Here is a 230686-nt window from a genome sequence, read left to right on the forward strand (position 1 = left end):
GACCATTTTGCTATATTACTGATCAAAGTGGAACTACTTCCTAATCCCCAATTTCTAGGAAATTCTAATTTCGTTTTTACATATATTCCAAATGTATTGGAAAGAAAATTTTTTTGAATTTCTCTAGATTTTAGCAATAAATTTCTTAATCGAAAAGCCGTTTTTTTTTCTGTTTCATAACAGATATCTAAAGAAGGAAGTTGAAAGATTCCCTCAAACCAAAGTTGATCTTTTTCATCAAAACTCTTCCAGTGTAAAAATTTAGAAGATGAAGTAGAAAAACAGAGATAGGTAGGTTTATTTTTATAATAAAATATGGTAAATGATTGTCCTTTAATTGTGGGTAAAGCTAAACCAAAAGCTCCATGCAAAATTAAATACTCTCCTGTTAATAACAATTTTCCATGACTATAATAATAAAAAAAATGTAAATCTTGTAATTTCATATTTTTAATTATTCTTTTTTATAATTTTCTTTATTATTCCTTGTAAAACGTTTCCTGGTCCTACTTCAGTAAATGAAATAGCTCCTTTTTGGATCATATTTTCTACTGATTGTTTCCATTTAACAGGAGAAGTTAATTGTTCGATAATATTTTTTTTTATTTCATCAGAATTACTCACTGATTTAGCGGTTACATTTTGATATATTGGACATTTAGAATCTTTAAAAGTAATTCTTTCTATAAATATTTTTAATTTTTTTTTAGCTGGTTCCATAATAGGAGAATGAAATGCTCCATGAACGGGCAGTTTTAAAATTTTTTTAGCCCCAATTTCTTCTAAAGAACCACAAACTCTTTTCAAAGCTTTTTCTTCTCCGGAAATTACTAATTGTCCAGGACTATTATAATTAGCTGGAACAATAATTCCAGGATCTTTTTTACAAACATTCTCTATTATTTCATCTTCTAACCCAAACACAACTGCCATCCCACCATATATAGATTCACATATTTCTTGCATCAGAGTAGCTCTTTTCTCTACTAATTTTAACCCATCCTCAAAAGAAAATACCTCAATAGCAGCTAAAGCAGAAAATTCTCCAAGAGAATGTCCAGCTACCATATCCGGATAAAAATCATTTAATATTTTTGCTTGTATTACTGAATAGATATAAATAGCCAATTGTGTATATTTAGTTTTTTTTATAATTTTCATAGTAGAACCGTCGAACATGATGTTTGTCATTTTAAATCCCAAAACGTCATCGGACAATTGAAACAATTTTTTTGCTAAACTAGAAGTTTTGTATAAATCTTTTCCCATGCCCAAAAATTGGGATCCTTGACCTGGAAATATATAAGCCTTCATATTCCTAATAAATTTTTAATTTGAACAAAATTAATAACGTTTTATAATGAAAATAACGGATACTCATACTCATTTATACATGAAACAATTTGATGTAGATAGAGATTTAGTCATAAAAAAAGCGATATCTAATGGAATCAATAGGTTCTTTCTTCCTTCTATAGATAGCTCAACTATTCATAGAATATTAAAATTGGAAAAAAAATATCCGAAAAGATGTTTTCCCATGATCGGATTGCATCCAAGTAAAGTACATCCAGAAAGTTTAGAAAAAGAATTAAATAATATAAGAAAATGGTTAGATCTACATTCTTTCATTTCTTTAGGGGAAATTGGGATGGATTTTCACTTAGAAAAAAAATTTATTATGGAACAAAAATATGCTTTTCAAACTCAAATACAATGGGCAAAAATGAAAAATTTACCCATAGTTATTCATTGCAGAAAAGCTTTTGATCAAGTTTTTGAAATTCTAGAAGAATCTTCTCCTACTACAAAAGGTATTTTTCATTGTTTTTCCGGAACTTTAGAACAAGCAAAAAAAATTATTGATTTTGGATTAAAACTAGGCATTGGAGGGATTATCACTTTTAAAAAAAACGATCTCAGTCACTTTTTACATAAAATTAGTTTAAAAAATATCGTATTAGAAACAGATTCTCCATATTTATCTCCCGATCCATTTAGAGGAAAAAGAAACGAACCCATTTATCTAAAAATAATTTTAAAAAAACTTTCTCAAGTTTATTCTATTCCAGAAGAAAAAATAGCTGACATTATTAATATGAATGTACAAGAACTTTTTTTTAATTAAATCATTTTATCCGGTTTTACTAATTTATCAAATTCCTCTATGGTTAAATATCCTAACCTAATAGCCTCTTCTTTTAAAGTAGTATTATTCACATATGCACATCTTGCAATTTTTGCAGATTTTTCGTATCCTATGCTGGTGTTAAGTGCCGTCACTAGCATTAAAGATCTGTCTAGTAGTTCTTGAATCCTTGCATGATTTGGAGTGATTCCTTGAACACAAAGATTGGAAAAAGAAATGCTAGCATCTGACAAGAGCTGTGCAGACTGTAAAAAATTATAAGCCATTAAGGGTTTAGAAACATTTAACTCATAATTTCCTGATGCTCCTGCTATTGAAATAGCCATATCGTTTCCTATTATTTGTGTGCAAACCATCATAAGAGCTTCACATTGTGTCGGGTTTATTTTTCCAGGCATGATAGAAGATCCAGGTTCATTTTCAGGAATAAAAATCTCTCCTATTCCTGAACGAGGTCCAGAAGCTAAAAAACGGATATCGTTTGATATTTTCATTAAAGAAACCGCCATTTGTTTTAGAGAAGCATGAGATTCTACTATGGCATCATGAGAAGCGATAGATTCGAATTTGTTATCTGCCACTTTAAATGGAAGTCCAGTATATTGATAAATATAGTCAATAACTTTAAAATCATATCCTTTAGGTGAATTTAATCCAGTTCCTACAGCTGTTCCTCCAATAGCTAACTCAGAAAGATGATCTAAAGTTTTTTTGATAGAATTTAACCCGTGATTCATTTGAGAAACATAACCGGAAAATTCTTGTCCTAAAGTTATTGGAACAGCATCCATAAGATGAGTTCTTCCTATTTTAACCACATTCTTGAATGAATGACTTTTTTTTTCTAATGTGTTACGCAATTTTTCCAGAGAAGGAATGGTTTTTTCTACAAGTTTTTTATAAGAAGCAATATGCATGGCGGTAGAATAAGTATCATTAGAAGATTGAGACTTATTAACATCATCATTAGGATGTATAAAAGACTTACTTTTTCCAAGTTTTTCCCCCATTAAAACTTTAGATCTATTAGATATCACTTCATTTACATTCATATTAGAATGCGTTCCAGATCCTGTCTGCCATATAACTAAAGGAAATTGATCATCTAATTTTCCTTCTAGAATTTCTTCACAAACCAAAGAAATAAAGTCTTTTTTCTTTTTGGACAAAAAACCTAATTCAAAATTAGCATGTGCAGCCGCTTTTTTTAAAAGAGCAAAAGCGTAAATAATTTCCATAGGCATAGATCCTTCCAATCCGATTTTAAAGTTATTTCTTGATCTTTCTGTTTGTGCTCCCCAATACTTATCCACAGGAACTTGAACTTCTCCCAAAGTATCTCTTTCTGTTCTAAAAATCATTTTTCTATTTTTTTTTACGAAATTAATAAACTTTATATAAAAAAAATTCGAATTTTTATTAAATTTTATCAACTTTGATCATGTATGATAATTAAATTTATAGGATTTTTACTTTTCCTATTCATAGCCATATCTGGATTTTGGTGTGTACTTTTTTTATCTTTTTTTAGCATATACTGGCTTATCAGTGTAGGAATGAACATCATAATTGGAAAAAAGAATCGAAAATAGAATAGCTTTTTATGAAAAAAAAATATTTAAGAGTAAATATTTTTGGATCAGTCTATTTTTCTTTATATGGATGTTTTTTTTTGATACAAATTCTTTAGTATTACACTGGAAATTTAAAAAAAATATAAATAAAATGATCTCAGATAGAGATTCTTTAAAGAGAAAAATCTTTTTGGAAGGAAATCATTTAAAAAAATTAAAGACAGATCCTAAATATCTGGAAAAATTAGCTAGAGAAAGATTCTACATGAAAAAAGAAGATGAGGATTTATTTGTCATAAAAAAAAATTAACGTCCCATATACACTAACAAAATACTTAAATCTGAAGGAGAAACGCCGCTAATTCTTGACGCTTGTGCCAACGAATTTGGACGATGATAAGCTAATTTTTCTCTAGCCTCTAGAGAGAGAGATGGGATTTTTTCATAATCAAAATTTTCGGGAATTTTAAGGTTTTCAAGTTTTAACAATTTTTTTGCATTTTCTTTCTCTCTATCAAGATATCCTCTATATTTAATTCGAATAGATACTTGCTCCAAGATTTCTTGAGAAAAATTATTTTTTTCTATTTTATTTTTTAAGAATGGAATAGAAATAATATCATGGATATCAATTTCAGAACGGGATAAAATAATATCTATTTTTTTTTCATGAGATATGATTGGAGATTTTTTTTCAATCAAAATAGGATTGATAATTTTTGGTTTTAAATTCTCCTTTTGAAAAAAAGAAAGACATTTTTCTACCTTAGATTTTTTTTTATCTACTGCTTTCATTTTTCCATCTGAAATGAGCCCAATTTTATATCCCATATAGGTTAATCTTTCGTCTGCATTATCTTGACGTAATAACATTCTATACTCAGCTCTTGAAGTAAACATTCTGTAGGGTTCTTCTGTTCCTTTTGTTATCAAATCATCTATTAAAACCCCTATATAAGCTTGACTTCTTTTAAGAATAAAAGGTTCCTTTTGATGAATTTTTAAATGAGCATTAATTCCTGCAATTAAACCTTGCGCTGCAGCTTCTTCATATCCTGTTGTTCCATTAATTTGTCCAGCAAAAAAAAGATTACTAATTAATCTACTTTCTAAAGTAAGTTTTAATTGTATAGGAGGAAAATAATCATATTCAATGGCATATCCAGGTCTTAACATTTTTGCTTTTTCAAATCCTGAAATGTTTCTCAAAGCTTGAGATTGTATTTTTTCTGGTAAAGAAGTTGAAAATCCATTTATATAGACTTCTACAGTATTCCAACCTTCTGGTTCTACAAAAATATGGTGTTCTTCTTTATCTGTAAATCTATAAATCTTTTCTTCAATAGAAGGACAATATCGAGGACTGACGCCTTGAATAGATCCTGTAAAAATTGGAGAAAATTTTAAATTTTTACGAATTAAATCATGAACTTTTTTATTGGTACATGTAATATGGCATTTACGTTGTTTCCTTAATTTTATGGTATTTGAAAAAGAGAATTTTTTAGGATTTAAATCTCCTTCTTGAGATCCCATTTTATGGTAGTTTAAAGAACGTCCATCTACTCTTGGAGATGTTCCTGTTTTCATCCTTCCATATCGAAATCCTAAACTTTTTAATTGCTCTGTGATTCCTTTAACTTCTTGTTCCGCTATTCTTCCTCCACTAACGATCTTTTTTCCGATATGAATTTTTCCATTTAAAAATGTTCCATTTGTGAGGATCACCGATTTTCCTTTAATTTTTGTTCCAAAAGAAGTTATAACTCCTTTGACTTTTTCCTTTTTGACAATTAAAGAAGTAACTGTATCTTGATATAGATCTAATTTTTGATTTTTTTCTAGAAAATATCTCCAATTATTAGAAAATAATTTTCTATCACATTGAGCTCTTGGACTCCACATTGCAGGTCCTTTAGATTTATTTAACATTCTAAATTGTATCATACTATAATCTGTAATTATTCCGGAATTTCCTCCTAAAGCATCTATCTCTCTTATAATCTGTCCTTTTGCTATTCCTCCTATAGCTGGATTACAAGACATTTGACCGATGGTTTGTAAATTTGTAGTGATGAGCAAAGTTTTTGATCCCATCTTAGCAGAAGCAGATGCAGCTTCTGCTCCTGCATGACCACCTCCAACTACAATCACATCATAAATATCTGAAAATAAAAACATGATTTTTTTCAAAATTGAAATAAAATTAAATAAAACTCCTCTTTTTTCTTCATGAGTTTCTCATTTATTCGATCCTCATATCCCAAAAAATGCAATATTGCATGTATCATAACTCTTTTTAATTCAACTTGAAAAAGTTGATTCCATTGTTGAGAATTCTCTAAAACACGATCTATGCTAATAAAAACATCTCCAGATATATTAGGAGGAGTAGAAGAATAAGCAAAAGCGATGACATCTGTATAATAATCTTTTTGTAGATATTTTTTATTTAGATTTAAAAGATAATGATCATTACAAAAAATATAATTAATATTTCCAACCTCTTTTCCTTCATTTCTTAATATAAGGTAGATAGTTTGAATAAAAAGAGATCTATTTGTAATAGAAAAATTGGAAATTTCGTAAAAAAAATTAATCATAAAAAAATTTTTTTATTTTTACGACCACAAATCAAGAATTCATATTAAATGGAAAAAATAAAAAATGCCATTCCAAATATCTTTACTTTATTAAATCTCCTTTTTGGATGCATTTCTATAACTTTTTTGCAATCAAAATGTTTTGAATATTCTGCTATTTGCACCATATTTTCATTGACCTTTGATTTTCTAGATGGATTTCTTTCTAGATTCATGAAAAATGAAAGTAAATTAGGTAAAGAATTAGACTCTTTAGCAGATATGATATCTTTCGGTTTAGTCCCATCGATTATCGTTTTTATTCTCTTGAAAAATATAGAAGGAAGCCAAAAAGTTCCATTCATTGAATGGTCAGCTTTTCTAATTGCCATATTTTCTGCATGGCGTTTAGCGGAATTTAATATACACAACTCTTTTAGAAAAAATTTTGGATTAACTACTCCAGTAAATGCTTTGTTTTTTACTTTTTTATCTATTCTAAAAAGTAGAAATATAGATTTTCTTGTATCATCTCCTATAAAAATGCTTTTTACGATTTTCTTTTCTTGTTACTTTCTTATATCTAAAATAACAATGCTTTCCTTGGTTTTTAAAGGTCTTTCTTGGAAAAAAAATAAAATACGTTATTTATTTTTATTGATTAGTATATTTCTTTTATTAATTTTACACTTAATAGCGTTACCATGCATTATCATTTTTTACATTATCACTTCAATTTATTTTCATAGATTTAGAAAAAATTCACATTAACACATGAAACTACGACTTTATCGTCCTATTTGCTTCTTCGATATAGAAGCCACAGGAGTCAATATTGGAAAAGATAGAATCATAGAAATATCTATATTGAAAATATTTCCCAATGGAAATCAGGAAGATAAAACCTGGCTGATTTTCCCGGAAATTCCTATTCCACCAAAATCTACAGCTATTCATGGAATTAAAGATGAAGATGTCGCAGGACAATTACCATTTAAAGATGTAGCCATTCATATTTTTAGAATGATTGAAAATGCTGACTTAGCGGGATATAATTCTAATAGATTTGATATTCCTATTTTAGTGGAAGAAATGCTACGTGCTGGGATATCTTTCGATATCAAGAAACATAAAACAATAGATGTTCAAGTCATTTTTCATAAAATGGAACCTAGAACTCTTTCCGCTGCTTATAAATATTATTGTAAAAAAAACCTGATAAAAGCTCATAGTTCCAAAGCAGATACATTTGCTACATACGAAATATTGCTGGCACAATTAGAAAAATATCAAGATCTAAAACAAGATGTAAAAAGTTTAAACCAGTTTTCCCACCAAAAAAATTTAGCGGACCTTGCTGGTTTTGTAAAGATAGATGAAGAAGGAAACGAAATATTTAATTTTGGAAAATATAAAGGAGAAAAAGTTTATGAAATTTTCGAAAAAGATCCAAATTATTATGGTTGGATACAGAATTCTGATTTTCCATTATATACAAAAAAAATATTAACAGGTGTAAAATTGCGGAAATTTAATAAATAATTATTTAGCAAGATCTTCTAATTTTTTTGAAATAAAAAGAGTTAAATTTTTTCCCTGCAACAAATTTTTGGATAAAAGAGTTAAATTGAAGGCCTCTTGAATAAGAATTCTTTTATTCTCTTCTTTTGGTTCCTTTAATATTTTTTTTATTAAAAGATGATTTGTGTTAACAATTAATTGATAAAATTTCTCTTGATCATTTTCCACAATTTTTCTTCCTAGAGAATTCATCTCTTTCATTCTTCGTAAAAATTCTGGGATGATAATTAAAAAAGGAGAGTCCTTCTTTGATAAATTTTCCAATTTTACGGAAAATTTATATTCATTCATTAAATGAGTGTTGATAAGATTTTTTAAATCTTCTTTCTCTTTTTCCGAAAGTTCGGAAGAATACTTTTCCTCTTTGTGAATTAATTTATCAATAGGAGATGAATCTATACGAACAAAAGAAATATTTGGATAATCCATTTCCAGTTTTTGGATCAAATGGACTGTAAGTGGACTATTCAAAACTAAAACTTCATAAGATCTATCTTCCGCATCTTTAATATAACTATATTGTCTTTCTTTATCTGAAGTATAGAGAAAAACAATTTTTCCATCTTTGTTCTTTTGAGAGTTTTTTATTTTTTCTTTGAATTCTTCCAAAGTAAAAAACATCCCATTTATAGTAGAAAAAATAAAGAAATTTTTTGCTTTTTCAAAAAATTTTTTTGTGCTAATCATTCCATATTCTACGATGATTTTGATATATTTCCACTTCTTTTGGAAATTTTCCCTATCTTTTCTAAACATAGAATCTAATTTATCCGATACCTTTCTTGTAATATATTTTGATATATTTTTTACAGATGTATCTGATTGAAAATGAGAACGTGATACATTAAGAGGAATGTCTGGAGAATCAATAACACCTTTTAATAAACTGAGAAAATCTGGAACTACTCCCTCTAAGTTATCCGTAATATAAACTTGATTTTTGTATAGATGGATTCTATCTCTCTGAAAATCAAGTTTACTTTCTATTTTTGGAAAATATAAAATTCCTGTTAAACGAAAAGGATGATCGATATTTAAATGAATCCAAAATAAAGCATTTTCTAATTGATTTGGATATAATTCATGATAGAAGTCTAGATAGTCTTTATCCCTTAAAAGGGGAGGATGTTTTTTCCAAGCAGGAGTAGTATTATTAATGGATATCTCTTCCTCTTTTTCTGTTGAAGACAGATAGATAATTATAGGCATAAATTTACAATATTTTTGAAGCAATTTTAAAATACGATCGTATTCTAAAAATTCTCTGCTTTCTTCATTAAGAAAAAGAACTATTTCCGTTCCTCTATCTCTTTTTTCTATTTCCTTCATCCTAAATGTTGGAGTACCTTCGCAAGACCAAAAGATAGAAGGTGAATCTTTTTTATAAGATTGAGTGTAAATAACTACCTTACTAGCTATCATAAAAGAAGAATAAAAACCTAATCCAAAATGTCCAATAATAGAAGATGCAGAATTTTTTTCTTGATATTTTTGAATGAATTCTTCCGCACCAGAAAAAGCTATTTGATTAATATATTTTTCTACTTCTTTTTTCGTCATTCCAATTCCATTATCAATGATATGAATGGTTTTATTTTTTTTATCAATTTTTACTTTGATTTTTAAATCGTCAATCCTTTCTTCTATTTTTCCTAATTTTGCTATAGTTTTTAATTTAAGAATAGCATCCGTTGCGTTGGATACTAATTCTCTTAAAAAAACTTCTTGATCTGAATAAAGAAATCTTTTAATGATAGGAAAAATATTATCTGAAGTAACACTAATTTTATCCTTTTCCATAAAAATTCGAGATGTTTTATGCAAATAAAAGAAAAATCACAAAGATTATACCATTTTTAATAAAAAAGACATTATGTCAGTCCTATATTTGTATTTGTGGAAGAAAAAAAGAATCAATAAACTTTTTTCCATTAAATTCTTTTAAATCTTGTATTTTTTCTCCTACTCCAATATATTGAATAGGAACTTGAAACTGATCCATGATCCCTATAACCACTCCACCTTTAGCTGTTCCTTCTAGTTTAGTTAATATGATGGAAGAAACTTTTACAAAAGAAATAAATTTTTTGACTTGTTCAAAAGCATTTTGTCCCGTAGAAGCATCCAAAACAAGCATAATTTCATGAGGAGCTTTAGATATAACTTTTTTCATTACTCTACTTATTTTAGCAAGTTCTTCCATAAGACCAATGCGATTTTGCAATCTACCAGCTGTATCAATCAATACCACATCCACCTTTCTAGATTGAGCAGATTGTAAAGTATCGTATGCTACAGACGCTGGATCCGCATACATATGTTGTTTTATTAGTGGGACATTAACTGTATTTGACCATATTTCAAGTTGATTTATAGCTGCTTCACGAAATGTATCCGCGGCACCTATAATTAAATTAAATCCTTTTTTTTTTAGAAAAAAAGCCAATTTTCCAATTGTAGTAGTTTTTCCAACTCCATTTACTCCGACCATCATAATTACGTATGGTTTTCTTTCTTCTTTTATTTTTTGTTCTAAACACTCATTTTTAATATTCTTAAACAGGAATTCAATTTCCTCTTTAAGAAGTTTATATAATTTTTGAATCTCTCCCCCCCTATACTTTTCCTTTTGAATTTTTTTTTCAAGATTATTAATAATCTTTATGGTAGTTTCTGTTCCTATATCTGAAGATAACAAGATTTCTTCTATATGATCAATAAAATCTGTATCTAATTTTGATTTTCTAAAAAAAAGACTCTTTATTCTAGAAAAGAAGGATTCTCTAGTTTTTTTCAATTCACGATCAAATGTTTCTTTCGTTTCCTTGTTTTTTAGAAAAAACATGACATCTGTGAGTTAAAATTAGTCATTTTTTTTAAAAAAATTCTTAACCTCGTTATCAGTTAACATTTTATCTTCAAAAGCATAAGAACCAGATTTTTTTGATTTAATTATTCTAATAGCTAAAATCATTTTTTGGGAAATTTTTTTCTTTTTCTTTTCTGCAATTTTTTTAGACATATTTATTTAATTTCTTTATGAAGAGTATATTTTCTCAGTATAGAATTATATTTCTTTAATTCTATTCTTTTAGGAGTATTTTTTTTATTTTTAGTAGTCACATATCTAGAAATCCCACCAATTCCACTTTTTTTCTGTTCAGTACATTCCAAGATGATTTGAATCCGATTTCCTTTTTTTCCCATTAATATTTATATTTGAAACGTTTTAATGCTTTTTCGATTCCTATTTTATTAATAAGTTTAATAGCAGAAGTACAAATTTTTAAAGTGATCCATTTTTTTTCTTTTGTTAAAAAAAAACGTTTTTTACATAGATTTATGTTGAAACGACGTTTATTTTTGTTATTAGCATGAGATACTCTATTCCCGATCATAGCTCTCTTTCCTGTAAGTTCACAAACTTTTGACATAATTATTTTTTTTACTAACTTTAATCTCTTTATTTAGCTAATAATGCTAATATAGATAAAATATATCTATTTTTTCAAAAAAATCACCATCTAATTATTTTCCATGTCAGGACACAGCAAATGGGCTAATATACAACATAGAAAATCTAATCAAGATTTTAGAAAATCTAAAAAGTTTTCTAAAATCATTAAAGAAATTTCTATTGCAGTTAAAGAATCAGGTTCAGATAAAACTTCGTTTCGTTTAAGAAATGCTCTACTCAATGCAAAATCCGTTAATATTCCTAAAAATACTATAGAAAGAGCTATACAAAAAGCTTCACAAGCTAATACGAATCATTTTAAAAATTTAAATTTAGAAGGAAAAATTTACGGAATTAGCATGATTATAGAATGTATGACAGATAATAACATTAGAACTACTTCTGACATAAGAATTTTTTTTAACAAAAAAGGAGGAAGATTATGTCATAACGGAGAATTGGTTCATTTGTTTAATCGCATAGGAGTTTTTTCAATAAGAAAAAAAGATGTACCTAACTCTATGGAAGATTTTGAACTTATGGTTATAGATTTCGGAGCAAAGGATCTTATAAAAGATGAAAAAATGGTTTATATATACACAGATTTTGAATATTTTGGAACCATGAAAAATCATTTAGAAAGATTGAATATTTTCCATCAATCGATAGTAAAACGTATAGCAAAACACCCAAAATATATTTCAGAAAAGGAAGAGGAAAGAATATTAAATTTCATGAAAAAGCTTGAAAAACATGAGGATGTAAGAAATATTTATTCTAATATAGTAAAAACATGAAAGTAAGATGTCCTATCGCATTTTTTTTTGAAAAAATGAGGAAAGTCCGGACACCATAGAGCAGTACAATGGGTAATTCCCATCCACCAAAAGGTGAGGAATAGTGCAACAGAAAGAAAGTACAGGAAAGCTGTAGTGAAATCATGTAAACTCTGTACGGTGAAATGCCATGTATACCGGATAATTTGCTCGGTTTGTACCGGGGGGTCGGCAGATAGAGATAGTGGGGAACTACCATCCTAGATAAATGATAGGTATAAAAACAGAATCCGGCTTATAGTCTTGCTTTCATGTTATTTATGGAGAGATGGCCGAGAGGATTAAGGCGCACGTTTGGAAAGCGTGTTCACAAAAAAGTGTCAAGGGTTCGAATCCCTTTCTCTCCGCAGCAGTTTTTTCTATATCAAGAGTTCTCTATATCTCTTAATTGTTTTTCAATTAAGTTTTTTCTTACTCCCATTACCATATCTATGTCTTTGGAAGCAGCTTGTAATTTATCTTGTGCTTGATGAAGCAAAAATCCAAATTTTGTAAACTCCTTTTTTACAGTTTCTAGAATATTCCATACTTCAGAACTTCTTTTTTGAATAGCTAATGTTCGAAAACCTATTTGCAAACTATTTAACATAGCGGCTAATGTAGATGGTCCTGCAATTACTATTTTGTACTTTCTTTGCAATTCTTCTAATAAACTTGAATTTCTTACAATCTCTGCATATATGCCTTCAAAAGGCAAAAAAAGAATAGCAAAATCAGTAGTATGTGGAGGATCTATGTATTTTTCCTTAATGTCTTTGGACATTTTTTTAAGAACAGATTCCATATTTTTTTTAGCCATTTCTAACTTTTTCTTTTCTCCGAGACTATAGGCAATTTGTATTTTTTCATAAGTTTCCTTTGGAAATTTTACATCAATTGGTAACCAGATAATATTTCCATCTCCAAGTCCTGGAAGTTTAATAGCAAATTCTACTACACAATTCGTACTAGATTTAGTAATGACATTGCAAGCATATTGTTCTGGAGCCAAAATTTGTTGTAAAAGCATAGAAAGTTGCATTTCACTGAAACTTCCACAAACCTTCACATGATTTAAAGTTCTTTTTAATGCATTCACATCTTGTGCTAAAATTTTCATATCTCCCAATCCATTCTGTAAGAATAACAATTGATTTCCAATAAATTCAAAAGATTTTCCCAAATGTAAGTTCAAGGATTTTTGAAGTTTCTCATTCACACTTTCTCTAATCTCTTCTAGTTTTTTTTCTGTTATTCTAACTAATTTTTCTTGTTCTATATGAATAACATTTAATTTATGAGATTGGTTTTCAAAAGAAAGATTCATTTTTTCCTCAATAGAATTTTTAAAATCTCTTATTGATTGCATCAAACCCTCTTTGAGATCTTTCAAAGTGTTTGCTAACTCACTTCGCTGATCTTTTGATTCCTCCCTTAAAAGGATTTCCAGTTTTCTAAAAAAACAAAGGAAAAAAACTACAAAACACAATAATAAAATTCCTAATGGATAGTAGATTACCATAAAATAATCCAAAGAATTTTTTTTTTGAAGAAGCAAAGAAATAGCGGGAATAGGACTCGAACCTATGACCTTCGGGTTATGAGCCCGACGAGCTACCAACTGCTCCATCCCGCGAATTCCATAATATAAAGTTTTTTATTTATAAAACCAAATAATCGATAAAAATTTATACTTACCCATTCATAGATATTAGGAATTCTTCATTATTTTGAGTTCTAGCCATACGCGATCTTAAAAATTCCATAGCTTCTACAGGATTCATATCGGAAAGATGTTTTCGTAAAATCCACATCCTTTGTAAGGTATTGGGATCTAATAACAAATCATCTTTTCTAGTACTAGAAGAAACCAGATCAATAGCCGGATAAATTCGTTTGTTTGCAATTTTTCTATCTAATTGAAGTTCTTTATTTCCTGTTCCTTTAAATTCTTCAAAAATCACCTCATCCATTTTAGATCCTGTATCGATCATAGCAGTAGCAATAATAGATAAAGAACCTCCATTTTCTATATTTCTTGCTGCTCCAAAAAACCTTTTTGGTCTATGCAGAGCATTTGCGTCGACTCCTCCTGATAAAACTTTTCCAGATGCAGGAGCAACAGTGTTATAAGCTCTAGCTAAACGTGTTATAGAATCTAATAAAATGACTACATCATGAGAACATTCTACCATTCTCTTAGCTTTTTGCAATACTATATTAGCTACTTTCACATGTCTTTCTGCAGGTTCATCAAAAGTAGACGCGATCACTTCTCCTTTAACATTTCGTTGCATATCCGTTACTTCTTCTGGACGTTCATCAATAAGTAATATAATCAAATAGACTTCTGGATGATTAGCAGCAATAGCATTAGCTATTTCTTTTAATAAAGTAGTTTTTCCTGTTTTTGGAGGAGCAACGATCATCCCTCTTTGTCCTTTTCCTATAGGAGTAAAAAGATCGACTATTCTTGTAGAAAGAGTAGCATTTTTTTCAGCTAGTTTAAATTTTTCATTGGGAAATAGTGGAGTCAAATGTTCAAAAGAATCTCTTTCTCTGACAAAAAAAGGAGGCCTCCCATTTATTTCAAGAATTTTAATCAAAGGAAAATATTTTTCTCCATCTTTGGGTGGACGAACTTCTCCTCTTATGGTATCTCCCGTTTTCATTCCGAAAAGTCTAATTTGAGATTGAGAAACGTAAATATCATCAGGAGATGATAAGTAATTAAAATCAGAAGATCTTAAAAATCCATAATTTTCTGGCATAATTTCTAATACCCCCTCACTAATTATAATTCCCTCAAATTCATATTCAGAAGTACGATATTTATTAGTGATTCTCTGTGAAAATCCACTTTCTGATCCAGTAGAAGATTCTGATCTATCATTTTTTTTCCAATTTTGAAAATATTTTTTTTTGGATTTTCCAGTTTCTTCTGAAAGTTTAGAATAATTTTTTAAATGTTCTTGATTCGTTAATTTTTTTTTCCCATTGACACTTTCTAAGAATGTGGTCTTGGACTCCGTATTTTTTCTACTTTTGAATCCTTTTTTTAATAAAGAATTTTCTATCTTTGAATTTGTTGTAGATGTTGTATTTTTATTATTATTACTATTGAAAATGGAAATAATTTTTTCTAGGAGTTCGTTTTTTCGTAGTTGTGTACATTTTTTTAATCCTGAAGAACGAGCAATCTCCTGTAATTCAAAAAGTTTTTTACTTTTTAATTCAGTAATATCAAACATAAAGTAATTGGGTTCTATTTTATATATGCCATTCTTGGCTTATAAGACAGTATATAATACTATAAACACAATACAATTATACAAATTAATTTGAACTTCTAGAGAATAAATTAGAAAATATTTTTATACCTATGTTCTATCGGATACAAACTTTTTATTTATTTATATCCATATTAGTTTCTTCTATTTCTTTACATTTTTATCCATTTTATCCATATTCAAAAAAAAATATCAAGCCTTCTTTTTTTTTATTAGATAGATTCATTTTAATTGTTATAATAACATGTTTAATTCTATCTATTTTAAGTTTTCTTTTTTTTCAAAAAAAAAAACTACAAATATTTATCAATGGTCTAAACATCTTTCTAAATAGTACTACTTTTATATTGATTCTTATTTTTTCATGTTTTCAATCGAATAAATATTTCCTTCTTTCAAGAAAAACGAACCTTTTTCTTACATTTTTATCTATATGTTTCTTATATCTTTCTAGTAAAAAAATCAAAAAGGATATAAAATTAATCCATTCCATGAATAGAATACGATGAAAGATGAAATAAGTATTTAAATTCTTTTTACTAAAAAAACATTGAAAAAAAATGAAAAAAATTTCATTAATTAAGAAATTTGAAATACTTGAAAAAGAATTTCATGGAATTGGAAATTCCATTATACAACCTCATATTGTATCCAATCAAAAAAAATATAAAACATTATTAAAGAAGTATCGGAAGTTGGAAAAAGTAGTAAATATTTATGAAAAATACAAAAAAAAGTTAACAGCTCTTCAAGAAGCTAACTCTATTTTAAAAAACGATTCAGATCCAGAAATGAAAGAAATAGCTTATTTGGAAAAAAATAAAATTTTGGAAGATCTGTCTAATATTGAAAAAAAATCAGATGATCTACTATTTTCTACTTCTCCTACAGGAAGAGAAAATTTAGAAAACGATCATAGAAATGCTATCGTAGAATTACGTTCTGGAACAGGAGGTGATGAGGCCTGTCTTTTTGTAGAAGATATATTACGAATGTATATAATGTATTTCAAACAAGTAGGTTGGAAATATAAAATCATCCATGCTCAAAAAGGAGGAATCCAAGGTTACAAAGAAATAATTTTAGATGTAAGTGGAAAAGAAGGAGAAGGAGTTTATGGAAATTTAAAATTTGAATCTGGAGTCCACAGAGTTCAAAGGATCCCAAAAACAGAATCTCAAGGTAGAGTACACACATCTGCTATCACTGTAGCAGTTCTACCTGAGATAAAAGATATAGAAATGAAAATTCATTTATCGGATATAAAAAAAGACACATTTAGATCCAGTGGATCTGGAGGACAACATGTAAATAAAACAGAATCAGCTGTACGATTAACACATATTCCAACTAAAATAACAGTAGAATGTCAAGAAGAACGTTCGCAACACAAAAATTTTGAAAAAGCTATGAACGTTTTACGATCACGTATTTATCAAAATGAAAAAGAAAAAAGATTTAAAGAAAGATCTATTAAGAGAAAATCTTTAGTTTCTACAGGAGATAGATCCGTAAAAATACGCACCTACAATTATCCTAAAGGAAGAGTGACGGATCATAGAATTCATAAATCCATTTATAATCTTGTAGGATTCATGAACGGAAATATTCAAGAAATGATTAATTTCTTAAAATTATCTGAAAAAAATCAATAATTCGGATTTGATCCATTATCATCAAAATTGGAATCTAAATGAAGTATATCTAAAAAATTTGTATTATAGTCTCCTTTCAAAAAGTCATTATTTTGCATAAGCTGTTTATGAAAAGGGACAGTCGTACGAATTCCTTCTATTACAAATTCATCTAATGAACGACGCATTTTTTCAATAGTTTCTTTTCTACTTTTTGCGGTCGTGATAATTTTAGCAATCATAGAATCATAATAATGTGGGACTCTATATCCTGCATAAACATGGGTATCTACACGAACCCCTTTTCCTCCTGGTAAATGCATTTGAGTAATTTTACCAGGAACAGGACGAAAATCTTGAGAAGGTTCTTCTGCATTAACTCTACATTCCATAGAATACATTTTTGGATAATAATTTTTTCCAGAAAGTTTTTTTCCATTAGCTAAAAAAATCTGTTCTTGTATAAGATCTAAACCCGTTATTTCTTCTGTAATAGGATGTTCCACTTGAATTCTAGTATTCATTTCCATAAAATAAAAATTACGATTTTGATCTACTAAAAATTCTATAGTTCCTACTCCTTCATAACGAATAAATTCAGCAGCTTTTATGGCGACTTCTCCCATTTTCTTTCTCAAAGAAGGAGTTAAAAAAGGAGAAGGAGCCTCCTCCAACAGTTTTTGATTTCTTCGTTGAATGGAACAATCTCTTTCGGATAGATGACAAGCTTTTCCATATTGATCACTAATAATTTGTATTTCTATATGTCTTGGATTGAGAATTAATTTCTCTATATACATATCTTTCTTTCCAAAAAAGGCAAAAGATTCTTTTTTTGCTTCTTCCCAAGAACGCTTTAATCCTTCTTTATCTAAAACAGATCGTATTCCTTTTCCACCACCTCCAGAAACCGCTTTGATAATAAGAGGATACCCTATTTTTTCTGCCATTTTTTCTATTTCCTTATAAGAAGATTCCAAAAAAAAATCTGATCCAGGAAGACACGAGATTCCAGCTTTTTTCATAGTTTTTTTAGCTGAAATTTTATTTCCCATCTGAATGATATGATTTGGAAGCGGACCGATAAACTTAATTCCATGTTTTTTACACATAGATGAAAAATATGCATTTTCAGATAAAAAACCATATCCAGGATGAATAGCGTCTGCATTTGTGATTTCTGCCGCAGATATTAAATTTGGAACATTTAAATACGATTTATATGGAGAAGGAGGACCAATACAGACTGCTTCATCTGCAAAATAAACATGAAGACTATGTCTATCGGCTGTAGAATAAACAGCTACCGTTTTTATTCCCATTTCTTTAGCGGTACGTATCACTCGTAAGGCAATTTCCCCACGATTAGCAATTAATATTTTTTTAAACATAAATTTTGGATGTATACTTTTAATAATTAGGATCTAAAATAAATAACGGTTGATCATAATCAACTGGATTAGAGTCTTCTACAAGTATTTTTACGATTTTTCCATCTACTTCAGATTCTATATCATTAAATAACTTCATAGCTTCTATTACACAAATTTTTGTTCCTATTTTTATCTTATCTCCTACTTTAACAAAGGGCTCTTTATCTGGATGAGGTCTACGATAGAAAGTTCCAATCATAGGAGATTTAATAGTGATGTACTGACTTTTATCAGGTTTTTTTTCCATTTCTAATTTAGAAAACCTATCGGAAAAATCAGGAACAGGAGAATAAATTCTTCTGTTCTTGGATAAAATTGGATTCAAGAACTTTTTTCTTTTTCTTCTAAAAATGTTATTCTTAATATGAATTTGAGTTTCTCCTATTTTCACTCTTACTTCACGAATATTAGATTTAGAAATCAATTGAATCAGTGATTTAATATTTTTAAAATCCATAAATTTTACCGCAGATCTACCTATTATTATTACATGGATGGATTATCTTTTTTCAATACAATTTTCCCTCTATAATATAGTTTCCCTTCATGCCAATAAGCATGGTGATATAAATGTTTTTGGTGATTTAAAGGACATTTAACTAATAAAGGTTCCTGTATTTTTAGATGAGTTCTTCTTTTATTTCTCCTAGATTTAGATTGTCTTCTTTTAGGATGTGCCATGATAATGTACTCTTTTAATAAATCACTAATTTAGAAAGAAAATCAAATGCTCTATAATAAAAATAATTTTTTTATATTTAATGATCATAATATCCTAATAAATTTTTCTTGATTCTTTTTTATGCATCAATTAACTAAACGTAATGTGGATTATTCCAAATGGTATAATGAAATTATCATTAGATCTGGTTTAGCAGAATTTTCCGGAATTCGTGGTTTTATGATTATAAAGCCATATGGTTTTTCTATATGGGAAATTATAAAAAACACATTAGACAAAATGTTTAAAGAAACGGGACATAAAAATGTTTATTTTCCTATGCTTATTCCTAAATCTTCTTTCTCAAAAGAAAAAAAACATATTGCAAATTTTTCTAAAGAATGCGCTATAGTCACACATTGTAAGTTAAAAAAAAATACAGATCAAGAAGAATTAACTGTAGATCCAAAATCTAAACTACAAGAAGAATTAGTTATTCGACCTACTTCTGAAAGTATCATATGGAAAACTTTTCGACATTGGATTCATTCTTATAGAGATCTTCCTCTTCTTTTGAATCAATGGGGAAATGCTATTAGATGGGAAATGCGAACCCGTTTATTTTTAAGAACCTCTGAGTTTTTATGGCAAGAAGGTCATACTGCTCATTCTACTGAAAAAGAAGCCATAGAAGAAACTAAAAAAATATTAAACATTTATACGGATTTCTCTGAAAAAATTATGGCAATTCCTGTAGTACAAGGAATGAAACCATACATGGATAAATTTTCTGGTTCTGAAACCACATTTAGTCTAGAGGCCATGATGCAAGATGGAAAAGCTTTACAAATTGGAACTTCACATTTTCTTGGACAAAATTTTTCGAAAGCTTTCGATGTGAAATTCACTAATAAAAATGGAAAAAAAGAATATGTATGGTCTACATCTTGGGGCGTTTCGACTAGATTAATAGGTGGAATAGTTATGTTACACTCAGATGATCACGGACTGATATTACCTCCAAAAATAGCTCCTATACAAATAGTTATCATTCCTATATACAAAAACAAGCAAGAATTAAGTAAAATAAATGAAATAGCTGAAAGAATCCAAAAAATTATAAAAGAAAAAGGATTTAGTGTGAAATATGATAACAGAGAGATTTTTACTCCTGGATGGAAATTTCATGAATACGAAATGAAGGGAATCCCCATACGAATTAACATTGGATTGGATGAAATCATAAAAGAAAAAGCAGAAGTTTTTAGAAGAGATACTTACGAAAAAGTAGATGTTTCTTGGAATCAGATTATCACTTTTATTCCAAAACTTCTTGAGAAAATACAAAAGAATCTCTATCAAAGAGCTTTAAATAGAACCAAAAAATTGACCATGATTTCAGATCATTATGAGGATTTTAAAAAAAAAATAAACGGTGTAGGAGGTTTTATTCTTGCTCATTGGGATGGGACGAAAAGTACAGGAAAAAAAATTCAAGAAGAAACGGAAGCTACTATACGTTGTATTCCAATTTCTACTAAAAAAGAAGGAGGGAGGTGTATTTATTCTGGAAATCCTTCTTCTCAAAGAGTTGTTTTTGCAAAATCTTATTAATTTAAGGAGATTAAAAAACGTTTAATTTTCCTATAAATTTATTTATAGATGGAAATTTTTTTTTTTGCAGAAGATCAACTAACTCTTTTCTCAATCTATCAAAAACAGAAACCCCTTCTTTTATAAATTGTGTTCCTATTTGAACCGCTGAGGCCCCACACAATATGTGTTCAAAAATATCTTTTCCGGAACAAATTCCACCACAACCTATTATAGGAATCTCTTTGCGTAGATAAGTATAAAATTGACGAATATTTGCTAATGCAAATGGTTTTATAGTTTTTCCTCCTATCCCTCCAAAACCCATTTTTGGTTGAATCACCACAGTTTCTTTATTAATATCAATGAAAAGACCATTAGGCAAACTATTAATACAGGTAACAAAGAAAATAGGATATTTATTTAATATAAAAGCCATTTTTTTAATATGCCTATTTTCAAAATAAGGAGGTAACTTAACTCCTAAAGGTTTTTTATAAAATTTAAATATATTTTCGAGGAAATTAGAAATATTATTAAAATCATAACCTAATACTTGATCTTTTCCAAGAATATTTGGACAAGACAAATTTAATTCTACTGCACTGATACGGGAAAAAAGATTGGCTTTATGAAGAAGAAGATAATTTTCCTCTATAGAAAGTCCTGATATAGATAAAAAAAAAGGTTTTTTAGGATTTACTTTTTCTAAAAAATCTAAATAAAAATCTATTCCAAGATTGGGGAGTCCCATAGAATTAATGCTTCCAATATTCCATTCAAAATATCTAGGTTCTAAATTTCCTTTTCTTGGTTTCAAGGTACAACTTTTTGTTACAACAGCTCCGGAAGAACTAATAATCAATTTTTTAAGTTCTTTTTCTGTAGTACAGAGGACTCCTGAAGCATTCATAATACAAGAAGAAAGTTTGATCCCATTTATATCAGCAGATATATCTATTTTCTTTTTTTTCATGATCATAAAAATTGTGTAAGTAATATAATACAAAACCCACAAGGAGAAAATTTTTAACTTTAACCAAAAAAGGTTTTTTATGGAAGAAAAAGAACAGTTTTTTTTAAAGATTTATAATTTAGGCATTATCAAATTTGGTCATTTTACCTTGAAAAGTGGAATGACATCTCCTATATATATAGACTTTCGTCCAATAGCTTCTAGACCAGATTTATTAATAAAACTTTCTGATTTGCTTCTTAGTGAAGTTCCATATCATACGTTTGAACTTATTTGTGGAGTCCCCTATGCGGCTTTACCGATAGCTACTACTTTATCCTTAAGGTCAAGTATTCCTTTGATTATTAAGAGAAAAGAAAATAAAGGTTATGGAACCAAACGAATGATAGAAGGGATTTACAAAAAAGGACAAAATTGTCTTCTTATAGAAGATGTAATAACAAGTGGAGATAGTTTATTACAAACCGTGAGAGATCTTGAAAAAGAAGGATTGATTATTAAAAACATTCTATCTATTCTTGATCGTGAACAAGGAGGAATAGATAATATAAAAAAAAGAGGATTTAATATACGGACTTTATTTCGTATAGGAGAAGTTTTAAAGATGTTAGAAAAAAAAGATCTTTTAAAGGAAAAAGAAATACATATCATTCAATTTTTTTTCAAAAAAAGAAGTAAAAAAAATTTTCAGGAAAAACGTCTTTCCTATGAAGAAAAAAAAGAAAAAATTTCTCATCCCATTGGAAAAAAACTTCTTGATATAACGTTGAAAAAAAAAACAAATTTGATTGTTTCAGCAGACTTAATATACTCTGAAAAAATTTTAGAACTAGTGAATTTGACAGGAGATTCCATTTGTGGATTGAAACTTCATGCAGATATTATTAGTGATTTTTCATCTTCATTCATTGCATCTCTTAAAAAAATTTCTGTAGAAAAGAAATTTTTATTATTTGAAGATAGAAAATTATGTGATGTGGGACCTATAAATTATCTACAATTACATCATGGGATCCACAAAATTTCTTCTTGGGCAGATATTTTAACGGTACATCTACTTGCAGGAAGTATCAGTATACAAAACTTGAATATTCCTTCAAATATGGGATTAATTACTGTGTCTGAAATGTCTTCTTCTGGAAGATTATCTGATGATAATTACATAAGAAAAGCTTTAAACATCTCTTTGAAAAATCCAAAAGTAATTGGAACCGTAGCACAAAGAAGAGTAGACAATAGATTATTATTATTTACTCCTGGAATACATTTTTCTCAATCAAAAGAAAATTCGATGGGAAATACGTACATTCATCCTAATCTAGCTTTTCAAAAAAACAAAAGTGATTTTATCATAGTTGGAAAAGCTATTTATCAATCTAAAAATCCAAAAATTGTGGCAGAAAAATATAAAGAAGTAGGATGGAAAGCTTATGAAAATGGACTTTAGAAATTATACTTCATACAACAAAACTTAAAATTAAAACATGAATAGATTAAGTTTTTTTTCAAAAAAATTAATGGTACTGATTATATTTTTGTTTAATTTGTGTATAGATTAAGAGGAGGATAATAGAATAAAATCGTAGATATTTTTAATGATGTTTTATCATTTTTTATCCTCAAAAAGACTCTAATTCGAAACTTAAAAATTTTTTGAATAAATTTTGAATATGGAATGGATAAATTCATTAATCAGTTGTTTCATGATCCTTTTTAGCATTATAGATATACTAGGAAATGCTCCCATAATTATGGGTTTTAAATCCAAAGGAAATATTATAGAGACAAAAAAAGTGATAGTGACTTCTCTTATTATCTTTTTATCTTTTTTGTTTTTAGGACAACCTATGCTAAAAATTATTGGTGTAGATGTCCACTCTTTTTCCGTTGCAGGATCTATCGTTTTGTTTTTAATTGGATTAGAAATGATTTTAGGCATAGATCTTCATAAAGTAACAGAAAATGCCCAAACTTCTATCGTTCCAATTGCTTTTCCACTTATAGCTGGACCTGGATCCTTGACTACTCTAATTTCTCTAAGAACTACCTATGATGTAAATGTTATTCTCATTTCTCTAATACTCAATATGATAGTAGTTTATTTTGTTATAGATAGATGTGATTTTATAGCTGAAAAAATAGGAACTAATGGTTTAGATATACTAAAAAAGATATTCGGAATCGTTTTATTGGCTTTCGCAGTAAAAATTTTTGGAGCTAACGCAGGTCAATTATTTCAATAAAGATGAGGTTTCAGTATCTTTTATTAGATTAAATATTTTTTTAATAGAGGGGTTAATATCCTGAAATTTTGGTAAAAATTTTCCTATATAAATAAATACAATATGATAACTACAATTAATTCTCTCTATTTTTTCTTCTAAAATAAATTTATTTAATAAAAAAGAGGCCCGCAATAAACGTTTTATTCTATTTCTATGTACGGATTTTTTGAAATTTTTTTTTTACCAAAGTCCCAATTAGCTCTGTCCATCTCGTTTTCTTTTTCTTATTTGGATACAATAAGAAGAAACTATAAATAGGGAATACAGGTAATAATTTTCCGTATTTGATTGTATTATAAATAATATTTTTTTTTCTTTTTACTTGAAAGCCCATAATTATTTTTTCTCATTATTCATAAATTCCTCCAACTTAGAAACCATCCCTACAGGTCCACAAATGAATGGAGTCCTTTGATGTAATTTGAAAGGTTCTATATCTAGAATTCTTTTTTTTCCATCAGAAGCTTTTCCACCCGCTTGTTCTGTTAAAAAGGCCATCGGATTACATTCATAAAGTAACCTCAATTTTCCATTTGGAGAAAGTGCTGTTTTGGGGTAAATATATATACCTCCTTGTATCAGATTTCTATGAAAATCTCCCACTAAAGATCCAATATATCGTGCCGTATAAGGGCGATTATCTTTTTCTTCTTGACAGAATCTTATAAATTTTTTGATTCCATTAGGGAATCTAACATAATTCCCCTCGTTGATAGAATAAATTTTTTCTACTTCTGGAAAATGAAGTTTAGGATGAGATAAATAAAAAGTTCCTACAGAAGGATCCAAAGTAAATCCATGTACTCCATTTCCTGTAGTATAGACCAAAATAGTGGAGGATCCATAAATAATATATCCTGCAAGAATTTGTTTATTTCCTTTTTGCAAAAAATCTTCTATTCTTAAATCCATTTGAATAGGAGTCTTCTTGAGATATACTGAAAATATAGTCCCAATAGACACATTGACATCTATATTTGAAGAACCATCTAGTGGATCTATTAAAACAATATATTTCTTTTGAAAAGGATTTTCTTTTTCTCCCTTTATCACTATAAAATCTTTGCTTTCTTCCGAAGCTATTCCACAAACTACATTTCTGCTTTTAAATGATTCAATAAAAATTCTGTGTGCAAATTCATCTAGTTTCTGTTGATTTTCTCCTTGTATATTAGTTATTCCGGAACTTCCAATTTTTTTTGTTAAACCGGCTTTATTCACCTCCTTATTAATAGCTTTAGCTGCTAATTTAATAGAACTAAATAACCGTAATAAATCTTCTGTGGAATATAAAAAACGATCCCTATTTTCTATGATAAATTCTCCTAAGGTATACATGACGTATTTGGAAAATATATAAATATCAGATTTTTTTTCTTTTCTAAAAACATTGAATCTTCTGAAAAAGACGAAGATTTTTATTTTCTTTAAAAATCTTCTATTTTGTATACAAATTTATAATTAATATCATTTGAAAAAATAATGGAATATAAATTGTAAAAATTCAAATTTTAATCTTTAAAAAAAAAGTTATAAATTTTTGATTTTTAACCACAAAAAAAAAGAAGGAATAAATACATTCGTTTTTTGAGTAATTTTATTAGTTCATGAAAATTCTTCAAATTTCATTTATATTATTATGGCGTGCCTGGTTTTTTCTAATCAATATCTTTTTAGTGCCATTATGGGCAGGAGCTTCTATTCCATTTCTTTTTAAAGATAAATATTATCATATTGCATATTGGTTTCACCAAATGTGGGCGAGAAGCAATCTTTTTCTCATGGGTTTTTGGTATGTATTAGAAAAAGATAAAGAAATCTTAGATAAGAATAAACAATATGTGATAATCAGTAATCATAGTTCTATTATGGACATTATGTTGATTTACTCTTTAATGAGAAACCATCCCTTAGTTTTTGTAGGAAAAGCGGAACTAGCTAAACTTCCTTTTTTCGGTTTTGTTTATAGAAGAAGCAATATATTAATAAACAGGAAAAATTTATCTAGTTGCATGCAAGTATTTAAACAAATACAGGAAAAAGTAGATTCTGGAAAAAGTGTCTGTATTTTCCCAGAAGGAGGAGTTCCTAATCCTTCTATTTTTTTAGATCATTTTAAAAGTGGTGCCTTTTCTATCGCTATAATAAAAAAAATACCTATTGTTCCATTTACCATAGCTGATATAAAAACAAAGTTTCCAAGTTTTCCTATTATAAAGGGGGGACCTGGAAAAATACGAATAAAACAACATCATTCCATTTCAACAAAAAACTTATCCTTAAAAGACAAAAATTTCCTAAAAGAAAAATGTTTTAATTTAATTAAATATCAATTAGAAAAATTTGAACGTGAAAAAATAAAAAATGATAATTAACTCGTGAACAAAAAAATTCATATTTACACAGATGGTTCTTCCAAAGGAAATCCTGGACCTGGGGGATATGCTATTTTTATAGAAGTAGTAGGAACTACTTATAGAAAAGTCCTTTCCGAAGGTTTTCGTTATACCACTAATAATCGAATGGAACTATTAGCCGTCATAGTTGGATTAGAAAAAATTACAAAAAAGAAACAGAATATTGTTGTGTTTACCGATTCTAAATATGTGGTAAATACTATTCAAAAAAATTGGATATATCAATGGAAAAAAAATAATTTTTATAAAAAAAAAACGTAGATCTATGGATTCGATTTTTTAGATATATTTAATCAACATTTTATTGTTTTTCAATGGATAAAAGGACATGATTTTCATTATATTAATGATTATTGTGATCGACTATCGGTAGAAGCTTCCAAAAGAAAGAATTTAAAAATAGATTATGTCTATGAAAAGAAAAAAAATATTCATTAATTATAATTTCTTTGTCTAAGGACTTCATATATCATTATAGACATTGCATTACTTACATTTAGAGAATCCATATCTCCAAACATAGGAATGGTTACTATTTTGTGAGCAATATTTAACCAAATAGGTGATACGCCCTTGTTTTCTGAACCTAAAACGATAGCTAAACGTGAAGAAAATTTCGTTCTATATAATTGTATAGCCTTTTCATGAAATCCTGTTACTACAATTTCTATTTTTTTCTTTTGCAACCAGGAAATAATGGATTTTTTTTTCTCAATGAGAATTTTGTTTGTAAAAACACTTCCTAGACTACATCTAATTATATTAGGATTGTAAATATAGGTTTTTATATTACATAATATAATGAAATGAACCCCGACCGCATCAGCTATTCTTAGCATAGATCCTAAATTTCCAGGTTTTTCTATCCCATCCAATATAAGAATAAAAGGATTTTTATAGATTTTTATATTTTCTAGTCTTTCAAGATTTTTTCTTTTAAATAAGGCAATGATTCCACCGGAATTTTCTCTATAGGCTAATTTTTTGAAGGCTTTTATGCTAATAAAAAAAACAATGTGATTAAACGATTTGATAAGATTATATTTGTGAAATATTTTTTTGCATATGAAAATTTCTATGGGAAAAAAATTCCCTTTTATTGCCATTTCAAATTCTTTAATTCCTTCTACAAAAAATATTTTCCTGGAACTTTTTTTATAAATTTTTCTTAAATTCTTAATTTTATGACAATGTATCCCATATATGTTTTCCATGATTATGAAATTTCTTGATAGAACTTACATGAGTCTAGCTATAGAATGGTCAAAATTATCTTATTGTAAAAAAAAAAAGTAGGAGCTATTATAGTCAAAAATAACCGGATCATATCCGATGGATACAACGGGACTCCAAGTGGATTTGATAATATATGTGAAGATAAAAATGGAGAAACCAAATGGTATGTTTTACATGCAGAAGCGAATGCTATTTTAAAAATGTCTACTTCTTCGTATTCTTGTAAAGGCGCTTTTTTATACATTACACATTTTCCATGCAAAGAATGTAGCAAATTGATTTATCAATCTAAAATTAAAAGAGTAGTATATTTATATGATCATAAATATGCCATAAAAAATGATGGATTAAATTTTTTTAGAAAATCTAAAATCATAGTAGATCCTTTAAATGATCACGAAACCCAGATGGCGAAATAGGTAGACGCGTTGGATTCAAAATCCAATGATTTTACATCATGCGGGTTCGAATCCCGCTCTGGGTACTACTTTTATTCTCATCTTCGTTAGAATAAGAAATATCGTTGAGAAAGCGGTAAAAAATCCGATGGTTTGGATGTTATTTTTTTTCCTTCTATATAAACGCTATAGTTTTTTGGATCTACCTCCAAATTTGGAGTTTCTCTATTTAATATCATGTCTTTTTTGGATAAAGAACGACATCCTTTGACTATCTTAATTTTCTTTTTTATTTCATTTGTTTCTAAAAAACCATCGTTGATAGCATGTAATGAAACAAAAATACTGCTCAATTTTGGTTCAAAATAACCAAACATTTTACGATACATAAATGGTTGTGGGGTAGGAATAGTGGCATTAGGATCTCCCATACTCGCGTACGCAACCATGCCACTTTTTATAACTAATTCAGGTTTCACTCCAAAAAAAGAGGGTTTCCATAAGACCAAATCTGCCATTTTTCCAATAGAAATAGATCCAACATATTCTGAAATTCCATGAGTGATAGCAGGATTTATGGTATATTTAGAAATATATCTCTTGACTCTAAAATTATCATTTTGATGAGAATCATTCTTTAGAGATCCTCGTTCTTTTTTCATTTTATCTGCTGTTTGCCAAGTACGTTTTACGACTTCTCCAATTCTTCCCATAGCTTGAGAATCTGAACTAGTCATACTGATAGCTCCTATGTCATGTAATACTCCTTCTGCACTAATTGTTTCAGATCTAATACGTGATTTAGCAAAAGCGATGTCTTCCGGAAGATTGGAATCTAAATGATGACATATCATTAACATATCTAAATGTTCATCAAGAGTATTGTTGGTATAAGGCATAGTAGGACTTGTAGATGACGGTAAAATATTTGTATGAGATATCACTTTTAATAAATCAGGAGAATGTCCCCCTCCTGCTCCTTCTGTGTGATAGGTATGAATAGTTCTATTTTTAAATGTTTTTAAAGTATCTTCTATATAACCCGATTCATTTAAGGAATCTGTATGAATATTTACTTGTACATCCATTTTTTCCGAGACATTTAAACATTGATCTATCACATATGGAGTACTTCCCCAATCTTCATGAATTTTTAATCCACCGGCACCAGCCTTTATCTGTTCGATTAAAGCTTCAGGATGAGAACTATTTCCACTCGCAAGAAAAATAAAATTTATCGGAACGTGATCTGTACTTTTTAACATTCTTTGAATATTCCAAACTCCAGAAGTACAATTAGTAGCTATAGTTCCTGTAGCAGGACCTGATCCTCCACCAATAATGGTTGTCGTTCCATTTTCTAATGCGACTTCAAATAATTGAGGACAAATATAATGAACATGACTATCTACACTACCAGCCGTAACAATCAGGTTTTCTGAAGAAATAACTTCAGTTCCCGCACCAATATACATATTTGAAGTTACCCCATCCATAAAATATGGATTTCCTGCTTTTCCTATCCCAACAATGATTCCATTCTTGATTCCAAGATCTGCTTTTATAATTCCCCAATGATCAATGATAATAGCATTGGTTAAAACTAAATCCAGAACTCCTTCGTTTCTAGTAGCAAATGGATGTTGTCCCATTCCATCTCGAATAACTTTACCTCCTCCGAAAACACACTCATCACCATAAATAGTGTAATCTTTCTCAATTTCAATCCATAAAGAGGTATCTCCCAAACGGACTTTATCCCCTTTAGTCGGACCATACATACTTGCATAAGATTCTCTATCTAACTTTTTTATATTCATATTTTTGTATTCTCTTTTCCGGAAAAGCCATAAATTTTTTGACTCCCACCTATTTTTACCAAAATAACTTCTTTTGTTTCACCTGGCTCAAAACGAATAGATCTTCCAGAAGGAATATCTAGTCTATATCCTTTAGTTCCATTTCTATCAAAATGAAGAGCTGCATTGGTTTCATAAAAATGAAAATGAGACCCTATTTGTATGGGACGATTTCCAACATTCGATACTACTCTTTCTATACGAGGTCTACCAGGTAATAAAGAAATCTCTTCTTTGAGAAGATCATATTGTCCTGGAATCATCATATTGTTATTGGAGGAATTTTTCTTAATGCTTTTTTTAATAGGATGGTGAATGGTTACCAGTTTTGTTCCATCAGGAAAAGTTGCTTCTACTTGAACATTATTAAGCATTTCATATACTCCATCCATCACTTGATCATAATGTAGGAGGTTCCCGGCTTCAAACATAAGTTCTTTCACTGTTTTTCCATCACGTGCACCTTCCATTACATAATGGGTAATTAAAGCCACAGACTCAGGATAATTTAATTTCAATCCTCTTTCTAAACGCTTTTTTGCCAGTTCTCCAGCCATGTGAAGAATAATTTTTTCCTTTTCATAAGAAGTTAAATGCATATCAATTTATCGTTGCAATAACAGTTACAAATTTAAATATATTATTATCGAAAAAAAAATTAAACATTGTTCATCACATTGATGTTTTTTTTCGTGTAAACTTTTGATAAAAAAAACACAAAAGGATTCGTATCTTTATAGAAAAGGAACCTGAAAGCTTTATTTTCCAAATTAAAACTTTTCAAATTCACAGAAAATTATTCAAGAAAATTTTTTATGAAAAAACGATAGCATAAATAATCTTCTGTAGAAATATTTTAAACCTGAAAAAGACACTCCTCTGCAAATTATCATTATTTTTGTCTTCATCTTTAAAATAACAGGGGAAAATTGTTTTAATAAATAATTCATTAAAAAATGCAAGTTTTAAAATTTGGGGGAAGTTCCGTGGCTCATTCTGATTCCATAAAACGTATTTGTTCTTTATTAGAAAAGAAACCAAAAGGAAGATATGCTATTGTGGTATCTGCATTAGGAAATATTACCGATCAGTTAATTCAATGTGGAAAATTAGCTTCTGAAAGAAAAAATATTTATAAAAATATTTTAGAAGAAATAGAAATTCGTCATCTTAATATTATCAGAGAGTTATTTCCAATTACTTATCAAAGTCATTTAATTAGTTGGATAAAAAAGAATATCAATGATTTAGAAAGTTTATGTGACGGGATTTTTCAGGTAGAAGAACTCTCAAAACGTTCTTTAGATAAAATCATGAGTTTTGGAGAACTAAGTTCTTCTTTTCTCATTGCGGAAAAACTGAAACAATCTGGTTTAGATGCTGTTTGCAAAGATAGCAGAGAGTTGATTATCACCGATTCCCAATTTGGATGTGCACAAGTAGATTTTATCACAAGCAATCACCATATTATTCAATTTTTTAGGGAGAAAACATCCGAATATATTGTTTTACCAGGTTTTATAGGATCTACTTTAGAAAATGAAACCACAACTCTTGGGAGAGGAGGTTCTGATTATACGGCAGCTATTTTAGCAGCGGCCATATCTGCAAGTTTGCTTGAAATATGGACGGATGTGAGTGGAATGATGACGGCAAATCCAAAAATTGTGAATCAAGCCTTTCCTATTAAAGAGATTTCTTATGAAGAGGCTATGGAATTATCGCATTTTGGAGCAAAAGTTATTTATCCTCCTACGATACAACCAGCTATGAAAAAACATATTCCTATACAAATTAAAAATACTTTTTCTCCTGTAGACCCAGGAACTTTGATTTATATTAGTAAAAGTACTAATATTAGTCAACCAGTTACCGGGATTTCTGGAATTCAGAATTTGGCTTTGCTAACTCTTGAAGGAAGTGGGATGGTAGGTATTCCAGGTTATTCAAAACGCTTATTTGAAGCTTTGTCACGTGAAAAAATAAATGTTATTTTTATTACCCAAAGTTCTTCAGAACATTCTATAACTACCGGGATCCATGAAATGGATGTCATCAAAGCAAAGGCTGTAATAGATAGCGAATTTGCTCAAGAAATCCATCAAAGACGTATTGATCCATTAACGATAGAAAAAGACCTTTGTATCATTGCCGTAGTGGGAGACAATATGAAAAATCTTCATGGAACTAGTGGGAAAATGTTTGCTTCCTTAGGGAGAAATAGTATTAATGTTAGAGCTATTGCACAAGGATCTACTGAAAAAAATATATCTGCTGTTATTCGAAAAGCTGATTTTAAAAAAGCTTTGAATACCTTGCATGAAGCTTTTTTCGAAAGCCCTCCAAAACAAATTAATCTTTTCATTTGTGGAGTAGGTAAAGTTGGAAGTAAATTACTTGAACAAATTGATCAACAACAAAATTACTTGCTTGAAGAGTTAAAACTTCAAGTAAGAGTAATTGGATTAGCTAATAGCAAAAAAATGTATTTTGATGATAATGGAATAAATTTATTTCAATGGAAAAATCATCTGAATAAAAAAGGTCAGAAGATGAATATCTATTCTTTCATGGAAGAAGTCTGGAAATTTAATCTAAGAAATAGTTTATTTGTCGATAATACAGCTAGTGAAGAAATGGCTATGACTTATGAAAAATTTTTGCAAAATGGAATTGGAGTAATCACTTGTAACAAAATAGCTTGTTCTTCTGATTATGATCATTATAAAAGATTAAAAACTCTTTCTAGACATTTTAAAGCTCCCTTTTTATTCGAAACTAATGTAGGAGCCAGTCTCCCAGTGATTAGCACTCTTAACGATCTTATAAACAGTGGAGATAAAATAAAAAAAATAGAAGCTGTATTATCTGGAAGTTTAAATTTCATTTTTAATCATTTCGTAGGAGTAAAATCCTTTTTAGAAGTTGTAAAAGAAGCTCAATTAAAAGGATACACGGAACCAGATCCTCGCATTGATCTTAGCGGATTAGATGTCATGCGAAAAATACTTATTTTAGCAAGAGAATGTGGCGCTCCATTAGAACTTAGTGATATCCATCAAAAATCTTTTCTCCCTGAAAGTTGTTCGAAAGTTATTTCTATTGAAAATTTTTATCAAGAATTACATCAATATAGAGATTACTTTTTTAAAATTAGAAAAGAAGCAGAAAAAGAAAAAAAACGTCTACGTTTTATTGCTCGTTATGAAAATGGTAGAGCTTCTGTAGGTTTAGAATCTGTCAAACAAAGCCATCCTTTTTATCAACTAGAAGGAAAAGATAATATGGTTTTATATAATACATCTCGTTATGCTGAACAACCTTTGATTATAAGGGGAGCAGGAGCTGGAGCAGAAGTCACTGCTTCTGGAGTATTTTCGGATATTATTAAAGCTACTAAATAAAAATCATGAATAGGATTAAAATATTGTCACCAGCTACTGTAGCTAATTTAGCTTGCGGTTTTGATGTTATTGGATTAGCTTTAGATATTCCAGTAGATGAAATTATTTTATACAAGTCAAATAATCCTGGAATACGTATTAATCGAATAGATGGAACCACATTACCTAATGATCCAAAAAAAAATGTAGCTTTTGTGGCTTTACAAGCTTTGTTAAAAAAATATCAGCAAAAACAAAGATTTTATAAAGAGAAAAAAATAGGTTTTGAAATAGAATTAATTAAAAATATACATCCAGGAAGTGGGATAGGCTCTAGTGCTGCTAGTGCTGCTGGGGTGGTATATGGAGCTAATATATTACTAGGAAACCCGTTTAATAGGATGCAACTGATCCGTTTTGCTATGGAAGGAGAACGTATAGCCAGTGGAACTGCTCATGCGGATAATGTAGCTCCTGCTATTATGGGAGGAGTCACCTTAGTAAGAAGTTATCAACCCTTAGACATTACTAAATTGCATTCTCCAAATGAATTATGGGTAAGCATAATTCATCCACAAATTGAAATAAAAACTTCGGACGCTAGAGAAATACTAAAACAAAAAATATTAATGACAGATGCTATCCGACAATGGGGAAATATAGGTGCATTAGTAGCAGGATTATATCAAGAAAATTATGAACTCATTAGTAGATCTCTAGAAGATTTTATTGTTGAACCCATACGTGCTATGCTGATTCCTGCATTTTACGAATTAAAAATAAGATGTAAAGAAATAGGAGCTTTAGGTGGAGGGATATCTGGATCAGGTCCTTCTGTATTTATGTTAAGTAAAGGAAATGATATCGCAAAAAAAGTTACTGAAGTGATGAATCGTGTTTATTCTCCATTAAAAGTAGATTATAAAACTTATACTTCTCCTATTAATCAACAAGGAGTAAAGGTTTCTGAAATCCTTTAAGAATCCAATCCATTCAAAAAAAAAATTTTTCTTTTATGTTATATTACAGTTTAGAAGATCATAAAAATCTAGTTTCTTTTGAAAAGGCCGTTTTAAGAGGTTTAGCAACAGATGGAGGGTTATATTTTCCGAAAAATATTCCTATTCTAAAACGTAAATTCATGGAAAATCTCCAAAAATATGATATATCCACTATTGCTATGGAGATTATCCAACCATATATAGGAGAATCTATTTCTGAAGAATCTATCTTCCGCATTATTCAGAAAACTTTGAATTTTCCTTTTCCATTACAAAGAATTCACGACAATATATACGTGTTAGAGCTTTTTCATGGGCCTACTTTAGCCTTTAAAGACGTAGGGGCTAAATTCATGGCCGGATGTTTAAGTCATTTTTACAAAAAAATAGGAAAATTAGTTACTGTTTTAGTAGCCACTTCTGGAGATACTGGAGGGGCTGTTGCCAAAGGATTTCATAATGTTTCTGGAATAGAAGTTATTATATTATATCCCTATAAAGGGGTAAGCTTATTACAGGAAAAGCAAATGACTTGTTTAGGGGGGAATATACTAGCTATAGAAATAAAGGGGAATTTTGATGATTGTCAATCCATGGTTAAAAAAGCTTTCTTAGACAAGAAAATACGAGATAAATATCTACTAACTTCTGCTAATTCTATTAACATAGCAAGATGGCTTCCTCAAATGTTTTATTATTTTTTAGCTTATAGACAAATAATAGAAGAAAATAGAAAATTGATTTTTTCAGTTCCAAGTGGAAATTTTGGAAATATTTGTGCGGGAATGATGGCTGAAAAAATGGGATTGCCTATTAAGTATTTTATAGCCTCCACAAATATTAATGACACCATTCCTAGATTTTTAAAAACGGAAAAATATCATCCTCTTCCAGTAAAAAAAACGATATCAAATGCCATGGACATATCCCATCCGAGTAATTTTTCTCGAATATGGCATTTATATAAAGAAAGCATAGTGAAATTACGAAAAAAATTGTCCTCTTATCAATTTACAGATGAAGAAACTTTAGCCATTATAGAAATGGTATGGCAAGAACATAAATATATGCTAGATCCCCATGGAGCTATTGGTTATTTAGGACTTAGACAATACCTACAAGAAGTTAAAGATCCTTTAGCTACAGCTGTTTTTTTAGAAACAGCTCATCCTATTAAATTTTTAGATCATATGCCATATTCTTTGCGAGAAGAAATTCTTATTCCTAAAAAATTAGAAGTTTTTTTGAATTCAGAAAAAAGTGAAAAAAAAATATCGATGTCCAACAATTACGATATGTTTCAAAATTGGTTAATTAATAGATAGGACTAATTACAAAGTTAGAAATTAAACAGCTACGTCTCCTTTTATATGGGGATGAGGATTGTAATTGATTAATTTAAAATCTTCGAAAGAAAAATCCAATACATTTTTTACAGAGGGATTTAAAAGAATTTTTGGTAAGGGTTTAGGGGGACGTTGTATTTGAAGTTTCACTTGTTCTATATGGTTATTATATATATGAGCATCTCCTATAGTATGAATGAATTCTTTGGCTATAAAATTGAGTGTTTTAGCTACCATGGTAAGTAATAAAGCATAAGAAGCAATATTAAAAGGTAATCCAAGAAAAATATCTGCACTTCTTTGATATAATTGTAAAGACAATTGTTTTTTTTCGGAAACATAAAATTGAAAAAGTAAATGGCAGGGAGGTAATCTCATTTCTTGAATCATTCCTACATTCCAAGAAGAAACAATCAAACGTCGTGAATGAGGATTTGATTTTATTTCTTTTATAAGATTAGTGATTTGATCAATAAAATGACCATCATAAGCAGGCCATTTCCGCCATTGTAATCCATATATTGGACCTAGATCTCCGTTTTCATTAGCCCATTCATTCCATATAGATACTTTATTTTCTTTTAGATACTGGATATTTGTATATCCTTTCAAAAACCATAATAACTCATAAATAATAGAACGTATGCTTAATTTCTTGGTAGTTAAAAGAGGAAATCCTTTTTTTAAATTAAATCTCATTTGAGATCCAAATAAACTTTTTGTTCCTATCCCAGTACGATCCATTTTTTTTATTCCATTTTTTAAGACATTTTTTAAGAGATCTAAATATTGTTCCATAACTAAAGTTATTTCTTGAGTATTTTTGCATAAAAAAAACATAATATATGAATCAAAAGGTACTCTTTTTTTCTACAAGAAGTGGATTAAAACTATCAGAAAATATAGCTTATCATTATGGAAATTTTTTAGGAAAAGTCCGTTTTTTGGAATTTAGTGATGGAGAATATTCCCCTTTTTTTGAACAGTCTGTTCGTGGATCACGAGTATTTTTGATTGGATCAACTTTTCCTCCAGTGGATAATTTGATGGAATTACTTTTAATGTGTGATGCAGCACGAAGGGCATCCGCTCATAACATTACACTTGTTATTCCATACTTTGGATGGGGAAGACAAGATCATAAGGATAAACCAAGGACTCCTATTGCCGCAAAACTTATAGCTAATTTAATGGTAGCGTCAGGAGCTAATAGAGTAATGACTATGGATTTACATGCAGATCAGATTCAAGGTTTTTTTGATATTCCTGTAGATCATTTATATGCATCTAGAATATTTATTGATTATATCAAAAAATTGAACCTTGATCAACTAACCATAGCTTCTCCAGATATGGGAGGAGCAAAAAGAGCTAGAAGTTATGCAGGATATTTAGGAACAGATGTGGTGATCTGCTATAAAGAAAGAAAGAAGGCAAATGAAATAGAATTTATGAATCTTATTGGAAATGTCAAAGAAAAAAATATCATTCTCCTAGATGATATGGTAGATACAGCAGGAACTTTAACAGAAGCAGCTAGTCTAATTAAAAAACAAGGAGCTAAAAGTGTACGTGCTATAGCTACTCATCCCGTTTTGTCAGGGAATTCATATGAAAGAATAATAAAATCCTCTCTTGAAGAATTAGTCGTCACGGATACCATTCCTCTCAAGAAAAATAATGAAAAAATAAAAGTATTATCTTGCGCTCCTCTTTTCGCAGAAGTGATGCAATCGATTCATAATGACGAATCCATTAGTAATAAATTTATAATTTGATTTTTATGCAATATATAAATATATCCGGGAAAAAAAGAAATATAGGGAAAAAGTTTATTGAAACCATTCGACTTTCCGGAGAAGTCCCTTGTATTTTATATGGAAAAGATATCAATATTCCATTTTCTACTTCCTTAGAAACTTTTAAAAAGTTGGTATATACACCAGAATTGTATTGGGTTTCTATTCAAATAGAAGGAGAAGAGAAAAACATAAAAGCAGTTAAAAAAGAGATTCAATTTGATCCTATTAGTGAAAAAATTTTGCATGCTGATTTTTGCAAAATAGAAGATTGTAAACCGATGATATTGGAAATTCCTATAAAAACTTTTGGAAGACCTATTGGAGTTTCCAAAGGGGGAGAATATTATTCTCCGATTAGAAAATTAAAAGTAAAAGCTTTTCCTTCTTCTTTTCCAAAATATATCAAATTGGATGTTCAATCTTTAGACATAGGAGATAGAATAACGGTGAAAGATCTACTGAAAAAGGAATATAATATTTTACATCCTTTAAATACTCTGGTAGCCAGAGTAAAAACTTCTCGTATTATTTCTACTGATGAGGTTGTGAAAAGCTCTCAAGACGAAAAAAAAGACCTTAAATCTAAAGAAGATAAAAAAATTAAGAAATAAATAAAATAATCAAGTGAACGATCGTTATTTTATGAAAATAGCTCTAGAAGAGGCTTTAATAGCTTTTCATAAAGATGAAGTCCCTATAGGAGCTGCAATAACATATGAAAATGGAATTATAGCTAGAGCACATAATTTAACTGAAACTTTAAGTGATATTACTGCACATGCAGAAATGTTAGTCATAAACTTAGCTTCTGATTATCTAGGAAAGAAATATATACAAGAATGTACTTTATATGTGACTATGGAACCTTGTATTATGTGTGCTGGAGCTTTGTTTTTTTCTCAAATAGGAAGAGTAGTATGTGGAACGCTAAATTATAAAAGAGGTTTTTTATATACGGGAATTAAATTGCATCCTAGAACAAAATTTTTATCTGGAATAATGAAAAATCAATGTAAGAATCTTCTACAGGAATTTTTCTTTTTCAAAAGAAAAAGAATGAATTTTTAAATTTAGATGAGAACTTTTTTCTTTTTGCTTATTCGAAGTTTCAGAAGGACAGGAAATGTTGTCATTAAAACAATGAGTAAAACAATCCATTCCAAGTGGTTTTTAAGTTCTGGAAACCTTTTGTCTAGATAGTGTCCAGCTAACATGATAGAAAAAGTCCAAGCTAGTGCTCCTATAATATTATAGATCATAAATTTTTTAAAATCGACACGAATTGCCCCGGCAACAATGGGAGCAAAAGTTCGAAGCATTGGAAGAAAACGGCTCATAATAAGTGCTGTTGTTTTATATTTGTTATAAAACAATTTGGCTATAAGAAGATGTTTTTTCTTAAAAAGAAAGGTATCTTTTTTTTTATATAATAAATTTCCGGATTTATATCCCAACCAATACCCTTGCATATTCCCAAGAATAGCTACTACTGCTACAATTAAAATAATTACAAAAAATGGAACATTATAAAAATTTTTGCATAAATCTTTTCCGAAAATTCCGGCAGTAAATAATAAAGAATCTCCTGGTAAAAAAAAACCAATAAAAAAACCAGTCTCTGCAAAAACAATTGCCAAAAGAATAAATAAAGCGGTATTTTCAAAATAGAAAAAAATCCATCTAGGATTGAAAAAATGCTGAAAAAAATCCCAAATATCTGACATTTTCAATAACGAATATGATTTTATTTCAAGAAAAACAAAGTTAAATATTTCCGTTTTTTATTAGGAATATTCTCAAAATATAGATCTAAAATATTTATTTTTACTATCAATTGGATCTTTATGGAGTATTTGTTCAAATTTATTAATATTTTAGGATGGGGACCAAATATATTTTTCATAATAGTTTTTTTCCTCTTTTTAATTTTTTGGTTATCCAAAATATTTTATTTTATTGATTAATTTGTAAAAAAACACACGTATGTTGTCTGATAAGAGAAAAATTCTTTATTTTGATAAGGAAGGCTATAAGATATTGGGAAATTATCTACTTAATCAGGTAGAATCCATAAGAAATACATTTATTTTAGTAGATCATTATACCAATATTCATTGTCTTCCTCTCCTTCTTTCTCATGCAAAATTTTTAGAAAAATCTAAGATAATTCAAATTCAACCAGGAGAAAAGGAAAAAAATATTTATACCTGCATTCAAATATGGAAAAATCTAGAGAATTTTAAAGCTAATAGAAATAGTTTAATTATTAATTTAGGAGGAGGAGTAATTACAGATATAGGTGGATTTGTAGCATCTGTATTTAAAAGAGGAGTTCGTTTTATTAATATCCCTACCACGTTATTAGGAATGGTTGATGCATCTATAGGATATAAAACAGGAGTTAATTTAGAATCCATTAAAAATGAAATAGGTTCTTTTTACTCTCCAGAATTTTTAATTATTGATCCTCATTTTTTAAAAACTCTTCCTGAAAAGGAATTTATTTCAGGAAAAGCTGAAATGTTTAAACATGGATTGATTGCAGATGAAAAATTTTGGATGGATATGAAAACCTCTACCATGGATGATCATAGAAAATCTTATTCTCAATGGGTAAATTTAATCCATAAATCCATATTAATAAAAAATAAAATCGTGGAGAAAGACCCTAAAGAAAAAGGATTAAGAAAAATTCTGAATTTTGGACACACTATTGGTCATGCTTTGGAAAGCTATTTTATGAATTATAAAAAAGGAAAACTTATACATGGTGTAGCTATAGCTATGGGGATGGTCTCTGAATCATGGTTGTCATATAAAGTAAATGGATTGTCTATGAATAGTTATCAAGAAATAAAATCCATTCTTTCTGAATTATATCCTATAAAAAATATATCAGATTTAGAAATGAATAAAATATTCTCCATCATGGAACATGATAAAAAAAACGATAGAAATCAAATTCAATTTTCCTTATTAAAAAAAATAGGAACTTGTTCGTATAATTGTCAAGTCCCTTATTCCTTAATCAAAGAAAGTTTTTTACAAATCTAAGAAAAATATGTACTTTATCCTGATAAATACCATAATGTTTATAAAATGAATGAAGGAGAAAAATTAATTCCTATTAATATTGAAGATGAAATGAAATCATCTTACATAGATTACTCTATGTCTGTTATTGTATCCAGAGCTCTTCCTGATGCTAGAGATGGTTTAAAACCTGTACATAGGAGAGTCTTATATGGAATGTACCAATTAGGAATTTTTTCTAATAATCCTTATAAAAAATCAGCTCGTATTGTTGGAGAAGTATTGGGAAAGTATCATCCACATGGAGACATTTCTGTTTATGAGACAATGGTTCGGATGGCGCAAAAATGGACTCTTCGTTATCCATTGATAGATGGACAAGGAAATTTTGGTTCATTAGATGCAGATCCACCTGCTGCAATGCGTTATACAGAAGTGAGAATGAAAAAAATGTCTGAAGAGATGTTATTGGACATCAAAAAAGAAACAGTGGATATGCAACTAAATTTTGATGATTCTATAGAAGAACCTACAGTTTTACCTACAAGAATTCCGAATCTTTTGATTAATGGATCTTCTGGAATTGCTGTGGGGATGGCTACCAACATTCCTCCTCATAATTTAAAAGAAACTATAAAAGCTATTTTCGCTTATATTGAAAACGATCAAATATCTATAGAACAGATAATGGAATATATTAAAGCTCCGGATTTTCCTACGGGTGGAATCATTTATGGATATGAGGGGGTGAAGAAAGCTTTTTATACTGGAAGAGGACGTATCGTCTTACGTGCCAAAGTTCATTTGGAAGAAATTCAGGGAAGACAATGTATTATTGTGGACGAAATTCCCTATCAAGTAAATAAAGCAGAAATGATCACTAGGACTGTAGAATTAATGAGAGAAGGGAAAATGGAGGGAATTTATCAGATTCGGGATGAATCTGATAGAAATGGGTTACGTATAGTATATCTGCTTAAACAGAATACGAATCCTCATATATTATTGAATAATTTATTCAAATATACCTCTTTGCAAACTTATTTTAATGTAAATAACATTGCTTTAGTTAAAGGAAAGCCTGTTCAACTAAATATTAAAGATCTTATCCAACATTTTGTGGACCATCGACAGGATGTTATTATTCGTCGTACTAAGTACGAATTGAAAAAATGTCAAGATCGTATTCATACTTTGACAGGTTTTCTAACGATATTAGATCATTTAGATAAAATGATTGAATTGATCAAAGAATCCAAAGATCATCATGAGGCTTGTAATAGACTCATCAAAATGTTTAAGCTATCTGAAAATCAATCTAGATCTATTTTAGATATGCGTTTACAAAATTTGACTTCTTTGGAGTTAAAGAAAATAAAAAAAGAATATGAAGAATTAGTCAAAAAGATAGCATACTTAAAAAATGTGTTAATACAACATTCTATACGAATGCAAATTATCAAAAAAGAACTTTTGGATATTCAAGATAAATATCAAGATAAACGAAGAACGCAAATAGATTACTTGGGAAATGAAGTGCACATAGAAGATCTTATTGAAGATGAACAGGTAGTTCTTACTATTTCTCATGCAGGATATATTAAAAGAACTTCTTTATCCGAATACAAACGTCAAGGAAGGGGAGGGATAGGAAATCGGGGGGCTTCTGCTAGAGAGTCTGATTTTTTCAAACATCTTCTCATAGCTACCAATCATCAATATTTGCTTTTTTTTACAGAAAAAGGGAAATGTTTTTGGTTAAGAGTTTATGAAATTCCAGAGGGATCAAAAATATCTAAAGGAAGGGCTATCCAAAATATGATTCACTTGCAACCAGATGATAAAGTAAATGCTTACATATTAACTGGAGATTTGACAAATAAAAAATATGTACAAAATCATTACGTGATGATGGTTACTCAAAAAGGAATTATTAAAAAAACTTCTTTAGAAAACTATTCACGCCCTAGGAAAGATGGAATTAATGCTATTGTGATTCGTAAAGGAGATTCTTTACTAGAAGCTATCTTAACTAAGGGAAACAGTCATGTTTTTATTGCTGTAAAAAGTGGAAAAATAATTCGTTTTTCAGAAAAAAAAGTTCGTGCTACTGGAAGAAATTCTTCTGGAGTAAGAGGAATTAATTTATCCATTTCAGAGGATACTGTAATTGGAATGATATGTGTAGAAGGACAGGAAAAAGGATATTTATTAGTTGTTTCGGAAAAAGGATTTGGGAAAAGAACTAATCTAAAAGATTATCGGATAACCAATCGTGGAGGAAAAGGAATCAAAACAATAAATATCACTCAAAAAACAGGTAGTTTAATTTCTATAAAACATGTCACGAATCAAGATGATCTAATGATCATTAAAAAATCCGGAATAATTATTCGTATTTCTGTATCGGATATACGAGTGATGGGAAGGGATACCCAAGGGGTAAGGTTAATTAACCTAAAAGAAAAAGACGAAATCGCAGATGTTGAAAAAGTTAGTCAGACAATGGATTTTCATTAAAATCTCGTAAAATATTTACACATTCTTCTATATGAAAATCGTTCAATAAATTTTTTTTCCATTCTTGGTCAAGTTTTGAAATAATTTGGTAAGAAGGAGGAAAAGCTCGTAATTCATATACATTCAAGTAATTCTTTAATGCTTGAAAATTTGCATTTATTTTTTGCATTTTTAAATTTTCATCCCAAAAATCTTTCCAATTTAGAGGAATATATTTTTTATTCAAAAAATTTTTTTCTAATAATTGTATGGTTTGATATATGGTCATCATATCCTGATATTTTTTCAAACGATTAATACTTTTCAATTTTATTTTTTCCAAATCTATTTTTCCTTTCCAGAGTTGGTAAGAAATAGAATCAGTCCGATCCCACATCATAGAATTTGGTTGATCCTTTTCCATCCCTCTAACTAAGCAAGAAATATTATTTGGAATAACTATATCTGGATTTACACCCTTTAATTGAGTAGAACTCCCATTGACACGATAAAATTTATTCATAGTGAATTTTAAGGCCCCCAATTCTTTTTTAGAAAAAAGAAATCTATTTAAGGGATAAAAGGTTTGAACGGTTCCCTTTCCATATGTTTGATAGCTCCCAACAATAATTCCTCTTTTATAATCGGCTATAGACGCAGCAAGAATTTCTGAAGCGGATGCTGATAGTTCATTAACTAAAATAACAAGGGGCCCTTTCCAAAGGAGTTCATTATTTTTATTTTTTAGTATTTTCTTTCTTCCAGAAGAAAGACCTACTTGTACTATAGGGACTTTTCCCAAAAAGAAACCAGCAATTTCTATAACTGTTTCTAATGATCCTCCTCCATTATTTCTGATATCTATAATCAAACCTTTTATTTTTTCCTTTTTTAGCTCTTGAATAATCTTTTTCATATCTTGAGCCGCATTTCTTCCGTTTTTATTTTCAGGATTAAAATAAAATTCTGGTAAGAATATCAACCCATACTTATTCTCATTATCCAATATTGTGACACTTCTTGCAAAAATTTCTTTTTTTTCAATAATATCCCGAATGAGGATGACTTCTTTTATAGACCCATCTTTTTTTTGAATTGTTAATTTCACTTTACTTCCTTTTTTTCCTCTTATAAGACGAATGGAATTTTCCAATAACATTCCAATAATATTTTTGGATTCTGAATTTATATCTTTTGCTACTTTAATAATTTTATCTCCTACTTCTATTTGTTTACTCTTCCATGCTGGTCCATCAACAAGAAGTTTTACAATGGTAGCATAACCTTTATGATCTTGCAATTCAGCCCCAATTCCTTCTGTTTTTCCAGATATATTTAAATCAAAATTTTCCTTTTCTTTAGGAGAAAAATAGTTAGTATGAGGATCATATTGCGAGGTAATAGTATTTACGTACATGGAAAACCAGTCTGTTTTTTTTTTCATTTTTAATTTTCTAAAATATTCTTGCATATATTCCTCTACCTTTTTTCTTGCTTCTTTTTCTTGGTTCATCCATCTGATATTTTTTTTGAGGGATTTCCAAATATTTCCTTGTGGATTTTCTGGAGAAACGATTTCTATCAAAGTCAAATATTTTAGATATTTTCTCCATTCTTCTATCCATTCTTTTTTATTTTTAGGATAAGAAATTTTCTGTTCTCCAGGAATATATACTTCTCTTTTATGAAAATTGAAAGGTTTTTTTAAAATCTTAGAACAGATATTCTCTACTTCTTTTATTCTTTGAGAAAAACATTTCATTGTAATGTTAAAAAAAGTGGGATCTCCATGAATCCAAGATTCGTCTAGTTTTTCTCTATAAAAAGAAATATCTTCTAAGTCTTTTTGTAAGAAAAAACGTTTTTGTAAATCTAAATTTGAAAAATATTGCTTATATACTTTTTGTGAAAATTCATTATTAATTTTAATAGGATTAGGATGTAAAAAATAGAGTGTTTTATATATAGTCTTTAATATGATACGATGTGTTTCTTCTTCTCCTTGTGGAGAACAGAAACTTAATAAAAAAGTAAAAATAAAACCAATTATTATATACTTAAAATTTCTAATTGAATCTACGATCATACTAATACAATAAATAACAAAATTACAAATATCTAGATCCTTTATGAAAAAATGAAAAACAAGCCAATTATTTTAGTAACAAATGATGATGGGATTATAGCTCCTGGAATTCGAGCTCTTGTTCATACGATGAATTCTTTAGGAGATGTCTATGTGGTAGCTCCAAATACACCTAAATCTGGAATAGGACATGCTATAACTATGGATACAGTTGTCTATTGTGATTCGGTAAAGATTGACAATGGAATCCAAAAAGAATGGGAATGTTCAGGAACTCCTGTAGACTGTGTTAAATTAGCAATCAATCATATTCTTCCAAGAAAACCGGATATCTGTGTATCTGGAATTAATCATGGATCCAATTCTTCCATAAACATCATGTATTCCGGAACAATTTCTGCGGTAATAGAAGCTGGAATAGAAGGAATTACATCTGTTGGTTTTTCTCTTTTAGATTTTGATTGGAATGCAGATTTTGAACCATCCAAAAAATATGTATGGAAAATTGTAAAAAAAATTCTTCAGAATCCTATGGAAAAAGGAATCCTGAGTCTCAATGTGAATATTCCAAAATTGAGAAAAGAAGAAATTAGAGGAATTAAAATATGCAGACAGGCAGAAGCTAAATGGAAAGAAAGTTTTGATCAACGTTATAATCCAAAAGGAAGAGCTTATTATTGGTTAGTAGGAGATTTTGTTAATTTTGATAAAGAATCAGATACGGATGAATGGGCTTTAAAAAATGGATATGTTTCTGTCGTTCCTATTAAATTCGATTTTACAGATTATTCAACTTTAAATATTTTAAGATCTTGGAATTTCATATTATTCATTTTTTTTTGGAAATCTTCCTTATTTTAAAAAAAACTTTATAAATCGTGTCATCTATTGTAGAAGGAACTTTGAATCCAAAAAAATTTCAAGATTTTGTTGGACAACAGGATATCTTAGATAATTTAAAAATTTTTATTCAAGCTGCTAAAAAAAGAAAAGAGTCTTTGGATCATATCCTATTTCATGGACCTCCAGGATTAGGAAAAACTACGCTAGCTCATATAGTCGCCAATGAGTTAGGTGTTAAAATCACTGTCACTTCAGGATCCGTTTTAGATAAACCAGGGGATTTAGCAGGATTACTAATTCATTTAAATTCAAATGATGTTCTGTTTATTGATGAAATTCATCGTTTATCACCTATAGTGGAAGAATATTTATATTCTGCCATGGAAAATTATAAAATAGATATTATAATTGATTCTGGATCTAATGCCAGATCAGTTCAAATTGATTTATCTCCTTTTACTTTAATAGGAGCCACCACGAGATCTGGATTATTAACAGCTCCTATGCGTTCTAGATTTGGAATCAACGGTCGGTTAACCTATTACAGAAAAGAATTATTAAAAAACATTGTAACTCGAAGAGCAAAAACATTAAACATTCCAATAACAGAAGAAGCCTCTTATGAAATTGCTAATCGAAGTAGAGGAACTCCACGCATAGCTAATGCTCTACTTCGTAGAGTTCGTGATTTTGCTCAAATAAAAGGAAACGGAACCATAGATATTCATATTTGTGATTTAGGATTACAAGCACTTAATGTGGATAAACATGGATTAGACGAAATGGATAATAGAATTCTTGCATCTATTATAGATCATTTTAAAGGAGGTCCTGTGGGAATAAACACGATAGCAACAGCTGTCAATGAAAATCCTGATACTATAGAAGAAGTTTATGAACCTTTTCTCATTCAAGAAGGATATTTAGTAAGAACCCCTAGAGGAAGAAAAGCAACATTATTAGCTTATAAACATCTTAAACGAAATTTTGAAAAAAGATAGTTGAAAGATTTGTGTTTTTATCTATTTATAATAAATAAAAATTAACTTTGCAAAAAGTCTCAAATTATAAAAATATCATGCCTTCAAATGTTCTTGTTGGTCTCCAATGGGGTGACGAGGGAAAAGGAAAAATTACAGATCTTCTTGCAAAAAATTCAAATTATGTAATTCGTTATCAAGGAGGAAATAACTCAGGTCATTCTATTCACATTAATAATCGTTATTTTATTCTTCATTTAATTCCTTCTGGAGTAGTTTATCCTTCTGTTAAATGCATTATAGGTCCTGGAGTAGTTATTGATCCTAAATCTTTAATTCAAGAAATACAAGATATAGAATCAATAGGAATCAATACCTCTCAAGTTTTTTTGGCAAAAAGAGCACATCTCACTATGCCATATCATCGTCTCTTAGATAAATACAAGGAAGAATCATTAGGAAATAAGTCTATTGGAACTACACATCGTGGAATTGGTCCTACTTATGAAGATAAAATAGCCCGTATGGGGATACGGGTTTTAGATTTTTTAAATCAAAAAATTTTTTATAGAAAATTAAAGGAAAACATTGATTATAAAAATCAGATTATAACAAAAATATATAAAAGAAAACCTGTTTCTTTTAAAGAAATATACGAAGAATATATGGAGTATGCTAAAGAACTTCATCCACGTGTGATCGATGCTGTACATGAAATTCATAGAGCTTTTCATGAAGAAAAAAAAATTCTTTTTGAGGGAGCTCAAGCTATGCTACTAGACATAAATTATGGAACCTATCCATATGTAACGACTTCTTCAACTTCTACAGGAGGAGTTTGTGTAGGATCTGGGGTCCCTCCTACTTTCTTGAAAAATTTTATCGGAATAGCAAAAGCTTATTGTACACGTGTAGGATATGGACCTTTTCCTACAGAAATTAAGAATAAAGAAATGAGTCATTTTATCCGAGAAAAAGGAAAAGAATATGGGGCCACTACAAAAAGACCAAGAAGGTGTGGATGGTTAGATTTGTTCTCTCTAAAATATTCTTGTATGATAAACGGAATTAATTATTTAATCATTACAAAATTAGATGTTTTAAGTCAATTAGAAACTATAAAAATCTGTGTAGAATACCGTATTCATGGAAAAGTTCTTCCAAATTTTCCAGCAAATATAGAATTGTTTGAAGAAAAAGTAGAAGCTATTTATATGGATTTTCCTGGTTGGAAACAAAATATTTCTCAAATTTATGAGTATGAAGAATTACCAAAAAATTGCAAAAAATATATTAATTTTATTGAAAGTTATCTAAATTTGAATATCCTATTAATTTCTGTAGGATCTGAAAGAAGTCAAAATATTATCAAAGATAAATCTTCCTTTTTTAAAATATTTTCTTAGCTAGAAAGAAACAGATTAATTTAATTTTTTAAAAAATATTTTTGTGAAAGAATATAAAAATCCTTTGGTAGAACGATACAGTAGTCGAGAAATGTTGTATAATTTTTCTCCAAAAAAAAAATTTCTCACCTGGAGAAAACTTTGGTTAGCTTTAGCAGAAAGCCAAAAAAAATTAGGTTTAAACATTAGTGAAGAACAAATAAATGACTTAAAAAATCATTTAGATGATATTGATTGGAATAGAGTTTCTTTTTATGAAAAAAAATTCCGTCATGATGTGATGGCTCATTTATATGCTTTTGGAGAAAAAGCAATTCTAGCTAAACCTATTATTCATTTAGGAGCCACAAGTGCTTTTTTAGGAGACAACACGGATCTTATTCTCATTCGTGATGGATTAGAGATTCTTCTTAAGAAATTAGTTAATGTTCTCTTTAGACTTAGGAATTTTACCTTAGAATATCATGACACTCCTACTTTAGCTTTTACCCATTATCAACCCGCTCAACTAACTACTGTAGGAAAACGTTCCTCTTTGTGGATGCAAAGTTTATTATTGGACGTAGAAGAATTAGAATTTAGATTGCAAAGTCTTAATTTCAGAGGAGTAAAAGGCACTGTAGGGACAGCAGCTAGTTTCAAAGAATTATTTGATGGAGATCTACAAAAAGTAAAAGATTTGGAAAAAGAAATCTCCAATAAATTTGGATTTGAAAAAGTTTTTCCTGTGACAGGTCAAACTTATGATAGAAAAATAGATGCACAAGTATTAAATTTATTATCTAATATTTCTCAATCTTCTCATAAATTTAGCAATGATTTACGTTTACTGCAAAATTTGAAAGAAATGGAAGAACCATTTGAAAAAGAGCAAATTGGATCCAGTGCTATGGCATATAAACGAAATCCAGTGCGTAGTGAACGTATAGCCTCTTTAGCAAAATATGTAATTTCTCTATCAAATAGTTCAGCTATGGTTGCAGCTACTCAGTGGTTGGAACGGACATTAGATGATTCAGCTAATAGAAGATTGGTAATAGCTCAATCCTTCTTAGCTACAGATGCTATTTTAACAATTTGGAATAATATATTAGAAAATATAGTGGTCTATCCTAAAATGATTGAAAAACATATAGATCAAGAACTTCCATTTTTAATGACGGAATCTATTATTGTAGAGAGTGTAAAAAATGGAGCAGATAGACAAGAAATTCATGAAAGAATTAGAATTCATTCTATGAATACCAATTCTAAAATCAAGTTAGAAGGAAAAAAAAATGATTTTTTACAACGTCTTTTAGATGATAAAAAAATACCTGTTAACGAAGAAAAAATAAATCAAATGCTTAATCCTAAAAATTTTATAGGATTTTCGTCGGATCAATCTATAGAATTTGTTGAGAAAAAGGTAAATCCTCTCTTAGATCGATTTTATCATTTTATTGATTCCAATATGGATTTAAAAGTTTAGAAAATTTCTATGTTCCATTTGATTCACAAATTTTAATGAATTTCAGAATTTATATACAAAAAAAAGTTCCTTTTGATATTGATTCTAGAAAATTATATCAGGAATTGAAAAATATGGAGATTTCGTTATCTCAAGTGATTATTTATCATATATATGATATTTTTCGTATAAAAAAAGAAGTTTTTATAGATAGTCTATATAAAATTTTTGTGGATCCTGTCACGGATATTTTACATAAAGAAATACATTTAAAAAATCCATATTTTTCTATAGAATATTTACCAGGAAAATATGATCCACGTGCAGACGCGGCTATGCAATGTATAAAAATTATAGATCCTCTATCTACAGTTTTTATAAAAACGGGTCAATTAATTGAATTGATAGGGATGAAAAATAAAAAAGAGGATCTTCATAAGATTAAAAAACATTGCATGAATCCCCATATTTGGAAAGAAAAGAATCTTCATGAAATGAATTTCCCTTTTTTTGATAAATCCAAAAAAAGAATAGGCAAAGATCATTATAGAATGGTAAATGGATTTATTCATTTTAATCATGAAAAAATGCAAAATCTTCATGAGAGGTGGGGTTTTTCTATTAAATTAAAGGATTTGTTTTTTATACAGCAATACTTTGCTAAAGAAAATCGTGATCCTACAGAAGCAGAACTTAGGATTTTAGATACCTATTGGTCGGATCATTGTCGTCATACTACTTTTTTGACTACATTAGTGGACATAACATTTGATGGAATATTTAAAGAGACATATCAGAATATTTTTAATGAGTATTTAAAGGATAGGAAATCAATAGGAAGATCAGAATTTCCTATAAATTTGATGGATTTATCTAATCTTCCTTCTAAAGTTCTTTTTAAGAAAGGAAAATTAAAAAATTATGTATTCTCTCACGAACATAATGCTTGTATAATCATGGTAGATGTAAATATTCTAGGTAGTAAAAAGAAAGAGAAATGGTATCTATTATTTAAAAATGAAACTCATAATCATCCTACGGAAATTGATCCTTTTAGTGGAGCTTCTACTTGTATAGGAGGAGCTATTCGGGATTCTTTGTCTTCTAGAGGAGTTGTCTATCAAGCAATTAGATTAAGTGGTTCTTCAAATCCTTTTGATCAAAAAACATTAAATGGAAAAATTCCGCAATACAAAATATGCTATGAATCCGCTTATGGTTATAGTTCTTATGGAAATCAAGTTGGGGTCGCTACTTCTCACATTCAAGAAATCTATCATGAAGGTTATAGAGCTAAAAGAATGGAGGTCGGAATGGTAGTTGGAGCCGTTCCAGTTGATGCAGTTAAACAAGAAAAGCCAAAAAATGGAGACATTATTTTGTTAATTGGTGGGTTAACAGGAAGGGATGGAATGGGAGGGGCTACGGAATCTTCTAAAGAATCTGAATTAAAAAATTCATTTGAAAATATTCAGGTCCAAAAAGGAAACCCAATAATAGAAAGAAAAATTCAAAGATTTTTTCGAAAAAAAGAAGTTATATCTTTGGTTAAAAAGTGCAATGATTTTGGAGCAGGAGGAGCTTCCGTTGCTATTGGAGAATTGAGCAATAGTTTAGTTCTTCATTTAGATAAAATCCCTATTAGAAAACATGCGGATTTAGAAGCTATAGAAATTGCTCTTTCAGAATCTCAAGAACGGATGGCCGTTGTATTAGATCCATCAGATGTAAAAAAATTTATGAAATTAGCTCATGAAGAAAATATACTTTCCGTTCCCATTGCTATAGTAACTGATAATAAAAGGATAATATTCTCTCATAAACGAAAAGAACTTTTTAATTTGAAAAGTTCTTTTCTAAATACAGGAGGGTTTAATAAAAAACAGGTGGTTCATGTTAATTCTCCAACTACCATTTCTCCTTTTCAAAAATCAAAAAATATTCCTTTCAGCAAAGAAACCTTCTTAAAAACTCTTTCTCAATTAAATATTGCATCTCAAAAAAGTTTAGTAGAAATGTTCGATAGTACTGTAGGAGGGACTACGATATTGATGCCTTTTGGAGGGAAGTATCAAATGACACCATCTGAAGGTAGTGTACATAAAATACCTGTTTTACAAGGAGATACAAGTACTGTTAGTTTAGCTTCTTGGGGTTTTCATCCTGAAATTTCTACTTGGAGTCCTCTTCATGGAGGAGCTTATGCTGTGGTGGAATGTATTTCTAAAATTGTTTCTATGGGAGGCTCTTACAGAAATATCTATTTCAGTTTTCAAGAATATTACAAAAAATTAGGAAATAATCCAGAAGATTGGGGTCCCCCATTTTCTTCTTTATTAGGAGCTTATCATGCTCAAATGTCATTTAATTTAGCATCTATTGGAGGAAAAGATAGCATGTCTGGAACATATAAAAATATACACGTTCCGCCAACATTAATAGCTTTTGGAGTGACCACCGAAGATTTTTCAAATATTGTATCTCCAGAATTGAAAAATATAGGAAATAAAATATATTTGTATCATCACAAACCATTGAAAAACGAAATGCCAGATTTTTATTCTTTGAAAAAGGCATATGATCAAGTTTATGAAGGCATTCATTCCGGATCTATTATATCAGTAAAAACGGTGAAAGACGGAGGAATTTCTGTATCTATAGCTAAAATGGCTTTTGGAAATCGTTTAGGAGTTTTTATCCGTTCTGGAAATCCTTTATTTGAGATCAGCATAGGTTCATTAATTATAGAATCTACTTCTTCTCTTTCAGAAGATTTCATTTTGATAGGAGAAATTGACTCTTCTAAGAGCTTAAATTTTAATGGAATATCTATTGATATAAATGAGGCTGTAGAAAATTGGGGAAAAACTTTGACTCCTATTTTTTCTAAGATCATTCATCGAAAAAAATCTCATAGAATCAATCTACGTGAAAATAGAAAAGAAGATATTTTTCCATTAGTATGGAAATCTAAAAAAAAAGTAACACCACGTGTATTTATTCCAATATTTCCTGGAACAAATTGTGAATGGGAATCTATTCACGCTTTTAAAAAAGAAGGAGCCATTATCAAAACTTTTGTATTTAAGAACTTAAAAAATAAAGATATTGGAGAATCCATAGAGAAAATGGAAAAATGTATAAGAACTGTACAAATATTTATGCTTTGTGGGGGATTTAGTGCTGGAGATGAACCTGATGGTTCTGCAAAGTTTATTACGTCTATTTTACATAATCCATACGTAAAAGACGCTGTTCAATACTTTCTTGATCAAGATGGATTGATTTTAGGTATTTGTAACGGGTTTCAAGCTCTCATAAAATCTGGATTGTTACCTTATGGAAAAATAGGCTTACGAAATTCACATTCTCCTACACTTACCTATAATGAAATAGGAAAGCATGTATCTCAATGTGTTCATATAAAAGTAATTACTGATAAGTCTCCATGGTTAAATGGAATGAAAAATAAAATATACACTATTCCAATATCTCATAGTGAAGGAAGATTTTATGCTAGTGAAAAAATAATTAAAATTTTATTCAAAAAAAATCAAATAGCAACGCAATATGTAGATTTACAAGGGGTTCCAACCTTAGAAAGGTTTTATAATCCTAATGGATCCGTTGGGGCTGTAGAAGGTCTATTAAGTGAAAATGGAAAGATTTATGGAAGAATGACTCATCCAGAGCGTTATAATCATGGATTGTTGAAAAATATCCCGAATATTCATGAACATTCCATTTTTAAAAATGCGGTACAATATTTTCTATAAAAATTATAAATATGAAAGTGGCTATATTTTGTGGAAGTATATCCGACAAATCGACTATGCAAATAGCGGAAGAAGTATTAAATAAATTCAATATAAATAATAAAACTTATGTGATATCTGCACATCGTCTACCCGATATACTATCAAATACAATAAAAAAAATTGAATCTACAAAGGGAATGGAATTAATTATTGCTGGAGCTGGTTTGTCTGCTCATTTACCAGGAGTAATTTCTTCAAAAACTATTTTACCTGTTATCGGAGTTCCAATTCATCATTCCAACAATGGATTGTTAGGAGGGCTAGACGCTCTTTTTTCCATGATCCAAATGCCTAAGGATGTTCCCGTCGCTACAGTTGGAATCAATAATGCCTATAATGCTGCTTTATTAGCCATTCATATATTAGCTATAAAATATAACGAAATCAAAAAATTATTACTAAAATTCAGAATGGAAAGGAGAGAAAAATTAGTTACTGAAATAGAGCAATATTTATAATTATGAGCAGCATAACTAAAAAAAAACTTTTATTAGAAGGAAAAACAAAAAAAATATATGCTACAGAGAATCCGTATGAGGTCATTATTCATTATAAAGATAGCATAACGGCTTTGGATGGATTAAAGAAAGATTTTTTACAAGATAAAGGAATTTTGAATAATGAAATCACCACATTTATCTTTAAGTTTCTTAATTCTTGTGGAATAAAAACTCATTTTATTCGTAGAATAAATAATAGGGAACAATTGTGCCATAAAGTAGATATCATTCCATTAGAATTTGTTGTTCGTAATATTCTTGCTGGAAGTATTTCAAAACGTTTAGGAGTTAAAGAAGGATCCACTCCATTGAATACTATTTTTGAAATTTTTTATAAAAATGATAAACTAAAAGATCCATTGATTAATGATCATCATGCAGTTTTTTTAGGTTTAATTTCTTATGAAGAATTAAATATCATTTATCGCATAACTTCAAACATTAACAATATTCTCAAAAAATTTTTTTTAGATAAAAATATTATATTGGTAGATTTTAAAATAGAATTTGGAAAGAATTCAAAAAATCAAATTTTTCTTTCTGATGAAATCAGTCCTGATACTTGTCGTTTTTGGGATAAAAAAACAAGGGAAAAACTTGATAAAGATATATTTAGAAGTGGATTTTCTGAAAAGGTCTTTGATGCCTATATAGAAATATTAAAGAGGCTTAATGTAGGTTAATCCATTCACGGGACAAAGATCTTCTTTAAAGAAGAAAGATGATATCTAAATTATTCCCTATTTTCAATCAAAAAAAATCTTCTGATAAATTTCATGAGGAGTGCGGGATTTTTGGGATTTATTCTCCTCAAAAAGTTGATACATTTTCTTTAATTCAGTTTGGTTTATTTGCCTTGCAACACAGAGGTCAAGAAGCTTGTGGTTTTTCCGTTTTACGAGATGGTTTTATTTTGTCCCATAAAAGTGAAGGTCTTGTTTTAGATTCTTTTCGAAAAATTTCGAATTCTGAATATTTTCATGGAAATGCGGCTATTGGACATACACGTTATTCTACAGAAGGAGGACAGAGTAAAAAAAACATTCAACCATTTTTTGGAGAAGATCCCTATGGAAGAAGTACTATTTCCATAGTTCATAATGGAAATTTAATAAATGCTCAAAAAATTCGTAAAGATTTAGAATCAAAAGGAGTTACTTTTATATCCGAGTATTCGGATTCAGAAGTAATCTTACGTTTGATCCAAAAATATTTGTCGAAATATGATAATAACTTAGAAATAGCTATTCAAAAAACTACTATAGATATTCAAGGAGCTTATTCTGTAATAGTCCTTATGGATAATAAAATAGCGGCATTTAGAGATCCAAATGGAATCCGTCCTTTATGTTATGGAATGCTTAATGAAAAAACTTATATATTTAGTTCTGAAACTTGTGGAATAGATTCTGTAGGAGGATATTACATAAGAGATTTGTTTCCAGGAGAAATGGCTATTGTAGATACAAAATCCATTCGATTCTCTCTTTTGAAAAAAGAGAAATATACAAAACGTAGAATTTGTTCCTTTGAGTATATTTATTTCTCACGCCCTGATTCTTTAATTGAGAATATAAATGTTTATGAAATCAGGGAAAAAAGTGGAGAAAAACTTTATGAGCAACATCCAGTAGAAGCAGATGTGGTTATTGGAGTTCCAGATTCTGGAGTTCCAGCATCTATTGGATACTCTAAAGCATCTGGAATCCCTTTCAAACCAATTTTAGTGAAAAATAAATATATTGGTAGATCTTTTATTATCCCCAAACAAGAGATGCGTGAAAAAATGGTAAATCTAAAACTTAATTCTATCTTAAATGAAATCAGAGGGAAACGTATTGTCATTATTGATGATTCCATAGTTCGTGGAACTACTAGTCGTAGATTAGTTTATATTTTAAGAAAAGCAGGAGCTAAAGAAATTCATTTTAGAAGTGCTTCTCCACCTATTATAGCTCCATGTTATTTAGGAGTAGATACTCCAAGTAGAAAGGATCTAATTTCATATAATATTGATAAAGATCAAATTGCTAAAATTTTAAATGTAGATAGTTTAGAATTTTTAAGCATGAGCAATTTAATTGATATTCTTGGAGGTAAAAATTACTGTTTCGGGTGCTTTACTGGAAACTATCCTATTCATAAAGAAAAATGATTGTATATTATAAATTCTTGTAATAAATTCATCATGAAAGAAAGTCATCGAACCATACGGAAAATTGGTCCAATTTTAGAAAAAACTTATACCAAAAAGGTTCTAAGCAACTTGGATTATTTTTCGGCACTATATCAACTATCTTTATGCAGTTACAAAGAACCTGTTCTAGTATCTGGAGCAGATGGAATAGGAACTAAATTACGTTTAGCTATTGATTATAAAAAATATGATCTCATTGGAACAGATTGTTTTGCTATGTGCGTTAATGATGTATTATGTCATGGGGCAAAACCTTTGTTTTTTTTAGATTATTTAGCTTGTGGAAAATTGGATTCTAATATTGTAGAAAAAATAATACAGGGAATAGCTGTCTCTTGTAAAAAAACTAATACATGTCTCATTGGGGGAGAAACTGCGGAAATGCCTGGAATTTATCAAGAGAAAGACTATGATATAGCTGGATTTTGTGTAGGAATAGTAGATAAGGAAAATATTATAGATGGAAAAAAAACTATACAGGAAGGAGATATTTTAATTGGACTCCCTTCTTCTGGAGTCCACAGTAATGGTTTTTCTTTAATTAGAAAGATTTTTTCTAAAGAAGATTTTTTGATGCATAGAATTCAAGAAAAACCATTTTATGAGATTCTTTTAATTCCAACTAGAATTTATCATGATCCTATTCATCTTTTGCTAAAAGAGTTTTTAATACATGGATTAGCTCATGTGACAGGAGGAGGAATATCCGATAATTTATTTCGGATCCTTCCGGATAATTTGTCAGCTATAGTAGAAAAGAAAAAAATACCTGTTCAACCTGTTTTCAATCATATTCAGGAAAAAGGTTTTTTATCTGATCAGGAGATGTGGGAGACTTTTAATATGGGAGTAGGAATGATTGTCATAGTATCCGTTAAAGATAAATACTCTCTCTTACAAAGATTATGTGCTTTAGGAGAAAATCCTTTTGTTTTTGGTCATCTAGTTAAAGGAAATAAAAGAGTATTTTTGAAATAAAAAATATTTTCATACATATGAAAAAATTAGCTGTTTTAGTTTCTGGAAGAGGAACTAATATGCTGCATATTATACAATCTATTTCTAATGGAGAACTTTCTAATTTTAAAGTAAGTTTAGTAATTTCTGATAGATCTTGTAAGGCGATTCAATATGCCTACAAAGAAAATATTAAAACTTATTCTTTAAGAAGGACTAATACTCTCTCTAAAGAGATAGACCATCTTATGAGGAAAAATATTCCAGATTTTATAATTCTTTCTGGTTTTCTTTCTATTCTGGATGCAGAATTTTGTGAAAAATGGGCTGGAAAAATCATTAATATTCATCCTTCTCTTTTGCCTAAATATGGAGGGAAGGGAATGTACGGAATGAGAGTCCATCAAAAAGTTCTCAATAATAAAGAAAAGATATCAGGAGCTACAGTTCATTATGTGACAAAAGATATAGATTCAGGAAACATAATTTTAAAAAAATCATGTAAAATTTCTTCACAAGAGACTCCCATATCTTTATCCAAAAAAATATCTCTCATAGAAAAAGAGATTCTTATTCAATCTTTAAAAAATCTGTAGCCTATTGTTTATTTATTGTATAGTATACAAAATTGATTTATTATTATGAAAAGAGCTTTAATTAGTGTTTATGAAAAAAATGAAGAATTATTTGATTTTGTCAGTTTTTTAGATAAAAAAGAATATCAAATTATTTCTACGGGAGGGACTTTTCAATATTTAAAAAAACATGGAATATCTAATCTTTTAGAAATATCGGATATAATCTCCTTTCCGGAGATGTTAGATGGAAGAATAAAAACCATTCATCCTAATATTTATGCAGGAATTTTAGCAAATCGTTCCATGGAAAAACATATGAAATCTATCCGTTTTCACAAAATTTTTCCTATTGATATTGTCTTAGTCAATTTTTATCCATTTTTTGAAAAATTGTATCAAAAATCCTTCACAATCAATGGAAAAAATAATAATAATTCATTAATGGAATTTATAGATATAGGAGGACCATCTATGCTACGCGCAGCAGCAAAAAATTTTTTTCATGTAACCCCTATTACAGATAAACATGATTACTTTCTCGTAAAAAATGAAATTGAAAAATATGGATTTCCTTCATTAAAGTTGAGAAAAGAATTAGCTGGAAAAGTTTTTAATCTCACTTCTGCTTATGATTCTGCTATTTCTAAATATCTTCTCACGGAAGAAAATTTCCCTACTTATTTACATTGTTCTTATGAAAAAAAAATGAATCTCCGTTATGGAGAGAACCCCCATCAAAAAGCTGCTTATTATATCAGTACTATTGATCAAGGATCCATGCGGAATTTTCATCAATTACACGGGAAAGAGCTTTCTTTTAATAATTTAAGGGACATGGATATAGCTTGGAAAGTGGTCTCTCAATTTTCTGAACCAGCTTGTTGTACCGTGAAGCATTCCACTCCTTGTGGAGTAGCATTGGGAAAAAATATTCTGGAGGCTTTTCAAAAAACTTATTCTTCTGATCCTATTTCTTCTTTTGGAGGAATTCTTGCTGTTAATGTTTCCATCACGAGAGAATTAGCGAATAAAATAAACAGTCTTTTTTTAGAAGTGATTTTGTCTCCAAGCTATGAACAAGAGGGATTAAATATTCTAAAAATGAAAAAAAATCTGAGAATAATTAATATACATGAACCTATTTCTGATAGACTAGAATATGTAAAAATAGATGGAGGGATCTTAGTGCAAGAAGTAGATCATCTTTTTTATTCCGATTATAAAATTGTCACTAAAAATAAATTTTCCGATCAGGAAATAAGATCCTTATTTTTTGCTCATAAAGTAGTAAAATATGTAAAATCTAATGCAATTGTTGTTGCTAGAGGGACACAAACTATAGGAATTTCTGGAGGTCAAACCAATCGAATTTGGGCAGCTCGTCAAGCGATAGAAAGAGCTTTAGAAAAAAACAAAGAAAAAGAAAATTTAGTACTCGTTTCTGATGCTTTTTTTCCTTTTCGTGATATAATAGATGAAGCAGCTCGTTCTGGGGTTATAAAAGCTATTCTTCAACCAGGAGGTTCTATACGTGATGAAGAATCTGTAAAAGCCTGTGATGAATATGGAATAGCTATGGCTTTTACGGGAAAAAGACATTTTAAACATTAAGAAATTATGAAAATTTTAATTCTTGGAAGTGGGGGTCGTGAACATGCTATTGGTAAAAAAATCTTAAAAGATTTTTCTCCCATGGAGATTTATTTTTATCCTGGAAATGGAGGAACCAGTCAAATAGGAAAAAATATAGAAAATTTTCATTCTACATCAGAATTATGTTTTTTTGCTAAAAAAAATGCTATCGATATCACTATTGTTGGTTCTGAAACTTTTCTATGGGATGGAATTGTAGACGTATTTCAAAGTGATGGATTGAAAATAATTGGACCGCCTCATTTTTCCGCTAGACTAGAAGGAGACAGGATTTTTTCTAAATCATTTATGAAAAAATATGGAGTACGTACTCCTAAATACAAAGTTTTTTCTTCTTATCAAGAAGCTATGGACTTTTTAGATAAAACCACTTATTCCGTGGCTATTAAAACTAGAGGATTAGCCGAAGGAAAAGGAGTCTTATTAACACATAATAAAACAGAAGCGGAAAAAGCTTTGAATTCTATTCTGATAGAGAAGAAATTTGGAAAAGCTGGAAATCAAGTTATCATAGAAGAACTTCTGCAAGGAAAAGAATCCTCTATATTGTCCATATTTAATGGAAAAGATATTATTCCTTTTTTATCCGCTAAAGATTACAAAAAAATTGGAGAAAAAGAAACAGGAAAGAATACAGGAGGAATGGGGAGTATTGTTCCTAATCCATATATGACAAGTGATGTTTGGATAGATTTCCAAGAAAATATATTAAAACCAACTTTAGAAGGTTTATTTTTAGAAAAATTAATTTTTTTTGGATTTATTTATTTTGGATTAATGATCAATTCAAATAGGGTATACTTATTAGAATATAATACTCGTTTGGGGGATCCTGAAACTCAAACTTTATTGCCATTAATGAATAGTAATTTTATTCACATAATCCAATCTATTCTTCTTCAGAAAGACATCTCCATTTCTTGGAAAAAATTATGTTCTTGTTGTGTCGTTTTATCTTCAAAAGGTTATCCGGAAAAATTCCAATATGGAAAAGTTATAGGGGGGTTAAACTCTTTAAAAGAACCTTTTTATATTGCTGGAGCTGAGAAAGAAAAAGAAAAATGGATCACTTCAAAAGGACGTGTTTTAAATGTGGTAGGACTAGGCTTTTCCATGGAAGAAGCTAGAAAAAATGCTTATGATAAAGTCAAAAAAGTTCATTTTGAAAACTTATATTTTAGAAAAGACATCGGTTTATAGTTTATTTTATTTCTTTGTCATAAGAAAAAAATTCTAATGAAAAAAGACTTTATTTTAATATTAGATTTTGGTTCCCAATATAGCCATATGATGGCCAGGAGAATTCGGGAAATAGGGGTTTATGCTATTTTGTGTCCCTATGATATTTCTATTCAGAATATCGTATCGAAAAAACCAAAAGGAATTATTTTATCAGGAAGTCCTTTTTCTATTTATGACGAAAAACCTCCATTAATATCTAGAAAATTATTTCAATTAAATATTCCTATACTTGGAATTTGTTATGGAATGCAACTTATTTCTTTTCTTTTTGGAGGAAAAATAGAAAAATCAAAGTATAAAGAGTATGGAAAAACAAATTTTATTATAGATTGTCCTAAAAATAAATTATTTTATGGAATCCCTAAAAAATCATTTGTTTGGATGAGTCATTTTGATGAAGTGAAAAATCTTCCAAAAGAATTAAAAGTAATCGGACATACCCACTCTTGTACTATTGCAGCTTTCATTCACAAAAATAAAGATATTTATGCTATACAATTTCATCCAGAAGTGAATCATACAGAATTTGGAATCCATATCTTGAAAAATTTTATTTTTCATATATGCAAATGTCATCCAAATTGGGAACTAAATAATTTTGTGCAAAAAACTGTAGAAAAGATAAAAAAACGTGTATCTAGTAAAAAAGTTATACTAGGTTTTTCAGGTGGAGTAGATTCCTTTGTAGCTGCTTATATAATTCATCAAGCTATTGGAGATTCTTTACATTGTATTTTTGTGGATACGGGATTTCTTCTGGAAAAAGAAAAAGAAAAAATATCCCATATATGTAAAAAAATGAATTTTTCTATTAAAATAATAGATGCAAGAGAACGTTTTTTATCTAGTTTAACTGGAGTTATTGATCCTGAAATGAAAAGAAAAATTATAGGAAAAGAATTTATTTCTATATTTCAACAAGAATCAGAAAAAATTAAAAATGTAGAATTTTTGGCACAAGGAACTATTTATCCAGATGTGATAGAGTCTTCTATATTTCACAAAAATTTTTCTATTAAATCTCATCATAATGTAGGAGGGTTACCTTATTTCATGAAGTTGAAGCTACTTGAACCTTTAAAAGAATTATTTAAAGATGAAGTCCGAAATCTAGGAAAAGAATTAGGAATTCCAAAAGAAATTTTATACCGTCATCCATTTCCTGGTCCTGGATTAAGCATTCGTATTCTTGGAGAAGTAAATAAGAAAAAAGTCTCTATCCTTCAAGAAGCAGAAAGTATTCTTTTACAAGAATTAAAAAATTCTGATCTTTATGAATCCGTTAGCCAAGCTTTTATGGTATTATTACCGGTAAAATCTGTAGGTGTTATGGGTGATAAAAGAACCTATGAATATGCAGCTGTTTTACGTGTAACAAAAACGGAAGATTTTATGACCGCTACCTTTTCCCATTTACCTTACGATTTTTTAGAAAAAATTTCCAATAGAATTATTAATGAAGTAGATGGAATCAACCGTTTAGTATATGACATTACTTCTAAACCTCCAGCAACTATTGAATGGGAATAAACAGTTTTTTTATATCATCATAGAAACAAGATTATATATGTTTTTTTTTAATTCAGTCCTAGAAGAAATTATATCTATAAACCCATGTTCCAATAGAAATTCTGCAGTTTGAAATCCTTCTGGAAGATCTTTCCCTATAGTTTCCTTAATAACTCTAGGACCAGCAAATCCAATTAAAGCTCCTGGTTCTGCTATGTTTATATCTCCAAGTAAGGCATAAGAAGCGGTTACCCCTCCTGTAGTTGGATCTGTAAGAACAGAAATGTAAGGAATTTTTGAATCTCGCAATTGGGTTAATCTAGCTATTGTCTTAGCCATTTGCATTAATGAAAAGGAAGATTCCATGATTCTTGCTCCTCCAGATTTGGATATCAATACATATGGAATTTTTTTTTCAATACAATATTTGATAGCTCTCGATATTTTTTCTCCCACTACTGACCCCATAGATCCTCCTATAAAGGAAAAATCCATACAGGATATTACCATATCCAATCCTTCCATTTTTCCCACTCCTGTTCTAATAGCATCATATAAATTTGTTTTTTTTCTTGCTTCTTTAACTCTATCTGTATATTTTTTGCAATCTATCCATTTTATAGGATCTTGACTTATCATTTTAACATTCATTTCTGAAAAATTCCCCTGATCAAAAAGAATTTCAAAATATTCTTGACTGTGAATTCTTACATGATATCCATCCTCCGGACTCACATAGGCATTTTTTTTTAGTTCATCTGTATCTATGATTTTTCCGCTAGGTGTCCTATACCAAAGACCTTTCGGCAAATCTTTTCTATCCTTTATGGAAGTAATAATATTTTTTTTCTTTCTTAAAAACCAAGCCATGGTTTTATAAAGTGTTAATATTATTCATTAATTCAAAATATTTTTTTAGAGAAATCTTAAAAGATTTTTCTCCTTCCCTAAGCCATATTCTAGGATCATAATATTTTTTATTTGGAATATTTTTTCCTTGTGGGTTTCCTATTTGTTTCTCTAAATATTTCTTATTTTTATTCATATAATCCCTGACCCCACAAGTAAAGGCATATTGTAAATCTGTGTCTACATTCATTTTTATCACTCCATAACTAATAGATTCTTTAATTTCTTTTATAGAAGATCCTGAACCTCCATGAAAAACCATAAAAACTGGTTTTTCTCTAGTATGAAATTTTTTTTGTATATACTCCTGAGTTTCTTTTAATATAACCGGTCGTAGAACAACATTCCCAGGTTTATATACTCCATGAATATTTCCAAAGGAAGCAGCTATCATAAATTTTTTACTTATTTTAATCAATCTTTCATAGGCATAAGCTACTTCTTTAGGATGAGTATAAAGTTTCTCCTTTTCTATATTAGAATGATCTACTCCATCCTCTTCTCCACCTGTTACTCCAAGCTCTATTTCAATAGTCATCTGAATTTTATTCATTCTTTCAAAGTATTTTTCACAAATTCCGATGTTTTCTTCTAAAGATTCTTGAGAAAGATCTAACATATGTGAACTAAATAACGTTTTTCCGAAACGTTTGTAATTTTCTTCATTAGCTTTTAGTAATCCGTCTATCCAGGGAAGGTTTTTTTTAGAACAATGATCTGTATGAAGAATCACCGTTGCTTTATAAACTTCGGCTAATTCATGAATATGTTTAGCGCTAGCTATAGCTCCTTTGATAGCGGCTTTTTGTCCTTCATTGCTTAATCCTTTTCCTGCATTAAAAATAGCGCCTCCATTGGACAATTGAATGATTACAGGAGAATTCACTTCTCCGGCCGTTTCCATTACAGAATTCATGGTATTAGATCCAACCACATTTACAGCAGGTATAGAAAAAATGTTTTCTCTAGCATATTCGAAGATTTCTTCGACAAGGCTACCAGTAGCTACCCCATAAGGAAATTTTTTAGACATGTGTTTTTTTAATTTAATTTAAGGATGAACAAATGTAAAAAAAGAATTTTTTTCTAAAAGGGTAAAGGGGAATGAATTCCAAAATTCATCAATGGTTCTTGAATTTTCAGATGAGAAATGATCCATTTTTTTCCCTCTTTTTGATATGGGTCATAAAACTTATATGCAAAATCTATACGAAAGATAAAAAACTTAAGATCATATCGAAAACCTATTCCTCCCCCTAATGTTAATTCTTTGTAAAAAGAATTCCATTTTAAATTTCTTATTTCTTTTGAATTTTTTTTTTTGTCTAAAAACCAAACATTTCCTAAATCTAAAAAGATAACTGAAATCAGTTTAGAAAGTATTTCATATCTGTATTCGTGGACTAATAGAATTTTATTCTGAGAGAGAAATGTATTTTCAAAAAAAGATTTTTTCTTCTCTGGTTGAATAATTTTCGTATAAAAAGAGTCCCATGTACTAAATTCTTCGGATTTTCTAAGGAAATAACTTTTTGGAAGTTTTTCATGAGTAAAAATTATCCCAAAAAATAACTTGGAGACTAAGGTGTGATATTTTTCTAAAAAACAAAATCTTTTAAAAGATAAATCATATTTAAAAAAAGAATAAGAAGGAATATTATTCCATTTTTTTTTGATGAAAGATGTTTTCCGAAATAAAGGGGATAAAAGATTTCCAGAAATCTCTATATTTTCACGTAATACAAACGGATTCCTTTTTCTCTTATCAAGAGTTTGATTCATTTCATAATTATAAATAATAGAATTTATGAAATAATCTTCTTTTAGAATATTTTCTCTCTTCATTTTCATATATTCTTCAAATGTTTTTTTCATTTTTTTCGTTCGTATAGGATTTCTTTGATCGAAAAAAAAATTCTGATTTTTATCTTCTTTATCATTTTTGCAATGAATAATCTCTTTCTCAGGAAAAATTTTATTTTTTTTTCTACAAAAAAAATTTTTTCCATAAATAATATCCTCCTTATGAGAATTTTTTTCCTGTTCTAGATTTTTAACCAATTGTAAATTGACGATTTTTATTTTATGTTTTCTATAGGAATTATCCTTCCATTCATAATTCAATAAATTTGAAAAAAGCATTCTTCTTACACCCATATTTTTTTGACTATTTATCTGAAAAATAATAGAATTAGGAAGTTTATACAAGGTATTTTTTTTTTCTATATCTATAAAAGAGGATGGAAAAATTAATTTTCCTTGTAAGGAAAATTTAGACATATTCAAAAATTCTTTTTTAGAAGAAATAAAATTTCCTTTTATGGACAACATTAAATTAGCCCCACTTTTAAGGAGGTTTCTTCTTAAGAAAGTTACTCCTGGATGTATTCCAATATCCATTTTTTTGGATATAGAATTTTCTATGTGAAATTTCAATTCATGATCTTTTAGAGTACTTAAAAAAATTTCTACATTTAAGAAAGAATTTTTCTTATGATCTTTTTTTTCTTCTATCTTAAATTGATCAATATTAAAATTATGCAAAGAATAAATATTCTGTTGAGTACTCAAAATATCCTTTTTTTTATATAAAGATCCAGGTGTAATAGTCAAAATATCCGTGATCATTTTTGGATTAAATTTTTTATTTTTTGGAATAAAAAATTTATATCCATTGTAAAAAATGGAATGATTTTCTTCTTGATTAATTTTTATCACGATTTCATTGAAAAAATGTTTTCTATGTTTATTCGTAGAGGGGTGAACCTTGTTTACTTCCATATATAAATTTATTTTTTGATTTCCTATAGAAGGATCTATACGAAATTTAACATCGGATATATCAAAATTATAATAACCATGATCTTCATACATGTTTTTCATTCTTTCTATTTCCAATATCAGATGGGTTTCATCGTATTGTTTCCCTTCTTTAATCAAACTAGAATTAAGGTTATTTAGATATATATCTTTCAACTCTTTTTCTGGAAAATTATAAATAATGGAATTTATGAAATAAGGATTTCCAGTATAGATATTATAAATGATTTTTCCTTTCTTTTCATTCTCTCTCAACAAAGAAAAATCTGTATGGACATCCAAATAACCTTTGGAATAAAAATGAGAATTCAAATTCTGAATAGAATCTTTTGTTAGATTATTATCTATAATTATGGGTTTTTCTCCATTCTTAAAAAGAAAAAAATTCCAATAAATTCTTTTTGTAGAATACTTATTTCTTGGAATCCGTTTTAATAAATGATTTAACACTTTTTTATTCCTATGCTCTTTTGGAATAGAAAAAAAGGAAGAAAAAATTTCTTCTAAATCAGGATGAGAAAAATTATACATTATCAATTTTACAGGAAAAAAATTTAGTATTTTTTTATTCGGTTTTTGTTTCACATAGTTTTCCAAATTAGAAAAATGAACTTTTTTTCCGTTTATTATGAAAACATTTTTTGTAAGTAAGTATTTTTCTTTCGGGACCTTTTTTGTCAAATGACAGGACATAAAACCCATTTTCAAAAGAAGAACAAGTAAAAAAAAATATCTTTTCAAAATTTAACGATTTTAATTTTATCTTTAGAAAGATCATGAAAAAATTTATTATGCTGGTTCCATCCACATTAAAAATATACAACGCTTCAGCAGGTTCTGGAAAAACTTTCTTTCTAGTAAAAAATTACCTATATCTTCTATTAAAAAGTCCTCATCCTGAAGAATTTAAACGTATCTTGGCTATAACTTTTACCAATAAAGCTTCTGAAGAAATAAAAAAAAGAATATTACAATGTATAAAAGAATTTTCTAATCAAAAAATTAGAAAGGAATATCATTTTTTGTTCGATCATCTTACAAAAAGTTTGAAATTAACAAAAGATCAACTATTCGAACGTTCTAAAAATATTTTATATGCAATTTTGGATGATTTTTCTTCTTTTTCTATAAGCACTATAGACAAATTCACTTATCGGACCATTCGATCCTTTCTTTACAAGAAGAATATAAATTTAGAAATGGATGCCAAAAAATTTTTATGGGAGCTTGTCGATAAGCTATTAACCCATTCAGAGAAATGGTCGCATCTTTTGGTTCAATTTTCTTTGGAAAAATTAAAAGAAGGAAAAAATTGGGACATCAGCAAAGAAATATTTAAAATTGCCCTCCTTATAGTAGAAGAGAATAGTTTTTTTCCTATGAAAAAAATTAAAAGGCATTCTTTGGATAATTGGATCACCTTAAAGAATACTTTGTTAAATAGAACTCAAGAATTTGAAAAAATGTGTCAAAAACAAGGCGAGAAATTTTTTGAATTTTTAAAAAAAAATTCTATTCAAAAACATTCCTTCCTTTATTTAGACTTACCAAAACTTTTTCAAAAACTCCGTATGGGAGATATTTTCCTAAATCCTTTCATTAATAATAAACGTCTTGAAAAAAATATTCAAATAGAGGCATTCTATAAAAAAAACACAGATGTCAATCAAAAAAATCTAATAGAAAAGAATAAAGAGGAAATACTTTTTTTATATAAAAAAACCAAATTTTTATATGAAAAAAGTATTTCCTCTTATCTCTTAGATAAATTTTTTTTAAAAAACTTGAGTCTTTTATCCATAATACATGAAATAGAAAAAGAATATCAATCCTTAAAAGAAGAGAAAAAAATTCTTTTAAATGCTGAATTAAATCAAATTCTTTATGAAAGAATTCTTCAAGATCCCTTTCCACACATTTATGAAAAAAAAGGAATCCAATATAAACATTATTTGATAGATGAATTTCAAGATATTTCCATTCTACAATGGGAAAATCTTCGAATTTTAGTTGAAAATGCTTTATCGGAAAATGGCTCAGCTATGATAGTAGGAGATCCTAAACAATCTATATATGGTTGGAGAGGTGGAGATGCAAAGACTTTTCTTCATCTTATTCATTATTCCTCTAAATATTACCATAAAGAAGTAGTCTCCATAGAGACTAACTTTCGTAGTTTTGAAGAAATTGTAAAATTTAATAATTCCCTTTATCAATCAGCATCTAAATTTTTTCATGATCCCATCTACCAAGATATATATAAAAAATCTAAACAAAAAATATTTAAAAAACCTGGAGGATATGTAGAATTGAATTTCTTTCGCATAGAAAAAAAAAATTATCAACAATATGTTTATAATCAAATAAAAGAAAAAATTAAAAAATTATTTATACAGAAGTATAAATTATCGGATATAGCTATTTTAGTTAGAAGTAACGAAGAAGGAAATTTTTTGTCTGAAAAACTTATGGTAGATGGATTTTTTGTAAATACTTCCGTTTCTCTTCTCATAAAAAATCATTTAGAAATAGAAATCATTATACAGTTTTTTTATGTTATTTTCAAACCTTATTGTTCCCAAAAGAGAGCTACTTTAATTTTATTGCTATTGAAAAATAAATTAATTCGCACTCAAAAAAAAGATCATGATTTCCTAATAGAAACTGTTTTTTTACCATTAGATATTTTCCTAAAGAGATTAGATTTCAATAATTTATTAGATAATCCATCTCTATACAATAGAGCAGAAAATATAATTTCTGGATTGAGATTATTAAATCAATACAATACTGCTTCTATCTGTTCTTTTTTAGATTTTGTTCATAGATCTATGAAAATTGTAGGAAATTCTATTGGAGATTTTTTAGAATATTGGGAATCAAAAAAAGAAAAAGAAAGTATCACTTTTTCTGAAAAAATAGATGCCATTCGTATTATGACTATTCACAAGTCTAAAGGTTTGCAATTTCCTGTAGTTATTCTCCCTTTTGCAGATTGGAATGCAGTTTCAAAAAGAAAGGAAGGAGCCTGGATAGATATCAGTCCTCATTTATATCATGGATTAGAGACTTTCTACTTAGATATAGAACCGGATTTAAAAAAACATATAGAGGACTCTTCTCTCATAAAAATTTATGAGGATTATCTCTCCAAAACAAGATTTGATAATCTTAATTTATTATATGTAGCTACCACCCGTCCGGTGGAACATCTTATCATTTTTTCTAGACATGGAAATGATAAGTCTGTTTCATTTTACCTTAAAAATTTTCTTCATGAAAAGAAATTATGGAATGAAAACATATTTCAGTATTCTTTTGGAATAGAAAGAATTATTAAATGATATCTTTTTATTTTACATGTTTTTCCGCATGATAAGAAGAACGAACTAATGGTCCACTTTCTACATATTTAAATCCCATTTTTAATCCAATTTCTTTCAATTCTTGGAATTTATCCGGATCAACAAAAAAACGAACTGGAAAGTGTTTTAAAGAAGGTTGCAAATATTGTCCGATAGTTAGGATATCTACTTGAGAATTTTTAATATCTCTCAGAGTTTCTAAGATTTCTTCTTCTTTTTCTCCAAGACCCAACATGATTCCCGTTTTTGTACGAATATTTTTATTTTTTTCCTTAATATATTGTAGCACTTCAAGACTTCGATCGTATTTAGCTTGAACACGAATTTCTTTTGTTAATCTAGGAACGGTTTCTAAGTTATGAGAAATAACTTCCGGATGGGTATCTATAATTTTATTTATTATTTTTTTATTTCCTTTAAAATCAGGAATTAAAGTTTCTATAGTTATATCTGGATTCAGATATCTGGTCATTTGTATAGTTTTTACCCATATAGAAGAACCCAGATCCTTTAAATCATCTCTATTTACAGAAGTAAGAACAGCATGTTTAATTTCCAATATTTTAATAGATCTAGCTACTTTTTCTGGTTCTTTCCAATCTACCTCTTCAGGACGTCCTGTTTTTACTCCACAAAATTTACAAGATCTTGTACAAATATTTCCCAATATCATGAAAGTAGCTACTCCTTTCCCCCAACATTCTCCTATATTAGGACAACTTCCACTTTGACATATCGTATTTAATTTATGTAAAGAAACTAATTTTTGCAATTTCTTATAATTTTTTCCTATTGGGATTCTCACTCTTATCCAATTAGGTTTTTTTTTAATTAAGTTCATGATAGTTTTTTAAGGATTCTATTTTTTAATTAAAAATTAAAAAAAAATATAATTTCGTACACTTCTTCTCCTATTGTTTCCTCAAAGATAATAAAATCAATTTTTTTTATAAATTTGTTTTTCTTGGTATTTTTTTTTATGGAAGTCTTAGTAAGAGATATTGCTAAAAAGTTGGAAGATTTAGCTCCTGTAGAATATGCAGAATCCTATGATAATATAGGATTAATGGTTGGTTCATATGATCAAAAAGTAAAAAAAATATTGATTACTTTGGATCTTACGGAAGAAGTTTTTGCAGAGTCTTTAAAGAAAAAATGTAATCTTATAATCTCCTTTCATCCTGTAATTTTTAAACCCATAAGAAGCTTAACTGGAGATTCTTATTCAGAAAGAGTTTTAATTTCTGCATTAAAAAATGATGTATCTATTTATGTTATTCACACTAATTTAGATTTGATCTGGAAGGGAACTCATTCTTATATATCTAAACTTTTACAATTAACTAGAGAAAAAGTCCTTTTTCCCAAGAAAGGATCTATAAAAAAATTAACGACCTATGTCCCAATTAATTATTCTGAAAAAGTAAGAAATTCTTTATTTGAGGCTGGAGCTGGAAACATTTCAAATTATAGTCATTGTAGTTATAATTTTGAGGGATTAGGAAGTTTTATGGGAAATGAAAAAACCCAACCTTTTTTCGGAAAAAAAGAATGTTTTCATATGGAAAAAGAAACTTGTATTAATGTCGTTTTTCCATCTCATAAATTAAATCTAATTAAAGATGCACTTTTTAAAAGTCATCCTTATGAAGAAGTCGCTTACGAGATTTATAATATTGAAAATATCAATCCCTATCTAGGAATAGGAATAATAGGATCTTTTCTAGAAGAAATGAATGAATCTAATTTTCTTTCTTCTTTAAAAAAGAAGATGAATTTATCCTGTATTAGACATTCTCCACTAACAGGAAAAAAAATTCGAAAAGTTGCGATGATAGCAGGTTCAGGTAGCTTTGGAATTGAAAAGGCTATAAAGGAAAAATCCGATGTTTTCATCTCCTCAGATTTCAAATATCATGATTTTTTCAAATCTGAAAGAAAAATTTTGATTGTAGATATCGGGCATTATGAATTGGAAAAAAATACTAAAAATTTATTAAAATCTTTTTTAGATAAAAAATTTATTCATCTACCTGTTTATGAATCAGAAATTCATACAAATCCAGTTCAATATTTTTATTGAAAAATACTATGGAAAATAAAATACAAGAAGTGGGAACCGTAGTAGATAAATTACGGGTGTTATATAATCTTCAATTAATAGATTCTCGTATAGATGAAATACAAAATTTCCGTAGAAATATACCTATAGAACTTAGGAGTTTGGAAGAAGAGCTAGACCAAATGAAAAAAAAATTAGAGCTTTTTCAGAAAGAAATTCTTTCTCTTAAACAGAATCTTGATAAAAGAAATAAAGAGATTAAATCTTCAGAGATTTTGATAAAAAAATACGAAAAACAAAAGGATAATGTGAGAAATAACAAAGAATTATATTCTCTTGATAAAGAAATTGATTATCAAAAATTAGAAATTCAATTATCTAAAAAAAGAATTCAAGAAATCAATCTGAACATTCAGAAAAATAAAGAAATTTTAGAAAAAAACGAAGAAATTTTTAAACATAAAAAAGAACATCTTTTTCATAAAAAAAAAGAATTAAATCAGATTTTTTTGGAGAATGAGAAAGAGGAAAAAATTTTATTAGAAAAATCTAATTTCTTTTCTAAGAAAGTAGATAATAATTTATTAAAAACTTATAAAAAAATAAGGAATGGAGTGAAAAATGGAGTAGCTGTAGCTCCAGTACAAAGAGGAGCTCCATTAGGTTCTTATCTTGCCATTACTCCTCAGAAATATTCCGAACTTATACAACGTAAGAAACTTTTAATAGATGAACATAGTGGGAGAATATTAATAGATGCGGAATTAGCTGAAGAAGAGAAGAAAAAATCTTTTGTTTTTTGTTCAAAAAAAAAGAAAAAATAACTTTATAATAGAAAATAATTATAATTATGGTACGTACTTATTCTTCTGATGAAATTAAAATAAAAATAAAAAATTTTGAATTATTAGAAACGGTTTCAGGAAAGAATAAATTTCTTCAAGATTTTTTTTCCGATAAGGCTACTGTGATTATGTTTATTTGCAATCATTGTCCGTATGTGAAACACATTAATACAGAATTGGTACGTTTAGCTAATGATTATCTCCATAAAGGAGTTTCCTTTTTAGCCATAAATTCTAATGATATAGAAAAATATCCAGAAGATTCTCCGGAAAATATGCAAAAAATATCTCATCAATTAGGTTATCCTTTTCCTTATTTTTTTGATGAAAAACAAGAAGTAGCTAAGTATTATGGAGCTAAATGCACTCCAGAATTTTTTATATTTAACGGTGTAGGAGACTTATGTTATCATGGACAATTAGATGATTCTAGACCAGGAAATGGAATATCCGTCACAGGATTCGATATAAGAAAAGTATTAGAAGGACTTTTAAAAGGAATAGAAACATCTATAACTGCAAAACCTAGTTATGGATGTAATATCAAATGGAAAATATAAGATTTTTATGATAATTAGGAATAATACTTAAAAAATAATCGATAGATTCTGAAAGACTTTTTTCTAAAAGTCCTCCTGCAGCATTTTTATGTCCACCTCCTCCAAAATGTTTTCTAGCAAAAATATTAACATCGAAATCTCCTCTGGAACGAAAAGAAATTCTAATAGGAGATTTTTCTTTTTCCTCAAAAAAGAAAACGGAAAAAACTATGTTTTTTATGCATAACCCATAGCTAATGATTCCCTCTGTATCCCCTTGTTTATATGGATAATAATTTATATCAGAAGCCTTAATACTTGTATAAGCCGTCCGATATTTTTCTATCACTTTCAATTTTTTCAAGGCTTTAGACAAAAGTTTTAATTTGTTTTCGCTATATTTTTCCTGTAAATGATTATATATTTTTTCAATATTAATTCCCTTTTCTATTAATTTACCTGCAATAAAATGAGTTTCTGATGTTACAGAAGGAAAACGAAAAAAACCAGTGTCCGTCATCAACCCGACATATAAACATGTAGCTATATTTTTATCAATTTTATCCAAATTTTTCATATTAGATATCAATCTAAATACTAAAATGCTGGTAGCAGCAACCGTAGGATCTGAAAACATAATATCAAAATAAAAAGGAGATGGATGATGATCTATTAATATTTTTTTTGCTTTAGAAGCTGTAAAAAATTCCTGCAAGATCTTTATTCTTGATAAATTATTGAAATCTATAAAAAAAATATAATCGGAATCTGCAATCTTTTTTTTTACCAAAAATTGAGTCTTCTCAGAGAAAATAAGAATCTCCTCACTTCCAGGAAGCCATTTAAAAAATTCAGAATATTCTGTAGGAGATATTAAATCTACATCATGTTTAAGTTTTCTAAAATAAAACAAAAGAGCTAAAGAGGAACCTAAAGCATCTCCATCTGGATGAGTATGTGGAACTAATACTATTTTTTTTTCTCATTTCCGTTAATGATAGAAAATAACATATAATTCATTATTTTTTTTTCAATCCTAATTCTTCTCCTTTTTTTAACATAAGAAAATAAGCAGAATGAAATTCATTGGATATTCTTCCTTCCAAAATAGATTCCTTAATAAAATTTTTTATGACTCCTATTTTTTTACATGGATTAATATGAAAAGCATTCATTATATCGTTTCCTGATATAGGAGATTTCCAGTTTTGAATCCGATCTTTTTCTTCCAGTTTTTTAATCCTTTCTAGGAGAAGAAATAAATTATTTGTATACCTATTTTTTTTTTCTACATTTTTCGTAGTAATATCCGCTATACATAGTTTGATTAAATCTTCGATATCTTTTCCCATATCAAATAAAAATCTACGGATGGCGGAATCATTAGTGTTATCTCCTATTAACGCAACAGGTTTATAACTATGTTGTATCATTTTTTTTACATATCTCATAGGTTCTCCTTTTGGCAATTTCAAACGTTGAAATATTTTTGGAACCATTTTAGATCCTACTAATTCATGTGCATGAAAAGACCAACCTATTTTTGGTAAAAATTTTTTAGTATAAGCCTTCCCTATATCATGAAGCAAAGCTACCCATCTTAACCAAATCGAATTGCTTTCTTCTTGACTAATATTATCTACTACTTGCAAAGTATGATAAAAATTATCTTTATGCTTATATCCGTTTTTTTCTTCTATTCCTTGCAATAAAGTTAATTCCGGTAATATAATTGATAATAATCCAGATTCATACAATAAAAATAATCCTATAGAAGGTTTTTTAGATAAAAGAATCTTATTGAATTCTTCTATAATTCTTTCCATAGAAACAATATTTATTCTGTTTCTATTTCTTTGAATAGATTGAAATGAAGATTTATCAATAAAAAATTGAAGTTGAGTAGCAAATCGGATAGCTCGCATCATTCGCAATGGATCGTCAGAATAAGTAACATCTGAATTTAATGGAGTTCTTAATGTTTTTCTTTCTAAATCTGATAAACCTCCAAATGGATCGATTAATTCTCCGTAATTTCTCTCGTTCAAACTAATGGCTAAAGCATTAATTGTAAAATCTCTCCTCTTTTGATCATCTTGCAATGACCCGATCTCTATGATCGGTTTTCTACTGTATAAATGATATGATTCTTTTCTAGATCCTACGAATTCTATTTTGTGATTTTTATACTCTAACATAGCAGTTCCAAAACGTTTGAATATATTTATTCTAGGAGTGGGATTTATGTGTTTAGAGACTTCTTTGGCTAATCTAATCCCTTCTCCTATAGTTAGAATATCTAAATCTTCATAGATTCTTTTCCCAAGTAAAAAATCCCTAACATAACCTCCTACTACATAACAATCTTGTTGTATTCTTTTAGCAGAAAGACTAATAATACGAAATATATTTCTATGAATAGCAGAAAATAACTTCATGAAAGTTTACATGCGTAATATTTTTACTTTATTTGAAACAATTTTTAGTATAGAGGAACTACTATAACTAGATATCTCTTTTCTACGTAAATTTACCGCATAATCGATTTTCTTTAAAATAGAAGGACTGATTTCACAAAAGGATTTAGGAGTAGGAAATCCTGATAAATTAGCAGAAGTAGATATAATGGGTCTATCAAGATTTTGAATTAAAAGAGAACAAAAAGGATCCATCGTTAAACGTATGGCTAAAGTATTATCTTTAGCTTGGGGATTTAATTTAGAAACTATTTTCCTAGGATTGTCGTATACTATAGTGATAGGTTTTTTTCTATGATTTTCAAGAAGTATTTTTTTTACGAAAAAAGGAATCTCTTCTACTAATTCGTATAAACGATCCATGCTTTCTACTAAAAGAATCATAGTTTTCGAAAAACTTCTATTCTTTATTTTATATATTTTTTCTACAGCTTTTATATTAAAAGCATCACAACCTAATCCCCATACAGTATCTGTAGGATATAATAAACTTTTTCCTTTTTTTAATATCTTTACACTTTTTTCTATTTCTTCGTAAAAAGACATGAAATTTACAAAACAATGTTATGAGTTCTTAAGGCTTCATTTAAAGAGGTCTTTTTATTAGTGCTATCTTTTCTTTTCCCTATAATAAGAGCACATGGGACCTGATAGATTCCTGAAGGAAATTTTTTTGGAAAAGACCCAGGAATAACTACAGAAGATTTTGGAATGAAACCTTTCCTCTCCACAGGTTTCTCTTTTGTAACATCAAATATTTTAGTAGAAGCGGTTAAAACTACATTAGCTCCTAACACGGCTTCTCTCTCTATAAGAACTCCTTCGACTAAAATACATCTGGATCCAATAAAAACATCGTCTTCAATAATCACTGGAGAAGCTTGTACAGGTTCTAAAACTCCTCCGATTCCAACTCCACCACTTATATGCACTCCACTTCCAACTTGAGCACAACTACCTACTGTGGCCCAAGTATCTACCATCGTTTTTTCTCCTATATAAGCTCCTATATTCACGTAAGAGGGCATAAGAATCACTCCAGGGGAAATATAAGATCCATAACGTGCTACAGCAAGGGGGACCACACGAATCCCTTTCTCTTTAAATTTATTCTTGATCGGAATTTTATCATAAAATTCTAATGGACCTAATTCAACCAAATTCATCTTTCTAATGGAAAAATACATAATTATAGCCTGTTTTATCCATTCATTTACCTTCCATTTTCCATTTAAAAACTCTGAAACTCTTATGGATCCCTTTTCTAAAAGATCTATAACGTGAATCACGAATTCCTTTATATTACTACTGTCTTTAGACCATTCTTTTCTATTTTTCCAAGCTCTTTCTATATCTAATTTAAGTTGATCTATTTTCATGAAATTATACAAAAAAAAATATTTCAAGGACAAAATTAGCAAAAATAAAATAAGATAACAAGTATATATTTGTTATATTTTTATAAAAATGACAAGAATATTGGGAATAGATTACGGAAAAGTAATTACAGGTTTATCTATAACAGATCCTTTACAAAAATTTGCATTTGGACTAAATGCCATTCCAACTAAAAATTTAATGAGTTTTTTAGCTATTCTTATAGCTAAAAAACCTATAAAAAAAATTGTTATAGGATTACCCAAAACCTTAAACAACAAAAATGCTTTAATAGAAAAATCTATTCAGAATTTTATTTCTAAATTTCATAAAAAAAACCCTAAAATTAGAATAGTACGAATAGATGAACGTTTTACATCTAAAATTGCTTTTTCTACTATGATAGAATTAGGTTTGAAAAAAAAAAGAAGACAAAAAGGACTTATAAACAAAATTAGTGCAACAATCATTTTACAATCTTATCTTACAAAAAAAGAAAAAAAAATTAATCTATGATATTACCTATAGTCGTTTATGGAAATCCTATTCTAAGAAAAAAATGCATAGATATAGACATTTACTCTTGTAGAAAAAAAATACAGGAATTAGTCAAAGATATGTTCGAAACTATACACAAAGTGAAAGGAATTGGATTGGCTGCTCCTCAAATTGGGAAGAATATACGACTTTTTATAGTAGAAACTCCCTATTTATTAGAAAATGGAAAAGATATAGATAATTATAAAGAAGTTTTTATTAACGCTAGAATATTAAAAATCCATGGAAAAGAATATGAATTTAATGAAGGTTGTCTTAGTATTCCTGGGATCATGGGATATGTCAAAAGAAAATCTCACGTATCAATAGAATACTATGATCATAATTGGAAAAAAAAGAAAGAAACTCTAAAAGGAATATGTGCTCGAGTGATTCAACATGAGTATGATCATATGGAAGGGAAACTTTTTATAGATTATTTCTCTTCTAGAAAGAAGAAACTCATAGAAAAAAAATTAAAGATCCTTTTGGATAGAAATAAAAACCCTAAGAAATGATATATTCTACTATTTTTTTAAAAGTATCCGGATCATTCATAGAAAAATCGGAAAGAAATTTTCTGTTAAGTTTAATATTTTTATCAGATAGTTTTTTCATAAATACAGAATAAGACATTCCATATATACGAGCTCCAGCGTTTATACGTTGAATCCAAAGAGATTTAAAATCTCTTTTCTTTTTTTTTCTTCCTGAAAAAGCATAACTAAAAGATTTCTCTACAGCGTTTTTAGCCACGGTATAAACCTTACTTCTTGCTCCATAAAATCCTTTTGCATATTTAAGTATTTTTTTACGTTTTCGTCTAGAAGAAACCGCATTTGTAGATCTTGGCATAACTTTTCTAAGTTAGAATTGTTTTTTTATATTCTTTTTATCTGAACTTTTCAATAAAGAAAATTTAGAAAGATGACGTTTTCTTTTTTTCGATTTTTTAGTTAAAAGATGATTTTTAAATGCTTGTTTTTTTTTTATACGGCCATTAGCTGTTTTTTTAAATCTTTTTTTTGATCCTGATTTTGTTTTCAACTTAGGCATAATACTAAAACTTCTTTGGAGCTAAGATCATATACATTCTTTTTCCTTCCATAACGGGCATTTGTTCCACTTTTCCATATTCTTCAATTTCTTCTGCAAATTTTAACAATTTTATTTTTCCTTGATCTTTATATACTATTGAACGACCTTTAAAAAAAACAAAAACTTTCACTTTATCTCCACGCATTAAAAATTTTTCCGCACTCTTTATTTTTACTTTTCCATCATGATCCCCTATTTGTGGACCAAATCGAATTTCTTTAGTATTTACTTTAATTTGTTTTGCTTTAAATTGCTTCTTTTTTTTCTTCTGTTCATACAGAAATTTTTTATAATCCAGTATTTTGCATACTGGAGGATCCACTTTAGGATTAATTTCTACTAAATCTAATTCCTTATCTCTAGCAAATTGAAGAGCATCCTGGATAGAATAAATCCCGTTTTCTACTATATTTCCAACTAAGCGAACCTGATCAGAATTAATATAGGCATTAATACGATGTCCCACTTTTTTTCGCGGGAACGGACGATATATTCTCTTTCTTTTATGCCCCCTGGAAAATTTCTTTTTTATGATAATTTTATAAATTTAATTAGTTTCTTTAAAAATAGCATCTATTCCATTGGAAATAGTAAATATTCCTATATGACCTAATCCATGACGTCGTAATGAAATCATTTTATTTTTTTCTTCTTTTTCTCCCAAAATAATCATATAAGGAATTTTGTTTTCTTCAGAATCCCTGATTTTTTTATCAATTTTCTCGTTTCTTTCATCAAGAAACACACGAATATTATGATTTAACATCAAATTTAAAATTTTTTTTGCATAAATTATATATTTATCACTTATAGGAAGAATAACGGCTTGATTAGGAACCAACCACAAGGGAAGATTTCCTTTTGTGTGTTCTATAAGAATAGCGATCAAACGTTCCAAAGAACCCAAAGGGGCACGGTGGATCATAACTGGACGATGTCTTTCATTATTTTTTCCCTTATAATATAAATCGAATCTTTCAGGCAAATTATAATCTACTTGAATAGTTCCTAGTTGCCAGTTCCTATCCAAAGAATCTTTGATAAGAAAATCTAATTTAGGACCATAAAAAGCGGCTTCTCCATAATGAAGGGATGCATCTAATTTTTCTTCTTTAACAGCTTGAATAATAGCATTTTCAGCCATTTCCCAATTTTTATCCGATCCAATATAGTTATGGATTTTTTTGGGATCTCTCAATGAAACTCTAATCGTATATTCCAAAAAACCTAAACGACGAAATACGTAAAAAACTAAATTTATGACTTTTTTAAACTCTTCCAATAGCTGATCATACGTACAAAAAATATGAGCGTCATCTTGTGTAAAACATCTCACTCTTGTCAGACCATGAAGTTCTCCACTTTGTTCATACCTATAAACGGTTCCAAACTCTGCAAAACGTTTAGGAAGATCACGATAGGACCATTCTTGAGAACGATAAACTTCACAATGATGAGGACAATTCATTGGTTTCAATAGGAATTCTTCTTCTGAATGAGGAGTTTGAATCGGTTTAAAACTGTCTTTCCCATATTTATCCCAATGTCCACTTCTCACATACAATTTTTTATGTCCAATATGTGGAGTCATAATCATCTCATATCCTGATTTTTTCTGAATATCCGTCAAAAATTCTTCTAAATTTCTTCTAAAAATTGTTCCTCTAGGTAACCATAATGGCAATCCCGTTCCAACTCTATCAGAAAAAATAAAAAACTTTAGTTTTTTTCCTATTTTTCTGTGATCCAGATTAGAAACTGAATATTTATTCATTATACGAATCAAATAAGTTAACTATAACTTTTAAAAAAAAAGTTACGAGTTTTTTTCATTTTATTGATAAATATAATGCAGCTGCCATTACACTCCCAAGAATAGGTCCTAATACAGGAATAAAAGCGTAATCCCAGTTACTCTTTGGTTTTCCAAAAAATAAAGAAATTATAGAATATACAATTCTTGGACCTAAATCACGAGCAGGATTAATAGCATATCCCGTGGTTCCCCCTAAAGATAATCCAATTCCTAATATAATTAAAGCTGATGAAAAAGCTCCAAAATCTCCTAATCCTACAAGGGGATATTTTTTTTGATGAAAAAAAATAGACTTTTCTGTAAGGTAGAAAGTAACAAACATAAAAATAAAAGTGGCTAATATTTCACTCAGTAAATTAGAATATAAATTTCTTATAGAAGGACTTGTAGTGAATACAGATAATTTATCTTGTTCATTTTTAGTTTCTGAGAAATGATCTTTATATAAAATCCAGACCAATAAAGATCCCAACATAGCTCCTATAAATTGGGAAAAGATATAAACAGGAACAAGATTCCATTTAAACTTTCCAATTATAGCAAAACCTATTGTGACAGAAGGGTTTAGATGACCTCCACTATAAGGAGCGGAAACTAATATTCCCATAAAAACAGCTAATGCCCATCCCATAGTGATTGTGACCCATCCACCATCTCCATGTCCTTTTGTTTTAGACAATAGAACATTAGCCACCACTCCATTTCCTAAAAAAACCAAAATCATGGTTCCTATAATCTCTGCAGATATTTTTGTCATTATTATTATAATTAAAAACTTTATTTGCTAGACCAAGAACGTGTTGTTTTTATTGCTTTTTTCCAACCTTGAATTCGTTCCCAACGACTTGACATCCCTTTTGGTTCAAAAACCTGTTCTAATTGCCATTTATCTTGAATATCCTCCAAACTAGTCCAGTAATTAACAGCTAATCCAGCTAAATAAGCAGCACCTGCTGCTGTAAGTTCAGAGATTTTGGATTTAACTACTTTGACATTTAAAATATCAGATTGAAATTGCATTAATAATTTATTAACCGTTGCTCCTCCATCTACACGAAGTTCTTTTATAGAAATTCCAGAATCTGCTTCCATAGCTTTAAGAACATCCATATTTTGGAAAGCAATACTTTCCAAAGCAGCACGTACAAAATGAGCAGAAGAAGTCCCCCTAGTAATTCCAACAATAGTCCCTCTAGCTTTTTGATCCCAGTAAGGAGCCCCCAAGCCAGAAAATGCAGGAACCATATACATCCCTTCCGTATTATCTACTGAAGAGGCTAATTTTTCCGCTTCACTTGAAGATAAAAGCAAACCTAACCCATCTCTAAGCCATTGCACAACTGCTCCAGCAATAAATACACTTCCCTCTAAAGCATATTGAACCTTATCTTTAATTTTCCAAGCAATAGTAGTTATTAAATTATTTCGAGAAAAAACAGGATTTTCTCCAACATTCATTAACATAAAACAACCTGTCCCATAAGTATTTTTGACCATTCCAATTTTAGTGCACATTTGACCAAATAAAGCGGCCTGTTGATCTCCAGCAATCCCAGATATAGGAATTTGATGGGATAAGATATGACCCGTTGTATAACCAAAAATTTCACTAGAAGACTTTACTTCTGGAAGCATGGTTTTTGGAATATCAAATAATTTGATTAAATCTTGATCCCAACTAAGGGTATGAATATTAAAAAGCATGGTTCTAGATGCATTAGTGACATCCGTTACATGAATTTCTTTACCGGTTAAATTCCATATCAACCATGAATCTATAGTTCCGAAAGCTAATTTTCCAGAATTAGCTTTTTTCCTAGCTCCTGGAACATTTTCTAATATCCATTTAATTTTAGTAGCAGAAAAATAAGGATCTATAATAAGACCGGTTTTTTTTCGAATCATTTCAGTCAAACCTTCACACTTCATCTGATCACAATAACTAGATGTCCGTCTGTCTTGCCATACTATCGCATTAGAAATCGGCTCTCCCGTTTTTCTATCCCATACCACGGTTGTTTCTCTTTGGTTAGTAATTCCTATTGAAACAATATTGCTCCCTTCTAAATTTGCTTTTAAAATTGCCTCTAAAGCTACTGAAGCTTGTGTAGACCATATTTCTTCTGCATTATGTTCTACCCATCCAGGATAAGGATAAATTTGTGTAAATTCTCTTTGAGCTACGGATATAATATTTCCAACCCTATCAAAAACAATAGCTCTAGAACTAGTAGTTCCTTGATCTAATGATAGCACATATTTTTTCATAAGCATATAATGATGGTATTAAACTTCTCTCTGACTTAAACTGGATAATAATATTGCATAGCTAACTCTTTGAAAGCAGCTACCTGTGATTTTTCCCATGTTTTATCTAGAGAAAGTTCTTGAGCCATTAATGCTGCTACTCTTGGTGCTATATCTATCGCTTTTTTAGCATTTAAAAATAATAAACGAAACCTTCTTGCTAAAACATCTTCAACCGTTCTAGCCATTTCATGACGGACCATCCAAATAACTTCTGCTTCAGTACAATAATAAGAAGGACATTTAGATATTAAGGGCTCTCCCCATAGAGGATTTTCCTCAATTAATTTTTGAATGTGAGATTCATCCTCTCCATATTTTTTCCAATGAAAATTATAATTCTTGCATGAAGGGATGGCTCCATAAATTTTCAGATTTTTTGTTATAGGAGGAACTTTATTCAATTTTCCTATCTCAACAGCTTTATTGACAGTTTCTTCTGCCATTTTTCTATATGTTGTCCATTTTCCACCTATGATAGTTAATAGTCCAGAAGGACTAATCATAAGTTTATGAGATCTAGATATGTCTTTAGTATGAGTGGAAGCAGAAAAAGAAAAATGACGAGGAACAAAAAGAGGACGTAAACCTGAAAAAGCACTTAGAATATCCTTTTTTTTCGGTGTATATACAAAGTATTGTTTAAAAGTATGTAGAATAAAATCTATTTCTTCTTCTAAAGGTTTAGGTTCAAGATCACTCTTATCTAAAAAAGTATCTGTAGTTCCTATCAAAACATGATCATACCATGGAACACTAAAAAGAATTCTACCATCCGTAGTTTTTGGAATGACTATAGCATTTGAACTGCTAAAAAAGGATTTTTTTAAAACAATATGCGTCCCTTGACTAGGTTTTATTAAAATAGGCCATGTGGATTCATCCATTTTAGAAATAGAATCTGAAAAAACCCCTGTGGCATTAATAACTGTTTTTGAATAAATAGAATATTTTTTTTTAGTTTCAAGATCATAAGCTATCACTCCAGATATTTTTCCTATTTCTTTAATAAGATTTTTTACTTGAAAATAATTCAACACTACTCCTCCTTGCTGAACACAAGTTTTGGCTAAATTAATAGCCAAACGAGCATCATCAAACTGTCCATCATAATATAAAATACCTCCTTTTAAACTATTTGGTCGAATTTCAGGAAATATTTTCAGCATTTCATTTCTGGATAAAAATTGAGATTTTCCAAAACTAAGAGAACCAGCTAACCATTCATAAAATTTCAAACCCGCCCAATAGAAAAATCCCATTCTCCAACTAAAAATAGGAATAACAAATCGTTGTTTTTTTACCAAATGAGGAGCATTTTTCAACAAATGGCCTCTTTCCTGTAAAGCTTCATAGACTAATTTTATATTTCCTTGAGCCAAATATCGTATTCCTCCGTGAACTAATTTAGTACTACGACTAGAAGTTCCTTTAGAAAAGTCAGATTGTTCTAAAAGAAGAGTTTTATAACCTCTAGAAGCTGAATCCAAAGCTATTCCCAATCCTGTAGCCCCCCCTCCAATAACCAAAACATCCCAAATATTTATATTTTCTAAAATTCCTAAAAACCTTTCTCTATTAAAAAAACCTTTCATCATGGTTTACTCATTCATATACATATAATTCCATCAAGAACTGTATATCCCCATTGGGATCTTGAAAAAATCATTCATATCAAACGAACAAAATTAAAAATATTTTCAATAAAAGAAAATTTTTATTAAAATTAATCCAATATAAACCACCTATCTATTATTTTCTTTATTAATCATTTTAGATAAAAAATTTTTTATCATTTGGGATCCTGAATTTGCATGAATAGTTTTCATCATTTTACTTATGCTATAAAATTGTTTTAAAAAAAGGTCAATTTCTCTTAAGGAAACTCCAGAACCTTTTGAAATTCTTTTTTTTCTTCTCACATCATCAAGTATTTTTGGATGAGTTCTTTCATATGGAGTCATAGATAGAACTATAGATTCTATTTCTTTGAAAGAATCTTTTTTTTCGTTTTTATGCTCAAAAAATCTATCCATGCCAGGAATCATGGACATAAGATTCTTCATACTTCCTATTTTTTTTACTTGTTGAAGTTGTTCCAAAAGATCCTCAAAATTAAAACGATTTTTTGAAATTTTCTTATAAATCTTTTGAGTTTCTTTCTCATTAAATTGTTCTTGAACTTTTTCTACTAAAGAAACGATATCTCCCATTCCTAAAATTCTATTAGCTATTCTTTCTGGGTAAAAAATTTCTATATCTTCTATCTTTTCTCCATTACTAATAAATTTTATAGGTTTTCCAATGACACTAGACATAGTAATAGCTGCTCCTCCTCTACTATCCCCATCTAATTTAGTCATTACTATTCCATCAAAATTCAGAGTATGAGAAAAAATTTGGGCCGTATTTATAGCGTCTTGTCCAGTCATGGAGTCCACAACGAATAAAGTTTCATCTGGGTTAGAATACTGAGAAATTTTTTGAATTTCATCCATCATCTTTTTATCAATAGCTAATCTACCTGCAGTATCAATAATAACTACATTATACTTTTTTTTAGAAGCATAAATAAGAGATTTTTCAATAATCTCTATTACATTTTTATTTTCTTTTAAAAAGAAAACAGGAAGATGAACTTTATCTGCAATAATTTTCAGTTGATCTATAGCTGCAGGACGATAAATATCTGCAGCTACTAATAAAGGATTTTTATTTTTTTTTCTACACAAAAAAAAAGCGAGCTTAGAAGAAAAAGAAGTCTTTCCACTTCCTTGTAAACCGCAAATCAAAATAATGGAAGGATTATTAGAAATATTTATTTCTCTATTTTTTTTTCCCATGAGGGTGACTAACTCATCATATACTAGTTTTATAATTAGCTGTTTTGGATTTAAAGAAGTTAATACTTTTTTACCTATAGACTTTTCTTTAACTTTTTGAACAAAGGTTTTAGCAATTTTGTAATTAACATCAGCATCAATAAGAGCTCTACGAATTTCTTTCATAGTCTCTGCAATATTTATTTCAGTTATTTTGCTATTTCCCTTTAAAATATGAAAAGCTTTATTCAATTTTTTTTGTAAATGTTTAAACATAAACGTTCATTTTTTTTTACATACGATCAAGCATTTTGATGCCTAATAAATTCATTCCAGATTTTAAAATGTTCCCTGTTACATGAATGATATTCATACAAATATTACTATGAATTATATCTAAAGGGTTTATTACTCTTGTATTTTGATACAAATGATTAAATATCTTAGCTACTTCATATATATAATTAGCTACTAAAGAAGGATTCAAATCTCTTGCAGATTTTTTTAATATTAATGGATATTTTTGAAGAATTTTAATCATTTTTTTTTCATGTATATTCAATTTTGCATTAGAAAAATCCTTATGAGTCAAGGAATAAAAAAAAGTAAATTTTCGTTCAATAGAACGAATTCTCGAATAAGCATATTGGATATATGGACCTGTCTTTCCCTTGAGATCTATAGATTTATCAGGATAAAAAAGAATCCTTTTCTTAGGATCTACTTGTAAAAAATGATACTTTATAGCTCCAACTCCTATTATTTCTGCATATTTTTCCTGTTCTTCTTTGGGAAAATCTTTTAAAAAATTTTTTTTTACAATAGAAGACATTTCTGATATCAAACTATCAGCATCTATAATATTTCCTTTTCTTGATTTCATTCTTCCACTTGGTAAATCTACCATTCCATAAGAAAGATGAGTTAATTTTTTCACCCATATGTATCCTAAACGTTTCAGGATAGTAAAAAGTACTTTAAAATGATAATCTTGTTCTTTTCCTACAATATAAATGAGTTGATCTATATCATCATACTTTCTAAAACGTTCTACAGCAGTTCCTATGTCTTGGGTGATGTATACAGAAGTTTCATCTGATCGTAATAAAAGTTTTTGATCAAAACCTTCTTTAATTAAATCCACCCAAATAGACCCATCTTTTTTTTGAAAAAAAATACCCTTTTTAAAACCCTCTTTTATGATATTTTTTCCAATTTCATAAACATCACTTTCATATTCGACTTGGTCAAAAATTATTCCTAATTTTTTATAAGTTTCTTTGAATCCGTCATAAACCCATTTATTCATTCTTTTCCAAAGATTTCTAGTTTCAGGATCTCCTGATTCCCATTTTTTTAACAAATTTCTAGTCTTTTTTAGAATTGGAATATAATTCTGATTATTTTTATTTTTTTGAGAAAATTTTTGAATTTCTTCACAATAAATTTTATCAAATAAATTATAATATTTTCCCACGAAATGGTCTCCTTTCATACCTACCCTATCAGGGCTTTCTCCTTTTCCTAATTCTTTCCAAGCTATCATAGACTTACATATATGTATTCCTCTATCATTAATTATCTGTATTTTAGTTGTTTTATATCCAACCATTTTCAATATTTCGGATAAAGAATAACCAATAAGACTATTTCGAATATGACCTAAATGAAGAGGTTTATTTGCATTGGGAGAAGAATATTCAATCATGATATTTTTATCAGACAATTTTAAATCATAAAAATTTTTATTTAACATATTTATAAGAAGATAAAGATAATAACTGTCCTTAAAAATAAAATTTAAAAAACCCCCAACAATAGAAAAACTAATCAAACCTTTTAATTGATCCTTTACGTAATTTCCAATATCTTTTCCAATTTTTTCTACAGGTTTTTTTAATATTTTAGACAAAGAAAATAAAACAAAAGTAATATCTCCTAGATGTTCTTTTTTAGGATATTGAAAATCCAACCTAGGACAAAGATCTAATCTGTATAAAATAGAGATGGATTTTCGGATGGTCCCCTCTATAGATGGAAAATCCTCATTCATAAGACTACAGAAATCTTTTTAATTTTAATCGCCATCCAAAAGGATCTTCCGAAAAGTTATGCTGAATGTCTAATAATTTCTTTCTCAATAAAATAGATATTCTTTGATCATCTGGAATATCTGGTAAATAAAAATTTTTACCTTGATAACTAATAGTTTGAAAATAATTAACCACTACGGCCGTTCCACAACCAAAAGCTTCTTTTAAGACTCCTTTTTTTAATCCATCTATTATTTCTGAAACACTTAAATCTCTTTCTTCTATATCTATTCCTTCTTTCTTAGCTAAAGCAAGAAGACTTTGGCAAGTGATTCCACTTAATATATTTTCATTAGCTCGTGGAGTAATGAGTTTATTTTTCAACCAAAAAAAAACATTCATCGTTCCTAATTCTTCAATCCATGTGTGAGTGGATGAATCCGTCCATAAGATTTGATCGAACCCTTCTTCTATTGCTAATCTAGTAGGATAAAAAGAAGAGGCATAGTTTCCAGCAGCTTTAGCAAATCCAACTCCTCCTGATGCAGAACGACTATATTTTTCTTCTATTTTTATTTTTAAGGGATATTCATAATAAGCATCTGCAGGGGTAGATATAATCATAAATAAATAATCCTTAGATGGTTTAGCAGATAAAACTTCATCCATTGCAATTAAGAAAGGACGAATATATAAAGATTGTCCATAATGTTTTGGAACCCAATCTCGATCTATATCTATTAGTTTTTTTAATCCATTCATAAATATAGATTCTTGAATAGAGGGCATTTCTAAACGTTTAGCAGATCTATTTATTCTTTTAAAATTTTCTTCTGGACGAAATAAAAAAACTTCTTCATTTTTATCTTTATAAGCTTTCATTCCTTCGAAAACAGCCTGTCCATAGTGAAATACAAGAGATTTTGGAGAAATATTTATATTTTCGAATGGTTTAATGATTGAATTCTTCCATTCTCCGTTTCTAAACTCTGAACAAAACATGTGATCCGAACAATGATTTCCAAAAGAAATATTGTTAAAATCTATCTCGTCTATCCTAGAATGTAAGGTTTTTTCTATTTTCATAATGGCAAAAAAAACTTGATCTTTAAGATTCCAAAGATAATTAATAATAAATATTTTATTCTTTTTTGTTTGAAAAAAATATTAATAATCCTAAATTTTCTAACTATCCTGCATGATTTTTAATACTTTTTCTATAATGTTTTCAACAGATGGTTTTGAAAAATAATCTCCATCAGATCCATAAGGAGGACGATGTTCTTGAGCCGTAATTGTAATAGGAGGACTATCTAAATAATAGTATCCGTTTTGTTCTTCTAATACTTTTTGAAGGATATAAGCAGAAGCACCTCCTGGAACATCTTCGTCTATAATTAATAATCTATTTGTTTTTTTTAAGCTTTTTCCAATATCCTTTTGAAGATCAAAAGGCAATAGAGATTGAATATCAATTATTTCAGGATAAATATTTATTTTAGATAATTCTTCTGCGGCTTCATGAACAATTCTCCATGTAGAACCATAAGTAACAATCGTAATATCCTTTCCTATTCTAGTCACTTCTACTATTCCAATAGGAGTTCTAAAATAACCTAAGTTTTCCGGAAGTTTTTCCTTTATTCTATAACCATTTAGACATTCAATCACTAAAGCTGGATCATCTCCAGCTAAAAGAGTATTATAAAAGCCCGCAGCTTTTACCATATTTCTTGGAACAAGTACAAAAATTCCTCTTAAATAATTAATTATTCCTCCCATAGGGGAACCAGAATGCCATATTCCTTCTAAACGATGTCCTCTTGTTCGAATAATAACGGGAGATTTTTGTCCTCCTTTTGTTCTGTATTGCAAACAAGCAAGATCATCACTCATAATTTGCAAAGCATACAGGATATAATCTAAATATTGAATTTCAACTATAGGACGAAGTCCACGCAAAGCAAGACCAATTCCCTGTCCAAGAATAGTAGATTCACGTATTCCCGTATCAAAAACTCGTGATTCTCCATATTTTTTTTGAAGACCTTCTAGTCCTTGATTTACGTCTCCAATTTTACCGACATCTTCTCCAAAGATTAAAAGATCAGGGTATAATTCTAATAACTTATCAAAATTCTCTCTTAAAACGATTCTTCCGTCTACTTCACAAGAATTTTTCTTATTATATACCGGAAAAACCTCGGTAAGTTTTACGGAAGCTTTTTCAGAAATGCTATATAAATGTGAAGAATAGCTCTCTTGTTCTTCCTGGTATTTTTTTTTAAACCATTTTATCAGACATTCTTTCTGATAAGACTCTTCTTTCGAAAGAAGAAACAAAGATCTTCGGACAACACGAAAAATGGATTTTTTCGTGTGTAACTGTTTAATAGTGAGCAATTCTTTGACAGAATTTTTTATCCATTTTTTTCGTGGAAATGCATATTGCAATTTTTGCAAAATGCTAACAGCTTCATTTTTTATTTTTTCAATAGGCTTTTGAAACGCTTCCCAAGCTTTTTTTTGTTCCTGAAGAACATATTCTTTGGCTTCTACATCTATTTTATTCAGAGAATCTCCATCCGCGATCTTTTTAATAAGGCCAGTGTCTGTTTGAAACTGAAAATTCAAAATCCAATCCCTAAATTTTTTGATTCCATCGTTTTTCATTTCCCATTCTAAACGCTCTTTAGATTTATATCGTTCATGTGATGAAGAGGTAGAATGTCCTTGTGGTTGGGTTAGATCCGTAACATGTATTATAACTGGAATATGTTCATGACGAGCTATTTTATCTGCTTGAACATACGTTTTTGTAAGATCCATGTAATTGGATCCATTTACACAAAGGATTTCTATTCCATTTTCTTTTTGAGTTCTCTGAAATCCGGATAAAAGATCGCTAATATTTTTTTTTGAAAATTGATACTTATTAGGAACGGATATTCCATATTCATCATCCCAAATAGAAAGGATAATAGGGATTTGTAATACGGAGGCAGCATTCACGGTTTCCCAAAACAAACCTTCAGAAATGCTGGCATTTCCAATGGTTCCAAAAGCGACTTCATTTCCATTATGAGAAAACATTTTATGTGTTCTCTTCAAATTTCTTAAATTCTTATAAATTTTAGAAGCTTGAGCCAAACCTAATAGTCTTGGCATTTGTCCAGCTGTAGAAGAAATATCTGCACTAGAGTTTTTTTGGTTTATGAGGTTTTTCCAACTTCCATCTTTGTTCAGAAGACGTGTTCCAAAATGAGAAGTCATCATTCTACCAGAAGAAACAGGTTCTGCTTCTAAATCAGAATGCGCATATAATTGAGAAAAAAAACTTTTTACATTTAAAACTCCAATAGCCATCATAAAAGTTTGATCTCTATAATATCCAGATCTAAAGTCTCCATTTTTAAAAACTTTAGCCATAGCTAGTTGAGGGATTTCTTTTCCATCTCCAAATATTCCGAATTTAGCTCTTCCATTTAAAACTTCTTTACGACCTAAAAGACTTGTTTCACGACTGATTCTTGCTAATTTATAATCAGTCAAAATCATTTTTCGAAACAAATCGAAAGAGGTTTTCCCTTCATTTATCCCCATTCCAGATTTTCTACTATTTTTATTCATTAATACTAATTTTTTTTGTATGAAAATACAGTTTTCAGATTTTCTTAACAAAAAAGAAAAAATGAAGTTTATTTTTGATATATTGCTTAATAAAAAAAAACAAAAATGATCTCTCACATGATGGGAAGAATCACATTGGCTGTCATCAAGCCTGATTCTGTTGAAAAAGGATATATAGGGCCTATTTTGTTTCATATAGTCAATGCAGGATTTTATATTAGGGCACTTAAAATGACGGATCTTTCTAAAAGATCTGCCAAGAAATTTTATGCAGAACATAAAGAAAGTTTTTTTTTCGATTCTTTAGTGAATTTTATGTCTTCCGGACCAATAGTTTCTATTATTCTAGAAAAAGAAAATGCAGTAGAAGATTTTAGAACTTTAATAGGAGATACAAATCCCATTCATGCAGCTGAAGGAACTATACGAAAGTTATATGCAAGTTCTTTAGAAAAAAATGCGATTCATGGATCAGATAGTAATCAAAATGCTTTTAAAGAATGTCTATTTTATTTCTCTCATCGCGAAATTTTCTGGTAATTCAACTTAATTCCAAAAATTTGTATTTTGTAATTAGAATTAGGAAGAAACATTTAAAATGAAAAAAAGTTTTTTAATTATTATTTCCACTATTTTAATCTTAATATTTGTAATCAGTTTATGGATAACTGGAACATATAATCAATTAGTCAAATTGAATGAAAACATAAAAACACAATGGAGTCAAGTGGAAAACGTTTATCAAAGACGAGCAGATTTGATTCCAAACTTAGTAAAAACGGTAAAAGAATCTGCTAATTTCGAAAAAAACACTCTGAATCAGGTCATAGAAGCAAGAGCAAAAGCCACTTCCATGAATATAAATCCCAATAATTTAAATCAAGATCAAATAAGCAGGTTTCAAAGAGCGCAAGAAGGATTACAAAGTTCTCTTAGCAGATTATTATTAATTGTGGAAAATTATCCTCATCTAAAATCAACACAAAATTTTTCAGAATTACAAAATCAATTAGAAGGAACAGAAAATCGTATTAATGTGGAAAGAAACCGTTTTAATGATCAAGTAAATCATTTTAATACTTATAGAAATAATTTTCCAAAAATTATCATCGCGAATTTTTTTCCTCAATTTAGAGAAAAAGGATATTTCCAATCTCAAATAGGATCAGAAAAGGCTCCTATTGTAAATTTTCAGGATTAGAAAACATAGAAAAAAATTTTAGATGAAAAAAATTCTAAAAGAAATTATTAAATTTTTACTCATTTTACTAATTTTCACAAATTTAGTAGAAGGACAACAATTAAATATCCCTGATAAGCCAAAAAAAATATATCCTGTTAACGACTATGCAGGAGTTTTATCCCACATTCAAATACAAAAATTAAATGAAAGACTCATTCAATATTCAAAAAAAACCTCCACAGAAATTTTAATTTCTATTGTTCGAGATCTTTATGGAGAAGATCCAAATTTTTTAGCTTCTAAATGGGGAAATAAATGGCATATTGGAAAAAAATATAAAAACAATGGAATTATCATATTATTATCTATTAATGATAAAAAAATATCCATCCAAAATGGATACGGAATAGAGCCATACTTGACCGATTTTACCACTCGACGCATCATCCAAAAAATAAAACCTCTTTTAAAGAAAAATCTATACTATGAAGCTATAGATATCAGTATCAAAGAGATATTCAGAATCATGAAAAATGAATATATAAACAAGGAAAACAAAAAAAATCATTTTTCAAAATGGAATTTAGCTTTTTCTATTAGTGTTTTTTTGATTATATTTTTTTTCTTATGCTTATGTAAAAAAGGAATAGACCCATCATCATTAAATATATTATTTTTAACGAATATTCTATTCAAAAAAAAATATTCTGATAATGAAGATAGTTTTGACGGATTCGGAGAAGGTGGAAATTTTGGAGGTGGTGGATCATGCGAAAACTGGTGATCTAATTTCTTGTTAAAAATTCTTCAAGATGAGCTATTTTTTTCAAAGTATCACTTTCTTTCTTTTTTTCCTTTAAAAGGATTTCTTTTGGAACAGATCTCACATATTTATTGTTGGATAAATTCTTCCGAATCATAGATAATAAATTATAAAAATATTGAATTTTTTTTTCAATGTGAATAAGATCTCTTTTCTTAGAAGAAAACTTTCTATCTAAAGATAAAAAATATTTATCCGTTCCTAAAAAAAAGGAAAAAAATTGTTCTTTTTTAGGTTTTTTTAAAACATGAATGATTTGAGATAAATTTGCTAATTTTAATATTATGGAATGGTATTCTTTCTCTGCTCCTTCTTTCAGATAAAATAAAACTAAGCTTTTTTTATAAGGGATATTCATTTTATTTCTTATAGAACGTATTTGAGATATAATTTGAACAGCTCTTTCAAAAGAAACTAAAATTTTCTGATTATAGGATTTTTTTTTAGGCCAAGAAGAAATAATTAAAGCTTCTTCTCTTGTTCTTTTTTTAAGAAGACTCCAAATTTCTTCTGAAAGAAAAGGCATATATGGATGTAATAGTTTTAACACATTCTCAAACCACTTAATTGTATTTGAATAGACTGGTTTCGATATCCCTTTTCCAAAAACAGGTTTAATAATTTCAAGAAACCAAGAACAAAAATCATTCCAAATTAACTTGTATAAAATCATCAATGATTCATCAAATTTATATTGATGAAAATATTTTTCAAAAATTTCCAAAACATGATAAAAACGATTTTCAAACCATCTAATAGCCTTTTTAGATGCTTCAGGAAGATCTTTATTTTTTTCTTCTATCTTCCAACTTTTTATCAGACGAAAAGCATTCCATATCTTATTAGAAAAATTTCTTCCTTGTAAACAGATATTTTCCTCAAAATGAAAATCTTTTCCTGCACTAGCTCTTAGCATAATCCCCATACGAACAGCATCTGCTCCATATTTTTCAATTAAATCTACAGGATTTGGAGAATTATTTAGAGATTTAGATATTTTCTGATTTTTATCATCTCTTACTATTCCAGTAAAATAAACCTTCTTAAAGGGTTTTTTTTTCCGAAAAAAAAAACCAGCCATAATCATACGTGCCACCCAAAAAAACAAGATATCTGAACCTGTTACTAAATCTTCAGTAGGATAATAATAAGATATTTCTCGATTATGGGGATGAATAATTCCATCAAATACAGACATAGGTAAGATCCATGAAGAAAACCATGTATCTAGAACATCTGGTTCTTGTCTAATTTTATCATCCTTTAAATGAGGATCATGACTCTTAATTTTCGCTTTTATTAAGGCTTGCTCAAAGTTTTCTGCTACTACAAAATCATTTTTTGAATCTCCATAATAATAAACTGGGATACGATGTCCCCACCACAATTGTCTAGATATATTCCAATCACGAATTTTATCCATCCATTGAAAATAAATTTTTTTAAATCTACTTGGATAAAATTTAATTTCTCCATTTTTAACTGCTTCTACAGCAGGAATAGACATCTCTTTCATCTTTAAAAACCATTGAAGAGACAATTTTTGTTCTACTACGGTTTTTGTTCTTTCTGAGAATCCAATTTTGTGATTAAAGTTATCTACCTTAGACAGAAATCCTAAGGTAGATAACTCTTTTATTATATTTTTCCTCACTTCAAAACGATCCATTCCTTGATAATGAAGACCTTTTTCATTGAGAGTCGCATCTTCATTAAAGATGTCAATTATCTCTAAATGATATGTATCAGCAATAGCTTTATCGTTTATGTCATGAGCTGGAGTGATTTTTAAACATCCTGATCCAAAATATGGATCTACATATGAATCTTGAATAATAGGAATCAATCGATTGATTATTGGAATCCTAGCGTATTTTCCCTTTAAATGAAAATAACGATTGTCATCTGGATGAAAACAAATAGCTGTGTCCCCAAACATGGTTTCAGGACGAGTCGTAGCAATAGTCACAAAATATTTTTCCCCTTCTATTGGATATTTTATATAAAAAAGTTTTCCTTTTTGTTCTCGATAGAAGACTTCTTCATCAGAAATAGTAGTTTTAGCTTCTGGATCCCAATTCACTACACGATATCCCCTGTATATATATCCCTTTTCATATAAATCTATAAAAATTTTTGTAACAGATTTGGATAATTTTTTGTTCATAGTAAATTGAACACGGTTCCAATCACAAGAACACCCCAATTTTTTTAGTTGATTTAAAATAATGTTCTTATGTTTCTCAGACCATTCCGAAACATGTAATAAAAATTTCTCTCTTCCTATAAGGATTTTAGACAATCCTTTTTCCTTTAATTGATGAACGACTTTTGCTTCTGTAGCAATAGAAGCATGATCCATCCCAGGAATCCAACAAGGATTGGATCCTTTCATTCTTGCATATCTAATCAATATGTCCTGTATAGTATTATTCAAAATATGTCCTATATGAAGAACTCCAGTAATATTAGGAGGTGGCATCAAAATTGTATAAGGAGGCTTCTTTCCTGGTAAAGAAAAAAAATAATTTTCCCTCATCCAATGATGATAGATTCTATTTTCCACAGATTTTGGGTCATATTTAATTGGAATATTCATAAATTTAAAAATATAAAAAAAAATGAAAATTATACTGATTTCTGCTGTTTCTAGTAATGGGGTTATAGGAAAAAATAATCAATTAATGTGGCATTTACCTAATGATTTAAAACGTTTCAAAAATATGACTTTTGGAGAAACCGTTCTTATGGGTCGGAAAACTTTTGAATCCATTGGGAAAATTCTTCCAGGAAGAAGAAATATTATACTAACAAAAAAAAATAAAATACATTTCTTTTCCTCGACTAATACTAATAATAAGACTAATCCTCGCGGAACCTTTGAAGTTTATTCTTCTTTGAAACAGATTTATGACTTAAATTATAAAAAAATATTTGTGATAGGAGGAGAGAAAATATATACTTCTACTATAGATAAAGCTCATATCATAGAATTAACTGTAATTCACAAAAAATTTTACGGAGATGCAAAATTTCCAAAAATTCCTCTTAGCAAGTGGAAAAAAACATATGAATTTTTTCATGAAAAAGATAAACATCATTTATATAATTACAGTTTTATACGATATGAAAGAAAAGACTAATTATTTATTCTCTTCTATCTAGTTCTTTTTTGATCCTAGCTGCAAGTTCATAACATTCATTTACAACTGCATGATTTAATAAAGCGTTAAGATCTCTTTCTGTCATTTTTTCTAAATCTTGTTGACTTTTTTCTTTGTTAAAAAAAAGTGGAACAGAATTTTCAATCCCTTCTTCTGAAGGAAGCTCATTTTCTTTATTATCAATAGGAAATCCATTTTCGAAATAAATTCCAGCCTTATCAAATATTTCTTTTGTAGTATAAATAGGAGCTTGAAATCGCACAGCTAAAGCTACTGCATCGGATGTCTTTGAATCTATCTTATGTTCTTTATTTTCTCCTTCAAACAGGATATAAGAAAAAAATATCCCATTGACTAATTTATATATAACAACTGCTTTTAACCTTATGTGAAATACTTTCGCAAAAGTAAGAAATAGATCATGTGTAAAAGATCTAGATGGATCTCTTTTTCCTAAAGCATAAGCAATAGATTGGGCTTGCAAACTCTCTATGATAATAGGAAGTTTTATTCTTCCAGATTCTTCTTCCAATAATAAAACATATATCCCAGATTGTATTTGACTTAAGGATATTCCACGTATAGCTAATCTGATGAGTTGTTCCATAGAAAAAACATATATCTATATATCACCAAATATACTAAATTTGAAAGTAAATTTTATGGATTATTCATTTAAAAATAGAAATATATAAAATTCTTTGTAAAAATTGTTGTTATATGTAATAATTTTTTTTATATATTTAAGAATCGTATCCTGTAACTATGTAAATATTTAAAATTTTTATTATGAATACTTCTATTAGATTTTTAATTCCAACAATTTTTCTATCGTTAGGAGTTTGTCTAATCTCCTGTAATGATGAGATCACTTCTGCTGATGAATCTGGGTTAAAAAAAGATTCACCTTCTATTCCTCCTCCAGATCCTTCATTTGCTAGTTCTAATCCAACAACACCCACTCCCACTCCTATGCCTCCTTCACTTCCTCCAGATCCTTCTAATGGAGATCAACCTTCTTTTTCTATTCCTACTGATATTGACCCCGAAGATTTATCTAAAAGAATAAAAGAGATAGGTGAAAAAATAGAAAGATTAGAAAAAGAGAGCGAATTTCATCATAATGAATTCTATCAGATGGTTGGGGTACAAAAAGGAATATTGAATGAAGTGAAAAGAAAAAAAACGGTAATGAAATCTAAACCCTATGGTTCAGAAGAACAATTAAAAGCTCAAAAAGAATTTGAAGATCAAAAAAAATTAGGAAAAGAAAGATTAAAAATACTTAAAGAAAAAAATGTATTTCTGAGTCAATTAACTAAATCTATAACAGAAGCTAAAAATGAACAACTCGCTCTTCAGAAAATACAAGAAGATTTACAAAAAAGAAATAAAAATAAATCAACCAACAAAAACGAGAATACAGATAAAACAACAACACAGGACAAAAAAAACTGATTGATTGATTATTATCTTAATTTATCAAAAAAAAACGGAAAAGGCAGATATTAGATTAGGCTTCCTTTTCCGTTATTATTTTATAATTTGAGAACTTTTACATTATGATGAAAGAAAAAACTTTTCGTGAAGTCCTAGCAGAAGCTATGAGTGAAGAAATGAGAAGAGATGACGCTGTATATCTTATGGGAGAAGAAGTGGCTCAATATCATGGAGCTTATAAAGCTTCTAAAGGAATGCTTGAGGAATTCGGTCCAAGAAGAGTTATCGATACACCTATATCAGAATTAGGATTTTCTGGAATAGGAGTAGGTTCTGCCATGAACGGATGCAGACCTATTATTGAATTTATGACTTTTAATTTCTCTTTAGTCGCCATGGACCAAATTATTAATAATGCGGCAAAAATACGTTATATGAGTGGAGGTCAATGGAATATCCCTATTGTTTTTAGAGGTCCTACTGGATCTGCTGGACAATTAGGAGCTACACATTCTCAATCTTTTGAAAGTTGGTATGCTAGTTGTCCTGGATTAAAAGTAGTAATTCCATGTAATCCATATGATGCTAAAGGGCTTTTAAAATCCGCTATAAGAGATAATAATCCCGTAATTTTTATGGAATCTGAACAAATGTATGGGGATAAAATGATGATTCCAGAAGAAGAATATATTCTTCCTATTGGAAAAGCTGAAGTAAAAAAAGAAGGAACAGATGTTAGTTTAGTTTCTTTTGGAAAGATTATGAAAATTGCCTTAAATATTGCTAATAAATTAGATCAAGAAAACATTAGTGTAGAAGTCATAGATATTCGGACTATTCGTCCATTAGATTATGAATCTATACTTTTTTCTGTGAAAAAAACTAATCGTTTAGTGATTTTAGAGGAATCCTGGCCTTTTTCTTCAATTTCCTCTGAAGTCTCTTACATGATACAAAAAAAAGCGTTTGACTACTTAGATGCCCCTATCAGTAGAATCACTCTGCTTGATACTCCTGCACCTTATGCTTCTAATTTAATTAAAGCTTGGTTTCCAAATGAAGAAAAAATCATCAAGGCTATAAAAGAAACCCTTTATCTTATCTAATTAATACACAGCTTGAACTATCTTATAAATATTTTCTGGTTTATCCATGGTGTAATAATGGATCACTTCCACACCAGAATCTTTTAGTTCTTTAGATTGTTGGATGGCCCATTCAATTCCAATATGAGAAATCATTTTTTTATCTTTTACTTTTTCAATTTCTTTCACTAATTCATGAGGAATATTTAAATAAAAACGAGAAGGAAGACTATTTAACTGTTTTTTAGAAGAAATTGGTTTAATTCCAGGTATTATAGGCACAGTAATTCCTTCTGATCTGCATTTTTTGACAAAAGAAAAGTATTTCTTATTATCAAAAAACATTTGAGTCACAATGTAATTAGCCCCTGCTTCCACTTTTTTCTTTAAAAAGAATAAATCACTTTCCATATTTGGCGCTTCTAAATGTTTTTCTGGATATCCAGCTATTCCAATACAAAAATCAAATAATGGAGAGTCTTTTTGTTCGAAAGTATTATCAAGGTATTTCCCATTGTTCAAGTTTTTAACTTGTTCAACCAATTCTACAGCATATTGATGACCGTCTTTTTTCGAAAAAAAACTCTTTTCAGATTTTAAAGGATCCCCTCTAAGAACTAAAACATTATCTATTCCTAAAAAATTTAGATCTATCAAAGCATTTTCCGTCATTTGTCTATTGAAACCGCCACAAATGAGATGTGGAACCGCATCTATTCCATATTTATTCATAATAGCTGCACAAATTCCTACAGTTCCTGGACGTCGTGAAATAGTTCTTCTTTGTAAAAGTCCGTTTTCTTTTTCTACATAAATAAATTCCTCACGATGATATGTAACATCAATAAAAGGAGGATTAAATTCCATTAGAGGATCTAATGTGGAAAAAATATCTTTGATGTCATGTCCTCTTAAAGGGGGTAATATTTCAAAAGAAAATAAACTTTTTTTAGCTTTATCTATATGATCAGTGACTTTCATAACATAAAAAACTATTTAATATTATCAAATCCTGTATAAGGAACTAAAACCTTAGGAATATTAATTTGATTGACTGTTTGATTATTTTCTAATAAAGCTGCCATAATCCTTGGTAAAGCCAAAGCGCTTCCATTAAGAGTATGACATAATTCTATTTTTCCTGTCATGGTTTTATATCTAAGATTTAATCTATTAGATTGGAAATTAGTACAATTAGAAATTGAACTAACTTCTAACCATTTTTTTTGTGCCATAGAATAAACTTCAAAATCATAAGTTATTGCAGAAGCAAATCCTAAATCTTTTCCCATTAAACGAATAAGACGAAATGGCAATTCTAAAGATTTCAAAATGTTTTGAACATGGGAAATCATTTCCTCTAAATAATAAAAAGAAGTATCAGGAGTAGTAATTTGAATAATTTCTACTTTTTCGAATTGATGCAGTCTATTTAATCCTCGTACTTTAGATCCATAAGATCCAGCCTCTCTTCTAAAACAAGATGTATAAGTAGTGGATTTTATAGGTAAGTCTTTATAACTTAATAGATTATTTCTATAACAATTCATAAGAGGAATTTCTCCAGTTGGAATAAGATAAAAATTATCTTTTTCTATTAAATACATTTGACCTTCTTTATCCGGGATTTGTCCTGTAGAATAGCCTGATATTTCATTAATCAGATAAGGAAAACTGTACTCCTTATAGGAAGCTTGTATATTTTTATCTAAGAAATATTGAATTAAACCTCTCTGCAGCTTAGCTCCTTTTCCAATATATACTGGAAATCCAGATCCACATATTTTTGTTCCTAAATATAAATCAAATAACTGAAATTTTTTGGCTAACTCCCAATGAGGAAGAGCATTTTCAATTTTTATTGAATGAGGAGCTATTTTTTGAAAAAGAAAATCGTCTTTTTCTAAATTTTTTTTTACTATTTCATCAGGAATATTAGGAATTTGATCTAATTTTTTTTCTAAATTTTGAATAATATTTTTTAATTGAATATGAAGATTTTTTTTTTTCTTTTTTAAAGAAAGAGATTCCTCTTTTAAGGATTTTATTGGAATTTTTTTTACATTTTTATCACCTATAATATGACTTATTTTTTTTGAAATTTTATTTTCATTCTCTGAGATTTTATTGATCTCATATTGTATTTTTTTCTTGCTTTTATCTAAGATTAATATCTCATCTATTAAGTTTCTTTTTTCAAATTTTCTTTTTTCTAGTCCTGATAAAATTTTTTCCCTGTTTTTACGGATGAAAGAGACTTGAAGCATAGAGAAAATTAAAATCGTATTTCTAAGTCTTCACAAGATACAAATAATATATTTTCTATCTTTGCATAATGCGTGAATCTTTTTTTCATAAAAAATTTGATCAATACTTTTTAAAAGACAAAAATATAGCTAAGAAAATTGTCAAAAATCTTTCTTTTCAAAATTATAATACTGTAGTTGAAATAGGTCCAGGATTAGGAATATTGACTCGTTATTTATTAACTCCATGGCATAAAGTATTTTTAATAGAAATTGATAAAAAATTAATCCTGTTTTTAAGAAAAAATTTTTCAGTTTCTAAAAATCAAATCATACACAAAGATTTTTTAAAATGGAATCCTGAAGAAATGAATCTAAAAAACTTCGCAATAATTGGAAATTTTCCTTACAGAATTTCTTCTCAAATTTTATTTCATATATTAAGATATAATCAATATATTCCAGAATGTATTGGAATGTTTCAAAAAGAAGTAGCAGAACGTATAACATCTCATGAAGGAAATAAAACTTATGGAATTTTATCTGTTCTCGTACAAACATTTTATGAAGTGAAATATCTGTTTACAGTAAATAAACATGTTTTTTTTCCTATCCCAAATGTAAAATCTGCCGTAATTTCCTTAAAGAGAAAAGAAAGAAAAATTTTCTGTAATAAGGATCTTTTATTTCAATGTGTGAAAATAGCTTTTAATCAAAGAAGGAAAACCTTAAAAAATGCTTTACAATATTTTATTAAAGAAATACCAAATTATTATAACCTCCCATTTTTAAATAAAAGAGCAGAACAATTATCTGTAAAAGATTTTCTTCAATTAACAAAAGAAATAGAAAATAGAAAATGACTCAATTATTAAATGGAAATAAATTAGCTATCGATATAAGAAAAGAAATTTCCAAGGAAATAGAAAAAAGCATACGAAATAAAAAAAAGAGACTTCCTCATCTTGGAATCATTTTATTAGGAACTAATAGTTCCAGTTTAACCTATGTGAACAGCAAAATACAAGAATGCAAAAATATCGGAATAAAATCTTCATTAATCCATTTGCCAAATGATAGTTCAGAAAAAGAATTATTAAAAGAAATTCAAAAAATGAATAACAATCCGTTAATAGATGGTTTTATAGTTCAATTACCTCTTCAAAAGCATATCAATTCAGATAAAATAATTATGTCTATTAATCCAAGAAAAGATGTAGATGGATTTCATCCAGAAAATTTTGGAAAAATGTCTTTGGATATGAAGGCCTTTTTTCCTGCAACAGCACTAGGCATATTAACTATTTTAGAGAGATATAAAATAGAAATATCTGGAAAACATACTGTGGTTATTGGAAGAAGTCGTATAGTAGGAAGACCCATAAGTATTTTAATGAGCAGAAAAAACTATCTTGGAAATAGCACGGTTACACTTACTCATAGTCAAACTCCAAATATAGATTACTATACAAAACAAGCAGATATCATTATAACTGCGGTAGGGCGTCCTGGTTTTTTAACAGGAAAAATGATTAAAGAGGGAGCTATAGTTATAGATGTAGGTATAACTAAAGTAAAAAATGGAAAAAAATCTTTTTTAAAAGGAGATGTTGATTTCAATAGTGTTTATGGAAAAGCTTCTTATTTAACCCCTGTTCCAGGTGGTGTAGGCCCTATGACCCGCATTATGCTTATAAAAAACACTTTAATAGCAGCATTAAATAATGGAAATAAATAACGTTTCTTTTCCTGTTAAAGAGACCTTTTATTCTATACAAGGAGAAGGTTTTTTTTCTGGAATAGCCGCCTATTTTATTCGTTTTGAAGGATGCAATATTCAATGTGATTGGTGTGATACAAAAAGTAGTTGGAAAATAGAAAAAAAGGATTTTTTAACAGTTCATAAAATTATTAATAATATCAATGAAAAGGTAAAAACTATTGTTATTACTGGTGGAGAACCTATGATGTGGAATCTAACTCCTTTAACCAGTCTTCTTAAAAAAAAAGGATATCGCATTCATGTTGAAACTTCTGGATCTTATCCTATTCACGAAAAAGATATAGATTGGATTACCATTTCTCCTAAAAAGAAAAAACGTCCTTTGAAGGAAAATTACAAAAAAATGAATGAATTAAAAATAATTATTTGTAATGAAAGCGATTTTTCTTTTGCAGAAGAACAAGCTTTTTATGTTAAAAAATCCAATTGTGTATTATGTTTACAACCTGAATGGAAAAACAACATTAAAATACTTCCAAAAATAATTTCTTATATAAAAAATCATCCTAAATGGAAAATATCTCTTCAAATTCATAAAATATTAAATATTCCTTAATGGTTTTTACTTTTATGTCTTTTTTCTAAAAGATTTATTACGTTATGGATAGTCACCCCTTTACTATATAAAAGAAGAATATAATGAAATAACAAATCCGCAGATTCATTCAAAAAAAGACTTCGATTATCATCTTTAGATTCAATAATCATTTCAACAGCTTCTTCTCCTAATTTTTGAGATATTTTATTAACCCCTTTTTTGAATAATTTAACAACATAAGAATTTTCATCTTTTTGATTGACTCTATTAGAAATTATATTCTCCAAATGAAACAAAAAATTCATTTGATTCATTTCTTTCCAACAGGTATCCGTTCCTTTATGGCAAACAGGACCTGTAGGTTCTGCTTTAATCAATAATGTATCTCTATCACAATCAATCAATATCTTTTTGATTAAAAGATAATTTTTACTAACTTCTCCTTTGGTCCACAGTCTTTTTTTAGACCTACTATAAAAAGTCACTTTTTTTTCTTCAATACTTTTTTTATACGCTTCCTGATTCATATAACCAAGCATTAAAACTTTATTAGTTTTGTTATCTTGAATAATAACAGGAATCAAATCGTCTTTAAAATTTATTTGTTTTATTGGAAGATCCTTCATTTTTTAATTTATTTGTTAGTTCTAACGGGAATATTATGATAATTTAAATAACATTTTAACTCAGGAATTTCTATTTCTTTATAATGAAAAATACTGGCGGCTAGAGCGGCATCCGCTTTTCCACTTTTAAATACTTGATAAAAATCTTCTAATTTTCCAGCACCACCTGAGGCTATAATAGGTATAGAAAGTTTTTCAGAAATTTTTTTAGTGATATCTAAAGCAAATCCGTTTTTTGTTCCGTCATGATTCATAGAGGTTAATAATATCTCTCCTGCGCCTCTATTAGCTCCTTCTTTAGCCCAATCTAAAGCTTTTTTCCTGGTAGAAACTCTTCCTCCGTTTAAATAGACCCTCCATTCATTTTCTTCATATTTTGCATCAATTGCTAAAACTATACATTGACTTCCAAATCTTTTGGAAAGAATTTCTAAAATTTTTGGTTTTTTAAAAGCTGCAGTATTAATAGATATCTTATCAGCCCCTGCATTTAATAATAATTCCACGTCTTTTTCTTCCCCTATTCCTCCTCCTACTGTAAAAGGAATATTTATATGACGAGAGATTTCTCTAACTAAACTGGAGAAAGTCTTACGTCTTTCATTTGTTGCTGTGATGTCCAAGAAAATTAATTCATCAGCACCTTGTTGCGTGTACCAACTACCCAATTTTATGGGATCTCCAGCATCTTTTAGATGTTTAAATTTTACTCCTTTTACAGTTCTCCCATTTTTTATATCTAAACAAGGTATAATACGCTTAACTAACATAAATAATTTTATTTATCTTCCTTCCAATCTCTAAGTTCTGACAAGGATATCTTATTTTCATATATAGCCTTTCCAATAATAACTCCATGACAGCCTAAATCGTCTAATTTTTTTAGATCCTCTATATTCCTTACTCCTCCACTTGCAATGAATTCAATATCGGGAAATCTTTTAAGAATTTCCTCATATAAAGAAAAAGAAGGACCGGAAAGGTTCCCATCTTTATATATGTCCGTACAAAAAATTTTTCTTACCCCATGACTTTTTTTTTCTTTTAAGAAATCCCAAAAAGGAATTTCATACAATTTAGTCCATCCATTCACAGCTATTTTATTGTCTCTAACATCCACTCCAAGAAGGATTTTTTCACTTCCATAAATATGGATCCATTTCTTAAAAAGAAATGGATCTTTTACCGCAATACTCCCAACTGTGGCCATGCAACCTCCATTTTCAAATACAATGCGTACATCTTCATCTGTATGAATTCCCCCTCCAAAATCAATAATTAAATGTGTGAATTTTGCTATTTTTTCCAAAACTTTCCAATGAATAACTTTTCCCTTTTTTGCCCCATCTAAATCCACTAGATGTAATCTAGATATTCCATGATCTTCTAGTAAAAAAGCAACATCTAACGGATCTTTATTATAAATTTTTTTTCTTTTATAGTCTCCCTGGATCAAACGAACACATTTTCCATCAATAAGATCTATAGCTGCTATAATCTGCATTATATGAGTAATTTATATATATTATTTTACAATCGAATAAAATTTTCCAATATCTTATGTCCTATATAAGAAGATTTCTCTGGATGAAATTGGACAGCGTAAAAGTTTTTTTTTTGTATTGCAGAACTATACGAAATGATATAATCTGTTTTAGCTACGGTATATTTTCCCAAAGGAGCATAATAACTATGAACAAAATATTGATAACTTCCATCTGGAATATTTTCAAATAAAGGCCCTTTTAGCTTGTGAATGGTATTCCAACCAATTTGAGGAATTTTATCATTTTTATCTTTTGAATGAAATTTTTTGACAAACAAATCAAAAATCCCCATGCAGGTTGTGTTACTTTCTTCTGAATACTTGCAAAGTAATTGCATTCCCAGACATATTCCTAGTACAGGTTGTTCTAATTTAGATAGAAGAATGTCTAATTTTTTTTCTTTCAAGTATTTCATAGCAAAATTAGCTTCTCCTACTCCAGGTAGAATGATTCTTTCCGCATTTTGAATAGATTTTTTGGAATCGGTAACAATAGCTTCTACTCCTATTCTTTCCAAAGAAAAAAGAACAGATTGTACATTTCCAGCAGGATATTTTACAATAATTGTTTTCATGATTTTTTCATTAAAAAATTTTTACAACATTCCTTTAGAACTAGGCAGCTTATTGGTCCTATTTTTTTTTATCGCCATTTTAATAGCTTTAGCAAAAGCTTTAAAAATAGATTCTATCTTATGATGATCGTTTTTTCCAATAGCGTGAACATAAAGATTGCATTTTGCAGAAGAGGAAAAAGATTTAAAGAAATGAATAAACATCTCCGTAGGAACTTTCCCTATTTTGTTTCTAATAAATTTAGCCTTCCAAGTTAATTGACTTCTACCTCCAAGATCTAATGCCACTGTAGCCAAACAGTCATCCATAGGAAGAGAAAAAAAACCATAACGTTCTATTCCTCGTTTATCTATAATAGATTGATGAAAAATTTCTCCTAAAGTAATTGCTGTATCTTCAATGGTATGATGTTCATCTACCTCAAGATCTCCTATTGCATGAATATTTAGATCCATAAGACTATGAAAAGCCATTTGTTCCAAAAGATGATCTAAAAAACCTAATCCTGTTTGTATTTTTGCTTTTCCTTCTCCATAAAGTTGAATAGTTATTTTTACGTCTGTTTCTAATGTTTTTCGTTGATGTTGAAAAATTCTTTTAGTAGACACATCTTTTAAATATTCATAAATTCTTTCCCAACTATCAGTTTCTAACGCAATGATCTTTTTTAAGGATTTTTTTTCTATAGATAAGTTTTTTTCTTCTATAATAGGATTGATCCATATAGATTTACATCCCAAATTTTTAGCTAACAAAACATCAGTTAATCTATCTCCAATAACAAAAGATTTTTCAAGATTGTAACCAGAATGAAAATAAGAAGTCAGCATTCCTATTCCAGGTTTTCTTGTAGGAGAATTTTCTTCTGGAAAAGTTCTATCTATATGAACAGAAGAAAAATGAATTCCTTCCGTCTTTAATATTTTCAAAATATGATTATGTATAGGCCAAAAATTTTTTTCAGGAAACTTATCCGTTCCTAATCCATCTTGATTGGTAACCATCACAAAATCATAATTTAATTCATGAGCTATTTTAGTTAAAAAAAATAGAACCCTTGGATAAAAATTCACCTTTTCAAGAGAATCAATTTGATAAGTAGGTGGGAATTCTTGAATGATGGTTCCATCTCTATCAATAAATAATATTCTTTTCATTATCCTTTTTTTATCCCGATATGTTGAAACATTTAAACACGATTTTCAGAGTATTCTTTGATTTGATCTATCAAATATTCATTTTCTTCATGAGTCCCTATTGTTATTCTTAAACATTCATTACAAAAAATAATTTTTGAACGATCTCTAACTACAATATTTTTTTCTATCAAATATTTATAAAGGTTTTTTGATGAAAAAGGAACTTTAACTAGTAAAAAATTGGAAGAGCTAGGATAAACTTTTTGTATAATGGAAATTTTATTTAGAGCCTCCTCCATATATTTTCTTTCTGAAAGAATGCTTTTTAAATAGTAAAAAAATAGATCTTTATTATCAAGTGCCTGAATAGCTATTTTTTGAGAAATTTTACTGATATTATAGGGATATTTAATTTTATTCATCCATTGAATGATCTTTTCAGAAGTAATAGCTATTCCTATTCTCAACCCAGCTAATCCCCAAGATTTAGAAAGCGTTTGCAAAACGATTAAATTCGGATATTTCTCTATTTCTAGAGAAAAAGATTCTTGATCTGAAAAATCTATATAAGCTTCATCCAAAACGACGATTCCTGTAAATTTATTTATAATTTTTTGAATATCTTGTTTTTTCAAATCATTTCCAGTAGGATTATTCGGAGAACAAATAAAAATTATTTTACTATATTGATTAATTTTATCTTCTATTTGTTTCAAATTTAATTGATATTCTTCTTCAGTTAAAAAAACTTTCACTACATTTACTCCATGAATTTTTCCACTTACTTCATACATACCATAAGTAGGAGGACAAATGATAGAATGATCTATTTTTGGACGAGAAAAAATGCGATAAATTAAATCAATAATTTCATCACTTCCATTTCCCAAAAATATTTTAGATGAAGGAATATTTTTCACTTCTGATATTTTTCTTTTTAATTCTTTCTGTAATGGATCTGGATATCTATTATATGAATTATAAAAAGATAAAGGAGCTCCAAAAGAATTCTCATTAGCATCTAAAAAAATGGAATTTTTTCCTTGATTGTATTCTTCTCTAGCAGATAAGTAAGGATCTACATTCAGAATATTTTCCCTAATTAAAGATTTTAAATCAAAATTGTTACTAGTCATGATGCATTTTCATTCATTTTTCAATCGAATATCAATGGATTTTTTATGTGCTATTAAACCTTCTGTTAAAGATAGTCCACCAACACATTTTGATAAACCTCGTAATCCTTTTTTGGTAATTTTTTGAAAAGTTATTTTTTTTAGAAAACTATCTACAGATACTCCACTATAAGATTTTGCATACCCATAAGTAGGAAGCACATGATTTGTTCCAGAAGCATAATCTCCCACACTGACTGGAGAATAATTTCCCAGAAATACAGATCCAGCATTTTTTATTTTATCCCCCCAATAAGAAGCATTATGACAATTAATGATTAAATGTTCTGGAGCCACTTGATTGATCAAATGAATGCTTTCTTCCAAAGAAGAAAGAACAATCATTTTGCTCCTTTCCAAAGATTTTTTCATAATATTTTGTCTAGTGGAAAAACTAGTTAATTGTTTTTTTAATTCTTTTTTTATTTTTTCCATCCAGGATATACTTATGGTAATTAAAAGAATGTAACTTTCTGGATCATGTTCTGATTGAGAAATTAAATCAGAAGCAACATATTCTGGATTCGCTGTTTCATCTGCTAAAATAACGACTTCTGAAGGTCCAGCTGGCATATCTATAGAGACTATTCCTTTTTGTGCTACAATTTGTTTAGCTAGTGTAACATAAGAATTTCCTGGACCAAATATTTTGTAAACAGAAGAAACACTTTCAGTTCCATAAGCCATAGCGGCAATAGCTTGAGCTCCTCCTATTTTATAGATTCGTTTTATTCCTATATACTTAGTAGCTGTATATAAAATGGATGGATGTATTTTTCCATTTTTATTTGGAGGAGAGCACAAAATAATATCTTCGCAACCAGCTAAATTACTAGGAACTCCTAACATTAATACAGTAGATAATAAAGGGGCAGAACCTCCAGGGATATATAAACCGACCTTTTCTATAGGAACAGATTTTCTCCAACAAATAACTCCTGGAGAGACTTCTATTTTTGATTCTTTCTGTATTTGTGGTTTATGAAAAGATTGGATGTTTTTATGTGCTACTTCAATAGATTTTTTCAAACAATCTGAAATGTTTTTACTGGATTCATTTATTTCTTCTTCCGAAATTTGAATATGTTTTAAATTCACATGATCATATTTTTTTGTATAGCTTTTTAAAGCTATATCACCGTATAGTTTCACATTATTTATAATAGGCAAAACAAAACCACTTAATCTAGAAACATCTTGTACAGATCTTTTTATAATAGATTTCCATGTTTTAAATGGAGGATATATATACACTTGTATGTCCATAAGTAATATCTGTTAAAGTATAATTTTTTCTATGGGAAGTACTAATATATCTTGTGCCCCAAGCGCTTTCAAATTTTCTACAATTCCCCAAAAATCATTTTCATTTACCACAGAATGGACAGAACTACATTCTGAATTTGCTAATGGAAGAATAGCTGGACTTTTGATTCCTGGAAGATAAGATATTATTTTTTCTAATCGTTCATTAGGGACATTTAAAAGAATATATTTATTATTTTTAGCTTTTTTTACAGCTCGTATTCTAAATAGAAGTTTATCCATGATAATGTTTTGTGGGGAACCCAAATGAAGATGAGAGGCTAAAACAGCTTCAGATTGAAGGATTGTTTCTACTTCTTTTAATCCATTCATAAAAAGTGTAGACCCACTACTCACTAAATCACAAATACAATCTGCTAATCCTATTCCAGGAGCAATTTCTACTGCTCCAGATATTTCGTGAATTTCCGCTTTTATATATTTTTTTTCGAAAAATTCTCTAACTAAAAAAGGATAACTAGTTGCAATTTTCTTTCCATTTAAATCATTTATACCGTTATATATCAAAGATTTAGGAACTGCTATGGAAAGACGACATTTTCCAAACCCCAAAGTTTCTTTGATTTGTATTTTTTTTCGTTTTTCTAAAAGAACATTTTTTCCTACGATTCCTATATCCGCTACTCCATCTTCTAAATATTGAGGAATATCATCATCTCGTAAGAAAAGGATTTCCAACGGAAAATTAAGAGCTGTTGTCTTCAATTTATCTATACCAATATTAATCTCAATGCTGCAATCTTTAAGCAACTTTATGGAGTCTTCATAAAGACGACCTGATTTTTGAATAGCTATTTTAAGTTTATCCATATAAAAAATAATAAAAGCTTACTTTTTGTAAGCTTTTTATTTTAGTAATCTTTATAGATTTAATGCATTACAGCAAATATAAAAAACTATTTTGAATATTCTTTAACCTTTTTGAAACTCTATTGATTCATTATTTTGAAAATGATTTATGATGATTACTTTTAATTATTAATAAAATCTTTCTTTTTGCTATGAAAATTATTAGTTATAATATTAATGGAATTAGATCTGGAATAAATAAAGGATTGCTCCATTGGATTAAATCTTATCAACCAGATGTTCTATGTTTACAAGAAATAAAGGCATCTAAAGAACAAATTAAAACAAGTTTATTTGATCATCTTGGTTATTATCATTATTGGTTCCCTTCAACGAAAAGAAAAGGATATAGTGGAGTAGGCATTTTATGCAAAGAAAAACCTCATCACATAGAATATGGAATAGGAATAGAATCCATTGATACAGAAGGTAGAGTTCTACGTATTGACTTAAAAAAAATATCAGTGATAAGTCTTTATATTCCTTCTGGAAAACATCTAAAAAACAGATTAAATTTTAAATTTTATTTTATGGAGAATTTTTTTTCTTACATAAAAAAAATTCAAAAAAAATTAAAAGATCTCGTTATTTGTGGAGATTATAATATCTGTCATCATGAAATAGATATTCATGATCCTATACGAAATAGAAAAATTTCCGGTTTTTTACCAGAAGAAAGAAAATGGATGAGTAATTTTTTAAATTTAGGATTTATAGATAGTTTTAGAAATTATGTTAAAGAGGCTAATCATTATAGTTGGTGGAGTTATTATTCTAATGCAAAAAAGAATAATAAAGGTTGGAGAATTGATTATGCTATGGTGAGTAGATCTTTAAAAAAGAAGATGAATAAAGCTTATCTATTACCTGAAATCCCATATTCAGATCATTGCCCAACTGTATTAGAAATTGAAATAAATTAAAAATAAATAGAAAAAATGACCTGACTGGGATTCGAACCCAGGACCCTTACATTAAAAGTGTAATGCTCTACCAGCTGAGCTACCAGGTCTTCATAATTTCTTGTGAGCAAATATACTACAATAAATTTTATGTTTTATGAAAGTTACTCTAATCGGATATATGGGAAGTGGAAAAACTTCTATAGGAAAAATTTTATCTAGAGAATTAAAATTGGATTTCTATGATTTAGATGCTCTTCTTGTAAAAGACCAAAAGGATTCTATTTATAATATTTTTCAAAAAAAAGGAGAAAATAATTTTAGAGAAATAGAACATTTAATGGTTAAAAAATTTTTAAAAACACATCAAAAATATATTCTTTCTGTTGGTGGAGGGACTCCTTGTTATTATAATAATATGGATTTATTAAATAAATTTTCAAAAACTTTTTATCTGAAAACCCAGAGTTATATTTTATTTAAAAGATTATATAAGGAAAAAGAAACTAGACCTTTAATAGCTCATTTATCTAAGAAGAAATTATTTCAATTTATCATTCATCATTTATCCAAAAGAATCTTTTTTTACGAAAAATCTTATAAAAAAATAGAGGTTCATGGAAAATCTGAATACAAAATAGTTGAAGAAATTGTAAAACATTTAATAGAATTATGAAGAATCTCTCAGACGATCATTTTTTTTTAGAGAAAATTATAAAATCTTTTTCCTTAGTAGAAAAAAAAAAAATTTGTGTAGCTGTAAGTGGTGGATTAGATAGCATGGTTCTTTTAAATTTATTACTTCTTGTCCCTAACCTTACATTAGGAGTAGCTCATTGCAATTTTACTCTTAGAGATAAAGAATCTAATGAAGACGAAAATTTTGTGAAGAATTTTTGTGCAAAAAAACATATTTTATGTCACGTAAAAAGATTTAACACTTTTGATTTTTCGAAAAGAAATAAGTTTTCTATACAAATGGCAGCTAGAAAACTTAGATATGATTGGTTTGAGAATTTATTAGAGAAACATTCCTATGATCATATGGCATTAGGACATCATTTAAGTGATTCAGTAGAAACTTTTTTTATCAATATAATGAGAGGAACTGGACTAAAAGGTTTATTAGGGATTCCTAGAGAAAATAGAAAATTTATTCGTCCTCTTTCTAGTTTTACTAAAGAAGAAATTTTACACTATGCTAAAATGAAAAAAGTTAATTGGAGATTAGATCACAGTAATCAAGAAAATAAATATTTAAGAAATAAAATACGTCTAATCACATCTACTTTTTCAGATTCTTTCTACAAAGGATTTAAAAAAAGTATAAAATATCTTCATCAGGAAAATTTAGTTATAGAGAGTGAGGTCACAAAAATTAATAAAAAGATTACTCTGGAAAAAAAAGAGAATCCATTTTTTTGGAAAATTGAATGCAAAAAAATTAAGGAATTACAACCATTGTCTTTTTATTTATTCAAATTATTTTTTCCATATGGATTTTCTAATATAGAAGATTTAAAAAACCTTCTTTATGCACAATCTGGAAAACAATTATTCTCAAAAAAATATCGAATTATTAAAAATAGAAATCATTGGATTTTGGTAAAAAATCAAAATCCTTCAAAAAAAATATATATGATATTGAATCTAAAAGATCATAAAAAAACTTCTTTCCCCATTCATCTAAAATTTTTTTTGGATCCAAAAAAAGAAAATATAACAGAAGCATCCTTCATAGATTTAGATAAAATTCAATTTCCTTTACAATTAAGAACATGGAGAAAAGGAGATTTTTTTTATCCTTTAAACATGAAAGGAAAAAAAAAATTAAGCAAATATTATAAAGAGAAAAAATTTTCTCTTTTTGAAAAGGAACATACCTGGTTATTAGTTAATGGAAATGAGAAAATTATTTGGATTATAGGAAATCGTTTAGATGATAGATTTAAAGTAACAGAAAAAACAAAAAGAATATTGGGAGTAAAAATATAATTGATTTATTACGTCTTATTAATGCAAATCCCATTAGGATTTTTTTTAATTTTGGAAAGAATTAGTTATTCTATTTATGAAAATACATAATTTCAATGCAGGTCCTTCTATTTTACCAAAACAAGTGATTAGAAAATCAGCTCAATCTGTCGTTGATTATAATCAATGCGGATTATCTTTACTTGAAATATCTCATAGAAGTAAAGATTTTCTAGAAATAATGGAAAAAACCACTGATTTAGTAAAACGTGTGATGAATTTAAATGAGGACTATGCTATTTTATTTCTTCAAGGAGGAGCCACATTGCAATTTAGTATGGTCCCATATAATTTGATGAGAAAAGAAGCAGCTTATTTAGATACAGGAATATGGGCTTATAATGCAATTAAAGAAGCGGAAAAATTTGGAAAAGTAAGAATCCTTTTTTCTGGAAAAAAAAAGGACTATACATATATATCAAAAACTTATCAAGTTCCAGATGAAGTAGATTATTTTCATTGTACTTCGAATAATACCATTGTAGGTACACAAATGAAAAAATTTCCTCATACTACTATACCAATAGTTTGTGATATGTCTTCCGATATTTTTAGCAGAAAATTAAATTTTTGTCAATTTAGTTTAATCTATGCTTCTGCTCAAAAAAATGTAAGTTCTGCAGGAATGACTATTGTTATAGTAAAAAAAGAAATTTTAGGAAAAATAAAAAGAAATATTCCTTCCTATCTTGATTATAATATTCATATAAAAAATAACAGGATTTTAAATACGCCAAATGTATTTTCTATTTATACTTCTATGCTAACTCTAGAATGGATAGAAAATAAAGGAGGTCTTTCTATTTTAGAAAAAGAGAATCAAAAAAAAGCAAAATTATTATATGACGAAATAGATAAGAGTAATTTATTTGAAAATAAGATTCATAAAGAAGATCGTTCGAATATGAACGTTTCCTTCTTTTTAAAGAAAAAAAATCTAGAAAAAGAATTTAATTCCATGTGGAAAAAAGAAAATATTGTAGGATTAGATGGTCATAGATCTTTAGGAGGATATCGTGCGAGTATATATAACGCACTTCCATTAGAAAGTGTTCAATTTTTAATTGAGATAATAAAAGAATTTGAAAAAAAATTTTCTTAAAAAGAAAAAAAATGAAAGACCTTGAATGTAGATTTTTTTCCATCAAAAAATCCATCCCTAAAAGCATTAAAATTTTAGCTGTATCTAAAAATCAAAATATCTCTTCCATAGAGAGACTATATCAAATAGGACATAGAGATTTTGGAGAAAATTATGTTCAAGAAATGATCCAAAAATATCAAAAATTACCGAAAGATATTCGTTGGCATATGATTGGAGTAATTCAGAAAAACAAATTGAAATCCATAGTTCCTTTCATTCATCTCATCCATAGTATTCAAAAAATAGAACATCTTCAAATAATTAATAAAGAAGCTTTTAAACATAATCGTGTGATAAAATGTCTATTACAAATAAAAATTTGTAATGAAATAAATAAAGCTGGCATAACAAATCAAGAAGCCGATAATATCATGAATAATAATATTTATCATCATATGAAAAATGTAAAAATTATTGGATTAATGGGGATGGCTTCTCTTCATGGTTCTACTCAAAAAATAAGACAGGAATTTTATTCTTTAAAAAAATTATATAATGAATATCAAAGAAAATACCAACATCATATTCTCTCCATGGGAATGAGTAATGATTACCCCATAGCTATAGAATATGGAAGCACCCATATTCGGTTAGGAACATCTCTTTTTGGAAAAAGAAAACTACCCTAAAATAGATTTTATATATTCTCGAATACTAGATTCTAATCTATTTTTATTTAATGATTGAATGAAAGAACTTCCTATTATTCCTCCATTTGCATATTGACATGAAATTTCAAAGGTTTTTTTATCTCTTATTCCAAATCCAATTAATTTAGGTACATGTGTAGAAAGTTTTTGTATTCTCTTAAAATAGGAAATTTGCTTTTCTCCAAAAGGAATAGGCCTTCCAGTTACAGAATTAGAAGAAATTAAATATAAAAAACCATCGGTTATTTCATTTAATAAGGAAATTCTATCTGGATCTGTTTTTGGTGTAATCAAGAAGATCATAGATAACAAATGTTTTTTAAACATTTTTTGATATTTTTCTACAAAAACATTGACAGGCAAATCTGGAAAAATTAGTCCAGATACCCCGGCTTCATTACTTTCTTTTAAAAACTTTTCTTCTCCAAATTGATAAAACTGATTGTAATACCCCATAAGAATAATAGGGGTTCTTATAGAATCTTTAATCTTTTTTATTTGTGAAAATAACAAAGAAATATTCATTCCATTTTTTAACGAAATTTTATTACTATTTTGAATGACTATTCCATCTGCTAAAGGATCCGAATAAGGAATCCCTATTTCAATTAAATCTACAGGAAGATCCTGTAAAGTGGTTATTATTTTTTCTGTACTGCTTATGGTTGGATAACCTGCTGTGAAATAAATGCACAATATATTTTTCTTTTTTAATTCAAAAAATTTATGTAGTTTGTTCATATTTAGAATACTTATCAAAAAATTTATTATAGACATTAATATCCTTATCTCCTCTTCCCGATAAATTAACAATAATAACATCGTTTATTTTAGACGGGATTTTTTTTAATGCAGCTAATGCATGAGCACTTTCCAATGCAGGAATAATTCCTTCTAATCGGATCAATTCATATCCTGCTTGCAAAGCTTCTTCATCTGTAGCATGTAAAAAATTTACACGTTTTTTTAAAAAAAGATTTGCATGCATAGGCCCTATTCCTGGATAATCTAAACCAGCTGATATAGAATAAGTAGGAAGAACCTGACCATCTTTATTCTGTAAAAGAAAGGTCATACTTCCATGTAACACTCCTTTAGTTCCGCAATGTATAGAAGCAGCTGTCTTTTTTGTATGGACCCCTAAACCAGCAGCTTCCACTGCAATGAGATTTACAAAATCATGATCTAAAAAATGATAGAAAGATCCCGCTGCATTACTTCCTCCACCTATACAAGCGACAATATAATTTGGAAATTTACATCCTTCTTTCTCTTCTAATTGTTTCTTTATTTCTTCGCTTATAATCGATTGAAAATCGGCAACCATTTGAGGATACGGATGAGGACCTATTGTGGATCCTATTAAATAATAACATTCTGAATGGTTGATCCAAAAACGAATAGCTTCATTGACTGCATCTTTAAGTGTTTTATCTCCACTAAGAACTGGAATAACTTTAGCTCCAAGAGCCTTCATTCGTAATACATTAGAAGATTGACGTTCCATATCTTTCTCGCCAATAAAAATCATACATTCTAAATTCATTAAAGCACAAGTAGTAGCTGTTGCTACTCCATGTTGTCCTGCACCTGTTTCAGCAATAATTTTTTTTTTCCCTAATATCTTAGCTAATAAGCTTTGACCTACCGTATTGTTAATTTTATGGGATCCCGTATGATTTAAATCTTCTCTTTTAAGATAAATTTTACCTCCATATTTATCGGAATATTTTTTACTAAAAAATAAAGGAGTAGGTCTTCCTACGTAATTCTTTAATATATTTTTAAATGATTTTTGAAATTCTAAACTTTTAATAATTTTTTGATAATGAGTTTGTAATTCAATTATTTGTCTCTGTAACATTTCAGGAATAAAAGCTCCTCCAAATGAGTCGTAATATCCATTTTTATCGGCTAAATATTTCATTATTCTCTTATTTTTTTCATAAAACTGTTTACTGCTATATTATTTTTTTTTCCTGGCTCTATTTCAAATTGACTATTAATATCAATTCCAAACATTTTAGAATGCGAATGAAAAAAATTTTTAATTTTATCAAAATCATTCGTTCCTAAACCACCACTTAAAAAAAATGGAACATCCAAATTATATTCATATAATTTTTCCCATCTGAATTTTTTTCCACTTCCTCCATAGGATCGGGTTTTAGTATCAAATAAAAAATAATCACATAAGGATATATAATCTTTAACCTTTTTGAAGGAAAAAGATTCTTCTATACTAAAGGTTTTTATTAATTTTAAGCCTTTTTTTAGTAGATTTTCACAATAAAAAGGACTCTCGTTTCCATGTAATTGAACAAAGTCCAATTTTTTTTCTTTACTAATTTTTAATACATTGTATTTTGATTCATTCACGAAAACCCCCGTTTTCAATATTCCTTTTTTTAATTTTGGAGGAATGAAATCATATCCTACAAATCTAGGAGAACTAGGATAATAAATAAAACCTAAAAAATCTGGAAATAAATTAGATATTTCTTGTATATGAAATTTTATTCCGCATACCTTTATTTTTAAATGCCTAAATTTCATTGTGATTTTTATTTTCGTGACTTTTTAATGCCTTAATCATATTTCTACAACTCTTTCCAGGATCTTTATCTTTCATGAAATTTTCTCCAATTAAAAAACCTTGAAATCCTTTTTTTTGTAAATGCAGAATACTTTCAACATCTGTAATTCCACTTTCTGCTATTTTCATATAATTTTTAGGAACTTTTGAAACTAATTTTGAACAATTTTTGAAATCTACAAGAAAGGTTCGCAAATTTCGATTGTTAATTCCTATGATATCTGAATTTTCTGTCAATTTTTCTATTTCTTTTTCACAGTGTATTTCTATAATCACTTCCAAATCGAGACTCTTTGCTAAGGAAGCAAAATCTTTAATTTTTTTCTTAGAGAGAATTTCTGCTATCAATAAAATAACATCAGATCCTATAGATTTGGATTCTATAATTTGATATTCATCAATAATAAAATCCTTTCTTAATAAAGGAATAGAAACAATTGAACGTGTTTTTGTTAAGTTTTCATTTTTTCCAGAAAAAAAAGAATAATCTGTAAGAATAGATATTCCACTAGCACCAGCTTCTTCATAATCTTTGACCACTTTTTCCATGGAGATTGCATCATTGATTATTCCTTTAGAAGGAGACTTACGCTTAAATTCTGCAATAATTCCAGCGCAACTTTTTTCTATACTCCTAACTAAAGAAAGAGATTTTCTATTAAATAGAATGCTCTTTTCCAGTTTTTGTATGGGATAGAGGATCCTATTTTTGGATACTTCTTTTTGCTTTTCATAAATAATTTTATCTAGAATATTCATATATCTAACAACTTTTTGAGAATATTTTTAGCTTTTCCACTTTCCAGAGAATATTTCGCTTTATCATAATTATGTTCCCAACTATCTTTATTTAAAAGACTCAAGGCAAATGTAGCGTTGATCAAAACAACTTCATTTTGAGCTATACTTCCTTCTCCAGATAAGACTCTAATAAATATCCGTGTATTTTCTTCCGTATCTTTTCCACCTTTTAATTCCTCAGGATTAACCTTATTTTTTCCTAATTCTTCTACAGTATAAAATTCTTCTCCATTTGGAGAATAACATTTGATATCTCCAGTAAGTGAAATTTCATCATAACCATCTAAACTGTGAATGATCGCGTAATTATTCTCCGTATTTTGATATATATAATAATACATTCTGGCTAATTCTAGATTGTGAACTCCTAATAATTGATTTTTTGGTTTTCCAGGATTTAATAATGGTCCAAGTAGATTGAAAAAAGTTCTTATGCCTAGTTCTTTCCTTACAGAAGACAGGATATCTAATGTCGGATGAAATATAGGAGCATGTAAATAACAAAATCCCACTTTTTCTAATTGTTTTCTTAATTTTTCTTCTTTATTCGTAAAATGGTAACCTAACTTTTCTAAAAGATTTGAAGATCCAGTTCTAGAGGAAAAACCAAAATTTCCATGTTTGATTACTTTTTCTCCTGCTCCTGCAACAATAAAACATGCTAGAGTAGAAATATTGAAAGTATTTTTTCCATCTCCACCTGTTCCAACAATGTCAATAGCATGAAAATCTGTTAGATTTACTGGAAGACATAATTCCATCAAAGCCTGCTGAAACCCTAATATTTCTTCTAAAGAAGGTTTTCTCATGTTATACACTATTGCCATGGCCATGACTTGAGTAGGATTTATTTTTCCTTTTAATAGATCTATAAGAATATTTTTAGCTTCTTCTTTTGTAAGAGTTTTTTCTAAAAAGAGATGATTCAGTGTTTTTAACATAATTATTTTATATTCAGCCAATTTCCTATGATTTTTTCTCCATATGGAGTTAAAATAGATTCTGGATGAAATTGAACTCCACGTACATCATAAAATCTATGACGTAAAGCCATAATTTCTCCTTTATCTCCAATAGCTGTAATCTTAAGATCTCTAGGAAAATTGTGGGGAGAGATGATCCAGGAATGATAACGTCCAACTTTTATCTCTCTAGGAATTTTTTGAAAAAGAATTTCTTGTGGATCAACAATTTTGATTAAACTAGTTATTCCATGATAAACTTCTTTAGTGTTTAGAAGAGTAGCTCCAAATACTTCTCCTATAGCTTGCTGACCTAAACAAACTCCAAAAATACTTTTAGTAGAAGCATATGTTTTGACTAAAGGTTTTAAAATATGCGCCTCATCAGGAATACCAGGCCCTGGAGAAAGAATTATTTTGCTGTATTTTTCTATATCCGAAAGTTTAATTTCATTGTTCCTAGATACTTTTACAGGATTTTTTGTAAGTTTTTTTACTGCGTGAACAAGATTGTATGTAAAAGAATCATAATTATCCAATATTAGTATTTTACTTCTCATACTTCTTCATATAATATTTTGAGCTAATTCTATAGCCTTAAATAAGGCCATAAGTTTATTATTCACTTCTTCCAACTCTTTTTCTTCTTTAGAATCGGAAACTATACCTGCTCCAGCCTGAAAAAAAAGAATATTGTTTTTACTGACAAAAGAACGAATAACAATAGCTGTATTAATATAATTATTATCTAATCCAAAAAACCCAATGGCTCCACCATATACTCCTCTATGTTGATTTTCTATTTGATCAATCAATTCCATAGCTTTGTATTTAGGTGCTCCAGAAAGAGTTCCTGCAGGAAAAGAATCTCCAAATACTTTTATAATGGATATATTTTTTTCTAATTTCCCAGATACTTTGGAGACCATATGTAATACATGTGAAAATTCTTGTATTTCCTTAAAATATTCTACTTTTACATTGGAGGAATTTCTACTTAAATCATTTCTTGCTAAATCAACTAACATGACATGTTCTGCATTTTCTTTAGGATTCTTAGAAAGATTTTCAGATAATTTTTTTGTATTTTCATCCTCTTTCTCTGATCTTCGTATCGTCCCTGCTATCGGATTTATGTAGGCAATTTGATTATGAATAATCAATTGAGATTCTGGAGAACAACCAAATAACTTATAGTTTCCATAATCAAAATAAAATAAATATGGAGAAGGATTAATAAATCGTAAAGCACGATACACATTAAACTCATCTCCTTTAAATTTTTGTTGAAATTGACGGGATAGGACAATTTGGAACACATCTCCACGTAAACAAGCTTTTATTCCTCTATTTACCATTTTTTGATATTCTTGATCTGTAACGTTGGACGAACGACTTCCTATAGATTTGAAAGAAAAAACCGAAAAATTTTTTCTTTTAACTAATTCAATTAATTGATCTACAGATAGATTTTCAAAATTAGGAAATTTGTGTTCTATTAAATACATTTCATTATAAAATGGATGAAATATTATTAAATTTCCATAAAATCCAAATCTGATTTGTGGTAAATTATAAGATTCTTTAATAGGAGCATAAAACTGAATATTTTCAAAATATTGAATACTATCGTAAGATATATATCCATAAAACCCAGAATAAGAAATTGAAGTGTTTTCGCTTTGAAATTTTTGGAAAAAATCATCAATTAAAATTGGGATATCCAATCTATCATTTATGAAAATATGTTTATGAACACAATTTGGATACGATATACGTACTACATTTTTATCTAAAATCAATTCAGAAACTGGATTAATACAAAGAATGGAAGAACATCTATTTTTATTAATAGAATAATCGGAAGTTTCTAATAATAAAGTTTTCGGAAAACGATCTCTTAGTTTTAAATATAATTCTATTGGTGTAGTACTATCAGCCAAAATTTTTTTCTGAATAGTTCTAAAACTAAATTTGAACATGATTTATAACATTTTGACATGATGAAAAAAAGGCCGCCACAAAGACGAGCCTCATAAATATTTTTGGGATATCCACCCTTTCCTTTGTTAAGGACTGACTAATGAAATTGAAGATTATCTATAATATTTTTACTTCAGAATCTACCTAATCACAAAGATAAATAAATTTTTCATATCTATGGATATTTAAGAATTTGTAATTCAATTGCAATTATTAATTATATGAAAATATTCATTTTTACTTTCTTATTTATAGGATTTTATGTCTCTTCATCCATGGAAATAAAAACTATGGATCCAAAAAATTTTTCTATGAATATTTATCATTCTGTTCTTCCTGCTCCTCAAAATTATAAATACTGGACTGAAGAAAGTCCTCAAAAAAAAAATTTAGATATAACATCTCTTTCTATAAAAAAATATTATTCTCATAATTTTTTTAGACAAGATAATTTTGGTTCATTTCAATATCAGGAAAAAGAGATCTTCATTCCTTCTTTTGATAAGAATCCTAACGTTTTTTTTTCTCGTGAAAAGATTCGATATTTTGATGTAAAGACTCCGCTTTCCGAGATTTTTTATATAAGGATTCCCTATAAAATCCTAGGAGGATTCTTTACTCAAAGCCTTAATAAAAAAACCAACTATTCTATGGAATACAGAAATCTTTTTTTTCAAAAAAAACCAAAAATAGAAAAACATAACAGTTTTTTTTTAATCACATTTACTACCGATCAAAGTCATCCCCCCTATCATTATAAATTATGGGGACATTATCTCTATCAAAATTTTTATAGAAAAAAAGAAACAAAAAAAATATTTTGGAATACTACGGATAATGTGAATTCTTTTCAAGAAAAAAAGAATTTCTTTTATCAAAGAATGGATATAAGTTTTCTTCGAAAAATTTTTCCTTTCTCATCCTGGATAAAATTAGAGAATGAAAAATCCTTTTTTTTGAAAAACCATATAGAATACACAAAATATTTTAAAACTCATTTTTCTTCGAAAAAAGAATTTACGAACAATATGATCAATATATCATATTTAAAAAATGAGTGTTTTTTAATTTTAAATCAGGAAAAATCAAATATAGAAATAGGTGTTTCTTATGATAAGATCCGTTCTCAATTATTTTCAAATCATTTATTCTATAAAGTTTTTATGAATCTTAATAAAAAAGAGGATCTAAATATAAATAGATTTACAATGGAAGCAAAAATTAATTATTTGGTTAATAAAATGTTTAAATTTCATTCCAATGGAAAATGGATGATAGAAAATGGGGATAAATTCAGAAACCATTTACAAGCAAACATTCAATTGGATACAATTTTTTTTCCAGAATTTTATCTTTTAACGAATTTAAACATCAACAAGAATATCTTTCCTTCTTTTATCAATTTATCCCTTTTTCAAAGAGATAATAACTGTTATAATAGGAAACAAAATAATATCGTATTAAATACAAAATCAATAGACTTCTCTATATTTTATAAAAATATGGATTGTTCTTTGAAAATATCTCAAATAAACCGTCCTTATCAAAAAGAGAATAACCATCTTTTATATTGGAAGTATATATCTTCCTGTATTTTGAAAATAGGAGTTATTCATAACCTATGGAAGCTTCAATTCAATCATATGATTTTATGTCAAAAGCAGAACTCGGATCAGTTAATTTTTTCCATTCCAAATTTTCTTTCAAGAAATACCATATCTTACAAAGATTATTATTTCCATCAAGCCTTATTAATACAAACTGGATTTTCTATTCATTATTTTAGTAAATTTTTCTATCAAAACTCTTCCTACCCATTTGATCTATTTTATTTTTATTTAGAGAACGAATGTTTGCCAGAAAAAATAGGAGGAAGTCCTTTTATAGATTATTTCTTGAATTTCAAGTTATTTAGAACTAATTTTTATGCTAGTATACAAAATATAGGCTTTCCTGAAGAGAATCAAAAAACTAAACAACCAAATTTATTTATTAAAATAGGTTTGTTATGGAACCTTTTTACTTGAGGCTATCAATAAACAAAAAATTCGTAATTTTATTCCTGATGAAAGAATTTTTTTATTTTTTATTCTTCTTTTCCATAACTTTTCTATTTTTATATTCAAAAGGAGAAGGAGAGAAAAAAGAGGAAATAGAAATACAAAATGTTATTAAGTATGTTAAAAAATATGCTTTATTTGCTGTTGAGGAAATGGAAAAATCTGGAATTCCAGCTAGCATTAAATTAGGACAGGGAATTTTAGAGTCATCTGTTGGAAATAGTTCTTTAGCTAAAGCCACCAATAATCATTTTGGAATAAAATGTGGAAAAACTTGGAGGGGAGATGTTTATTATCACGATGATGATCTCCCAAAGGAATGTTTTCGTAAATATAATTCTGTCAGAGAATCTTTTAATGATCATTCCAAATTTTTGAAAAAACCACGTTATTCTGAACTTTTTTTTCTTAAAAAAAAAGATTATCAAAGTTGGGCTATAGGCCTTAAAAAAGCGGGTTATGCCACTTCATCAAATTATGATAATCGATTAATTCATCAAATAGAAAAGTATTTTTTATGGAAATTAGATCAAGAAACCTCTCAAGGAATAGAAAAAAGATTAGATAAACATTTAATAAAAATAAGGAGTTCACGATCCACTATTTTTGATTCTTTTTTCTATAAAATTTTTCGGTTCTTTATGTAAGAAAAATAAAATCATTAAAAATGAATCCTAATAATTTAAAGTATAGCAAAAATCATGAATGGATAGGCTTAGAGATTAATAAAGAAAAAACCTATATTGGAATTACTCATTTTGCCCAAAAGGAATTAGGAGATATTATCTACCTAGATATAGATGAAACTGTTGTAGGAACGGAAATTCAAGAAGGAAAGGTTTTTGGAACTATAGAAGCCGTTAAAACAGTGTCAGATTTGTTTATGCCTGTTTCCGGAACAATACTAGAAATTAATAAAGTTTTATTCTCAAAACCAGAGCATATAAATAAAAATCCTTATGAAGAAGGTTGGATTCTTCAAATAAAAATTTTGGATACAAAAGAATATGATCGGTTAATGTCCTTCGAAGAATACAAAAAATATATAGGAGAATAAATAATTCCTTAATGAAAAAAACGGAAAATTTTGATTTTCTTGATGATGAAAAAATAGCAGAAAAAATAATTGACTTTAAAGATAAAAATATTACTTTTGTTCGTTTTTTCATCCCTTCCATTTATTGTAGTTCGTGCATTTCTGTTTTGGAAAATCTATCTAATCATCATAAATATATTCTTGAATCTACTGTGGATTTTTCCAATAAAAAAGTTGGAATCATATTCAAAAATAAAGACTTGAGATTAAGCGAGTTAGCTGTATTTCTTGAAAAAATTGGTTATAAACCATCTATCAATTCTGAATCTATCGAAGATAACCAGGAAAAAATATTTGACAGAAAATTGATAGGGAAATTAGCTGTTTCTTTTTTTTGTTTTGGAAACATTATGCTTTTAGCTATTCCAGAATATGTCGGGGCTTATGAAGATGTATGGTTTTTAGAAAACCGAAATTTTTTCCGTTATTTAATGGGAATTCTTTCTTTTCCGGTAGTTTTATTTTCTCTTATGGATCATGTCAAATATGCTCTTTTAGGATTAAAAAAACATATTTTTAATATGGATATCCCTATTACTATAGGAATAGTAGTTCTTTTTTTATGGAGTTGTTATGAAGTTTTTTTAGATCTAGGATCTGGATATTTTGATAGTCTTGCTGGTTTTTCTTTTTTTTTACTTCTTAGTAGAATGTTTCAAATTCATACTCATAGAAGAATTCTATCTTTTGACCAAAATTACAAATCTTTTTATCCTATTTACGTATCAAGAATTTGCAATAATAAAGAAGAAAAGATTTTACTATCCTCTTTAAAAAAAGGGGATCTCATTGCAATCCGAAACGAAGAAATTATTCCTGCAGATTCTATTCTAATAAAAGGAATAGCTTCATTAGATAATAGTTTTATCACAGGAGAATCTCATTTAATTAATAAAAAAATTGGAGAACGCATTTATGCTGGATCTAAACAAAAAGGAGAGATTATTTATTTAAAAATAATTAAAAATATAGATCAAAGTTATTTGAGTTTATTATGGAACAAAAAAAAATTCTATCATAAAAAATTACTTCATTTAAATTCCATATCTAATAGATTTAGCCAATATTTCACTCCTATTATTTTAATGATTTCTATCATAACAGGAATATATTGGTCTTTTATTAATGTATCAAAAGTTTTTCAAACTACTTTTTCCGTATTGATTATCACTTGTCCTTGTGCTTTAGTTCTTTCAAGTCCATTGATTTTTGGAAACATTATCCGATTTTTTTCTAAAAAGGGATTTTATGTAAAAGATATTTTTACCATGGAACGAATTTCTACAATAAGTACTTTAATTTTTGACAAAACAGGAACTATTACGGATCCCAATAAAGAAAAAGTTTTTTTTATTGGAAAAAAGCTTAGACACAAAGAAAAAAAAATTATAGCCTCTTTATTAAGAAATTCCAATCATCCTTTAAGTAAAAAAATTTTTACAGAGTTATCTATAAAAGAATATTACTCTATAAATAATTTTCAGGAAATTATAGGCCAGGGAATGCAAGGGGTCATTCAAAATGTTTCAGTAAAAATTGGATCTCCAAAATATTTAGGGATCACAATAAACAATTGGAAAGAGACAACAGTGGCTGTTTCTATAAACGAAAAATTTTTCGGTTATTTTTTATTTAGAAATTTTTATCGTAAGGGAATAAAGAAGATTTTCAAAAATCTGAAAAAATATGAAATTGTTATTTTATCCGGAGATAATAATGAATTAGAAAAAAAATATTTAGAATCTATTTTACCAAAATCCAGTAAAATTTTTTTTAATCAAAGTCCAGAAGAAAAATTTAATTATGTAAAAAAAATCCAAAGAAATGGAAAACAGGTAATGATGATTGGAGATGGAATCAATGATTATGCTGCATTAAATCAAAGTGAAGTGGGCGTTGCTATCTCAGAAAATCCCAGCAATTTTTTTCCTAGTTGTGATGCTTTTATTCAATCCAATTATTTGGATAAAATTTTTTTGTTTTTAAAAATATCCAAAATAGCTACTAGATTAGTAATTGTTAACTTTATGATTAGTTTGTTTTACAATGGCATAGGAATCATCTTTGCGGTTACCGGTCATTTAAAACCTTTCATTGCAGCTATTTTAATGCCTTTAAGTTCTTTATCAGTTATTATCTTTTCTATCTTATCTACTTGGATGGTTTCGCGTAGATTTCTATCTTAGCTAAAAAATAAAACTTGTTTATTTGTGTTATATGGATATATTAATTATTATGATATTGTCTAGTCTTTTTTTAGGAGGAATTTTTCTTATAATTTTTTTAATAAGTCTTTATTCTGGCCAGTTTGATGATTATGAATCTCCTAGAATTAGAATTTTAATAGATGATACTTATAAAGAAAAAAAATAATAATTCTATATTATTATGATTATGAAAATAGAAACGAACTATTACAACAATCGTATTGTAAAAGCTTTCCTGTATGCTACAGTATTTTGGGCGATTGTTGGATTTTTTGCAGGTTTGTTCATTGCACTTCTCTTATTTTATCCGGAACTTCCAGAATTTTTATTGGGGAGCAAATTAAAAAATTCTCAAGGAGTCATAGGGTTTGGTCGTTGGAGAATGTTACATACTAATACGGCTGTATTTGCTTTTGTAGGGAATGTGATTTTTACAGGTTCTTATTATTCGTTACAACGTCTACTGAAAACAAGAATTTTCAGTGACCTTCTTAGTTGGATTCATTTTTGGGGATGGCAACTCTTCATTTTTTTCACTTGGATTACTTTTTTGTTTGGAATAAATACTAGTAAAGAATATGCTGAACATGAATGGCCTATAGATATATGGATTTTTTGTATTTGGATTATTTATGGAATAAATATGATAGGAAGTATTTTAAAAAGAAAAATCCAGCATTTATATGTAAGCATTTGGTTTTTTTTGGGGACATGGGTTGCTGTAGCTATGTTGCACCTATTTAATAATCTTGAATTACCTATTGATCTTCTTTCTTTCAAAAGTTATTCTATATATGCAGGAGTTCAGGATGCTTTGATGCAATGGTGGTATGGACATAATGCTGTAGCATTTATTTTAACTACTCCTATACTTGGATTAATGTATTATTTTGTTCCAAAAGCTTCTAATCAACCTATTTTTTCCTACAAACTTTCTATTATTCATTTTTGGTCCTTAATATTTATCTATATATGGGCTGGGCCACATCATCTCATGTATACATCTCTTCCTAATTGGGCTCAAATGTTGGGAACTATTTTTTCTATTATGCTCATTGCTCCTTCTTGGGGTGGGATGTTAAATGGATTACTCACTTTAAGAGGAGATTGGAAAAAAGTGAAAAGAGATCCTGTTTTAAAATTTTTTGTAGTAGGCATTATTTGTTATGGAATGGCTACTTTTGAAGGGCCCATGTTAGCTACTAAGACCTTAAATTCCATTGGACATTTTACAGACTGGATCATTGCTCATGTTCATTTAGGAACTTTAGGTTGGAATGGATTCATGGCTTTTGGAATAATTTATTGGTTGACACAAAAATTGTGGAATACAAAACTATATTCTATATCATTAGCCAATATTCATTTTTGGTTAGGAATGTTGGGGATCATATTATATATTTTTCCCCTGTATTTTGGATCCGTCTTACAAGCTGAAATGTGGAAAAAATTTAATCCTGATGGAACTTTAGCATATAAAAACTTTTTAGATACAGTTATATCAATTATTCCTTTTTATAAAATAAGATTTATTGGTGGAATGATCTATTTTATAGGTTTTATTATGATGATTTATAATCTATATAAGACGATAAAAAAAGGATATTTTGTTAATGATGAGGCTTTTCAAGAGGTTCTTTTTTCAGATAAAAAAATAGAAAAAAAAGAAAAATTTCATAGTTGGTTAGAACAAAAACCCATACAATTCACTATTCTTTCCTTCATCGCTGTTGCTATTGGAGGATTTATAGAGATAATTCCTACTTTAGTGATAAAATCCAACGTCCCTACTATTTCTAGTGTTAAGCCTTATAAAGCTCTTGAATTAGAAGGTAGAGATTTATTTGTAAGAGAAGGTTGTAATGCTTGTCATAGTGCACAAGTTCGTCCTTTTCGAGATGAAGTCGTTCGTTATGGAGAATATTCAAAAGCTGGAGAATTTGTATACGATCATCCATTTTTATGGGGCTCTAAACGTACTGGGCCTGATCTAGCTAGAGAGGGAGGGAAAAACCCTAATTCTTGGCATTTCAATCATATGTACAACCCTCGTTCTACATCTCCAGGGTCTATTATGCCTAGATATCCTTGGCTAATTTATAACAAATTAGACCGATCGAATACAGAAAAAAAAATAAAAGCTATGGTTAAGTTAGGTGTTCCATATACTTTGGAATACATAAAAAACATGCATAAAGATATGGATATTCAAGCTAATAATATTGTATCTGATATTTATAAGGAATACCCAAGTTTAAAAAAAGAAATAGAAAGACAGAAAGAAAAAGAAAAAGATAAATTTATTCCTTTGGAAAAAAGAGAGATTATAGCACTTATTGCTTATTTGCAACGTTTAGGTACAGATATTAAATCTTGAAAAATTAATGATAAACTTTTTAAAAAAATATTTTTCAACAGAAAAATCTATTGGAATATTTCAATCCATTATATTAATTTTATTCTTCTTTGCTTTTTTTTTCATTTTATTTTTTGTTTTTTCAAAATCTAAGAAATATTATCAAAAAATAAGTCTACTTCCTTTAGAAAATAAAGATAAAAAACAGGAGTCTATATGAGATCAAAAATTCCTTTTTTTATTATGATTCCTTCGGTTTTATCCGTTATAATGTTTATGTTCTATGTTTTTTTAGGTTTTAATAATCGAACTTACATAGTTCATCCAGTTACTATATCCTTTTTTGTTGTTATAATGATATTATTGTTGATTTTAGATTCTATTGATAATTTAATCTATCGTAGAAAACTAAAATTTCTTACAGAAGAAGAAAGGCGAAAAATTTTTGAAGAAAATGAAGGAAATTATTTTTATAGACTTTATAAATTTATATTTCATGATCCTAAAAAAAAGAGTCAAGAGGTAAAAAAAATAGATCATGGATTTGATGGAATTTTTGAATTAGATAATAAATTGCCGATGTGGTGGGTTCATCTTTTTTATCTTACGATCGTTTTTTCTACAATTTATTTTTTTTCCTGTTTATTCACGGATTTTTCTAATCCTTATAAAGAATATGAAGTAGCTTATCAGAATCAACTTAAAGAAATAGAAATTTTTGAAAAAAATACGCCACAAGTAACTGTAGAAAATGCTTTTTTTGATCCAAAATTTATTGACAGCGGGAAAATCCTTTTTGAAGAAAATTGCGCTACTTGTCATCAGTCGGATGGAAGTGGAAACATAGGTCCTAATTTAACAGATGATTACTGGATAAACATAATGGAAAAAAATTTATTTAAGAATATATTTTCTATCATATGGTATGGAAGCAAGAATAATCCTACTATGCGTGCTTTTGGTCAATCAGGTGAAATTAAAGGAAATGAGATTCAGAAAATATCTAGTTATGTTTATTTCATAAATACAAAACTAAAAAAGCCTATAAAAAATAAAGCTCCTCAAGGAAAAAAAATTCTAGATTGGGATAAATGAAATTATGAAATATTTGTTTTCACTTTAAATATTTTTAGTTTTTTGTATTTCTTTTAAACGTTATAAGTTTGGATTATGAAAATAAAATTCAGTTGGGAAACAGGAATTGTATTATCTTTGGTTACTTTTATAATTTTCATCACTTATATTGCGTTTTTTTTTCCTCATGTAGGAAGTCAACTTGTATCAGATAAGTATTATGAAGAAGAAATGAAATATCAAGAAATTATAAATGAAAAGAAAAATGTATTAAAACTTCCTAAAAAAATTAAAATATTCATCTTATCTTCTGGAATTAAAATTATATTTCCACCAATTTTAGATAATATTCATGGTTTTTTTACTTTATTCCGATCTTCGTCTAAAGATTTAGATGTGACCAGGTCTTTTAAGATGTTGAAATCTTCAAGTAAGATATTATTTATTCCAAAAACCCTTTTGAAAAAAGGACATTATAAACTTATAATTAGATGGAAATCTGATGAAAAAAGATTCTTTTTTGAGAAAGATTTATTTTGGTTATCATAATGTTTACTTACTTGTACTACCTTTTTTTATCTGTTTATCAGAATTATTAATATTTAGCATAATGAGAAAAAACATAAATAGTCTTCGTGAAGAATCTTTAAACTATCATAGTCAATTTCCTTCTGGAAAAATTCAAATTTCTCCCACAAAAAAATATAGCAGTCAAAGAGATTTATCCCTAGCGTATTCACCAGGAGTTGCGGAACCTTGTAAAGAAATAGCTCGTTCATCTAGAGAAGTATATAAATACACCTCCAAAGGAAATCTTGTAGCTGTTATTACTAATGGAAGCGCTGTTCTAGGTCTTGGAAATATAGGAGCTTTAGCTTCTAAACCTGTTATGGAAGGAAAAGCACTTTTATTTAAAATATTTTCTGGAATTGATGTATTTGACATAGAAATTGATGAATCTGATCCAGAAAAATTCATAGATGTAGTAAAAGCTATAGCTCCAACTTTTGGAGGAATCAATTTAGAAGATATAAAAGCTCCAGAAGCATTTGAAATTGAACGAAGGTTAAAATCTGAACTAAATATTCCAGTTATGCATGACGATCAACATGGAACGGCTATTATTTCAGGAGCTGCATTACTTAATGCGATCACTTATGTTGGAAAACATATTCAAGACATAAAAATGGTGGTTAGTGGAGCAGGGGCTGCAGCTATTTCTTGTACAAGGACTTATAAACAACTTGGAGTAAAACCTGAAAATATTCTTATGTTTGATAGCAAGGGATTGTTACATGTTTCACGAACAGACTTGAATCAAGAAAAGAAAGAATTTGCTGTAAACACTTCTTGGATTCAAAATTTAGAAGAAGCTATTAAAAACGCCGATGTTTTTATAGGTTTATCCATAGGGGGAATATTAACTCCAGAAATGTTAAAAAGTATGGCTAAAGATCCGATTGTATTTGCTATGGCAAATCCTGATCCTGAAATTGATTATAACTTAGCCGTAAAAATCCGTCCAGACGTTATTGTAGCTACTGGAAGAAGTGATTATCCAAATCAGGTGAATAATGTACTAGGATTTCCTTATATTTTTAGAGGGGCTTTGGATGTACAAGCTAGTATGATCAATGATGAAATGAAGTTAGCAGCTGTTCATGCTATTGCTTCCTTAGCAAAGGAACCTGTTCCAGAACAAGTAAATATTGTTTATAATAAAAAAAATATTTTTTTTGGAAAAGAATATATTATTCCTAAACCTTTTGACAATCGTCTGATTACTCGTGTAGCGCCTGCTGTAGCTAAAGCCGCTATGGATTCTGGAGTAGCGAGGAATCCTATTTTAGATTGGAAAATCTATCAAGAAAAATTGCTCGACAGAATGGGATACGAAAGTAAAATGCTTAGAATGATTCAAAATAGAGCACGTACAAATCCGAAAAAGGTAGTTTTTTGCAATGGAGAAGAATATGACGTTCTGAAATCCGTTCAGATTTTAAGTGAAGAAGGGATAGTTTCTATTCCCATTGTTTTAGGAAATGAAGATCGTATAAAACGTTTAATACATGAAAATAATTTGGATGTAGAATTAATTATTATAGATCCTGAAAAGGAAGAAAATAGAGAGAAATTAGAAGACTACGCTAACATTCTTTGGAAAAGAAGAAATAGAAAAGGATTAACTTTATACGATGCAAAAATTCGCATGCGAACCAATGACCATTTTGGAGCCATGATGGTTGATCAAGGAGATGCAGATGCAGTAATTACAGGATATTCCAGGAGTTTTTCATTAAGTTTACGACCTATGTTAGAAGTTATTGGGAGAGCTGATTCGGTTCATAAAACAGCAGGAATGATGATTTTGTTAACGAAACGTGGTCCTTTATTTTTAGCAGATACTGCTGTCATTCCAAATCCAACTAGTGAAGAATTAGCTAGAATTGCTCTAATGGCGGCTCATGTTGTTAAAGGTTTTGATATAGAGCCCCATATAGCCATGTTATCCTTTCAAAATTTTTCATCAAATTCTAAAACTTCTTCTAAAGTATCCCAAACTGTTGCTTTTCTACATAAAAAATATCCAGATCTAATAGTAGATGGGGAGCTACAACCTGACTTCGCTTTGAACGAATTTTTATTAGCCAGTAAATTTCCTTTTTCAAAACTTGTTAAAAAAAGAGCAAATATTTTCATTTTTCCCAATCTAGAATCAGGAAATCTAACTTATAAATTTATTAGAGGATTAGGGAATATTCAAACCATTGGTCCTGTGATGCTAGGAATGCGAAAACCAGCACACGTTATGCAAATGCAATCAAACATAGAAGAAATAGTGAATCTAGCCACTTTATCCGTAATAGATGCACAAATTAGAAAAAATTAAAAAGATGTCTCTTCACAAGTATTTTTTTTCCAAAAAGAATTTTAATTTTTTCGTTAAAAAACGGAGAGATAGAACTAGATGTATAAAAAATTGGATTATTATTCCATGTTGAATGAAGACATAATAAATTATTTTCATATAATTTTTTTTGGATTTCCTGAACTACAATTTTTTGAATGTCAATTAGACGAACTTTTCCATGGAAAAAATTATCTATTTCCTTTTTCAGAAATAAATAATGTGTGCAAGCCAATAATAACGTATCTATTTTTATTGATTTAAAATGATTTAAATAGTTTTTTAGATAATTTATCTTTTTTTTTTCAAATCCATTTTCAATGATTGTAGCTAATAAAGGCGTAGATATTTGAACAATATCTAAATGGGGGCAATATCTTTTAATGTTTTTTTGATAAAAGTTAGAACGAATTGTAGCAGGGGTAGCCATAATCCCTATTCTTTTAGAAGAAATTAACACTTTATTTTTAACTATAGGTTCTATAACATTGAATATTAATATTTTTTTCAAAAAATTTTTTTGTATAACATCTAAAGCATTAGAGACTATAGAATTACAAGCTATTACTATAGCTTTACATTTTTTTTCATAAAGAAAAGATGCTATTTTCATAGAATGATTTCTAATAAATTCTTTAGACTTATTTCCGTAAGGCATGTTTTTAGTATCTCCAAAATAAATTATACATTCATTAGGCATATAATTTTTAATTTCTTTGGCTATAAGGAGTCCTCCGATTCCAGAATCAAATATTCCTATCGGAGAACATGGACTTATTCCCATTTTTTAGGATTTTAAAGTGAAAAAAATCAAATCAATAAATGAAATGGAAAACGAATAAAAATAATAAATAAAGATAAAAAAAATAAAAATATTGCTTTGTTTGTAATTTTCCCTTTTTTATTGAATTCTATATAAGATAAAATAAATAAAAAAAAACCAATCATCATCATTATCGGATGTTCGAGAAGTTTATATCGTTTATTTTTTTGTTCCAGTATTTCTAGAACTGAAATATTCTTTAAAAAAAATGAACTCATCAACAAAAAACCTATAAAAATTTGAACAGACATAATGATGGCCATAAAAAAAAACAAAATTTTATCTAAAAAAAAAGAAACCCCTTTTATTTTTACATACAGCATATATATAGATCCTATGATAAAAAAAAGAATCACCAAAAAAGCTATATAAAAATGAAATTTAAAAAAACATTCTATCTTATTATTAGACAAAAACATACATATTCATCTAATCCCTAAATGTTTTTAATTTTTTTTTTAATCTTGCTGCTTTATTCATATGTATAATGTTTTTTTTGACTAATTTATCTATCATAGAAATCACCTTGGAATATTGTTCCTTTTTTTTTTCTTTCATTAATTTCTTTATAGCTGTCCTTGTACTCTTATATACATATTTATTACGAAAACGTCTAGTATGATTTTGTCTAATTCTTTTTAAAGCCGATAAATGATTTGCCATAAAATAATCTCGTATTACTATAGCCCATAGGGGAATCGAACCCCTCTTTCCAGGATGAAAACCTGACGTCCTAACCAATAGACGAATGGGCCTGAAAAAAAATACTTATTCGTCTATACGAATACAAATTAAATTTTTTTTATATTTAATACAAGTATTTTACTTACATTTGATCATCTCTTAATTTATTAGAATTTCTTTTGAAAAAGGAAAAAAAAGCAAAAATTATCCTGATCATAAATTCTAAAATTCTTTTATTTATTATATTTTATTCTCATTTTTTTTCTATTCCATTCCTATATGGAGATATGAGATACAAAAAAAAATATGAAAGAATTTTCTTCAGAAAGAAGAGAAATCACTCATACAATAAGAAAAATTCTTTTCAGATGATTAATAATTCTATTATTGAAAAAGCTAAAGATTATATGTATACTCCGTACAAATATGGGGGAAATACTAAAAATGGAATAGATTGTTCTGCTTTCATAAAAAAGGTTTTCGCTTCTCATAAGATTTCATTACCACGTATAACTTCTAATCAAGCTAAAAAAGGTTACTTCGTTTCAAAAAAATCCCTAGAAAAAGGAGATCTATTATTTTTTGCTACAGGCGCTTCTAAAAGAAAAATTAATCATGTGGGAATGGTGATACATGTAGATACTCATAACATATTCTTTATTCATGCTTCTACATCAAATGGAGTGACCATCTCCCCATTTTATCAAAAATATTGGAATAATCGATTTATTACAGCAAGAAGAATTCTTTATTCTTCATAAGAATCAATTGAAAAACCTAAACACTTTAAATCTTTCCAAAAATCAGGATATGATTTTTCTACTACATTTGGGTCTTCTATTTGTATAGGATACAATAATCCAAACGGAGAAAAAGACATAGCCATTCTGTGATCTTGATAAGTTTTTATATTGATCTTTGAATTGATTTCTTTTTGAAAAAAATCTGTTATTTCTAAACAGGAATTGGTAATTTTTATTTTTATCCCAAATTTGAATAATTCATTTTTTAATGCTCGTAACCGATCCGTTTCTTTAATTTTTAAGGTTTCTAAACCTTTTAAGTGGCATCTTATGCCAATAGCGGAACAAGTTACCACAATGGTTTGCGCTAGATCTGGAGTTTTATTTAAATCCAAATTGATGATCCTTGGTGGAATAAAATTAAGCCTTTTATTCAGTGTAATTATACTTTTGTCAAAAATTGTAGATATTCCAAAATATTTTTCATATATGGATGATACTTCTCTATCTCCTTGTAAACTTTCATTTTTATAGGAACTTAAAGTCATATGACTTTTTTTTGCGATGGTAACCATGGAGTAATAGTAAGAAGCAGAACTCCAGTCGGATTCTATAGAAAAATGTTTTTGTCCTTTTTCTTTTCCTGGATGAATATGAATAATTTTATCTTTCCAAAAAGCTTTTATTCCTGCTAAAATTAACAAATCAAAGGTCATTTTTATATATGGAATAGATGTGATATTTTCTTTTAAATATATTTTAAGACCCATTTGAAATGTACTAGCTATTAACATCAAAGAACTAATATACTGGCTGCTAATTTTCGCATTAATATCTATTTCTCCTCCAAAAATTTTCTTCCCAAAAATTTTTATTGGTGGATACCCTACTTTTTCTAAATAGATAATTTCCGATCCTAATTTTTTCAAAGCTTCTACAAGTACGGAAATAGGCCTTTCTTTCATTCTATTGGATCCGGTCAATATAACTTCTTTTCCTTCCTGTACAGATAAGTAGGAAGTTAAAAAACGCATGGCAGTTCCAGCATGATGGATATCCAGAATGTTAGAAGTGCTGTTTAAACTTTTTTTTAAAACTTGAGTATCTTCACAATTAGAAAGATTTTCAATCTGAATATCATCCGGATAAACGGCCTTTAAAATTAAAAGACGATTAGATACACTTTTAGATCCCGTTATTGATACAGAACCATATAGAGAGTTCTGTTTTTTATGAATATTAATGTAAGAAGACATATTATTTTAGTTTTTCATTATGATGGTGTCTTTCATGATCTCTTATTTTCTTTTTTTTTAATTTCTTGTTAAAAGATTTTTCCAAATCAATTCCAGTTTGATTAGCTAGACAAAGTAAAACAAACAAGACATCTGCTAATTCTTCTCCAAGATCCTCTTTTTTTGAATATTTCTTGTAGGATTGTTCTCCATAATTTCTAGCAATAATTCTAGAAACTTCCCCCACCTCTTCAGATAAAAGAATAGTGTTAGTTAATACGTCAAAATAACGTATTCCATGATTCTTTATCCAATTATGAACTAATTTTTGCAGATTTTTTATTTCCAAATTATTTCTTTTCTTGATTACTTTTTTTTTTCAGTAAAATTTTAACATGATCTATGATAGAATCACGATCGATTTTATATTTCTTTAATAACTCTATTGGCTTTCCACTCTCTCCAAAAGTGTCATTCACGGCAACTATACTTTGAGGAATAGAATGCCTTTTAGTAGTCAGAATTCTAGCAATACTCTCTCCTAACCCTCCCCAATAATTATGTTCTTCTGCAGTCACAATACATTTTGTTTTATCTACAGAATTTAAAATGGTTTTTTCATCTAATGGTTTTATAGTGTGAACATTAATTACTTCACAAGAAATTCGTTTTTTTTCATGTAAAATTCTAGCCGCTTCCAATGATTCCCATACTAGATGACCTGTACTAACAATAGTAACATCTTTTCCTTCCGTTAAAAGAAGGGCTTTTCCTATTTGAAATATTTGACTTACATTTGTGAAATTTGGCACAGAAGGTCTCCCAAAACGGAGATATACCGGTCCTAAATAATTGGCTATAGCTAAAGTAGCTGCATAAGTTTGATTATAATCACAAGTATTAATTACAGTCATTCCAGGCAACATTTTCATCAGTCCAATATCTTCCAGACTTTGATGTGTCGCTCCATCTTCTCCCAAAGTTAAACCAGAGTGAGAAGCGCATATTTTTACATTTTTATAGGAATAAGCAATAGATTGACGGATCTGATCATATACACGGGATGTCGCAAAATTAGCGAAAGTTCCAGCAAAAGGGATATAATTTCCAATGCTAAGTCCAGCAGCGATATTGATCATATTAGCTTCAGCAATTCCTATTTGGAAAAATCGTTCTGGAAATTCTTTAGAAAATTGATCCATAAATAGAGAACTAGTAAGATCAGCACATAAGGCTACTACTTTAGTATTTTTTCTTCCTAAGAACGTTAAAGCATCTCCAAATCCAGCTCTAGTTTCTTTCAATCCTTTATTTTCATATATTTTCATAATTTCTTTACATTCGTTTATATTATTGGAAAATCTCCTAAACTTTCAGGAAGTTGAGATAGCGCTTTTTCTAATTCTTTTTCATTAGGAGATTTTCCATGCCAGGCATTACTTCCTTCCATAAAATCTACCCCATATCCCATTTGAGTGTACAGGATAATTAAAACTGGTTTTCCTTTTCTCGTCTCATTTTTTGCTTTTTTTAAAATATTAATCACTTTATCAAGATTGTTTCCTTCCAATTCTTCTAAAACTTTCCAATCAAAAGATTGAAATTTTTCTTTCAAATTCCCAAGGGATAAAACTTCATCGGTAGTTCCATCTATTTGTTGTCCATTATAATCTACAGTAGCTATATAATTATCGATATGTTTAGAACCCGCATATAAAACTGCTTCCCATATCTGTCCTTCGTTCAATTCTCCATCCCCATGTAAACTGTAAATAGAACAATCATCGTCTTTACTAAGTTTTTTGGATAGAGCGGCTCCAATGGCTACTGACATCCCTTGACCTAAAGATCCTGAAGAAATTCGTATCCCTGGAAGTTCTCCATGTGTAGAAGGATGACCTTGTAAACGAGAATTTAATTTTCTAAAAGTAGATAATTCGTTTATGGAAAAAAAACCAGAACGAGCTAATATACTGTAATAAACGGGGGATATATGTCCATTGGATAGAAAAAAAAGATCTTCATTTAAGCCTTCCATTGTAAACTTTTTAGGATTATAATGCATGATTTCTTGATACAAAGCAACAAAGTATTCTGTACATCCTAAAGATCCACCAGGATGTCCAGAATTTGCGTTATTTACCATGCGTAAGATGTCTCTTCTCACTTGAAAACATAAGTCCTTTAAATAACGTCTGCGTACATTCATAACTGTTTGTTTTTTTTCTTAGTTTTACAGAATTTTATTTTTGCACAAAAGTAATAATTAATTATGAGTATCATAAACAGAAAAGCTAGATTTCAGTATAAATATATAGAAGAATATATAGCTGGAATTCAATTATTTGGAACAGAAGTAAAATCTATAAGACTAAATCAAGCCAATATTACGGATAGTTTTTGTCAAATAAGAAATGGAGAATTATATTCCATTAACATGTATATAGCTGAATATAAATTTGGAACCAATTGGAATCACCAAAGTAAAAGAGATAGAAAATTATTATTAACCAAAAAAGAATTAATCAGAATAGAAAAAAAACTGAAAGAACCTGGATTGACCCTGATTCCTACTAAATTATTTTTTAATGATAAAGGATATATAAAAGTACAAATTTTTTTGGCAAAAGGAAAAAAAACATATGATAAACGTGAATCCATTCGAAACAGAGATATTCTTCGTGAGCTACAACGATCCTTATGAAAGATTCTGTTTAAAATCATATCATCATATTACATAATAATATATATTTGTTTAGTTTCAAAGAAATTATAGTTTTATGAAAAATGTAAATTTTTTTATTATTGCTTTATTTGCTTTATTTTCATCTGGATTTTCTGAACATTCTCAAAAAAAATGGTTTATTCGTATAGGAGCGAATGATATTAACTATTATCCCATAAATTATCCTTTCAAAGATTTTTTTCAGAAAAAAAATAATAGTATAAATCCTCCGTTTTCTAATATAGAATTTGGGCATAATATAACTAAAAACATAGGGGGGTATTTTAACGCTTCGTTGGGGATGGTAGACAATAATAGATGGAAAATAATAGATAATTTTTTTGTAAAATTGAGCCCTGGAATAAAATTCTATTTTTTTCCTCATCACTGGCTGGATCCCTATTTAAAATTAGGAGCAGGTTATCATCAGTTTGACTATCAAGATAGAAAATTAAGAATGTCAGGATCAAAAATTTATAAACTGAATAAGAAAAATTTTTTTCTATTAGATGGTGGATTGGGAATGAATTTTTGGATCGTATCTAATTTCGGGGTCAACGTTCAAAGCAATTACAATCAAGTATTAGTTTCTCAGTCAAAAGATTATTTGAATTTTTGGGAACATTCCATAGGGGTCGTCTATCGTTTTGGAGGAGAATATAATCCTTATCATCCGGATAAAGATAAAAAGGAATCTAAAAAAATAGTTGAAATCAAAGAAAAAGAAAATTCTTATTTGCCTTCTATCATAGAAAAAAATGAGGAAAAAAATTCGGATAATAAAATTTGCTGCAAAAAAGACGACTTAGACAACGATGGAATTTTAGATAGAGAGGATTTATGTCCTAACAAATTTGGGTTAAAAAAATTTAAAGGATGTCCTGATACAGATTCCGATAATATTCCAGACCATGAAGATGTATGTCCGAAAAAATATGGAAAAAAAGAAAACAAAGGATGTCCTAATGGTGTTTTTTTTCCTCCTATTTTATTTGATTTAGGAAAATTTACCTTATCTCCTAATTCATTAGAAATTATTGATGAAATATATGAAATTATGATAAAAAAACTTCCTAATTCAAAATTTTATATAAATGGATATACAGATTCTTATGGAAAACATTCTTACAATAAAATTTTATCCACAAGAAGAGCGAATTCTGTATTTGAAGCTTTAGTTTCTAAAGGAATAGATCCATCTAGGATGGAAATAAGAAAACTAGGAAAATCTGTTAAAAGAAATAAAGGAAGACTTGTAGAAATAACTATACGAAGATCATAGTAAAAAACCTCTTCAAGAGGTTTTTTATTTCTTTTTAGAAACATAAAAAGAAATATAGATACTAAATTGATAAAGAATCATTAAAGGAATCAAAACCACTATGGTGCTAAAAATATCCCCAGGAGTAATTGCTGAAGCTAGAATTAATAAGATCAAAAAAGCATGTTTTCTATATTTTTTTAAAAAAGGATAGGAGATTAATTCTATTTTAGTGAGAAAGTATATAAAAATTGGAAACAAAAAAGTGATTCCCATAGATAGTATAGAATGCATGATCAAAGATATGTAATCCGATAAATCAAATATATTTCTTGGAAAAGAACTAATCCTAAAAGTATAACCAAAATGAATTAAAAATGGACATAAAATGAAATAACCGAAAAGAACTCCTAATATAAATAGAAATGTCACCATCATAATGATCCCTCTAGAATATTTTCTTTCTTCATCCGAAAGGGCTGGTTTTATGAATTTCCAAAATTCATAAAATATATAAGGAAAAGATAAGATGAATCCTCCAATAAAACAGGTCCATACATATATATTAAATTGTCCAAATATTTGTCTGTTTTGGATTTCTAAATTGTGAGAAAAAAAATAAAAGGAATGATGACTCCGGTGAAATATTTTTCCTAATTTATGGAATAAGCGATAAGTAATAAAATCCGTTTTTGCTGGACCAAAAAGAATATAATCAAATATAACATTCTTATTATTCATTAAAATAATCGTCGCAATTATCATTGCACACACACTATGAATTAAATGTTTTCTTAGCTCCTCAATATGTTCCCAAAACGGCATCTCATTTTTTTCATTTTTCATATCTATCTGAAAAAACCTAGAATAAAAATTTTTAATTTTTGAAAAAAATCAATATACAATGAAATGTGGAATTATTGGTCTTCCAAATATAGGAAAATCCACTCTATTTAACCTTATTTCCAATTCTCAAGTTTTATCAGAAAACTTCCCTTTTTGTACTATAGAACCTAATTATGGAATCACAAACGTTCCAGATAAAAGATTGTATGAATTAAAAACATTCATTAACACTATGAAAATAGTTCCATCAAAGATACAAATAGTGGATATTGCTGGATTAATTAAAGGTTCACATAAAGGAGACGGATTAGGAAATAAATTCCTATCTCATATTCGTGAAACAAATGTTATTATTCATATGATACGTTGTTTCAGAGATCTTAAAGTTCTTCACGTAGAAGGATCCATCAATCCTATTAGGGATAAAGAAATTATTGATATAGAATTACAGTTTAAAGATCTAGAAACTCTAGAAAATAAATTAAATAAAATTAATAAAAAACCAAAAAATAATCATAAATGTTTTATAGAAACACTAAAAAAAATAATTGATCATCTAAAAAAAGGAAAAAATATAAGAAGGTATCCACTAAAAGAAAATGAAAAAAAGTACATAAAAGATTTACATTTATTAACCATTAAACCTGTTCTTTATGTATGCAATATAGATGAAAAAGATTCCAATAATCCTCTCTATCTAAAAAATATAAAAAAAATGGTGGAAAAAGAAAAATCTCCTCTGGTAGTTTTGTCGTTAAAAAACGAATCTAAGAATCAAAAAAAACAAAAAAGTATTTTTTATCAATCAGGAATTAATAAGCTCATCTTAGATGCTTATAAATTATTAAACTTACAAAGTTTTTTTACAGTAGGAAAAGAAGAAATACGTGCTTGGTCTATTCCTAATCATTGGACCGCTTATCAAGCTTCTTCTGTCATCCATACAGATTTGAAAAAAGGATTTATATGTGCAGAAGTCATTCATTATAAAGATTTTATAAAATATGGATCAGAAAAAGAAGCAAAAAAAGCTGGAAAAAGACTTTTGGTAGGAAAAAATTATCTTGTTCAAGATGGAGATATTATACATTTTAGATTCAATCGATAAACAATTTGGAAGAATTAATCCCTTTTAAAGTTTCAAAAATTAATTGAACAGCTTGTTCTACATCTTTTTTATGAACCATTTCTACTGTAGTATGCATATATTTAAGAGGAATAGATATCAAAGCAGACAATACTCCTTTATTAGAATAGGCAAAAGCATCCGTATCTGTTCCGGTATATCTAGATGAAACTAAACGTTGAAAAGGAATTTTTCTATTTGTAGCAGTATTAAAAATAAATTCTCTAATATTTTTCTGTATAGAAGGAGCATATACAACAACAGGACCTAAACCACATTTAATATCTCCTTGTGTTTTTTTATCCATCATAGGGGTAGAAGTATCATGGGTGACATCAGTGACGATAGCCATATGAGGTTTTATAGCCTGAGAAATCATTTTAGCCCCTCTTAATCCTACTTCTTCCTGAACAGAATTCACCACATATAATCCAAATTTTAAATTTTTGCCACATTCTCTTATTTTTTTTACTACTTCTGCAATTATAAATCCTCCTATTTTATTATCTAATGATCTGCATACAAAATAGTTATGATTCATAATCAAAAACTCATCAGGATAAGTAATGACACAACCTACATGAACCCCCATTCTCTCTACTTCTTTTCTATCAAAAGCTCCAATATCTACAAAGATATTATCCACATTAGGAGTTTTCTCTTCTGAAGATTTTCTTGTATGAATAGCAGGCCAACCAAATACTCCATGGACTAACCCTTTTTCTGTATGGATCACCACTCTTTTTGATGGAGCTATTTGAGGATCTGATCCTCCATTACGGGAAACATAGATAATTCCATCTTCTGTTATATGATTTACATACCAAGAAATTTCATCTGCATGAGCTTCAATAATTAATTTGTATGGAGAATTATTAGGATTTAGGATCCCTACAACTGTCCCATATAAATCCGTTTCTATTTTTTCTACATAAGGATTAATATAATTTTTCCATATTTCTTGTCCTTCACTTTCGTATCCTGTTGGGGAAAAACTATTTAAATATTTTCCAAGAAATTTTATAGAATCCTCGTTTATTGAATAATGATTTTTATTTTTCATGATTTTTTTCCATTAAATATGGACCCATCCTTCAAATATAAACTGAACAGAACCAGTTAAATATATTTCTTTATATTGATTATGTTTTTTTTCAAATGATACCCATAATTTTCCTCCTAAGGTGGAGATTAACACCTTTTTTTCCTTATTGGTAGATATCCTTCCCGTTTCATATGCAGCAAGAACAGAAGCCGTAATTCCTGTCCCACAGGATAAAGTTTCATTTTCAACACCTCGTTCATAAGTGCGTACTTGAAGTGTATTTTTTCCAGATATTTCTACAAAATTTACATTTACTCCTCCTTTAGAAGAATAGGATTTATGAAATCTAATTTTTCTTCCCTGTTTGCAAACGTCTATTTCTTTTATGTTATTCACGAAAAGAACATGATGTGGAGATCCAGTATTCAAAAAAACGTATTTTTTGGATATTTTTATCATATTTATTTCTATATCAATGAATTTCAAAGAAATTAACCCCCTTTCCTGAATAATTCCACAATGATCTCCATCTATAGCTCTAAAATAGATTTTATTTTCTTTTGGAATTCCTAGTTTTTTTGAAAAGGCAATAGCACAACGTCCTCCATTTCCACACATAGTACTTTCTTTTCCATCAGAATTATAATATTTCATGTAAAAATCGCGGGAAGGATCATTTTTAATCAAAATAATTCCATCTGCTCCAATTCCAAAATGTCTATCACATAATCTTGTAAAGAGAGTATGGTCCTCTTCCGGGATTCTTTTTTTCCGATTATCTAGTATAATGAAATCATTTCCTGTTCCCTGGTACTTAAAAAAATCCATTTTCATACATACAAAAAAAAAATAAGACGAATTTAGCATTATTTTTTGAATAAAGTTTACTTTTTACTATATATATTTGTATAGGAATAGTTTAACTAAACATGAAGAAAATAGTTATTTATATTATTGCCAGTAGTCTTCTTAGTTCAGTAATGACTATTGCAGCATACAAGAAATATGCTAAAGAAGAAGCCCTTCTATTTCCGTCGTATGGAAACTCGTTCGAAAAAACAAAACTCTCCTCTTCTAATCCATCCTCATTGGTTAGTTCTTCTGGATTACCAGATTTTACCAGAGTTGTAGAAAAAACCATTCATGCGGTAGTCAATATCAAAAATTATTCTAAAAAATATAGCAACAAATTACATTTTGATCCATTTGACTTTTTTTTCGGATTTCCTGATGATTTTGGAGGAAGAGGAAAAATTCCTCAAAAAAATGATATTCCAGGACTTCATGGATCTGGAGTTTTAGTATCTCCTGATGGATACATTGTTACTAATAATCATGTTATAAAAGATGCAGATAAAATAGAAGTGACTCTTAGTGATCAAAGAACTTATAGGGCAAAACTAATTGGAACAGATACAAGTACGGATATAGCCTTATTAAAAATCAATGAAAAAAATTTACCTTTTATTTATTTTTCGGATTCTAATAAAGTACAAGTAGGAGAATGGGTTTTAGCAATTGGAAATCCTTTTGATTTGAACTCCACTGTGACCGCAGGCATTATAAGTGCTAAAAATAGAAGTCTAGGCATATTGAGAGGAGAAACGCAAGCAGCTATAGAATCTTTTTTTCAAACAGATGCAGCTGTTAATCCGGGAAATAGTGGAGGAGCCTTAGTAAACACAAATGGAGAGTTAATTGGAATTAATACGGCCATCTCTTCCAATTCAGGAAATTTTATAGGGTATAGTTTTGCTGCTCCTTCTAATTTAGTGGCAAAAGTCATCCAGGACATCCAAAAATATGGAACCGTACAACGAGCCTATTTAGGAGTTAGAGGAATGGATCTTTCTAAAGCAGAATATTTGAAAGCTTATAATCATGAAATGCATCAAAATATAAAACCACAACAGGGTTTTTTAATCGGAGAAGTTTTTGAAAGAAGTGGAGCTTATGATGCAGGTCTTAAAAAAGGTGACATTATTAAAAGTATAGATGGAAAACCCATTCAAAATGTGGCAGACTTATCTGTTATTGTAGGAACAAAATATCCGGGAGAAAAAGTAAAAGTGAAGATTATCCGAAACGGAAAAATGAAATTTTTTAATGTTACTTTAAAAGATTCACAAGGAAGAACAAAAATTAGAAAAAAAGAGGAAATCACTCCATCAGAATTACTAGGTGCCACTTTTTCGCCTCTTGGAAAAGAGTATAAAAAAGATTTTGGAATTGATTATGGAATTAGAATCCAAGAAATCCGAACAGGTAGATTGAGTGCTATAGGAATGGAAGAAGGAGACATTATTTTATCTATTAATGGAGAAAAAATGAGAAACCCTAGTGATGTAGACCGTGTTTTAAAAAAATACTCCGGAGATGTGACAATAAAATCCATTAAACAAAATGGTCAAGTATATATAGCAGGATTTGAAATGAATTAATTTAATTCCGATTTCTATTCCAATAAAGAAAAAATGTAATCATTCCGAAAATCCCATTTGGGAGCCAAACAGATAAATAAGAAGGAATATAATCTTTTGTAGAGTATACTTTGGATATTTCTGTACAAAAGATATATATAAATGCCAATATTATCCCCATGATGAAATTATGAGCGGGTTCCCCTTTTTTTGATGAGATAGATAATCCTAAAAGAGTCAATATAAAATTAGAAAAAGGATAGCTTGTTCTTTGATAATATTCATTTAAGTGCGTATTTATGTTACTATTTCCTCTCTTTTTTTCTCTATCAATAAATTTTCTCAATTCAGAAATGGTCATTGTTTCTGCTATATATTCTTCTGGTAAAAGTTCTTCCGGAGTCATAGAAAAATTTTGAATCTTATGAACCCCTTTGAAAAAAATATCCTTATTCTTATTTAGATAGGTTTCACTATAATTAGAGAGGATATATATACGATGTTTTTTGTACCAAAATATATTTTTAGCTTTCAGAAGATATATCAATTTATTTCCATTGAACTTTTGATAGATACAATCTTGTCCTATATTCTTCTTTCTGGAAAAATTTCGAATAAATAAATATTCATTATTTGAAATTTGGGTACTTATGGTCTGATTATTTTCGTATTTATTCTTGTATCTGGAACTTAATAGATATTGGTAATGAAATTTGTTTTTCATTTTATTAGCTAGGGGTAAAAAAGAATAATTAATTATTAAGGCTCCCATTCCTATAAGGGAAGCTGAAATTAAATAAGGGATCGTTATCCTTTTAAAACTAATTCCACTTGCTAGAATAGCATTTATTTCTGAATGTTTATTTAATCTAGATGTAAAAAAAATAATTGATAAAAAAACGGAAATCGGGGAAAATGTATAGGCTAACCATATGGACCAAAAGGGATAATAATATATTAAAGCATCTTTAATGGATCCTTGATTGTTTTCCAATCTATGCATTCTTTGAGAAAGATCTATAATAACAGAGATGATCTGTAATAGAATCGTAATAAATATAAAGGTAACAAGAATATTACGAATGATATAACGGTCTAGTATTTTCATTTTATAAACGTTCTTGTAATAAAGGAATTACTGATTTCTTCCAAGAATAGAAAGTTTCTTGTAGAAGATGGGTTCTAGCTTTTTTAATGAGATTTAAGTAAAAAGAAAGGTTGTGTAAAGAAGCAATTTGTTTTGCTAAATTTTCTTTAGAAAAAAAAAGATGTCTTACATAAGATTTGCTATAGGATCGATCTACATAAGAATTTCCATATTCATCTAAACAGGAAAAATCTTTTTCCCACTTTTTATTTTTGATATTCATAATCCCTTTCCAGGTAAATAACATTCCATGACGTCCATTTCGTGTAGGAAGGACGCAATCGAACATGTCAATCCCAAGTGCTATTCCTTCTAAAATATCTACAGGATTTCCTACTCCCATTAAATATCTAGGTTTTTCTTTAGGCAAAATATCCGTGACTATATCAGTAATAGATTGTGTTTGTTCTTTAGTTTCTCCTAAACTTAATCCACCTATAGCATTTCCTTCAGCTTCCAATAAGGCTATCTTTTCTGCAGAAAATCTTCTTAAATCTGGATAAATACTTCCCTGAACAATAGGAAAAAAACTTTGCTTATAATCATATTTTTCTGGATTTTCTTTTAAATAAGAATAACATCTTCTTAACCAAAGATGTGTTTTTTCTAGAGAATATTTTGCCTCTTTATAACTACAGGGATAAGGAGGGAAATCATCAAAAGCCATAATCATATCACCGCCTATAAAACGTTGAATTTCCATAGATTTTTCCGGAGAAAAAAAATGGGAAGAACCATTTATCAGAGACTTAAATAAGACTCCATTTTCGGTTATTTTATTAGATTTTCTCATAGAATAAACTTGAAACCCTCCACTATCTGTTAATATAGACTCTTTCCAATTCATAAACGAGTGAAGTCCTCCTGCATGATGCAATACTTCTATTCCAGGACGAAAATACAAATGATAAGTATTTCCAAGGATAATCTTTGATCCTACATCATATAGTTCATGTGTTGGAATAGATTTTATACTTCCTTTTGAAGCTACTGGCATAAAAATAGGGGTTTCCATTTTTCCATGATCTGTTTCCAATATGCCTGCTCTTGCTTTAGAAAAAAGATCAGTTTTTATTAAATTAAATTTCATTTTGAATAAAAAATTTTTTTGTAAAAATTAAATATTTCTAAGAATCATATGTGCAACATATAGGGATAAAACATAATTTCGTTTTCTATGGGAAAAAAAGATCTATTCAAATCAAAGAAAAAAAAATGAATTATTACCATGAACCAGTTCTTTTAAAAGAAAGTATAGATAATTTGGTGACGGACAGAAATGGAATTTATGTAGATGTAACATTTGGTGGTGGAGGACATTCTTCTGCTATTCTAAAAAAATTAAATGAAAATGCATCTTTAATAGCTTTTGATCAGGACAAAGAAGCCATAAAAAATAATCCTATACGAGATAGACGTCTTCATTTATTTCACAAGAATTTTATACACCTAAAACCAATATTGAAAAAACTTCGGATCGAAAAAGTGTCAGGTGTATTAGCAGATTTAGGCCTATCTTCTTCTCAAATAGACAATCCCATTAGAGGTTTTTCTCATCAGTTGAATTGTATTTTGGATATGAGAATGAATCAAGAATCCACTCATTCTGCTATAGATATTATTAATCGATATTCGAAAGAGGAATTATTTCATATATTTTATAAATATGGAGAATTCAAAAATGCAATAATAATTGCTGAAAAAATCTTAGAAGAACGTTTAAGAAAACCCATTACCACTACATGGGATTTAGTGAAGATTTTTTTTCGAAAAAAAACATCTTTTAAAAAAAGAAAAAGATTTTTTTCTAGACTTTTCCAATCTATACGAATAGAAGTCAATAATGAAATAAATGTTTTAAAAAATTTTTTGCTAGAATCTTCTACGATTATTCTACCAGGAGGTAGAATGGCCATTATTTCATATCATTCAATAGAAGATAGGATCACAAAATATTTTTTTAAAAAAGGAGTTTTTCATAAGAAAAAAATGAATAATATACTTCCATTTAAAATGATCCATAAAAAAGTTATTCAACCAAGGTATCAAGATATTATTAATAATCCAAGATCCAGAAGTGCTCGATTAAGAATTGCAGAAAAACTATAAAATAAATCATCCATCAAATGAAAACCAATTTTTCTATCAAAGACATCCTGAAAGGAAAATTTTTAGTGAAAAAAGATGCATATCGTAATTGGAATTTTATTGTTTTTATTACTATTCTATCTTTAATCAGCATTACTAGTTCACACATGATGGATAGAAAAATTAGAAAAATAACGAAAATTAGTGAAGAAATAAAGGAATTGAAATCTGAATATGCAGATATACACAGTAAATATATGCAAATGCAATTAGCATCTGTCTTAAATAGACTAGTAAATATTAATGGGTTAAAACATTTAGATGAACCCCCATACGAATTAATTTTAGAAGAAAAAAAAGAGATGGATACAAGAAAAAAATGATGAAACGAAAAAGATATATTTTATTATATAAATCTTACTTGATTGGTTTTTTTTTCATCTCTATTGCAGCACTAATTATTTTTAATTTATTTCATATTCAAAATTATTCAGAAGGATACCAAAAATCTGTTATAGAAAAAACAATTAGAACTAATTTAATTAAAGCTAAACGTGGAAATATTTATGCTGCAGATAACAGTCTTTTAGCTATGTCTATCATTAGGTATGATATTCATATTGATTTTAGATCTATTTCAGATAAATTATTTCAAGAAAATATTTCTTTTTTGTGCAATTCTTTGGAGTCTTTGTTCAAAAAACCAAGATCTTTTTTTTATAAAAAGTTCCAGTACGAAAAAAAAAAGGGAAATAGATATTTTTTATTAGCAAAAAATTTAGATTATCCTCATTTAAAAGCATTACGAAATTTTCCCATTTTTAATAAAGGACAAATAAAAGGAGGTTTTATCGTAGAAAAGAAAACATGCAGAGTTCATACATTAGAGAATATTGGAAAAAGAACATTAGGATACGATGATCATAGAGGAAAAGCTGGATTAGAAGGAGCCTATAGTAAGTTTCTTAAAGGAAAAGATGGAAAACGATTAGAACAACGTATCAGCTCTAAAATATGGAAACCCTTAAATTCAGGAAATGAAATTGATCCAGAAGATGGAAAAGATGTCTATTCTACTATCGATATCTATTTACAAGATATAGCTTATCATGCCCTACTTCAAGAATTATCCATTTCTCATGCAGATCACGGATGTGTCATCCTCATGGAGGTTAAAAGTGGAGAAATTTTGGCTATGATCAATCTGGAAAAAACAAAAAAAAATACTTATGAAGATTTAAGAAATTTTTCTGTATGGGAAGGAAGTGAACCTGGATCTACTTTCAAGACCATGGCTATTCTTGCAGCTTTAGAAGACAAAAAAATAGACATAGACATGATTGTGAATACTAAAGGTGGAGTTCTTAAATTGAGAGGAAAAAAAATCCGCGATAGTCATTACAAAGGATATGGAGAAATGAATCCAAAACAGATTTTGGAACTTTCTTCAAACGTAGGAATAGCAAAAATTATTTATGAGAATTACAAAGAAAATCCAAAAAAATTCATAGAACACTTGTGCAAATGGAAATTAGATAAAAAAATAGGGATAGACATTCCAGGTGAAAGCCAGCCATTCATCCCAAAACCTGGAAAAAAAAATTGGAGTAGTATTACGTTGCCATGGATGACTTTTGGATATAATATAAAACTAACTCCTTTACAAATTCTCATTTTTTATAACGCTATTGCCAACCAAGGAAAAATGATTAAACCTATTTTCATTAGAGAAATGAAATTCCATGGAAGAAGTATCAAAAAATATACAACTCCTATTGTGATGAATCCTTCTATAGCTGCAAAAGAATCTCTAAAAAAAATTCAGAATATGTTAGAAGGAGTCGTAAAAAATGGAACCGCAAAAAAATATTATCATCCAGAATATCCTTATGCAGGAAAAACAGGAACTACACAGTTAGATTATTGGATAAAAGGAAAACCTTTATCTTACAACAGTTCTTTTGTAGGATATTTTCCTGCTAATAATCCAAAATTTTCTTGTATTGTAGTCATTTCAAGACCAGAAAAAGGATATTACGGAATAGAAGTAGCAGTTCCTGTGTTTGATAAAATAGCTAGATCTATCTATCCAAGAATAGGAAAGAAAACACTTTATAAAAAAAAAATGGATATTGATTGGATTAAAAAAATTAAAGAATCCACCAACTATTCTTTCAACTATTTTTTTGATAAAGGGATTATGCCCAATATTATTTCTGTTCCTGGAAAAGACATTATTCCTATTTTGGAAAATAGAGGTTTAAATATACAATATCAAGGGATAGGAAAAGTTATTACTCAATCCGTAAAACCAGGGAATAAGTTGAAAAAAAATCAAATTATATTTCTGAAACTAGAAGAATGAAAAAAATATTAAAATATCTTCTAAAAAAAGTACATGTATTAGAAATTATAGGAAATCCTCAAAAATGGATAAAAGGGATTTCTATATGTTCTCAATTGGTAGAAATAGATACGATATTTTTTGCTAAAAAAGGAAAAAAAACAGATGGACATCAATTTATTACGGAGGCTATACAAAAAGGAGCTAACACTGTAGTTTGTGAAAAAAAACCTGTTCTCCTTCATAAAAATATCACCTATGTAATTGTAAAAAATTCGATGGATGCTTTAGGAACTATTTCTTCTAATTTTTATGATCATCCTACAAAAAAAATAAAATTAGTAGGCATTACAGGAACGAATGGAAAAACATCTGTAGCCACCATACTTCACCATTTATTTTATAAAATGGGAGAAAAAAGTATTCTTATTTCTACCATGGGGATTAAAATTCTATCTCAGGAATTTCCTACCAAACATACTACCCCAAGTATTGTTGATATTAATAAATATTTAAATTTATCAATCCAAAAAGGATGTAAATATGCATTTATGGAAGTGAGTTCACATGGAATTCATCAAAAAAGAATTGCAGGGTTATTATTTACAGGGGGGGTATTGACTAATATTACCCATGATCATTTAGATTATCATAAATCTTTTGAAAATTATCTATCAACTAAAAAATCTTTTTTTGAAAATTTTTTGCCTAAAAATGCTTTTGCCTTAATTAATTCTGATGATCCAAATTCACATGAAATCATAAAAAATGTTTTGGCTAAAATTTATTTTTATGGGTTGAAAAAAAAAACAGATTACAGGATAAAAATTATGAAAAAAAATATCCATGGAAACCAATTGCTAATTGATGGACACAAATTTTTCACCTTTTTAATTGGAGAATTTAATGTTTCCAATCTTTTGGCTTGCTACGCTACAGCTATATTATTGGGGAAAAAAAAAGAGGAAATCTTGCAAAAAATAAATACTATTCCACCTATAAAAGGACGTTTTGAACAATTTATATCCTATTCAGGAATTCGGATAATTGTGGATTACGCCCACAATCCAGATGGAATTAAGAACCTTTTAAAAGCTATTCAGGAAATAAAAAAACAGGAGGAAAGATTAATTTGCATAATAGGTTGTGGAGGAAATAGAGATAAAGAGAAACGTTCTTTAATGGGAAAAATAGTTTATGAAACATGTGATTTATCTATTTTTACCTCAGATAATCCTAGAGAAGAGGATCCAGAAAAAATATTAATAGATATGAAGAATTTTAGATCCTATCTAAATAAAGATAAAGAGGATATTTTAACTATCGTTAACAGAAAAGAAGCTATTCGAACAGCCATTCAAATGGCTAGAGAAAAAGATATTATTGTCATAGCAGGAAAAGGACACGAAAATTATCAAGAAATTCAAGGAAAACGTTATCCTTTTGACGATATGGAAATTGCTAAAACCTTATTTTCTGAATTTTCTTAGATGTATGATAATATGGTGTTTTTAAATAAGACGAGTTCTTCTTTTCCGTTATTTTTCAGAGCTGGAGTCTCTTTCATTTTATCTATTTGTATAGCCTTGTTTTTTTATAAAGTAATTATCTTCTGGAATCAAAAAAAAAACAGGATAGGAGAACAGATCCGAGATCTTGGACTTACTGGACAAAAAGAGAAAGAAGGAACTCCAACAATGGGAGGAATTATTATTATAGTTTCTACATTAATTCCTACGATTTTTTTTTCTATATTGAGTAATATATATGTAATTATTCTTATAATCACTACCTTATGGATGGGTGGGCTTGGATTTATCGATGATTACATCAAAATCAAATATAATAAACATGGACTTAGTGCCATTTTGAAAATATTAGGTCAAATAATCTTAGGTATTTTTATCGGAAGTACAATGTATTTTCATAAGAATATCACGACCATTTCGTGCAAAAATTTATGTGTAAAACCACCTTATTCCGTAGCAGTAGAAAAAAAACATGGTTTTAAAACGACCTTTCCTATTATCAGAAATGAATTTGATTACGCTGACATTTTATGTTTGCATAATGAGAAATGGAAAAAATATACCTGGATCATTTTTATTCCTATCGTCATTTTTTTTATTACTTCATTGTCCAATGGCGCTAATCTCACAGATGGAATTGATGGTTTAACAGCTGGAGTTTCTTCTATCATTTTGGGAACCTTGTCTTTATTCTCTTTAATTTCTAGTAATAAAATTTTCTCCTCTTATTTTCACTTTATCTATATTCCTTACATAGGAGAGATTGTGATATTCTCTTTTTCTTTTTTAGGATCCTTAATTGGGTTTCTATGGTTTAATAGCTATCCAGCACAAATTTTTATGGGAGATACCGGAAGTTTAACTATAGGGGGAATAATAGCCACCTTAGCTATTATAACTAGAAAAGAATTAATCCTACCCATTCTATGTGGCATTTTTTTTATAGAAAATATTTCTGTAATAGTACAAGTTTTTTATTTTAGATTCTCTAAAAAAAAATATGGAATAGGAAAAAGGATTTTTTTGATGGCTCCTTTACACCATCATTTTCAAAAAATAGGTTATCATGAAAGTAAGATCGTCAATCGTTTTTTTATCATACAAATGATGCTTTCTATGGTCGTCTTGATTTTGTTAATTCTATAATTAATAATCCTATTATGGAAAAGAATAAAAATTTAATAGTGGTATTGGGTGGAGGAGAAAGCGGAGTAGGAGCAGCTTTATTAGCTAAGAAAATGGGTTTAAAAATTTTTGTATCTGATTCTGGAATTATTCAAAATAAATACAAGAAAATTTTATCAAAAAATAGAATCCATTTTGAGGAAAAAGGGCATACAGAAAGTATCATCTTTCAAAATGCTATTAAAGTGATAAAAAGCCCTGGAATTTCTAGACAAGATCCATTAATAAAGAAAATTAATTTTTTGAATATTCCCATGGTTTCTGAATTAGAATTCGGAAAAAGTTATCTGAAAAACTCCTATATTATTTCCATTACAGGAAGTAATGGAAAAACAACCACCAGTTACATCGTTTATAAAATCCTTCAAAAAGAAGGATTTCATGTAGAGATAGCAGGAAATATAGGTCGTAGTTTTTCACGAGAGGTTTTAAAAAAAAAAGATGTTTATGTATTAGAAGTGAGTAGTTTTCAACTGGATGATTGCTACAATTTTCGTTCAAATATAGCCGTTTTATTAAACATCACAAGGGACCATTTAGATAGATATCATAATGATATTGAAAGTTACATATCTTCTAAATTTAGAATTTCTACTCAGCAAAATAAGGAGGATATTTTTATTTATAATCATGATGATCCTCTCATCAGAAAAGGATTTAAAAAATATCCCATTTTGTCCAATTGTATTCCTTTTTCTATTCAGGAAGAATTATGCGTAGGCGCTTATCTCAAAGAGAATAAGATATTTTTTCGGAATAAATTTAATCAAGAAAGATGTCTTTTACATGTAGACAAAATTCCTTTAAAAGGAGATCATAATCTCTATAATATATTGGCTTCAGTACTCGTTTCCGTAACATTAAATGTTCGAAAGACATCTATGATCCATCCTATATTAGGATTGAAATCTATAGAACATCGGATGGAAAAAGTACTAAATATTAATGGGGTTCAATTTATTAATGATTCTAAAGCCACTAATGTGAATGCTGTTTTTTATGCATTAAAAAGCATGAAAGCTCCTACAATATGGATTGCAGGAGGAAAGGATAAAGGGAATGATTATAGAGAGATCCTCCCCTTGGTTAAAGAAAAAGTAAAAGCCATAATTTTTTTAGGAAAAAATAATAAAAAATTTATAAGTTTTTTTCAAGATGTCATTGATATTATTTTTGAAACGAACAGCCTTAAAAAGGCTGTTCGTATGGCTTACATTTTATCTATTCATGGAGATAACATTTTGTTATCTCCTGCATGTTCTAGCTTTGATCTTTTCCAAAATTATAAGGAAAGAGGTCTTAGATTTAAACAAGAAGTCAGAAAACTTTTCTATGAATATGAAAAAAATAGATATTTTGAGATATTTAAAAGGAGATAAATATTTATGGGCTTTCATTACTTTATTAGCTCTATTTTCTTTTTTACCTGTATACTCAGCGAGTACTAATTTAGTTACTACCTATGGAGAAACGAATACCGTATTCGGTTATTTATTCAAACATGCCCTTTTTTTGTTAGTGGGGTTTTGTATTCTTTTTTTTACTCAGTTTATAGACTATAAATATTTTTATCGTATGTCTATCCTTTCAATCCCTATAGTCTCGATTTTACTTATTTTCACAATTATTCAGGGAAAAGAACTAGATGGAGTTAATGCTTCTCGTTGGTTATATATCCCTATTATTAATATATCTTTTCAAACTTCCAGTATTGCTGGATTAGTTTTGTTTATTTACTGTGCTAGATATTTAGCTCAAAAAAAGAAAGAACGCATGAACTTGATCCACTCTTTTTTCCCCTTGATTTTTCCCATATTTTTGATTATTGGACTTATATTTCCCGCTAATGGTTCTACCGCGGTTCTTGTTTTTATTTCAGTTTTAATTATTCTTTTTATAGGAGGATATCCATTTACTGGAGTTATAGGGATTTTATTGATGGGAATCATAGCAGCAGGAATATACATTTATTCTGTAATCAAATGGGGAGATAAAAATCCCATGAATAGAGTTTATACATGGAAAAGTCGTATAGAAAATTTTTTGGATCATGATTCTGAAGAAAGTTATCAAATGAAACAATCTAAAACAGCTATTGTTTTAGGAAATAAGTTTGGTCGTGGACCTGGAAAAAGTGTTCTGAAAGCTTTTCTTCCACAATCTTCTTCAGACTTTATTTATGCAATTATTATAGAAGAATATGGATCTATTGGAGGAATTTTACTTTTGTTTATTTATATTCTTATTTTGCTGAGAATTATGGTTATTTCCACGAAAATACAAAATTATTTTTGTTCTTTGTTGGTTCTTTCTGTCGGTTTTCCTATTATTAATCAAGCACTCATTAATATGGGAATAGCTGTTGGGTTATTTCCTGTGACAGGACAAACTTTACCATTAATTAGCGCTGGAGGAACTTCTATGTGGGTGACTTTTTTTAGTTTTGGAATCATATTAAGTGTTAGCAGAATCATATATGATACTCCTTGTTACATGGAAAAAAGGAATTTCTCATGAAAAATATTTCACCTAGAATAATTATTGGTAGTGGAGGCACTGGAGGGCATATTTATCCAGGTATAGCTATAGCAGATGAATTGAGAAACCAGATTCCAGAAGTTAATATTTTATTTATTGGATCCAGAAAGCACATGGAAATGCAAGAAATCCCGAAATTTGGATATCCAATTGAAGGAATTTGTATTTCAGGAGGAAAAGATAAATTGTTTTCTATAGCAGGATTTTTTTTATCTATGGAACTGATATATAGTTTTTTTTTAGTAAAGAAGATTTTAGAAAAATTTTCTCCTGATATAGTTATTGGAACAGGAGGATACGTTAGTTTTCCAACTTTATATGCTGCAGAAAAAAAGAAAATTCCTATTCTACTTCAAGAACAGAATTCTTTTCCTGGATTTACCAATAGAATATTTTCTCGTTATGCTAAAAAAATATGTATTGCTTATGAAGAAGCTAAAAAATATTTTCCAAAAGGAAAAACTATAATTACGGGGAATCCCGTTAGATCCGGAATCTTACAAGAATTACCCAGTAGAGATCAGGCTTGTATTCATTTAGGATTGAAAGTGAATAGACCTATTATTTTATCTATAGGGGGAAGTCAAGGATCCAATAGTATTAATAAAGCTTGGATGAAAGGGTTAAAAAAACTGATTCATCTAGATATACAACTTATTTGGCAAATAGGAAAAGCAGATATTCATAATATAAAGAAAAATAGGATTTCTCATCACCATAATTTCCTTTTAATGGAATTTATTGAAAATCTTCCGATATGTTATGCAGCAGCAGATATCATTGTATCTAGAGCTGGAGCTTTAACTATATCAGAAATATGTTTAATAGGAAAACCTTATATTTTAATTCCTTTTCCTTGGTCCTCAGATGACCATCAAAATAAAAATGCTAAAATTTTAGCGGATAAAGAGGCTGCTTTGATCATTAAAAATGAGGAAGTAGAGAAAAAATTAGTGAATTCTACTATAGAACTACTTAATGATTGTAGCAGAAAAAAAAAAATGAGTAGGAATATTTTAAAATTAGGAAGACCTAAAGCAACGAACGATATTGTCAACGAGATTTTACAGATTATTAATTAATTTATGAATCTAAATCAAATTGAGTCTTTTTATTTTCTAGGAATAGGAGGAATTGGAATGAGTTCCTTAGCTCTATATTTTCATTACATGGGAAAAAAAGTTTCTGGATATGATAGATATAGAACCCTTATCACAAAAAAATTAGAAAAAGAGGGCGTATTGATAAACTATCATGATAGTACAGAATTTTTGCCTGAATGGATCCATTCTACACGATGTTTAATTGTTTATACCCCTGCTATTCCAGATAATCATAAACAATGGAGGTTTCTGAAAAAATATGGAAAAAATATAAAAAAACGTTCTCAGGTATTAGCTTTAATTACAGAAAATAAAATTTGTATAGCTATAGGAGGAACACATGGAAAAACCACTACTTGTATTTTATTAGGACATATCTTACATAGTACTGGAAAAAAGGTTACGGCTTTTTTAGGAGGAATATCTGAAAATTATCAATCTAATCTTATTTTGAATCCTGGAACGGAAATTTTCTTGGTAGAAGCAGATGAATTTGACCACTCTTTTTTACATTTATCTCCGAATATAGCATGTATTACGTGTTTAGATCAAGATCATGTAGATACTTATCCAAAAAAAGAAGCCTTGATACAGGCTTATATAGATTTTTCAAAAAAAATAAAAAGTCCATATAAAAAACTATTCCTTAGTAAAAAGAAAGAGGAATCTTTTCCGTTTAAAAATGCTATCTATTATTCTGTAGAAAAAGAAGAGAATTATTATTCCAATCATCTTTTGATAAAAGAAAATCAATGGTTTTTTGATTTTCATACTCCGAAAGAAACCTGGAAATCTCTTCTATTACCTATTCCAGGTTTACATAATTTAAAAAATGTCACGGCGGCTTTAGCTATATCTGACTATTTGAAAATAAAAGAGAAAGATGTTCGAAGATCCTTATTTTTATTTAAAGGGATTAAAAGAAGGTACTCCATCCATTATAAATCTAGAAAAAAAATATATATAGATGATTATGCCCATCATCCGACAGAAATAAACGCCTTAATTAGCACTATAAGAACATGTTTTCCGGATAAAAAGATATTAGGAATATTTCAACCCCATTTATTTAGTAGGACTAAATTCTTTGAAGAAGATTTTGCCAAAAGTTTAGAAAAATTGGACCTTTTAATTTTATTAGATATTTATCCAGCTAGGGAATTCCCAATTAAGGGAGTTAGTTCTAATAGTTTATTAGATAAAATAAAAATGAATTCTAAAAATAAAGAATTGGCCCCCTTATCCAAAGTTTTAGAAAAAATTGAAAAAAAAAATTTTGACATTCTACTTACAATAGGAGCGGGAAATATTGATACCTTGATCATTCCTATCAAAAAATGGTTATATAAACGATATGGATAAATGAGAAAAAAGAAAACAGTCTTTATTTCTATTTTATTATTATATATGATTTTTATGATATTCTTTTTTTATTCTTCTCAAAAAACACATAAAAATAGGAACTTGAAAAAAATCAATATCATCATGGATCCCTTATCTAAGGATCATTTTGTAAATGAAGAAATTATTAATAAACTTCTAAAAATAGAAAAAATTGAAAAAAAAATCGGTCAATTATGTATATTCACAATGGAAAAAAAATTAAATAATTACCCTTTTATAAAAAAATCGGAAGTATTTCTTAGTGTAGATGGGACTCTGAATATTAAAATTTTGCAAAAAGAACCTATTTTAAGAATAAAAAATGGAAATAAAGAATATTATCTTACTAAAGAAGCGGAAAATTTAGAACTTTCTTCTATTTATTCTTCCAAAGTTCTTTTAGCAAAAGGATCTTTTTCAAAGGAAGAAAAAAAACATTTAGCTGATTTAGTCCAAACTATAAATTCGGATGAATTCTTAAAAAACCAAATTATTAGTATAAAAAAAACGGTTCCTAACTTATTTGTTTTGATTCCTAAAATAGGAAATCATCATATTATATTAGGAAATATCAAAGATTTTAAAAGTAAATTGAATAAATTAAAAGCTTTTTATAAGCAGTATCTAAATAAAATCGATATGAATCAATATCAAAGTATTGATTTACAATATAAGGACCAAGTGGTCGCAAAAAAAAGATAAGTCTATGGAATATCAAGATATAGCTATTGGTCTTGATGTGGGGACCACGAAGATTGTAGCTATGGTAGGAAGGAGAAATGAATATAATAAAATTGAGATTTTAGGCATAGGTAGATCTAAAAGTACAGGTGTACATAGAGGTGTTGTCAACAATATTACTCAGACTATTGAATCTATTCGAGAAGCCGTATCTGAGGCTGAACGAAGTTCAGGATTAAAAATAAAAGAAGTTATTGTTGGTATTGCTGGACAACATATTAGAAGCCTACAACATAATGATTATATTACTCGATTAGATTTCGAAAATGTGATTAATCAGAAAGATATACAAAAATTAATAGATCAAGTCCATAAACTAGTTATGCTTCCAGGAGAAGAAATCATTCATGTTCTTCCACAAGAATATAAAGTCGATAGTCAATCAGAAATAGGAGAACCTATAGGAATGTATGGAAGTCGTTTAGAAGCTAATTTTCATGTAGTTGTAGGACAAATTTCTTCGATTAGAAATATTGGAAGATGTGTAAAAGCTGCAGGATTGAATTTATCTGGAATGACTTTAGAGCCTTTAGCCTCTGCAGAGGCTGTATTAAATCCGGAAGAAAGGGAAGCCGGTGTCGCATTAGTAGACATAGGAGGAGGGACTACGGATATTGCTATATTTAAAGACAATATTATTCGTCACACTGCCGTCATTCCTTTTGGAGGAAATGTGATCACGGAAAATATTAAAACGGATTGTTTAATTATTGAACGACAAGCCGAATTACTCAAAATAAAATTTGGATCTGCATGGCCTGGAGAAAATAAAGAAACAGAAATTGTTTGCATTCCTGGATTAAGAGGTCGTGACCCTAAGGAAATTTCCTTGAAACGTCTTTCTCAAATTATTCATACTAGGGTATGTGAAATTTTAGAACAAGTCAATATAGAAATAAAATATTATGGAAATGATGAACAAAAAAAACGACTTATAGCAGGAATCGTGATGACAGGAGGCGGATCTCAACTAAAACACATTCGTCCTTTAACAGAATATATTACTGGAATGGATGTACGTATAGGTTATTCTAATGAACATATTGCTGGAGGAGAAAACGGCATGATAAGTAATCCAGAATACGCAACGTCTATAGGTTTAGTTATAAAGGGACTTGAGGATCAGAAAAAATATTTTTGTACAGAAATGGGGTCTAGATATGAGGAAAATAATCCTTCAGAATTATTCTCAACCCAATTATATAATAATAAAAATCGTAGATTCAATAAGGAAACATATTATGAGAATGAGGATTCTTTAAAAAAGAAGAAAAAAAATAAATCTAAATCTTTTTTTGAAATTTGGGCAGATAAGTTTCGTCAAATACTGAATGATACAGAATAATAAACAATGAAAAAAGAAAATTTTATAATGCAAAAAAAAGAAAACGTTCCATTTGGATTTTCTAAAAATCGTTCAGCTGCTATAAAAGTTATTGGTGTAGGAGGTGGTGGAAGTAATGCTTTAAGTTATATGTTTGAACAAGGGATTACGGGAGTAGACTTTATAGCGTGTAATACCGATGCACAAGCCTTAAATAATAATCCAGTTCCAGTAAAAATTCAATTAGGAGCTTCTATTACAGAAGGATTAGGTGCTGGAGCGGATCCAGAAATAGGAGAAAAAGCTGCCTTAGAAAGTCTAGAAGAAATTAAAAGTATTTTAGATTCTAATACAAAAATGACCTTTATTACGGCAGGAATGGGAGGAGGAACGGGAACCGGAGCAGCTCCAATTATTGCAGGTATTTCTAAAGAAAAAGGAATTCTTACTGTAGGAATTGTCACTATTCCATTTCATTTCGAAGGAAAAATGAGATTACAACAAGCTCAAAAAGGAATAGAAGCATTAAGGAAAAATGTGGATTCTCTCATTGTTATTAATAATGATAAATTAAGGGAATTGTATGGAAATCTTGGATTTAAAGCTGGGTTTGCAAAAGCAGATGAAGTTCTTACTACTGCAGCTAAGGGAATTGCAGAAGTGATCACTCACCATTATAAACAAAATATAGATTTAAGAGATACCAGAACAGTTCTTAAAGAAAGCGGAACAGCGGTTATGGGATCCGCTATTTCTGTTGGAGAAAATAGAGCTAAAGATGCAGTGGGACAAGCCTTAGATTCTCCATTATTGAATGATAACAAGATAACAGGGGCTAAAAATGTTCTTTTACTTATTGTTTCAGGAAGAATCGAAATTACCATAGATGAAATCGGAATCATCAGTGATTATATACAAGCAGAGGCAGGTAATAATGCTAATATTATAATGGGGATAGGGGAAGACGAAAGTTTGGAAGAAAGTATTTCAGTGACTATAGTAGCAACTGGATTTCCAACAGAAGTTCAAAGGGCTATTAATCATGAAGAAAAAAAAATATTTCATAGGTTAGAAGAACCTTATAAACAAAAATTAACGAAAATAGAGGGAATTCATTCTTATTCAAGACGAATTGAACCTCTTCCTTCTAAAGAAAAAACTCATAAAAGTGGTTTAAGAAGAACTACTTCTTCTAAGGGAAACTTGTCCTTCAATCAAAGGAAAAATGTTTTTAATCAAGCTATTAATCATACTACCAATACTACAGTAGAAAAAAAATATATGTTAGAAGATAATTTTGATCTTCCTATTTCTTCCGAAGAAAAAGTATTGAAAAATAATATGAAACGTACTCATATGCTAAAAAAAGAAAATAATCAAAATGAGGACCTTAATTAATAATTATGAACCTTAGTTTAGTTAGGTATGGAACATCCTAGTATTCCCAAAGGAACCAGAGATTTTTCATCCATGGAGATGAATAAAAGAAACTATTTAATTCAAATTATTCGAAATAAATTTGAACTTTTTGGTTTTTCTCCCATAGAAACCCCTTCTTTTGAAAAAATTTCTACTCTTATGGGAAAATATGGAGAAGAAGGTGACTACTTAATGTTTAAGTTGCTTCATTCAGGAGATTTTTTGAGAAAAAAAAAAGAAAATCCTGTTTTTAATAATCAGTATTTTATAAAACATATATCCAATAAAGCTCTTAGATATGATTTAACGATTCCTTTTGTTCGCTATGTAGTTATGCATAGAAATGAAATTGTTTTTCCTTTTAAAAGATATCAAATACAACCAGTCTGGCGTGCAGATAAACCACAAAAAGAAAGATTTAGAGAATTTTATCAGTGTGATGCGGATATGATTGGGACCTATTCCTTATCTTCTTTATGGCAAGAAGTTGAGTTCATCCAACTTTGTGATGAAATATTTACAGAATTAAATTTTCCTATAATTATCAATATTAATCATCGAGATATTTTGGGAGGATTAGTAGAAATTTCTGGAATAGAAAATCATTTATGGAAAGATTTTACGACCTCTTTAGATAAATGGGAGAAGAAAGGAAGAAATATAGTAAAAAAAGAAATGCTTCGTAAAGGAATTTCCTCGAATTCTTTTGAAAAAATAGCATGTTTTTTTGATATGAAAGAAAATTTTTCAAAAAAAATAGAATCTTTAACTGTCGCTTTCCAATCCTCTGAAAGAGGAAAAAAAGGAATAAAAGATCTCAGTTTTATCTTCCAAAAAATAAAAAATATTTCTTTAAAAAAGACAAAATTGAAATGGAATGTTTCTTTAGCTAGAGGAATGAATTATTATACAGGTCCCATATTTGAAATATTTCCAGATAAAGATAATAAGGATTCCTGTATGAAAAATTCTATTGGAGGAGGAGGAAGATATGATCAATTATCTAGCTTTTTTGGAATGAAAAATCTTTCTGGCGTAGGAGTATCTTTGGGTTTAGATAGAATATATCTAGCTATGGAAAAAGAAAATTTATTTTCAACTATTTCTAGTAGTTCTTCAAAAGTATTGTTTATTAATTTCGGAGATGAAGAGGTTTTATATGCATATAACATGATAAATTTTTTGAGAAAGAAAGGAATTTCCACTCAATTGTATCCTAATGCCGTAAAAATAAGTAAACAATTCAGGTATGCAAACGAGAATCACATTCCATTTGCTATTAGTATAGGAAAAAATGAAATAGAAAAAAAGAAAATACGAGTCAAAAATCTAAAAAAAAGAATAGAAACCGAATATGATAATATCCAAGAAGTAGTTCATCAATTAATGAAAAAAAACCATAATTAAAAATAGATTTCTTTGTTATTAAGTGCTTTTTGATTCCAAATAATATAACCTTCTATAGCCAATAAGGCAAGAAAAATAAATAAAAAACCTGTTAATATGAGACCTTTCAAAAAATAAATAGGTACGGAAATCAGGTTCCCAACCATCCAAAATATCCAATTTTCTACTTTTTTCATAGCCATTTGATACATTCCAGAAAAAAAAATCCCCGTGGTCAATACATCTATCCAATCAAAAGGGGTTTGAAGTTTTCCATTGAAAAAATAAACCGTTATACTGAAAAGACAAGTGGATAAAAACCATAAAAGTGTATAGAAATAATCTTTTTTATCGGAAAAAGTTATAGATAATTTTTTATTTTTTTTGTCCTTTTTAAATAGCCAAACATACCATCCATAGCCACTCATTCCTGTATAATATATGTTAATGATAAAATCTCCATAAAGAGAAGTCACGAAAGTCAAATAACTGTATATAATAGTACTCACTATTCCTATTGGATATAACCATATGTTGTTTTTTTGTGCAAATACCACACTGAATATACTAAATGTTACAGCCGTAAATTCCAAAAGAATATGAATCCAACTACTATGAGGAGAAGGTGACAAAAGGATACTAATCCATTCCTTCATCATCCCTATCTATAATATAAACCAGGTAGTGGTCATCTATTTTTCTGTAAAAAGCAGAAAACCTCTTACTATAGGAATCTTTCATAATCCAACAGGATATGCAAAAATCCTTTTTTATGCAAAAAGGAGAAACTTTATAGCGATCTAAAAAACTGGGGAAAATCCCTCCTTCTAATTTGTATAAACTTTCCTTAATTCCCCATATGATATGTAGATAATCTATTTCGTAGTTTGGATGGATAAAAATAGATTCATCCTCTCTAATAAATTTTTTCTTTATTCTAACTATTTTTTTTCGTAACTTTTCTATATCTATACCTATATGATAGGAGCTGATGGCTATAGCTATTTTTTCAAAAGAATGACTGAATGAAATATACTTTTCTTGAGGAAAAAGAAAAGGTTTTCTTTTTTCATTGTAAAAAACATTTCTATTTATTCCTATATATTTTAGAGCGTAGCGTACTCCTAAAAATTCTTTTTTTCGTTTTTCGGATAAAGAAAGAAGGTTTTTTTTATCTTTTTCCGAAAGAATTAACAATTTTTCCAAAAATCGAGTTTTTAAATGACCCCATTTAAAAACGATAATTTTCGTATGAAAATGAGGAATTTTTAACATAAATATTTTTTTTGTACTCTAATAATAGAATAAATTAGAAAAAGATATCTCCTCTAATAAAAATAAAATAAATTAGATATTTCTGAAAAAATAAGGACTGGAATAATGAAAAAAAAAATAACGAAAGCATTAGAAAATGTATTTCTTAATAAAAGAAATATTATGGAATCTGGAATCGTCAAGAAAATAGATATATTTCAGGAGGAAATCCGAATATATATAAGCTTATCCAATCCGACTATGCATATGAAAAAAAAATTGGAACGAAATATCCAACAGGCTATAAAATATCAAAATGTAGATAAAAAAATACGAATAGAAATGAAATTAGATCCTTCTGAAAAAAAAAAGACTGAAATAAAAAATGTCATAGCCATAGCTTCAGGAAAAGGAGGAGTGGGAAAATCCACAATAGCAACTAATATTGCGGTTTCTTTAGTAAAAATGGGGTTTCATGTAGGTTTATTAGATGCAGATATTTATGGTCCTTCTATTCCATTAATGTTCAATTTAGAAGAAAATAAAATATCTTCCTGTATTATCCAGAAGAATGGAACTTCTATCATGAATCCTATCATTAGTTATGGAGTAAAGATTCTATCTTTAGGTTTTTTTTCAAAATCTGGACAGGCTATTGTTTGGAGGGGACCCATGGCTACTAAAGCCTTAAGACAATTTATTCATGAAACCGATTGGGGGAGGTTAGATTTTCTAATTGTAGATTTACCGCCAGGTACAGGGGACATCCATTTATCACTTGTTCAGGAAATTCCATTAAAAGGAATTGTTATTGTTAGTACTCCTCAGAAAATTTCTTTATCGGATGTGCATAGATCTGTAGGAATGTTTCGTCTTAAATCTATTCATGTTCCCATACTTGGAATCATAGAAAATATGTCTTTTTTTATCCCAAAAGATTCCAAAGAAAAATACTATTTATTTGGAAAAAATGGAGTGAAAAATTTTTCCAAGAAAAAAAATATTTTTTTTCTTGGAGAGATTCCTCTGTTACAAGACATACGAGTCTCTTCCGATTTAGGGATTCCTGTCGTTTTACAAAACGATTCTATAAGAAAAATTTTTGTAAAAATTACGAAAAATATGATAGATAATTTACCAATAGTTTCCATTTCCTAGAAAAGAGATTCTAAATTGGTTTAATAGATCTTAAAAACAAAGTTTGATAAATTCTTTGACAATCAATATTAAAAGAGGAATGGATTTTTCTGTTTCTTGAAAAAATGATTTCATCAAATGGATGGATTCAGAAGATCCCTTTTGTTCTTCAGATAACCCCATTCCCATCATAATGGATATAGCAAAAACTCGTAAATCCATACACCTAGCTGTAATCACGGATGAAACAATATTACTCATTCCAACACTATCTCCACCCATGGATCGTATCATCGCATATTCTGCAGGGGTTTTATAATGGGGATAAGGATAAGCTACATAGACACCTTTTTGTATGATAATATTGTGATTCATGGCTATATTCTCTGCCATCTCAAGCATTTTTTGATCATAGGGTTCTGTTATTCCAAAAAAATTATTCTTCATAAATTTTTTCATATTAGGACTTTCTGGGAAAAGATTAATATGATCTTTTACCAACATTACATCTCCTGTTTTGTAGTTTGGATTCACTCCTCCAGAAATATTAATTAATATCAACTTATCTATCCCTATATTTTTACACATTACTAGAGGAAAAGGAGTATATTCCTCCTCATAATAAGAGGAAAAAGGTTCTATTAAAAATAGAACCTTTTTCCCTTCTATATCTCCGGATATAAATTTTCCATATACTTTTGTAAAATTTGGGATTTTCTCGTAAGGAATGCATATAGGATTTTTTATTTCCTGGACCAATTGATGAAACTGATTTCCTAATAATATTATTCCAAATTCAGGTTTTTCTTTGATTTTTTTTTGTATATATTCTGTGGATTTTTCTTCTAAAGTCATTGACATAAAAATTTTTTTTCTTTTCTATTTACAAAATAGAGAAAAATAAAACAAAGGTAAATGCTTTCCTTATTTAGTGTTTTTTTCACAAATTATCGTATGAGATGCACTTCTCTTGATAAAACAAGGCCCAACTTATTTTTTATGTCTTGAGTTATTTTTTCTGAAAAAGAATATATATCCATTCCACTAGCTCTTCCATAGTTTACCAAAACTATAGGTTGTTTTTCATATACACCTACATCCCCCTGTTTTTTTCCTTTCCATCCTATAGTTTCAATTAAGGAACTAGCAGATAGTTTCACTTGATTAGTAGAAATAGAATATCCTGTAATAGTTGGATATTTAGATTTTAATTTTTTAAAATCCAATATCCCTATTATTGGATTCATAAAAAAACTACCAGCATTTCCTATTTTTTTTGGGTTTGGAAGTTTTCTATTTCTAATGTAAAGAATAGCTTTACTTAAATCGTACATAGTTGGTTTTTTAATATTCATTTTTTTTAATTCTTTTTGAATCTCAATGGAATAAATGTTCAACTTGTGATACTTTTTTCTTAATAGAAAGGAAACAGATAAAACCAAAAATTTATTTTTGTAACGTGGCTGCTTGAAAAAAGAATGACGATATTCTAGTTGACATTCTTCTCGTGTGAAGATTCGCATTTTTCCCTTATTTGTTTCATATACTTGAACTTCCAACAAAGTATCCTTTACTTCTGCTCCATAGGCTCCAATGTTTTGAATTGGAGCGGCCCCAACCGAACCAGGAATAAACGATAAATTCTCTAATCCACTGAAACCTTTTTTTATAGTCCAACCTACAAATTCATTCCAATTTTCTCCGGCAAAAGCTTGAACAACTGCTTGATTATCGTTTTCCTTAATCACTTTCTTCCCTTTGATTCCAATTTTAATTACCATTCCTTGATAATAATTCTTTAAAAAAAGAATATTACTTCCATTTCCCAAAAAAAATTTTGGAATGGATGGATACTTAAAGAAAATTTTTTGGATATCTTCTATACTTTTCACATTTACAAAATAATGTGCATAAACATTTATTCCAAATGTATTAAAATTTTTGAGAGAAAAATTTGTTTTAATATCTAACATAGAGAAAAATATTTTTCTAAATAAACAAAGACAATTTTGTGCGTAAATATTGTATGATTAAATTTATTATAAATATAAAATTGTTATTATGAAAAAAGGAGGAAGTTTTTTTTGGGGAGTGATTTTGGGGACAATGGCAGGCTTAATAGTGGGAATTTTTTTAGCTCCAAGAAAAGAGGATAAAATTAGAAATATACTAGGAAAAAAGACAGAAGAGCTGAGAGATAATTTACAAGAAATAAGTAAAAAAATAGGAAAAAAAGTACATAGAATTAAATCTAACTTTGAGGCAAAGTGGAAAAAAAATAAAAAAGATAAAATGGACAAAGTCGAAGAGGAATTGGGGACTTAATTTTTTTATCTAAAAAATGTTTGTTTTTATTAAAAATTTTATCAATAGAAAATTGAAATTTTTTCAAAATGAAGCGATTAAAGTGGTAGTTGCCATCATGACAGAAATTTTTATGAATTTTTTTTTCCTTTTACTTGGCGTAATGATCCTTTTTGCAGGAAGCCTTACTTTATCTTTTTTTCTATCCTATTATTTTGGAAATTATGTGGTAGGATTTGGGATTATTACTATCTTATATCTTTTTCTTTTCTTTTTTATCTTTTTTTTCTGTAAAGACATTATACGATTTTTCATTAAAAATTCCTTTTTTAAAGTTTTAAAAAAATAAAATCATGTAATCTCATGAGTAAATTAAAAATTATTTATGGAATACATCCCTTAATAGAAGCTATTCAATCCAAAAGGAGTATTAGTAAGTTATTTTTTCAAATAGGATGGAAAAAAAAATGTAATCCTTATTACAAAAAGTTAATCTCTCTCTCCAAGAGAGAAAATATTCCCATTCATATCGTTCCTAAAAATAAATTTCATCAGTTGAACAATAAAAATCATCAAGGAGTTTTTGCACTTCTCTCTCCAATAGAAACTTATTCCATAGAAGATTTACTTCCTATATTTTATGAAAAAGGAAAAAACCCACTTTTGCTCATTTTAGATCGTATTACGGATGTAAGAAACTTTGGATCTATCATTCGTACTGCTGCATGTGCTGGTGTAGATGCTATCATTATTCCAAATAAATATACAGCCATGATTTGCTCTGATTCTATCAAAACTTCTTCAGGAGCTTTATTTAAAGTACCAATATGTCAAGAAAAAAATATTAAGAAAACTATAGAGTATTTGATGAAGTCCGGTTTAAAGATTGTTTCCGCTACGGAAAAATCCAATATTTATTGGTATAAAATAGATTTTTCAGGTCCTACGGCTATCATTCTTGGAAATGAATCCAATGGAATTTGTCCTAAATATTTAGAAATAACCTACGAAAAGGCAAAAATTCCAGCTATACACGGGATATCCTCTTTAAATGTCTCTGTAGCTTGTGGGATCATTTTATATGAAGTATTCAGACAAAGAGAATTCAAATAATATTAAAAATCACTCTGAAATTGTCTCAAAAAACGAATATCATTATCAAAATAGATTCTAATGTCATCAATTTGATAAATCAGTAAAGCAAGACGTTCTATCCCTATCCCAAAAGCAAATCCAGAATAAATTTCTGAATCAATATTTACGTTTTTCAATACTTGTGGATCTATCATCCCACATCCCATAATCTCTAACCATCCTATATGATTATTATATATATCCACTTCTGCACTAGGTTCTGTAAATGGAAAATACGAAGGACGAAATCTAATTTTTACTTCTCCAAAAAGAGAGGTTATCAAATAATGAATAGTTTGTTTTAGGTCTGAAAAGGATACTTTTTTATCGATATAAAAGCCTTCTGCTTGGTGAAACATAAAATAGGAACGAGAGGAAATCGTTTCATTTCTATATACTTTTCCGACAGATAAAACACGAGAAGGAGGACTGTTTTTTTTCATATATCGTATTTGTACAGAGGAAGTATGTGTGCGCAATACAATATCTGGATTTTTGCATAAAAAAAAGGTATCCTGCATATCCCTAGATGGGTGATCTATAGGGATATTTAAAGCCGTAAAGTTATGCCAATCATCTTCAATTTCAGGTCCTTCTACATAAGAAAATCCAATTTTTTTAAAGACGTCTATAATCCTATTTTTTATAATAGATATGGGATGTATAGATCCTATTTCTACAGATTTTCCTGGAATTGTAGGATCAAAATTTTTATCTTCATCTTTGATGAAGTTTTTAGAATGATCTATTTGTATTTTTTTTTGAACCTTTTTTTTTAAATCATTGATGATTTTACCCAAAATTTTTCTTTCTGGAATAGGAAGTTTTTTTAATTTTTTAAATAAAACCGTCAAAATGCCCTTTTTTTTACCCAAAAATTTAATTCTGAAGGCTTCTAAATCTTCAGAATTCTTAGCCTGAAAACAGTTTATCTCCTTTTTTATTTGATCCACTTTTTGATCCATAAAATCTTATGATTTCTGAATATCCTCCAGAATATTTTCTTCACTCATATAACGAATGATAGCTTTTTTAATTAAAAACGATTGTTCTTCTTTGTTTAAAAATGGAAGATCTTTTTTCAAAAGATAATGAGGCCATCCTTCTCTGTCTCTTCCAATAAACCTATAATATCCAAAAGGTTCTAATATTCTACATATGGAAATATGTAAAATATTAATTTTATCTTCTCTATTCAAAAAAATATTTTTTCCCTTCCCAAGCTCTTGAATCCCTATCAGGTAAATAATCCCAATGAGATCAATTTCTCCTTCTATGTAAAAATGATTTCGTATATATAAAATGACTTTATTCCAATTTATCTGAAATTTTTGTATAAATTTTTTTTTCATTTTTTAGTAAAAAATTATGGTTGGCACAGATATTATTATTCTAATTATCGTTTTATATGGTGCATATAAAGGGTATAGAAAAGGATTACTCTCCCAGTTATTTGTATTTATGATATGTTTTTTTTTCCTATACAAAGGAATCAATGTTTTTCACTTTTTTTCAGAAGGATTACTAAAAAAATACAGTAAGGAAGAACCCTTTCTTACAGGTTTTTCTCTAATAATTTCATTTTTTTTTATAATATTTATAGCTTTTTTAACTAAAAAAATCATAGAAATAATTTTGAAAATCACATGGGTAAAACCTTTTGATAAAGGATTTGGTGGTCTTTTAGGCCTGATGAAATATTTTTTTTATCTATCAATATGGATTTTTTTTCTTAAAGAAGCAAATAAAAAAATAAATTTAATTCCTTATAATTTTTTTTCAAATTCCTTTGAAAAAGAGTTTCAATATATTTTTTATATATCTAGGAAAGAATTTTTGTTTTTTTTTAAAAAATTAGAAGAATTATACTTTTTATTTTTAAATATCATTAAATGAACTTTCAAAAAAAGATTTTTTCTATAGAATCCAAAAAAGAATTTGAATCTTTAACTTTAGAGATATTCAATTATCAAGTCAGAAATAACCATATTTACAGAAATTATCTTCAACTATTAAAAATTGATCCATTTCGGATTTCCAATATTTCTGAAATTCCCTTTTTTCCTATTTCTTTTTTTAAAACCCATTGTGTTTGCAGTCTATCAAAAAGTATTCCAGAAATTATTTTTACCAGTACTGGAACGACAGGAATAAAAAGTAAACATTATGTAACTGATTTGCATATTTATAGAAATAGCATTTGTAAAGGATTTGAATATTTTTATGGTCCCATAGAAAAATTCCAATTTTTAGCTTTGTTTCCTTTCTATAGAGAGGATTCTTCTTTAATTTATATGATGAAATATTTGATCCAAAAAACATATAAAAATGGAAGTAATTTTATTTTTTTTCAAAAAATACCTCCTCTTCATCATGAAAAAACTATTTTAATTTTTGGAATCAGTTTTTCTTTATTAGACTTTGTAGAGTCTCATAGGGATACTATTCTAGATGGATATAATAAAGATAATGTGATTCTCATGGAAACAGGAGGAATGAAGGGGAAAAGAAAAGAAATCATACGAGAAGAATTACACCATCTTTTAAAGAAAGGTTTTTGTATAAAAAATATTCACTCTGAATATGGAATGACCGAATTGCTTTCTCAAGCATATGCAAAAAAAAACGGAATTTTTAGATGTCCTCCTTGGATGAAAGTATACATAAGAGATCCGGAAGATCCTTTGATACATATAGAGAACCATAAAATAGGTGGAATTGATATTATTGATTTATCTAATTATTTATCTTGTCCTTTTATTTCTACCAATGATTTAGGAAAAAAAATAAACGATGAGGAATTCGAAGTATTAGGAAGGATGGATTTATCAGACGTACGGGGATGCAGTCTGATGACATTTTAAATAATTTTTAAAAAGCTAGAAAAGAAGCGTCTTTTTTTGATGAAATATGGGATAATCCATCGGTATGTAACAGAAGGATCTCTTCTATATTTTCTGTAATTTTTTTGGATGGGAGAAGAACGTCCAACATCAATAGAGTGTTCTTTTTTCCATATTTTTTATGGATGATTCCCATCACCTGTTGATTCATCTGTTCCTCAATTTCCTTGAAAATTTGAATTTTGATTGTACAATTTACTTTTTGAAAAGTTCTATTCCTGGTGATTTTTTTGATTATATGGAAATGTTCCATCATCAAATGTTCAAGTATCAATAAATTTTTCTTTTGCTTGTATTTTAAAGGTTTATGACTATTACTCACATGAAATAAGGTGCGATTAGTAATCACATCGGAAGATTCAATGATCTCTTTAATTTTGTTGTATATTCGCATATAAAGTCTCCCAGCAATAGGTTCACTGTTTTTCGTTTTTCTAATCACTAGAATTAAAGAATTCTGTATGCTCGTAAAACTTTCTTTTACTTTTAAAAAGTGCTTCCTACTATATTGAAGGTTTTTTAAATCTTCTTTAGTTATCCCTTCTATACTATTTTTATAAATATTTTCGATTGATTCCAGGATAGGTTCTAAAATATCCATAGTCTTGTTTAAAGTTTTCCCTAAAGTCAGCTCATCGGTTCCAAAAATTGTTCTTTGATCTTCAAATTTTTTAGATAGTCCTTTCTGATAGTTTTTATAACTCTTGTAAAAAACAAAACCAATTAAAAACATAAAAAATATAAGGGCCCATGCTTTTACAAAAAACAAAAAAGACGCTGTAAGTCCTGCCATTGTAAAAGCAATTAAACCTGTTAAAAACCAACCTCTTATAACTTTTAATACTCCTGAAACTCTGTAAACGGCACTTTCTCGATCCCAGGCTCTATCTGAAAGAGAAGTCCCCATAGAAACCATAAAAGTGACAAAAGTAGTTGATAGTGGGAGTTTCTGAACGGTAGCTATAGATATCAATATACTAGATATGGTTAAATTTGCAGAAGCTCTAACTAAGTCAAAAGCAACGTTTTCATTTTGAATTTTTTGCTTAAAATTTTTTTCTATTTTTACTAGGAATCGTTTTGGAAATAATTTGAAAAATTTCTTCCCAAAATATAAAAAAAATCGAACAATTCCTCTTGCTAAAGAATTAGATAAAAATTTTTCTGGACCTTCATTTTGTCTACTTAAATTAATTTCTGTACTGACGATGGTTTTTGTTTTTTTAGAAAACCAAAGTGTCAATATCATAATTAGACCTGAAAAAATTAAAACTATAGATGGGACCTGTACATTTCCAGATAAACTTTTCATATTAAATCTTTCGGCAGGAGGACTTCCTGCTTCTTTCCATATATTATAAGATTGTATACTAGCTATAGGAATTCCTATAAAATTGACTAAATCATTTCCTGCAAAAGCCATGGCTAAAGAGAAGGTTCCATATAATACAACAAATTTTAAGATATTATATCCTAAAGAAACAAATATCTTTGCCACAAGAGTCCATGTGGAAAATAAGACCAGTAAAAAAACGAAAAAATGATGATGTATCCACTTGATAAAATGTTGAATCAATAAAGAGAATCCTGTCAAATTATCTTCCATGAAACCTTTCAAAGTACTATGTAGACCTCTTACAATCAAAAAATAAGTCATACTACTCAATGAAATAGCCGCCCATATTACTCCCACATATTTTAATCTACTTTTATATTCAAAACTTAATAAAAATCGGATGAAATAATGAATGAAAGCTCCGGAAAAAAAAGAAATTAGAATAGATAAAAAAATTCCTATCCCAATGGTCAATGTTTTTTCCGCTTTAATGTATTGACTTAAATGATGAAGTGGTTCATTACTTAATGGGGAAGCTATTTTTATCATAGCTATACTAAAAGCTCCACCTAATAAGCAAAAAACCATAGAAACTGTAGTAGAAGTAGGTAATCCTAAAGTGTTAAAAACATCCAATAAAATAATATCGGATATCATAACAGCTAAGAAAATAAAGGTTAGATCGGAAAAATAAAAATAAGACGGATCAAAAACCCCTTTTCTTGCTACTTCCATCATTCCACTGGATAAAAAAGCTCCCAATAAAATACCTAAACTAGCAAAAATCATGATGATTTTACGAGAAGCCACTTTAGATCCAATAGCAGAATTGAGAAAATTGACTGCGTCATTAATTAAACCTACAATAAGATCAAAAATAGATAAGACAAAAAGGATCACTATAATTGAGGGATAAAAAAGTTTCATAATAAAGAAGTAAGTATTAATTTTACGACAAAAACAAAAGTATATTATTTTTGGGGTTTGTTTTTTTTAGAAATTGAAAATACCTATTTTACAATTTTTTTAAAGATTCTTTGATAAGATTTTCTACAGTAAATTCTGGGTTTTTATCCAAGATCTCCTCTAAAACTTTTTTAGATTCTTTAGGAGAAAAACCTAGTACGATCAAAGCGCTTAAAGCTTCTTTTTTTATGAAAATAGGGGGCTTATCGAAAAAGTTAACGTTTTTTCCTTTTTTAGGAATAGTAGAAGGACTAATAGAAATTTTATCTTTCAGTTCTATGATAATTCTCTGAGCAGTTTTTTTTCCGATTCCCTTCACCTGATTGAATACTTCTATATCTTCTCTAGATATAGATTCTTTTATTTCATGTGGTGTTAAGGAAGATAGTATAGTTATAGCAGAACTTGGACCTATCCCATTTACGGATATCAAATGAGAAAATATTTTTCTTTCTATTCTTTCAAAAAAACCATACAATACATGTTGATTTTCCTTGATAAAAAGATAAGTATATATAGAAATTTCTTTTCCTTCTTCTTCTAATAAAGAAGAATAGGTATACGAAGATATATGAAGGTAATATCCGACTCCATTACAATCTATTATTAAAGAAGATTGATTTTTTTCTATTAGCTTTCCTCTTAAATGTGTGATCACCGTTTTATTAATACAAAAGATGAACCATTATTTTTTTCTAAAAAGAATTTGTATGGGGACTCCTCTAAAATCGAAGTGATCACGAATTTTATTTTCAATAAATCTTTTATAAGATTTTTTTATATAATGAGGAAAATTAGAGAAAAAAATAAACTTTGGTGTAGATGTCGGTAACTGAGTACAATATTTAATAGTAATCAACTTTTTTTGTACAGATGGAGGAGGATTTTTTTGAAAAATGGGTAACATAACTCTATTTAATAAATTCGTTTTTAATCTTTTTTTACGGATTTGGAAAACCTGATCAGCTATGGGGAGGATGTTATATATTCCATCTTTATTTTTTGCAGAGATAAAAAGGATGGGGACATTGTCAAATGGAGCAATTTTTTTTCGAATGAAAATTTCGAAATTTTTTTGCAGAGAACAATTTTTTTCAGAATTTAATAAATCCCATTTGTTAATAAGAATGATTATTCCTTTCTGATTTCTTTCAACTAATCTAAAAATATTTCTATCCTGTGCCTCCCATCCACGAACCGCATCTACCATTAAAAAACAGATATCTGTGGATTCAATGCTTTTTACTGTTCTCATAGTAGAATAAAATTCAAGACTTTCACTTATTTTTGATTTTTTTCTTACTCCAGGTGTATCCACTAAAATACATTTATATCCCAATTTTTTGCAGAAAACATCAAGACTATCTCTCGTGGTCCCAGAAACATTTGTGACAATATGATGATTTTTTTCTAAAAAAGAGTTAATCAATGTAGATTTTCCAACATTTGGACGTCCTATGACAGAAAAACGGGGAAGAACTTCTTTTTCCATTATTTCTCTTTTTCCTAAGGATTTAAAAATTTCTATTAATCTATCCAGTAATTCTCCCGTTCCACTTCCATTTATAGCGGATATGTAGTAATATTCCCTAAAACCTAAACAAAAAAAATCTGTATTATGATACATGTATTTTCCGTTATCTACTTTATTCACTACCAATAAAATATATTTTTTATACTTTCTAAGTAGTTGAGAGATTTCTACGTCTGTATCTAGTATTCCTATTTTTATATCCACTAAAAATAAAATAACATCGGCCTCTTTTATGGCTATTAAAATTTGCTTGATAATTTCTGCATCCAGTAGATTTTTATGGATGGGGTTATAACCACCTGTATCTACCAAAGAAAAATGAACTCCATTCCATTCAGATTCTCCATAAATACGATCTCGTGTAACTCCACTTCTGACATGAACAATAGCTTTCCTTCGTCCTACAAGACGGTTAAATAGAGTAGATTTTCCTACATTTGGACGTCCCACTATAGATACGATATAACTCATTGTAACTAATTGTTCACAAAGGTAGAATTTTTTCACTAGTTTCATTCATAGATTCTTAGTCAAAGTGTATATTACTGAAAAAAAAATGCGTATAGATATTGTTAGCGTGGTTCCGGAAATTCTAAAGGGACCTTTTTCAAGTTCTCTTATTAAAAGAGCTATGAATAAAGGAATCATGGATATTCATATTCATGATTTACGAAAATATGGTTTAGGAAAGCGCAAAAAGGTAGACGACTATCCTTATGGAGGGGGATCTGGAATGATTCTTAGAATAGAACCTGTATATCAGTGTTTTGATAAATTATTATCAGAAAGAGATTATGATGAAAAAATTTTTATGACTCCTGATGGAATACTTTTTTCACAAAAATATGCTAATGCATTAACTTGTAAAAAAAATATTCTTATCCTGTGTGGTCGTTATAAAGGGATTGATCAGAGAATTAGAGATCATTTAATTTCCAAAGAAATATCTATTGGTCCTTATGTGTTATCTGGAGGAGAACTAGCTGCGGCTGTTGTAGTAGAATCCATTGCCAGATTATTACCAGGAGTCCTGCATAATCCAGATTCCATGATCACGGATTCGTTTCAAATGGAAAAAATGGGAGCCCCTCCTATTTACACTCGTCCAAAAATTTACAAAGGATGGTCCGTCCCAAAAATACTTTTATCTGGACATCACAAAAAAATAAAAGAATGGATTTTTAAAAAATCTATCCAAAAAAAATTGGATTCTTAAAGAATCACATTATGAATTTTTTCCATAAATTAACCGTTCGATAACTTTTTGAATGATCTCAAAATCAAATTTATTTATCAGTTTTCGCATCATGTCTCTAATTTCTTGATTACACAAATTCCCTATACTTCCTTCATGAGAAGGAGAAAAAATTTCTTTTTGAAAGGGTTTAAAACGTCCATTTTGAATATCTGCAGCCACCTTTTGATAAGCTTCTCTAAAAGAATATCCTTTCTCTACAAGTTGATTGACTACTTCTACACTGAATAAGTATTTATACTTCTCCTCTCGAAGAATGTCCTTTCTAACCACAATATGATTCAACATGTACCTAAATATGGAAAAACACTTTTTCAATTCATCAAAAACAGGTAAAAATCTTTCTTTAATTATTTGAAAATCTCTATGGTATCCGGAACACAAATTGGATACAATTAAAGAAATTTCATTCGGTAATGAAGATATGCTATTGCATTTAGCTCGTATGATTTCAAAAACATCTGGATTTTTCTTATGAGGCATAATACTAGATCCGGTAGTAAGAAAATCAGGAAAACTAATGAAATTGAAGTTTTGACTTAAATATAAGCAAATATCTTGAGCCATTTTACTCAAAGTTCTGGCTAAAGAAGCAAGGGCTTCTGTTACTATTCTTTCCATTTTTCCTCGTCCCATTTGAGCATATACAACATTGTAATTTAAATTTTCAAATCCTAATAATTCCGTTGTCATTTTCCGATTTAAAGGAAAAGAAGATCCGTAACCAGCAGCGGAACCCAAAGGGTTTTTGTTAGTAATCCGATAAGCTGTGTAAATTAATAACATATCATCTATTAAACTTTCCGCATATGCCGCAAACCAAAGTCCAAAAGAAGAAGGCATAGCAATTTGATAATGAGTATAACCAGGCATTAATATATTTTTATATTGTTCACTTAATTGTAATAATAAATCAAAAAAAGAATAGACTATTAATACAATTTCTTTGATTTCTGTACGAATAAAAAGTTTCAAATCTACCAATATTTGATCATTTCTGGATCTACCACTGTGAATTTTTTTTCCAACTTTTCCTAAACGATCTGTTAACAAAAATTCTATTTGAGAATGAACATCCTCTATTCCTTCATCTATTTGAAAATTATTTGTTAATATTTCGTGTATATAAATGTGACGTAATTCTTTAATTAAAATTTTTAAATCTTTTTGATTTAATAATCCAATGCTTTCTAACATCATCACATGAGCTATGGTTCCAATAACGTCATGTGGAGCTAAAAGTAAATCTAATTTTGAGTCTTTACCTGAGGTAAATTCTTCTATTTCTCTATTCCTATTATGAGAATGAATATCTTTTTCCCAAATTTTCACGTGATAACATGTTTTAGATTTTTTCTATCTTTACTTTAAAGATCCTATAAAACTATAAATTTTTATGAAAATAGGAAAAATTTCTAATAAAATTAGAATGGTTGTATGAGTAATAAAAATACAGATTATACAGCAGATAGCATACAATCTCTAGAAGGGATTGAACACATAAGGCTTAGACCTTCTATGTATATTGGAGACGTGGGAATTAGAGGATTGCATCATTTAGTATGTGAAGTCATAGATAATTCCGTAGATGAATCCTTAGCAGGTTATTGTAATAAAATATGGGTGACCATTCACAAAAATGGATTTATTACAGTCCTGGATAATGGTCGTGGAATTCCCATAGATATTCATAAGAAAGAAGGAAAGTCTGCTCTTGAAGTAGTCATGACTAAAATAGGAGCAGGTGGAAAATTTGACAAAAACTCCTATAAAGTTTCTGGAGGATTGCATGGAGTAGGGATATCCTGTGTCAATGCATTGTCCAAAAGACTTATAGTGACAGTTTATCGTAACGGAAAAATCTACCAACAAGAATATTTGAGAGGGACACCTATTGATAGGGTCCAATGTTTAGGAGAAACCCATTTACAAGGAACAAAAATTCATTATCTAGCTGATAATTCTATTTTCAATTCGATCACATATCATTATGAAATATTATCCACACGTTTGAAAGAATTAGCTTTTCTAAATAAAGGATTGCACTTATTTTTAAAAGACGAAAGAAATAACATAGAAGAGGATTTTTTCTCTAAAAATGGATTAAAAGAATACCTTTCTATTTTAGATAAGAATCAAGAATCCTTAATAAGGAACATTATTTTTATTGAAGGAGAAAAAGAAGATACCATAGTGGAAGTAGCCATGCAGTACAATACTTCTTTCAAAGAGAAAATTTATTCTTATGTGAATAATATCAATACTTCGGAAGGAGGAACTCATATTTCTGGATTTCGAAGAGCTTTAACAAGGACATTTAAGAAATATACGGATGGACTTTTATCTAACAAAGATAATAAAAAAGATAAAGTAGATTTGACGGGAGATGATTTCCGAGAAGGTCTTACAGCTATTATATCTATCAGGGTGATGGAACCTCAATTTGAAGGACAAACTAAAACAAAATTAAGCAATCACGAAGTAGGAGGAATTGTAGATAAAATTGTGGGGGAAATGTTAAACAGTTATCTAGAAGAAAACCCCAGTGAGAGAAGAAAAATTATTGATAAAGTTATTTTATCGGCTAAAGCACGTCAAGCTGCTAAAAAAGCTCGTGAATTAATACAAAAAAAGAGTCCCATATACAATAGCATTTTACCTGGAAAATTAGCGGATTGTTCTTTCAATAATCCAGAAAATTGTGAAATATATTTGGTAGAAGGAGATTCTGCAGGGGGAACTGCTAAACAAGGTAGAGATCGTAGCTTTCAAGCCATCTTACCTTTACGAGGAAAAATCCTAAATGTAGAAAAAGCTATGCAATATAAAATATTTGAAAATGAAGAAATTAGAAATATATTTACCTCATTGGGGGTTTCTATTGGAACCGAAGAAGATCCAAAAAATTTAAATGTAAAAAAACTTAGATATAATAAAATTATTATTATGACAGATGCAGATATAGATGGAAGTCATATTTCCACTTTGATTTTAACATTGTTCTTTCGTTATATGAAGCCATTAATAGAAAAAGGACACATCTATATTGCGACGCCTCCTCTTTATTTAATCAGAAAAGGAAATCATTCTCAATATGCTTGGAGTGATGAAGAAAGAGAAAAAATTCTCCAAAGATTAGGAAGAAGAAAAAAGATCAATATACAACGTTATAAAGGATTAGGAGAAATGAATGCGGAACAACTTTGGGAAACGACTATGAATCCCAAAAAAAGAACCTTACGCAAGGTTCATATAGAAAACCTTTCGGAAGCCGATAAAATATTTTCTATTCTTATGGGAGAGGAAGTCCCTCCACGTAGAAGTTTCATAGAAAAAAATGCAATTCATGCAAAAATTGATGTTTAATGAATTATATTCAATCAATCCTATTAGGGATTATTGAAGGTCTTACAGAATTTTTTCCTATTTCTTCTACAGGACATATGATTCTTACAGCTTCCATTATGGGAATCCTAGAGAAAAAGATCACGAAATTATTCCTAATTTCTGTTCAACTTGGAGCGGTTTTTTCTGTGGTTTTTTTCTATCGGAAAAAAATTTTTTTTCAAAAAGCAGATTTTTATCTAAAAATTTTTCTAGCTAGTTTTCCTATAGGAATTTTTGGTTTTTTCTTGAATAGAAGAACAAATTTCTTCTTAGGAAATCCACTCATAGTCGCTTTTTTTCTTATTATAGGAGGAATAATTCTTTTGAAAGTGGAAAATGTTTACGAAAAAAATTTTGATAAAAGTAATCAGATCAATTATTTTCAAGCTTTTATTATTGGATTATGCCAATGTATGGCTCTGATTCCAGGAGTATCTAGAAGTGCTGCTACTATAGTTGCTTGTCTGTTACAAAATGTTCATAGAAGAAAGGCTATTGAATTTTCTTTTTTTTTATCTGTCCCGGTTATTGTTATTGCCACATGTAAAAAATTATTTGACTATTATTTTCAATTAACTTCTTTTAGTTTTCCATGGAATTTTCGTATTATTATTCCCATGTCCAAAGAATTTTTTCTACAAGAAATCCAGTTTTTGATTATTGGAAATATAGTGGCTTTCATTACAGGAATTCTATCCATAAAATGTTTTATGGCTTATTTAAAAAGAAATAATTTAAAATTATTCGGATATTATAGAATTATTTTGGGACTGGTCTTTATTGTTATACATTATTTTTTTCAACCGATTGAAAAATTCAAGTTTTGAAAAATTTATCAGAATCCGCATTCGAAAAGGGTGAACTTTTATTAATAGATAAACCGTGGGGATGGACTTCTTTTAAAGTGGTGAAAGTCATCAAAAAAAAAATTAGGAATTTTTTTGGAAAAAACTTAAAAATAGGACATGCGGGAACTCTAGACCCTCTTGCTACAGGACTTTTAATTATTCTTATAGGGAGAAAATACACAAAAAAAATGGATTCTATTCAAAATTATAAAAAAACTTATACAGGGATTATCAAATTGGGTTGCATGACCCAATCTTTTGATTCAGAAACAGAAGAATATAATTTTTCTTCCACTTCACATATCACCCCTGAACTTATTCAAGAAATATCTAAAAAATTTAAGGGAAAAATAGATCAATATCCACCATCTTTTTCTGCCTTACGAAGGGAAGGAAAACGATTCTACGAATATGCTAGAAAAGGAAAAAAAATAAATCCTATAAAGCCTAGAAAAGTCAAAATTTATAAATTTTATATCTTAAAAATTGGAATCCCTTATATTCAATTTTTTGTAGAATGTGGGAAAGGAACTTATATTCGATCCATAGCCCAAGATTTTGGAATAGCGATGAAAAGCGGAGCCTATCTACTTTCTTTAAGAAGAGAAAGCATAGGTCCTTTCTCTATCAGGAATAGTTATTCTATGGATTTTTAACCTTCAAAAAGGATGAATCTTACAGGTTATCTGTTTTTCGTTTTGACCAAACATGAAATTTTTGATTAGCCTCTTCCTCATTAAATGCCCCCTTTTTAACTCCTTCTAATAAATGTTTTTTTAGTAAAACTCCTTTTTTAGAAAAAATGTATTTTACTGTATCTGTTGGTTGGGCTCCTTTCATTAACCAGGATACAGATTTTTGTATTTTTAATACTGTTGAAGGAGGATTTGTATGAGGATTGTAAGTCCCTAGTTTTTCAATAAATTTTCCATCTCTTGGAGCACGAGAATCAGCTACCACTATATGGTAAATAGGTCTATGTTTTTTCCCAATTCTTTTTAAACGTATTTTAACAGACATAATTAATCATAATTAATTCATTATTTTCTAGAAAAAATTTTCTTTATCTTGTAGTCTTAGTAATTTAGTACAAAAATATCGTTTCTTTTATCCTTAAAAAAAAAAAAACGATGATTTTTTTGTGCCTTGAGTTAGGTTTTTTTTCATCTAAAAATAGCCTTAGGCATAATGGTTTTTGAAAAAAAATGGTATATATTTACATTTTTCCTAGACCCGTTGTGTAACGGTAGCACAGCAGATTTTGGTTCTGTTAGTTGGGGTTCGAGTCCCTACGGGTCTGTTACCAAATAATCCTTTGATAAATGAGTATTGGAATGAAAGTAAAAAAAGAAAAAATTTTACTAATAGCATTTTTAAGTGTTTTAGCATATGTTTTTATCCACTTATCAAAATCCTTTTTGGGATTGGATAAATGGACTCTTTGCCTGTTTAGATGTTTCGTAATATCTCTGTTCATGTTTTATACCTTTCTGAAAAAGGACTTAACAACTTGGATCTTGTTATCCATCATCATAGGAATAGAAGTAGGACTAGATCAACCGAAAATTGCTATAGAACTAAGATTTTTATCTCAAATATTTTTGAGAATGATCAAAACTATTATAGCTCCAATATTATTTTCTACTTTAATAGTGGGTATAGCTAGTCACTCTAATATTAAACAATTAGGGAGTATGGGATGGAAATCTCTCCTGTATTTCGAAATAGTAACTACTTTAGCCTTATTCATTGGTCTTATTGCCATTAATGTATCTCAAGCAGGAGTAGGAATCGTGATGCCTTCAGGAATGACGGAACAGCAATTACCGAAAGTAGAAAGTAAATCTTGGCAAGATACTATTCTTCATGTTTTTCCAGAAAATTTCATTAAATCCATCTATCATGGAGATGTGTTACCTATTGTAGTCTTTTCCGTTATTTTTGGTGTATCTATGGTTTTTTTGGATGAAAAAAAACGTAGTCCTCTATTACTCTTTGCAGAAAGTCTTTCAGAGATTATGTTTAAATTCACTAAGATTATCATGTATTTTGCTCCTATAGGAGTCGGATCCGCTATAGCTTATACAGTAGGACATATGGGGTTGGATATATTATATAATCTTTTTCAATTATTATTGACGCTTTATATTGCTTTGCTTATATTTTTAATAGTGGTTTTACTCCCTATTCTTTTATGGATTAAAGTTCCTTTAAGGGGGTTCGTAAAAGCCTTAACGGAACCTGTTTCCTTAGCGTTTGCTACTACAAGTTCCGAATCTGCCTTACCTCTTCTTATGGAAAATTTAGAAAAATTAGGTGTTCCTAGAAAAATTGTTGCTTTTGTGATTCCTACAGGTTATAGTTTTAATCTAGATGGAACAACTCTTTATTTATCTTTAGCTACTGTATTTGTAGCACAAGCTTCTGGAATTCCTTTAAGTTTTAGTCAACAAATATTTATAGGTTTAACTTTAATTTTAACTAGTAAAGGGGTGGCTGGAGTTCCAAGAGCTTCTTTAGTAATTCTTTTAGCTACTGTAGCTTCTTTTGGATTACCTACTTGGCCTATATTAGCAATTATAGGAATAGATGAATTGATGGATATGGCTCGTACTACTGTAAATGTTATAGGAAATGGATTGGCGAGTTGTGTCATTGCTCGTTCAGAAGGAGAATTAGACGATAAAAAAATGTTAGATTACATAAAACGTGAAAACTAACGGTTAAAATCGTATTTTTTGAAGAAAAGTTGTTTTTTTTATAGAAAAAAAAAATATTCTCTAGTTCAAAATGGAGTAATTACGAAAAAAAGTCCTTCCAATATCGCTCTAATAAAATATTGGGGAAAGCAAAAAAATAAAATTCAAATTCCGTCTAATTCGTCTATTAGTTATTCTCTAGAAAAAGTTTATACGGAAACACGATTAATTTATCATCTGAGAGAAAAAAAAAAGAGATCTATAAAAATTTTCTTTTCTGGAAAAGAAAATACTAGTTTTCTTCCAAAAATTTTGGAATTTTTTCATAGGATTTCACTTTATTGTTCTTATTTACGAGATTTCAATTTTGTGATAGAAACCAAGAATACTTTTCCACACAGTAGTGGGATAGCATCTTCTGCTTCCTCTATGAGTGCTTTAGCTTTATGTATCATGGAAATAGAAAAAAAATTAGTCTCTTCTTTAGAAGAAGACTTTTTTTTAAGAAAAGCTTCTTTTTTAGCCAGATTTGGTTCTGGAAGCGCCTGTAGATCTATATATCCTGGACTTGTTGTTTGGGGGGGGCACAAATCCATAAAAGGAAGTAATAATCTTTATGCTATCCCTTATCCCTATAAAATACACCCCATTTTTACAAAAATGGGAGATACCATTTTAGTAATAGATGAATATCCTAAAAAAATTTTGAGTTCAAAAGGACATCAACTAATGATTCACAATCCTTATGCTAAAGAAAGATTTAAATGTGCTAATAAAAACATGGATAGACTAATATCCATATTAAAAATGGGAGATTTACAAGAATTTGGAGAATTAATAGAACATGAAGCTTTGACGCTACATGCCATGATTATGACCTCTCATCCCTATTTCTTATGGATGAAACCGAATACACTTCACGTGCTTTATAAAGTATGGGATTTTAGAAAACAAAGCAAAAAAAATATCTATTTTACACTAGATGCAGGAGCAAATGTTCACCTTTTATATCCTATTCAAGAAATAGTTTCCATCAGAAAATGGATATATAGTGATCTTTTTTCTTATTGTAAAAAAATTATCGAAAGTTTTTGTCAATAAAATGGATTGATTGTCTATCTTTGTTATGAACAGAAATGGTGGACGTAGCTCAGTTGGTTTAGAGCATCAGATTGTGGTTCTGAGGGTCGCCGGTTCGAATCCGGTCGTCCACCCATTCATTACATTAATGTTTTTTTTATTCTTGTTAAAGCCTCTATAATTTTCTTCTCTGTGGAAGCATAAGAAATTCGTAGACACTCTTTATCTCCGAAAGCACTTCCACTAACAGTAGCTACTTGAGCTTTTTCAAGTAAAAAGTCAGATAAATCGTCCGAATTTTGAATAATCCTTCCATAAAATTTTTTTCCAAAAAGATCTGAAACCTTTGGAAAAACATAAAAAGCGCCATGTGGTTTATTTATCTGAAATCCATTAATCTCTTTTATCATTTTCAAAACTAAATCTCTTCTTTTTTTAAACTCCTTGATCATATATTTTATTTCACTGGGGGAAGCTTGTAATGCAGAAATGGCTGCACGTTGTGCGATAGAATTAGCACAAGAAGTTATTTGTCCCTGTATTTTATCACAAGACTTAGCAATCCATTCTGGAGCTCCAATATATCCAATTCTCCATCCAGTCATAGAGAAAGCTTTAGATAAACCATTTAAGGTGATGACTTGATTATAGATATCAGGAAAAATAGCAATACTGGTATGTTTTTCTTCGTAACAAATATGTTCATAAATTTCATCAGAAAGAATAAGAATTTTCGGATGTTTCTTAAAAATTTCTGATAATTTTCCTAATTCTTCATAGGAGTAAACACTTCCTGTAGGATTACAAGGTGTACTAAAAATAAACAATTTTGTTTGAGGTGTAATAGCTTCTTCTAACTGTTTTGGATGAATTTTAAAATTTTTTTCCATAGTTGTTGGAATGATAACAGGAGAGGCTTCACACAATTTGACCATCTGGTAATAACTCACCCAATAAGGAGCGGGAATTATCACTTCATCGTTTCGATTAAGTAAAGATAAAAGAGCATTCATAATAGATTGTTTTCCCCCAGTAGAAACAACAATCTGAGACGGTAAATATTTCAATCCATTATCACGAGAAAATTTTTTGCATATTGTTTCTCTAAGTTCTAAATATCCGGATACTGGAGTATAGTAATGATAACCTTCATTAATAGCCTTTTTAGCCGCGTCTAAAACAAAATCCGGTGGATAAAAGTTAGGTTCTCCCAAACTTAAGTTGATAATGTCATATCCTTTATTTTTTAATTCTCTAGCTTTACTAGACATAGCTAGAGTTTGCGAATAAGATATATTTTGCAAACGGTGGGATAATCTATTTTTCATAGATGGATAATTTGAAATGATTACAAATCTAAATAAATTTGATTATAAATTTTTATTCCTCTATCAATATGGAATTGATTCAAAAATATTTTCCAGATCTATTGGATCAACAAATATATAAATTGTCTTCTTTAAAAAAATTATATGCATATTGGAATGCTTATGTAAATCTTATTTCTAGAAAAACATTCCACAATTTTTATCAGCAACATGTTCTTTTTTGTTTAGGAATTGCTAAAGTTTTTACTTTTTTTCCTGGATCATGTGTTATGGACTTAGGAACAGGAGGAGGGTTTCCAGGGATCCCTTTATCCATAGTTTTTCCTCATACAGAATTTATATTAGTGGATTCGATTAGTAAAAAAATTAAAATCGTAGAGAAAATCATATATAATCTGAACATAAAAAATGCGTATACTATTTGTATACGTGCAGAAAAATTGGAAAATAAATTTGATTTTGTGGTTAGCAGAGCTGTGGCAAAAATATCTAAAATTCATAATTGGATCAAAAATAAATTTAGATGTCCATCTATTCATAATGGAGCCTTATATCTAAAAGGAGGAGACCTTTCTGATGAATTAAAAAAATTTCCTCATGCGGTAGAATATCCTCTAATTAATTATTTTAGAGAACCATTTTTTAAAACAAAAAAAGTTATTTGGATTTCCAATATGTAATTTAGATTGAACTCAATTAAGATGAATCCTAAAAAAATTTTTATTGAAAAAGTAAAACAAAAAGGAGGATGGGTGAATGCTCATGCTCACTTGGACAGAGCTTATACTCTTACAAAAAAAAATTTTAAATACTCTTATTTTTCTCTGAAAAAAAAATGGTATTTAGTTGATGAAATGAAACGTTTAGCTACAGAAGAGGACATTTATATTCGTATGGAAAAAGCTTTGGAATCCTTTTTAATACAAGGGACACAAGCTTTATGTACTTTTATTGATGTGGATGAAGTTATTGAAGACAGAGCATTAAAAGCCGCTAATAAATTGAGAAATAATTATGGTCATTCAATACATATTCGTTTTGCTAATCAAGTTCTTAAAGGGGTTTTAGATAAAAAATCGAAATATTGGTTCGATAAATCTGTAGAATTTGTGGATATTATTGGTGGATTACCCGCTAAAGATTATGGAAGAGAAGATGAACATCTCGATATTTTATTAAAAACAGCTAAAAAAAATGGAAAATTAGTACATGTCCATGTAGATCAATTTAATACTGATGAGGAAAAAGAAACTGAAAAATTAGCAAAAAAAACTATTGAATATGGCCTGCAAGGAAAAGTAGTGGCCATACATAGTATTTCTTTAGCCGCACATACTAGAAAATATCGTTATGAAATTTACCAATTAATGAAAAGAGCTAATTTAATGGTAATATCTTGTCCTATTGCTTGGATTGATCATACTAGAAGTGAACGTTTAACTCCCAGTCATAATTCTATTACTCCAGTAGATGAAATGCTTCCTGAAGGAATTATAGTGGCTTTTGGAACCGATAATATCTGTGATATATACAAACCTTTTTCTGATGGAAATCTTTGGATAGAATTACGTGTGATGTTAGAAGCATGTCATTATTATGACATAGACCATTTGGTGAAAATCGCTACGGAAAATGGATTAAAAGTATTAGGATTGAAATAGAAAATTACTATCCTCTACTTCACTTTATTTTCTGGACGCATTTGCGGAAAAAGCAAAACTTCTTGGATAGAATTTTGTTTTGTAAATAACATCACTAATCGGTCTATTCCAATTCCAATTCCTGCTGTAGGAGGCATTCCAAATTCTAAAGCACGTATAAAATCTTTATCCAAAAACATAGATTCCTTTTTTTCGGAAAATTTAATTTGTTCTCGCAAACGATCAAGTTGATCTATAGGATCATTAAGTTCTGAATAGGCATTAGCAATTTCTTGTCCATTGACAATAAGTTCAAAACGTTCTGATAGATTTTTTTTATAACGATGCCTTTTAGTTAAAGGGCTCATTTCTATAGGATAATCAATAATAAAAGTAGGATTTTTGTAATGTTTTTCACATTTTACTTCAAAAATGTTTTCAATCAGTTTTCCTTTGTTCATCTGTGAATTTTCCTCTATATGCAATTTTTGACAAATTTTTCTTAATTCCTCTTCTTCCATCTCTCTAAGATCAAATCCAGTATGTGTTTGAATAGCATCCAATATAGGGATACGAGGAAACGGGGTTTGAAAACTAATAGAATCGTTTTCTATTAAAATGTCCTTAAAATTTTTTTGCATTTGATGAAAAATACACTTCAGAAGTTTTTCTGTAAAATTCATCATCCAGTAATAATCTTTATAAGCTACATAGAGTTCTAATACAGTAAATTCTGGATTATGAAGACGATCCATCCCCTCATTTCTAAAATTTTTTGAAAATTCATAAACTCCGTGAAACCCTCCAATTATAAGTCTTTTCAAATAAAGTTCATTAGCTATACGTAAATACAATGGAATCCCAAGAGAATTATGATAGGTAACGAAAGGACGAGCTACGGCTCCACCAGGAATAGATTGTAGAATAGGAGTATCTACTTCTAGATAACCTTTATCATCCAGAAAATTTCTGATTTTTCGTATTATATGAGTGCGTTTTAAAAAAATTTCTTTTACATGATCATTCACAATAAGATCTACATAACGCATACGATAACGTTGTTCTGGATTGGAAAAAGCATCATATATTTTTTTATTTTTATCCACTTTTACTTGTGGTAATGGACGTAAAGATTTAGAAAGTAAAGTTAACTTCTGGACATGGACAGTAATTTCATTCATTTTAGTCTTAAATAAAAAACCTTGAACTCCAATAATATCTCCTATATCTATAAGTTTTTTTAAAAGAATATTGTAGGATTCTTCTTTTCCTATTTTTTCTGAATCAAAATGATTCTTCTTAAAGTAGATTTGGATACGTCCTGTATGGTCTTTAATTTCTCCAAAAGAAGCCTTTCCTAAAATACGCAAACGGATTAAACGTCCAGCTATCCTAATGGATTCCTTTTCTGTAAAATTTTCTTGTATATTAATAATAGGAATTTTTATTCTATATTCATCTGATGGATAAGGATTTAAACCTAATAATTTTAGTTCCTTTAATTTTTTTCTACGTATAATTTGTTGTTCTGATAAATTTTGCATAAAAATATCCTTATTCATTTCATGCAGAGTCCCGGATGTTATAGTCATAAACCATACGAAGGTACATTTGTTTTTTTGATTATATTAAATAAATTTTTAATAAAAAACGATGAAAAAAAAAATCCTATTTTTCGAGGACTTAGGAATGAAAGGATATAAAGAAACTTGGGAATATCAAAAAATATTGTTTAATAACCTGATCCAAAAAAAAGTAAAAAATAGACTTTTTCAAAAAGAAAAACCTGGACATTTGCTATTTGTAGAACATCCCCATGTATATACTATAGGGAAAAATGGAAAAAATAAACATTTATTAGTCTCCTCGGATTTTTTAAAAAAAATAGATGCTGGATTTTATCAAACCGATAGAGGAGGAGATATCACTTACCATGGTCCTGGGCAACTGGTTGCATATCCAATTTTAAATATGGATTATTTTTTTACGGATATTCATAAATACTTACGTCTTTTGGAAGAAGTTATTATCCATTTTTTATTAAGAAATTATGGAATAAAAGGAGAGAGAGAAAAAGGAAAAACAGGAGTTTGGTTAATAAAAAATGGAATATCTAGGAAAATATGTGCGATAGGAATCAGAATGAGTCGTTGGGTTACTATGCATGGGTTTGCTCTAAATGTAAATACAGATTTACGATATTTTGATCATATCATTCCTTGTGGAATTTTCAATAAAGAAGTAACTTCCTTAAAGAAAGAATTACAAAATCATATCTCCTTTTCCGAGGTAAAACATTTAGTAAAAAAATCTTTTCAAGAAATTTTTAATGTAGAATTCATTCATCCTCTATAACAGATTTAGCTATCACGACCCCATCTTGATCTACTTTCGTTAGTAGCACATCTTGTACTGTATTTGCAAATAAGGGATTCGAATCGATTTTTGTTCGAATATAATTTTCCGTATATCCATACAAATATCCGTGATTCACAGAATTATTTTCAAACAAAACGGTTTTTTTCGTATGGATCTGTTTTTCACAAAAAGAACGATATTTTTGTTTGGAAAGAACTCTTAATATTATTTTCCGTTTTCTTTGTACTTCTGGAGAGACCTTTTTCTGTATGGAAAGAGATTTTGTATTTGGTCTTTGAGAATAGGGAAATATATGTAGAAAAGAAATTTCTAATTTTTTCAAAAAATGATAAGTTTCTAAAAAATGTTCATGTGTTTCTCCAGGAAATCCAACAATGATATCTGAACCTATATAAGCATCCGGGATTAAATTACGGATGTATTGTACTTTTTCTTGATAAAGCTCTCGTCTATAACGTCTCTGCATTTTTCCCAAAATATAATTACTTCCAGATTGCAAAGGAATATGAAAATGAGGCATAAAAAGCCTGCTTTTCGATAAAAATTCAATACATTTCTCTTTCAATAAATTAGGTTCTATTGAAGATAAACGTATTCTTCCTCTTCCCTCTTCTTTGATTTGATCTATAGCCTGTATCAAATCAAAAAAAGTATAGGAACGACCTGGATGGTTCCCATATATCTTTTTTCCATAGTCACCAATATTTATTCCTGTTAACACTATCTCTTTTATTCCTTTTTTAAAAAGAAACCTTATATTTTTCAATATATTTTCTATACTCTCAGAACGAGAAAAACCTCTTGAAATGGGAATGATGCAATAACTACACTTGTAATCACATCCATCCTGAATTTTAAAAAAAGAACGAGTCCTGTCTCCAATAGAATAGGAGGGAAAATAAGAATTTGTTTCCTTTGAAATAATTTTTGCAGGATTTTTTTTGAATAAATTTGCTTGATCAAGATAGTCTATTATTTGAAATTTTTCTTTCATTCCCAAAACTAGATCTACACCGGGAAAGGAAGAAATTTCTTTTGGATGAATTTGAGCATAACATCCTATCGCTATAATAAAAGCTTTTGCATTTTTCTTCATAAAAAAACGTACTACATACTTGAAATCTTTCTCGGCCTTTTCAGTTACAGAACAAGTATTTATCACATAAATGTCTGCGACACTCTTGAAAGAGACAAGTTCATAATTTGAATTCGAAAGTTTTCTTGCTATAGTAGAAGTCTCTGCGTAATTTAATTTGCACCCTATTGTATAAAATGCTATTTTTTTTCTATTCATCTGAAGATGAATAAAAATCTAAAAGTCCACGATGACTAGCCTTAATAGCTCTTTTTCCCTTTATCCAGTTTGCTGGGCAAACTTCTCCACTTTTTTCATAATACTGAAGTGCGTCTATCATACGAATGGCTTCATTGACATTCCTACCTAAAGGAAAGTCATTGATTAAAATATGTCGGATGATTCCTTGTTTGTCTATTAAAAATAAACCTCTATAAGCAATAAGTTCTCCAGTGGATTTTAACTCTTCCTTATCGAAAATCCAATCTCCAGATAAAACCCCATAGTTATGGGATATGGTTTTATTTATGTCAGAAACAAGAGGATAAGTGACCCCATATATTCCTCCTTTTTCTTTTGGGATTTGTAACCAGGCCCAGTGGGATTGTTCTGTATCCGTAGATATCGCAATAACTTGCACATTTCTGGATTCAAAATCCTTCATTTTTTCTTGAAAGGCATATATTTCTGTGGGGCAGACAAAAGTAAAATCCTTGGGATAGAAAAAAAGCAAGACATATTTACTTCCCTGAAACTTTTCTAAAGTAAAATTTTTTACAATATCTTTTCCATTCAATACCGCACTAGCTGTAAAATTAGGCGCTTTCTTTGCAATTAATGTATTCATTTTTCGATATTTTATATGCACGAATTTACCAAAATTCTTATAAGAATCAAAAATAAATCAAAAGGATTGTTTTATTTTCTGTAATAGGATTAGGCTATTTTTTTTAGACATATCTATGTAACTTCTTATTAAGTTCGTTTTTTAAATTTGTTAAATACATGATTTTTTTTAGAATCATTTGATTCTTATCCCTTCGTATTTCTTTCTGAAAATTACGGATTTCTTGTTGAATTAATTTCAAAATATATTGGGTTTTATATCTCAATAAAATGTCCATGAGATATCGATCTATGTTTTCTTCTTGGGAGGACACTTCAATTCCTTTTCTATTCCATTGGGATAATGAATAAGATTTTTTCTTTTTTTCATCTTCTACAACAAAAGAAGGGTTCTTTTCTAGATTTTCTTTTTGCAAACAGATTTTATCAAATATTTTTTGATGAGAATCCAAAGAAAAACGAAAATTATAATCTTGAAAAGTATGGAATATTTCTTCGAAAACCGTAGTAGTATGGGTCCCTCCTTTTTTAAATATTTTATTCCCATAATTCAAAATCAGCTGAATCAATTTTTCTTCAAGGAGAAGAAGAGTATTATTTCTTTCTGAATTAAGGCGAATTGGATGATTCTCAATCTTTTTATATAGTTTTTTTTTCTTATTTATTCGTTCCAATTCATAAATTAGAACTTCTTGACGAAGTTGGAATAACTTAGAAGTTTCTTGTATGTATAATTCCCTTTGAAGAAGATTGGGAATTTTTGAAATACTCTTCAAAATATTCGAAACTAAAAAGGATTTTTTTATGGGATCATCTTGGTGGAATTTTTCATATATTTTTTTTTTGAAAGAAATAAAATGATAACTTTTTTTTCCTAAAAATTCTCTTAATTGAGAAGAGGAATATTTTTTAGCCAAATAATCTGGATCTTCCCCGTTATAAAAAAATAATATCCGTAGATCCATCTCTTGTTCCAAGATCATATTAATCACTCTTAAAGAAGCTTGAATACCAGAACGATCTCCATCATAAAAAAGAACGATAGATTTCGTGAATCTCTTGATTAACAAGATTTGATCTATGGTTAGTGAAGTTCCAGAGGAGGAAACTACATTTTTTATTCCAGATTGATGTAGAGAAAGGACATCTGTATATCCTTCTACTAAATAACAAAGGTCCTCTTTTAAAATATTTTTTTGAGCTTGAAATAAACCATATAAAATTTTACTTTTTTGAAAAATATCGTTTTCGGATGAATTTAAATATTTGATAGAACGTGAAGAATTATCAATTTTCCTACCTCCAAATCCTATAACCCTTCCTGATAGATCATGTATGGGAAACATCACTCTTTTACGAAAACAGTCAAAATGATTAGATCTTTTGAATCCAGTAAGACCAGATTTTTTTAAATCCTGTATTTGAAACCCTTTTTTTAAAGCGGTTTCCGTAAATTTTGTCCAAAAGGAAGGTGCAAAACCCAATTCAAATTGATGAATTATTTTCATATTAAGACCTCTTTGTTTCATCAAATAAATCAATCCTATTTCTTGACCTTCTTTTGTGTAAGACAATTGTTTCATGAAAAAACATTTTGCATAATCTTGTATTAAGTATAAATTTTCATGATCTATTTTCCTAATAAATGTATTTTTCTTTTCTTCCTGAATTTTAATATCATACTTTTTAGCTAAATAATGTAATGATTCTACATAAGTATAATTTTCGTGTTCCATAAGAAAAGTGATAATATTTCCCCCTTTTCCAGAACTAAAATCCTTCCATATTTTTTTTATAGGAGAAACTATTAGAGACGGAGTTTTTTCATTGGAAAAGGGACTAAGTCCTCTATAATTTAAGCCGCTTTTTTTTAAGGAAATAAAATCTCCAATGACTTCTTCTATACAAGAAACGGAAAATATTCTTTTTATAGTTTCTTTAGATATCATGATATCTTATCTGAATAGACTAAAAATTAAGTTTTTCCAAATTTCATTCTATGAATCATTTTTTGGGGATTTTCATTAGAAAAAATAGTAGTTCCTGCTACTAAGATATCCGCTCCATTTTTGAACAATAAAGAAGCATTTTCTAAATTCACCCCTCCATCCACTTCTATAAGCGCAGAAGAATGTTTTTTTAAGATTAAATCTTTAGTATCTTCTAGTTTTTGATAGGTTTTTTTGATAAACTTTTGTCCACTAAACCCAGGATTGACGCTCATTAACAAAACGAAATCTATATCTTGAATAATATCTTGTAAAAGATAAACTGGAGTGTGAGGATTGACTGCTATCCCCACTTTCATTCCAGATTTTTTAATAGAAAAAATAGTCCTGTTTAAATGAATACAAGCTTCATAATGAATATGTAAGTGATCTGCTCCACATACCTTAAATTGTTCTATGTAGCGTTCCGGTTGCATAATCATTAAATGAACATCCATGGATTTATTTTTATTGGCATATTTTTTGACAGATTTTACAAAGGAGCTTCCAAAAGAAATATTAGAAACAAAAGAGGAATCCATAATATCAATGTGGTACCAATCCGCTTCACTTTCATTCAACATTTTTATATCACGATATAAAAAGGCCAAATCTGCTGAAAGTAGAGATGGAGCAATAATTCTTTTCATATGATATTATATTTGGTTTCTAATTTTAGATATTTTTTCTCAACGAATAGGAGCAAGTAATCAAGAAATCATCGTTTCACTAATGCCGGTATTAGAAAAACCTCCATCATGATACAAATTTTGCATCGTCACTTTTTTTGTCAAATCCGAAAAAAGTGTAATGATATAGTTTGCACAATCTTGTGCAGATGCGTTTCCTAAAGGGGATATTTTTTCAGATAATAGAAAAAATTTGTGAAACCCTTTAATAGACTTTGCTGCTTTAGTTATAGTAGGAGATTGTGAAACTGTATTTACTCTAACTTTTTTTTTAACTCCCCAATGATAACCAAAATTCCGTGTAATGCTTTCCAGATAGGACTTATAATCCGACATATCTCCATAATGAGGAAAACTCCGTTGAGAAGCAATATATGTGAGAGCCACTATAGATCCCCATTTGTTCATTGCGTTTTTTTCCCATGCGGTTTGCATGATCTTGTGATAAGATACGGCAGATATTTCCCACCCCTTTTTCAAGAATTCATAGTTAAGAGATGTGTAAGAACATTCTTTTCGAATATTTATGGACATAGCTATGGAATGCAAAAGAAAATCTATTTTTCCTCCAAAATGATCTAAAGTTTTATCAAACAAAAAATTAAGATCCGCAATAGAAGTAGCATCTGCCGGAATCACTCTAGATTTTGTCTTATGAGATAATTCATGAATTTTCCCCATTCTCAAAGAGGCAGGAGTGTTGGTTAAAATAAAAGACGCCTTTTCTTCATAAGCACGTTCTGCTACTTTCCAAGCAATAGAATTTTCATCCAAAGCACCAAATATAATTCCTTTCTTTCCCTTCAATAAATTGTAAGACATAGTGAAATGAAAAATTTAACTAAAAATACCTATTTTTTTTTGAAGAATTATTCCATGTTAAAAACTTCTTTGATCACAGGCAAATAATCCAATTTTTCCCAGGTAAACAGTTCGACTTCTTGTTTTTTTTGATGACCTTCTATATCCGAAAAACATTTCCATACTTTTCTTGGTTTTTTCCCCATATGTCCATATACAGCTGTTTCTTCATATATTGGTTGACGTAATTTTAATCTTTTTGTGATAGCATAAGGACGTAAATCAAAAATTTTTTGAATCTTTACTACAATATCTTCATCAAGAAGTTTTCTTTTAGAGGTTCCATAAGTATTTACATAAATCCCCATCGGCTCCGACACTCCAACTGCATAGGATATTTGTATCAACAATTCATCTGCAATTCCTGCTGCTACAAGATTTTTAGCAATATGTCTAGCCGCATAAGCTCCAGATCTATCCACTTTAGAAGGATCTTTTCCAGAAAAGGCTCCTCCTCCATGAGCCCCTTTCCCTCCATAAGTATCCACAATAATTTTTCTTCCGGTAAGGCCAGTATCTCCATGAGGTCCTCCAGTAACAAATTTCCCTGTAGTATTTATGTAATATTTTGTTCTATCCGTAAATAATTTTTTAATTTCCTTAGAGAAGAGATTCTTGACTCTTGGAATCAAAATATTTTTAATATCTTGAACTATTCGTTCCTGCATTCTTTCTTTTGTATCGAATTCATCATGTTGAGTTGAAATAACAATCGCGTGAATATGTATAGGGACATTCTTCTCAGAATATTCTAAAGTTACTTGAGATTTAGCGTCTGGACGTAAATAAGGCATTTTTTCTCCTTCATTTCGTATAGAAGAAAGTTCCCTTAGGAGATGATGTGACATCTCTAATGAGAGAGGCATATAATTCTCTGTTTCTTTAATGGCATAACCAAATACAATTCCCTGATCTCCAGCTCCTTGATCACTTTTATTCAAACTTCTTATCCCCTGTAATAGATCCATAGACTGTTCTTGAATAGCAGAAAGTATTCCACAAGAATCAGCATTGAACCTGTATTCATTTTTAGTATATCCAATTTTTCTAAGGATATCACGAGCTATTTTCTGAACATTTACATAATTTTTAGAATTTACTTCTCCAGATAAGATGATTTGCCCTGTGGTCACTAAAGTTTCTATAGCGACTTTTGCTTCTGGATCATATGCTAAAAAATGATCTAATATAGCATCCGATATCTGGTCAGAAATTTTATCAGGATGTCCCTCTGAAACAGATTCGCTAGTGAATAAATAAGCCATTTTTTTTTCTTTGATGACGGATCTGATCTTTGAACTTTTCCTTCATCCATTCTAGAATTAGATTCTATTTTGAATATTCATGGATTCTTGATGCAATAGTTTGAAAACCCCTTCAAGGAGTTCTTCCGAAATCCCTAAACTTTTACCTAATTTTAGATATTTTTTCATAATAGAATCCCATCGATTTGGTTGAAAAATCGTTATATCTGCGGATTTCTTAAAGGTTCCTAATTTTTTGGAAATTTTCATTCTTTCTGCTAAGAGAGCAATAAGATTTTCATCTATTTCATCAATAAATATTCTTAAAGAATCTAAATTATTCTGATTTTTCTCATGACATGTATTAGAACCGGTCAACTGTTTTAACATTTCTAAAAGTTTTTCCGGAGTAATCTGTTGTTGAGCATCACTCCATGCATGATCTGGATCACAATGACTTTCTATCATCAATCCATCATATTTAAAATGATAAGCAGTTTTTGCAATATCTAAAATTCCTTCTTTATTTCCGCAAATATGTGAAGGATCACATATCACAGGAATTCTAGGAAGAAGATTCCTAAAATTGAACAAAAGATTCCAGTTCGGTTGATTACGGTATTTCGAGGTTTTATAAGTGTAAAAACCACGGTGTATCACACCTAACTTTCTTATCCCTTTTCCTAAAAAACGTTCTAAAGCTCCTATCCACAATTCTATATCGGGATGTATAGGATTTTTTACTAAAATAATTTTATCTTCTTTCCCTTCTAAAGAATCTGCTATCTCTTGAACCGTAAATGGACTGGCCGTACTTCTTGCTCCTATCCAAAGAACATCTATATCAAAAGATAACGCCAATTTTACATGTTCTGCATTAGCTATTTCTGTAGAAACCATTAATCCTGTACGTCTTTTTACATTCTTAAGCCATTTAAGTCCCTGTACCCCTATCCCTTCAAAATTATTTGGTTTAGTTCTAGGTTTCCATATCCCTGCTCTAAATACTTGTACATAGGATGGATCTAACTTTCTAGCGGTTTCCATTATTTGTTGTTCGCTCTCTGCACTACAAGGACCAGATATGGTTAGAGGTTTATCAAATTTTTCAATCCAAGATCTGTCTATACTATTATTCAGAATATCTTTTTCCATCACAATACATTTAATTTATACATATTTTTTTTTTATATCGTTTGCCTTTTTTATATACTGATCAATTTTATGAAATTCTTTATTTCTTAAATAGTTACGAACTATTTTTAAATGATTCATATAAGCATCTATAGCTTGAATCAAATTTTTTCTATTAGAAATAAAAATAGGTAACCACGTTTCAGGATTGCTTCTCGCCAAACGTGTAGTAGAATACAATCCACTTCCCATCATATTATTAAAAATATCTTCCTTCTTTTCAAATTTTTTTAAAACTGTATTAGCTAAAGAGAAGGAGATGACATGAGGTAAATGAGATCCATAGGAAATATAAAAATCATGTTCTTTAGAGGTTAAATAAATCCTACGCATTTTCATAGTAGAGTAAATTCTTTCTGTCATAGAAATCGCATCTGGAGCACTGAGTTCAGAATCGCAAAAAATACAATTTTTTTTATAAAAAAGATCTGAATAAGCTGAAATAGGTCCAGAATTTTCAATTCCTGCAATAGGATGTGTAGCCACAAAACGACTTCTTTTTGGATGAGAAAAAACCCGATTACAAATATCATACTTTGTAGATCCCGTATCTAAAATAACTGTGTCATTCCTGATTTTGTTGAGAATAATTGGAAGGATTTTTTCGATCCCATCTACAGGAATAGATAAAATGATAACGGAAGATTGTAGAATCAGATCCTGTAAAGGGATTATTTCATCTACAATTCCAAGTTTTACGGCATTCAAAGCATTTTCTTGATTAGAGTCTGTTCCTAGGTATTTATCTCCAAAATTGGATTTTCGTAACCCTAAACTCATCGAACCACCGATCAAGCCTAATCCTATAATTCCAATATTCATGAAATAATTCTATTTTTTGCTTCTTCCAAAGTATTTACAGGACGACACATAGACAATCTTACATATCCTTTTCCCTGATCCCCAAAAATGCTTCCAGGTGTAATAAATATGTGATAATTTTTTAGAATTTTCTCTGACCATTCACGATCATTTTTATCTACATCTGTAATTTTTGCCCAAACAAAGATTCCAGAACTATTTCTCCTATATTCTAAATATAGACGATCACATATGTCCCATAGAATTTTTTGACGTTTTAAATATTCTGTATTCAGTTTTTTAAACCATTCTGAATCATGATTCATGGCTTCTATAGCCCCAATCTGTATAGGATAATACATCCCAGAATCCATTTGGCTTTTTACTTTTATGATATTTTGAATAAATTCAGGGTTCCCTATTACCATTCCAACACGCCATCCTGCCATATTATAACTTTTACTTAAAGAATTTAATTCTAAAGCAATATCTTTAGCTTCTTTAATATTAAAAATACTCAATGGACGTTGATTATTTAAGATGAAACTATAAGGATTATCATGAACAAGTAAAATATGGTTTTTTTTAGCAAAAAAAACCACTTCTTCTAACTGTTCAAAAGTAATAGTGGCGCCTGTAGGCATATGAGGATAATTGATCCACATAATCTTTACCTTAGACAGATTTTTCTTTTCCAAAAAGGGGATATTTGGGAACCAATCATTGCTTTCTTGAAGATCATAATAAATAATTTCCGATTCGAAAAGTTTAGAAATAGAGGAATAAGTTGGATATCCTGGATTTGGGATTAATACTTGATCTCCTTTGTCTAAATAAGACATGCTTATATGCATAATTCCCTCTTTAGACCCCATTAAAGGCAATATCTCCTTGTTATAATCCACTTTCACTTGATAGGTCTTTCCATACCAATCAGCCATGGCTTTACGCAAATTTTCTATTCCGATATAGCTTTGATAAGTGTTTGCCTCCTCCAATTCAGATGCTTCTTTCATTTTATAAATCACCCCATTTGGAGGAAGAAGATCCGGATTTCCAATTCCTAAATTAATCACTCCTATCCCCTTCTCTTCAAGAAGATGAATCTCTTTCATTTTTTCGGAAAAGAAGTATTCCGATATTTGATGCATTCTTTTTGCTGCTCCAATCATTAAGATCTGATTCTACCATTTTTATATTCTCCCATAATAGAAAATTTATGAAGACATGGAATTTTTTGTATACGTTCTTTCATCATCTCATAATCTTTTATGCTATTGAATATAATATCTACATAAAATGAATATTCCCAAGGTCTTTGTATAATAGGAATAGATTGTATTTTAGTCATATTAATTCCAAGACTGGATATAAGACTCAAAATCTGAGACAAACTTCCAGTAGTATGTAAAATTTTGAATCTTAGTGAAGCTTTATTAAAATTATTTTCTTTTTTCGAAGAATTTTTAATGACAAAAAATCTGGTAAAGTTCCTTGTAATGGTTTGTATATTTTTAGAAATGATTTCTAACCCATATTCTTTAGCCGCATCTGCAGAGGCAATCGCCGCTAAACCTTTTTTCTTACATTTAGAAATGTATTTAGCGGCAGCTGCCGTATCCGAGTATTTGGAGATTTTTATATCAGAATGTTCCTCTAGAAAGGATTCACATTGTAAAAGAGCCATGGGATGAGAATAAATTTCCTTAATATCTTTTACTTCCTGTCCAGGAAAAGCCATTAAATGATGTTGTATAGGCATGTAGACTTCTCCCACTATTCTTAAATTGTATTCAGATAAAAGACTGTAGTTTGTCAAAATAGTTCCCGCTATGGTATTTTCTATAGCCATCACTCCAATATCCACATCGGATTTAGCCACGGAACTGGCAACTTCTCTAAAGGAAGAACACTCCATCAATTTATAATGAAAACCCTCAAAATATCTGGAAACTGCTGCATGATGAAAACACCCCTTTACCCCTTGTATAGCTATTTTTTTCATCTAATCAATCTACACACACATAATATAGTACGTACAGATCAAAGGTATAAAATAATTTGATTTTATGCAATTTCATTCTGTTTTTTTTCAGGAAAATAAGAATGGATTTTCCCATTCCTATTGGACTTCCACGCAAATAAAAACAAGGAAAACGGTTAACTTTATATTTTCATTTCATATTTATTTTATATGCCAAAAAATAGGTATTCTATAAAAGGATGGAAAAAAGAGAATAAGTATCCTTCCCTTTCGGAAGTTTTTTCTTCTGTTTCTGTTCCTCAAAAAAAGGGAAAATGGAAAAAATTATTGGCTTTCACTGGACCAGGATTATTGATTGCCGTTGGATATATGGACCCAGGAAATTGGGCAACAGATATTGCTGGAGGAGCTCAATTTGGATACATGCTTTTATCCGTTATTTTTATATCCAATCTTTTTGCTATAATCTTACAACATTTGGCTCTTAAATTAGGAATTGTTTGTGAACGGGATTTAGCACAAGCTTGTAGAGACCATTATCCCCCATTTATTAGTTTTATCTTATGGATTTTATGTGAAGTAGCTATTGCTGCTTGTGATTTAGCAGAAATTATTGGTTCTGTGTTAGCCTTAAAATTGCTTTTTGGGATTCCCATAACATGGGGGGTATTAATTACTGCTATAGATGTTTTGCTTATTTTATTTTTTCAATATAAAGGGTTCAGATACATTGAAAGTGTAGTTGCTGCGTTAATTTTTACAATTTTAGTTTGTTTTAGTTTTGAAATTATTAGTTCTAAACCAGAAATTATTCCCATTTTAAAAGGAATTATCCCTAATCCGGAAATAATAAAAAATTCGCATTCTTTCTATATATCTATTGGAATTCTAGGGGCGACAGTCATGCCTCATAATCTATACCTACATTCAAGTATTATACAAACTAGGAATTATCCACGTACTATTGAAGGGAAAAAGATGGCCATAAAATATGCCACTATAGATAGTACGTTATCTTTATCCTTAGCTTTTTTTATCAATGCGGCTATATTAATTATATCTTCCGCTACTTTTCATAGATATGGACATACAGAAGTAGCAGATATTATGGACGCACATAAACTTTTAACCCCTATACTCGGTTCTAGTCTCTCTGGAATTTTTTTTGCTTTAGCTTTACTAGCCTCAGGACAAAATTCAACACTTACTGGAACTTTAGCTGGACAAATTGTAATGGAAGGCTTTCTTCACATTCGATTAAAACCATGGATAAGAAGATTAATAACAAGACTCATCGCTATTGTTCCAGCTATGATTACTTCTATTATTTATGGAGAGAAAGGAACTGCTGAATTACTAATAATTAGTCAAATTATTTTATCAATACAATTAAGTTTCGCTATTATTCCCTTAGTAAATTTTACAGGAAATTCTGATAAAATGGGATCATTTGTAAATGGACCTGTTTTAAAAATATTAGCTTGGATTATCACCGTCATTATCGTGATACTCAATTTATTCTTATTATATGACACTTTAATAAATTAGTCAGCTACTACTTCAAAATTTAGGGGAAATTCCCGTTGACGATGTAAACGTATACAGGCCTGATGTTTTCCAATCGTTTTAATAACTTTATTTCCAGGAATTCTGATAAATTTTTTTTCTATAGAAATCCCTTCTTTGTGCAAAGCTTCCATCAATTCTTGATTATTAATTGAACCGAACAATTTTCCTCCTCTTCCTACTTTAGCTGTTATTTTTATAGTCAATTGTTTTAATTTTTTTTCTATTTCTTTGGATTTCTCAATGAAAAAACTTTCCTTTTTAGAGCGTTGTTTTAATATTTCTTGAATATTTTTCACTTCTCCAGGTAAAGCGATAATAGCATACCCTTTAGGAATTAAATAGTTTCTAGCATATCCTGGTTTCACATTTAATTCATCATATTGAAACCCCAAATTTTCCACGTCTTTTTTGAGAATAATTTTCATTTTTTTATCTTAAGTCATCTGTAACAAAAGGTAAAAGTCCAATTTGTCGGCATCTTTTTATAGCCGCATTTAATTTATTTTGATTCTTTTGTAAAGTTCCTGTAATACGACGTGGCAATATTTTACCTTGCGCATTCAGAAATTTGATCAAAAATATAGGGTCTTTATAATCTATATACTTAATATTTCTTTGTTTAAAATAACAATATTTTTTTTCTATTTTAGTTTCTATCTTAAGAGGAGATAAGTATCTTAAATCGCTGTCTCCCCCTTGTTGTTGTTTTGTATTATGATGGGTTTGATTGATCTCCTCTTCTAAAATCATAATTCTTGGTCTTTTTTTAATAATTTATTTCTCCTTCTTTCTGCATATTCTATTCCATCTTTATTTAATTTTACAGTGATAAAACGTAAAATACGTTCGTCTTGTCTTAATTTCAATTCTAAATCAGATACTAAATTAGAACTTAATAAAAACTCAAATAAATGATAACATCCACTTTGTTTTTTTTGAATAGGATAAGCTAATTTTTTTAATCCCCAATGTTCCTGATGAACTATTTTTCCATTTTTTTGGATAAGATAATTTTCATACTCTTTTGCCGTTTTTTTTGCTTGATCATCAGACAAAATAGGAGTGATTATCATGATATTTTCATAATGTCTCAGCATTGGAATTTTTTTTTTCGAAAGTATAAATCTATGTTTTTATGTTCTTTTTTCAAAAAAATCTAGATATTTTCTCTTATTTTTTTCATTAATTTCTCTATCCGTTGGATACTTTCTTTCTTTCCTAACATTTCAAAAATCATGAAAAGATCAGTCCCTTTTAGGCTCCCTACTAAAGCTAAACGAAATATTTTCATCATTTTATGTCTATTTTTTTGATTGTATTTTTGAAATAATAATCTCAAATTTACGGATGTAAATTGAGGAATATTTAATAATGATTTTTTACAAGACTCTAATTGATCAATGATATTTTGATGAAAAATTTGATTAAAAGAACTGGATTCATAAGAATTAGGAGAAATAAAAAAGTAAAAAGAATGTTCCCAAATTTCATGGACAAAATGTAGCCTATCGATTGTGAGATGGATGACTTTATATAAATAATCTATTTCATAGGAAATAGAACGTTTTTGCAGTTCTATAGAAAGATAAGAAAATATTTCTCCCCTTTTTTTTTTCAAGTATTGTTTATTGAACCAATTGGCTTTTTTGAGGTTAAAATAAACTCCAGATTTAGTGATTCTTTTTAAAGAAAAGAAATTAATTAATTCTTGTAAGGAAAGAATTTCTCTTTGTATTCCAGGATTCCATCCCAACAAAGCTAACATATTAACGAAAGCTTCTGGAAAATATCCTAGCTCTCTGTATCCTGGAATAATCGTCTTAGTTTCTGGAACTTGCCATTGTAAAGGAAATATAGGAAAATCTAAATTTTCTACGTTTCTTTTGCTAAGTTTTCCTTTTCCATCCTCTCTTAATATTAAAGGTAAATGTGCAAAACTAGGCGGAATCCAACCAAAAGCACGATATAATAATAAGTGTAAAGACATAGATGGCAGCCATTCTTCTCCTCTGATCACATGAGTGATTTTCATTAAATGATCGTCTATAGTATTAGCTAAATGATAAGTAGCTATTCCATTAGATTTTAACAATATTTTATCGTCTAAACTATCTGTGTTGACTACAATATTTCCACGTATCATATCCTCCATTTTCAATTTTTCTCCAGGTGGAATTTTAAATCGAATCACATAGGAAAAACCAGAATTTAATTTTGTATATAATTGTTTTTTCGTCATGGTCAAGGAATTGTTCATGCCCATTCTTATACTCGCATTATAGGAAAAGGTTAATCCACGATTTTGATATTCCTTTTTTTTTATATAAAGTTCCTCATCTGTGTCAAAAGCGTAATAGGCATGCCCTTTATCTAATAATTTAGAAAGATGGAAACGATAAATATCTCCACGTTGAGATTGATGATAAGGGAGATGAACTCCTCCATAACCAACTCCTTCATCAGGTTCTATCTGGCACCATTTTAATGTTTCCATAATATAGGATTCAGAATTAGGAACAAATCTTTTTCGATCCGTATCTTCTATTCTAAGAATAAAGGATCCTCCATATTTTTTAGCAAAAAGATAATTGTATAAAGCGGTCCTTATTCCACCTAAATGTAATGGACCTGTGGGACTAGGAGCAAAACGAACTCTGACAAGATTGTGTTTTTTTTGCATCATGAATCTTACTTTCCAATACAAAATTTGGAGAATATGTTTTTGAGGATCTCTTCATTTGTTATTTCTCCTGTTATCTCTCCTAAATACCGCAAAGCTTCTTTAATATGTATAGAAATTAAATCTTCTGAAACCCTTTTATTGAAAGCTTCATGAGCTAGAAAAACCTCTTCTAAAGATTTTTTCAAAGCTTCATAATGTCTGTTTTGTGTCACAATAATATTTTTTTCTTGTAGTTTTTTTATGAATAAATTACTTAAAGTATAGAGCATTTTTTTTATTCCGTGATGATTTTTTGCAGAAATTTCAAAAAAATAAGGAATCTTTGACTTTATCTTGTAGAAGTCTTTAAAAGAGGAGACATCTGATTTATTAGCAATAGCTAAAATTTTTTTCAGTGGATATTTCTTGTGAAGAAGTTGAATTTCATGAAGAATTTTTTTCTGTTTTTTTTTCTCCTTGGTAGAGGCTTCAAAAAGATATAAGAGAACTTGAGATTCTTGTATTTTTTCCATCGTTTTTTGAACTCCCATTATTTCTATTGGATCTTTAGTTTCTCTAATTCCTGCAGTATCCACAAAATGAAAATGGATCCCATTCAAAACAAATTCTCCTTCTATACTATCTCTAGTAGTTCCTTCTATATGAGATATGATAGAACGGTTCTCCTTAATCACGTAATTAAATAACGTAGATTTCCCTACATTTGGTTCTCCAATAATAGCTACATAGATTCCTTTTTTTATCGCATTTCCTAGTGAAAAAGATTCAATTAAATCTTTTAATGTTTTTTCTAAATCCTTTAAGAAAGAAAAAAGTTCTGATCTTTTAGCAAAGATCACATCTTCTTCTGAAAAATCCAATTCCAATTCTAGGAGAGATGCAAAATCCAATAATTTTTTTCGTAAATTTTTAATGGTATGAGTCAAGGATCCTTTTATTTGTTGCAAAGATATTTCATGATCAGCTTGATTCTCAGATAAAATAAGATCTGCTATAGCTTCAGCTTGTGATAAATCTACTTTCTTATTTAAAAAAGCACGAAATGTAAATTCTCCAGGACGAGCTAAACGTAATCCTTTTTTAATCAGCAATTGCAATATTTTTTGTTGAATATAATAAGATCCATGACAAGATATCTCTATCATATTTTCTCCTGTGTAAGAAGAAGGAGATCTAAATATAGATACTAATACTTGATCCAATAAAACATTTTCATCCACAATAGACCCTAGATGAAGAGTATGTGTGGATTGATTTTCTAGTTTTTTTCCAGATATAACGGAAACAAAAATTGTTTCAACAGTGGATATGGAATTATTTCCAGAAATACGAATAACAGAGATAGCGCTTGATCCCATAGGAGTAGCCAAAGCAACAATGGTATCTTCATCTAACATAGGAAAAAAAAATTCTAATACTAAACTAAGGTAGAAAAAATAAATATTTTTTTTTAATTCGTACATTGTAGAATGTCTATCGATAAATTCTACCATCTATTTTATGAGGCTCTTCAAGAAGTTTATCCAGACTCTAAAGAGTTAGAAAGTCTCTTTTTTTTGCTGACTACCCACGTGTTTAAATGTGATAAAACAACAATTATCTTAAAATTAAGTAAAAAAGAAAAAATAGAAGATTATATCTACAAAAAATTGATAAAAAAATTATGGGAATTGAAAAAAAATAGACCCATTCAGTATGTAATTGGAAAGACCTCTTTTTTTGGAATGGATTTCTTAGTTAATGAAAAAGTCTTTATTCCAAGACCAGAAACAGAAGAACTTGTATCCTGGATTATACAGAATCACAAAAAAAATAGTGAAAACGTTCAAGTATTTGATCTTGGAACAGGAAGTGGATGTATTGGGATTACTTTAAAAAAGAAACTTCCTAAAATACGTCATATTCATGCCGTAGATCTTTCTTCTGAAAGTCTTTTTATAGCAAATATTAATTCAAAATTTCACAAAGAAAAAATTTTTTTTAAAAAAGTGGATATATTGCAAAATTTAATTTCTCTTCCCATTCTAAAAAAATATCCTGTTAACATTGTCGTAAGTAATCCTCCTTATATAAGAATCTCTGAAAAAAAATTATTGCATCCGAATATTTTTCAATATGAACCTTTTCAAGCTTTATTTGTTCCTGATGAGACCCCATTCATTTTTTATCAAAAAATTCTTTCCTGGATCAAAAAAAAATTTACTGGAGTATTAGTATGTGTTTATTTTGAAATAAATCAATTTCTTCATTTAGATTTCATTGAATTTATGAAAAAAAAAGGATTCAGAAATTTAGAAATTAGAAGAGACTTCCAAGGTTTTTTTCGAATGATTCGTGCTATATATTACAAAAAAACATGAAAAAGGATAGAAATCAAAAAGACATCAAAGAAAAAATATATCAGCTAAGAAAAAAACTTTCAGAATATAATTATCAATATTATGCCCTGAATACTTCTGAGATCTCTGATTACAATTTTGATAAAAAATTAAGAGAATTATTTCTATTGGAAAAAGAACATCCAGAATTCTATGATCCTAGCTCTCCAACTCTGAGAATAGGAGTAGAGGGAAAAAAATATGCAGATTCTTCCATTTATTATCATAAATATAAAATGTACTCTCTTCAAAACACCTATTCTAAGAAAGAGTTAATGACTTGGAAAAAAAGGATTCAGAAATCCATTTCTTCTTCTTTTGTCTGTGAACTAAAATATGATGGAGTTTCTATTAATTTAATTTATAAAAACGGCTTTTTAACTCATGCTGTGACTCGTGGAGATGGAAAAAAAGGAGAAGAAGTCATAGAAAATGTACGGACCATACAATCCATTCCCCTAAAATTAATAGGGGAAAACCATCCGGAATATCTTGAAATACGTGGAGAGATTTTTCTTCCTATAAAAAAGTTTTTAGAAATTAATGCGAAACGCACAAGAAGTGGAAAGAATCCTTATGCTAATCCTAGAAATACGGCAAGTGGAACTCTGAAAATTCAGAATAGTAAAGAAGTATATAAACGGACTCTATCTTGTATCGTATACTCTGTAAGGGGAAAAAATTTGCCTTTTGATACACAATATCAAGCTTTACAAACCCTACGGAATTGGGGTTTTGAAATATCAGAAAAGGTTTTACTTTGTAAAAAAATCAAGGAGATATTTCATTTTCTGGACTATTGGAGTCAATGGAAACAAACACTTCCCTATCAAATTGATGGAATAGTCATTAAGGTCAATGAACATCAGAATCAATCCCTTTTAGGATATACGAATAAATATCCCCGTTGGGCTATAGCTTACAAATTTAGACCAAAAAAATTATCGGAGACAAAATTATTAAACCTGAAATTTCAAGTAGGACGCACTGGAATCATTACTCCTGTAGCCGAGGTGATCCCAAAAAAAATTTCTGGAACAATAGTGAAAAGAGTGACGCTTTATAATCATCATTTTATTCAAAAAATGGGGATTCATTATGGAGATGCTCTTTTATTAGAAAAAGGAGGGGATATTATTCCTAAAGTAGCTAAAATAAATTTAAAAAAAAGATTAATCAATGCCTCTCCTATATATTTCTTAACAAAATGTCCCTCATGTAGGAGCCATTTAAGAAAAAAAAATGAATCGTTCTACTGTCCAAATAATTTTTGTCCTTCTCAAAACATGAGAAAAATACAACACTTTGTGAGTGAAAGAGCTATGAATATAAAAGGAATTGGAAATGAAATGATAAAAAAATTGTACCAAAAAGGTTTTTTATATAATATTTCCGATTTATATCAATTAAAAAGGGAAAAACTTCTTCAAATAGATGGAGTGAAAGAAAAATTAGCAGATTCTTTAATAAAGAACATAGAAAAATCCAAAGATAATCCCTCTCAAAGAGTCTTATATGCTTTAGGAATTCCTCATGTAGGAGAATATATTTCTAAAAAATTAACAGAAAAATTTTTAAATATAAATTCCTTAATACAGGCGGATGAAGCTCAATTAACCTCTATTTCAGGAATAGGAAAAAAAATTTCCGAAAGTATAAAAACTTATTTTTTCACTAAAGAGAACAAAAAAATTGTGGAAAACCTGATGAAACATGGATTAAATTTTTCCGATTTCTATAAAAAAAATCCTGTAAAAAACCAATATTCTCCTATTGAAGGAAAATCTTTTTTATTTACAGGAAAACTGTCCAGTATGACCCGTAATAAGGCTAAAAACTTGGTAGAACTTTTAGGAGGAAGAGTATTTCATACGGTGAATAACCAAATTAATTTTATTGTTGTAGGAAAAAACTTTGGTTCTAAACTTGAAAGATGTATGAAAAAAAACCATATAAAAATTTTAACGGAAGATATTTTTATTAAACTCCTTGAACAAGAAAAAAAAGAAAAATAAATCAATTTTTCATACTAAATAATCGTTTCTTCAAAAGAAAATAAGTCCGCCATTAGGGTTTTTTTTTTCATATAGAAAACAGTATATTTAAGGTGGTGGTTCCTCTAGAATAGTAAAGAATAGGATAGGAATCCTCATTTAAGTAAGAAATCTATTTTTTTATGTTACTAAAAAATATATTTACCGAATCTGGATTCGAGTCTGAAGCAGAATTTATTCCTTTAATGAGTCAAGATGAAGAAGATCAGTTTCTTAAAGATGACATTCCGAAACAATTATGTATATTAACAGTGAGAAATATGGTTTTATATTCTGGAATTGTTTTTCCCATTATAGCAGGAAAAAGTGGATCTATCCAATTATTACAAGATGCTTATGGATTGGATAAAACTGTTGGGGTATTAACACAGAAAAATTCAGGAATAGAAAATCTTAGTGAAAAAGATTTATACTCTATAGGAACAGTGGCTAAAATATTGAAGTTATTGAAAATGCCTGATGGAAATACCACTGTTATTTTACAGGGAAAAAGAAGATTTAAAGTCAGTCGTTTTATTCAAAAAGATCCATATTTTAAAGCAGAAATTCTAGCTTTAGAAGAAAAAAAACCTTCTTGTAAAGATAAGGAATACCTTGCTTTGGTAGAATCCATCAAAGAAATTGCCATAAAAATTATTCAGGATAATCCAAATATTCCATCAGAAGCAAGCATTGCTATTCGTAATATAGAAAGCCCTTCTTTTTTAATCAATTTTGTAGCAGCCAATATGAATTTGGCTACTAGAGACAAACAAAAATTGTTAGAGTACGATGATTTAAAAAAGAGAGCCATGGAGACGCTGCGTTTTCTGAACGTAGAACATCAACAAATAAAGTTAAAGAACGATATTCAGTCCCGTGTTCGTAGTGATATGGATCAACAACAAAGAGAATATTTTCTACATCAACAAATTAAAGCTATACAAGAAGAGTTAGGAGATATTTCTTATGAAAAAGAGATTGATGAAATGCGTGCAAAATCTTCCAGAAAAAAATGGTCTAAAGAAGCTAAAAAACAGTTTGATAGAGAATTACTAAAAATGCAAAGGACTAATCCTCAAATGCCAGAATATACTGTTCAAAGAAATTATTTAGAATTGATGATTGATCTCCCCTGGGGAAAATACTCAAAAGATAGTTTTGATTTAGAATTTGCTCAGAAAATATTAGATAGAGATCATTACGGGTTGGAAAAAGTTAAAGAACGTATTATAGAATATTTGGCAGTTTTAAAATTAAGAGGAGATATGCGTTCCCCTATTCTATGCTTTTATGGTCCACCTGGAGTGGGAAAAACTTCTTTGGGTAGATCTATAGCTACTGCACTTAAAAGAAAATACGTACGTATTTCTTTAGGTGGATTACACGATGAGTCTGAAATACGTGGTCACAGAAGAACTTATATTGGAGCTATGCCGGGAAGGTTATTGCAATCCATCAGAAAGGTAGGTACTTCCAATCCTGTTTTTGTTCTTGACGAAATTGATAAAATGGGTTTAGGAGCGAATGGAGATCCTTCTTCTGCCATGTTAGAAGTTTTGGACCCAGAACAGAATACCTCATTTTATGACAATTTTTTGGAAATGGGTTATGATTTGTCCAAAGTATTGTTTATCGCTACAGCAAATTCTCTTTCTAATATACAACCAGCTCTTATAGATAGAATGGAGGTTATAGAGATGAATGGATATACGGTAGAGGAAAAAACCAAAATCGTCAAAAAACATATCCTTCCTAAACAGTTGAAAGAAAATGGATTGAAAAAATCAGATTTGATACTTGGAACTCAACAAATTGAAAAAGTTATAGAAAGTTATACCAGAGAATCCGGTTTGAGAACTCTGGAAAAACATATGGCTAAATTAGCACGTTATGCCGCTAAGCATATTGCTATGGATAGGAAATATGTGAAACGTTTAAGTATTGAAAAAATAGAGGAAATCCTGGGAATTCCAAATGATCCGGATCGTTATGAAGAAAATAAAGTTCCAGGCGTTGTTACAGGTTTAGCTTGGACTAATTTTGGGGGAGATATTTTATACATAGAATCCAGTTTGTCCAAGGGAAAAGGAAATTTAAGTATTACTGGAAATTTAGGAGAAGTCATGAAAGAATCTGCTACAATTGCTTTGCAATATATTAAAGCTCATTATAAGGATTTTAACATAGATCCTAAAATGTTCGAAGAACAAAATGTACACGTTCATGTTCCTGAAGGTGCTGTCCCTAAAGACGGTCCATCTGCAGGAATTACTATGTTAACTTCTCTAGTATCAAGTTATACTAAAAGAAAATTAAGGCCTCATTTAGCTATGACAGGAGAAATTACATTAAGAGGAAAGGTTCTTCCTGTGGGAGGAATAAAAGAGAAAATTCTAGCTGCTAAACGGGCTAATATAAAAGAAATTATCCTTTCACAGGATAATAAAAAAGATGTAGAAGAAATTAAACAAGACCACTTAAAGGGATTAACCTTTGATTATGTTAGAGACATGAATGATGTGATTCATTTAGCCCTGATATAGATAGATGATAGAATTATGAATGAAAATAGGGATTCTTCAGTTTCTAGAGACCAGTTAATGCAACTAGGAAAAAAATACGGAACTCCTCTTTATATATATGATTCTAGAAAAATAGAAAGACAATATATAAAGATGAAGAAGGCATTTAGTGAAGTTACACGTTTAAGAATTAACTATGCTTGTAAAGCAAACACTAATTTGAATGTTTTAAAATTTTTACAAAAGTTAGGAAGTGGATTAGATACCGTTTCTATTCAAGAAGTAGAACTAGGGTTAAGAGCTGGATTTTCTCCAAAACATATTATATTCACTCCAAATTGTGTCTCTCTACAAGAAGTTAAAAAAGCGGTTGATTTCGGAGTCAAAATTAACATAGATAATCTATCTCTTTTAGAACAGTTTGGAAATGAAAATCCAGATTATCCTATAGGAATAAGAATCAATCCTCATATTATGGCAGGAGGGAATTATAAAATTTCAGTTGGACATGTCGATTCAAAATTCGGAATATCTTATTATCAAATTCCTCATCTAAAAAGGATATTAAAAAATACAGGACTGAAAATAGAGGGATTTCATATGCATGCAGGGTCTGATATCTCAGATATAGAAGCCTTTTTACAAGGAGCTAAAGTGATATTTCAAATAGCTCTAGATTTTCCAGATATTGATTATATAGATTTTGGAAGTGGATTTAAAGTTCCATATACAAAAAATGACATAAAAACGGATTTGACTTTTTTAAGTCGTTCTATTATAGAAAAGTTTGAAAGTTTTTGTAAAGTGTATGGAAAAAAAGTAACTTTGATATGGGAACCTGGTAAATTTTTAGTGAGTGAATCTGGGTCCTTTTTAGTTCATGTCAATGTTATTAAACATACCACTTCTACCGTATTTGCTGGAGTAGATTCCGGTTTTAATCACTTTATTCGTCCCATGTTTTATGAGGCTTATCACTGTATCGAAAATATTTCTAATCCTAACGGTCGTTCTCGTTTCTACACAGTAGTAGGATATATTTGTGAGTCGGATACATTTGGATTCAATCGTCAAATTGCAGAAATCCGTGAGGGGGATATTTTATGTATTAAAAATGCAGGAGCTTACTGTTTTTCTATGTCTTCTAATTATAATTCTCGTTATAGACCTTCTGAAGTTATGATTGTAAAAGGACAAGATTTTCTTATTAGAAGAAGAGAAACTATGCAAGATCTTCTTAGAAATATTGTAGAAATTGAAATTTAGGAGAGATGGCAGAGTGGTTAATTGCGTCGGTCTTGAAAACCGTTGAGGTTTTTACCTCCGGGGGTTCGAATCCCTCTCTCTCCGCTGATTAATTATGGATGGAAAAATATTTGTATATGATCTAATTCATTCCTTAAAACTTTTTGTTTTTCATCAAAAAAATATAAAGATATAGGATCCTTTCTTTTTATAGAATATTGTAAGGATAATTTATCATTTTTCTTTACTGGAATTTTTAGATGGAAGTTTCCTTTTAAATCTAATTTAGAGATCTTTTCATCCTCCTCATTTATAAAATCTTTGAAATAAGTTTTATACTTTAAAAAATTATTAATAAATACATCGACTCCATAACTTATAGTGTGATATTTTTTTTTTTCATTCTGAATATTACTCAATCTCATAGTGCCCCATATAAAAAAATATCCATCTAAAGGAGCTTTTATCATATTATCAGAAATAAAAAATCGTAACTTATCCGAATTCTTATTTTTTTCATGATAATGAAATATGGAATTTTCATCCATATTTTTAAAATTTTCTTTGTTTTTTAAGAAATCTTCATCATTACAAGAAAAAAATAACAAAAAAAAGACAAAGAGTAACTTATTTTCATAAGTCACTTTTTCCTAATTTTTCTAGTTGTTTTTCAACACTTTTATCTGTTATTTTGTTAAATAACAATGTAGACTTTCCTAAAACATGTCCTGGACATAAAAATTCCTTCACGTTTTCTATTTTGTTCCAAAAATAAGCTTCCAAACGAAGCATTTTTAATAGTTTATTGGCCGTATATGGAAGAAAAAGCTCTGCTAATTGCGCTAACATCCCAACAATTTGCAAAGAAACGTAAAGGATCGTCTCTATCCGTTGTTCCGTTTTTTTTATATTCCAAGGTTCCTCTTCCGTTAAATACTTGTTTCCAAGTCTAGCTAAATCCATAAAACAAACTAAAGCTTCACGAAATCGAAAGGATTCGATCAAATCCCCTATATTTTCCGGATATTTCCTTATTTTTTTTAAAATAGATTTATCTGTGATGGAAAAAATACCAGGATGGGGAATAATCCCATTGTTGTATTTTTGAATTAAAGTCAGACTACGATTAACGAAATTTCCTAATATAGCTACCAGCTCCGTATTATTTGTTTTTTGAAAATCCTTCCAATTAAAATTGTTATCTTTTTTTTCTGGCATATTAGCTATAAGAATGTAACGAAGTGTATCTTGTTGATTTGGAAAATCCCTTAAGTATTCATGAACCCATACTCCCCAATTTCTAGAAGTAGAAATTTTTTCATTTTCTAAATTTAGAAATTCATTAGCAAGGATTTTATCCGGTAAAATATATCCCTGATTATATGCTTTAAGTACAGCTGGAAAGATAATGCAATGAAATACAATATTATCTTTTCCTATAAATTGAATTAATTTTGTTCTTTGATCTTTCCAATAAGGTTTCCAGTCCTTTTTTTTCCGTTTTGCCCATTCTATAGTAGAGGAAATATAACCTATAGTGGCCTCAAACCATACATATAAAACTTTTCCTATCTCTTTCGGAATCGGAATTCCCCAATCAAGATCTCTTGTAATAGCACGAGGTTGTAATCCTTGATCTAACCAAGATTTAGCTTGTCCATATACATTCACTTTCCAGTCTTTTTGATGATCCATTAAAATCCATTTTTCCAAAAAATTTTGATATTCATTTAATGGAAAATACCAATGTTTAGTTTTTTTCAAAACTGGATTGCTTCCACTTATAGTAGAAAGAGGATTTATTAATTCTTCAGGACTTAACGAAGAACCACAACTTTCGCATTGATCTCCATAAGCTTCCTTGTGTTTACAATGGGGGCAAATTCCATATATATATCTATCCGCCAAAAATTGTTTAGCTTGATTGTCATAGTATTGTTCAGATACTTTTTCAAAGATTTTTTTTTCTTTATGTAACTTCTTAAAAAAAGAAGTAGAAATTTTTTGATGAATAACTGTAGAAGTTCTGGAATAGTTATCAAAATGTATCCCAAAATTTTCAAAACAATCTTTAATCATAAAATGATATTTATTGACTATTTCTTTAGGAGTCGTATTTTCTTTTTTAGCTTGTATCGTAATAGGAACTCCATGTTCATCGGAACCACATATAAAAATAACCTCCTTTTTTTTCCGTCTAAGATAACGAACAAAAATATCTGCAGGTAAATAGACACCAGCTAAATGTCCTATATGAATGGGTCCATTTGCATATGGAAAAGCAGCAGTTACTGTATATTTATTATTTGATTTTTTCATACTTATTTATGACATCCTTATACCTAGAGACAGAAAAACGGTTGTGATTATAAAAGCCCTTTTTTTCTACATATTTACATAATAAAAATAAAATATGAATAATAAAAAATTATTTTTAATAGATACATACACTATTCTTTATCAAGGCTATTATGCTTATATAAAAAATCCACTTTTTACTTCCCAAGGAATAAACACTTCTCCTATCATACATTTTACTTATTTTTTAATTAATACTTTAAATGAGGAAAAACCTTCTTATATGGCTGCTTTTTTTGATACTAGTCGAAAAACTTTTCGAAAAAAAGAATATCCTAAATATAAAGCTCATAGAAAAAAAACTCCAAGAGATATTTCTATTGCTATGCCTTATGTTGTAAATATTTTAAAGTCTTTTCGAATTTCCTCCTTTTATGCAAAAGATGGATACGAAGCAGATGATCTCATCGGAACTATAGCAAAAAAAGCAGAAAAAAAAGGATATATGATTTATATCATTACTTTGGACAAAGATTTTAGCCAACTTGTCACAAAAAACATCCAGATTTATAGACCTCCTTTTAAAGGGAATCCAAAAAAAATATTAGGAATTGAGGAAATAAAAAAAAAATTTGGAGTGATAGAACCTAAACAAGTTATAGATTTATGGAGTATGATGGGAGATTCTTCTGACAATATACCAGGATTACCGGGGATAGGAGAAAAATATGCTAGAAAATTTATTCAAAAGTATGGAAGTCTTGAAAAATTTTTAAATTCTACCCATGATCTTAGCGGAAAGATTAAAAAAAATATTGAAAAGAATAAAAAATTAGGTCTTCTATCTAAAAGATTAGTAACCATTGTTACTAACGTTCCCTTCTTTTATTTTCAAGAGGAAAAATTTTCTGTGAAAAAACCCAATTGGAATTCCATAAAAAAAATATTTTGTGAACTTGAATTTCAAAGATTATTAAAAAAGACTTACCAATACAAAAAAAAAGAATGGGAGAATAATCCATTCCATTCTTAATTTCATTATTTTCTATAAAATTTATGTTTTTTCATATACTTCCATACTTTTGGTTGAAGCAAAGGTTTTATATTCTTTCCTTTTTGAATAGAATTTCGAATAAAAGAAGAAGATATTTCAATCATAGGCGCTTTTAAAAGATAGATATTTTCCTTTTTAAAAAAAGGATTAGAGAAAAAACCAATACGAGGGTATACGAAAATATCATATTTATTTAAAATAATTTTATAACTCTTCCATTTTTTTAATGAATATAAAGTATCTCTTCCTATAATGAGAGTAAATTTATCTTTAGGATATTTTTTCTCTATTACATCAAGCGTATGAATAGTATAAGAAGGAGAACATTCAGATTCTATATCTAAAACACTCATTTTCTTATAACCTTCAACGGCGATGCGGACCATCTTTATTCTATGGACATAATCTAAAAGATCCGTTTTTTTTTTTAGTGGATTTTTTGGAGAAACAACAAACCAAATATGATCTATATCCAAAAACTCTACTATGTGATTAGCAAGGATTACATGACCTAAATGAATGGGATTAAATGATCCAAAAAAAAGTCCTATTTTCATTCTCATGCGGAGACAAGAAAAATATCGAGCAGGATTCTCGATATTTTTCTTTTTGTTTTAAAATAATTTGATGCGATAACTTAATCCCAAAGCCATAGAATGATTATCCTTATTTTCTTGTTTTATAAAATTCATATAATCAATTTTTTGTTTTTTATATAAAAAATATAAACTTAGATCATCCTTACAAGGCATATATTCTATCCCTCCATAATAAGTATATGCTTTTTTGAGTAATTGATCTTTAACCATTCCATAAATTTCATGAATGTCTTTTTTAGATCTTCCAACTTCATATACTCCTTTCGCAAATAAATTCCATTTTGGGATGAAGTTATACTTAAATTTTAGAAAATAAGTTCCATATTTTATAGAGACAAAATCCTTATAATTATTATTTAATGAACGTAAAATTTTTGTAAAAAAACCGTTTTTTTCTATATCTTCATCACTCAATATGTAATCCGCTTCTATAGAAATCGGTTTTAAATCTAATCTACTCCCTAATGCTAATAATTTCCATAATTGATCCTTTTCACTTTCTTGAAAAATAGAATAAGACCATTTATTTTGAATAATTTTATTAAATAAATTCCAATTCCAATTCGCAGAATATCCCATAGGATGATTGACTTTTTCAGGGTGCATTTCTTCATCTAGTTTTCTAGAATGGCTATTTACAATCTGGAACTGTAATTCTTGATTTTTTTCTGGAGTATAAATAAAATTTATCCCAACAGGATTTTCCTTGCTTTTGTATACATCAGGATACTGATAGATATGAAGATCTTTAGAATTATATTCCATACTTCCAAAAGAAACCGGTTGTTTTCCTATCAAAAACGATAGTTTATCATTATACTTATATTTCAAATAAGCTAAATTAATGATGATGGGATCATACATCTTATGGTCTTCCACATTATCTAAATCATCCTCCTTATCCACATGGTTTTTCTTATTATTAAATTTTTGTACAAAACGATAACTGATTTTATCATTCGCCTTTCCTATCAGGTCTAATTTGAAAGATTCTGTAGAAAAAGGAGATCCATCAAAAATATCTTTTTCTACTGTAGAATGAATACTACTCGTAAAATCCATGTACATATTAAAATTCCGATGGGGATTTACATTCTTTTCCATTATTGTTCTTAACTTTTCTCCTTTTTTTATCATTTCACTATGGACCTTATGCCAAGGATAAAAAAATCCCAAAACAATAAAAAGAGAGATCATTCTTGTTTTTTTCATTTTTTTTTAATATTTATCGCAATGTTTTTCTAATAGAATAGGCCTAATATAGTATAAAAAACTTTTTTTTCAAAGAAAGGATAATTAATTATGGATAGAAAAATGGAAATTTCAATTCAAAAACATGAACAAAAATTTCAAAAATTCTAAAAACAGAGAGAAAAGAAATATGATTAAAACTATTTCTGGTTTTTTTTTATTAGGAAATAGTCTTTTTTTATTTTTAAGTTTTTTATCTTTTCTTTTTCATTGGAAAAATGATCAAAGTCAACTGGATAAACTTTTTGATAAAGAAATAAGAGCGGAAAATTTACTTGGAAAAATAGGGGCTATTCTATCTCACTATTTTATATACTGCGGAATAGGAATTAGTGCCTTTTTTTTTCCATTATTATTGTTCCTCACAGGATTCATAATCCTTTTCGAAGGAAGATTTCTGCGGAATAAATATCAATCCATAATATGGAATTTTCTATTTTTCAGCATATGGATTCCTATAACCTTTTATCTGATTTTTCCTGAAAATGGAATACTAAGTGGTATTTTTGGTTTTGAAATAGGCAATTTTTTGATCAGCTTATTTGGAAAGGTAGGACTAGGAATCCTAGTCCTTACAAGTATCATCCTTTATTCCATCATCATATTCCGGATTACTACTCCAAAGTTAAAAAATGGAATAAAAAAAAAAATACAATATGTCCATGAAGATATGGGGTGGATAATCCAATTATGGAAATTATTAAAAAACTTTTTTAATTATAGAAAAACGGATTTATCCATTGATAATCCTCCATTTTTTGAGAAAAAAGAAATAAAAAGTTCTATCATAAATCCTCCTATACTTTCTTCTAAAAATGAAGATTTTCTATCATCTACATCTGAAAAAGATCTGGAAAATAATAAAAAAAAAATTATTCATCTCCTCAACTATTATAAGATCACAGTAGATAAAATTAAGGCCACTATAGGACCTACTATCACTTTATACGAAATATTTCCTCAGGTAGGCGTACGTATTTCAAAAATAAAAAACTTAGAAAAGGAAATAGCTTTAAATTTATCCGCTTTATCTATAAGAATCATAGCCCCCATGCCTGGAAAAGGTTCTGTAGGGATAGAAATCCCCAATAATAAACGTTCTTTCGTATATATGAAAAATCTCCTTGATTCTGAAGAAAGTTTCAAAAAAAGTCATAAAATGGAACTCCCTATTTCTTTAGGAAGAACCGTATTTAATGAAATTTTTATGATAGATTTAGTCAAGATGCCACATCTACTTATAGCAGGATCTACTGGACAAGGGAAATCAGTTGGATTAAATGCTATGATAGTCTTCTTATTATATAAAAAAAAACCAGAAGATCTAAAATTTATTTTGATCGATCCAAAAAAGGTAGAGTTATCTATCTATAAAAAAATTTCTAAATCTTATTTTGCTCTTTTACCTAATTCTATAAATCCGATCATTACAAACATCCATGAAGTAAGAGATATATTAAATTCTTTATGCAAAGAAATGGATAATAGATATTCTCTTTTAGAAAGAGCAATGGTTAGAAATATTCAAGAATACAATGGTAAATATGAAAAAAAATATCATTTACCTTATATTATCCTAATTATTGATGAATTTGCAGATTTAAGTCTTTCTTTTAAAAAAAAACAAATAGAAATATATATAACCCGTTTAGCACAGTTAGCTCGTGCTGTGGGGATTCATTTGATTATAGCTACACAAAGACCCTCTGTTGATGTTATTACTGGACTAATTAAATCTAATTTTACCGCAAGAATTGCGTTTAGAGTAAGTTCTAAAATAGACTCTATAACCATTCTAGATTGTACAGGAGCGGAACAATTAATTGGAAAAGGAGACCTTTTATTTTCTAATAAAAATGAACTAATTCGATTACAAGGTCCTTTTATAGACTTATCAGATATTCAAAAAATAGTTAATTTTTATGGAAAAAATACTTTTCAAAAAAACGGATATTTTTTCTTACCAGAACCGGATGATAATAAATATAAATGAGTAAAATACTTTTCTTATCTTATAGGAAAAGAAGAACTCCATGAGTATAAGGATTCAAATAAAAAAACTAGATCTATACATGATTCGTTTATTTATGGCTCCTTTTTTAATCATTTTTTTTTCTTATTTTTTTTGTATTTATTGTTCAATTTTTTTGGAGTAAAATGGATGAATTAACAGGAAAAAATATTAACATTTTAATTATTCTAAAGTTTATATATTATTTTGGAATTTCAATTATCCCATTAGTGATCCCCATTTCTATATTGCTGACTTCTATCATAACTTATGGATATATTTCAGAATCCCAAGAACTTATAGCTATTAAGTCTTCTGGAATATCCCTTTTTAGAGTCATGAAGCCTCTTTTATGTATAACATTCCTTCTATCCGTGGGACTATATTTTTTTTCTGATTTTTCCATTCCAGAGGCAAAAAGAAAAGCTCAAGAATTAGGATATCAAATTTCAATAACTCATCCCTCCTTGAGGTTAAAAGAAGGAGTTTTTGTTAACCTTTTTCCAGATTTTTTCATAAAAATAGGCAAAAAAAAAAATAGTAAATTACTAGAAAATCTATTCATTTTTTTTTACGGAAAAAATTTAGCAATCAATACGATCCTTGCCGAAAAGGGAATTTTAATTCCAAATAAAAAGGAGGATGGCTTTCAAATTAAACTCATGAAGGGGTTTTTCTATAGGGATAATCCTTATGAAGGAAAAACTTATTCGTATCAAATGGTCCATTTTAATTCTTTCATTCAATCTTTTAAAAAACCTTTAATAGAATACAAAAACTTAGATTATTATTATGATGATTCCTATAAAACTCTTGATACAAAAAAACTGATGGAAAAAATACATTTTTTAAAAAAAAAAAATTGTCAATTGTATTCTGATTTTCAAAAATTGAATTATAATTCCCTTTTTCAGAAAAAAAAAATTTTTTTCAAAAGATCCAAGAATAAGAAGAGATCTCTTCTCCTACATATATCCATTTTAATAGATGAACTTCAACATCAAAAAAAGTTTCTTCAGAATAGAAAAAAACACTTAGCCAAGTATCAATTCGAATTACAGAAAAAATTTACCTTTCCAGTAACATGCATTATAATGTTTCTTATTGGAGCCCCACTAGGAGCTATCATCCGAAAAGGAGGGATGGGGCGGCCCACCCTGATAGCCATAATTATATTCATTATTTATCATACTTTACTTACCATTACACAAAATCAAGGAGAAAAAGCAGAAATATGGCCATGGATTGGAGCTTGGATTCCAAATTTTGTTTTTTTCCCACTGAGTATATGGATTACTTATAAAACTGTAATGGATGATTTTTATTATATGTAATTGTAATAATAGCTAAAACTAAAATATAAAATAGAGGATTTATTTATGGTTTTTTATTCTTCTGATAAAGGAAATCTAAATTGTATAGAATCTGCTTTGCAGGATATACAAAATGGAAAACTCATTATTGTGGTGGATGATGAAAATCGTGAAAATGAAGGAGATTTTGTAGTAGCCGCAGAAAAAGTAACCCCTAAAATTGTCAATTTTCTAATTACTCATGGTAGAGGATTAGTTTGTGTTTCCTTAACAGAGGAAAAATGTGATCAATTAGAACTTCAAATGATGGTGAACAATAACACAGATCCTAGAAAAACAGCTTTTACAGTATCCGTAGATGCACGAGGTTATGGCGTAAGTACAGGGATATCTGTTTCAGATAGAGCTAAGACTATCTTAGCACTAGTTCACGAAGTCAAACCAGAAGCTTTTAACAAGCCAGGTCATATTTTCCCTCTTCGCGCAAAAAAAGGAGGTGTCTTAGAAAGACCAGGACATACAGAAGCGGCAATAGATATAACTAGAATGGCAGGATGCATACCTGGAGGGGTCTTGGTCGAGATTTTAAATAAAAACGGATCTATGGCGCGTCTTCCACAATTAATTCAAATGGCTAAAAAATTTCATATGAAAATTATATCGATAGAAGATCTAATCAAATATAAAATAAAAAACAACATATAAAAATATAAAAGGCGGTCTGGACGGGACTTGAACCCGCGACCCCATGCGTGACAGGCATGTATTCTAACCAACTGAACTACCAGACCGAAAAAAGTATTAAATCAAAGCCTCTAATTTTTTTCTGATATCTTCCTTAGAAGATACTCCAATATGCATATCTTTCTTTTCTCCGTTTTTAAAAAAAAACATGGTAGGAATACTACGTATTCCATATTGAGAAGAAGTTTTTGGGTTGTTATCTACATTTAATTTAACAACCAATGCTTTCCCTATATATTCAGTAAATATGTCTTCTAATATAGCAGATAATGTTCTACATGGAGCACACCATGGAGCCCAAAAATCCACTAAAACAGGCTTATTCGATTCAAAAATAATTTTTTCAAAATTATCATCGTTTATTTCTTGTATCATACTTTTTTTGTTTATTAAAGAGAACAAATTTACCTTTTTTGTTTTAAAATTGAAAGTCTTTTAACAAACGGATATAAATATCTATTCCATCTAGGATTTCAGAAATATGGATATACTCATTTGTCGTATGAGAACGTTTGCTATCTCCCACACCCATTTTAATAGTTGAAAAAGACATAATACTTTGATCCGAAAGAGTAGGAGATCCATAAATTTTTCTCCCTATGAACTTAGCTTTTGATACAATTGGATGCGATGGATTTATGAAAGAAGAATTTGAATGAGAAGAACGTGGTTTCATTTTAGAATGAATTTTTTTTCGGATCATTTCAATCAATTCCTCATTTGTATATAATTCATTAGTTCTAATATCTATGACAAAAGAGCAAGAATCCGGAATCACATTATGTTGTATCCCTCCTTGTATTTGAGTGACTGTTAATGTAGGATAACCTAGCAATTTAGACTTTCTATCAAACTGAAGATTTCTTAAACATTCTATATCTTTTGTAGCTATATAGATAGCATTCACCCCTATATCTCTTGCAGAATGTCCTGTTTTTCCTTCCGCTAGGCAATCTAAAACTACTAACCCTTTTTCCGCAATAGCTACTTGCATTTTTGTTGGTTCTCCTATTATCCCTAAATCTATTTTTCCTAATTCAGATAAAATGGATCTTACACCTAATGGTCCAGAAATTTCCTCTTCTGCTGTAAGAGAAAGTACCAATTTGTAAGGTAGGACAGAGAAACTGTTTAAGTATATAAAAGTGGAAATTAATGAAACGACAGAAGCTCCCGCATCATTACTTCCTAAACCTATTAATTTATCTCCTTGTTTTATAGCCGTAAAAGGATTTGTTTTCCAGTTTTTTCCTGGTTTCACTGTATCATGATGAGAATTTAATAAAATAGTACGAATATTTTCTTTTTTAGCATCATAATTAGTATTTTCTGTCCATATATTGTTAAATTTTCTTTTTATATGGAATCCATATCTAGAAAGATAATCTTCTATCAGAAAAGATACTTTTTTCTCTTGTTTAGATATAGATGGCGTATTTATCATTTTTATAAGAAGTTGTATAGCTTCTTTCTTTAATATTTTTAAATCTACTACAGACATAAAACTGTCTTATTATTCAAGTCATTTAAATAATAAGGTTGACCTATACTTACCTTAGATACTCCATTTTTTAATGCAAAAAAAGCATTTTCCAATTTCGGAATCATTCCATTTTTAATAGTATGATTTTTTTTGATTATTTGAAATAAACGAAAATCTATTTTTTTATAATAAGATTCAGCATCATGTAAATATCGTAATACTCCCTTTTTTTCAAAACAAAAATGCAGTTCTATTTCATCCCCTTCTTTGGTTAAAGATATGGCTATACCTGCCGCTATAGTGTCTGCATTAGTATTTAGAAGAACCCCTTTTCCATTATGAGTAATAGAACAAAATACAGGAACAATCTTTTTTTTCAAAAGAAATTTTAGAAAAAAAGTGTTAACACTTCTACTGTTGATATCCCCTACGTATCCATAATCAATATCCGTTTCTGTTTTTTTTAAACGAAAGGAAGACTTTATACTATTTCCATCCGCTCCACATAATCCCAAAGCATTACAGTCATAAGATTGCAATTTAGCTATAATGTTTTTGTTTATTAAACCTGCATAGGTCATAACCACTAGATCAAGAGTTACTTGATCCGTAATCCTTCTTCCTTGTATAAATTTTTGAATAATTCCCATTTTATCAGCAATAATGTTTGCCTTACTCCCTCCTCCATGAACGAATATTTTATTCCCTTGTAGTTGCAAAAAAGACTCTAAAGAAGCATTAAGCCATTTTGGGTCATTAATTAGATTTCCTCCAATTTTTACTATATGGATTTTCATGATAAAGATTGTAAAATTTTCAAAAAAATTATTTGTGCCGCATAAATTCTATTTTCTGCTTGTTGCAAAACAATGGAATTTGGACTATCCAAAACTGCATCTTCCACTACCATATTTCTTCTTACAGGTAAACAGTGCATAAATTTAGCTTGATTAGTCAACTTCATTTTTTTTTCAGTAATCATCCAACTAGAACTAGAACAAAGTATTTTTCCATAATTTATATAACTGCTCCAATTTTTTGCATAGATAAAATCTGCATTTAAAAATGCTTCATTTTGGTTATGGATAGTATAAATTCCGTCAGAAAATTTTTTACATAAGTCATACTTTTCAGGACAAGTAATGAGAAAATCTATTTCTTTTATTTTTGAAACCCATTGAGAAAGGGAATTTGCCACGGAATGCGGTAATGGTTTTATATGAGGAGCCCAACTTAACACCACTTTACATTTTTTTTTAGCAAAAAAGTGTCTTGTTTCTGCGATAGTCATCACATCCGCTAAAGACTGTAAAGGATGCAAGGTTGCACTTTCCATGTTGATTACTGGAACTTTAGAATAGTTCAAGATCTTATTAAAAATTATTTCTTGATAATCCTCATTTCTGTCTAAAAGATTTGGAAAAGTTCTTACTGCTAGAATATCACAATAGGTACTCAGGACAGAAATAGCTTCTTTTAAATGTTCTTGAGTATTTCTCATGATACTTCCATTACTCATTTCTATTTTCCAGGAATCTTGATGAATATCTAATACCCAAGTATTACATCCTAAGTTAAAAGCAGCTTTTTGACAACTAATCCTTGTACGTAAACTAGGATTAAAAAATACCAATCCAATTGTTTTATTTTTTCCAATATGTTGAAAACAATAAGGATTTTTCTTCAAATTAATTGCTTCTCTAATGAGATCAGATACATTTAAAACATCTTCTACGCTAAAAAATTTTTTCATAAATTCATTTATTCATATTCATCCCAAGCTGTTATAAAAAGTTTATCCATAGATAAATGACAAAAAGCTTGTATAAAAGCCTTTGCTAAACGAGTATTAGTGAGTAGAGGAATATTAAAATCTACGGAAGAACGTCTTATAGCATAATCATTATCCAACTCTGATTTACTTAAATTTTTGGGAATATTAATAATCAGATCTAATTTTCTATCCTTTATCAAGTCAAGAACATTTGGATCTTTTCTAACATTTGGCCAATGGACCCTTATAGAGGGGATTCCATAATCAGATAAAAAATTATTTGTTCCTTCTGTCGCAAATAATATATATCTTCTTTGATGCAAAAGTTTCACCATATCTAAAAGATCTAATTTTGATCCCATTGGTCCTCCTGATATAAGAATATTTTTTTTTGGAATAGTATAACCAACAGAAAGCATAGATTTTAAAAGGGCTTCATCAAAAGTATATCCTAAACATCCTACTTCCCCAGTAGAAGTCATATCTACTCCTAAAATAGGATCCGCATCTTGTAAACGGGAAAAAGAAAATTGTGAGGCTTTTATTCCTAAGAAATTTGTTGTAAAGAAATTCGGTTCCTTTTTCTCCTTTTTCTTTCCAAGAAGGACTTGGGTAGCTAGTTCTATCATGTTGAAATGAGATACTTTTGATACGAAAGGAAAACTTCTAGAGGCTCTCAAATTGCATTCAATTACTTTTACTTCATTATCTTTAGATAAAAATTGAATATTAAAAGGTCCAGATATATTAAAATATTTGGCTATTTTTTTAGATATACGAACTATTTCTTTTAATGTAGATAAATATAGATTGTGTGGAGGATATACTAACGTAGCATCTCCTGAATGTACTCCTGCAAACTCTACATGTTCTGATATAGCATAATATAAAATCTCTCCAGTTTGAGAAACTGCATCTAATTCAATTTCTTTGGCATTTTTTATAAACTCTGTAATAACTAATGGGTGCTCTGGAGAAACCGATACTTTATCTCTAAGATAACGATGAAGTTCTTCTTGATTAGAAATTACATTCATATCCGCACCTGATAGAACATAGGAAGGTCTAACTAATATAGGATAGTCTACTTCTTCTACAAATTGATAAATCGTTTCAAAATCTGATAATTCTTTCCATTTAGGTTGCCCTATCCCTAAATGATCCATCGCATGAGAAAATTTGTATCTATTTTCCACTTCGTCTATAGAAAGTGGTGAGGTTCCTAATATCTTTACTTCGTTTTCATAAAGCTTTAAAACCAAGTTATTGGGAATTTGTCCTCCCATAGATACTATGGTTCCTTTTGGTTTTTCTAAATCAATAATATCTAAAACACGTTCTAAAGTTAATTCCTCAAAATATAATCTATCACACACATCAAAATCGGTACTAACTGTTTCTGGATTATAATTAATCATTATAGATCTATAAGATTCTTTCTTAATAGCATTTAATGCATTAACACAACACCAATCAAATTCTACACTACTTCCAATTCTATAAACTCCAGATCCTAAAGTTATTACAGATTTTTCATCCTTTTCGTAAAGAACGTCATGCTGAATGGAATGATAAGTCAAATACAAATAATTTGTATATGCTGGATATTCAGAAGCTAAAGTATCAATTTGTCGAACATATGGGATAATACTTCTTTTTTTTCTATATTTTCTTATTCTTTTTTCCAGATCATAAATACTCTCTTCCTTCTCTTTTTTATGAATAAAAAGACTAGCTATTTGCATATCAGAAAAACCTTCTTTCTTAGCTTTACGGAATAATTCATTTGGAATATCCATCCAACTTTCATAAGAAGAAATTTCTTTTTTTGTTTGAAAAATGTTATTCAACTGGTATAGAAACCACGGATCTATTTTGGTTAAATCATGGATTTCTTTGATAGAAAAACCTTCTTCTAAAGCTTCTTCTAGAAATAGAATTCTTTGATCGGTAGGTTTTTTCAAAGCATCTTTGAGCAGATGAAGGGATCCAATTTTTTTTTTATTTGTATTTATAAATCCTAACATTCCAATATCTAACATCCGAATCCCTTTCTGTAAGGATTCCTCAAAAGATCCTCCAATAGCCATAACTTCTCCTACACTTTTCATACTACTTCCAATTCTATTGGAAACTCCATAAAATTTCTTCAGATCCCACCTAGGAATTTTGCATACAACATAATCCAATGCTGGTTCAAAAAAAGCATAAGTAGTTTTAGTCACAGAATTTTTTAATTCATGTAATCCATATCCTATAGCTAATTTTGCAGAGACAAAAGCTAAAGGATAACCAGTTGCTTTAGAAGCAAGAGCGCTAGAACGAGAAAGACGAGCGTTCACTTCAATGATCCTATAATCTTCCGATTTTGGATTTAAAGCAAATTGAACATTACATTCTCCTACTATCTCAAATTTTCTGGCTATCTGCAGAGATAATTGTCTTAATTTATAATATTCTGAATTTGTTAAAGTTTGCGAAGGAGCTATTACAATACTTTCTCCTGTATGAATCCCTATGGGATCAAAATTTTCCATATTGCACACAGCAATACTACTATCATATTTATCTCTAACTATTTCATACTCAATTTCCTTCCATCCTTCTAAATACTCTTCTACAACTACTTGAGAAGAATAAGAAAAAGCCTTATTGACAATTTTTTTTAAATCATGAATATTTTTTGCAAAACCACTCCCTAAACCTCCAAGAGTGTAAGCTGATCTAATTATAACAGGAAAACCAATCTTTAAAGCATAGGATATGGCATGATCCATGGAATACACCACAAAACTTTTTGCCGTTTTTATATTCATACGGCTCAATCTCTTTCGAAAGAGATTTCTATCTTCACTCTGTATAATCGATTCAATAGACGTTCCTAAAACTTGAATTTTATATTTTTCTAGAAGACCTTCTTTAAAAAGTTGAATTCCACAATTCAAGGCAGTTTGTCCTCCAAAAGAAAGCAAAATTCCTTTCGGTTTTTCCTTCTCAATAACCTTTTTTATAAAAAAAAATGTGAGAGGAAGAAAATAAACTTTATCAGCCACTTCTTTCGAAGTTTGAACAGTGGCTATATTTGGATTAATCAATATAGTATAAATTCCCTCCTCTTTAAGGGCTTTTAAAGCTTGTGTTCCAGAATAATCAAATTCTCCGGCTTCTCCTATCTTTAAGGCTCCTGATCCCAGGATAAGTACTTTATCTATTTTCATACTTGGAAGATTCTTTTTTTAATTATTTTCCATAGAATTGATAAAAATATCGAATAAAAATTCCGTATCTGTAGGTCCACTTGATGCTTCTGGATGAAATTGTACCGAAAAAAAAGGTTTGTAATCATGAATAATTCCTTCGCAAGTGTTATCATTTAAATTTTTGAAGAACATTTTCCACTCTTTAGAAATATTTTTAGTATCCAAAACATATCCATGGTTTTGTGATGTGATAAAATTTTGTCCTTTTTCTAATAAGACCACTGGTTGATTATGTCCTCTGTGTGCATACGGAAGCTTGTAAGTATCTCCTCCTGCAGCAATTCCCAAAAGTTGATTTCCTAAACATATCCCAAATATAGGTCGTTCTTTTTTCATAGCTTTACGAAGATAATATATGGGTTTTTCATAAATT

General features: G+C 28.8%; 214 protein-coding genes, 9 tRNA genes, 1 other RNA gene and 2 pseudogenes (2 of these 226 cut by a window edge). 110 read left to right on the forward strand and 116 right to left on the reverse strand.

The annotated features are described in order from the left end of the window. Both BPLAN_RS00510 and fabD read right to left on the reverse strand, forming a co-directional pair. A protein-coding gene (locus BPLAN_RS00510; RefSeq protein WP_012821262.1) for a GYDIA family GHMP kinase crosses the window boundary here: on the reverse strand, nucleotides 1–446 show its start. The gene continues 529 nt to the left of window position 1, outside the view; the window shows 446 of its 975 coding nt (coding positions 1–446); the start codon lies at nucleotides 444–446; its stop codon lies off the left edge, out of view. A gap of 4 nt (nucleotides 447–450) precedes the next feature. Then, nucleotides 451–1314, reverse strand: coding sequence for an ACP S-malonyltransferase (fabD, locus tag BPLAN_RS00515; RefSeq protein WP_012821263.1), 864 nt, complete (start codon nucleotides 1312–1314; stop codon nucleotides 451–453). A 46-nt stretch (nucleotides 1315–1360) separates the two neighbouring features. Here fabD and BPLAN_RS00520 point away from each other — a divergent pair, with 46 nt between their 5' ends. Then, nucleotides 1361–2128, forward strand: a complete 768-nt coding sequence (locus tag BPLAN_RS00520) for a TatD family hydrolase (protein ID WP_012821264.1) — start codon at nucleotides 1361–1363, stop codon at nucleotides 2126–2128. Here the strand turns inward: BPLAN_RS00520 and fumC are convergent. After that, the gene (gene fumC, locus BPLAN_RS00525) at nucleotides 2125–3510 is read right to left on the reverse strand and encodes a class II fumarate hydratase (RefSeq protein ID WP_012821265.1); all 1386 of its coding nucleotides are present in this window, start codon (nucleotides 3508–3510) and stop codon (nucleotides 2125–2127) included. The genes BPLAN_RS00520 and fumC overlap by 4 nt on opposite strands. 208 nt (nucleotides 3511–3718) lie before the next feature. Between fumC and BPLAN_RS00530 the strand changes: the two genes are divergently transcribed. Continuing rightward, the gene (locus tag BPLAN_RS00530; RefSeq protein WP_238523120.1) at nucleotides 3719–4033 is read left to right on the forward strand and encodes a septum formation initiator family protein; all 315 of its coding nucleotides are present in this window, start codon (nucleotides 3719–3721) and stop codon (nucleotides 4031–4033) included. On the opposite strand, the gene mnmG is transcribed toward BPLAN_RS00530, so the two are convergent. Beyond that, on the reverse strand, nucleotides 4030–5904 hold the full coding sequence (gene mnmG / locus BPLAN_RS00535) for a tRNA uridine-5-carboxymethylaminomethyl(34) synthesis enzyme MnmG (protein WP_012821267.1): 1875 nt from the start codon (nucleotides 5902–5904) through the stop codon (nucleotides 4030–4032). The genes BPLAN_RS00530 and mnmG overlap by 4 nt on opposite strands. Before the next feature lie 8 nt (nucleotides 5905–5912). After that, the gene (gene ybeY, locus BPLAN_RS00540; RefSeq protein WP_012821268.1) at nucleotides 5913–6326 is read right to left on the reverse strand and encodes an rRNA maturation RNase YbeY; all 414 of its coding nucleotides are present in this window, start codon (nucleotides 6324–6326) and stop codon (nucleotides 5913–5915) included. A 48-nt stretch (nucleotides 6327–6374) separates the two neighbouring features. Here ybeY and BPLAN_RS00545 point away from each other — a divergent pair, with 48 nt between their 5' ends. Both BPLAN_RS00545 and BPLAN_RS00550 read left to right on the forward strand, forming a co-directional pair. Then, on the forward strand, nucleotides 6375–7076 hold the full coding sequence (locus BPLAN_RS00545) for a phosphatidylcholine/phosphatidylserine synthase (RefSeq protein WP_012821269.1): 702 nt from the start codon (nucleotides 6375–6377) through the stop codon (nucleotides 7074–7076). A gap of 3 nt (nucleotides 7077–7079) precedes the next feature. After that, complete coding sequence (locus BPLAN_RS00550; RefSeq protein ID WP_012821270.1) at nucleotides 7080–7847, forward strand: 3'-5' exonuclease; 768 nt, start codon at nucleotides 7080–7082, stop codon at nucleotides 7845–7847. Here the strand turns inward: BPLAN_RS00550 and htpG are convergent, their stop codons facing one another. The 5 genes from htpG to rpmB form a co-directional block, all read right to left on the reverse strand. Next, nucleotides 7848–9686 carry a molecular chaperone HtpG gene (gene htpG / locus BPLAN_RS00555; protein ID WP_012821271.1) on the reverse strand — a complete coding sequence of 613 codons (1839 nt, stop codon included), beginning with the start codon at nucleotides 9684–9686 and terminating at the stop codon, nucleotides 7848–7850. Nucleotides 9687–9768: 82 nt separating this feature from the next. After that, nucleotides 9769–10731 carry a signal recognition particle-docking protein FtsY gene (gene ftsY / locus BPLAN_RS00560; protein WP_012821272.1) on the reverse strand — a complete coding sequence of 321 codons (963 nt, stop codon included), beginning with the start codon at nucleotides 10729–10731 and terminating at the stop codon, nucleotides 9769–9771. Between the two features lie 18 nt (nucleotides 10732–10749). Then, complete coding sequence (locus tag BPLAN_RS03195; RefSeq protein WP_012821273.1) at nucleotides 10750–10908, reverse strand: DUF4295 family protein; 159 nt, start codon at nucleotides 10906–10908, stop codon at nucleotides 10750–10752. Between the two features lie 2 nt (nucleotides 10909–10910). Next, nucleotides 10911–11093, reverse strand: coding sequence for a 50S ribosomal protein L33 (rpmG, locus tag BPLAN_RS00565; protein ID WP_012821274.1), 183 nt, complete (start codon nucleotides 11091–11093; stop codon nucleotides 10911–10913). Further along, nucleotides 11093–11320: a 50S ribosomal protein L28 gene (rpmB, locus tag BPLAN_RS00570; protein ID WP_012821275.1), complete on the reverse strand. Its 228-nt coding sequence runs from the start codon at nucleotides 11318–11320 to the stop codon at nucleotides 11093–11095. The genes rpmG and rpmB overlap by 1 nt, the downstream gene beginning before the upstream one ends. Nucleotides 11321–11423: 103 nt before the next feature. Here rpmB and BPLAN_RS00575 point away from each other — a divergent pair, with 103 nt between their 5' ends. From BPLAN_RS00575 to BPLAN_RS00580, 3 genes are all read left to right on the forward strand, one after another. Then, nucleotides 11424–12140, forward strand: a complete 717-nt coding sequence (locus BPLAN_RS00575; protein ID WP_012821276.1) for a YebC/PmpR family DNA-binding transcriptional regulator — start codon at nucleotides 11424–11426, stop codon at nucleotides 12138–12140. Continuing rightward, nucleotides 12140–12433: RNase P RNA component class A (gene rnpB / locus BPLAN_RS03180), an RNA gene on the forward strand. The genes BPLAN_RS00575 and rnpB overlap by 1 nt, the downstream gene beginning before the upstream one ends. Before the next feature lie 8 nt (nucleotides 12434–12441). Then, nucleotides 12442–12526, forward strand: a tRNA-Ser gene (locus BPLAN_RS00580). 17 nt (nucleotides 12527–12543) lie between these two features. Here BPLAN_RS00580 and BPLAN_RS00585 read toward each other — a convergent pair. From BPLAN_RS00585 to rho, 3 genes are all read right to left on the reverse strand, one after another. Then, nucleotides 12544–13680 carry a DNA recombination protein RmuC gene (locus BPLAN_RS00585; protein ID WP_041178298.1) on the reverse strand — a complete coding sequence of 379 codons (1137 nt, stop codon included), beginning with the start codon at nucleotides 13678–13680 and terminating at the stop codon, nucleotides 12544–12546. A gap of 41 nt (nucleotides 13681–13721) precedes the next feature. Then, a tRNA-Met gene (locus BPLAN_RS00590) sits at nucleotides 13722–13794 on the reverse strand. A 58-nt stretch (nucleotides 13795–13852) separates the two neighbouring features. Then, nucleotides 13853–15409: a transcription termination factor Rho gene (gene rho, locus BPLAN_RS00595; protein ID WP_012821278.1), complete on the reverse strand. Its 1557-nt coding sequence runs from the start codon at nucleotides 15407–15409 to the stop codon at nucleotides 13853–13855. Nucleotides 15410–15540: 131 nt separating this feature from the next. Between rho and BPLAN_RS00600 the strand changes: the two genes are divergently transcribed. Next, complete coding sequence (locus BPLAN_RS00600) at nucleotides 15541–15957, forward strand: DUF4293 family protein (RefSeq protein ID WP_012821279.1); 417 nt, start codon at nucleotides 15541–15543, stop codon at nucleotides 15955–15957. A 51-nt stretch (nucleotides 15958–16008) separates the two neighbouring features. Then, complete coding sequence (gene prfA / locus BPLAN_RS00605; protein WP_012821280.1) at nucleotides 16009–17103, forward strand: peptide chain release factor 1; 1095 nt, start codon at nucleotides 16009–16011, stop codon at nucleotides 17101–17103. Here prfA and accC read toward each other — a convergent pair. From accC to rpmF, 3 genes are read right to left on the reverse strand one after another with little or no spacing between them, the layout of a single operon-like run. Beyond that, the gene (accC, locus tag BPLAN_RS00610) at nucleotides 17097–18473 is read right to left on the reverse strand and encodes an acetyl-CoA carboxylase biotin carboxylase subunit (protein WP_012821281.1); all 1377 of its coding nucleotides are present in this window, start codon (nucleotides 18471–18473) and stop codon (nucleotides 17097–17099) included. The two genes, prfA and accC, sit on opposite strands and share 7 nt — an antisense overlap. A 19-nt stretch (nucleotides 18474–18492) precedes the next feature. Then, entirely contained in the window at nucleotides 18493–18972 is a 480-nt protein-coding gene (accB, locus tag BPLAN_RS00615; protein ID WP_012821282.1) for an acetyl-CoA carboxylase biotin carboxyl carrier protein, read from the reverse strand. A 29-nt stretch (nucleotides 18973–19001) separates the two neighbouring features. After that, nucleotides 19002–19196, reverse strand: a complete 195-nt coding sequence (rpmF, locus tag BPLAN_RS00620) for a 50S ribosomal protein L32 (protein WP_012821283.1) — start codon at nucleotides 19194–19196, stop codon at nucleotides 19002–19004. A gap of 121 nt (nucleotides 19197–19317) precedes the next feature. Here rpmF and proS point away from each other — a divergent pair, with 121 nt between their 5' ends. After that, nucleotides 19318–20790, forward strand: coding sequence for a proline--tRNA ligase (gene proS / locus BPLAN_RS00625; RefSeq protein ID WP_012821284.1), 1473 nt, complete (start codon nucleotides 19318–19320; stop codon nucleotides 20788–20790). A gap of 10 nt (nucleotides 20791–20800) precedes the next feature. Here the strand turns inward: proS and BPLAN_RS00630 are convergent, their stop codons facing one another. After that, on the reverse strand, nucleotides 20801–21751 hold the full coding sequence (locus tag BPLAN_RS00630) for a dihydroorotate oxidase (protein WP_012821285.1): 951 nt from the start codon (nucleotides 21749–21751) through the stop codon (nucleotides 20801–20803). 73 nt (nucleotides 21752–21824) lie between these two features. Here BPLAN_RS00630 and pyrF point away from each other — a divergent pair, with 73 nt between their 5' ends. Both pyrF and BPLAN_RS00640 read left to right on the forward strand, forming a co-directional pair. Further along, nucleotides 21825–23192 (forward strand): orotidine-5'-phosphate decarboxylase, encoded by a 1368-nt coding sequence (gene pyrF, locus BPLAN_RS00635; RefSeq protein ID WP_012821286.1) that lies wholly within the window; start codon nucleotides 21825–21827, stop codon nucleotides 23190–23192. 223 nt (nucleotides 23193–23415) lie between these two features. After that, the gene (locus BPLAN_RS00640) at nucleotides 23416–23988 is read left to right on the forward strand and encodes a MarC family protein (protein WP_041178272.1); all 573 of its coding nucleotides are present in this window, start codon (nucleotides 23416–23418) and stop codon (nucleotides 23986–23988) included. Here the strand turns inward: BPLAN_RS00640 and BPLAN_RS03260 are convergent. Continuing rightward, nucleotides 23977–24162: a hypothetical protein gene (locus BPLAN_RS03260; RefSeq protein ID WP_041178273.1), complete on the reverse strand. Its 186-nt coding sequence runs from the start codon at nucleotides 24160–24162 to the stop codon at nucleotides 23977–23979. The genes BPLAN_RS00640 and BPLAN_RS03260 overlap by 12 nt on opposite strands. 204 nt (nucleotides 24163–24366) lie before the next feature. Then, nucleotides 24367–25368 carry a class 1 fructose-bisphosphatase gene (fbp, locus tag BPLAN_RS00655; protein ID WP_012821288.1) on the reverse strand — a complete coding sequence of 334 codons (1002 nt, stop codon included), beginning with the start codon at nucleotides 25366–25368 and terminating at the stop codon, nucleotides 24367–24369. 269 nt (nucleotides 25369–25637) lie between these two features. On the opposite strand from fbp, the gene BPLAN_RS00660 reads away from it, so the two are divergent. Continuing rightward, nucleotides 25638–26405, forward strand: coding sequence for a 1-acyl-sn-glycerol-3-phosphate acyltransferase (locus tag BPLAN_RS00660; protein WP_012821289.1), 768 nt, complete (start codon nucleotides 25638–25640; stop codon nucleotides 26403–26405). A gap of 3 nt (nucleotides 26406–26408) precedes the next feature. Further along, nucleotides 26409–26885 (forward strand): annotated as a pseudogene (locus BPLAN_RS00665) (ribonuclease HI). Here BPLAN_RS00665 and BPLAN_RS00670 read toward each other — a convergent pair. Continuing rightward, nucleotides 26882–27661 carry an RNA methyltransferase gene (locus BPLAN_RS00670; RefSeq protein ID WP_012821291.1) on the reverse strand — a complete coding sequence of 260 codons (780 nt, stop codon included), beginning with the start codon at nucleotides 27659–27661 and terminating at the stop codon, nucleotides 26882–26884. The pseudogene BPLAN_RS00665 and the gene BPLAN_RS00670 overlap by 4 nt on opposite strands. Before the next feature lie 4 nt (nucleotides 27662–27665). Here BPLAN_RS00670 and BPLAN_RS00675 point away from each other — a divergent pair. After that, nucleotides 27666–28102, forward strand: a pseudogene (locus BPLAN_RS00675) (cytidine/deoxycytidylate deaminase family protein). Next, nucleotides 28085–28167: transfer RNA gene (locus BPLAN_RS00680), tRNA-Leu, on the forward strand. The pseudogene BPLAN_RS00675 and the gene BPLAN_RS00680 overlap by 18 nt, the downstream one beginning before the upstream one ends. Nucleotides 28168–28188: 21 nt before the next feature. On the opposite strand, the gene ureC is transcribed toward BPLAN_RS00680, so the two are convergent. Next, complete coding sequence (gene ureC, locus BPLAN_RS00685) at nucleotides 28189–29901, reverse strand: urease subunit alpha (RefSeq protein ID WP_012821293.1); 1713 nt, start codon at nucleotides 29899–29901, stop codon at nucleotides 28189–28191. Beyond that, entirely contained in the window at nucleotides 29898–30539 is a 642-nt protein-coding gene (locus BPLAN_RS00690; protein WP_012821294.1) for an urease subunit gamma, read from the reverse strand. The genes ureC and BPLAN_RS00690 overlap by 4 nt, the downstream gene beginning before the upstream one ends. Before the next feature lie 357 nt (nucleotides 30540–30896). Between BPLAN_RS00690 and thrA the strand changes: the two genes are divergently transcribed. From thrA to thrC, 3 genes are read left to right on the forward strand one after another with little or no spacing between them, the layout of a single operon-like run. Continuing rightward, nucleotides 30897–33344: a bifunctional aspartate kinase/homoserine dehydrogenase I gene (thrA, locus tag BPLAN_RS00695; RefSeq protein ID WP_012821295.1), complete on the forward strand. Its 2448-nt coding sequence runs from the start codon at nucleotides 30897–30899 to the stop codon at nucleotides 33342–33344. A gap of 5 nt (nucleotides 33345–33349) precedes the next feature. After that, nucleotides 33350–34303 carry a homoserine kinase gene (locus BPLAN_RS00700; RefSeq protein WP_012821296.1) on the forward strand — a complete coding sequence of 318 codons (954 nt, stop codon included), beginning with the start codon at nucleotides 33350–33352 and terminating at the stop codon, nucleotides 34301–34303. 35 nt (nucleotides 34304–34338) lie between these two features. Then, on the forward strand, nucleotides 34339–35649 hold the full coding sequence (gene thrC / locus BPLAN_RS00705) for a threonine synthase (protein WP_012821297.1): 1311 nt from the start codon (nucleotides 34339–34341) through the stop codon (nucleotides 35647–35649). A 21-nt stretch (nucleotides 35650–35670) separates the two neighbouring features. Here the strand turns inward: thrC and BPLAN_RS00710 are convergent, their stop codons facing one another. Beyond that, a complete protein-coding gene (locus BPLAN_RS00710; RefSeq protein WP_041178300.1) occupies nucleotides 35671–36468 on the reverse strand; it encodes a thymidylate synthase in 798 nt (265 codons plus the stop codon). Between the two features lie 47 nt (nucleotides 36469–36515). On the opposite strand from BPLAN_RS00710, the gene BPLAN_RS00715 reads away from it, so the two are divergent. The 3 genes from BPLAN_RS00715 to BPLAN_RS00725 are packed head-to-tail and all read left to right on the forward strand — an operon-like array spanning nucleotide 36516 to nucleotide 38540. Then, complete coding sequence (locus tag BPLAN_RS00715; RefSeq protein ID WP_012821299.1) at nucleotides 36516–37448, forward strand: ribose-phosphate pyrophosphokinase; 933 nt, start codon at nucleotides 36516–36518, stop codon at nucleotides 37446–37448. A gap of 5 nt (nucleotides 37449–37453) precedes the next feature. Beyond that, nucleotides 37454–38083, forward strand: a complete 630-nt coding sequence (locus BPLAN_RS00720; RefSeq protein ID WP_012821300.1) for a 50S ribosomal protein L25 — start codon at nucleotides 37454–37456, stop codon at nucleotides 38081–38083. A gap of 31 nt (nucleotides 38084–38114) precedes the next feature. Further along, the gene (locus BPLAN_RS00725) at nucleotides 38115–38540 is read left to right on the forward strand and encodes a nucleoside deaminase (RefSeq protein WP_012821301.1); all 426 of its coding nucleotides are present in this window, start codon (nucleotides 38115–38117) and stop codon (nucleotides 38538–38540) included. 2 nt (nucleotides 38541–38542) lie between these two features. On the opposite strand, the gene BPLAN_RS00730 is transcribed toward BPLAN_RS00725, so the two are convergent. Continuing rightward, a complete protein-coding gene (locus BPLAN_RS00730; RefSeq protein WP_012821302.1) occupies nucleotides 38543–39196 on the reverse strand; it encodes a DedA family protein in 654 nt (217 codons plus the stop codon). 259 nt (nucleotides 39197–39455) lie between these two features. Between BPLAN_RS00730 and aroB the strand changes: the two genes are divergently transcribed. After that, nucleotides 39456–40526 (forward strand): 3-dehydroquinate synthase, encoded by a 1071-nt coding sequence (gene aroB / locus BPLAN_RS00735; RefSeq protein ID WP_012821303.1) that lies wholly within the window; start codon nucleotides 39456–39458, stop codon nucleotides 40524–40526. A gap of 45 nt (nucleotides 40527–40571) precedes the next feature. Further along, nucleotides 40572–43025 (forward strand): DNA gyrase subunit A, encoded by a 2454-nt coding sequence (gyrA, locus tag BPLAN_RS00740; RefSeq protein ID WP_012821304.1) that lies wholly within the window; start codon nucleotides 40572–40574, stop codon nucleotides 43023–43025. Here the strand turns inward: gyrA and BPLAN_RS00745 are convergent. Continuing rightward, complete coding sequence (locus BPLAN_RS00745; RefSeq protein ID WP_012821305.1) at nucleotides 43000–45090, reverse strand: carboxy terminal-processing peptidase; 2091 nt, start codon at nucleotides 45088–45090, stop codon at nucleotides 43000–43002. The two genes, gyrA and BPLAN_RS00745, sit on opposite strands and share 26 nt — an antisense overlap. Before the next feature lie 51 nt (nucleotides 45091–45141). Here BPLAN_RS00745 and surE point away from each other — a divergent pair, with 51 nt between their 5' ends. From surE to guaA, 13 genes are all read left to right on the forward strand, one after another. Then, entirely contained in the window at nucleotides 45142–45951 is an 810-nt protein-coding gene (gene surE, locus BPLAN_RS00750; protein WP_012821306.1) for a 5'/3'-nucleotidase SurE, read from the forward strand. Between the two features lie 17 nt (nucleotides 45952–45968). After that, entirely contained in the window at nucleotides 45969–46934 is a 966-nt protein-coding gene (ruvB, locus tag BPLAN_RS00755; protein WP_012821307.1) for a Holliday junction branch migration DNA helicase RuvB, read from the forward strand. Nucleotides 46935–47011: 77 nt separating this feature from the next. Next, nucleotides 47012–48319, forward strand: a complete 1308-nt coding sequence (locus BPLAN_RS00760; RefSeq protein ID WP_012821308.1) for an adenylosuccinate synthase — start codon at nucleotides 47012–47014, stop codon at nucleotides 48317–48319. 43 nt (nucleotides 48320–48362) lie between these two features. Continuing rightward, nucleotides 48363–49790: an adenylosuccinate lyase gene (gene purB, locus BPLAN_RS00765; RefSeq protein WP_012821309.1), complete on the forward strand. Its 1428-nt coding sequence runs from the start codon at nucleotides 48363–48365 to the stop codon at nucleotides 49788–49790. 35 nt (nucleotides 49791–49825) lie between these two features. Continuing rightward, entirely contained in the window at nucleotides 49826–53545 is a 3720-nt protein-coding gene (locus tag BPLAN_RS00770; RefSeq protein ID WP_012821310.1) for a phosphoribosylformylglycinamidine synthase, read from the forward strand. 11 nt (nucleotides 53546–53556) lie between these two features. Beyond that, nucleotides 53557–54045: a 5-(carboxyamino)imidazole ribonucleotide mutase gene (purE, locus tag BPLAN_RS00775; RefSeq protein ID WP_012821311.1), complete on the forward strand. Its 489-nt coding sequence runs from the start codon at nucleotides 53557–53559 to the stop codon at nucleotides 54043–54045. Nucleotides 54046–54047: 2 nt separating this feature from the next. Then, a complete protein-coding gene (gene purC / locus BPLAN_RS00780; RefSeq protein WP_012821312.1) occupies nucleotides 54048–54770 on the forward strand; it encodes a phosphoribosylaminoimidazolesuccinocarboxamide synthase in 723 nt (240 codons plus the stop codon). Between the two features lie 38 nt (nucleotides 54771–54808). Beyond that, the gene (gene purF, locus BPLAN_RS00785) at nucleotides 54809–56242 is read left to right on the forward strand and encodes an amidophosphoribosyltransferase (protein ID WP_012821313.1); all 1434 of its coding nucleotides are present in this window, start codon (nucleotides 54809–54811) and stop codon (nucleotides 56240–56242) included. A 33-nt stretch (nucleotides 56243–56275) separates the two neighbouring features. Next, nucleotides 56276–57262, forward strand: coding sequence for a phosphoribosylformylglycinamidine cyclo-ligase (gene purM, locus BPLAN_RS00790; RefSeq protein ID WP_012821314.1), 987 nt, complete (start codon nucleotides 56276–56278; stop codon nucleotides 57260–57262). Nucleotides 57263–57279: 17 nt separating this feature from the next. Continuing rightward, nucleotides 57280–57837, forward strand: coding sequence for a phosphoribosylglycinamide formyltransferase (locus tag BPLAN_RS00795; RefSeq protein WP_012821315.1), 558 nt, complete (start codon nucleotides 57280–57282; stop codon nucleotides 57835–57837). 45 nt (nucleotides 57838–57882) lie between these two features. Further along, on the forward strand, nucleotides 57883–59430 hold the full coding sequence (gene purH / locus BPLAN_RS00800) for a bifunctional phosphoribosylaminoimidazolecarboxamide formyltransferase/IMP cyclohydrolase (protein WP_012821316.1): 1548 nt from the start codon (nucleotides 57883–57885) through the stop codon (nucleotides 59428–59430). 6 nt (nucleotides 59431–59436) lie between these two features. After that, nucleotides 59437–60672, forward strand: coding sequence for a phosphoribosylamine--glycine ligase (purD, locus tag BPLAN_RS00805; protein WP_012821317.1), 1236 nt, complete (start codon nucleotides 59437–59439; stop codon nucleotides 60670–60672). Nucleotides 60673–60708: 36 nt separating this feature from the next. After that, nucleotides 60709–62244, forward strand: a complete 1536-nt coding sequence (gene guaA, locus BPLAN_RS00810; RefSeq protein WP_012821318.1) for a glutamine-hydrolyzing GMP synthase — start codon at nucleotides 60709–60711, stop codon at nucleotides 62242–62244. Nucleotides 62245–62253: 9 nt separating this feature from the next. Here the strand turns inward: guaA and accD are convergent, their stop codons facing one another. The 3 genes from accD to BPLAN_RS00825 are packed head-to-tail and all read right to left on the reverse strand — an operon-like array spanning nucleotide 62254 to nucleotide 66693. Beyond that, nucleotides 62254–63093 (reverse strand): acetyl-CoA carboxylase, carboxyltransferase subunit beta, encoded by an 840-nt coding sequence (accD, locus tag BPLAN_RS00815; RefSeq protein WP_012821319.1) that lies wholly within the window; start codon nucleotides 63091–63093, stop codon nucleotides 62254–62256. A 4-nt stretch (nucleotides 63094–63097) separates the two neighbouring features. Beyond that, entirely contained in the window at nucleotides 63098–64165 is a 1068-nt protein-coding gene (gene fbaA / locus BPLAN_RS00820) for a class II fructose-bisphosphate aldolase (protein WP_012821320.1), read from the reverse strand. 53 nt (nucleotides 64166–64218) lie between these two features. Beyond that, complete coding sequence (locus BPLAN_RS00825) at nucleotides 64219–66693, reverse strand: POTRA domain-containing protein (protein WP_148213669.1); 2475 nt, start codon at nucleotides 66691–66693, stop codon at nucleotides 64219–64221. 35 nt (nucleotides 66694–66728) lie between these two features. Between BPLAN_RS00825 and BPLAN_RS00830 the strand changes: the two genes are divergently transcribed. Further along, nucleotides 66729–69296 (forward strand): exodeoxyribonuclease V subunit beta, encoded by a 2568-nt coding sequence (locus tag BPLAN_RS00830; RefSeq protein ID WP_012821322.1) that lies wholly within the window; start codon nucleotides 66729–66731, stop codon nucleotides 69294–69296. Between the two features lie 7 nt (nucleotides 69297–69303). Here the strand turns inward: BPLAN_RS00830 and lipA are convergent, their stop codons facing one another. Then, a complete protein-coding gene (gene lipA, locus BPLAN_RS00835; protein ID WP_012821323.1) occupies nucleotides 69304–70158 on the reverse strand; it encodes a lipoyl synthase in 855 nt (284 codons plus the stop codon). A gap of 138 nt (nucleotides 70159–70296) precedes the next feature. Between lipA and BPLAN_RS00840 the strand changes: the two genes are divergently transcribed. From BPLAN_RS00840 to BPLAN_RS00850, 3 genes are read left to right on the forward strand one after another with little or no spacing between them, the layout of a single operon-like run. Next, complete coding sequence (locus BPLAN_RS00840; RefSeq protein ID WP_012821324.1) at nucleotides 70297–71400, forward strand: Nif3-like dinuclear metal center hexameric protein; 1104 nt, start codon at nucleotides 70297–70299, stop codon at nucleotides 71398–71400. An 8-nt stretch (nucleotides 71401–71408) separates the two neighbouring features. Then, on the forward strand, nucleotides 71409–72203 hold the full coding sequence (locus BPLAN_RS00845; protein ID WP_012821325.1) for a zinc ribbon domain-containing protein: 795 nt from the start codon (nucleotides 71409–71411) through the stop codon (nucleotides 72201–72203). 26 nt (nucleotides 72204–72229) lie between these two features. After that, nucleotides 72230–72784 carry a thioredoxin family protein gene (locus BPLAN_RS00850; protein ID WP_012821326.1) on the forward strand — a complete coding sequence of 185 codons (555 nt, stop codon included), beginning with the start codon at nucleotides 72230–72232 and terminating at the stop codon, nucleotides 72782–72784. Here the strand turns inward: BPLAN_RS00850 and BPLAN_RS00855 are convergent. Genes BPLAN_RS00855 through BPLAN_RS00870 form a run of 4 tightly spaced genes read right to left on the reverse strand, consistent with a single transcriptional unit; the run spans nucleotide 72768 to nucleotide 76619 of the window. Further along, on the reverse strand, nucleotides 72768–73736 hold the full coding sequence (locus tag BPLAN_RS00855; RefSeq protein WP_238523126.1) for a bifunctional oligoribonuclease/PAP phosphatase NrnA: 969 nt from the start codon (nucleotides 73734–73736) through the stop codon (nucleotides 72768–72770). The two genes, BPLAN_RS00850 and BPLAN_RS00855, sit on opposite strands and share 17 nt — an antisense overlap. A 46-nt stretch (nucleotides 73737–73782) precedes the next feature. Then, nucleotides 73783–75201: a CCA tRNA nucleotidyltransferase gene (locus BPLAN_RS00860; RefSeq protein WP_012821328.1), complete on the reverse strand. Its 1419-nt coding sequence runs from the start codon at nucleotides 75199–75201 to the stop codon at nucleotides 73783–73785. A 6-nt stretch (nucleotides 75202–75207) separates the two neighbouring features. Beyond that, nucleotides 75208–75786, reverse strand: coding sequence for an L-threonylcarbamoyladenylate synthase (locus tag BPLAN_RS00865; RefSeq protein ID WP_012821329.1), 579 nt, complete (start codon nucleotides 75784–75786; stop codon nucleotides 75208–75210). 5 nt (nucleotides 75787–75791) lie between these two features. Next, entirely contained in the window at nucleotides 75792–76619 is an 828-nt protein-coding gene (locus tag BPLAN_RS00870) for a 2,3,4,5-tetrahydropyridine-2,6-dicarboxylate N-succinyltransferase (protein WP_012821330.1), read from the reverse strand. Between the two features lie 88 nt (nucleotides 76620–76707). Between BPLAN_RS00870 and ruvX the strand changes: the two genes are divergently transcribed. Next, nucleotides 76708–77133, forward strand: a complete 426-nt coding sequence (gene ruvX, locus BPLAN_RS00875; RefSeq protein WP_012821331.1) for a Holliday junction resolvase RuvX — start codon at nucleotides 76708–76710, stop codon at nucleotides 77131–77133. Then, nucleotides 77130–77672, forward strand: a complete 543-nt coding sequence (def, locus tag BPLAN_RS00880) for a peptide deformylase (protein WP_012821332.1) — start codon at nucleotides 77130–77132, stop codon at nucleotides 77670–77672. The genes ruvX and def overlap by 4 nt, the downstream gene beginning before the upstream one ends. On the opposite strand, the gene rplT is transcribed toward def, so the two are convergent. The 11 genes from rplT to BPLAN_RS00935 all read right to left on the reverse strand — a co-directional run bounded on the left by rplT (nucleotide 77662) and on the right by BPLAN_RS00935 (nucleotide 90860). Further along, nucleotides 77662–78009, reverse strand: a complete 348-nt coding sequence (gene rplT, locus BPLAN_RS00885) for a 50S ribosomal protein L20 (protein WP_012821333.1) — start codon at nucleotides 78007–78009, stop codon at nucleotides 77662–77664. The two genes, def and rplT, sit on opposite strands and share 11 nt — an antisense overlap. Nucleotides 78010–78021: 12 nt before the next feature. Then, nucleotides 78022–78210 (reverse strand): 50S ribosomal protein L35, encoded by a 189-nt coding sequence (gene rpmI / locus BPLAN_RS00890; protein WP_012821334.1) that lies wholly within the window; start codon nucleotides 78208–78210, stop codon nucleotides 78022–78024. Nucleotides 78211–78214: 4 nt separating this feature from the next. Beyond that, nucleotides 78215–78718 carry a translation initiation factor IF-3 gene (gene infC, locus BPLAN_RS00895; RefSeq protein ID WP_012821335.1) on the reverse strand — a complete coding sequence of 168 codons (504 nt, stop codon included), beginning with the start codon at nucleotides 78716–78718 and terminating at the stop codon, nucleotides 78215–78217. Nucleotides 78719–78799: 81 nt separating this feature from the next. Further along, nucleotides 78800–80026, reverse strand: coding sequence for a threonine--tRNA ligase (thrS, locus tag BPLAN_RS00900; protein ID WP_012821336.1), 1227 nt, complete (start codon nucleotides 80024–80026; stop codon nucleotides 78800–78802). Between the two features lie 55 nt (nucleotides 80027–80081). Next, complete coding sequence (locus BPLAN_RS00905; RefSeq protein WP_012821337.1) at nucleotides 80082–80825, reverse strand: MIP/aquaporin family protein; 744 nt, start codon at nucleotides 80823–80825, stop codon at nucleotides 80082–80084. A 20-nt stretch (nucleotides 80826–80845) separates the two neighbouring features. Next, complete coding sequence (glpK, locus tag BPLAN_RS00910; protein ID WP_012821338.1) at nucleotides 80846–82342, reverse strand: glycerol kinase GlpK; 1497 nt, start codon at nucleotides 82340–82342, stop codon at nucleotides 80846–80848. Nucleotides 82343–82371: 29 nt separating this feature from the next. Further along, nucleotides 82372–83973, reverse strand: a complete 1602-nt coding sequence (locus BPLAN_RS00915) for a glycerol-3-phosphate dehydrogenase/oxidase (protein ID WP_012821339.1) — start codon at nucleotides 83971–83973, stop codon at nucleotides 82372–82374. Between the two features lie 147 nt (nucleotides 83974–84120). Further along, nucleotides 84121–85473, reverse strand: a complete 1353-nt coding sequence (ffh, locus tag BPLAN_RS00920) for a signal recognition particle protein (RefSeq protein WP_012821340.1) — start codon at nucleotides 85471–85473, stop codon at nucleotides 84121–84123. A gap of 16 nt (nucleotides 85474–85489) precedes the next feature. Further along, entirely contained in the window at nucleotides 85490–87250 is a 1761-nt protein-coding gene (gene argS, locus BPLAN_RS00925; RefSeq protein ID WP_012821341.1) for an arginine--tRNA ligase, read from the reverse strand. A 4-nt stretch (nucleotides 87251–87254) separates the two neighbouring features. Next, nucleotides 87255–88316 carry a branched-chain amino acid aminotransferase gene (locus BPLAN_RS00930; RefSeq protein WP_012821342.1) on the reverse strand — a complete coding sequence of 354 codons (1062 nt, stop codon included), beginning with the start codon at nucleotides 88314–88316 and terminating at the stop codon, nucleotides 87255–87257. A 99-nt stretch (nucleotides 88317–88415) separates the two neighbouring features. Continuing rightward, entirely contained in the window at nucleotides 88416–90860 is a 2445-nt protein-coding gene (locus BPLAN_RS00935) for a thiamine pyrophosphate-dependent enzyme (RefSeq protein ID WP_083773725.1), read from the reverse strand. Nucleotides 90861–90977: 117 nt separating this feature from the next. On the opposite strand from BPLAN_RS00935, the gene ndk reads away from it, so the two are divergent. From ndk to BPLAN_RS00950, 3 genes are read left to right on the forward strand one after another with little or no spacing between them, the layout of a single operon-like run. Beyond that, complete coding sequence (gene ndk, locus BPLAN_RS00940; protein ID WP_012821344.1) at nucleotides 90978–91400, forward strand: nucleoside-diphosphate kinase; 423 nt, start codon at nucleotides 90978–90980, stop codon at nucleotides 91398–91400. Between the two features lie 58 nt (nucleotides 91401–91458). Beyond that, nucleotides 91459–92061, forward strand: coding sequence for a LemA family protein (locus tag BPLAN_RS00945; RefSeq protein WP_012821345.1), 603 nt, complete (start codon nucleotides 91459–91461; stop codon nucleotides 92059–92061). Between the two features lie 22 nt (nucleotides 92062–92083). Further along, a complete protein-coding gene (locus BPLAN_RS00950; RefSeq protein ID WP_012821346.1) occupies nucleotides 92084–92827 on the forward strand; it encodes a YgcG family protein in 744 nt (247 codons plus the stop codon). 1 nt (nucleotide 92828) lies between these two features. On the opposite strand, the gene BPLAN_RS00955 is transcribed toward BPLAN_RS00950, so the two are convergent. Then, a complete protein-coding gene (locus BPLAN_RS00955) occupies nucleotides 92829–95465 on the reverse strand; it encodes a valine--tRNA ligase (RefSeq protein WP_012821347.1) in 2637 nt (878 codons plus the stop codon). A 22-nt stretch (nucleotides 95466–95487) separates the two neighbouring features. Between BPLAN_RS00955 and BPLAN_RS00960 the strand changes: the two genes are divergently transcribed. Beyond that, nucleotides 95488–96009: a dihydrofolate reductase gene (locus BPLAN_RS00960; RefSeq protein WP_012821348.1), complete on the forward strand. Its 522-nt coding sequence runs from the start codon at nucleotides 95488–95490 to the stop codon at nucleotides 96007–96009. Nucleotides 96010–96013: 4 nt separating this feature from the next. Here BPLAN_RS00960 and BPLAN_RS00965 read toward each other — a convergent pair whose 3' ends face one another. Continuing rightward, nucleotides 96014–96637 carry a bifunctional nuclease family protein gene (locus BPLAN_RS00965; RefSeq protein ID WP_012821349.1) on the reverse strand — a complete coding sequence of 208 codons (624 nt, stop codon included), beginning with the start codon at nucleotides 96635–96637 and terminating at the stop codon, nucleotides 96014–96016. Nucleotides 96638–96819: 182 nt separating this feature from the next. Here BPLAN_RS00965 and BPLAN_RS00970 point away from each other — a divergent pair, with 182 nt between their 5' ends. Beyond that, on the forward strand, nucleotides 96820–97488 hold the full coding sequence (locus BPLAN_RS00970) for a hypothetical protein (RefSeq protein ID WP_012821350.1): 669 nt from the start codon (nucleotides 96820–96822) through the stop codon (nucleotides 97486–97488). Between the two features lie 107 nt (nucleotides 97489–97595). Further along, nucleotides 97596–98576: a pyruvate dehydrogenase complex E1 component subunit beta gene (locus BPLAN_RS00975; RefSeq protein ID WP_041178304.1), complete on the forward strand. Its 981-nt coding sequence runs from the start codon at nucleotides 97596–97598 to the stop codon at nucleotides 98574–98576. Here the strand turns inward: BPLAN_RS00975 and metF are convergent, their stop codons facing one another. Then, complete coding sequence (metF, locus tag BPLAN_RS00980; protein WP_012821352.1) at nucleotides 98577–99536, reverse strand: methylenetetrahydrofolate reductase [NAD(P)H]; 960 nt, start codon at nucleotides 99534–99536, stop codon at nucleotides 98577–98579. It lies immediately after the preceding gene. Between the two features lie 11 nt (nucleotides 99537–99547). After that, a complete protein-coding gene (gene serS / locus BPLAN_RS00985; protein WP_012821353.1) occupies nucleotides 99548–100822 on the reverse strand; it encodes a serine--tRNA ligase in 1275 nt (424 codons plus the stop codon). A gap of 68 nt (nucleotides 100823–100890) precedes the next feature. On the opposite strand from serS, the gene rsmA reads away from it, so the two are divergent. Genes rsmA through BPLAN_RS01000 form a run of 3 tightly spaced genes read left to right on the forward strand, consistent with a single transcriptional unit; the run spans nucleotide 100891 to nucleotide 103140 of the window. After that, nucleotides 100891–101664 (forward strand): 16S rRNA (adenine(1518)-N(6)/adenine(1519)-N(6))-dimethyltransferase RsmA, encoded by a 774-nt coding sequence (gene rsmA / locus BPLAN_RS00990; protein ID WP_012821354.1) that lies wholly within the window; start codon nucleotides 100891–100893, stop codon nucleotides 101662–101664. Further along, a complete protein-coding gene (locus BPLAN_RS00995; protein ID WP_012821355.1) occupies nucleotides 101661–102539 on the forward strand; it encodes a bifunctional 5,10-methylenetetrahydrofolate dehydrogenase/5,10-methenyltetrahydrofolate cyclohydrolase in 879 nt (292 codons plus the stop codon). Before rsmA ends, BPLAN_RS00995 begins: the two co-directional genes overlap by 4 nt. Beyond that, the gene (locus BPLAN_RS01000) at nucleotides 102526–103140 is read left to right on the forward strand and encodes a 7-carboxy-7-deazaguanine synthase QueE (RefSeq protein WP_012821356.1); all 615 of its coding nucleotides are present in this window, start codon (nucleotides 102526–102528) and stop codon (nucleotides 103138–103140) included. Before BPLAN_RS00995 ends, BPLAN_RS01000 begins: the two co-directional genes overlap by 14 nt. On the opposite strand, the gene hisIE is transcribed toward BPLAN_RS01000, so the two are convergent. Genes hisIE through hisG form a run of 8 tightly spaced genes read right to left on the reverse strand, consistent with a single transcriptional unit; the run spans nucleotide 103137 to nucleotide 110320 of the window. Further along, nucleotides 103137–103748: a bifunctional phosphoribosyl-AMP cyclohydrolase/phosphoribosyl-ATP diphosphatase HisIE gene (gene hisIE / locus BPLAN_RS01005; protein ID WP_012821357.1), complete on the reverse strand. Its 612-nt coding sequence runs from the start codon at nucleotides 103746–103748 to the stop codon at nucleotides 103137–103139. The genes BPLAN_RS01000 and hisIE overlap by 4 nt on opposite strands. A gap of 8 nt (nucleotides 103749–103756) precedes the next feature. Then, nucleotides 103757–104518, reverse strand: coding sequence for an imidazole glycerol phosphate synthase subunit HisF (gene hisF, locus BPLAN_RS01010; protein ID WP_012821358.1), 762 nt, complete (start codon nucleotides 104516–104518; stop codon nucleotides 103757–103759). 8 nt (nucleotides 104519–104526) lie between these two features. Next, nucleotides 104527–105252: a 1-(5-phosphoribosyl)-5-[(5-phosphoribosylamino)methylideneamino]imidazole-4-carboxamide isomerase gene (gene hisA, locus BPLAN_RS01015; RefSeq protein WP_012821359.1), complete on the reverse strand. Its 726-nt coding sequence runs from the start codon at nucleotides 105250–105252 to the stop codon at nucleotides 104527–104529. A gap of 26 nt (nucleotides 105253–105278) precedes the next feature. Beyond that, the gene (hisH, locus tag BPLAN_RS01020) at nucleotides 105279–105869 is read right to left on the reverse strand and encodes an imidazole glycerol phosphate synthase subunit HisH (RefSeq protein ID WP_012821360.1); all 591 of its coding nucleotides are present in this window, start codon (nucleotides 105867–105869) and stop codon (nucleotides 105279–105281) included. A 21-nt stretch (nucleotides 105870–105890) separates the two neighbouring features. Further along, on the reverse strand, nucleotides 105891–107027 hold the full coding sequence (gene hisB / locus BPLAN_RS01025) for a bifunctional histidinol-phosphatase/imidazoleglycerol-phosphate dehydratase HisB (RefSeq protein WP_012821361.1): 1137 nt from the start codon (nucleotides 107025–107027) through the stop codon (nucleotides 105891–105893). A gap of 32 nt (nucleotides 107028–107059) precedes the next feature. Beyond that, nucleotides 107060–108145: a histidinol-phosphate transaminase gene (gene hisC / locus BPLAN_RS01030; protein ID WP_012821362.1), complete on the reverse strand. Its 1086-nt coding sequence runs from the start codon at nucleotides 108143–108145 to the stop codon at nucleotides 107060–107062. Between the two features lie 9 nt (nucleotides 108146–108154). Further along, a complete protein-coding gene (gene hisD, locus BPLAN_RS01035; protein ID WP_012821363.1) occupies nucleotides 108155–109450 on the reverse strand; it encodes a histidinol dehydrogenase in 1296 nt (431 codons plus the stop codon). A gap of 12 nt (nucleotides 109451–109462) precedes the next feature. Then, nucleotides 109463–110320: an ATP phosphoribosyltransferase gene (hisG, locus tag BPLAN_RS01040; RefSeq protein ID WP_012821364.1), complete on the reverse strand. Its 858-nt coding sequence runs from the start codon at nucleotides 110318–110320 to the stop codon at nucleotides 109463–109465. A gap of 191 nt (nucleotides 110321–110511) precedes the next feature. Between hisG and BPLAN_RS01045 the strand changes: the two genes are divergently transcribed. Further along, entirely contained in the window at nucleotides 110512–111282 is a 771-nt protein-coding gene (locus BPLAN_RS01045; protein WP_012821365.1) for an exodeoxyribonuclease III, read from the forward strand. Between the two features lie 16 nt (nucleotides 111283–111298). On the opposite strand, the gene BPLAN_RS01050 is transcribed toward BPLAN_RS01045, so the two are convergent. Continuing rightward, nucleotides 111299–111371: transfer RNA gene (locus BPLAN_RS01050), tRNA-Lys, on the reverse strand. A gap of 47 nt (nucleotides 111372–111418) precedes the next feature. Here BPLAN_RS01050 and BPLAN_RS01055 point away from each other — a divergent pair. From BPLAN_RS01055 to BPLAN_RS01070, 4 genes are all read left to right on the forward strand, one after another. Then, a complete protein-coding gene (locus BPLAN_RS01055) occupies nucleotides 111419–111937 on the forward strand; it encodes a shikimate kinase (protein ID WP_012821366.1) in 519 nt (172 codons plus the stop codon). Further along, on the forward strand, nucleotides 111934–113256 hold the full coding sequence (tilS, locus tag BPLAN_RS01060; protein WP_012821367.1) for a tRNA lysidine(34) synthetase TilS: 1323 nt from the start codon (nucleotides 111934–111936) through the stop codon (nucleotides 113254–113256). The genes BPLAN_RS01055 and tilS overlap by 4 nt, the downstream gene beginning before the upstream one ends. A 76-nt stretch (nucleotides 113257–113332) precedes the next feature. Further along, the gene (gene serC / locus BPLAN_RS01065) at nucleotides 113333–114397 is read left to right on the forward strand and encodes a 3-phosphoserine/phosphohydroxythreonine transaminase (protein WP_012821368.1); all 1065 of its coding nucleotides are present in this window, start codon (nucleotides 113333–113335) and stop codon (nucleotides 114395–114397) included. 11 nt (nucleotides 114398–114408) lie between these two features. Then, nucleotides 114409–115068: a YggS family pyridoxal phosphate-dependent enzyme gene (locus tag BPLAN_RS01070; protein ID WP_012821369.1), complete on the forward strand. Its 660-nt coding sequence runs from the start codon at nucleotides 114409–114411 to the stop codon at nucleotides 115066–115068. Here the strand turns inward: BPLAN_RS01070 and trpA are convergent. The 7 genes from trpA to BPLAN_RS01105 are packed head-to-tail and all read right to left on the reverse strand — an operon-like array spanning nucleotide 115060 to nucleotide 121430. Next, nucleotides 115060–115830, reverse strand: coding sequence for a tryptophan synthase subunit alpha (gene trpA, locus BPLAN_RS01075; protein WP_012821370.1), 771 nt, complete (start codon nucleotides 115828–115830; stop codon nucleotides 115060–115062). The genes BPLAN_RS01070 and trpA overlap by 9 nt on opposite strands. Beyond that, entirely contained in the window at nucleotides 115814–117016 is a 1203-nt protein-coding gene (gene trpB / locus BPLAN_RS01080) for a tryptophan synthase subunit beta (protein WP_012821371.1), read from the reverse strand. The genes trpA and trpB overlap by 17 nt, the downstream gene beginning before the upstream one ends. Then, nucleotides 117016–117645 carry a phosphoribosylanthranilate isomerase gene (locus BPLAN_RS01085; protein WP_012821372.1) on the reverse strand — a complete coding sequence of 210 codons (630 nt, stop codon included), beginning with the start codon at nucleotides 117643–117645 and terminating at the stop codon, nucleotides 117016–117018. The genes trpB and BPLAN_RS01085 overlap by 1 nt, the downstream gene beginning before the upstream one ends. Next, entirely contained in the window at nucleotides 117635–118444 is an 810-nt protein-coding gene (gene trpC / locus BPLAN_RS01090) for an indole-3-glycerol phosphate synthase TrpC (RefSeq protein WP_012821373.1), read from the reverse strand. Before trpC ends, BPLAN_RS01085 begins: the two co-directional genes overlap by 11 nt. Continuing rightward, nucleotides 118441–119427, reverse strand: a complete 987-nt coding sequence (gene trpD, locus BPLAN_RS01095; protein WP_012821374.1) for an anthranilate phosphoribosyltransferase — start codon at nucleotides 119425–119427, stop codon at nucleotides 118441–118443. The genes trpC and trpD overlap by 4 nt, the downstream gene beginning before the upstream one ends. 2 nt (nucleotides 119428–119429) lie before the next feature. Next, nucleotides 119430–120008 (reverse strand): aminodeoxychorismate/anthranilate synthase component II, encoded by a 579-nt coding sequence (locus tag BPLAN_RS01100; protein WP_012821375.1) that lies wholly within the window; start codon nucleotides 120006–120008, stop codon nucleotides 119430–119432. A gap of 6 nt (nucleotides 120009–120014) precedes the next feature. Next, the gene (locus BPLAN_RS01105; RefSeq protein ID WP_012821376.1) at nucleotides 120015–121430 is read right to left on the reverse strand and encodes an anthranilate synthase component I family protein; all 1416 of its coding nucleotides are present in this window, start codon (nucleotides 121428–121430) and stop codon (nucleotides 120015–120017) included. 222 nt (nucleotides 121431–121652) lie between these two features. Here BPLAN_RS01105 and BPLAN_RS01110 point away from each other — a divergent pair, with 222 nt between their 5' ends. From BPLAN_RS01110 to BPLAN_RS01155, 9 genes are all read left to right on the forward strand, one after another. Beyond that, the gene (locus tag BPLAN_RS01110; protein ID WP_012821377.1) at nucleotides 121653–123458 is read left to right on the forward strand and encodes a putative porin; all 1806 of its coding nucleotides are present in this window, start codon (nucleotides 121653–121655) and stop codon (nucleotides 123456–123458) included. 38 nt (nucleotides 123459–123496) lie between these two features. Continuing rightward, nucleotides 123497–124138 (forward strand): glycoside hydrolase family 73 protein, encoded by a 642-nt coding sequence (locus BPLAN_RS01115; protein WP_012821378.1) that lies wholly within the window; start codon nucleotides 123497–123499, stop codon nucleotides 124136–124138. 20 nt (nucleotides 124139–124158) lie between these two features. Further along, entirely contained in the window at nucleotides 124159–124548 is a 390-nt protein-coding gene (gcvH, locus tag BPLAN_RS01120) for a glycine cleavage system protein GcvH (RefSeq protein WP_012821379.1), read from the forward strand. A gap of 11 nt (nucleotides 124549–124559) precedes the next feature. Beyond that, nucleotides 124560–126773, forward strand: coding sequence for a cation-translocating P-type ATPase (locus BPLAN_RS01125; RefSeq protein WP_012821380.1), 2214 nt, complete (start codon nucleotides 124560–124562; stop codon nucleotides 126771–126773). A gap of 31 nt (nucleotides 126774–126804) precedes the next feature. Then, nucleotides 126805–126960 carry a cbb3-type cytochrome oxidase assembly protein CcoS gene (gene ccoS / locus BPLAN_RS01130; RefSeq protein ID WP_012821381.1) on the forward strand — a complete coding sequence of 52 codons (156 nt, stop codon included), beginning with the start codon at nucleotides 126805–126807 and terminating at the stop codon, nucleotides 126958–126960. Between the two features lie 21 nt (nucleotides 126961–126981). Further along, nucleotides 126982–129171 (forward strand): cytochrome-c oxidase, cbb3-type subunit I, encoded by a 2190-nt coding sequence (gene ccoN, locus BPLAN_RS01135; RefSeq protein ID WP_041178307.1) that lies wholly within the window; start codon nucleotides 126982–126984, stop codon nucleotides 129169–129171. A gap of 195 nt (nucleotides 129172–129366) precedes the next feature. Continuing rightward, nucleotides 129367–130245, forward strand: coding sequence for a cbb3-type cytochrome c oxidase N-terminal domain-containing protein (locus BPLAN_RS01145; RefSeq protein WP_012821384.1), 879 nt, complete (start codon nucleotides 129367–129369; stop codon nucleotides 130243–130245). 75 nt (nucleotides 130246–130320) lie between these two features. Further along, entirely contained in the window at nucleotides 130321–130773 is a 453-nt protein-coding gene (locus tag BPLAN_RS01150) for a FixH family protein (RefSeq protein WP_012821385.1), read from the forward strand. A 61-nt stretch (nucleotides 130774–130834) separates the two neighbouring features. After that, on the forward strand, nucleotides 130835–133114 hold the full coding sequence (locus tag BPLAN_RS01155; protein ID WP_012821386.1) for an NADP-dependent malic enzyme: 2280 nt from the start codon (nucleotides 130835–130837) through the stop codon (nucleotides 133112–133114). Here BPLAN_RS01155 and murI read toward each other — a convergent pair. The 4 genes from murI to BPLAN_RS01175 form a co-directional block, all read right to left on the reverse strand. Then, nucleotides 133101–133916, reverse strand: a complete 816-nt coding sequence (gene murI, locus BPLAN_RS01160) for a glutamate racemase (RefSeq protein WP_012821387.1) — start codon at nucleotides 133914–133916, stop codon at nucleotides 133101–133103. The genes BPLAN_RS01155 and murI overlap by 14 nt on opposite strands. A gap of 26 nt (nucleotides 133917–133942) precedes the next feature. Then, nucleotides 133943–134278, reverse strand: coding sequence for a hypothetical protein (locus BPLAN_RS01165; protein ID WP_148213671.1), 336 nt, complete (start codon nucleotides 134276–134278; stop codon nucleotides 133943–133945). A 106-nt stretch (nucleotides 134279–134384) separates the two neighbouring features. Beyond that, a complete protein-coding gene (gene rpsT / locus BPLAN_RS01170; protein ID WP_012821389.1) occupies nucleotides 134385–134618 on the reverse strand; it encodes a 30S ribosomal protein S20 in 234 nt (77 codons plus the stop codon). A gap of 20 nt (nucleotides 134619–134638) precedes the next feature. Beyond that, a tRNA-Glu gene (locus BPLAN_RS01175) sits at nucleotides 134639–134710 on the reverse strand. Nucleotides 134711–134818: 108 nt separating this feature from the next. On the opposite strand from BPLAN_RS01175, the gene BPLAN_RS01180 reads away from it, so the two are divergent. Continuing rightward, nucleotides 134819–135400, forward strand: coding sequence for a C40 family peptidase (locus tag BPLAN_RS01180; protein WP_238523121.1), 582 nt, complete (start codon nucleotides 134819–134821; stop codon nucleotides 135398–135400). Here BPLAN_RS01180 and BPLAN_RS01185 read toward each other — a convergent pair. Genes BPLAN_RS01185 through BPLAN_RS01200 form a run of 4 tightly spaced genes read right to left on the reverse strand, consistent with a single transcriptional unit; the run spans nucleotide 135388 to nucleotide 138826 of the window. After that, nucleotides 135388–136638, reverse strand: coding sequence for a 3-phosphoshikimate 1-carboxyvinyltransferase (locus BPLAN_RS01185; protein ID WP_012821391.1), 1251 nt, complete (start codon nucleotides 136636–136638; stop codon nucleotides 135388–135390). The genes BPLAN_RS01180 and BPLAN_RS01185 overlap by 13 nt on opposite strands. 1 nt (nucleotide 136639) lies before the next feature. After that, a complete protein-coding gene (locus tag BPLAN_RS01190) occupies nucleotides 136640–136966 on the reverse strand; it encodes a nucleotide pyrophosphohydrolase (protein ID WP_012821392.1) in 327 nt (108 codons plus the stop codon). Between the two features lies 1 nt (nucleotide 136967). After that, a complete protein-coding gene (locus BPLAN_RS01195; protein WP_012821393.1) occupies nucleotides 136968–137945 on the reverse strand; it encodes a transketolase family protein in 978 nt (325 codons plus the stop codon). A gap of 17 nt (nucleotides 137946–137962) precedes the next feature. Further along, nucleotides 137963–138826, reverse strand: a complete 864-nt coding sequence (locus BPLAN_RS01200; RefSeq protein ID WP_012821394.1) for a transketolase — start codon at nucleotides 138824–138826, stop codon at nucleotides 137963–137965. Nucleotides 138827–138889: 63 nt separating this feature from the next. Between BPLAN_RS01200 and smpB the strand changes: the two genes are divergently transcribed. Both smpB and BPLAN_RS01210 read left to right on the forward strand, forming a co-directional pair. After that, entirely contained in the window at nucleotides 138890–139321 is a 432-nt protein-coding gene (gene smpB / locus BPLAN_RS01205; RefSeq protein WP_012821395.1) for an SsrA-binding protein, read from the forward strand. 76 nt (nucleotides 139322–139397) lie between these two features. Continuing rightward, nucleotides 139398–140624 (forward strand): OmpA family protein, encoded by a 1227-nt coding sequence (locus BPLAN_RS01210; protein WP_012821396.1) that lies wholly within the window; start codon nucleotides 139398–139400, stop codon nucleotides 140622–140624. Nucleotides 140625–140648: 24 nt separating this feature from the next. Here BPLAN_RS01210 and tatC read toward each other — a convergent pair whose 3' ends face one another. After that, entirely contained in the window at nucleotides 140649–141449 is an 801-nt protein-coding gene (gene tatC / locus BPLAN_RS01215; protein ID WP_012821397.1) for a twin-arginine translocase subunit TatC, read from the reverse strand. Nucleotides 141450–141507: 58 nt separating this feature from the next. Between tatC and ychF the strand changes: the two genes are divergently transcribed. Next, nucleotides 141508–142557 carry a redox-regulated ATPase YchF gene (gene ychF, locus BPLAN_RS01220; RefSeq protein ID WP_012821398.1) on the forward strand — a complete coding sequence of 350 codons (1050 nt, stop codon included), beginning with the start codon at nucleotides 141508–141510 and terminating at the stop codon, nucleotides 142555–142557. Here ychF and BPLAN_RS01225 read toward each other — a convergent pair. Both BPLAN_RS01225 and dapF read right to left on the reverse strand, forming a co-directional pair. Next, entirely contained in the window at nucleotides 142547–143638 is a 1092-nt protein-coding gene (locus BPLAN_RS01225) for a M42 family metallopeptidase (RefSeq protein ID WP_012821399.1), read from the reverse strand. The genes ychF and BPLAN_RS01225 overlap by 11 nt on opposite strands. Before the next feature lie 12 nt (nucleotides 143639–143650). Further along, nucleotides 143651–144454: a diaminopimelate epimerase gene (gene dapF / locus BPLAN_RS01230; protein WP_012821400.1), complete on the reverse strand. Its 804-nt coding sequence runs from the start codon at nucleotides 144452–144454 to the stop codon at nucleotides 143651–143653. A 95-nt stretch (nucleotides 144455–144549) separates the two neighbouring features. Here dapF and BPLAN_RS01235 point away from each other — a divergent pair, with 95 nt between their 5' ends. Next, nucleotides 144550–146061: a Do family serine endopeptidase gene (locus tag BPLAN_RS01235; protein ID WP_012821401.1), complete on the forward strand. Its 1512-nt coding sequence runs from the start codon at nucleotides 144550–144552 to the stop codon at nucleotides 146059–146061. A gap of 1 nt (nucleotide 146062) precedes the next feature. On the opposite strand, the gene BPLAN_RS01240 is transcribed toward BPLAN_RS01235, so the two are convergent. Further along, nucleotides 146063–147148: an LptF/LptG family permease gene (locus BPLAN_RS01240; protein ID WP_012821402.1), complete on the reverse strand. Its 1086-nt coding sequence runs from the start codon at nucleotides 147146–147148 to the stop codon at nucleotides 146063–146065. Nucleotide 147149: 1 nt separating this feature from the next. Beyond that, nucleotides 147150–148277, reverse strand: coding sequence for a tRNA guanosine(34) transglycosylase Tgt (tgt, locus tag BPLAN_RS01245; protein WP_012821403.1), 1128 nt, complete (start codon nucleotides 148275–148277; stop codon nucleotides 147150–147152). 125 nt (nucleotides 148278–148402) lie between these two features. On the opposite strand from tgt, the gene rsmH reads away from it, so the two are divergent. The 13 genes from rsmH to hisS all read left to right on the forward strand — a co-directional run bounded on the left by rsmH (nucleotide 148403) and on the right by hisS (nucleotide 164248). After that, nucleotides 148403–149296, forward strand: a complete 894-nt coding sequence (gene rsmH / locus BPLAN_RS01250) for a 16S rRNA (cytosine(1402)-N(4))-methyltransferase RsmH (protein ID WP_012821404.1) — start codon at nucleotides 148403–148405, stop codon at nucleotides 149294–149296. A gap of 17 nt (nucleotides 149297–149313) precedes the next feature. Beyond that, complete coding sequence (locus tag BPLAN_RS01255) at nucleotides 149314–149658, forward strand: FtsL-like putative cell division protein (protein WP_012821405.1); 345 nt, start codon at nucleotides 149314–149316, stop codon at nucleotides 149656–149658. Then, entirely contained in the window at nucleotides 149655–151640 is a 1986-nt protein-coding gene (locus tag BPLAN_RS01260; RefSeq protein WP_012821406.1) for a penicillin-binding protein, read from the forward strand. Before BPLAN_RS01255 ends, BPLAN_RS01260 begins: the two co-directional genes overlap by 4 nt. Beyond that, nucleotides 151637–153109 carry a UDP-N-acetylmuramoyl-L-alanyl-D-glutamate--2,6-diaminopimelate ligase gene (locus BPLAN_RS01265; RefSeq protein ID WP_012821407.1) on the forward strand — a complete coding sequence of 491 codons (1473 nt, stop codon included), beginning with the start codon at nucleotides 151637–151639 and terminating at the stop codon, nucleotides 153107–153109. The genes BPLAN_RS01260 and BPLAN_RS01265 overlap by 4 nt, the downstream gene beginning before the upstream one ends. Next, nucleotides 153110–154294, forward strand: a complete 1185-nt coding sequence (gene mraY, locus BPLAN_RS01270) for a phospho-N-acetylmuramoyl-pentapeptide-transferase (protein WP_012821408.1) — start codon at nucleotides 153110–153112, stop codon at nucleotides 154292–154294. It begins immediately after the preceding gene. Between the two features lie 14 nt (nucleotides 154295–154308). After that, nucleotides 154309–155712: a UDP-N-acetylmuramoyl-L-alanine--D-glutamate ligase gene (murD, locus tag BPLAN_RS01275; protein ID WP_012821409.1), complete on the forward strand. Its 1404-nt coding sequence runs from the start codon at nucleotides 154309–154311 to the stop codon at nucleotides 155710–155712. Further along, the gene (locus tag BPLAN_RS01280) at nucleotides 155672–156850 is read left to right on the forward strand and encodes an FtsW/RodA/SpoVE family cell cycle protein (protein ID WP_238523123.1); all 1179 of its coding nucleotides are present in this window, start codon (nucleotides 155672–155674) and stop codon (nucleotides 156848–156850) included. Before murD ends, BPLAN_RS01280 begins: the two co-directional genes overlap by 41 nt. After that, complete coding sequence (gene murG, locus BPLAN_RS01285) at nucleotides 156847–157953, forward strand: undecaprenyldiphospho-muramoylpentapeptide beta-N-acetylglucosaminyltransferase (RefSeq protein WP_012821411.1); 1107 nt, start codon at nucleotides 156847–156849, stop codon at nucleotides 157951–157953. Before BPLAN_RS01280 ends, murG begins: the two co-directional genes overlap by 4 nt. 3 nt (nucleotides 157954–157956) lie before the next feature. Beyond that, nucleotides 157957–159336 (forward strand): UDP-N-acetylmuramate--L-alanine ligase, encoded by a 1380-nt coding sequence (gene murC, locus BPLAN_RS01290; RefSeq protein WP_012821412.1) that lies wholly within the window; start codon nucleotides 157957–157959, stop codon nucleotides 159334–159336. A gap of 123 nt (nucleotides 159337–159459) precedes the next feature. Further along, nucleotides 159460–160059, forward strand: coding sequence for a cell division protein FtsQ/DivIB (locus tag BPLAN_RS01295; RefSeq protein ID WP_238523124.1), 600 nt, complete (start codon nucleotides 159460–159462; stop codon nucleotides 160057–160059). A 4-nt stretch (nucleotides 160060–160063) separates the two neighbouring features. Further along, complete coding sequence (gene ftsA, locus BPLAN_RS01300) at nucleotides 160064–161443, forward strand: cell division protein FtsA (protein ID WP_012821414.1); 1380 nt, start codon at nucleotides 160064–160066, stop codon at nucleotides 161441–161443. A gap of 6 nt (nucleotides 161444–161449) precedes the next feature. After that, nucleotides 161450–162820, forward strand: coding sequence for a cell division protein FtsZ (ftsZ, locus tag BPLAN_RS01305; protein WP_012821415.1), 1371 nt, complete (start codon nucleotides 161450–161452; stop codon nucleotides 162818–162820). 27 nt (nucleotides 162821–162847) lie between these two features. Next, nucleotides 162848–164248, forward strand: a complete 1401-nt coding sequence (gene hisS, locus BPLAN_RS01310; RefSeq protein ID WP_012821416.1) for a histidine--tRNA ligase — start codon at nucleotides 162848–162850, stop codon at nucleotides 164246–164248. Here the strand turns inward: hisS and pnuC are convergent. Both pnuC and BPLAN_RS01320 read right to left on the reverse strand, forming a co-directional pair. Then, nucleotides 164245–164883 (reverse strand): nicotinamide riboside transporter PnuC, encoded by a 639-nt coding sequence (gene pnuC, locus BPLAN_RS01315; RefSeq protein ID WP_012821417.1) that lies wholly within the window; start codon nucleotides 164881–164883, stop codon nucleotides 164245–164247. The two genes, hisS and pnuC, sit on opposite strands and share 4 nt — an antisense overlap. Next, a complete protein-coding gene (locus BPLAN_RS01320; RefSeq protein WP_012821418.1) occupies nucleotides 164867–165502 on the reverse strand; it encodes a 4'-phosphopantetheinyl transferase superfamily protein in 636 nt (211 codons plus the stop codon). The genes pnuC and BPLAN_RS01320 overlap by 17 nt, the downstream gene beginning before the upstream one ends. Before the next feature lie 105 nt (nucleotides 165503–165607). Here BPLAN_RS01320 and BPLAN_RS01325 point away from each other — a divergent pair, with 105 nt between their 5' ends. Further along, a complete protein-coding gene (locus BPLAN_RS01325; RefSeq protein ID WP_012821419.1) occupies nucleotides 165608–166639 on the forward strand; it encodes an Mrp/NBP35 family ATP-binding protein in 1032 nt (343 codons plus the stop codon). Between the two features lie 30 nt (nucleotides 166640–166669). On the opposite strand, the gene BPLAN_RS01330 is transcribed toward BPLAN_RS01325, so the two are convergent. Both BPLAN_RS01330 and murB read right to left on the reverse strand, forming a co-directional pair. After that, nucleotides 166670–167479 carry a purine-nucleoside phosphorylase gene (locus tag BPLAN_RS01330; RefSeq protein WP_238523125.1) on the reverse strand — a complete coding sequence of 270 codons (810 nt, stop codon included), beginning with the start codon at nucleotides 167477–167479 and terminating at the stop codon, nucleotides 166670–166672. 86 nt (nucleotides 167480–167565) lie between these two features. Next, on the reverse strand, nucleotides 167566–168591 hold the full coding sequence (gene murB, locus BPLAN_RS01335) for a UDP-N-acetylmuramate dehydrogenase (protein WP_012821421.1): 1026 nt from the start codon (nucleotides 168589–168591) through the stop codon (nucleotides 167566–167568). 88 nt (nucleotides 168592–168679) lie between these two features. On the opposite strand from murB, the gene BPLAN_RS01340 reads away from it, so the two are divergent. Beyond that, nucleotides 168680–168943 carry a YtxH domain-containing protein gene (locus tag BPLAN_RS01340; protein WP_012821422.1) on the forward strand — a complete coding sequence of 88 codons (264 nt, stop codon included), beginning with the start codon at nucleotides 168680–168682 and terminating at the stop codon, nucleotides 168941–168943. Between the two features lie 342 nt (nucleotides 168944–169285). Further along, the gene (rlmB, locus tag BPLAN_RS01350; RefSeq protein ID WP_012821423.1) at nucleotides 169286–170035 is read left to right on the forward strand and encodes a 23S rRNA (guanosine(2251)-2'-O)-methyltransferase RlmB; all 750 of its coding nucleotides are present in this window, start codon (nucleotides 169286–169288) and stop codon (nucleotides 170033–170035) included. A gap of 2 nt (nucleotides 170036–170037) precedes the next feature. Here rlmB and pheS read toward each other — a convergent pair whose 3' ends face one another. Together pheS and BPLAN_RS01360 are read right to left on the reverse strand one after the other, a co-directional pair. After that, nucleotides 170038–171021 (reverse strand): phenylalanine--tRNA ligase subunit alpha, encoded by a 984-nt coding sequence (gene pheS, locus BPLAN_RS01355; protein WP_012821424.1) that lies wholly within the window; start codon nucleotides 171019–171021, stop codon nucleotides 170038–170040. A 6-nt stretch (nucleotides 171022–171027) separates the two neighbouring features. Beyond that, complete coding sequence (locus tag BPLAN_RS01360; protein ID WP_012821425.1) at nucleotides 171028–171408, reverse strand: hypothetical protein; 381 nt, start codon at nucleotides 171406–171408, stop codon at nucleotides 171028–171030. 16 nt (nucleotides 171409–171424) lie between these two features. Between BPLAN_RS01360 and BPLAN_RS01365 the strand changes: the two genes are divergently transcribed. Further along, the gene (locus BPLAN_RS01365) at nucleotides 171425–171952 is read left to right on the forward strand and encodes a CvpA family protein (RefSeq protein ID WP_012821746.1); all 528 of its coding nucleotides are present in this window, start codon (nucleotides 171425–171427) and stop codon (nucleotides 171950–171952) included. Continuing rightward, the gene (locus tag BPLAN_RS01370) at nucleotides 171949–172920 is read left to right on the forward strand and encodes a LuxE family acyl-protein synthetase/acyl-CoA reductase (protein ID WP_012821426.1); all 972 of its coding nucleotides are present in this window, start codon (nucleotides 171949–171951) and stop codon (nucleotides 172918–172920) included. The genes BPLAN_RS01365 and BPLAN_RS01370 overlap by 4 nt, the downstream gene beginning before the upstream one ends. Before the next feature lie 7 nt (nucleotides 172921–172927). On the opposite strand, the gene BPLAN_RS01375 is transcribed toward BPLAN_RS01370, so the two are convergent. The 3 genes from BPLAN_RS01375 to der form a co-directional block, all read right to left on the reverse strand. Further along, nucleotides 172928–175222, reverse strand: coding sequence for an inorganic phosphate transporter (locus tag BPLAN_RS01375; RefSeq protein ID WP_012821427.1), 2295 nt, complete (start codon nucleotides 175220–175222; stop codon nucleotides 172928–172930). 88 nt (nucleotides 175223–175310) lie between these two features. Beyond that, complete coding sequence (ruvA, locus tag BPLAN_RS01380) at nucleotides 175311–175919, reverse strand: Holliday junction branch migration protein RuvA (protein WP_012821428.1); 609 nt, start codon at nucleotides 175917–175919, stop codon at nucleotides 175311–175313. A 27-nt stretch (nucleotides 175920–175946) separates the two neighbouring features. Beyond that, nucleotides 175947–177266: a ribosome biogenesis GTPase Der gene (gene der, locus BPLAN_RS01385; RefSeq protein WP_012821429.1), complete on the reverse strand. Its 1320-nt coding sequence runs from the start codon at nucleotides 177264–177266 to the stop codon at nucleotides 175947–175949. An 85-nt stretch (nucleotides 177267–177351) separates the two neighbouring features. Between der and trmD the strand changes: the two genes are divergently transcribed. Beyond that, complete coding sequence (gene trmD / locus BPLAN_RS01390) at nucleotides 177352–178011, forward strand: tRNA (guanosine(37)-N1)-methyltransferase TrmD (RefSeq protein WP_012821430.1); 660 nt, start codon at nucleotides 177352–177354, stop codon at nucleotides 178009–178011. A 9-nt stretch (nucleotides 178012–178020) separates the two neighbouring features. Here trmD and argH read toward each other — a convergent pair whose 3' ends face one another. Then, nucleotides 178021–179382 (reverse strand): argininosuccinate lyase, encoded by a 1362-nt coding sequence (gene argH / locus BPLAN_RS01395; protein WP_012821431.1) that lies wholly within the window; start codon nucleotides 179380–179382, stop codon nucleotides 178021–178023. 105 nt (nucleotides 179383–179487) lie between these two features. Here argH and gyrB point away from each other — a divergent pair, with 105 nt between their 5' ends. Genes gyrB through truB form a run of 3 tightly spaced genes read left to right on the forward strand, consistent with a single transcriptional unit; the run spans nucleotide 179488 to nucleotide 182941 of the window. After that, the gene (gyrB, locus tag BPLAN_RS01400) at nucleotides 179488–181416 is read left to right on the forward strand and encodes a DNA topoisomerase (ATP-hydrolyzing) subunit B (RefSeq protein WP_012821432.1); all 1929 of its coding nucleotides are present in this window, start codon (nucleotides 179488–179490) and stop codon (nucleotides 181414–181416) included. After that, entirely contained in the window at nucleotides 181416–182264 is an 849-nt protein-coding gene (locus BPLAN_RS01405; protein ID WP_012821433.1) for an undecaprenyl-diphosphate phosphatase, read from the forward strand. The genes gyrB and BPLAN_RS01405 overlap by 1 nt, the downstream gene beginning before the upstream one ends. Next, nucleotides 182261–182941 (forward strand): tRNA pseudouridine(55) synthase TruB, encoded by a 681-nt coding sequence (gene truB, locus BPLAN_RS01410; RefSeq protein ID WP_012821434.1) that lies wholly within the window; start codon nucleotides 182261–182263, stop codon nucleotides 182939–182941. Before BPLAN_RS01405 ends, truB begins: the two co-directional genes overlap by 4 nt. Before the next feature lie 19 nt (nucleotides 182942–182960). Here the strand turns inward: truB and rpsP are convergent, their stop codons facing one another. Continuing rightward, nucleotides 182961–183305: a 30S ribosomal protein S16 gene (rpsP, locus tag BPLAN_RS01415; RefSeq protein WP_012821435.1), complete on the reverse strand. Its 345-nt coding sequence runs from the start codon at nucleotides 183303–183305 to the stop codon at nucleotides 182961–182963. A gap of 209 nt (nucleotides 183306–183514) precedes the next feature. On the opposite strand from rpsP, the gene BPLAN_RS01420 reads away from it, so the two are divergent. The 4 genes from BPLAN_RS01420 (at nucleotide 183515) to BPLAN_RS01435 (ending at nucleotide 186198) form a co-directional block, all read left to right on the forward strand. Beyond that, nucleotides 183515–183585: transfer RNA gene (locus BPLAN_RS01420), tRNA-Gln, on the forward strand. 22 nt (nucleotides 183586–183607) lie between these two features. Beyond that, nucleotides 183608–185005: a dicarboxylate/amino acid:cation symporter gene (locus tag BPLAN_RS01425; RefSeq protein ID WP_041178278.1), complete on the forward strand. Its 1398-nt coding sequence runs from the start codon at nucleotides 183608–183610 to the stop codon at nucleotides 185003–185005. Nucleotides 185006–185023: 18 nt separating this feature from the next. Continuing rightward, nucleotides 185024–186085 (forward strand): diphosphomevalonate/mevalonate 3,5-bisphosphate decarboxylase family protein, encoded by a 1062-nt coding sequence (locus BPLAN_RS01430; protein WP_012821437.1) that lies wholly within the window; start codon nucleotides 185024–185026, stop codon nucleotides 186083–186085. Nucleotides 186086–186123: 38 nt separating this feature from the next. After that, nucleotides 186124–186198: transfer RNA gene (locus tag BPLAN_RS01435), tRNA-His, on the forward strand. A 6-nt stretch (nucleotides 186199–186204) separates the two neighbouring features. Here the strand turns inward: BPLAN_RS01435 and BPLAN_RS01440 are convergent. Beyond that, entirely contained in the window at nucleotides 186205–187392 is a 1188-nt protein-coding gene (locus BPLAN_RS01440) for a pyridoxal phosphate-dependent aminotransferase (RefSeq protein WP_012821438.1), read from the reverse strand. 68 nt (nucleotides 187393–187460) lie between these two features. Here BPLAN_RS01440 and rsmG point away from each other — a divergent pair, with 68 nt between their 5' ends. Together rsmG and BPLAN_RS01450 are read left to right on the forward strand one after the other, a co-directional pair. Further along, on the forward strand, nucleotides 187461–188072 hold the full coding sequence (gene rsmG / locus BPLAN_RS01445) for a 16S rRNA (guanine(527)-N(7))-methyltransferase RsmG (RefSeq protein ID WP_012821439.1): 612 nt from the start codon (nucleotides 187461–187463) through the stop codon (nucleotides 188070–188072). 21 nt (nucleotides 188073–188093) lie between these two features. Then, nucleotides 188094–189053 (forward strand): amidohydrolase family protein, encoded by a 960-nt coding sequence (locus BPLAN_RS01450; protein ID WP_012821440.1) that lies wholly within the window; start codon nucleotides 188094–188096, stop codon nucleotides 189051–189053. Between the two features lie 14 nt (nucleotides 189054–189067). On the opposite strand, the gene lysS is transcribed toward BPLAN_RS01450, so the two are convergent. Continuing rightward, nucleotides 189068–190576 carry a lysine--tRNA ligase gene (gene lysS / locus BPLAN_RS01455; RefSeq protein WP_041178309.1) on the reverse strand — a complete coding sequence of 503 codons (1509 nt, stop codon included), beginning with the start codon at nucleotides 190574–190576 and terminating at the stop codon, nucleotides 189068–189070. A gap of 109 nt (nucleotides 190577–190685) precedes the next feature. Between lysS and lipB the strand changes: the two genes are divergently transcribed. Continuing rightward, nucleotides 190686–191387, forward strand: a complete 702-nt coding sequence (lipB, locus tag BPLAN_RS01460; RefSeq protein ID WP_012821442.1) for a lipoyl(octanoyl) transferase LipB — start codon at nucleotides 190686–190688, stop codon at nucleotides 191385–191387. Here the strand turns inward: lipB and mtaB are convergent. The 10 genes from mtaB to BPLAN_RS01510 form a co-directional block, all read right to left on the reverse strand. After that, nucleotides 191371–192705, reverse strand: a complete 1335-nt coding sequence (mtaB, locus tag BPLAN_RS01465) for a tRNA (N(6)-L-threonylcarbamoyladenosine(37)-C(2))-methylthiotransferase MtaB (RefSeq protein ID WP_012821443.1) — start codon at nucleotides 192703–192705, stop codon at nucleotides 191371–191373. The two genes, lipB and mtaB, sit on opposite strands and share 17 nt — an antisense overlap. Beyond that, entirely contained in the window at nucleotides 192698–193333 is a 636-nt protein-coding gene (locus BPLAN_RS01470; protein WP_012821444.1) for a peroxiredoxin, read from the reverse strand. The genes mtaB and BPLAN_RS01470 overlap by 8 nt, the downstream gene beginning before the upstream one ends. A gap of 103 nt (nucleotides 193334–193436) precedes the next feature. Beyond that, nucleotides 193437–195281 carry a DNA primase gene (dnaG, locus tag BPLAN_RS01475; RefSeq protein ID WP_012821445.1) on the reverse strand — a complete coding sequence of 615 codons (1845 nt, stop codon included), beginning with the start codon at nucleotides 195279–195281 and terminating at the stop codon, nucleotides 193437–193439. 26 nt (nucleotides 195282–195307) lie between these two features. Further along, entirely contained in the window at nucleotides 195308–195970 is a 663-nt protein-coding gene (gene rpe, locus BPLAN_RS01480) for a ribulose-phosphate 3-epimerase (protein WP_012821446.1), read from the reverse strand. Between the two features lie 60 nt (nucleotides 195971–196030). Then, nucleotides 196031–196831 carry an enoyl-ACP reductase gene (locus BPLAN_RS01485; RefSeq protein WP_012821447.1) on the reverse strand — a complete coding sequence of 267 codons (801 nt, stop codon included), beginning with the start codon at nucleotides 196829–196831 and terminating at the stop codon, nucleotides 196031–196033. Nucleotides 196832–196878: 47 nt separating this feature from the next. Next, nucleotides 196879–198135 (reverse strand): methionine adenosyltransferase, encoded by a 1257-nt coding sequence (metK, locus tag BPLAN_RS01490; protein WP_012821448.1) that lies wholly within the window; start codon nucleotides 198133–198135, stop codon nucleotides 196879–196881. A gap of 57 nt (nucleotides 198136–198192) precedes the next feature. Beyond that, nucleotides 198193–199269, reverse strand: a complete 1077-nt coding sequence (locus BPLAN_RS01495; RefSeq protein ID WP_012821449.1) for a bifunctional 3-deoxy-7-phosphoheptulonate synthase/chorismate mutase type II — start codon at nucleotides 199267–199269, stop codon at nucleotides 198193–198195. Nucleotides 199270–199284: 15 nt separating this feature from the next. Continuing rightward, the gene (locus BPLAN_RS01500) at nucleotides 199285–200130 is read right to left on the reverse strand and encodes a prephenate dehydrogenase (protein WP_012821450.1); all 846 of its coding nucleotides are present in this window, start codon (nucleotides 200128–200130) and stop codon (nucleotides 199285–199287) included. After that, on the reverse strand, nucleotides 200127–201281 hold the full coding sequence (locus tag BPLAN_RS01505; RefSeq protein ID WP_012821451.1) for a pyridoxal phosphate-dependent aminotransferase: 1155 nt from the start codon (nucleotides 201279–201281) through the stop codon (nucleotides 200127–200129). Before BPLAN_RS01505 ends, BPLAN_RS01500 begins: the two co-directional genes overlap by 4 nt. Continuing rightward, nucleotides 201281–202114, reverse strand: a complete 834-nt coding sequence (locus tag BPLAN_RS01510; protein WP_012821452.1) for a prephenate dehydratase — start codon at nucleotides 202112–202114, stop codon at nucleotides 201281–201283. The genes BPLAN_RS01505 and BPLAN_RS01510 overlap by 1 nt, the downstream gene beginning before the upstream one ends. Nucleotides 202115–202303: 189 nt before the next feature. Between BPLAN_RS01510 and BPLAN_RS01515 the strand changes: the two genes are divergently transcribed. Further along, complete coding sequence (locus BPLAN_RS01515; RefSeq protein ID WP_012821453.1) at nucleotides 202304–203641, forward strand: Nramp family divalent metal transporter; 1338 nt, start codon at nucleotides 202304–202306, stop codon at nucleotides 203639–203641. On the opposite strand, the gene rplI is transcribed toward BPLAN_RS01515, so the two are convergent. From rplI to mnmE, 5 genes are read right to left on the reverse strand one after another with little or no spacing between them, the layout of a single operon-like run. Next, entirely contained in the window at nucleotides 203638–204087 is a 450-nt protein-coding gene (gene rplI / locus BPLAN_RS01520; RefSeq protein WP_012821454.1) for a 50S ribosomal protein L9, read from the reverse strand. The genes BPLAN_RS01515 and rplI overlap by 4 nt on opposite strands. A 4-nt stretch (nucleotides 204088–204091) precedes the next feature. Continuing rightward, nucleotides 204092–204412 (reverse strand): 30S ribosomal protein S18, encoded by a 321-nt coding sequence (gene rpsR / locus BPLAN_RS01525; protein ID WP_012821455.1) that lies wholly within the window; start codon nucleotides 204410–204412, stop codon nucleotides 204092–204094. Continuing rightward, nucleotides 204409–204759, reverse strand: a complete 351-nt coding sequence (gene rpsF, locus BPLAN_RS01530; protein WP_012821456.1) for a 30S ribosomal protein S6 — start codon at nucleotides 204757–204759, stop codon at nucleotides 204409–204411. Before rpsF ends, rpsR begins: the two co-directional genes overlap by 4 nt. 59 nt (nucleotides 204760–204818) lie before the next feature. Continuing rightward, nucleotides 204819–206345, reverse strand: a complete 1527-nt coding sequence (gene gltX / locus BPLAN_RS01535; protein ID WP_012821457.1) for a glutamate--tRNA ligase — start codon at nucleotides 206343–206345, stop codon at nucleotides 204819–204821. A gap of 5 nt (nucleotides 206346–206350) precedes the next feature. Next, nucleotides 206351–207742, reverse strand: a complete 1392-nt coding sequence (gene mnmE / locus BPLAN_RS01540; RefSeq protein ID WP_012821458.1) for a tRNA uridine-5-carboxymethylaminomethyl(34) synthesis GTPase MnmE — start codon at nucleotides 207740–207742, stop codon at nucleotides 206351–206353. Nucleotides 207743–207814: 72 nt separating this feature from the next. On the opposite strand from mnmE, the gene BPLAN_RS01545 reads away from it, so the two are divergent. The 5 genes from BPLAN_RS01545 (at nucleotide 207815) to BPLAN_RS01565 (ending at nucleotide 214631) form a co-directional block, all read left to right on the forward strand. Beyond that, nucleotides 207815–208705 (forward strand): HemK/PrmC family methyltransferase, encoded by an 891-nt coding sequence (locus tag BPLAN_RS01545; protein ID WP_012821459.1) that lies wholly within the window; start codon nucleotides 207815–207817, stop codon nucleotides 208703–208705. Continuing rightward, nucleotides 208702–210738 carry an NAD-dependent DNA ligase LigA gene (gene ligA / locus BPLAN_RS01550; RefSeq protein ID WP_012821460.1) on the forward strand — a complete coding sequence of 679 codons (2037 nt, stop codon included), beginning with the start codon at nucleotides 208702–208704 and terminating at the stop codon, nucleotides 210736–210738. The genes BPLAN_RS01545 and ligA overlap by 4 nt, the downstream gene beginning before the upstream one ends. Nucleotides 210739–210899: 161 nt before the next feature. Beyond that, a complete protein-coding gene (lon, locus tag BPLAN_RS01555; protein ID WP_012821461.1) occupies nucleotides 210900–213302 on the forward strand; it encodes an endopeptidase La in 2403 nt (800 codons plus the stop codon). Nucleotides 213303–213317: 15 nt separating this feature from the next. After that, a complete protein-coding gene (gene lysA / locus BPLAN_RS01560; RefSeq protein WP_012821462.1) occupies nucleotides 213318–214547 on the forward strand; it encodes a diaminopimelate decarboxylase in 1230 nt (409 codons plus the stop codon). Next, nucleotides 214547–214631, forward strand: a tRNA-Ser gene (locus BPLAN_RS01565). Before lysA ends, BPLAN_RS01565 begins: the two co-directional genes overlap by 1 nt. Nucleotides 214632–214639: 8 nt before the next feature. Here the strand turns inward: BPLAN_RS01565 and BPLAN_RS01570 are convergent. Both BPLAN_RS01570 and metG read right to left on the reverse strand, forming a co-directional pair. Continuing rightward, on the reverse strand, nucleotides 214640–215074 hold the full coding sequence (locus BPLAN_RS01570) for a hypothetical protein (RefSeq protein ID WP_148213672.1): 435 nt from the start codon (nucleotides 215072–215074) through the stop codon (nucleotides 214640–214642). Nucleotides 215075–215159: 85 nt separating this feature from the next. Then, on the reverse strand, nucleotides 215160–216845 hold the full coding sequence (metG, locus tag BPLAN_RS01575) for a methionine--tRNA ligase (protein ID WP_012821463.1): 1686 nt from the start codon (nucleotides 216843–216845) through the stop codon (nucleotides 215160–215162). Between the two features lie 94 nt (nucleotides 216846–216939). Here metG and BPLAN_RS01580 point away from each other — a divergent pair, with 94 nt between their 5' ends. Beyond that, entirely contained in the window at nucleotides 216940–217857 is a 918-nt protein-coding gene (locus BPLAN_RS01580; protein ID WP_012821464.1) for a 5'-3' exonuclease H3TH domain-containing protein, read from the forward strand. A gap of 5 nt (nucleotides 217858–217862) precedes the next feature. On the opposite strand, the gene nadD is transcribed toward BPLAN_RS01580, so the two are convergent. Together nadD and BPLAN_RS01590 are read right to left on the reverse strand one after the other, a co-directional pair. Beyond that, on the reverse strand, nucleotides 217863–218435 hold the full coding sequence (nadD, locus tag BPLAN_RS01585; protein ID WP_173024191.1) for a nicotinate (nicotinamide) nucleotide adenylyltransferase: 573 nt from the start codon (nucleotides 218433–218435) through the stop codon (nucleotides 217863–217865). Between the two features lie 57 nt (nucleotides 218436–218492). Next, a complete protein-coding gene (locus BPLAN_RS01590; protein ID WP_012821466.1) occupies nucleotides 218493–219689 on the reverse strand; it encodes a porin in 1197 nt (398 codons plus the stop codon). A gap of 124 nt (nucleotides 219690–219813) precedes the next feature. Here BPLAN_RS01590 and BPLAN_RS01595 point away from each other — a divergent pair, with 124 nt between their 5' ends. The 3 genes from BPLAN_RS01595 (at nucleotide 219814) to ribB (ending at nucleotide 223757) form a co-directional block, all read left to right on the forward strand. Next, on the forward strand, nucleotides 219814–221721 hold the full coding sequence (locus tag BPLAN_RS01595) for a DNA translocase FtsK 4TM domain-containing protein (protein ID WP_012821467.1): 1908 nt from the start codon (nucleotides 219814–219816) through the stop codon (nucleotides 221719–221721). 164 nt (nucleotides 221722–221885) lie between these two features. Next, nucleotides 221886–223073 carry an LptF/LptG family permease gene (locus tag BPLAN_RS01600; RefSeq protein ID WP_012821468.1) on the forward strand — a complete coding sequence of 396 codons (1188 nt, stop codon included), beginning with the start codon at nucleotides 221886–221888 and terminating at the stop codon, nucleotides 223071–223073. A gap of 45 nt (nucleotides 223074–223118) precedes the next feature. Beyond that, on the forward strand, nucleotides 223119–223757 hold the full coding sequence (gene ribB, locus BPLAN_RS01605; protein ID WP_012821469.1) for a 3,4-dihydroxy-2-butanone-4-phosphate synthase: 639 nt from the start codon (nucleotides 223119–223121) through the stop codon (nucleotides 223755–223757). Between the two features lie 12 nt (nucleotides 223758–223769). Here ribB and BPLAN_RS01610 read toward each other — a convergent pair. From BPLAN_RS01610 to carA, 7 genes are all read right to left on the reverse strand, one after another. Then, nucleotides 223770–223843, reverse strand: a tRNA-Asp gene (locus BPLAN_RS01610). A 10-nt stretch (nucleotides 223844–223853) separates the two neighbouring features. After that, entirely contained in the window at nucleotides 223854–224171 is a 318-nt protein-coding gene (gene trxA, locus BPLAN_RS01615; protein ID WP_012821470.1) for a thioredoxin, read from the reverse strand. A 43-nt stretch (nucleotides 224172–224214) separates the two neighbouring features. After that, entirely contained in the window at nucleotides 224215–225297 is a 1083-nt protein-coding gene (locus BPLAN_RS01620; RefSeq protein WP_012821471.1) for a M20 family metallo-hydrolase, read from the reverse strand. Then, nucleotides 225288–226076, reverse strand: coding sequence for an acetylglutamate kinase (gene argB, locus BPLAN_RS01625; RefSeq protein WP_012821472.1), 789 nt, complete (start codon nucleotides 226074–226076; stop codon nucleotides 225288–225290). Before argB ends, BPLAN_RS01620 begins: the two co-directional genes overlap by 10 nt. After that, nucleotides 226073–227032 (reverse strand): N-acetylornithine carbamoyltransferase, encoded by a 960-nt coding sequence (locus BPLAN_RS01630; protein WP_012821473.1) that lies wholly within the window; start codon nucleotides 227030–227032, stop codon nucleotides 226073–226075. Before BPLAN_RS01630 ends, argB begins: the two co-directional genes overlap by 4 nt. Before the next feature lie 8 nt (nucleotides 227033–227040). Then, the gene (carB, locus tag BPLAN_RS01635; RefSeq protein ID WP_012821474.1) at nucleotides 227041–230271 is read right to left on the reverse strand and encodes a carbamoyl-phosphate synthase (glutamine-hydrolyzing) large subunit; all 3231 of its coding nucleotides are present in this window, start codon (nucleotides 230269–230271) and stop codon (nucleotides 227041–227043) included. Nucleotides 230272–230289: 18 nt separating this feature from the next. Then, nucleotides 230290–230686: the end of a glutamine-hydrolyzing carbamoyl-phosphate synthase small subunit gene (carA, locus tag BPLAN_RS01640; protein WP_012821475.1), read on the reverse strand. 686 nt of this gene lie beyond the right edge of the window; the window shows 397 of its 1083 coding nt (coding positions 687–1083); its start codon lies beyond the right edge, outside the window; it ends in the stop codon at nucleotides 230290–230292.

Source organism: Blattabacterium sp. (Periplaneta americana) str. BPLAN (genome assembly GCF_000093165.1).
Lineage (GTDB): Bacteria > Bacteroidota > Bacteroidia > Flavobacteriales > Blattabacteriaceae > Blattabacterium.

Bases quoted from the DNA above. Each gene is read 5' to 3' on its own strand.
- fabD (WP_012821263.1), bottom strand. From the start codon at position 1,314: ATGAAGGCTTATATATTTCCAGGTCAAGGATCCCAATTTTTGGGCATG.
- BPLAN_RS00520 (WP_012821264.1), top strand. From the start codon at position 1,361: ATGAAAATAACGGATACTCATACTCATTTATACATGAAACAATTTGAT.
- fumC (WP_012821265.1), bottom strand. From the start codon at position 3,510: ATGATTTTTAGAACAGAAAGAGATACTTTGGGAGAAGTTCAAGTTCCT.
- mnmG (WP_012821267.1), bottom strand. From the start codon at position 5,904: ATGTTTTTATTTTCAGATATTTATGATGTGATTGTAGTTGGAGGTGGT.
- ybeY (WP_012821268.1), bottom strand. From the start codon at position 6,326: ATGATTAATTTTTTTTACGAAATTTCCAATTTTTCTATTACAAATAGA.
- BPLAN_RS00545 (WP_012821269.1), top strand. From the start codon at position 6,375: ATGGAAAAAATAAAAAATGCCATTCCAAATATCTTTACTTTATTAAAT.
- BPLAN_RS00550 (WP_012821270.1), top strand. From the start codon at position 7,080: ATGAAACTACGACTTTATCGTCCTATTTGCTTCTTCGATATAGAAGCC.
- htpG (WP_012821271.1), bottom strand. From the start codon at position 9,686: ATGGAAAAGGATAAAATTAGTGTTACTTCAGATAATATTTTTCCTATC.
- ftsY (WP_012821272.1), bottom strand. From the start codon at position 10,731: ATGTTTTTTCTAAAAAACAAGGAAACGAAAGAAACATTTGATCGTGAA.
- BPLAN_RS03195 (WP_012821273.1), bottom strand. From the start codon at position 10,908: ATGTCTAAAAAAATTGCAGAAAAGAAAAAGAAAAAAATTTCCCAAAAA.
- rpmG (WP_012821274.1), bottom strand. From the start codon at position 11,093: ATGGGAAAAAAAGGAAATCGGATTCAAATCATCTTGGAATGTACTGAA.
- rpmB (WP_012821275.1), bottom strand. From the start codon at position 11,320: ATGTCAAAAGTTTGTGAACTTACAGGAAAGAGAGCTATGATCGGGAAT.
- BPLAN_RS00575 (WP_012821276.1), top strand. From the start codon at position 11,424: ATGTCAGGACACAGCAAATGGGCTAATATACAACATAGAAAATCTAAT.
- BPLAN_RS00585 (WP_041178298.1), bottom strand. From the start codon at position 13,680: ATGGTAATCTACTATCCATTAGGAATTTTATTATTGTGTTTTGTAGTT.
- rho (WP_012821278.1), bottom strand. From the start codon at position 15,409: ATGTTTGATATTACTGAATTAAAAAGTAAAAAACTTTTTGAATTACAG.
- BPLAN_RS00600 (WP_012821279.1), top strand. From the start codon at position 15,541: ATGTTCTATCGGATACAAACTTTTTATTTATTTATATCCATATTAGTT.
- prfA (WP_012821280.1), top strand. From the start codon at position 16,009: ATGAAAAAAATTTCATTAATTAAGAAATTTGAAATACTTGAAAAAGAA.
- accC (WP_012821281.1), bottom strand. From the start codon at position 18,473: ATGTTTAAAAAAATATTAATTGCTAATCGTGGGGAAATTGCCTTACGA.
- accB (WP_012821282.1), bottom strand. From the start codon at position 18,972: ATGGATTTTAAAAATATTAAATCACTGATTCAATTGATTTCTAAATCT.
- rpmF (WP_012821283.1), bottom strand. From the start codon at position 19,196: ATGGCACATCCTAAAAGAAGACAATCTAAATCTAGGAGAAATAAAAGA.
- proS (WP_012821284.1), top strand. From the start codon at position 19,318: ATGCATCAATTAACTAAACGTAATGTGGATTATTCCAAATGGTATAAT.
- BPLAN_RS00630 (WP_012821285.1), bottom strand. From the start codon at position 21,751: ATGATCATGAAAAAAAAGAAAATAGATATATCTGCTGATATAAATGGG.
- pyrF (WP_012821286.1), top strand. From the start codon at position 21,825: ATGGAAGAAAAAGAACAGTTTTTTTTAAAGATTTATAATTTAGGCATT.
- BPLAN_RS00640 (WP_041178272.1), top strand. From the start codon at position 23,416: ATGGAATGGATAAATTCATTAATCAGTTGTTTCATGATCCTTTTTAGC.
- fbp (WP_012821288.1), bottom strand. From the start codon at position 25,368: ATGTATACCTTAGGAGAATTTATCATAGAAAATAGGGATCGTTTTTTA.
- BPLAN_RS00660 (WP_012821289.1), top strand. From the start codon at position 25,638: ATGAAAATTCTTCAAATTTCATTTATATTATTATGGCGTGCCTGGTTT.
- BPLAN_RS00670 (WP_012821291.1), bottom strand. From the start codon at position 27,661: ATGGAAAACATATATGGGATACATTGTCATAAAATTAAGAATTTAAGA.
- ureC (WP_012821293.1), bottom strand. From the start codon at position 29,901: ATGAATATAAAAAAGTTAGATAGAGAATCTTATGCAAGTATGTATGGT.
- BPLAN_RS00690 (WP_012821294.1), bottom strand. From the start codon at position 30,539: ATGCATTTAACTTCTTATGAAAAGGAAAAAATTATTCTTCACATGGCT.
- thrA (WP_012821295.1), top strand. From the start codon at position 30,897: ATGCAAGTTTTAAAATTTGGGGGAAGTTCCGTGGCTCATTCTGATTCC.
- BPLAN_RS00700 (WP_012821296.1), top strand. From the start codon at position 33,350: ATGAATAGGATTAAAATATTGTCACCAGCTACTGTAGCTAATTTAGCT.
- thrC (WP_012821297.1), top strand. From the start codon at position 34,339: ATGTTATATTACAGTTTAGAAGATCATAAAAATCTAGTTTCTTTTGAA.
- BPLAN_RS00710 (WP_041178300.1), bottom strand. From the start codon at position 36,468: ATGGAACAATATTTAGATCTCTTAAAAAATGTCTTAAAAAATGGAATA.
- BPLAN_RS00715 (WP_012821299.1), top strand. From the start codon at position 36,516: ATGAATCAAAAGGTACTCTTTTTTTCTACAAGAAGTGGATTAAAACTA.
- BPLAN_RS00720 (WP_012821300.1), top strand. From the start codon at position 37,454: ATGCAATATATAAATATATCCGGGAAAAAAAGAAATATAGGGAAAAAG.
- BPLAN_RS00725 (WP_012821301.1), top strand. From the start codon at position 38,115: ATGAAAATAGCTCTAGAAGAGGCTTTAATAGCTTTTCATAAAGATGAA.
- BPLAN_RS00730 (WP_012821302.1), bottom strand. From the start codon at position 39,196: ATGTCAGATATTTGGGATTTTTTTCAGCATTTTTTCAATCCTAGATGG.
- aroB (WP_012821303.1), top strand. From the start codon at position 39,456: ATGTTGTCTGATAAGAGAAAAATTCTTTATTTTGATAAGGAAGGCTAT.
- gyrA (WP_012821304.1), top strand. From the start codon at position 40,572: ATGAATGAAGGAGAAAAATTAATTCCTATTAATATTGAAGATGAAATG.
- BPLAN_RS00745 (WP_012821305.1), bottom strand. From the start codon at position 45,090: ATGATCGTAGATTCAATTAGAAATTTTAAGTATATAATAATTGGTTTT.
- surE (WP_012821306.1), top strand. From the start codon at position 45,142: ATGAAAAACAAGCCAATTATTTTAGTAACAAATGATGATGGGATTATA.
- BPLAN_RS00760 (WP_012821308.1), top strand. From the start codon at position 47,012: ATGCCTTCAAATGTTCTTGTTGGTCTCCAATGGGGTGACGAGGGAAAA.
- BPLAN_RS00770 (WP_012821310.1), top strand. From the start codon at position 49,826: ATGAATTTCAGAATTTATATACAAAAAAAAGTTCCTTTTGATATTGAT.
- purE (WP_012821311.1), top strand. From the start codon at position 53,557: ATGAAAGTGGCTATATTTTGTGGAAGTATATCCGACAAATCGACTATG.
- purC (WP_012821312.1), top strand. From the start codon at position 54,048: ATGAGCAGCATAACTAAAAAAAAACTTTTATTAGAAGGAAAAACAAAA.
- purF (WP_012821313.1), top strand. From the start codon at position 54,809: ATGATATCTAAATTATTCCCTATTTTCAATCAAAAAAAATCTTCTGAT.
- purM (WP_012821314.1), top strand. From the start codon at position 56,276: ATGAAAGAAAGTCATCGAACCATACGGAAAATTGGTCCAATTTTAGAA.
- BPLAN_RS00795 (WP_012821315.1), top strand. From the start codon at position 57,280: ATGAAAAAATTAGCTGTTTTAGTTTCTGGAAGAGGAACTAATATGCTG.
- purH (WP_012821316.1), top strand. From the start codon at position 57,883: ATGAAAAGAGCTTTAATTAGTGTTTATGAAAAAAATGAAGAATTATTT.
- purD (WP_012821317.1), top strand. From the start codon at position 59,437: ATGAAAATTTTAATTCTTGGAAGTGGGGGTCGTGAACATGCTATTGGT.
- guaA (WP_012821318.1), top strand. From the start codon at position 60,709: ATGAAAAAAGACTTTATTTTAATATTAGATTTTGGTTCCCAATATAGC.
- accD (WP_012821319.1), bottom strand. From the start codon at position 63,093: ATGGCTTGGTTTTTAAGAAAGAAAAAAAATATTATTACTTCCATAAAG.
- fbaA (WP_012821320.1), bottom strand. From the start codon at position 64,165: ATGTCTAAAAAATTTCCTTATGGGGTAGCTACTGGTAGCCTTGTCGAA.
- BPLAN_RS00830 (WP_012821322.1), top strand. From the start codon at position 66,729: ATGAAAAAATTTATTATGCTGGTTCCATCCACATTAAAAATATACAAC.
- lipA (WP_012821323.1), bottom strand. From the start codon at position 70,158: ATGAACTTAATTAAAAAAAAACCTAATTGGATAAGAGTGAGAATCCCA.
- BPLAN_RS00840 (WP_012821324.1), top strand. From the start codon at position 70,297: ATGGAAGTCTTAGTAAGAGATATTGCTAAAAAGTTGGAAGATTTAGCT.
- BPLAN_RS00845 (WP_012821325.1), top strand. From the start codon at position 71,409: ATGGAAAATAAAATACAAGAAGTGGGAACCGTAGTAGATAAATTACGG.
- BPLAN_RS00850 (WP_012821326.1), top strand. From the start codon at position 72,230: ATGGTACGTACTTATTCTTCTGATGAAATTAAAATAAAAATAAAAAAT.
- BPLAN_RS00860 (WP_012821328.1), bottom strand. From the start codon at position 75,201: ATGAAGTTATTTTCTGCTATTCATAGAAATATATTTCGTATTATTAGT.
- BPLAN_RS00865 (WP_012821329.1), bottom strand. From the start codon at position 75,786: ATGTCTTTTTACGAAGAAATAGAAAAAAGTGTAAAGATATTAAAAAAA.
- BPLAN_RS00870 (WP_012821330.1), bottom strand. From the start codon at position 76,619: ATGAAAATAGATCAACTTAAATTAGATATAGAAAGAGCTTGGAAAAAT.
- ruvX (WP_012821331.1), top strand. From the start codon at position 76,708: ATGACAAGAATATTGGGAATAGATTACGGAAAAGTAATTACAGGTTTA.
- def (WP_012821332.1), top strand. From the start codon at position 77,130: ATGATATTACCTATAGTCGTTTATGGAAATCCTATTCTAAGAAAAAAA.
- rplT (WP_012821333.1), bottom strand. From the start codon at position 78,009: ATGCCAAGATCTACAAATGCGGTTTCTTCTAGACGAAAACGTAAAAAA.
- rpmI (WP_012821334.1), bottom strand. From the start codon at position 78,210: ATGCCTAAGTTGAAAACAAAATCAGGATCAAAAAAAAGATTTAAAAAA.
- thrS (WP_012821336.1), bottom strand. From the start codon at position 80,026: ATGAATAAATATTCAGTTTCTAATCTGGATCACAGAAAAATAGGAAAA.
- BPLAN_RS00905 (WP_012821337.1), bottom strand. From the start codon at position 80,825: ATGACAAAAATATCTGCAGAGATTATAGGAACCATGATTTTGGTTTTT.
- glpK (WP_012821338.1), bottom strand. From the start codon at position 82,342: ATGCTTATGAAAAAATATGTGCTATCATTAGATCAAGGAACTACTAGT.
- BPLAN_RS00915 (WP_012821339.1), bottom strand. From the start codon at position 83,973: ATGATGAAAGGTTTTTTTAATAGAGAAAGGTTTTTAGGAATTTTAGAA.
- ffh (WP_012821340.1), bottom strand. From the start codon at position 85,473: ATGTTTAAACATTTACAAAAAAAATTGAATAAAGCTTTTCATATTTTA.
- argS (WP_012821341.1), bottom strand. From the start codon at position 87,250: ATGAATGAGGATTTTCCATCTATAGAGGGGACCATCCGAAAATCCATC.
- BPLAN_RS00930 (WP_012821342.1), bottom strand. From the start codon at position 88,316: ATGAAAATAGAAAAAACCTTACATTCTAGGATAGACGAGATAGATTTT.
- BPLAN_RS00935 (WP_083773725.1), bottom strand. From the start codon at position 90,860: ATGAATAAAAATAGTAGAAAATCTGGAATGGGGATAAATGAAGGGAAA.
- ndk (WP_012821344.1), top strand. From the start codon at position 90,978: ATGATGGGAAGAATCACATTGGCTGTCATCAAGCCTGATTCTGTTGAA.
- BPLAN_RS00945 (WP_012821345.1), top strand. From the start codon at position 91,459: ATGAAAAAAAGTTTTTTAATTATTATTTCCACTATTTTAATCTTAATA.
- BPLAN_RS00950 (WP_012821346.1), top strand. From the start codon at position 92,084: ATGAAAAAAATTCTAAAAGAAATTATTAAATTTTTACTCATTTTACTA.
- BPLAN_RS00955 (WP_012821347.1), bottom strand. From the start codon at position 95,465: ATGAATATTCCAATTAAATATGACCCAAAATCTGTGGAAAATAGAATC.
- BPLAN_RS00960 (WP_012821348.1), top strand. From the start codon at position 95,488: ATGAAAATTATACTGATTTCTGCTGTTTCTAGTAATGGGGTTATAGGA.
- BPLAN_RS00965 (WP_012821349.1), bottom strand. From the start codon at position 96,637: ATGGAACAACTCATCAGATTAGCTATACGTGGAATATCCTTAAGTCAA.
- BPLAN_RS00970 (WP_012821350.1), top strand. From the start codon at position 96,820: ATGAATACTTCTATTAGATTTTTAATTCCAACAATTTTTCTATCGTTA.
- BPLAN_RS00975 (WP_041178304.1), top strand. From the start codon at position 97,596: ATGAAAGAAAAAACTTTTCGTGAAGTCCTAGCAGAAGCTATGAGTGAA.
- metF (WP_012821352.1), bottom strand. From the start codon at position 99,536: ATGAAAGTCACTGATCATATAGATAAAGCTAAAAAAAGTTTATTTTCT.
- serS (WP_012821353.1), bottom strand. From the start codon at position 100,822: ATGCTTCAAGTCTCTTTCATCCGTAAAAACAGGGAAAAAATTTTATCA.
- rsmA (WP_012821354.1), top strand. From the start codon at position 100,891: ATGCGTGAATCTTTTTTTCATAAAAAATTTGATCAATACTTTTTAAAA.
- BPLAN_RS00995 (WP_012821355.1), top strand. From the start codon at position 101,661: ATGACTCAATTATTAAATGGAAATAAATTAGCTATCGATATAAGAAAA.
- BPLAN_RS01000 (WP_012821356.1), top strand. From the start codon at position 102,526: ATGGAAATAAATAACGTTTCTTTTCCTGTTAAAGAGACCTTTTATTCT.
- hisIE (WP_012821357.1), bottom strand. From the start codon at position 103,748: ATGAAGGATCTTCCAATAAAACAAATAAATTTTAAAGACGATTTGATT.
- hisF (WP_012821358.1), bottom strand. From the start codon at position 104,518: ATGTTAGTTAAGCGTATTATACCTTGTTTAGATATAAAAAATGGGAGA.
- hisA (WP_012821359.1), bottom strand. From the start codon at position 105,252: ATGCAGATTATAGCAGCTATAGATCTTATTGATGGAAAATGTGTTCGT.
- hisH (WP_012821360.1), bottom strand. From the start codon at position 105,869: ATGAAAACAATTATTGTAAAATATCCTGCTGGAAATGTACAATCTGTT.
- hisB (WP_012821361.1), bottom strand. From the start codon at position 107,027: ATGAAAAGAATATTATTTATTGATAGAGATGGAACCATCATTCAAGAA.
- hisC (WP_012821362.1), bottom strand. From the start codon at position 108,145: ATGACTAGTAACAATTTTGATTTAAAATCTTTAATTAGGGAAAATATT.
- hisD (WP_012821363.1), bottom strand. From the start codon at position 109,450: ATGGACATACAAGTGTATATATATCCTCCATTTAAAACATGGAAATCT.
- hisG (WP_012821364.1), bottom strand. From the start codon at position 110,320: ATGGATAAACTTAAAATAGCTATTCAAAAATCAGGTCGTCTTTATGAA.
- BPLAN_RS01045 (WP_012821365.1), top strand. From the start codon at position 110,512: ATGAAAATTATTAGTTATAATATTAATGGAATTAGATCTGGAATAAAT.
- BPLAN_RS01055 (WP_012821366.1), top strand. From the start codon at position 111,419: ATGAAAGTTACTCTAATCGGATATATGGGAAGTGGAAAAACTTCTATA.
- tilS (WP_012821367.1), top strand. From the start codon at position 111,934: ATGAAGAATCTCTCAGACGATCATTTTTTTTTAGAGAAAATTATAAAA.
- serC (WP_012821368.1), top strand. From the start codon at position 113,333: ATGAAAATACATAATTTCAATGCAGGTCCTTCTATTTTACCAAAACAA.
- BPLAN_RS01070 (WP_012821369.1), top strand. From the start codon at position 114,409: ATGAAAGACCTTGAATGTAGATTTTTTTCCATCAAAAAATCCATCCCT.
- trpA (WP_012821370.1), bottom strand. From the start codon at position 115,830: ATGAACAAACTACATAAATTTTTTGAATTAAAAAAGAAAAATATATTG.
- trpB (WP_012821371.1), bottom strand. From the start codon at position 117,016: ATGAAATATTTAGCCGATAAAAATGGATATTACGACTCATTTGGAGGA.
- BPLAN_RS01085 (WP_012821372.1), bottom strand. From the start codon at position 117,645: ATGAAATTTAGGCATTTAAAAATAAAGGTATGCGGAATAAAATTTCAT.
- trpC (WP_012821373.1), bottom strand. From the start codon at position 118,444: ATGAATATTCTAGATAAAATTATTTATGAAAAGCAAAAAGAAGTATCC.
- trpD (WP_012821374.1), bottom strand. From the start codon at position 119,427: ATGTTAAAAACACTGAATCATCTCTTTTTAGAAAAAACTCTTACAAAA.
- BPLAN_RS01100 (WP_012821375.1), bottom strand. From the start codon at position 120,008: ATGAGAAGTAAAATACTAATATTGGATAATTATGATTCTTTTACATAC.
- BPLAN_RS01105 (WP_012821376.1), bottom strand. From the start codon at position 121,430: ATGTTCAAATTTAGTTTTAGAACTATTCAGAAAAAAATTTTGGCTGAT.
- BPLAN_RS01110 (WP_012821377.1), top strand. From the start codon at position 121,653: ATGAAAATATTCATTTTTACTTTCTTATTTATAGGATTTTATGTCTCT.
- BPLAN_RS01115 (WP_012821378.1), top strand. From the start codon at position 123,497: ATGAAAGAATTTTTTTATTTTTTATTCTTCTTTTCCATAACTTTTCTA.
- gcvH (WP_012821379.1), top strand. From the start codon at position 124,159: ATGAATCCTAATAATTTAAAGTATAGCAAAAATCATGAATGGATAGGC.
- BPLAN_RS01125 (WP_012821380.1), top strand. From the start codon at position 124,560: ATGAAAAAAACGGAAAATTTTGATTTTCTTGATGATGAAAAAATAGCA.
- ccoS (WP_012821381.1), top strand. From the start codon at position 126,805: ATGGATATATTAATTATTATGATATTGTCTAGTCTTTTTTTAGGAGGA.
- ccoN (WP_041178307.1), top strand. From the start codon at position 126,982: ATGAAAATAGAAACGAACTATTACAACAATCGTATTGTAAAAGCTTTC.
- BPLAN_RS01145 (WP_012821384.1), top strand. From the start codon at position 129,367: ATGAGATCAAAAATTCCTTTTTTTATTATGATTCCTTCGGTTTTATCC.
- BPLAN_RS01150 (WP_012821385.1), top strand. From the start codon at position 130,321: ATGAAAATAAAATTCAGTTGGGAAACAGGAATTGTATTATCTTTGGTT.
- BPLAN_RS01155 (WP_012821386.1), top strand. From the start codon at position 130,835: ATGAGAAAAAACATAAATAGTCTTCGTGAAGAATCTTTAAACTATCAT.
- murI (WP_012821387.1), bottom strand. From the start codon at position 133,916: ATGGGAATAAGTCCATGTTCTCCGATAGGAATATTTGATTCTGGAATC.
- BPLAN_RS01165 (WP_148213671.1), bottom strand. From the start codon at position 134,278: ATGCTGTATGTAAAAATAAAAGGGGTTTCTTTTTTTTTAGATAAAATT.
- rpsT (WP_012821389.1), bottom strand. From the start codon at position 134,618: ATGGCAAATCATTTATCGGCTTTAAAAAGAATTAGACAAAATCATACT.
- BPLAN_RS01185 (WP_012821391.1), bottom strand. From the start codon at position 136,638: ATGTCTTCTTACATTAATATTCATAAAAAACAGAACTCTCTATATGGT.
- BPLAN_RS01195 (WP_012821393.1), bottom strand. From the start codon at position 137,945: ATGAAAATATATGAAAATAAAGGATTGAAAGAAACTAGAGCTGGATTT.
- BPLAN_RS01200 (WP_012821394.1), bottom strand. From the start codon at position 138,826: ATGAATGTACGCAGACGTTATTTAAAGGACTTATGTTTTCAAGTGAGA.
- smpB (WP_012821395.1), top strand. From the start codon at position 138,890: ATGAGTATCATAAACAGAAAAGCTAGATTTCAGTATAAATATATAGAA.
- BPLAN_RS01210 (WP_012821396.1), top strand. From the start codon at position 139,398: ATGAAAAATGTAAATTTTTTTATTATTGCTTTATTTGCTTTATTTTCA.
- tatC (WP_012821397.1), bottom strand. From the start codon at position 141,449: ATGAAAAATGAAAAAAATGAGATGCCGTTTTGGGAACATATTGAGGAG.
- ychF (WP_012821398.1), top strand. From the start codon at position 141,508: ATGAAATGTGGAATTATTGGTCTTCCAAATATAGGAAAATCCACTCTA.
- BPLAN_RS01225 (WP_012821399.1), bottom strand. From the start codon at position 143,638: ATGAAAAATAAAAATCATTATTCAATAAACGAGGATTCTATAAAATTT.
- dapF (WP_012821400.1), bottom strand. From the start codon at position 144,454: ATGAAAATGGATTTTTTTAAGTACCAGGGAACAGGAAATGATTTCATT.
- BPLAN_RS01235 (WP_012821401.1), top strand. From the start codon at position 144,550: ATGAAGAAAATAGTTATTTATATTATTGCCAGTAGTCTTCTTAGTTCA.
- BPLAN_RS01240 (WP_012821402.1), bottom strand. From the start codon at position 147,148: ATGAAAATACTAGACCGTTATATCATTCGTAATATTCTTGTTACCTTT.
- tgt (WP_012821403.1), bottom strand. From the start codon at position 148,277: ATGAAATTTAATTTAATAAAAACTGATCTTTTTTCTAAAGCAAGAGCA.
- rsmH (WP_012821404.1), top strand. From the start codon at position 148,403: ATGAATTATTACCATGAACCAGTTCTTTTAAAAGAAAGTATAGATAAT.
- BPLAN_RS01255 (WP_012821405.1), top strand. From the start codon at position 149,314: ATGAAAACCAATTTTTCTATCAAAGACATCCTGAAAGGAAAATTTTTA.
- BPLAN_RS01260 (WP_012821406.1), top strand. From the start codon at position 149,655: ATGATGAAACGAAAAAGATATATTTTATTATATAAATCTTACTTGATT.
- BPLAN_RS01265 (WP_012821407.1), top strand. From the start codon at position 151,637: ATGAAAAAAATATTAAAATATCTTCTAAAAAAAGTACATGTATTAGAA.
- mraY (WP_012821408.1), top strand. From the start codon at position 153,110: ATGTATGATAATATGGTGTTTTTAAATAAGACGAGTTCTTCTTTTCCG.
- murD (WP_012821409.1), top strand. From the start codon at position 154,309: ATGGAAAAGAATAAAAATTTAATAGTGGTATTGGGTGGAGGAGAAAGC.
- BPLAN_RS01280 (WP_238523123.1), top strand. From the start codon at position 155,672: ATGAAAAAAATAGATATTTTGAGATATTTAAAAGGAGATAAATATTTA.
- murG (WP_012821411.1), top strand. From the start codon at position 156,847: ATGAAAAATATTTCACCTAGAATAATTATTGGTAGTGGAGGCACTGGA.
- murC (WP_012821412.1), top strand. From the start codon at position 157,957: ATGAATCTAAATCAAATTGAGTCTTTTTATTTTCTAGGAATAGGAGGA.
- BPLAN_RS01295 (WP_238523124.1), top strand. From the start codon at position 159,460: ATGGATCCCTTATCTAAGGATCATTTTGTAAATGAAGAAATTATTAAT.
- ftsA (WP_012821414.1), top strand. From the start codon at position 160,064: ATGGAATATCAAGATATAGCTATTGGTCTTGATGTGGGGACCACGAAG.
- ftsZ (WP_012821415.1), top strand. From the start codon at position 161,450: ATGAAAAAAGAAAATTTTATAATGCAAAAAAAAGAAAACGTTCCATTT.
- hisS (WP_012821416.1), top strand. From the start codon at position 162,848: ATGGAACATCCTAGTATTCCCAAAGGAACCAGAGATTTTTCATCCATG.
- pnuC (WP_012821417.1), bottom strand. From the start codon at position 164,883: ATGAAGGAATGGATTAGTATCCTTTTGTCACCTTCTCCTCATAGTAGT.
- BPLAN_RS01320 (WP_012821418.1), bottom strand. From the start codon at position 165,502: ATGTTAAAAATTCCTCATTTTCATACGAAAATTATCGTTTTTAAATGG.
- BPLAN_RS01325 (WP_012821419.1), top strand. From the start codon at position 165,608: ATGAAAAAAAAAATAACGAAAGCATTAGAAAATGTATTTCTTAATAAA.
- BPLAN_RS01330 (WP_238523125.1), bottom strand. From the start codon at position 167,479: ATGTCAATGACTTTAGAAGAAAAATCCACAGAATATATACAAAAAAAA.
- murB (WP_012821421.1), bottom strand. From the start codon at position 168,591: ATGTTAGATATTAAAACAAATTTTTCTCTCAAAAATTTTAATACATTT.
- BPLAN_RS01340 (WP_012821422.1), top strand. From the start codon at position 168,680: ATGAAAAAAGGAGGAAGTTTTTTTTGGGGAGTGATTTTGGGGACAATG.
- rlmB (WP_012821423.1), top strand. From the start codon at position 169,286: ATGAGTAAATTAAAAATTATTTATGGAATACATCCCTTAATAGAAGCT.
- pheS (WP_012821424.1), bottom strand. From the start codon at position 171,021: ATGGATCAAAAAGTGGATCAAATAAAAAAGGAGATAAACTGTTTTCAG.
- BPLAN_RS01360 (WP_012821425.1), bottom strand. From the start codon at position 171,408: ATGAAAAAAAAATTTATACAAAAATTTCAGATAAATTGGAATAAAGTC.
- BPLAN_RS01365 (WP_012821746.1), top strand. From the start codon at position 171,425: ATGGTTGGCACAGATATTATTATTCTAATTATCGTTTTATATGGTGCA.
- BPLAN_RS01370 (WP_012821426.1), top strand. From the start codon at position 171,949: ATGAACTTTCAAAAAAAGATTTTTTCTATAGAATCCAAAAAAGAATTT.
- BPLAN_RS01375 (WP_012821427.1), bottom strand. From the start codon at position 175,222: ATGAAACTTTTTTATCCCTCAATTATAGTGATCCTTTTTGTCTTATCT.
- der (WP_012821429.1), bottom strand. From the start codon at position 177,266: ATGAGTTATATCGTATCTATAGTGGGACGTCCAAATGTAGGAAAATCT.
- trmD (WP_012821430.1), top strand. From the start codon at position 177,352: ATGCGTATAGATATTGTTAGCGTGGTTCCGGAAATTCTAAAGGGACCT.
- gyrB (WP_012821432.1), top strand. From the start codon at position 179,488: ATGAGTAATAAAAATACAGATTATACAGCAGATAGCATACAATCTCTA.
- BPLAN_RS01405 (WP_012821433.1), top strand. From the start codon at position 181,416: ATGAATTATATTCAATCAATCCTATTAGGGATTATTGAAGGTCTTACA.
- rpsP (WP_012821435.1), bottom strand. From the start codon at position 183,305: ATGTCTGTTAAAATACGTTTAAAAAGAATTGGGAAAAAACATAGACCT.
- BPLAN_RS01425 (WP_041178278.1), top strand. From the start codon at position 183,608: ATGAGTATTGGAATGAAAGTAAAAAAAGAAAAAATTTTACTAATAGCA.
- BPLAN_RS01440 (WP_012821438.1), bottom strand. From the start codon at position 187,392: ATGAAAAATAGATTATCCCACCGTTTGCAAAATATATCTTATTCGCAA.
- rsmG (WP_012821439.1), top strand. From the start codon at position 187,461: ATGGAATTGATTCAAAAATATTTTCCAGATCTATTGGATCAACAAATA.
- BPLAN_RS01450 (WP_012821440.1), top strand. From the start codon at position 188,094: ATGAATCCTAAAAAAATTTTTATTGAAAAAGTAAAACAAAAAGGAGGA.
- lysS (WP_041178309.1), bottom strand. From the start codon at position 190,576: ATGCAAAATTTATCAGAACAACAAATTATACGTAGAAAAAAATTAAAG.
- lipB (WP_012821442.1), top strand. From the start codon at position 190,686: ATGAAAAAAAAAATCCTATTTTTCGAGGACTTAGGAATGAAAGGATAT.
- mtaB (WP_012821443.1), bottom strand. From the start codon at position 192,705: ATGAATAGAAAAAAAATAGCATTTTATACAATAGGGTGCAAATTAAAT.
- BPLAN_RS01470 (WP_012821444.1), bottom strand. From the start codon at position 193,333: ATGAATACATTAATTGCAAAGAAAGCGCCTAATTTTACAGCTAGTGCG.
- dnaG (WP_012821445.1), bottom strand. From the start codon at position 195,281: ATGATATCTAAAGAAACTATAAAAAGAATATTTTCCGTTTCTTGTATA.
- rpe (WP_012821446.1), bottom strand. From the start codon at position 195,970: ATGAAAAGAATTATTGCTCCATCTCTACTTTCAGCAGATTTGGCCTTT.
- BPLAN_RS01485 (WP_012821447.1), bottom strand. From the start codon at position 196,831: ATGTCTTACAATTTATTGAAGGGAAAGAAAGGAATTATATTTGGTGCT.
- metK (WP_012821448.1), bottom strand. From the start codon at position 198,135: ATGGCTTATTTATTCACTAGCGAATCTGTTTCAGAGGGACATCCTGAT.
- BPLAN_RS01495 (WP_012821449.1), bottom strand. From the start codon at position 199,269: ATGGAAAAAGATATTCTGAATAATAGTATAGACAGATCTTGGATTGAA.
- BPLAN_RS01500 (WP_012821450.1), bottom strand. From the start codon at position 200,130: ATGAATATTGGAATTATAGGATTAGGCTTGATCGGTGGTTCGATGAGT.
- BPLAN_RS01505 (WP_012821451.1), bottom strand. From the start codon at position 201,281: ATGATTGGAGCAGCAAAAAGAATGCATCAAATATCGGAATACTTCTTT.
- BPLAN_RS01510 (WP_012821452.1), bottom strand. From the start codon at position 202,114: ATGAAAAAAATAGCTATACAAGGGGTAAAGGGGTGTTTTCATCATGCA.
- BPLAN_RS01515 (WP_012821453.1), top strand. From the start codon at position 202,304: ATGCCAAAAAATAGGTATTCTATAAAAGGATGGAAAAAAGAGAATAAG.
- rplI (WP_012821454.1), bottom strand. From the start codon at position 204,087: ATGAAAATTATTCTCAAAAAAGACGTGGAAAATTTGGGGTTTCAATAT.
- rpsR (WP_012821455.1), bottom strand. From the start codon at position 204,412: ATGATTTTAGAAGAGGAGATCAATCAAACCCATCATAATACAAAACAA.
- rpsF (WP_012821456.1), bottom strand. From the start codon at position 204,759: ATGCTGAGACATTATGAAAATATCATGATAATCACTCCTATTTTGTCT.
- gltX (WP_012821457.1), bottom strand. From the start codon at position 206,345: ATGATGCAAAAAAAACACAATCTTGTCAGAGTTCGTTTTGCTCCTAGT.
- mnmE (WP_012821458.1), bottom strand. From the start codon at position 207,742: ATGTTAGATGAAGATACCATTGTTGCTTTGGCTACTCCTATGGGATCA.
- BPLAN_RS01545 (WP_012821459.1), top strand. From the start codon at position 207,815: ATGTCTATCGATAAATTCTACCATCTATTTTATGAGGCTCTTCAAGAA.
- ligA (WP_012821460.1), top strand. From the start codon at position 208,702: ATGAAAAAGGATAGAAATCAAAAAGACATCAAAGAAAAAATATATCAG.
- lon (WP_012821461.1), top strand. From the start codon at position 210,900: ATGTTACTAAAAAATATATTTACCGAATCTGGATTCGAGTCTGAAGCA.
- lysA (WP_012821462.1), top strand. From the start codon at position 213,318: ATGAATGAAAATAGGGATTCTTCAGTTTCTAGAGACCAGTTAATGCAA.
- BPLAN_RS01570 (WP_148213672.1), bottom strand. From the start codon at position 215,074: ATGGATGAAAATTCCATATTTCATTATCATGAAAAAAATAAGAATTCG.
- metG (WP_012821463.1), bottom strand. From the start codon at position 216,845: ATGAAAAAATCAAATAATAAATATACAGTAACTGCTGCTTTTCCATAT.
- BPLAN_RS01580 (WP_012821464.1), top strand. From the start codon at position 216,940: ATGAATAATAAAAAATTATTTTTAATAGATACATACACTATTCTTTAT.
- nadD (WP_173024191.1), bottom strand. From the start codon at position 218,435: ATGAAAATAGGACTTTTTTTTGGATCATTTAATCCCATTCATTTAGGT.
- BPLAN_RS01590 (WP_012821466.1), bottom strand. From the start codon at position 219,689: ATGAAAAAAACAAGAATGATCTCTCTTTTTATTGTTTTGGGATTTTTT.
- BPLAN_RS01595 (WP_012821467.1), top strand. From the start codon at position 219,814: ATGAACAAAAATTTCAAAAATTCTAAAAACAGAGAGAAAAGAAATATG.
- BPLAN_RS01600 (WP_012821468.1), top strand. From the start codon at position 221,886: ATGGATGAATTAACAGGAAAAAATATTAACATTTTAATTATTCTAAAG.
- ribB (WP_012821469.1), top strand. From the start codon at position 223,119: ATGGTTTTTTATTCTTCTGATAAAGGAAATCTAAATTGTATAGAATCT.
- trxA (WP_012821470.1), bottom strand. From the start codon at position 224,171: ATGATACAAGAAATAAACGATGATAATTTTGAAAAAATTATTTTTGAA.
- BPLAN_RS01620 (WP_012821471.1), bottom strand. From the start codon at position 225,297: ATGTCTGTAGTAGATTTAAAAATATTAAAGAAAGAAGCTATACAACTT.
- argB (WP_012821472.1), bottom strand. From the start codon at position 226,076: ATGAAAATCCATATAGTAAAAATTGGAGGAAATCTAATTAATGACCCA.
- BPLAN_RS01630 (WP_012821473.1), bottom strand. From the start codon at position 227,032: ATGAAAAAATTTTTTAGCGTAGAAGATGTTTTAAATGTATCTGATCTC.
- carB (WP_012821474.1), bottom strand. From the start codon at position 230,271: ATGAAAATAGATAAAGTACTTATCCTGGGATCAGGAGCCTTAAAGATA.